Genomic DNA, 230,686 nt, shown 5'->3' on the forward strand with positions numbered 1-230,686 from the left:
GGCTGGTCGCGCTGGTCGGCGTTGCCAAGGACGACACGCGGGCCAGGGCCGAGGCGCTGGCCGAGAAGCTGTGGCGGCTGCGCATTTTGACCGGCGAGCGCTCGGCCGCGGAGCTGAACGCCCCGATCCTGGTGATCAGCCAGTTCACCCTCTACGCCGACACCGCAAAGGGCAGGCGCCCGTCCTGGAATGCCGCCGCGCCGGGCGTGCTGGCCGAACCGCTGGTCGACGCCGTGGTGGCCACGCTGCGCGAGCGCGGCGCCACCGTCGCCACCGGCCGCTTCGGCGCGCACATGCGGGTCGAGCTGGTGAACGACGGGCCGGTCACGCTGCTGCTGGAGGGGTGACGCTCAGGAGCCGGTTTCCCGGGAATCACCTCGACCGGCCGCCCGTCACCCGGCCCGCCGCGCTACTCCGGGCGCGGGGTGAGGATGCGCGGCCCGTCCTCGGTGACCGCGACGGTGTGCTCCCAGTGCGCGGCGCGGGTGCCGTCAGCGGTCACCACGGTCCAGTCGTCGGCGAGCACCGTGGTCTCGGTGGTGCCGAGGGTGAGCATGGGCTCGATGGCGAGCACCGAGCCGACCACCAGCCGCGGGCCGCGGCCCGGCTCGCCCTCGTTCGGCAGGAACGGGTCGAGGTGCATCTCGCGGCCGATGCCGTGGCCGCCGTAGCCGTCCACGATGCCGTACTCGCGGCCGTGCGCGGCCTCGGCGGCGCGGGTGCCGAGCTCGATGGCGTGCGAGATGTCGGTGAGCCGGTTCTCCGGCAGCATGGCGGCGATCCCGGCCTCCATGGAGAGCCTGGTCGCCTCGCTGAGCAGCGCGTCCGCCTCGATCACGGCGCCGATGCCGAAGGTCCAGGCGGAGTCGCCGTGCCAGCCGTCCAGGATGGCGCCGCAGTCGATGGAGACCAGGTCGCCGTCGGCGAGGATCTCCTCGGCGGTCGGGATGCCGTGCACCACGCGGTCGTTCACCGAGGAGCAGATGGAGCCGGGAAAGCCGTGGTAGCCCTTGAACGAGGGCACCGCCCCCGCCTCCCGGATCACCTGCTCGGCGACGGCGTCCAGCTCCAGGGTGGAGACGCCGGGCTTGGCGGCCTCGCGCACCGCCACCAGCGCCCGCCCGACGACGGCGCCTGCCGCGGCCATGGCGTCCAGCTCACCCGCCGTCCGGAACGGGACGACCTTCTTGCTCTTGCGGCCGAAGACCATCAGTGGCCGAGGGCGCGCAGGGCGCGGGCGTTCACGTCGTCGACCTCGCCGACGCCGTCCACCGTCACCACGAGGCCCTCGTAGTGCTGCAGCAGCGGCTCGGTCTCGGCCCGGTAGACCCGGAGCCGGTTGCGGATGACGTCCTCGTTGTCGTCGCTGCGGCCGCGGGCCAGCATGCGCTGCACGACGGTGTCCTCGGAGACGACGAAGCAGAGCACCGCGTCGAGCCTGGTGTCCAGCTCGCGCAGGATCTTCTCCAGCGCGTCGGCCTGGTCGACGGTGCGCGGGTAGCCGTCGAGGACGAAGCCGTTGGCGGCATCCGGCTCGGCGACCCTGGCCTCGACCATGCGGTTGGTCACGTCGCTCGGCACCAGATCGCCGGCGTCCATGTACTTCTGCGCCTCGCGGCCGAGCGGGGTCTGCTGACCGATGTTGGCGCGGAACAGATCCCCGGTGGAGATGTGCGGAACGCCCAGCTTCTCGGACAGCAGGACGGCCTGAGTGCCCTTGCCGGCACCCGGCGGACCGAGCAGTACAACTCTCACTTCAGGAACCCTTCGTAATTGCGATTCATCAGCTGGCTCTCGATCTGCTTCACCGTGTCGAGACCGACGCTCACCATGATCAGCACCGCGGTACCGCCGAACGGAAGGTTCTGCGCGGCGCTACCGCCGGAGTTGCCGATTTCCAGGAAGAGGTTGGGCAGCACGGCGACCAGACCGAGATAGATCGAGCCGGGGAGGGTGATCCGGCTCAGGACGAACTGGAGGTAATCGGCGGTCGGCTTGCCCGGGCGGTAGCCAGGGATGAAACCGCCGAACTTCTTCATCTCGTCGGCGCGCTCCTCCGGATTGAAGGTGATCGCCACATAGAAGTAGGTGAAGAAGACGATCAGCCCGAAGTAGATCCCGATGTACACCGGACTACCGGGGTTCACCAGGTACTTCTGGATGATCTCCTGCCACCAGCTCGGCTCGGTCGCGTTGGTCGAACCCGTGAGCTGAGCGATGAGGTTGGGGAGGTAGAGCAGCGACGAGGCGAAGATCACCGGGATCACGCCCGCCTGGTTGACCTTGAGCGGCAGGTAGGTGGAGGAGCCGCCGTACATCTTTCTGCCGACGACCCGCTTCGCGTACTGCACCGGAATCCGGCGCTGGCCCTGCTCGACGAAGATCACCGCGACGATGATGGCCAACGCGGCCACGCAGACCAGGGCGAACACGATGCCGCCGCGGCTGTCCAGGATGCCCTTGCCCTCGGACGGGATGCGGGCGGCGATGCCGGCGAAGATCAGCAGCGACATGCCGTTGCCGACGCCGCGCTCGGTGATCTGCTCGCCGAACCACATCACCAGCGCGGCACCGGCCGTCATCACGACGACGATGGTGATCATGCCGAAGATGCCGGTGTCCGCCAGAATGTCCCGCTCACAGCCCTGCAGCAGCTGACGCCGCGCCGCCAGCGCCACCAGGCCGGTGGCCTGCAGCACCGCGAGCGCGATGGAGAGGTAGCGGGTGTACTGGGTCAGCTTGGTCTGCCCGGACTGCCCCTCCTTGCGCAATTCCTCGAAACGCGGAATCACGACCTGGAGCAGCTGGATGATGATGCTCGCCGTGATGTACGGCATGATGCCGATCGCGAACACCGACAGCTGCAGCAGCGCGCCGCCGGAGAACAGGTTGATCAGCTGGTAGATGCCCGCCGAGTCACCGCCGGAGACGAGCTCGATACATTCCTGCACCGCCCGGTAGTCGACGCCAGGGGAGGGCAGCGCGGCGCCGGCCCGGTACAGCGCGACCAGCCCCAGCGTGAAGAGAATCTTCCGCCGCAAGTCCGGAGTCCGGAAGGCCGATACGAAGGCGGAAAGCACAGATCCTCCTGGCGAACGACACGGTTGTGCCATGGATGTTCCAGCGGTGTCCTACTTCGGAGACGCCGAGCCCCATGACGGCTTTGGCAGACAACTACTGAACTCTAACAGTGGCACCGGACGAGCCATTCACTCGTCCGGTGCCACCGGGTGCAGAGCGAGCGTCAGCCCAGTTCGGTGACGGAGCCTCCGGCCGCGGTGATCTTCTCCTTGGCGGAGCCGGTCACCTTGTCGGCGGTGACCTGCACCGCCACCGAGATCTCCCCGTCGCCGAGGACCTTGACCAGCTGCTTCTTGCGGACCGCGCCCGCAGCCACCAGCTCGTCCTTGCCGATCTCGCCGCCCTCGGGGAAGAGTTCGGCGATCCGGCCCACGTTCACGACCTGGTACTCGGTGCGGAACGGGTTGGTGAAGCCCTTGAGCTTCGGCAGCCGCATGTGGATCGGCATCTGGCCGCCCTCGAACGCCGCCGGGACGTTCTTGCGCGCCTTGGTGCCCTTGGTGCCGCGGCCCGCGGTCTTGCCCTTCGAGCCCTCACCGCGACCCACACGGGTCTTGGCGGTCTTCTCACCCGGCGCGGGGCGCAGGTGATGCAGTTTGATGGTCATCGCGAGCCCTCCTCGACTTCCTCGACCGACACGAGGTGGCGCACGACATTGATCAGACCGCGGTTCTCCGGGCTGTCCGGGCGGACCACCGACTTGCGGATGCCGCGCAGGCCGAGGGTGCGCAGGCTGTCGCGCTGGTTCTGCTTCGACCCGATCGACGACTTGATCTGGGTCACCTTGAGATCTGCCATTACCTGGCACCTCCCGTCGCTGCTTGGGCGCGCGCACGCAGCATGCCCGCCGGCGCGACGTCCTCCAGCGGCAGGCCACGACGGGCCGCGACCTCTTCGGGACGCTGCAGCTGCTTGAGGGCCTCGACCGTCGCGTGCACGACGTTGATCGCGTTGTCGCTGCCGAGCGACTTCGCCAGGATGTCGTGGATGCCCGCGCACTCCAGCACGGCGCGCGCGGCGCCACCGGCGATCACACCGGTACCCGGGGAGGCCGGACGCAGCATGACCACACCGGCCGCCGCCTCGCCCTGCACCGGGTGCACGATGGTCGAGCCGATCATCGGGACGCGGAAGAAGCTCTTGCGAGCCTCCTCGACACCCTTCTGGATGGCCGCGGGAACTTCCTTGGCCTTGCCGTAGCCGACACCGACCAGGCCGTTGCCGTCGCCCACGATGACGAGCGCGGTGAAGCTGAAGCGCCGGCCACCCTTCACGACCTTGGAGACGCGGTTGATCGCGACAACCCGCTCGAGCTGGTTCTTCTCGGCCGCGTTGTCCCTGCGGTCGCCGCGGCGGTCGTTGCCGCCGCCCCTGCGGTTGTCGCGGCCGCCCTCGGGGCCACCGCTGCCACTGTTGTTCTGTCCGGCGGGTCCGTTTCCGCCGTGACCCCGCTGACGTCCCGGCATCAGACGTTCCTTCCGTTCGCGATCATCATCATCAGAATTTCAACCCGCCTTCACGAGCGGCGTCCGCCAGCGCGGCGATCCGGCCGTGGTAGTCGTGGCCACCACGGTCGAAGACCACGGCGTCGACGCCCGCGGCCTTCGCGCGCTCCGCGATCAGCTGGCCGACCTTCACGCCCTTGGCGGTCTTGTCGCCGTCCAGGCCGCGCACGTCCGCCTCGATGGTCGAGGCCGAGGCGATGGTCTTGCCGATCGAGTCGTCCACCAGCTGCACGTGCAGGTGCCGCGCGGAGCGGTGCACGATCAGGCGCGGGCGCTCGGTGGTGCCCGCGAGCTTCTTGCGCAGCCGGAAGTGGCGGCGGGTCTTCGAGAGCCGACGCCGGGTCGAGACGTCCTTGCCCAGCGGAATCCGCTTGGCCTGCTTCCGCTCCTGGCTTGCCGTTGTCTTAGCCATGATCACTTACCCGTCTTTCCGACCTTGCGGCGCACGACCTCGCCGGCGTAGCGGATGCCCTTGCCCTTGTACGGGTCGGGCTTGCGCAGACCGTGGATGACCGCCGAAATCTGGCCGACCTTCTGCTTGTCGATTCCGGACACCGAGAACTTGGTGGGCGTCTCCACCGCGAAGGTGATGCCCTCCGGGGCCTCCACCGGCACCGGGTGGCTGTAGCCGAGGGCGAACTCGAGGTTCGAGCCCTTCGCCGCCACGCGGTAACCGACGCCGAAGATCTCCATCTTCTTCTCGTACCCCTGGGTCACGCCGACGATCATGTTCGAGATCAGCGTGCGGGTGAGGCCGTGCAGCGAGCGGTTGCGCCGCTCGTCGTCCGGGCGGGCGACCTCGAGCTGGCCGTCCTCGCCCCGGGCCACGGAGATGGGCTCGGCGACGGTGTGCGACAGGGTGCCCTTGGGCCCCTTCACCGAGACGACCTGGCCGTCGACGGTGATATCGACCCCGGCGGGGATTGCGATGGGCTTCTTGCCGATACGCGACATGTCTCTGCCTCCCTTACCAGACGTAGGCGAGGACTTCGCCGCCCACGCGCTGCTGTGCCGCTTGCCGGTCCGTCAGCAGGCCGGAGGACGTGGAGATGATCGCCACGCCGAGGCCGCCGAGCACCTTGGGCAGGTTGGTGGATTTCGCGTACACGCGCAGACCGGGCTTGGACACCCGGCGCACCCCGGCGAGGCTGCGCTCGCGGGAGGGCCCGTACTTGAGGTCGACGATCAGCGTCTTGCCCACCGCCGCGTCCTCGGTGCGGAAGTCGGAGATGTAGCCCTCGCGCTTGAGGATCTCGGCGATGTTCGCCTTGAGCTTCGAGTGCGGAGCCTTCACCTGATCGTGGTACGCCGAGTTGGCGTTGCGCAGACGGGTCAGAAAGTCTGCGATCGGATCGGTCATGGTCATGGTTAGACCTCGACACCTTTCTCGCCGCGGTTCCCATGCAACGCCCGCTCACGCGGACCGTGGGCCTACGACAATTCGGCTGGTCCGGTCGGCACTTGCCGGCCGGGTGAGTTCTCGCCGCCGGGCATGTTCAGCAGACATGGCTGTGCCCAGGCAACCGCTCTAGTGTAAAGGCGCGTTTTGCCTGGACAAAATCGGGTCCGCCCGGTCCTAGATCTGTTCATGGTGCCGGGACCCCTCGAACGGCCCGATCTCCCCACGGTCCCGCACTACCCGCCGGGGATCCGGCCGCTGCATCCGATCAACTACGCCCTGGCGGGCACCTGGTCGCCCGATGATTCCGACGCGGTGAGCACCGGATTTCCCTTCCCCATCCGCATCCCCTGGACCGAACTCCGGTTCTGACCCCGCGGAGCGGAGTCACCTCCCGCGCTGCTCGGTGAACGCCGGGCAGAGCTCGTCGATCATGGCCTCGCGCACGTGCGGAAGCGTGATCACGTGCGCCGGGTCACCCTCGGTGGCCAGGTGGTAGCGCCGGCAGACGGCGTCGCGGCGCATGAGCCGGGCGGCCTTGCGGATCAAGTAGTGCGCGGCGCTGCCGCAGTAGATCCTGGCCGTGGGGAGCGCGACGCAGCCGCGGTTGAGAGGCTGGCCTCGCTGCCCGCGGCGTGCGTCGGGGGGTCGCCGCCGGGGCGCCCTCAGTCGCCGCTGAACCAGAGGTAACCGTTGATGCGGATCGCCTGCTCGGCCACGTCGCGCAAGGTCGTGATCATCTCGCGCTGCGCGTCGTCCGCAGGGGCCGTGGCGGCGAGTTCGTCGAGGAAGAAGCGGAGCTGATACGAGTTGAACATCGTGTCGGCGTACTGGTGGATCCCGCGCAACATCGAGCCGACGGGCGCTTGCAGCACCGACTCGGAGAGTGTGTCGCCGGCCGGGCCGTCGACCCGGTGCACAGTGCCGTGCACCATGTCCTGGACGAAAATGTCGATGCTCAATCCCGCTCCTAGATCGGATACATGTTGACGACGGTGCCCCACCTGTCCGTGATGACCTTGTAGCGCGTGGTCGGCCGCGCCCCGGCCTCCTGCGAGGTGGTGCCGATCTCGCGACCCGCGTCGACATCACGCTCATAGTTGCCATAGTCGTTCGGCCCGCGCGCTTCGGTGTCCTGAGCCCGTTCGACCAGCTCGTCGAGGTCTTCGCTGCCGTCGAAGACGCTCTTCTTCGGGGTGACGTTGGCACCGCCCTCGACGTGCTTGCCGCGGACATAGGTCTCGGAGGCGTCGGTGAGCCCGCCGAGCGGGACCTCGGGGGCCGGATTCAGGTCCTCGTACTTGGTCGCGACTGTCAACGCACCGTCGTCGTCTGCGAAGACCTTGATCGCGATGAGGGCGGCGAGCCCCGTGATCGCCCGGTCCAGGTCGACCTCGGGTACGGCGTGGAACGCATCGACGGCGCCGACCGCGCCCGCGGCGAGCGAGGCGAGCCCGATGACCCGGACCATCTGGGTCGTGCGGTAGGACGCCTGGATGGCGTTGACGGTGAGCGCGACGTCGGCACTGATGGCCGCCGCAGCCCCCGCGGCCGAGGTGCCGAGGCTGAAGAGCGCCAGTGCGCCGCCGACCAGCGCGGTGACCGCGATCGACAGTTCGAGTTTGTTGATCTCCGACGTGGTCTTGGCGCCGAGATCGATCGTGGCGGCCTGGTAGTCGCTGATCGGGGCCGCGATCGTCGTGCCCGCGGCGCCGACCGACTCGGCGCCGAATTTCAGGGTGGCGAAGTGGTCCTGGATGAGTTGCCGGTTGGTGCCCTCGTCCATCGTGTCGAAGAGCGCGGAGATCTCCGCGATCCGCCGCGGGGCGTTGGTGACGGTGTCGTGCCGGGCGAGTGTTCCGTGAAGCCGAGGCCGTTGTCCGCCACCGAGGTGGGGAGCGAAACGGTGTAGTCACCGACCTGACTCACGTCCGGCTGCGGTGGATTGCTCTTGTTCGCGATGCCGTAGTGGTGGCCCATGGCGTAGAGCACGGCGCCGTAGTTGGTGAGCGCGTTCGCGAGGCTGGCATTGGCCTGCAGCGTCTGGCGCGCGGCTCTGTCGTAGGCGCCGCCCCACTCCCTGCAGCCGGGCGCATCGCCCGCCATGCCGGCGCATTCCCCCTTCATCACCTGGTGCAGCGGCTTGTCGGCACTTCGCAGCTCATCGGCGAGGCCACGGCATTTCGCGGCGGCGTCGTAGTAGGTCTGCCAGTCGACCTTCACGGCTGACCCGAGCGCAGCATGCGCAGATTGACGTCGACCGCACGGGAGTAGCGACCGTGCGCCTGCTCGGCCGCGGTGCGCATCACGGCGACGCCGTCGAGGAACTCGCCCGCGGCCGTGCGCCATGCCCGATGCGCGTCGGCGTACGCGGAAGCCGCGGCCGACTCCCAGGCACCACCGGCCTGCAGCGCCTGCACCTGCTTGTCCAGCTCGTTCAGGTGGTCGCGGAGGAATCCGGACAAACCGTTGAGGCGCGACACGACCTGATCGAGCTGATCGAGATCGACACTGAATTCGGAACCCATCGCGATTCCCCCCGTACCCGATGACGCGAAATGCGGTGGTCCGTCGATTCGACGGACCACCGCACCATTATCGCTGTGCAGCTACTGCTTACCAGGAGCTCTTGTGCACGCCGGGCAGCTCACCCTTGTGCGCCATGTCGCGCAGGCACACGCGGCACAGCCCGAACTTGCGGTAGACCGCGTGCGGGCGGCCGCACCGCTGGCAGCGGGTGTAGGCGCGCACCGCGAACTTCGGCTTCGCGTTGGCCTTGTTGACCAGAGCTTTCTTCGCCATGTGCTCAGTTCTCCTTGAACGGGAAGCCGAGGTGCTTGAGCAGGGCACGGCCTTCTTCGTTGTTGGTCGCCGTGGTCACGACGGTGATGTCCATACCGCGCGGGCGGTCGATGCGGTCCACGTCGATCTCGTGGAACATGGACTGCTCGCTGAGGCCGAAGGTGTAGTTGCCGTTGCCGTCGAACTGCTTCGGCGACAGGCCGCGGAAGTCGCGGATACGGGGCAGCGCGATGGAGACCAGGCGGTCCAGGAACTCCCACATGCGGTCGCCGCGCAGCGTCACCTTGGCGCCGATGGGCATGCCCTCGCGCAGCTTGAACTGCGCGATCGACTTGGTGGCCTTGCGGATGATCGGCTTCTGGCCGGTGATCAGGGCCAGGTCGTCGACGGCGCCGTTGATCAGCTTGGCGTCGCGGGCGGCGTCGCCGACACCCATGTTGACGACGACCTTCACCACGCCGGGGATCTGCATGACGTTGGCGTAGCTGAACTCGGAGTTCAGCGCGTCCTTGATCTCCTCGCGGTAGCGGAGCTTCAGGCGCGGCTGGGTCTTCTCGGTGGTGGTCATGCTCAGATGTCCTTCCCGTTGCGACGGGAGATGCGGACGCGCTTGCCGGTCTCGTCATCGGTGCGGTAGCCGATGCGGGTCGGCTTGCCGTCGGAGTCAACGACCATCACGTTCGAGACGTGGATGGTGGCTTCCTGCGTGACGATGCCGCCGGAGGAGGCGCCGCGCTGGTTGGCGGAGTTCGCGACGTGCTTCTTGATCCGGTTGACGCCCTCGACGAGGACCCGGTTCTGCTGCGGGAAGGCCTGGATGACCTTGCCCTTCGCGCCCTTGTCCTTACCGGAGATCACGAGCACGGTGTCGCCCTTGTGCACCTTCATGGTCAGAGCACCTCCGGGGCCAGCGAGACGATCTTCATGAACTTCTTCTCGCGCAGCTCGCGGCCGACGGGGCCGAAGATGCGGGTGCCGCGCGGATCGTTGTCCGCCTTGATGATGACGGCCGCGTTCTCATCGAATTTGATGTAGGAACCGTCCGGCCGGCGGCGCTCCTTGGTGGTGCGCACGACGACGGCCTTGACCACCTCACCCCGCTTGATGTTGCCGCCGGGGATGGCGTCCTTGACGGTGGCGACGATGATGTCGCCGATACCGGCATAGCGGCGCGACGAGCCACCGAGCACGCGGATGCAGAGGATTTCCTTCGCACCCGTGTTGTCGGCGACGCGCAGCCGCGACTCCTGCTGAATCACTTCAGCAACCTTTCGTTGACCTGGACATGAAGCACGCCGGATTTCCGACCCGACGGGCATGGTCGGCTGCCCTCCGGCGCGCGCCTGCCAGTGGTTTCTCCGAGGATCCGGAGCCGCCGCTGGGGGTTCACTGCCGAATTGCGGGGGCACGGCCTCCGCGGGCAACCGGTCTAGTGTATGGGAAACACCTGGACCGGTCGAAATCGGGGTCGCGGGGGTAGCCTCGCGCGGGAAGGGTGCGCCGGTCGGGCGCCGATGACGGGTGCGGCCGGTGGCCGCATCGGATAGGGGAATCCTGGTGACTGCATCCGGCCGGTTGGACCGGCGCGCGTTCCTGGTCGCGCTCGGTGTTGTGCCCGCGGCCGTCTACCTGGCGTCCTGCTCGGCCGAGCCGGCGCCGGTGCGGCTGGCCGGGGTGGACATGGGCGGCGCGGACGACGCCGTCCGCCCGCAGGACGACCTCTACCGGCACGTCAACGGCCGCTGGCTGCGCGAGTTCCAGCTGCCGCCGGACAAGGCGCAGGTCGGCGCGATCACCGAGGCCACCGAGCGCACCGAGCTGCAGCTGCGCGAGCTCATCGAGGGCATCTCCGACCCGGCGCCCGGCTCCGAGGCGCAGCAGATCCGCGACCTCTACGACGCGAGGCTCGACCTGGCCGAGCTGGAGCGGCTCGGGATGACCCCGCTGGCGGGATTGTTCGAGCAGATCGACAGGGCGCCGGGCAAGCCGGAGCTGGCGAAGGTCATGGCCGCGCTGCCGATCGGCGGGCTTATCGGCATGGGCATCGGCATCGACCGGAAGAACTCCACCCAGTACATCCCGAGCATCGGGCAGTCCGGGCTCGGGCTGGACGAGCAGTACTACCGCAAGCCGGAGTTCGCCGAGGACCTGGCCGGCTACCAGACCTACCTGCAGAAGGCCGCCGCGGGCGCCGGGCTGCCGGACCCGGCCGGGCTGGCCGAGCGCCAGCTCGACCTGGAGAAGCGGATCGCCGCCGCGCACTGGGACAATGTCCGGCTGCGCGATACCGACGCCACCTACAACCTCATGTCCTGGAGCGAGCTGACCGCGCTCGCGCCGCAGTTCGACTGGGAGCCGTGGCTGGCCGGGAACACCGACCGGCCGAAGTCGCTCTTCGAAAAGTTCGTGGTCGGCCAGCCCTCCTTCGTGACCGCGGCGGGTGCGCTGTGGGCCGAGGTGGATATCGCGGTCTGGCGCGAGTACCTGAAGATGAGCGTCATCCAGGCGTACGCCCGGTTCCTGCCCGCCGCCATCGCGGACGCCCGCTTCGACTTCTTCGGCAAGCAGCTCAGCGGGCTGGAGCAGAAGCCGGAGATGTGGAAGTCGGCGGTCGGGGTGGTCGACTCCAACCTGGGCGAGCAGCTCGGCAAGCTGTACGTGGAGAAGCACTTCCCGGCCGAGGCCAAGGAGCGCGCGCTGGTCATGGTCGACGACCTGATGGCGGCCTACCGGGACACCTTCACCAACTCGTCCTGGATGTCCGAGCCGACCAGGAAGGAGGCGCTGGCCAAGCTGGCCAAGATCGACACCAAGATCGGCTACCCGGACAAGTGGGTGGACTACTCCACGCTGCAGATCACTCGCGGCAAGCTCATCGAGTCGCTGCTGGCGGTGAACGCCTTCGAGGTCAAGCGGGCCTTCGCCCGGCTCGGCACGCCGGTGGACAAGAGCGAGTGGGCCATGTCGCCGCAGACGGTGAACGCCTACTACTCGGCGACCACCAACCAGATCGTCTTCCCCGCCGCCTACCTGCAGCCGCCGTTCTTCGACAAGGACGCGCTGGACGCGGTGAACTACGGCGCGGTCGGCTCCACCATCGGCCACGAGATCGGGCACGGCTTCGACGACCAGGGCGCCAAGTACGACGGCGACGGCAACCGCCGCGACTGGTGGACCCCGGAGGACCTGGCCGCCTTCGAGGCCAAGACCGACCAGCTGGTGGCCCAGTACGATGTGCTCGTGCCGGAGGGGCTGGAGCCGAGCCAGCACGTGGACGGCCGGTTGACGGTCGGCGAGAACCTGGCCGACGTGCGCGGGCTGCAGATCGCCTTCGTCGCCTACCGGATCGCCGCCGCGCGCGCCGGGGTGCAGCCGGACTACCGCACCATGTTCTTCTCCTGGGCCCGCAACTGGCGGGAGAAGGTGACCGAGGCGGCCATGGTCCGCGGGTTGCAGGACACGCACGCGCCCGGCGAGTTCCGCTGCAACCAGGTGGTGCGCAATGTCGCGGAGTTCTACCAGACCTTCGACCCGAAGGACGGCGACAGGCTCTTCCTGCCGGAGGACCAGCGGGTCAGCCTGCTCTGAGTTCGGCGACCAGCAGGCGGTAGCCGAGGTCGAGCTCGGTGCGGCCGAGCAGGGCGGCGTGGCGGCGGTGCCAGCTCCCGTCGGCGAGGTCGGCGGCGAGCCGGTCCAGGCCGGTGCGGAGCTCGGGCTCCGGGGTCAGGCTGAACATGGAGGCGCCCGCCCGGACCAGCGGGTCCAGGTACGCCTCGGGGCGGCGCCAGAAGGCGCCCGCGAAGCCGTCGGCGCAGTCCCACGGCACCGGCACCGGGTGCACGGCCGCGCCGAGCCGCGCGGCGACCTCGGCGATCGGCACCGCGAGCGCGGCGTCGGTGGCCGCGGCGGCGGGCAGGTACTCGCGGAGCAGCCAGAAATCGGCGGTGACGGTGTGGTCCCAGGTGAGCACCACGACCCGCTCGCGAGCCACCCGGCGCAGCTCGGCCAGCCCGGCGGCGACGTCGGCCCAGTGGTGCACGGTGAGCACCGCGAGCGCGGCGTCCACCGCACCGTCGCGCAGCGGAAGGGCCTCCGCCAGGCCGCGGACCGCGGGCGCCGCGCCGGGCGGGCGCTGCGCGATCATCACCGCGCTCGGCTCGACGGCGAGTACCGTGCCGGGCGGCTCGTAGGAGCCGGTGCCGGCGCCGACGTTCAGCACGGTGCGCGCGGAGCCGAGCGCGGCGCGCAGCCGGGCCGCGATCCGCGGGTCGGGGCGGCGGGTGGCGGTGTAGGTGCGACCGGTGCGGTCGTAGCGAGCCTCTGCCATCGATGGAGTGAAGCAGACCGCGGGGCGCGGCGCCCACGACCCGGATCCACCGGGCACCCCGCCCGGAACGGAGGGAGACGCGGTGCGCATCGCGGTGCTCGTGGCGGCGGTCCTGCTGCTGGCCGGTTGCCAGCTGCCGGAGCGGAGTGGGGAGCGGGCGGTCACGGTGCCGCACGCCCAGGGCGAGACCGTGGTCGAGCGGACCCCGGAGCGGGTGGTGGCGCTCGGCCCGCAGTGGACCGACGCGGCGCTCGCCATGGGCGTGGTCCCGGTGGGGCGGCTCACCGACGCGGCGGGAACGACGCCGCCCTGGCAACCGGCCGCCGGGCCGTCGACCACCGCCATCGACCCGGCTGAACCACTGGACCAGCAGGTGAAGGAGCTGCGGCCGGAGCTGATCCTGCTGGAGGGCGCACTGGCCGCGCCGCGCACGTACCTGGAGATGACCGCCATCGCGCCGACCGTCCCCGCGCTCGGCACCGCGCCGGTCGGGCGCTGGCGCGACCAGGTCGGCGTGCTCGGCGCGGTGCTGCGCGAGCCGGACGAGGCCGCCGAGGTGATCGCGGCGGTCGACCGCCGCCTCGACCGGTTGCCCGGGGTGCGCGGCCGGACCGTCGCGGTCGCCTGGCTGGCCGGGCCCGGTCAGCTCATCGTGTCCACCGACCCAGCCGGGCCCGCCCTGGAGATCTTCACCCGGCTCGGCATGCGGCTGCCGGACGCGCTCGCGGCGCTCCCCGCCGACCAGGGCCGGGTGGTGCTCCCGGCGGACCGGCTCGCCGAGCTGAAAGCCGACGTCGTGGTCATCGGCCACTCCCCCGAGACCGGGCTGGACGCCACCGCACTGCCGGGCTACGACGGGCTGAAGGACAGCGCGGTGCTGCTCAGCCCCGTCGAGCTGGCCGGGCTGGAGTACCCGACCGCGCTCTCGGTCCCCTACCTGCTCGACCGCCTCGAACCGGCGCTGCGGAGAGCCGCGGGCTGAGTCAGGGGGCGGCGACTGCGCGCAGCTCCTCGGCCTCGTCGCGCACGTAGTCGTCACCGCCGAACCAGGACGCAACGGCGGCGAGGAACATCATCACGGCGGCGGTGACGAAGACCATGACGAGCCCGGTGTGGAAGGGCCCGGTGATGAGGTTCGGGAAGAACTCCTGCCCGGTGAGCACCTCGGCGTTCACCCCGGGGCGGTCCAGCTCCCCGGTGGGGCCGAGCAGCTCGCGGATCGGGTTGAAGCCGAGGAAGGCGGCGAAGAGGCTCGCCACCGGCGGCAGGCTCGCGACCTCGCCCGCGGCGCCCGCCGAGACCCCCTGCGCCTGCAATCCGTCATTCAGCGCGGCGGGCAGGGTGGCGGCGAGCCCGACCACCATGAGCGAGAAGAAGATGCCGAGCGAGAGCGCGTTGCCGCCGTTGAAGAGCGTGCCGCGCATGCCGGAGGCGGCGCCGCGCTGGGCGGCGGGCACGCTGGACATGATGGTCGCGGTGTTCGGCGAGACGAAGAGCCCGCTGCCGATGCCGTTCAGCAGCACGACCAGCGCGAACACCCAGTAATTGAAGTCGACAGGGATGAGCAGCAGGGCCAGGAAGGTGAGCCCGGTGAGCACCGCGCCGCCGGTGGTGAAGGTGCGCGGGCCGTAGCGGTCGGAGAGCCAGCCCGCGAGCGGCCCCGCGGCCAGGAAGCCGACGGTGAGCGGCAGCAGGTAGATCCCGGCCCAGAGCGGGGTCGACTCGTAGTCGTAGCCGTGCAGCGGCAGCCAGATGCCCTGCAAACAGATGATCAGCATGAACTGCAGCCCGCCGCGGCCGATGGCGGCCATCAGGTCGGCGAAGTTGCCGAGCCCGAAGACCCGGTCCCGGAAGAGCGTGAGCTGGAACATGGGGTCCGGCACGGTCGCCTCGACCACGCAGAACGCCACCAGCAGCAGCACCCCGGCCAGCACCGCGCCGAGCACCCACGGGCTGAGCCAGCCGGTGGGGTGGCCGCCGTAGGGCTGGATGCCGTAGGTGATGCCGGTGAGCAGGGCGGTGACCCCGAGCCCGAAGGTGAGCGTGCCCGCCCAGTCGACCCGGCCCGCGGTGCGCACCCCGACCTCGTGCAGCGAGCGGTACGACCACACCGCGGCGACCATATTGATGCCGAGCGCGGTGCCGCGCTGCCTGGCCGGGAAGGCGTCGGTGAGGATCGCCGACGAGTTCGCCATCAGCATGGCGCCGCCGATGCCCTGCACCACGCGCCAGACGATGATCCAGAGCGCGCCGGACCCGCCGTGGAACGGATCGATGGAGAGCGCGACGGCCGAGACCGCGAAGACCGAGAAGCCCAGGTTGTAGATGCGTACCCGGCCGAAGAGGTCGCCGAGCCTGCCGAACATCACCACCAGCACGGAGAGCAGCACCCCGAGCGTGGTGTTGGTGAGCACGATCCACCGGTAGTGCGGATGGTCGCGGTCGTACCGCAGCCTGCGGCTGGGGTCCGCTCAGCTCCGGGCCGCCGCCCGGTAGCCGCGCACCGCGAGGAAGCCGAAGACCGCGGTGAGCCCGACCGACCAGGCAACGGTCTGGGCAAGCGGGGCCGCGACCGGCCCGCCGAGCAGCAGCCCGCGCATGGCCTCGACCGCGCAGCTGATGGGCTGGCCGCGCACGATCGGCTGCAACCACCCGGGGTAGTTCTCGACCGGGACGAACCCGGAGTTGAAGAACATGGCGAGCAGCAGCACGGCGGCGAAGATCTGCACCACCTTGTCGCCGATGGCGCTGACCCCGACCACGATCACCATCGGGGTGAAGCCCGCGATCACCAGCACCGGGACCAGCAGCGCGCCGAGCGCACCGAGCGCACCCTCGTGGAAGCGCAGCCCGAGCAGCACGCCGACCAGCACGACAACGACGGTGGCGGCGAGCGCCCGTGCGCACTCGGCGAGCAGCCGGCCGATCAGCCCGGCCGAGCGGCTGATCGGCAGCACCCAGAAGCGGCGCAGCAGCCCGCTCTGCCGCTCGCCGTAGAGCGAGAGCCCGGTGCCGGTGGCGCCGTACATGGCGCCCGCCACCGCGATCATCGGCACGAAGCCGTAGATCGGCTCGGCGCCGCCGGGCGGGGTGAGCGACCTGCCGAGCACCAGCTCGAACATGAGCAGCAGCAGGATCGGCAGCAGCAGCGTGGTGGTGAGCACCTCCTGCTGCCTGCTCCAGCGCCGCAGCAGCCTGCCGGTCTCGACCAGGCTCTGATCGATCAGGGTGGTCACCGCCCCCGCCTCCGCTCCACTCGAACGGCCGCGACGGCGGCCAGCAGTACCAGCCCGGCCACCCAGGCCGTCGCCACCGCGGTGGTCGCGGTGGCCCTGCCCTCGGCCAGCTCGCGCAGCGCACCGGCCACCTGGGAGACCGGCTGGTTCCGCACGAAGGGCTGGATCCAGCCGGGGAACCCCGCCGCCGGGACGAACCCCGTCGACATCATGAGCAGCAGCAGCTGCGGCGCGAAGAGCACCGTGGCGCCCAGCTCCGGATTGGCGGTCGCGGTGCCGAGCGCGTCGGCGGCCAGGATGACGGCGGTGCCGAAGGCCAGCGTGAGCAGCACGAAGGCGAGCGTGGAGCCGAGCCCGTGGAAGCGGAACCCGAAGAGCGAGCCGACCACCAGCGCCCCGGCCAGCGCGGCGAGCGCGCGCACCAGGTTGGCCGAGATGCGCGCGGCGGGCGGCACCCAGGCGCGCACCGGCATGGCCCGGAGCCGCGTGCCCATGCCGCCCTTCACCTCCCTGGCCGCACGGTCACCGGCGAACATGGCGGTGAAGAACATGGCCTGCACCACGATGAGCGGCGCCAGGTACTGCGCGTAATCGATGCCGCCCGCCTCCATGGAGCGGCGCAGCGGCACGTAGATACAGACGAAGAAGGTGAGCGGGGAGGCGAAGGCGAGGATCAGGTCACCCTCGCGCAGCGCGGCCCTGATGCCGCGCTCGCTGAGCGCGGTCCACTGCAGGCTCGCCGGTACCCGCTCCAGCGCGGCCGTCACGCGGGCACCTCGGCGGGCTTCCTGGTCAGCTCGATGAAGACCTCGTCCAGCGAGGGGCGGCGCAGCCCGATATCGATGAGCGGGATACCGGCCGCCTCCAGCCTGCGCAGCGCCTCGGCGAGGGTGGCGGCGCCGTCCGGGGCCGGGATGGAGACCCGGTCCGCGGTCGCGGCGACGGTCGGCGTGCCGAGCCCGGCGAGCACCTCGGTGGCCGCGGCGAGCTGGGTGATGTCCTCCGGCACGACCTCGCAGAAGCCGGCGCCGGAGCGCGCCTTGAGCTGGTCGGCGGTGCCCTCGGCGATCACGGTGCCGCGGTCGACCACGATGATGTTGTCGCTGAGGACATCGGCCTCCTCCAGGTACTGGGTGGTGAGCAGGATGGTGACGCCCTGCTCCTTGAGCTCGCGCACCAGCGTCCAGAGGCTCTGCCTGGAGACGGGGTCCAGCCCGGTGGTCGGCTCGTCCAGGAACACCACCTCGGGCGGGCGCACCAGGCCGCAGGCGATATCGATCCGCCTGCGCATGCCGCCGGAGTACTGCCCGACCCGCCGGTCCGCCGCCTCCTCGAGGTCGAAGCGGGCGAGCAGCTCGTCCGCCTTGGCCCGCGCGGCTCTGCGGCGCAGCCCCATGAGCCTGCCGAAGAGCACCAGGTTCTCCCGGCCGGTGAGCATCTCGTCCAGCGCGGCGTACTGGCCGGTGAGCATGATCGAGCCGCGCACCGCGTCGGGTTCGCGCACCACGTCGTACCCGGCGACGGTGGCGCGGCCGGAGTCCGGGACGACCAGGGTGGCGAGCACCGACACGGTGGTGGTCTTGCCCGCGCCGTTCGGCCCGAGCACCCCGAGCACGCTGCCCGCCGGGACGCTGAAGCTGATCCCGCGGAGCGCGTGGACGTCGCCGAAGCGCTTCTGCACCGCGTCGACCACGATGGCCGGATCGCCCTGGCTACTTCCTGTCACGTCGTGCTTCCCTTTCCGGAGATGTCCCGGCCGCTCCGGCCGGGGTGGTGCTCAGCCGAGCAGGGCGACCACGTCGTCCAGCGAGGCGCCACCGAGGATGGCGGTCACCGGGAGGTCGCGGCGGAGCTCGGCTTCGATGCGCTTGCGCAGGTCGAGTGCCTGGAGTGAGTCGAGGCCGAGGGCGACCAGCGGGGTGGTGCCGTCGATGTCGTCGGTCGCCTCCATGCCCATGACGGTGCGCAGGGCGATGCGCACGGACTCCGCCGTGTCGGCGGGGGTTGCCGTTCCGGGTGCGCCGGGGGTGGCAGGCGCGGCTCCCGCGACGGCAGGTGTGCCGGTCGCGGCTCTCGGGGCGCCGGTCGCGGAGCCGGTGGCGCCGGTCGGGCCAGAATTCGGTCCGGCCGGGATCGGGTCGTCGAGTTCGAGGTCGGCGAAGAGCGGGGCCATGCCGAAGACGCCGAAGAGGTCGGCGACGCGGGTCCAGTCGGCGGCGGCGACCAGGGCATTGCCCGGGTCGGCGGCGAAGCCCGCCGCGGTGGCGGCGGCCGGGTCCATGGGCAGCAGCCCGGTGCCGGTGATGGCGGCGAGCGCGTCGTCCTGGTCGGCGCCTACCGCCCGCCACAGCCCCCACTGCACCGAGCTCACCGCGATGCCGTCGGCGCGGTACCCCGCGGCGGCGGCGTCGAGCAGCCGGTTCACCGCGGCGTAGACGAAGTGGCCGCGGCCGCCGATGGTGGCGGAGAGCGAGGAGCAGAGCACGAACCGCGCGTCCGCGGTGCGCGGCAGGTGCCGCACCAGGTGCGCCAGCGCGGCGCTCTTCGGCAGCGCGGCGGCGCGCAGTGCCGCCGGGGTCGGGGCGGTGGCGGCGGCGTCGTAGTCGACGGCGGCGTGCACCACGAGATCGACCGGCCTGCCGTCGAACTCGGCGGCCAGCTCGCGCACCGCGCCCTCGTCGGTGACGTCGCAGGCGCGGACCACGATCTCGGTGGCGCCGAGTTCGCGCAGCTCCTCGACCCTGGCCCTGGCCTGCGGTGCGCCGCCCGAGCGGCTCACCAGGGTGACCCGCTTCGCACCCGCCCCTGCGAACCGCTCGGCGAAGTCGAGGCCGAGTTTGCCGGTGCCGCCGACGATCACGACCTCGGTGCGGGCGGTGAGATCGAGCGGTTCGGCGGCGTCGGCGGCGACGAGCCGCTTGGCGTACACCTTGCCCGCGCGCACCGCGAGCTCCGGCTCACCGGCCGCGTGCACCGCGCCGACCAGCGCCTTCGCCTGGTCGTCCGGTGTGCCCGCGGCGGGGAGGTCGAGGTGGCGCAGCGCGGTGCCGATGTGTTCGGCGGCGAGGCAGCGGAAGGCGGCCTGCGCGGCGGCGTGGAACGGTTCGGGGGTCTCGCCGTCCAGGACGGCCTCGCCCCCGGCGGTGACCAGCCAGATGTCCTTCGCCCCCGCGTGCTCGGCGAGCAGGCCGGGGAGCGCGGTGAATTCGGCGAGCGCCTCGACGGCGCTGCCCGCGGCGCTCCCGATCGCGACGCCCCCGGCCGCGACGCCCCCGATCACGGCGGCGCTGGCTGCGGCGACACCGGCCGCGTCGTCCGCACCGTGCACCCCTGCGCCGGGCAGCTCCGTGAGCGGGCCGACCAGGCTGCCGCGCAGGGCGGGCGGGACCAGCACGACCAGCGTGTCGTACCCGGACTCCGCGGTGCGATCCACCACGGTCGCCCCGTGCCGCGGCGCGGCCGACTCCAGTGCGGTGACCAGGTCACCACACTGCCCGCTGTAGTCGAGCACCGCGATCGTGCGCGGCGGCACCAGCTTCCGCTTGCCGAGCGGCTTCCAGCGCTCCACCAGCCGGTGCACCGGCGCGGCGGCGGGCTCCGGCTCGGCCGGCCGCGCGCTGTAGTCGTGCACCGCCCACAGGTGCTTGCCCGCGGTGACGGTGTGCGGGAAGTCGAGCAGCGGCAACCGGTTCGGGCCGTCGACGCGCAGCGCGTCCCAGCGGTACCCGGTGTCGGAGACGGCGACCTGCGCCACCGCGCGGGTGAATTCGCGCAGGTCGGTGGCGGTGCGCCGGGAGGTGCCGAGCACCTGGAAGTCGCGCTGCGTGGCGGCGGTGCCGAGGTTCTCCAGCAGGGCGAGCGCCAGCGTCGGGTGCTCGGAGATCTCCACGAAGGTGTCGATGCCGCGCTCGACGGCGAGCCGCACGGCCTGGTCGAAGCGCACGGTATTGCGCAGGTTCCAGTACCAGTAGTCGCCGACCGGCAGGTCCGCGGTGAGTGCGGCGCCGAGGGTGGCGCCGATGCACTCGACCGGCCCCTCGGTGAAGCTCGGCCGGTCGAACTCGGCGACCAGCGCGGGATCGCAGAAGGTGGAGCGGAACTCGCTGACCAGCGAGGTGTGCGCGGGGTAGGCGACCCGGATCTCCTTGGCGAAGGTGCCCTGCGCGGTGAGTTCGGCGACGATCTCCGCGAGCACCGGCTGGTCGCCGCCGATGACGAGCACGTGCGCCGAGTTGATCACCGAGAGCTCGGCGAAGCCGGAGGTGCGGGCGAGCAGCGCCTCGCAGGTGTCCCGGTCGACGCCGAGCACCGCCATGGAGAAATAGCGCTCCTCCGCGCGGAAGCGCACGCCGAGCCCGTCGACCAGGGTGCCGCGCAGCGTCACCACCCGGACGGCGTCGGCCAGCGTGAAGCTGTCCGAGATGACGCCGGCCGCGATCTCGCCCTGGCTGTGCCCGATCGTCGCGCTCGGCTCCACCCCGGCGGCCCGCCACATGGCGGCCAGCCCGAGCATCTGCATCATGAGCGCGGGCTGCACCACCCGCAGCCGCTCCTCGCCGTCCTGGCTCTCGTCCAGCAGGTAGGTGAGCGGGGAGACGTCGAAGAGCCGGGTGAAGACCTCCTCGGCCTCCTCCACCGCCGCCCTGAAGACCGGCGAGAGTTCGTAGTACATCCGCCCCATGCCCGCGCGCTGGCTGCCCTGGCCGGGGAAGGTGTACCCGACCCGGCGCGCGATGGCGGGTTTGCCGCCCGCCATCACCGCCGGGTGCGGGCTGCCCGCAGCCACCGCGGCCAGCGCGCCGAGCAGCTCGTCGCGGCCGGTGACCATGACCAGCACCCGGTGGCGGCGGGGTGTCCTGGTGCGGAAGAGCATCTCCGCCACCGCGTCCGGGGTCACCGCGGGGTGCGCGAGCAGGTAGCCGCGCAGCGCGGCGGCCTCGGCGCGTAGCGTCTCCGCGCCGTCGGAGGAGAGCAGCACGGGGGTGCTGCCGTCGGGGAGCCGGTAGTCAGCCATGGGGGTCCTCCTGGAGCGCGGGCATGGCCACGATCGCGTGGGCGTTGGTGCCCGCGACCCCGAACGAGGAGACGGCGGCGTAGCGCACGCCGTGGATCGGGGTCCAGGGGCTGAGCTCGGCGGCGAGCCGCAGGGTGGTGGCGTCCCAGTCCACGTCGGGCGTCGGGCGCTCGGCGTAGCGGGTCGGCGCTATGGCGCCGTGCAGGCCGCTGAGCAGCACCTTGATCAGCCCGAGCATGCCCGCCGCGGCCTGCGCGTGCCCGGCATTGGACTTCACCGACCCGAGCAGCGGGCCGTCCGCGCCGGGCGCGCCGCCGCCGTAGACCGCGGTCAGCGCCGCCAGCTCCAGCGGGTCGCCGACGGCGGTGCCGGTGCCGTGGCCCTCGATCATGGCGACGTACTCCGCCGGGATCCCGGCCGCCGCCAGCGTGGTCCGGATGAGCCGCTCCTGCGCGGCGCTGCTCGGCACCGCGATCGGCGCGCCGCCGCCATTGTGGTTCACCCGGGTGGCGAGCACCCGGCCGTAGATCCGGTGCCCCTCGGCGCGAGCCCTGGACTCCCGCTCGAGCACGACGACCCCCGCGCCCTCGCCCCACAGGGTGCCATTGGCCTCGGCCGAGTACGGCATGCAGCGGCCGTCGGGGGTGAGCGCATTGGCCTTGGAGAACTCGTAGAACCCGGCGGGCGAGCCGAGCACGCAGACCGCGCCGGCCAGCGCCCACTCGCACTCCCCCGCGCGGATGGCGTTCGCGGCCAGGTGCACCGCGGTGAGCGACGAGGCGCAGGCGGTGTCGGTGTGGATGGAGGGCCCGATCAGCCCGAGCGCGTGCGAGATCCGGCCCGGGATGGCGCCGTAGGCGGAGCCGGTGGCCCGGTAGCCGGTGTACTCGTTGACCTCGGCGGCGTGCGGCCCGTAGTCGGTGTGCGAGGCGCCCATGTAGACGCCGACCTCGGCGCCGGCCAGGCTCGCCGGGTCGATCCCGGCGTTCTCCAGTGCCCGCCAGGCCACCCGCAGCCCGACCCGCTGCTGCGGGTCCATGGCCACCGCCTCGCGCGGGGTCAGCCCGAAGAAGGCGGGGTCGAAATCGCCCGCGTCGGCGAGGAATCCGCCCGCGTCGGCGACCCGGCCCCAGCCCTCGCGCTCGCCGAGCCGGAGCAGCTCGCCGAGCCTCCAGCCGCGGTCGCGCGGGAACGGGCCGGTGAGATCGCGGGCTTCGGCGAGCGCGGCCCAGTAGCCGCCGAGGGTGTCGACGCCGCCGGGCGCCGCCACCGCCATGCCCGCCACCACGACCGGATCGTGCTCGGTCATCGCGGGTCACCCGGCTCGGCGGTGAGCGCCTCGGCGATATCGGCGACGTGGTCGTGCAGGTAGAAGTGGCCGCCGTCGAAGAGCGAGACCTCGATCTCCCGGTCGCTGTGCTGCTGCCACGAGTACAGGTGGCCGATGGTGACGAACTCGTCGTCGCTGCCGCCCATGGCGTGGATGTGGCTGCCGACGGTGACGTCCTTGTCGCAGGTGTAGGCGTCGAAGGCGGCGTAGTCGGCCTTGAGCGCGGGCAGCGACATCCGCATGAGCTCGCGGTTGCCGAGCACCTCGGCGCCGGTGCCCTGCAGCCCGCTCAGGTGGTCGAGCAGCTCCTCGTCCCCGGTGGGGTGCGGCGGCATGTCGGCGACCTGCCAGGGCGCCACCGCGCCGGAGACCCCGAGCAGCCGCACCGGCAGCCCCGCCCGCTCCGCGAGCCGGGTGAACTCGAAGGCCACCATGGTGCCCATGCTGTGCCCGAAGACGGTGAGCGGCGCGCCGGTGTTCAGCGGCGAGGCCGTGTACTCGGCGAAGGCCCCCTCGGCGAGCTCCACGATGGAGGTCGCCGCCGGCTCGTGGCCGCGGTCCTGCCTGCCCGGGTACTGCACCAGCCCGACGTCGAAGTTCGCGCTCAGCGCCTTGGAGAACGGGCGGTAGGTGGAGGCCCCGCCGCCCGCGTGCGGGCAGATCACCAGCGGGGTGGCGTCCGCGCTGCGCGGCCTGTGGAACTTCCGGATCCAGCCCGGTGCGGTTGCCATTGCTTCTCTCCCTTGCCTCACTGCCACATCCGCCGCATCACCAGCACCGCGCGGTCCTCGTCGTCGAGGACGGCGGTGTCGCCGACCCTGCGGTCCGGCTCGGTGGCGATGGCGCGCAGCGTGTTGCGGTACGCGGTTTCGATGATCTCGGCGTCGCCCGCGTCGAAGGAGTCCTCCGCGTAGAAGACGACGACCTGCAGCGGCTCGCCGGGGAACAGCAGGTCGGCCGGGAAGACCATGACCAGCAGCGCGTTGTCGGTCGCGCCGCGCCCCTCGAACGAGATCAGCTCCAGCTGGCGCTCGGCGAGCAGCCGCACCAGCTCGTCGCGGCCCGAGGGGTAGGACTGGAAGACGAACATGCTGTCGAACAGCCTGCGCGCCCCCGCGGTCTTGTTCGCGCTGGTCAGCCGGTACTGCTGGTACTCCATGAGCTCCATGCGGCTGCGCTGCATGCCGGTGAGCAGCTCGCGCCAGCTGCGCTCGGCGTCCAGCCGGACCGCCACCGGGACGGTGTTCACGAAGCAGCCGACGGCGCTGTCCACCTCGTCCAGGTCGGCCGGGCGGCCGGAGACCACCTCGCCGAAGACGGTGCCCGGCTCGCCGGTGATCTCGCGCAGCACGCTCGACCAGGCCAGCTGGCACAGCACGCTGACGGTGGTGCCCGCCGCGGCGGCCAGCGCGGCCAGCCCGTCCGCGACCTCCGGCTGCACCGGGAAGCGGTGCATGACCGGCGCGCTCCCGCCCGGCACGCGCGCCGGGGCGACCAGGCAGGGCCGCACCGGCTCCAGGTAGCGCGCCCACGCCGCCTCGGTCGCGGCCTCCCGCGCCCTGGTGCGGGTGAGGAATTCGGCGAAGGTGCCCGGGTTGCCGAGCGGCTCGGCTTCGCCGGGGCGGGCGTACTCGTCGAAGATCTCGCGCGGCAGCAGCTGCCCGGACCAGCCGTCGGTGAGGATGTGGTGCGAGGTGAGCACCAGGGTGTGCTCGTCGCCGGGCAGGTGCACCACGGTGGCGCGCATGAGCGGGCCGCGGGCGAGGTCGAAGACGCCGGCCTGGTCGGCGTCGAGGAAGGTCGGCATGAGCTCCGGCCTGCCGGTGAGGTCGAGCTCGGCGACCGGGAACTCCATCCGCTCGGCCACGATGGCGTACGGCTCGCCCGCCGCCGAGACCGCGAACGAGACGCGCAGGTTCGGGTAGCGGTTCAGCACCCGGTTCAGCGCGGCGCCGAGCCGGGCGACGTCCAGCGTGCCGCGCACCCCGATGGTGGTCTGCACGGTGTAGGCGTCGCGGCCCGCGGTGCTGACGGCGGTGAGGTACAGCCCGGCCTGCAGCGGGGCCAGCGGGTAGACGTCGGCGAAGTCGCCGTACCCGGCCCGCCAGCGGTCCAGGTCGGCCTGGGTGACCTCGGTGGCGAGCACGTCGCTCGGGGTGAGCCTGCGCCGCGGGTCCGCGCGCACGGTCTCGGCCAGTTCGCGCAGCGCGGCCGTCCAGTGGTCGGCGAGCTCGCGCGCCTCCGGCTCGGTGAGCGCGCCGGAGGCGTAGCGGAAGGAGCCGTGCAGCGCGGGGCCCGCGGCGTCGACCAGCGCGACGGTGTTCACGTCGAGCAGGGCGGGGGCGGGCATGGCGGGGTCGGCGTAGCCGCCGAGGTAGCCGAACTCCGGGGCGGCGTCCCAGTCCCGCGCGGTGGCGGGCACCTCGAAGCGGCCCATGTAGTTGAAGCCGATCTGCGGTTCGGGGCCGGTCAGTTCATCGCGGGTCGCCGGGTTGAGCCTGCGCAGCAGCCCCCAGCCGATGCCGCTGTCCGGCACCGCGAGCAGCTGCTCCTTGACCGCGCGCACCGCGTCGGCGATATCGCCGCTGGTCCGCAGCGCCACCGGGTAGGTGGTGGTGAACCAGCCGACGGTGTTCGCCAGATCGGCGCCGGCGAAGAGCGATTCGGCGCGGCCGTGCCGCTCCATGGTGAGCCGCAGGGTGCCGGTGCCGCGGTCCCTTGCCCGCCGGAAGCGGTCGGCGGCGACGGCGAGCGCGGCGACCTGGATGTCCAGGAAGTCGCAGCCGAAGGCGGTGGCGGCGGTGGTCATGAGGAAGGTGGTGTCGTCGGTGTCCAGCTCGGCGGTGACCTCGCGGACGGTCTCGACCCGGTCGGCCGCCGGGTCGAAGGGGCGGGCGCCGAGCGGTGGTTCGGGCTCGATCGCCTTTCGCCAGAACGGGAGTTGCCCGGTGACCGCTTCGCTCGCGGTGAGCCGGTGCAGGCTGGTGTTCCAGGTCTGCACCGAGGTGGTCTCGGGGTCGACCGGGTCGCCCCGCCAGGCGGTGCGCAGGTCGTCGTGCAGGATGCGCCAGGAGACGCCGTCCACCACCAGGTGGTGCAGGACCAGCAGCAGGCGGCCGGTGCCGCCGTCGTCCGGGTGCACCCAGGCGGCGGCCGCCATCCGGCCGTCGGCCGGGGCGAAATCGGTGCTCAGCGCGCGGAGTTGCGCGTGCAGGGTCGCGCCCGCGGTGGCGTCCCACTCGGCGGCGGGGATCGGGATGTCGATGACGGGCGGGAGTTCGGTGTCGGCGGGCGGGATCAGGTACCCGAGCGGGTCGGTCTCCGAGGGCGAAGCGAGCGCCGAAACCCGGTCGCCGGCGACCGAATCCGCCTCCCCGGCCGCCACCGACCCCGCCGCGGGCGATTCCGCGAAGCCGGGCGCACCCGGTGAGACCGATGCGACCGGTCCCGGGCCCGCACCCTGCACCGCCGAGGCGGGAGCGAGGCGGGCACGGAGGAGCGGGTGCGCCCGCAGGACGCGGTGCCAGGCGGCGGTGAGCCGGTCGAGATCGGCGTCGGCCGGGGTGACGACGGCGGTCCCCTGGCTGTACCCGGCATACGCCGAAGACTGCTCGGTGAGCAGCGCGGCGATGGGCTGGAGCGGAATCCAGCCGGTCCCGTCCCCCACCTGGACCAGCGCGGCCCCGCCGGACTCGGCGACAAGCCCGGTCGCGGCGGCAATGGCGGCGATGGTCCGCGCCTCGAAGAGCGCACTGGTGGTGATCGCGAGCCCGCGCTTCTTCAGCGCCGACGCCATCCGGATGGCGCTGATGGAATCACCGCCGAGCGCGAGGAAGTCGTCCTCGGCGGCGAGCGGGACCGCTTCGGCGATCCCGAGCACCTGCCGCAGCACCGCGGCCACCGCCACCTCGGCGGCGCCGCGCAGTTCGCGCCCGCGCCCACTGCTCGCGCCCAGGTCGGGCTCGGGCAGCGCGCGCTTGTCCAGCTTGCCGTTGGCGGTGAGCGGCAGCGCCGCCAGCCGCACCAGCGCGGCCGGGATCATGTACTCCGGCAACCGCCCCGCCAGCTCGGCGCGGAGCGCGGCGGCGTGCGCCTCGGTATCCCCCGCGGCGTACACCGACCCGGGCTCCGGCACGTAGTAGGCGACCAGCGCCACGTCGGCATCCCTGCGGTGCACCACCGCGGCGGCCGAGCCGATGCCGGGCACCTGCCGCAGCACCGACCCCACCTCGCCCAGCTCGATCCGGTGCCCGCGGATCTTCACCTGGTCGTCGGCGCGGCCCAGGTACTCCAGGCTGCCGCTGGGGTGCCAGCGCACCACGTCGCCGGTCCGGTACATCCGCGCACCGGGCTCGTCGGCGAACGGGCAGGCCACGAAGGCCCCGGCGGTCAGCCCGGGCCGGTGGTGGTACCCCTGCGCCAGCTGCGGCCCGGCCAGGTACAGCTCGCCGCTGACCCCGATCGGCGCGGGCCGCAGCCGGTCGTCCAGCACGTGCACGTCGGAGTTCCACTCCGGCTGCCCGATGAGCGCCGAGCGGAACCACTCCGGCCGCGCCAGGGCACCGGCGAAATCCTCGTGCATGATGTCCATCGACGCCTCGGTGGGGCCGTACAGCCCGAGCACCCGGCCGCCGAAGACCCGGCTCGCCTCGGCCACCAGCGTCGGCGGCACCGCCTCGCCGCCCAGGTACACGAAGCGCATGGAGGCCAGCCGCGCCGGGTCCGGCCCGGCGTCCAGGAAGGCGCGGACCACGCTCGGCACCAGCGAGATCTGGGTGATCCGGTGCCGGTCGATGATGCCGGCCAGCGCCTCCACGTCGGCCTGCCACCAGTCCGGCGGCGGCAGCACCGTCGCCGACCCCGTGCAGAGCGCGTTGACCAGCTCGAACACCGAGACGTCGAAGCCGATCGGGGCCTTCTGCAGAATCCGCTCCGCCTCGAAGCCGAGGAAGTCGCGCATCCACTGCACGTGGTTCACCACGCCGCGGTGCGGGGTCACCACGCCCTTGGGGCGCCCGGTGGTGCCGGAGGTGTAGAGCAGGTAGGAGGCGTCCAGCGGGTGGATCGGCCGGTCCAGCTCGTCCGGGCCGAGCGGCGCGGTGTCGAGCTCGGCGAGCCGGGCGGCGGCGGCCGGGTCGGCGACGTCGAGTACCGGCACCGCGCCCGCCTCGACGGCCTGCGGCGCGGAGCGCACCAGCAGCGCCGGTTCGGCGTCGGCCAGCATGTAGGCGATGCGGTCGGCCGGGTAGCTGGGATCCACCGGCACGTAGACCGCGCCGGTGCGCAGGATCGCGGCGAAGATCACCGGCAGCCGCTCGCTGCGCTCGGCGAAGACCGCGACCCGGTCCGCCGCGCCCACCCCGCGCTCGCGCAGCAGCCGCGCGAAGGCATTGACCCGCGCGTCGAATTCGGCGTAGCTCAGCTCGATCTCGCCGAAGACCACCGCGGTCCGCTCCGGGTACTCCCGCGCGGAGGTGCGGATCATGGCGTCCACGGTCTCCGCGACGATCGGCACCCGCTCGGAGCGCGACCACGCCGCCAGCGCCGCGCGGTCGCCGGGCGCGAGGGTGAGCAGCGCGTCCAGCGGGGTGCGGGCGGCGGCGTGCGCGAGCGTGTGGTCGATGTACTCGTGCAGCCTGGCGATGGTGGCTTCGTCGAAGAGCTCCGTGCGGTAGGTGATCTGCACATCCACCCGATCCGGGTGCATGAACGCCTCCACCGCGATGGGCAGCAGCGAGGCGCCGTGATCGGCCAGCTCCCAGCTGGTCCGCACGCCGGGCAGCCGCGGGCCGTCGATGCGCTGGTGCAGGAAGAGCACCATGGTGTCGAAGAGCTTGGAGCCGACATTGCCGGTGGCGCGGTTCACCGCGCGGACGATCTCCTCCTGCGGGAAGTGCTTGTGCCGGAACGCCTCCGTGGTCACCGCGCGCACCTGCGCGACGAGCTCGCCGAAATCCCTGCCGCCCTCGATGCCGCGAATGCGCAGCGGCAGCATATTGCTGAGGTTGCCGATGAGCGCGTCCATCCCGGATTCCTCGCGGTTGGCCACGGTGGTGCCGATCACCAGGTCCGGCTGCCCGGTGAGCTGGCGCAGCGCCACCGCGTAGGCGGCGAGGAACACCTGGAACGGAGTGGCCTTGAGCTCGGCGCTCAGCGCGCGCAGCGCGGTATCGGCCGCGGTGCCGAGCGCGCGGTCCAGCCGGGCCCCGGTCTCGGTGACGGTGACCGGGCGGCGGTCGTGCGGCAGTGCCAGCTCGGGTACCTCGCCGTCGAACCGGCTCGCCCAGAACTCGGCCGCCGCCTCGTGCGCGCCGTCCCGGAACCGCACCTGCTCCCACTCCGCGAAATCGGCCACCTGCAGCCGCAGCGGCTCGACGGTGATGCCGCCCGCCCGCGCCTGCGCGTAGTACCGCTCGACATCGGCGGAGAGCGCGGGCAGCGTCATGCCGTCCCAGGCGATGTGCTGGATCACCAGGACGACCACCAGGGTGTTCGCGTCCAGCCGGACGAAGCGCAGCCGCAGCGAGGACTCGGCGCCGAGGTCGAAGGTGTCGTGCGCCTCGGCCACCACCGCTTCGGCCAGCCTGCGCTCGGCCTCGGCGCGGTCCAGGCCGCTGTGGTCCTCGATCCGCACCCGGGGCGGCAGCGCGGGGTGAATGCGCTGGTAGGGCTCGCCCTGCTCGTCATTGTGGTAGGTGGTGCGGAGCACCTCGTGCCGCTCCGGCAGCGCCAGGAAGGCGGCGCGCAGCGCGGCATCGTCCACCGCGCCGGCGAAGGTGAGCGCCAGGCACAGGTTGTAGGCGGTGCTCTCCGGGGCGATCTGCTGGTGCGCCCAGACATAGCGCTGCCCGAAGGAGAGCGCGGCGCGCTCCGGGTCGCGGCGTTTCACCGGGCCGGAGCCGGTGTCCAGCCCGGCCTGGGCCAGCCGGACCCGCATGGCCTCTTGGAGGTCGTCCAGGGATTTCATCGGATTCACACCACACTCGCGGGATCGGGAAGGCTCACCTCGGCGAGCTCGAGCAGAATCGTGGCGACCTGGGCGAGCCGCCCCGGCTGCGGCTCGGCGTCGAGCAGCCCGCGCGCGATCCGCCGCACCGTGCGGCCCTCCAGCACGGCGCTCACGCCGAACCCGTCCACCGCGAGCAGCCCGCGCACCTTGGCGGTGAGCGTGGTGGCGAGGATGGAATCGCCGCCGACATCGAAGAAGTCGGTCTCCACCCCGATCCGCTCCAGCCCGAGCACCTGCGCGGTGATGTAGGCCAGCGCGGCCTCCACCTCGTCGGCGGGGGGAACGAAGGTGGTGGCGGCGGCCAGGTCGCCGGCGACGAGCAGGCGGCGGATGGCGGCGCGGTCCAGCTTGCCGTTCGGCGTCAGCGGGATCTCGGCCAGCACCTCGACGTGCTCGGGGATCATGTAGCCGGGCAGCTGGTCGCGCAGCCGCGCCGGATCGATGGCGGCGCCGGAGCCGTCCGCGGTCACCGCCGCGACCAGCCGGCCGGAGTCGGTGACCAGCGCGACCGCCTCGCCCGCGCCGGGCAGCCCGGCCAGCGCCGACTCCACCTCGCCGAGCTCGACCCGGTAGCCGCGGATCTTCACCTGGTGATCGGCGCGGCCGAGGAAGTCGACGGTGCCGTCCGGCAGGTACCTGGCCAGGTCGCCGGTGCGGTACCAGCGCAGCCCCTCGTGCTCGATGAATCGGTCCGCGGTGCGCGCGGCGTCGCCCCGATAGCCGTCGGCGACGCTCGCGCCGCCGATCCACAGCTCGCCGGGGACCAGGTCCGGGCAGTCCTCGCCGCGCTGGTTCACCACGCGCAGCGCGACATTCGCGAGCGGGGTGCCGTACGGCACGCTGTCCCACTCCGCCGGGAAGTCGTCGGTGACCTCGCAGACGGTGGAGTGGATGGCGGTCTCGGTGGTGCCGCCGAGGCCGACGAAGCGCAGGCCCGGGACGGCCGCGCGGAAGCGGCGCGCCAGCCGGGTGCGGACCCGGTCGCCGCCGGTGAGGACCAGCCGGATCGAGCGCAGCTGCTCCGGGGTGGCGATATCGGCGAGCATCCGCAACAGCCCGGGGGCGGCGTTCACCACGGAGACCTCGGCCTCGGCGATCAGCTCCGCCCAGGACTGGGCGTCGCGCTCGGTCGCCTCGTCCAGGCAGGCCAGGGCGCCGCCGATGCTCAGCGGGGCGAAGATGTCGTAGACCGAGAGGTCGAAGTTCAGGGCGGAGAGGGCGATGTGGCGGTCGCCCGCGCCGATGCCGAAGCGGCGGGCGATGGCGTCGACGGTGTTCGCCGCCGCGCGGTGGGCGACCTCGACGCCCTTGGGTTCGCCGGTCGAGCCGGAGGTGAAGAGGACGTAGGCGGTGCGCTCCGGGGTCACCGGGAGCGGGGCGCCGAGGGCGGGGCCGGTCAGCGCGGTCGTGAGGTCGACGGCGGTGATCTCCGCGGGCAGGGTGGTCACGCCGTCGACCAGCACTACACCGACACCCGCGCGGCGAAGGATGCGGTCGCGGCGGGCGGCGGGCTGGTCGGTGCCGATGGGCAGGTAGGCGGCGCCCGCGGCGAGCACGCCGAGCACGGCGGGAAGCTGCCGGTGCCCCTTGGGCACGAGCACCGCGACGGTGTCGCCCGGCCGGACCCCGGCATCGGTCAGCGCGTGCGCGACGGCGAGCGCCTGCCCGGCCAGTTCGCCGTAGCTCGTGGCGAGCCCGCCCGCGCGGAGCAGCGCGGCGCGCTCGGGGTGCCGCCGCGCCAGCTCGAAGAAGGCGTGGTGCAGGGTGCGTTCGCCGAGCTCCTCGGCGGTGTCGTTCACCGCCGAGCGCACGGCCGCCTGCGCCGCGGGCAGCGGAATCGCCAGCGGCGCCGTCCAGTCCGCGCCGGGTGCGGCGAGCGCCGCCAGGATGCGCAGGAACTCGGCGAACATGGTCTCCGCGACGCCGCCGGGCAGCGCGTCCCTGCGCAGGTCCCAGTTCACCAGCAGCCCGCCGTCCAGCTCGGCCACCTGGGCGTCCAGATCCACCTGCGGGCCCTGCGAGATGATCCACACCGGCGTGCCGAGCACCCGGGTGACCCGCTCGGAGAACAGCTCGCCGAGGTCGAGCCCCGAGGTGAAGACCACCGACGGCGTCACCGGCGCGCCGCGCAGCCTGCCCAGGTCGCGCAGCACGTCCAGCCCCTCGTACTCGGCGTGCGCCGCGCAGGTGTGCAGTTCGCGCTGCACCCGCCTGGCCCGGTCGAGCACCGGCTCCACCCGGGAGGCGTCGATCTCGACCAGCACCGAGTTGGTGAAATCGCCCACCACCGCGTCGATATCGTCGTGCAGCTGCTCGCGGGCGAAGAGCGGGACGTTCAGCAGGAAGCGCTGCCGGGCCGACCAGCGCGCGATCACCTCGCCGAAGACGGTGGCAAGGGTGACCGCCGCGGTGACGCCGTTGCCGTGCGCGTTGGCGTGCAGGTTCGCCCTGGCGGCGGCGTCGAACCAGTGGTGCAGGCGGATGCTGCGGGCGGGGTCGCGGCGCTCGTTCTCCGGCAGCACCGGGAGGGCGGGGATGTCGGGGAGCTCGGGCAGCCGCTCGGCCCACCAGGCGCGGTCCGCCTCGGTATCGGCCGCGGTGCGCTGCTTCTCGGCGAGGTACTCGCGGAAGGTGATGCCGAGCGGCGGCAGGGCGTCGGCGTCGGCCTCGTACAGGGTGGCGAGGTCGTCGAGGACCCGGCGGTAGCTCTGCGCGTCGCCCGCCAGCATGTCGATATCCAGGTGCAGGCGGTGGCCGCCGTCCGGCAGCAGGGTGAGCGCGATATCGATGACCTTGCCCGCGGCCACGTCCATGCGCTGGTGGCTCTTCTCCGCGCGCACCCGCTCCAGCTCGGCCGCGATCCGCTCGGCGGGCTCGGCGCACAGGTCGAGCGCGGCGAAGACCGGGGCCAGTGGCTCGGGCAGGATGCGCTGGGTGCCCGCGTCCAGGAACTGGGCGCGCAGCATCTCGTGCCTGCGCACCAGCCGGGCGACGGCCCGGCGCAGCCGCTCCGGATCGGCGCCGGCGCCGTCGAACTCGACGAACAGGTGCGCGGCGACGCCGCCCAGCGCCTGGTCCCCGCGCCTGCCCATCCAGTACGCGTGCTGCATGGTCGCAAGGGGGAATTCGGCCGAGGGGTCGGCCGAGCCCGCGCTGCCGGAAGGACGCGCAGGATCGGTGGCGGCCGAATCCTGGGGGGCGGCTGCGGCGAGCAGCGCTGCCCAGGCGGCGATCGTGGGTTCGAGGGCGAGCGCGGAACTCCGGATGTCGTACCCCCGCTTGCGCCAGCCCGCCGCCAGCCGCATGAGCTTCATGGAGTGCATGCCGAGGCTCACCAGATCGTCGTCGAAGCCGACCGCCTCCGGCGCGATACCGAGATCCACCGCCACGATGTCGCGCAGTTCCGCCTTGCCGAGCATCCGACTCCTTAACCCGAAACAGCCGCCCCACCACGCACTTCGCCGCCCGACTTGACCGCTATGTCCGAATTGGTGTAGGCTAGCCTTGCCTAACTTTGCCCAATGCTAACTCATGCGCGGGGTTGCCGGGCCGGCGCTGTGCCACGGCGCGCGCGGCGGTGGGCTCCGCCGCGCGCGACCGGTGGGCCGGGCAGCGGGGTCGCGTATCCCCCGCTGCCCGGCTCCGGCCTCACTCCGCGAGTGCGGAGACCACCTCGCGCCAGCGAGCCGGGTAGCCGGCGGCGGCCTCGGAATCGAGCACCGCGCCGTTGAAATCGAACTGCCCCACCAGAACCGGCGCACCGTCCCGGCGCACCACCACCGTCGTGAGGTCAACGGTGAAGCGCAGCGGGAGCGCGGGGTGCTGGGCAGTGCCGAACTCGGCGGTGAACTCCGCCATCGGCACCGGGGCCCACGGCCCGGCGCCCGGGGTGAGCAGGTCGAAGCGGCCGAGGTGGTTCAGCCGCAGCTGCCCCCGCACCGCCGTCGAGCGCTCGCCGAGCGCGGGCCGCCCGGCCGCCGGGGTCCAGTCCGCGACCACCGAGCCGGGCACGGTCACCGTCTCCTCGACGGTGAACCACCCGACCCGCCTGCCGTCGTCGTTCGCGGGCCGCCCGTGCGATTCCCGGGTGATCGCCACCCGCCCCGCCGCGTCGGCGAGCCCGTCGAAGGCGCGGGCGCAGGCCACGATCAGCAGCTCCTCCAGCGGAATATCGCTCGCCGCGCAACGCGCGAGCAACCGGGCCGTGTGCTCCGGATCGAGCTCGGCGATGTGCTGGTGCGCACCCGCGGCCCGGTCGATTGCTGGATCGGTGCGCCGCCCGCCGAGCGGCGTCCCCAGCACCGGAAGCGGCTCCGCCACAGCGGTAATCGGCGCCGCGGCCGACGTGGACTCGACCAGCGGGGCCCGCCCCTCGGCCAGCCCGCGCAGGTCGTCGGCGAGGACGAGCCAGGACACCACATCCACCGCGAGGTGGTGGATGGAGAGCAGCAGCCGCGGCTCCCGGCCCGTGAGCACGGTGGCCGCGACCATCCGCCCGGCCGCCGGGTCGAGCCGCTCGACGGTGGCGGCGAGCAGTTCGCGCGGCGGGGCCGAGCCGGGCGCGGCCACCGCGACCTCCACCCGGAACTCCTCCGGCGCCAGCACGATCAGGGCGGGGACGCCATCGGCGGCTCCGAGCCGGGAGCGCAGCGCCGGATGCGCCCTGGCCAGTGCGCCGAGCACCGCCGCGACCTCGGCCGGGCCGGTCTCCGGCGGGAGCGTCAGCAGCTGGCTCTGGGTCAGGTGCTCGTACCCGCCCTGCCCGACGATCTCCAGGGCCAGTGCGGTCAGCGGCAGCACGGCGCCCGCCGCGAGCACCTCGCCGCCCGCGTCCGGCTCCCCCGCCCCGTCCAGCAGCGCGGCCAGCTCGCGCAGGTCGGCCGCGCCGAGGACATCCCCGGCGGCGACCCGGTAGCCCGCGCCGCGCAGCCGGGAGACCAGGTCGATCACGCCGATGCTGTCGATGCCCAGATCCGCCGGGCTGTCCAGGATTCCGGCGTTGCCCGCGTTCATCTCGGCGAGCACGCCGAGCAGCGCGCGCTCGGTCTCGGTGCCGGGCTCGGCGGTGGCGCCGGTCGCCACCGGGGCGGTGAGCAGCGCGGTGGCGGCATGCGTGTCGAGTTTGTCGTTCCGGTTCAGCGGGATCTCGGCCACGTGCACGATCCGGGTCGGCACCAGGAACTGCGGGAGTCTGCGGGCGGCGGCGGCGCGAATGGCGGTGGCGGGGCGGTCCGAGACCACCAGCGCGCCGAGCCGGGTGCGGCCGTCCACGGTGCAGGCGAGGGCGGCGGCGTGCTGCACGCCGGGGATCTCGCACAGCACCACGGTGGCCTCGTCCGGCTCGACGCGGTAGCCGTTGATCTTCACCTGGCTGTCGATGCGGCCCTCGTAGACGATGGTGCCCGCGCTCGTGCGGCGCACCAGATCGCCGGTGCGGTAGCGCCTTCCGGCCGGGCCCGCCACGAAGGTGGCCGCGGTCTGACCCTGGCGGCGCAGGTAGCCCTGGGCCAGCTGGGCGCCGGAGAGGTACAGCTCGCCCTGGCCGCCGGGGGGTACCGGGCGCAGGCGGTGGTCGAGTACCTCGGCGGTCATGCCGCCGAAGGTGTGGCCGATGGTCGGGGCCTCGTGCTCGTGCACCTCGGCCATGAGCGCCTCGACCGTGGTCTCGGTGGGGCCGTAGAAGTTGATGACGCGGGTGCCGGTAAGGCCGCGCAGACGGTTCCAGGTGTCATGGGAGATGGCCTCGCCGCCGAGCGCGAGCACTCGGAGCGGGCAGTGGTCACCGGTGGTGAAGAGCCCGGCCGCGATCAGGCGGTTCAGCATGGACGGTGAGGTGTCGAAGATATCGATGCCGTGCGTGGCGATGGCCGCGACGATGCGCTCGGCGTCGGTGCGCTCGTTGTCGCCGAGCAGCACGACGGTGTGGCCGGAGAGCAGGGCGATGCTCGGCTGCCAGGCGGCGTCGAAGCCGGTCGACCAGCCGTGGCCGATACGCAGCGGGCGGCCCGCCGCCGCGCTCTCCGGGGCGAAGATGCGGCGCTCGTGGTTGCCCCAGTGGTTGAGGAGGGCGCGGTGCGGGACCGCGACGCCCTTGGGGCGGCCGGTGGTGCCGGAGGTGAAGACGACGTAGAACGGGTTCTCCGCCGGGACCGGCGGGAATCCGGCGCCCGCGGTATTGCAGGCAGCGCGGGATTCGGTGGGCAGTTCGCGCAGGTCGCCTGCGTTGTCGGGGACGAGGTGGGTGAGACCGGCCTCGGCGAGCACACCGGCGAGGGCGGCGTCGGCGAGAACCAGCCGCGCGCCGGAGGTTTCGGCGATGTAGGCGAGGCGCTCCGGCGGGGTGGCGGGGTCGACGTGCACGCAGGTGGCGCCGGTGAGGCCGATGGCGAAGGGCGCGTGCAGGACCCGGCGGTCGCGCGGCAGCGCCACCGCGACGGCACTGCCGGGCCCGATCCCGCGCGCGGCGAGCCCGGCGGCCAGCACCTGGACGGCGGCGGCGAACTCGGCGTACGAGTGCTCCCCGGCCTCGTCCACCACGGCGACCCGCTCGCCGAACCGCTCGGCGGTCGCCAGCAGCGTGTGCGGCACGTCCCCCGGCACGGCGACCGCGTCCGGCGCGGCCAGCGCCGCGGGCTCCCGGTCGAGCAGCACCGAGACATCGGCGGCGCGCGCGGCGCCGGTGATCCGCTCCAGCACCGTGAGCACCCGCTCCGCCAGGGCATCCGGTTCGAAGCGCCGCACCAGATCCGGCCGGATCTCCACCCGGTTGATCAGCGACCCGTGCTCCAGCACCGGCACCACCGCGATCGGGTAGTGGCTCGGCGAGTCGATCCGCCGCGGCACCAGTGCGGCGCCGTCGCCGAGCGGCATGCGCGCGGTGAGTTCGCCCAGCGGCGTGTTCTCGAAGACCAGCAGGGTGTCGAAGAGCTGCCCGGCCCCGGCCCGCTTGGTGATCTCCGCGATGCCGAGGTACTCGTGCGCCCGCAGCCGCGCGACCTCCTTCTGCAGCTCCCCGCCGATCGCGGCGGGCGCCCGGTCGTCCAGCCGGACCCGCACCGGAATCGTGGTGACCAGCGCCCCGACCAGCCGATCGGCGCTCGGCAGCGAGCCGTCCCGCCCGGAGGTGGTCTGCCCGAACACCACGTCGTCGCGCCCGGTGAGCGCGGAGAGCACCCGCGCCCAGGCCAGCTGCAGCACGGTGTTCAGCGTGAGCCCGTGCGCGCGCGCCCAGCCGGTGACGGCGGCGGTGCGCTCCGGCGTGAGCCTGGCCTCGCCGAGCACCGGGATATCGGCGGGCGCGGGCCCGGCGATCAGGGGCATGGGGGCCAGCCCGGCCAGCGCATCGGCCCAGGCCCGGCCGGATTCCTCGGTATCGCGGGCGGCCAGCCAGGCGGCGTGCTCGCGCAGCGGCGGGGCGGGCGGCAGCCCGGCGCCCTCGCCCCGGTGCAGCGCGAGCAGGTCGGCGAAGATCAGCGGGATGGACCAGCCGTCCACGACGATGTGGTGCGCGGTGCAGACCAGCTCGTACTCCTGCTCCCCGACCCGCGCCGCGACTACCCGGAAGAGCGGCCCGGCGTCCAGGTCGATCCGGGTCCGCCCCTCGTCCAGGTACAGCTGCCCGACTGCCGCCGCCGGGTCCGGCTCGGCGCGCAGATCCAGCTCGCGCCAGCCGATCCGGCCGGTGGAGGTGATCACCAGCACCGGGTGCGGCAGCCCGTCGGTGACGACCGCGCCGCCCAGGTGCGGGTACCGCTCCAGCACCTGGTCGAAGGCCTTGCGCAGGCTGCCCAGGTCGGCGAGGCCCTCCACCCGCACCGCGAAGGTCACCAGGTAGGGGTCGACCGGGCCGGAGGTCGCGCTGACCGAGTACAGCCCGCGCTGCAGCGGCGAGAGCGCGACGACGTCGAGGATGCTCACGCGCCGAACTTCGCGCCGAGCGCGGCCAGCACCGCCGGGTCCAGCCCGGAGGCGCTGAGCGGCGCGGCGGCGGGCTGCGGCTCCGGCACCGGCGCGGTGGCCGACTCCAGCTGCTCGGCGAGCTCGTGCACCGCCGGGAAGCCGAACACGGTCTGCACGTCCAGCGCGTACCCCTGCTCGGCGAGCACGGTGACCAGCCGCAGCGCGGCGATGGAGTCGCCGCCGAGCGAGAAGAAGGTGTCCTCGCGCCCCACCTCGTCGTCCTCGTCCAGCTCCAGCACGGTGCGGATGGCGGCGGCCAGGGTGTGCTCGGCGTCGGTGCGCGGCGGGCCGCCGAGGCCGGGGCCGAGCTCGCCCGCGGTGGCGGCGGGCGGCTGGAACAGCGTGGCGGTGCCATGCGCGTCGCGGCCGTCGGCCCAGGCCAGCGCGCGGCGCTCGAGTTCGGCGACGAACTCGGGGAGTGCGGCGGGCGCGGCGGGCGAGTCGACGGTCACCAGCGCGCCGTCGTCGTCCAGCCGGACATCCACCAGCAGGTCGACGCCGTGCGGGCGGGCGAGCCGCCGGTCGATTTCGCGCGCGGTGTACCCGGCCCCGCTGTGCGCGATGGCATTCCCGGACCGCACCACCAGCGCCACCTGGAAGAGCGCGCCGCCCGCGACGGCGGCCGCGCCGCGCAGCCGATGGGTCAGGAACTCGATGCGGGTCGAGCCGTGCGCGCGCGCCGCGGCCAGCACCTCGGCGGCGTCGAGCACGGCCTGCCGCGGCGCCGCGGCACCGGCCAGGCCGCGCAGCACCAGGTAGTTGCCGAAGCTGCCGATGGTCCGAGCGGTGGCCTCGTCCCGCGCCGGGTCGAGCAGCCCGACGGCCGGATCGGCGCCGAGCCCGGCGGTGCTCAGCGCCCCGGCCAGCAGCGCCGCGAAGGCGGCCGCCGGGTCCTGCCCCGCGGTGAGATCGGCCAGCGCCTCCGGCGCGATCCGGAAGCCGTGCCGCGCGGCCGCGCCCGGCTCGACCGGCACCGCGCGCTCCGGCAGCGCGCCGAGCCGGTCCAGCCAGTACCCGGCGCCCGCGTCCGTCGCCGGATCCACCGCCATCCCCTTCACCAGCGCCGGAACCGCCACGCGGAAGCTGGAGCCGGTGACCTCGCCACCGTCGAGCGCGGCGAAGAGCGACTCGGCGAGCAGCTCCAGCGAGACATCGTCGGCGGCCACCGGGTGCACCGTGAACGCCAGCACCGCGCGCTCCCCGGTGCGCTGCAGCGTGACCCGCACCGGCAGCGCGCGGACCAGGTCGAAGACGTGCCCGGCATCCGGCTCGCCGAGCTCGAGCACCGAATCCGGCAGCTCTCCGGCCCGCTGGTACGGCACCCGGCGGTCGTCCGGAAAGACGCTGCGCAGGATCTCGTGCCCGGACAACACCGCGGTCACCGCGCGGCGCACCGCCTCGTCGCCGAGTTCACCGCTGATCTCGAGGGCAAGGAAGAGATTCGCCGCGGGGGTGCGGCGCAGCCGCTCCGGGAGCAGCGCGGCCTGCTGGGCGGGGGCCAGCGGCACCGGGCGCGCGGCGCCGGAGCCGTTCCGGCCGGTGGAGTCCTGCACGAGCGAGTCTGGCATCGCGATCCTTCCGCGCCGCGGCGAATCGACGCCCGCCCGGCTTCCATCCGAACAACCGATCGCCTGCCCAACGGACCGCGCGACCAAAGTTAGCCTATCCTAAACAGACCACCCGCCCGGTTCCAACCGCACCCCGCTACTTGTTCAGCGCCTCGAAGGTCGGCGCCAGCCGGTCCAGCACATACGGGGTGTTCAGCGGGGTGGGGGTGTTCAGCGCGCTGATCGTCATCACATCGATGAAGGCGATGCCGCCGGACTTCACCGCGGGCAGCTCGGCATAGCCGGGCAGCTGCTTGAACTTCTCCTCGAAGGCGGGCAGCGCACCGCAGACCAGCAGGTCGGAGGTCAGGTCGCCGAGCCGCTCCGGCGAGAGCGCGAGCCTGCCGCCCGCCGGCGCCTCGTCCGCGATCTTCTGCGGAATGCCCATGCCGAGCCGCTCGAAGAGCGCCGCCGAGCCGTCCTTCGGGTCGGCCAGCACCATGAGCTGCGCCGGGCCGGTGAGCATGCAGGTCAGGAAGGTCTTGCCGGACAGCTTCGGGTACTTGCGCGCGAACTCGTCCACCTTGGCGTCGACACCGTCGATGACGCCCTGCGCGTCGCCCTCCCGGTGCAGGATCCGGCCGAGCGCGGTCACCTGGTCGACCCAGTTGTCCACCTGGGCATTCGGGGTCACCGCGCCGATGGTCGGGGCCAGCTTGCTCAGCTTGTCGTACAGGGCCTGGTCCACCAGGTAGCTCGGCACCAGGATGAGATCCGGCTCCAGGCCGGCGATCTGCTCGGCGATATCACCGCCCGCGTTCAGCACGGTGGCCTGGCTCAGCGAGTCCGGCTCCCACGGCACCTTGGTCTTGGCACCGATGGAGATGTTGTCCGCGTAGCCGACCGGGGTGATGCCGAAGGACTGGGTGGCGTCGAGCCACTGGTTGCCCAGCGTGACAATGCGCTCCGGGGTGCCCTCGACCACGGTCTCGCCGTAGTTGTGCGCGATGGTCACCGCGCCGTCACCGCCCGCGGAGCCGTCCGATCCGCCGCAGGCGGCCACGCCGAGCGTGACCCCGAGTGCGAGCAGCGCGCTGCCGAGCCGGGCGGCGGGGCCGCGTCTCCTCGTTGTCGACGGCATGGGGCAGCTCCTCGTATCGAACGGTCGGTTTTAGCAAGGTTAGGCTAAGCGAATTTGAGCCAGCCGTCGACGGTCCAGTGCGCGATGTCGCCGGTGCGGTAGCGCCGCTCCCCCGGCTGCAGCGGGTCGTCCTCGAAGCGCCGGTCCACGCCGAGCGCGGCGCCGCCGACGTAGACCGTGCCCGGCACCCCCGGCGCGCACGGCTGCCCGGCCGGATCCAGCACGTAGACCCTGGCGCCCGGGATCGGGCGCACCCGCCCGCTGCCGTCCACCGGCCCGCGCGCCACCGCGCCGACCGTCACCGCGGGCGCGTACCCGACCGTCCCCGCCGCCCTGGCCGGGAACTCCGCCGGGGTGTCGAAGGCGATACGGGCGCACTCGGATTCGCTCGGCCCGCCCTCGCCCCAGAGGTCCCAGCGCCGCACCTCGGCCCAGCGGTTCGGGCCGTCGCGCAGCGCGCCGTCCCGGCCGAGCACGGTGCCCGCCGCGGCGACCACGTGCGTCACCCGCTCGGCGTCCAGGAAGGCGGCGGCGCGGCGGGGTTCGGCGACCACGACGGTGGCGCCGTCCACCAGCCCGGCCAGCACCTCCACCAGCACCGCGACCGTCGGGGCCGGTGCGACCACCAGCCGCACGTCGGCCGCGCCGCGGGCCCGGTCGGTGCTGCCCGGCGCGCAGTCGGTGACCACGGCGCGGCGATCGGCCACCGCCGCCGCCACCGCCGCGGGCGGCACCACGACCCGCTCGCCGCCGGTGCACCCGGCCGCCAGCGTGATCGGGGTGCCGGCCTGCGCGGCGGCGTCGAAGGCGACCAGCAGGTGCACGATGTCGGCGGCGGTGATGCCGGTGGGCGGAGCCGGGTCCTTCAGCTCGTCCACGCGCTGGAAAAGCGTTTGATAGTCCAGGGTTTCGCCAGCGCAGCGGAGCGCGGGGCGCTGCCCGGGGAACATCCGGCCGCGCCACAGCAGCCCGGCGGCGGCCGGGCCGAACGGCGGCTCCACCCCGGCGGACCACTCGCGCAGCACCCGCTCGCGCTCCTCGCCGGTGCCGACGCCGAGCCGGCTCAGCGGCCGGTCCGGGGTGTCGGCGAAGGCGGTGAGCAGGCGGCACACCCGGGTGGCGAAGAGCTCCGCCGAGGCGGGCCGGAAGAGGCTCGCGCGCACCGTGATCGCCGCGTCGAAGCCGCCGTCCTGGGCGCAGCGGAAGGCGAAGCCGATCTCGCGCAGGGCGGGGTCGCCGGGGAGCGGGAGCACCGCGGTGGCGATCTCCCCGTCGAACCGCGCCTCGGCGGACCAGTCCTGTTCGCGGAAATCCAGGGTGGCGGTGTAGGTCTCGGCCGCGCCGGGCACGCACTCCAGCGGGACGTCCTGGTTGCCGTAGGCGGCGAGCGCGGTGGCCCTGGAGCGGTCCAGGACCGCGCGCGGGGTGGGGTCGCCGGTGAGGTCGGTGCGCAGGACCAGGGTGTTCGCCACCGGGCCGACCAGGTCGGCGAGCGCCGGGTCGGTGCGGCCGGCGATGGCGGCGCCGAGCGCGATATCGGTGCCCGCGCCGTGCTGGTGCAGCAGGACCGCCACCGCCGCCTGGTACAGCATGAACTCGGAGGCGCCGCCGCCCTCGGCCAGCGCGCGCAGGCGGCCGCGCAGAACCGGGTCCACGGTGAATCGGGCGGTGTGCGAGCCGGTTTCGTCGTGCGCACGGCGCGGGAGGTCGGTGGCGATGGCACCGGCGGCGGGGAGCCCCGCGAGCGCGGTGCGCCAGTACTCCGCCTGGGCGTGCAGCGGGGTCGCGGCGGCGCGCTGCCAGAGGGCGTAGTCGGTGAAGCTCAGCTCGGGGAGGGGGCGGTGCGCGGTGTCGCCGCGCAGGCGGGCGCGGTAGGCGGGGGCCAGGTCGCGCAGGACCGTGCGGAACGACCAGTGGTCCGCGACCAGGTGGTGTGCGGTCAGCACCAGGACGTGGGTCTCCGGATGCGTGGTCAGCAGCACCGGCCGGATTCCGGGGCCCGCGACCGGGTCCGGGACCGTGGTGGCGGCCTCGGCCAGCGCGGCGTTCAGCTCGGCCGGGCGCACGGTGCGCACCGGGATCTCGATCTCCTCGGCCGGAACCCGCTGGGGTACGGGGTTTCCGTCCGGCCCCGGGGTGAACCGGGTGCGCAGGATCTCGTGCCTGGTGAGGGTGTCCCGCACCGCTCCGATCAGCGCCGTGCGGTCCAGGGGGCCGTCGAAGCGCACCGCGAAGGGGACCCCGCAGCGCGGGTCGGTCAGCGACCACCGCGGTTCCGCGAGCAGCGGTGGCTCCTCAGGCAGCGCGCCGAGCGCAGCGGCATCGACCGGCGTTACCTCCGGGAAGGTCGCGCCGGGTTCGTCCGGCGCTGGTTCCGTCGCGTCGCCGCGGGCCGGAGCACCGAGCAGCTCGGCTTCCGGCACGGCCGGGAAGGCCGCGCGCCAGCGCACCTCCTGCGCGACGGAGAGCGGAATCCGCTCCGGTCTGCGCACCTGCCTGGTCGGCGCGGGCAGCGCCGACGCGGTGAGCGGCGCCGCCTCGATGGCGGCGGCCAGCCCGGCCACCGTCGGCGTGTCGAACGGCGCCCGCACCTCGACCGCGACCCCGAACTCCGCGCGGATCAACGCCACCAGCCGCCCGGCGAGCAGCGAGTGCCCGCCCAGCTCGAAGAAGGAGTCGTCGGCCCCGACCCGCTCGGCCCCGAAGATCTCGGCGAAGAGCGCGGCCAGCCGGATCTCGGTGCCGGTGGCCGGTTCCCGGGAGACCGGCGGGCGCACCGGCGCGGGTGCGGGCAGCGCGGCCCGGTCCAGCTTGCCGTGCTCGGTGAGCGGAATCCGCTCCAGCACGGTGAAGCTGCTCGGCAGCATGTACTCCGGCAGGCTCATGGCCGCGCGGGCCCGCACCTGCTCCGGGTCGAGCACCAGCCCGGCGCCCGCGGGCACCAGGTAGGCGGCGAGCGTGGTGCCGCGCGCCGGATCGCGCACCGCGACGACGGCGCAGTGCCCCACCGCCGGATGCGCCGCGATCGCGGCCTGCACCTCGCCCAGCTCGATCCGGTGCCCCCGCACCTTCACCTGGTCGTCGGCGCGGCCGACGAACTCGATCTCCCCGGCGAGGTTGCGCCGGGCCAGGTCACCGGTGCGGTAGAGCCGCCCACCGGCGAGGAACGGATCGGCGACGAAGCGCTCCGCCGCCAACCCGGCCCGGTTCAGGTAGCCGCGCGCCAGCTGCGCCCCGCCCAGGTAGATCTCGCCGACCACCCCGGCGGGCACCGGCTGCAACCGGTCGTCGAGCAGGTGCACGTGCACGTTCCGGTTCGGCACCCCGATCGGCACGATCCCGGCGCCCTGCGGCCCGGCCACCACCTGGTGGGTCGCGCAGACCACCGCCTCGGTGGGGCCGTAGTGGTTGCGCAGCTCCGCGTCGAAGACCGCGGCGAAGCGATCCGCGACCTCGCCGAGCAGCGCCTCACCGCCCACCGGCACCCGGCGCAGCGCCCGCCAGTCGCTCACCTCGGGCAGCAGCAGCAGGGTGCTCAGCGTCGAGGGCACCATGTGCAGCACGGTGATCCGGCAGCGCGCGATGAGTTCGGCGGTGTAGGAGAGGTCGCGCAGCGCGTCCGGCTCCGGCACCACCAGGCAGGCGCCGACGGTGAAGGTCACGAAGATGTCGAGCAGCGAGGCGTCGAAGCCGATCGAGGAGGATTGCAGCAGCCGGTCGTCGGCGGTCATCCCCCACTCCGCGCAGAAGCCGTCCAGGTGCTCCGCGATCGCCGCGTGCGCGACCGGGACGCCCTTCGGCTGTCCGGTGGAGCCCGAGGTGTAGATGACGTAGGCCAGGTTCGCCGGGCGCAGCGGGCGCGCCCGGTCGGCGTCGGTGAGCGGCTCGGCGGGCCGCGCGGCGGCCGCCCGCTCGGCCGCGGCGAGCGACTCCGGGTCGAGGACCAGCCGCGGCGCCGCGTCGGCCAGCACGTAGTCGATCCTGGCCTGCGGGTACGAGGGGTCGATGGGCAGGTAGGCGGCGCCCGCCTTGAGCACCGCGAGCACCGCGACGACGTACTCCACCGAGGTCGCGAGCCGCAGCGCGACCAGCTCCTCGGCGCCGATGCCGCGCGCGATCAGCTCGCGGGCCAGCCGGTTCGCCCTGCGGTCCAGCTCGGCGTAGCCGATGGTGCGGTCGCCGGTGCGGCTCGGCGCCAGCAGCGCGGGCGCGCCCGGCGCCCGGCGCACCCGGTGCTCGAAGAGCGCGACCAGGGTGCTCGGCGGGGTCGGCACCAGCTCGCCGTGCGATTGATCGCGCAGCCGCTCGCGCTCCTCGGCGCCGAGCAGATCCAGCTCGCCCACCGGGCGCTCCGGGGTGGCGACGGCATCGCTCAGCAGCCGGATGTAGTGCGTGAGCAGCTGTGCGATCAGGGCGTCGTCGAAGCGGCCGTCCCGGTACTCGGCCTGCACCCGCGCGTCGGCGCCGTCCCGGACGACATCGATGCGGAGCGGCACCGTGGCGGTGCGGCTGCCCAGCTCCAGCGGGACCGCGTTCGCCGCGCCCAGCGCGAAGCCGGGTTCGGCCGCCCGTACGTCGAAGGCGATGCGGGCCAGGCGATCCAGGCCGTCGGTCGCGCCCGCGCGGCGCGGGTTCAGCACGCGCACCACGTGCTCGATGCCGACGTGGGCGTGCGCGAAAGCGTCCTTCGCGGCGGTGCCGAAAGCTGACGCCAGCTCGGCGAAGGGCTCGGAGGAGTTCACCCGCGCGCGGAGCAGGACGGTATTGCCGTAGAAGCCGATGCGGTCGGCGGAGCCGGCATCGCGGCCGGTCACCGGGGTCGCGAGGAGCAGGTCGGCGGCGGCGGTGTAGCGGTGCAGAAGGGCGGCGAAGGCGGCGGCGAGCACGCCGAAGGCGGGGTCGGGGTGGCCGGTTTCGGTGCCGGGGACCCGGTCGAGGAGCCCGGCGGGGAGCCTTCTCGTGACCCGGCGGACCCGGCGCGCGGGGCCGGTGACCGGCTTGGTGGGGAGCTCGACGGGGTCCGGAAGCGGGGTCAGCGCCGAGCGCCAGAAGTCCAGCTCCGCCTCGCTCGGCTCGTCGGTGACCGCGGCAGCGCGGCGCGGCGCACCGGACAAGCCCGCGAGACCCGGCCTCCCGGCCACAGCCGCCCGGTCCGGCACCCGGCCCTCGACCGCACGGTCCGGCGTACGGCCAACGGCCGAGCCGTCGGCCGCGGGCCCCCCGGCGGCGCCGTACGCGACCCCGAGCGCCGCGCCGAACACCCCCGCCGACTCCTCGTCCCAGGCAATGCCGTGCGCCACCAGCACCAGCACGAACTCCGTCGCCCCGGTGCGAATCAGCGTCACCCGCAGCGGCGCCTCCACGCCGAGGTCGAAGGGCCGCCCGAGCTCGCGCCGGGCCAGCACCTCGACCCGGCGCACCCGGCTCGCCTCCGGCAGCTCGGCGATATCGTGCACCTGCCAGCTGGGCGCGGTACCGGGCAGCAACTCCGCGAACGGCTCCCCCTCGGCATCGAAACCGTAGGTGGTGCGCAGGATTTCGTGCTCGGCCGTGACCAGGGCCAGCGCGGCGCGCAGCCGCTCGGGGTCGAGCGGCCCGTCCACCCGGTAGGCCACCGCGACATTCAGCGCGGTGTCCTCCGGATCCCTGGTCTGCAGGAAGAGCGCCCGGCGCCTGCCGTCGGCGAGCGGCCTGCGCGGCGCGCCGGACGCGGCGGGGACGACGAGATCGGCGAGGATCGACACGGCGGAGCTCCGCTCAGGCAGGTGAATCGGTGAGATAGCCGCCGCGGCGGAAGAACTCGGCGCCGTCGTGCTCGGCGCCTTCGGCGGTGCGGACCCGGGTGATCACGAGCCCGAGGTTCCGGCCGCGGATCGGGTTCGGACCGCAGACCACCGCGCCGCCGTCCTCCTGGACGATGACCCGGCCCGCGGTGCCGCCGTAGCGCGCCTCGGAGACCTTGGCCGCCAGCACCTCGACCCGCTCGCCCCGGTAGTAGGCGAAAGCCCGCGGGTACGGCGCGGAGAGCGCGCGCACGAACCGCTCCAGATCCACGGCCTCCCAGCTCCAGTCGATGAGGCTGTCCCGCTCCGAGCGCTTGTGGAAGTAGGTGCGCTCCTCTTTGCGCTGCGGCGTCCACTCGGCGGTGCCGCTCGCCAGCGCGTCCAGCGCCGCGTGCACCGCGCCCGGGATCAGCTCCATGCCCGCCTCGACCAGCTCGGTGCCGGTGGCGCCGGCCGGGATCGGGAGCCGGTGCTGCACCAGGATGTCGCCGGTGTCGAGCTGCTCGTCCATCCGGTGCACGGTCAGCCCGAACTCGGACTCGCCGCTGATCAGCGCCCACAGCACCGGGGAGAAGCCGGTGAACTTCGGCAGCAGCGAATCGTGCAGGTTGAGCGTGCCGTGCGGCGGCATGGCGTACAGCTCGGCCGGCATCCAGGTGTACCAGCTGTTCACCACGATGACGTCCGGCTCGGCCCGCTTCACCAGGTCGATGGTGGCCGCGTCGGCCTGCTCGGTGAGGTGCACCGGAATGCCGTGCTCGCGGGCCAGCTCCTCGACCGAGTCGGAGAAGATGCCCTTGTAGGCGTGCTCGCTCGCCGGGTGGGTGACCGCCAGGACCACCTCGTGCTCCGAATCGATCAGGGCCTGGAGAGTGCGGCGGCCCCAGGTCTGGAAACCGAACGACACGATACGCATGAACCGAACCTCGCCCTCGACAATAAGTAAGGCAAGCCTAGCCTATTCGCTATGCCGCGCGGCAGCCCGGGCGGGCGTCGAGATCCGGGCCGAGGCGGAGGCCAGCACCCGATCCGAGAGCTCCCCGAGGCAGCTGAGATTCGGGAAGCCGGGGCCCTGCGACAGCCCCGCCATATTCGGCAGGTACAGCTTGGCACCCAGCCCGCTCACCGAGAGGTCGTGCGCGATTGCCGCTTCCAGCCGCGGTTGCGTGACCGGGCCGCCCACGGCGAGCTCCAGCAGATCCGCCGCGTCGGCGTCGAAGAGCTCGGTGAACCACAGCGGCTGCCCGCCGGTGGCATCCACCACCAGGTCGAAGGCGTGCGTCTGGTCCGGGCGGCGGTCGTTGCGCAGGGTGAGCGCGATGCCGTCGCCGTGGTCGGCCACCCGGACCACCCGGCCCTGCAGGTGGTGCACCCGGTTGTCGCCGAGCAGCGTCTCCTGCACCCGCACCGAGAAGACGCCGCGGTCGGTGCGGCGCACCACGTCCCGACGCTCCGCAACGCTCAGCGCGCGCCACTTGGTGGGGTCGGAGTAGAGCGAGTTCTCGAAGTAGCTCTCGCCGCGGGTGTAGATGGTGGCCGCGGGCGAGATCACCGAGACCGTGAGCACGTCGTGCCGGACCAGCTCGTCCATGGCCGAGCCCGCCGTCTCGCCGCCGCCGATCACCGCGGCCCGCGAGGAGGGCGGCAGCGCCCGCTTCCCCGTCAGCTCCCAGAACTCCGCGATGCTCAGCATCTTCGGGTGCTCGGCCAGCGCCCGGCCGCTCTTCCCCGGACCCGTGATCATCAGCCCGTCGGCATCCAGCTGGGCGAGCGAACCGTCGCCGTCGCGCACCGTGACCAGCCAGCCGTCCGCAGCCGCCGCCACCTCGGTGACGGTGCCGAGCACCACCTCGACCTCCGAGCGCCGCGCCACCCACTGCAGGTACTTGGCCCAGACGTAGTGGTGCGGGCTCGGCCTGCCGCGGTCGACCCACTCGGCGTAGTCGCCGCGGTCGATCAGGAAGGCGGTCCAGCTGAAGCCGTTCATCGCCTCGTTGATGGCCCGGTTGTGGCCGCGGGCCCAGGTGGAGTGGTACGGGAAGCCGATGTCCTTCTCCGGGCTGGTGCCGAGCCGGTGCCTGCCGTCGGTCCAGCCGCCGCCGGGCAGCCAGTTGCCGCCGACCGCGTGCGCCTCCACCACGGTCACGTGCGGGGCGGGCAGACCGAGCTGCCGGAGCACGTGCGCCTTGGCCGCGACAGCCATCGCCTTGGGCCCCGCCCCGATCACCAGAAGTCTGTCCACCGGGTGCTCCCAACTCTCGCGGTACCGGTCGCCCTTCATGTTTGCATAGGCTTACCTTATATTGCTGGGTGGTGCCAAGCCCCCGCGTCGAAGCCGACGTGTACGGCACACCCCGCACGAGAACGATGGGATACGCACATGATCAACCTCAGGACCCGGACCGCGATCGCCCTTGTCGCCGGCGCTTTGCTGGGCGGCGGCGCGATCGCCGCCCCCGCCTCCGCCGCGCCCGCCGTGGTGCACACCGCGGCGCCGTCGGTCGGCGAACTCCAGGCCAAGCTGCAGCTGGTGCTGAACAGCGGCGCCGGCCGCGGCGCCCGCGCCGCCGAGCTGGAGGGCGGCGAGGCCGATCTCGCCACCATCGACAAGATCACCGGCGTGATCTCCTCGGTGCCCAGCTTCGCCTGGTACGTCACCGGCCCGGTGAACGTCTCCGGCGACACCCTCACCGCCAACCTGCAGACCACCGTCTCCGGGTACGCCCCGTTCCCGCTGATCGAGGTGTCGTGGCGGCAGGTCGGTGGCGGCTGGAAGCTCACCAGCGAGTCGGTCTGCACCGTCGGGTACTACGCCTCGGTCTCCTGCTGAGTTTCTGATCGGGCCCCGGTGTCCCCCGTGGACACCGGGTCACGGCCGTCCCGGCGGCCACAGGATCACCGAGATCAGCACGGCCAGCGGTAATCCGACGGCGATCGTCCAGCCCAGCTCGATCATCCCGGTCCCGCCATATTTCCCCCTGTCGGTCGCACGCACCCGGCACCGGGGACGTCCCACCCGGTGCCGCGTGCGCGTAGGCGACGCTAGAGCGGGGTCGGGTGCCCGCACATCATCTGCGCCGACTTTTCCCCGAAATTAGGCATCTGCACACCTGCCGAGTACGACCTGCGACGTACATGGCGGCCCCCCGATGGCCGATGCGAAACGCTCGGCTCTCCGGGCAAGCTGAACGCATGTCGGTGCTGGACGCGGTTTTGGTGGTGAGCGCTTTGCTGCTCGCCGTCGGTGGCGCCGTCGTGCCGCGCACCGCGCGCTGGGCGGCGCCGATTGCCCTTCCCCTGCTCTTCCTGGGTGCCGGTATCCAGCTGCTGCTCGATGGTTTCGTCTGGCAGCGGGTTCCCGCATATGTGCTGCTCGGAGTGGCTACCTGGCTGCTCGTGCGCACTCCCCGCCGCACCCTGCCCGCGGCGCTGCTCGTCGGCGCGCTGGTTCCGGTCGCCACCGCGGTCTGGGCGGTACCGCCGGTGCCGCGGTTGCCCGCCCCGGACGGCGCCTATCCGGTCGGCAGCACCGTGTTTCGCTGGGTGGACGAATCCCGGCCCGAGCCCGCCACAGCCGACCCCGGCGACCATCGGAATGTCGTGGTGCAGGCGTGGTACCCGGCGAAATTCGGCTCGGTACCAAGGCAATACCTCTATATGGATGGCCACGGGAATCTACCCGCCACGATCTCCGGCGTGCCATCGATGCTGTTCTCCCGCTACCACCTCATCGATACACACGCCGGCGCCGACGTCCCGCTCGCCGATGATCGGGCGCGCTGGCCGGTCCTTCTCTTCTCCCCCGGCTACGGAGCGCCGCGCGCCGTCTACACGGGGCTGCTCACCGAGCTGGCATCCCGCGGTTTCGTCGTGCTGGCGGTGGATCATCCGTACGAGGTCGCCGTCACCGAACTTGCCGACGGGACGGTTGCGCACGGGGTGGCGAACTCGGGTTCCGATGCCGAGATGGCCGCCCAGCTCGCGGTCCGCACCAGCGACCTGTCCTTTGCGTTGGATCAGATCGGCGCCACCGAAACCCTGCTCACCGGCCATATCGATACCACCCGCGTGGCCGCCGCGGGCCACTCCTTCGGCGGCGCCGCCGCAGCCTCCGCCCTTGCCCACGATCCGCGCGTCATCGCCGCCGCGAATATCGACGGCACGCTCTACGGCGATCTCCCCGAGCAGAGACTGCCGGGACCGTTTCTGCTGATCGACAGCGATCCGGCGCTGACCGGGCATTCGACGGCCTACACCGACGGGAACCGCACGCTGATCGCCGGATTGCAGGCCGGTGGCTACCGCTACACGATCGGCGGAACCGACCACATCGGATTCACCGACGCTCCACTCTTTCTCGCCGCACCACTGCGCGTCGTCGCCGGGAGATGGTTCGGTGGCGAGCGGGAACCGGTTGAAACTCGAAGGGCTACGGCAGATCTTCTCGTTGGCGTACTCGGGCCGCCATTGGGTGAGCGGCCGACGGATGTCGAAGGAATAGCCGACAAGTACGGGAACATCATCGGCGAGAGGCTGTAGGGCCTGCGTCCTATCCGCTGCTCGACAGCTGATCAATCACTGCCTCTGCAAAATGCTTGAAGCCCATCCCCGCCATCGTCAGCCCCCTTCAAACCACGTCGCCCACACACTGGTGCCGATTCCATTGACACCCCTACACGAAGCACCGGAACTTTCGACCAGCCCTCCCGGCTCAATAGCCATCGATGGAGCGTGGCAAGCACTGCGTCGCCGAGTCGGCCGCGAGATTGGTGGGCTTACCCCCGCCCACCCGGGGAGAGCAGACCAGGGCAGCGGTCAGCGCGCCCGCGCCGGGCTCATCCAAGCATGCGCAGGAAGCACACCAGGGCCCGCAGGAATGCGATGTCGTTTTCGGGTTCATCCCCGCAGGCGCGGGGAGCACTGGGGTTCGCTGCGCGATCACCTCGTCGAGCGGGGCTCATCCCCGCATGCGCGGGGAGCACTCCAGGGTGACCGGGACGTTGGTCTCGGTCGCGGGCTCATCCCCGCATGCGCGGGGAGCACAACCCGAGCTTCTCGGCGATATCGGGCACGAACGGCTCATCCCCGCATGCGCGGGGAGCACGCGGCGTGGCCGGTCGGGCTGTGGACCGTGATGGGCTCATCCCCGCATGCGCGGGGAGCACGGGGAAGTCCATCGCGGCGATGATCTCGGGGGGGCTCATCCCCGCATGCGCGGGGAGCACTCCTGCCCATCCCAATCTTCCAGTGGCCCAGGGGCTCATCCCCGCATGCGCGGGGAGCACCTCGGTGGTGTGTCTGCGTATAGAGAGGGCGCGGGCTCATCCCCGCATGCGCGGGGAGCACGGGTCGACCGCGGTGCCCGAGACGGTGACCGAGGGCTCATCCCCGCATGCGCGGGGAGCACTCGTTGCGGCCCAGCCAGCGGCCCCGGATCTCGGGCTCATCCCCGCATGCGCGGGGAGCACCTGTCCGCGCTGGTCACCGCCGGATCGGCGGGGGGCTCATCCCCGCATGCGCGGGGAGCACAGCAGGTTCGAGATCGCGACGTCGATCAGCGCGGGCTCATCCCCGCATGCGCGGGGAGCACACGACCGCAGCGCAGCGGATCTGCAACGAGGAGGGCTCATCCCCGCATGCGCGGGGAGCACTCGGGCCGGGGATCGCGGCGGGTGCCCGGCGGGGGCTCATCCCCGCATGCGCGGGGAGCACAGCTTGCCGGAGAGATGGGCGAGCCCGCTGGCGGGCTCATCCCCGCATGCGCGGGGAGCACAACCACTCGTCGGTGTCGCGGCCGCGCCGGCGGGGCTCATCCTCGCATGCGCGGGGAGCACTGGACCGCCGAGGGGGTAGGGCGAGCGGCGTTGGGCTCATCCCCGCATGCGCGGGGAGCACAGCGGCACCATGCCGTCGGTGTGGGTCACGGTGGGCTCATCCCCGCATGCGCGGGGAGCACACTTCCTGACCAGCACCGCAACACCCGGTAACTCAGTTACCCATTCACTTTCCGCCCCTCACCCGAACGTCACATGCCAGACCAACGCCGCCGCTAGCGCCCCCGCCCCATTCACCGACCAGTGCAGCGCAATCGGCGCAAGCAAACTCCCACTTCGCCGCCGCAACCAAGTGAAGACCACCCCCGCAGCCCCTGTCACCACAACCGCCAACGCAATACCGAGCACCTGCCCGACCCACCCGCCGCCGAGCACCGCTCCGAGCCCGGCATTCCCACTGGTGAGCCCGAAGGACGACGCCACGTGCCACAGCCCGAAGAGCAGTGATCCGGCGAAGAAAACACCCCGCACCCCATACGCCCGATCCAATGTCCCGTGCAACACCCCGCGGAACGCCAACTCCTCGGGAATCACCGTCTGCAGCGGGATGACGATCATGGACGCGATGAGCGCGCCGGAGATGGTTGCGTACCGATCGGCGAGGAAGAACGGCCTGGTCACGGGCAGCGCCGCGCCGATGGCGACGACGGTGAGCACCAGCGCGACGGCACCGACGGCGTAGAGCGTCCCGCGCCGCCAGTGCCGAGGCGAGAGCCCCAGCTCGTGCCACCCGAGCCCGCGCCGCCGCATGAGTGCCAGCAGCACCACCGCCGCTACCGGCACGCTGATCACATTGGCCCAGGCGGTGGTGAAGTGGGCGATGAGGTTGGTGCAGGCCAGGACGACGACCACGACGGCCACGTCCAGGTAGGCGTGCACCCGGGGCCGCGGCTCCGGCTCGGTCATCGCCGAGGTGTCCGCGACACGGACCGAGTCCGTGGGACCGGCGGTCGAGGTGAGGACTTCGCTGGAGGCCGGTTCACGCACCGGGCCCAGTGTACGGACGCTATCTGAGTGCGAGGAAAGAGCCATCGATCAGCGCTTACCCCGCAGAACGTGTTCTAATTCCCGGCCCAGCCGACCGGGTCGTCCCATGCTTGCAAACGGCGAGTCGTCCGAAACGACCGCTCGACCCCGCTGACCGGATCGGTGAACGCCAGCTGCGCGGCGAGCAGTTGCAGCGGCCGGGTGAAGTCGTTGATCGCCTTGTCGGTGACCTCGGGGTAGAAGTCGTCGCCGAGCAGCGGCGCCCCGAGGCTGTTCATATGCAGCCGCAGCTGGTGGGTCCGCCCGGTGTGCGGCCGCAGCAGGTAGCGGCCGAGTCCGGCGCGGTGCTCGAGCAGCGAGACCTCGGTCAGCGAGTTCGGCTCCCCGTCCACCTCGAAGGCGGGCAGGACGTGCTTTTCCTTGACGATCCGGCTGCGCACCGTACGTGGCAGCGCCAACTCCGGGTCGTACCGAGCAATTGCCTCGTACTCCTTGCGCACCTCGCGCCGGTGGAAGAGCGTCTGGTACGCCCCGCGCCGCGCCGGATTCACCACGAAGAGCACGAGCCCGGCGGTGGTCCGATCCAGCCGGTGCGCGGGGATCAGATCCGGGAGGTCGAGGTCACGACGCAGCCGGACCAGTGCGGTCTCCAGAATGTGCCGCCCCCGCGGAATGGTGGCGAGGAAATGCGGCTTGTCCACCACCAAAATGTCGTCGTCGCGGTGCACCACGGCGATATCGAACGGCACGAACGCTTCCACCGGCAGGTCGCGATGGAACCATACGGCGCCACCGGGGACGTAGGGCGCATCCGGCGAGATCGGGCCGTCGAGATCGACGATTGCCCCCGCGGCCAGCATTTCGTCGATCCGCGCGGCAGGAACCCGATACAGCCGCTCCACCAGGTGCTCGCGAATCGTGGCCCAATCACCCTCCTCGGGCAACCGCAACCGAGCCGGGTCGAGCCCGTGCCGCTTGGGCAGCGGTGGCCGCTGACGCCGTCTCACCGGCCCGACCCTAGCCGCTCAGAAACCGCGCAGCCGGTCCGGCACGATGCGGATCGCCGCGGAGTAGGTCTCGCTGAACTCCGAGCCGCTGATATCCAGGCTCGCGAGCCCCTCGCGGTACTTGGCGAGCAGCGCCCGGGTCTCGGCATCGGAGGGCGTCACCTCCTCGATGTGCGCGGTCCCGGTGAGCACGACGACGTCACCGCCGGTAGCGGTGCTGTTCAGGTGCAGCGCGATCCGCGGGTTGCGCCGGATATTGCGCACCTTGGCTTGATCAGGCTTGCTGAAGATGAGCACGGTCCCGTCGGACCAGAGGAACCAGACGGGGTTCGGCTGCGGCGTCCCGCTGGGCCCGACGGTGGTGAGCCAGACGATCTGCTCGGACTCGAGGCGCTCGGCGACGCGCGCGCCGAACTCGGTATCGGTGTCGACGACGGAGGAGGTCATCTCCGTCACAACAGCGCTGCGCCACGGAGGATTCCGACTATTCGGACAACTTCGAGCCGGTCCCCCGCAATGGGAAAACTTAGCCTAACCTATCTCCGAGGCGGGGGGACTCCCGCTGCGTGACGACCACGGGCGAGAGGCGAGGCGCATGACGGTGCAGACCGCGCCGCCGACGGCGGAGCCGGGGAACCGGCCGCCGAAAGCGGTGCTGAAGGAACGCAAGCAGCGGGAGGCGCGGGCGCGGCGCGAGATCCTCGCCCCCGTGCACACCACGCTGACCCTCGCGAGCCTGGTGGTGGCGGTCGCCTCGCTGGGCACGGTGGTGCCGTTCATCCTCATCGTCGAGGCGTGCCGGGAGCTGCTCGCGGCGCAGACCGACACCGATCGGGTCTGGCGGCTGGTGTGGATCGCCATCGCGGTGCTGGTCGCCCGCGGCCTGCTGCAGGCCGCCGCGCTCACCTGGTCGCACCTGGTGGACGCGAACTTCCAGCTGACCGTGCGGCGGGCGCTGGCCGCCAAGCTGAGCCGGGTGCCGCTCGGCTGGTTCTCCGACCGCAGCTCCGGCGAGGTGAAGAAGTACCTGCAGGACGACGTCGAGGCGCTGCACTACCTGATCGCGCACGCCCGGCTGGAGTTCGTCGGCGCGGTGGTCGCGCCGTTGGTGGCGCTCGGCTACCTGTTCACGGTGGACTGGCGGCTCACCCTGGTGCTGCTGATTCCGCTGGTCATCTACTTCATCGGGCTGAGCCGCATGATGGATCAGGCGGGGCGGGACCGGCTCGCCGTCTACACCCGCACCTCGCGCACGGTGCAGGAGGCGACGATCGAGTTCGTCGACGGCATCCAGGTGGTGCGCACCTTCGGGCAGGCGGGCCGCGCGCACAGCGCCTACCGGGACGCGATCGAGCAGCAGGTGGCGGCGCTGGACCGGCTCAAGACGCCGCAGATCCGGCCGCAGTCGGTGACCGATGTGGTGATCGCCCCGGTCTTCGTCATGGTGGTGATCGTGGTCGCCGGGCTGGCCGGCGTCGGGCTGGAGTGGCTGGCGCCCCTCGATGTGCTGCCGTTCCTGCTGGTCGGGCTGGGTCTCGGCAGCTCGCTCATGGGGCTCGGGTACGGCGGGCAGGCGCTGCGCGAGGGCGGCGCGGCGGCGGTGCGGCTGCACGAGCTGCAGCAGACGCCGGAGCTCGCGGCCGGGTCCGGGGACGCGGTTGCCGAGGTGACCGATCGCGGCCTGGTGCGCTTCGAGGACGTCACCTTCGGGTACCGGGAGGGCCACCCGGTGCTGCGCGGGGTCGATCTGGAGCTGGTGCCCGGCACCATCACCGCGCTGGTCGGGCCGAGCGGGTCCGGCAAATCCACGCTGGCCAAGCTGCTGCCCCGGTTCTACGACGTCACCGGCGGGCGGATCACCATCGGCGGCAGGGACATTCGTGACTACGGTACCGAGGAGCTGTACCGCACCGTCGGCTTCGTGCTGCAGGACGTCCGGCTGATCCGCGGCAGCATCCGCGACAACCTCACGCTCGCCAAGCCGGACGCCGACGACGCCGCACTCGAGGCGGCGGCCCGCGCCGCCCGCATCCACGACCGCATCGTCGCCCTCCCGCGCGGCTACGAGTCGGAGATCGGCGTCGACGCCACCCTCTCCGGCGGCGAGGCGCAGCGCCTCTCCATCGCCCGCGCGCTGCTCGCCGACACCCCGGTGCTGGTCCTGGACGAGGCCACCGCCTTCGCCGACCCGGAGTCCGAGGCGGCGGTCCAGGACGCGCTGGCCGTGCTGGTCGCGGGCCGCACCGTGCTGGTGATCGCGCACCGGCTGCACACCCTCACCGGCGTCGACCGGATCCTGGTGCTGGAGAACGGCGAACTGGTCGAGCGGGGCGAGCACGAGACGCTGCGCACCGCCGGCGGCACCTACCAACGACTCTGGGAGATCAACGAGGCCGCGCTCGGCGCGGTCGCGCTGGTGGAAAGCGAGGACCCCCGATGATCGCCAAGGTGCTCGCGCTGGTACCCGAGCAGTTCCGGGGCAGGCTGCCGATCCTGCTCGCGGTGATCGTCGCGCAGGCGATCGCGCAGGGCATCGGCTACCTGCTGCTGGTCCCGGTGCTGGAGGCGCTCTTCGAGAACCGGCTGGACCGGGCCTGGAGCTGGACCATCGCCATGGTGGTCGCGGTCGCGGTGATGGCCGTCTTCAGCTACCTGCAGACCACCATCGCGCTCCGCATCGCGCTCGGCATGCAGCGCGACCTGCAGCTGCGCGTCGGCGACCACCTGAACGCCATGCCGCTGGGCTGGTTCGAGACGCACGGCGCGGGCCCCATCGCCCGGCTCGCCACCGAGAACGTGCTCGAGGTGCAGCGGGCGCTGGCCTACCTGGTCGCCAAGGTGCTGACCGCGGTGATCGTGCCCGTGACCGTCGCGGTCGGCATGCTCTTCGTGGACTGGCGGATCTCGCTCACCATGCTGGTGGCCGCGCCGGTGCTCTACGCGGTGAACGTGCTGGCCAACCGGGCCTACTCCACCTCGGAGAAGCGGGTGCACGCGGCAGCGGCCGAGGCTGATGCGCGGGTGGTCGAGTTCGCGCAGGCGCAGCCGGTGCTGCGGGCCTTCGGTGCGGTCGGCAGCGGGAACAGGGCGCTGGACGGCGCGCTGCATCGGCAGAAGTCGGAGACCACGCGAACCGTCTTCACCTCGGTGCCCGGGCTCATCGTCTTCGAGCTCTTCGTGCAGGCGGTGTTCCTGGTTCTGGTCTACGTGGTGATCACGCAGGTCACCGGTGGGTCCGTCTCGGCGGCGGTCGCCATCGCGCTGATCGCGGTGAGCGCGCGGTTCGTCGAGCCGCTCACCCAGGCCGCGCAGATCGGCAACGGTCTGCGCACCGCCCGCAACTCCCTCGATCGGGTCACCGAGCTGCTCGCCGAGCCGGTGCTGCCCGAGGCCACCGAAGCGGCTAACCCTGGCGCACCCGAGGTGCGCTTCGAGGACGTGGCCTTCGGGTACGACGAGAACTCGCCCGTGGTGTCCGGGGTGTCCTTCACCGTGCCCGCCGGGAGCACCACCGCCATTGTCGGGCCGAGCGGCTCCGGCAAGACCACGCTGCTGCGGCTTGCCGCCCGCTACCACGAAGTGAACTCCGGCCGGGTGCTCATCGGCGGGCACGATGTGCGCGAACAGCCGTCGCAGACCCTGTTCGACCAGCTCGCCCTGGTCTTCCAGAATGTGTACCTCTTCGACCGCTCGGTCACCGAGAATATTCGCATCGGCCGCCCGGACGCCACCGACGAGGAGGTGCGGCGGGTCGGCGAGGCCGCTCGCGTGGACGAGATCGCCGCGCGGCTGCCGGACGGGTGGGACACCAGGGTCGGCGAAGGCGGCGCTTCGCTCTCCGGCGGTGAGCGGCAACGGGTTTCGATTGCGCGGGCGCTGCTCAAGGAGGCGCCGATCGTCCTGCTGGACGAGGCGACGAGTGCGCTCGATCCGCACAGCGAGGCGGTTGTCGTGCGCGGGGTGCACGAGCTGACGCAGGGGAAGACGGTGATCGTGGTCGCGCATCGGTTGGCGACGATCGCGCATGCGGATCAGATTCTGTTCGTCGAGGGTGGGGCGATTGTCGAGCGGGGGACGCACAGTGAGCTTCTGGAGCTCGGCGGGCGGTATGCGGCGTTCTGGAACGAGAGGTCGCGGGCGTCGGGGTGGCGGTTGGAGCGGGTGGGGGTTTGATCTGGTCTCGAGCGGGCCGCAGTGCTCGGCAGGCAGTTTGACTATCGTCACCGGGGTGACTGCACACATGGCGAGTTCGGGAGGACAGGCGCAAGTGAAAGTGAATGGGTAACGGAGTTACCGAGATGAAACGTGCAGGTCAGGAAGGGTGCTCCCCGCGCACGCGGGGATGAGCCCGACCACGCCGAAGGGCTGCCCGAAATGGCGGCGTGCTCCCCGCGCACGCGGGGATGAGCCCCGACCCGGATCAACAACTACCTGTCCGACCTGGTGCTCCCCGCGCACGCGGGGATGAGCCCGGCGCCACGATCAGCCAGTTCAACACCGGCTAGTGCTCCCCGCGCACGCGGGGATGAGCCCGAGACGTAGAGCCGACGCCAGGCGGGGGAATTGTGCTCCCCGCGCACGCGGGGATGAGCCCTACACCCCCTACCGCGGCGCCGAGCAGCACGGGTGCTCCCCGCGCACGCGGGGATGAGCCCGCCTGCAACAGCCCCTTCTCGTTGCTGTTTAGGTGCTCCCCGCGCACGCGGGGATGAGCCCTGTGACCCACCTAACAGGACTAGCCTCGCATTGTGCTCCCCGCGCACGCGGGGATGAGCCCGCGCTCGCGACCGGCAAGGCGCTCCCGCTGCTGTGCTCCCCGCGCACGCGGGGATGAGCCCAACGACCCGATGACTATCCCCTTCGTTTTCCTGTGCTCCCCGCGCACGCGGGGATGAGCCCGGGAACTTGCCCGGGGCGTCGAGGACGGACTCGAGTGCTCCCCGCGCACGCGGGGATGATCCCACGGGATCGAGGCTGTTCAGCGTTTCGAGCTCGTGCTCCCCGCGCACGCGGGGATGAGCCCCACGAGGGCGAGTTCGGGGTGTAGTGCAACCGGTGCTCCCCGCGCACGCGGGGATGAGCCCGACCACACCCAGCAGCTCGCCGACCTCACCGTGTGCTCCCCGCGCACGCGGGGATGAGGCCATCCAGGGGTGCACGTCCAGCGGCGTGCCGGTGTGCTCCCCGCGGACGTGGGGATGAGCCCTGGAGGATGTCGATGCGCTGCCGGCCCATCGCGTGCTCCCCGCGCACGCGGGGATGAGCCCGGCGGCACCGCGGGGCAGCCCGGCCAATCCACGTGCTCCCCGCGCATGCGGGGATGAGCCCACTTGGCACTGTTCACTGACGCTGCCCCCTGAGCGCTCGCCGCGCTCGCTGAAATGAGCGCCGAACAGGTCACCGGCCGACAGGTGTAGCGCTCTCCGCACACGCCTGGATGAGCTTCCGACTGGCGGGACGAACAGCCGCTCCCAGCGCCCTGCCGCTCCTTAAGTCCGAGGAATAGGCCCAGCTGGTGCGGCGGGTCAGCGGTCGGAGGAATGCCCCCACATTCGCGGAGGAGTGAGGTGTCAGATACGGCTACTCGTCACCGGAAGAACGCGCGCGGCGCTTCGCGGCTCGCCCATATCTGCTCGCCTTACTCCACCCGGCCCGCGCCTTCCCAGCCCTGACGTCAGCGGTATGCGGGCGACGCATGAGGTGGAGTCCATCGATGTCGACGGGCTCCCAGTCGTGCCGGTGCACCTTGAAGGCGAGCCGCTGCTCACCCCGGGTGCTGTGAATCATGATGGCGCGTCCGTCTTTCGCGAGTTCGACGGTGCGTTCCCAGGCCAGGTCCCGGACACGGGCGGAGACGACGCCGACGAAGACGCCGGGGCTGATCTCCAGGAACCAGCGGGTAAGGTGGCCGCGCAGACCGGCGGGACAGGCCGTCAGCACCAGCACTACCACGGGACTTCTTCCTCGCCCGAGTAGGAGGTGCCCGCCGCGACATTGCCGCTGCGGTCCCAGAGTTCGACGACGTCGGTATCCCACTCGGCAACGCCGTCGGGCTCCTCCGGGAGCAGCAGCGCGTAGATGTCGGTGCAGCATCGTTCCAGGAGGTGCCCGCTGTGCACCGTGTCGCGAACAGCTCGGCGGGTGGTGGCGGGAATGTCCTCGGCACCGGAGGCGGCGGCATCGAAGGCGGGCGGGATGGCGAAGTCGGCTTTGTAGAGGTCGGCGAGGTCGAAGACGAAGGACCGCTCGTGGCCGGTGTGCACGAAGCCGAGGCCGGGAGCGCAACCGAGCGCAACGATGACCGCGTGCACGATGCCGTAGAGGCAGGTCGTGGCCGCTGAGAGGGCACGATTGATGTCGTCGCTCGCATCGAAATCCGCAGGGTTGTAGTCGCGCCGATTCCAGTCGACCCCGGCGCGTTCGGCATGCTCCCGATACAGCCGCCGGACCCGGGCACCTTCGCGGCCCCGCAGCTGCTGCATCGTCAGCGCACCGACATCCTCGCCGGGGAAGCGCATCTCGTACATGCGCCGTGCCACCCGGAGCCGCTGCGCCTGATTGCTGACCGCAGCCGCCTGTGCCTCCAGCAGCCGGGAGCTGCGCGCCAATGATCGCCCGTGCGCGTAGTACCGCACACCGCGCTCACCGACCCACACCGCGGTCGAGCCACTCTCGGCCAGCAGCAGCATTGCCTGATGAGTGACGCGGGTTCCTGGCCCGAGCAGCAACGCACCGATTGTCGCCGCGGGAATGTGAACGACACCGTTCTCGTCCGTGGCCGTGATGGCGTTGCCGTCCCGGTGCACCGTCGCCCGTTCCAGATAGATGAACGAGAGCCGATCCTTGGCACGGACCAGCTCGCCGATTCCGATCGGCCGGGCGGCGGGTTGATCGTTCACTGAACGGGAGCGAGCGTGAGCAGACCGCAGCCGTAGGCTTTGGCACGGCCGATGCCGTGGGTCAGGGCATGTCGGAGCCTATCCGTATCGGTCACCGCGAGCGTGCCCTCGTAGGTCGCGATCGAGACGGTCACCGTCGTCGCTCGGCGGCGGAACCGCAGCGTATCCCGCCCGGAAACGACGACGTCGGGTGCGCCGCTGCCACCCCCGATCACGAACCCGTTCGATTCCGCCCGCTTCTGCAACCACTGAACCTGATCAGCGAGGGTGAGGCCGGTGGGTTTGCCGCGCCCCGGCGGGGTGCCGACGCTGCGCTCGAGCGCTGCGCGGACGGGGTTGGCGGTGAGCCGGAAATTCCACCGCTGATCGACTGCCAGCCGATCCAGTAGCGGTGTGTACTTACGCGTGGTCCACGCCGTGGTGGTCGGCCATCCGGCCTGCTCGACGATGTGGGTGAAATCCGGCTCCGCCGGGCTCACCACGTAGAGGTCGACCTGATGATCGCGATGGTCGATGCGCCAGAGCAACCGACCGGCGTCGGAGGCGGGCTGTGGCGGGAACGCGGCGAGTACCGCCGCATGCGCCACCTGGGGCGACTCCAGAATCTTGCGGGCGCCCACGCGGGCACCGTTGAGCGGCACACGAGACAGGAACATCGCTACTCACCCCCGAGCGCGGCCATCGGGAAGTGGCCGGCGCGCCCCAGCGGATTGTCGATATCGACGTGATCCTCCACCACGGTGCGCCACCCGTATTCACGACGCTCGGGATCGAAGCTGAGCGGCATGTCGCGGACACGTTCCCGCAATCGATCCCCCGGATCACCCGGCAGCAGATCGCGGTAGATCGGCAACCTGAGCCGCTCGGGCTGTTGTCTCCGATACCACTGAGCCGCCTGCCATTCAGTGCTCCGAAGTGCGTCGACGAGCGTGAGTTCCGTCGGCTCGCCGAGCACGAGCGGCTCGGTGACGGGACAGGATCTGCGCCCCAGGTACAGCGGGAATTCAGGACGACGCAGCGCTTCCCGAATACCGGTGATGAGTTCGCGCTCGCCGTGGATCGCCGCCAGGAACGCGGCATCGGCGAGGTAGTAGCGCTGTGACAGCGGGAACTGCTGCTTCTTGTCCAGGCTGAGCGCGACCTGGAAGTCGCGGATCAGCCGACCCGGTTGATCGACCCGAACCCCGAAGCCGAGCCCCTGCAGGGCTTCCTCCACCGGATCTGTCCGACGGCGCCCCTGCGCGGCGGAGATAAGCCCGAGGATTCCGCTCTTGGAGGGGTACTGCTGAGTTTCCCGGCGTGCGAAACGACTCGCGACCCCCCACGCCTGCAGCGGAGCCGCCAGCCGCAGCAGCAGCACGGTCACGACGTCACCGCTGCCCGCACCCGGTGGGTGACGCCATCCACCGCCGCCGCGAGTGAGCCGGGGGTAGCGATCTCACTGAGCGCGTCGGCGCCGTCACCGGCGGCGACCACGAAGTTCACGGTGGTGCCGTCACCATAGGCCGCCTCGACCGCGGTGTAGCGGGCGACGAGCGCCTTCGCCGCGACGGCTGCCCTGGCCTCGCCCGCGGCGACGATCGGCTCCTCGAAGGCGGTCACGAGATTGACCGGCTGGTCGGTGCGCAGACTGAACACCACCGCATCGGGCAGCGTGCGATTCGCGAACGTGTTCTGCTTGCCGGTCGGCATGCTCCGCACGAAGGCTTTCAGGAAAGCCTCAGCGGCGAGTACCGTCGCCTCCGAATCTCCGAGGTTGCGGTGCAGTGCGGCCACGTTCACCGTCGCGTAGCGGTAGAGCGTGGACGAGCTGAACTCGACGACGCCGATCATGCCCGCACCTGCGTTGTCCTCCGGCGCACGGTCGTCAACGGCGGTGTAGTAGTCGAACTCGGTGTTCACCGCGTGCACGGAGATCGCGTGCGCGACCTGCGCGGCGGCGTCGACATTCAGATCGGCGGAGTCGGCGACCATCCGCCCGAACAGTGCGACGTCGATGCTGTCGGCTCCCTTCGCAGCGGCTTTGGCAGCGGCCTTGTCGATCGTGGCGCCACCGTGGGCCGCGATCGCGAGTTCGGCGAGCCGGTCGATCTGCGTCGCGCTGAGAAAGAGGAGGTACTTCGACTGCTCGATCGGGTCGACTTCCTCGCCCTTTTTCTTCTTCGGCTTCTCCAGAACGATGCCCGCTGCCGTGAAGACCGCCGAGACAGCCGTCTCCCGCGCCTCGGCGGTGGGGATGGTGTCACCGACACGCTTGGCGACGAGTTCCACGATGCGCTTCGTTCGCACCCCGAGCGTGCTCGGATCGACCAGGGTGCGAAATTCGGTGCGGGCAGCCCGCTTCCACGCCTGACTCGAGACCCGGGCCCGCTGCACGCCGCCGTAGTAGGCGGTCTTCGGCCGACCGGTGTCGTCACGGTTGACGTTGCTCGGCGGCACGGTCTGCAGCACGTGGACGTCGATGAAGAGCCTGGTCATTACTTCGCTCCTGTCTCGGGGGTGCCCGCGGCGGCCTCGGGGGCTTTGCGATGGAAGTCGCGAGCCCAGGCCAGCAGTACGCGGTCGGCGTAGGTGTTGCGGTCGAGCCGCCCCAGGTCGACGGAGAGCTTGCCGTAGTCGAGGGCGACGTCGAAGGCCCGGCACTGGGTGATGAGCCCGCGCAGGTGGATCAGCCGGGCGGGATGATCCTGCGCTGTTCCCAGCGCGTGGAAGCGCGTCCGCACGGCCTGCTCGGAGCCGGCCTCGGCACCGAGCGCACGCACCGCCGCGCCGAGCCCGACGCCCGCGCGATGCATGGCGCCGGTCCGCGACTGCTGGTGCAGCGCGAAAAGCGTGATCGCGTCGAAGGCCGCGCGTTCCCACACCGTCGCGGCACCGTCGCGCTCGGCCCTGGTGAGGGTTTCCGGTGCGTTCAGTTCCGCCGGGAGACCGTCGATCGTCAGCTTCCACAGCAGCGGATCGGTCCCGGGGGCGCCACCGACGCCGCGACGTAACTCCGCAAGCGCTGCTCGCGCGTCGGCGTCCTGTGCCCGGTACTGCTTCTGCAGGACGGAGACCCGGCGGTCGACGTGGTCGCGGAGCAGCTTCTCGCGTTCACCAAACGACTTCGACGCGTTCGTCATCGGCCGCCTTTCCTTTCTCGGGGGACGTCGGCGCGGTGGAAGCGGCGGGCACCAGGCCCGCGAGCCGACCGCGGAACCACAGATCGGCCTGGCCGGAATCGATCCAACGGCTGTTCGCTTCTCTTCCGACCCATGCGGGCTGCCCCGCCGCCGCGATGAGTTCGTCGGCGAGGCCACGCACGATCCGGCCGACGACCCGCTGCCATTCGGCGGCGGAGCCCGACAGGTCGGTGGCGAGCGGGTCGAGTCCGCGCAGCCACCGCCGATACGGATCTTCGAGCGTGAAGTAGCCGAGTTCTCTGGCGCGGGCGGTCGGCCCCTCCGTCGCACCACCCGCCGCGAGCGCGAGATTCGCCGCGAGCCGCCCGAGTTCGGTGACGCAGTCCTCGGCGAGCTGCACGGCGTTCACCGCGCAGGTCCGCAGTGCGGGGTTGTCGGCCAGCATGGCGGCGGAGAACCCGATCGCGTCGTCGATGATGTCGCCGACGATCGAGACATTGTTGATGTAGTGCATCCCGGTGGCATGCAGGCGAATCGGATGGGTCCGCGGTATCACGCCGCGCGCCGTCAGCAGCCCTGCCCACTCGACCACACCCGGTGCGATTCCGCGCCCGGTGGTCGGCGCCGAGTTCGCGACGTCGCCGAGCAGGGACCGCAGTCCGCGCCAGAGTGAGCGATCCGGATCGTGCAACAGCGGGTAGTGGCGCGGCTTGCCCGCCTTCTTCGATTGGATCTCGCTGTAGCGCCAAGCCGTCATGGGCTCCAACCGCTGCTGGTTGAACGGCTCGAGCGCATCGCCATTGCAGAGCACGAGCCCGGTCACCTCGGTGCCGTCGCGGACGAGGCGAATTCGGCGGCTCTGCCAGGTCAGGAGATCGACAGGACCGCGCGGGCCCGGGTCTTTCCGAGCGGCGGGGCCGTCGGCATCGCGCTCCCACGGCGGAATGCCGAGCTGCTGGTGACGTTCGCCGCTCGGGTCGGTGAGGACCAGGTTGAGCAGCAGCGTCTGCCGGAGGTCGGTGCCTTCCAGATAGACGCCGCCGAGCCCGCCCGCCCACGCGATCCCGATCGGATAGCCGCGGCCCCCCTTCACGCGCTCGTCGCCCACCGCACCGGATTTGATCCCGGACGGGTCGAAGGCGTGCGCGTGGACCAGCCAGCGCGCAGCCTCGGCCGCGCCGATGCGCTCGATCGCTCGCCCGGCGCGCGTCGTGAAGTACTTGCTGCCATTGGGGATGTCGGCGATCACCTTGTCGAGCGAGCTGACCGCATCTTTGCCCGAACGAAGCCCGGCCACCTGCAGGAACGGCTCTTTCGCATCGAAGAGCTGGAAGCGGTGGCGGTAGCGGAGCAGGTAGGCGTCGATCTCGTCCGCTGGCCATTCCCGCCACAGCCCGGTCCAGATCTCGACGGCGGTTCCGGGTCGCTCGCGGATCGCGCGGTGTAACACAGCCAGGAGCAGGCGCAGGATGGCGAACTCCTGGGTAGGGAGTTCGCCCGCCAGTGCGCTCAGCTCGTGTGCATCGCGGAACAGCTGTCGCAGCGAGACTTCACGGAGCCGGCCCGCGGTGTCGGTGGCGAGGGTCCACGGCTCGTCGAGGAGGTCGAACCGGTACTCGTCCGTCACGGTGTGCTCCGATCCTCGGCGGCCGGAACCGCGAGCAGTCCGAGCCGGGGGTCATAGCGCAGGTCGTATCCGGCCAGGTCCGCCGTCCCGTCCGCATCGAGTTCGAGTACCAGCTCTCCGGCCAGCCAGTGACTTCGTTGCCAGCCCGGGTACCAGGTGTCCTCGAGCGCGCGAATCATCCGCTCCTTCCGTCCGGATCGGGTCAGGTACGCGGGTAGCCGGATGGTGGATGCGGCCAGCTTCTTCGCCAGCCACGCCGATGGCTCGGTTTCGGTCGGCACTGATTTGCCACCGATCTCGGGGACCTGCTCAAGGGCATACACTTCCGAGCCACGGCACTGTACGACGATCGCTTCCAGACTGTCCTCGGAATCCCGCACCTGTGCCTGCCCGCCGACGCCCTCGGCATCGTCCGGAATATCGTGTACGAGCCATCCGGCTAACGTCGGGTTTTCGCTCGCGGGCCCGGGGAGCAGATAGTCCTGCGCCTTCTGCTGCTGTTTAGCGGTGTGGTCAGCCCACGCGTCATCCGCCGCGCACATCTGCTCCGCCCAGGAAGCCGGTTTTTCGATGCGCTCGCCGTAGGCCGCCGCAACCAGATCGGGGACGTCATCGGGGATGGTGACGGACCGGCCCGCCGAGAGATTCAGTACCAGCGCCGCGCGCAGCAGCCGGGACAGCCCGTAGACGGCCTCGGAACCGCGCACCGGCTCGGGCGGGACCGCATCCCAGCTCGCGCCGCGAACCAGGCAGCGCGGCTGCGCGACCGCGGCCGGCCGATGATCGCGGCTGTGCCGGTGCAGCCGCCCGATTCGCTGGAAGAGGAGGTCGACCGGCGCCAGATCGGTTACCAAGAGGTCGACGTCGATATCGAGTGACTGTTCGATCACCTGGGTGCCGACCACAACGAACCGGTCCGGTCGCAGCGCACGGCCACTCGGCGGCCCGAGCGCCGCCCGCAACTTCTCCTCCAGTTCGGCGCGGTGCCCGGCGACGAAGCGGGAGTGCACCAGCAGCACCTCGGACTCGTCGAAACCGGTATCGAGCAGGACGGTGTAGGTCTCCTGAGCTCGCGCCACCGTGTTGCACACGACCCCCGCGACGCCGCCATCAGCCAGCTCGGCATGAAGCCGTTCGGCAAGCACGCCCGCGTCGTCCTCGATCGGCTCGATCTCGATGCCCGCGATCGAGCGCCCAGAAGCGGCCACGGGGCCACCGAGTTCAGGGTGCGGCCACACCGTGACCGATGGGTATCCGGGTTCGGCGCCGACGGCACACTCGGCGTCGCCCCGACCACGCTGATAGGCGCGCACCAGCAGATCGCGCTGGGCGGGCGGCAGCGTCGCCGAGAGGAGAACGACTGGGACCCGATAGGCACCGAGCCACTCCAGTGCCCGGCACAGGTAGGTCGACATGTAGCTGTCGGCCGCGTGCACCTCGTCGATGATTACGACCTTGTTCGCGAGCCCGAGGTGCCGGAGCATCACATGCCGCGTCTTCAGCGCGGCGCGCAATACCTGATCGATCGTTCCGACGACGACATTCGCGAGCGGCCCCTTCTTGCCGACGTACCACGCGTGGGCGGTGACCCCGCTGTCGACGCAGTCGACCCCGATGGAATCGAATCCCGCGCTGCGCAGCTCCGCGAAATCCTTGTTCAGGGCGGCGCGGCCGTGCGCCAGGAACATCGTGGACGGGGTATCTGGCAGGCGCTCCACCCAGCGGTGGACGCGGCCGAACATCGCATCCGAGGTCGCCATCGTCGGCAGCGCCACGAACACTCCCCCGAACCCGAACCGCTGCGCCAGCACCTCGGCCGCGGCCAGCGCCGCCTCCGTCTTCCCCTCCCCCATCGGCGCCTCGACCACCATCAGCGCCGGCTCTGGAATCGCGGCCGCCAACTGGACGCACTGCGCCTGAAGCGGCCGCGCCCGGGTCGACTCGGGCCAGCCGAACCTGCCCTGCACGAAGCGTTGGACCGCTGGCTCATCCTCCAGCGGCACCGGCTGCGGCGACCACGGCGGCGGCAGCCCGAGCTCCTGCCAGGCCCCCGGGGCCGCGGTACTCGATGCCCGCGCTTCGTCCAGCGGAAAGAGGTCCTGGTTGCTCGCGATCCAGTCGGTGACGATCACCGCCGCGGTGAACAGCGCCTGCTGGGTGAGTGAGAGCGGGAAGTGCCGCCACCGGTCCACCCGGTCCCACCCCGCCGTTCGCTCGGTCACGAAGTCGAGCAGTTCGCGGCGCGACTTGTCCCACTCGGCGCGGCCGAGCAGGTCGGTCTGGTTCGCGCCGTTGCTCGCCTCCCCCTCGGTCGGCGGGACACCGTGATGGCTGCCGACCACCACGCCGAACGAATCCGCCGCCGTCTTCGCCCAGCCTCGCTCGACCAATACCGTCGTGAGGGCTACCTGACCGGCAAGGCCGTGGGGCAACGCTTTCCGGTTCGTCAGGGCAGGCGGAAACTCCAGTCCGCGGTCCGCCATCGTCTCCGCCAGGTCACGTACCTGGCACGCGAAGGCAGGGGTCAGCTTGCCGAGATCGTGCACGGCGGCGAGCCAGCGCAGAACGGCTCGGCCCTCCTCTGCACCGCCGAGGTTCTCGGACATCGCGTGGCGGGTGTGCAGGGGTAACCAGCTGTCCCACAGGAGTTTTGCGACTTCGGCAGAGTCTGCGAGATGGCGGACGAGCGACAGCCGACCACCGTCACGGTCGGTTTTCGCCCATGCCGACATGGTCGTAGCGCTCAGCATCTTCCCCCTTTTCGCACTGTTCGGAGGGTAGAAACCGCCACCGACAGTTTTCGGGGCGCGATGCCCCGGAGCGGCGAGGATAGCAATCCCTCTTACTCGGGGACTGTCCGTCGAATGACCGCTTGCCGGTCCTGAGAGTGCCTGGTAGCGCTCGAATACTGGCGTGCAAAAGAGTGGTGATGGTCGTGGCGGACTCATCCCCGCATGCGCGAGGAGCACGTAATCGTCGGCAGTTGCGCGACGTAGTCGTCGGGCTCATCCCCGCGTGCGCGGGGAGCACACCGGCACCTTCCTCGACGGGTTCGTGAGCTGGGGCTCATCCCTGCGTGCGCGGGGAGCACAAGATCGACCGACCGCACCGCGTGCTGCAGCTGGGCTCATCCCCGCGTACGCGGGGAGCACAAGGCAGTGGAGACCGACCCGAACCGGAACCGGGGCTCATCCCCGCGTGCGCGGGGAGCACCCAGGAGGCCGCATAGTGCCCCTCACTCCGTCGGGCTCATCCCCGCGTGCGCGGGGAGCACGGGGACGATGTGGTCGACGACGAAGGCGCCGGGGGGCTCATCCCCGCGTGCGCGGGAGCACGAGAAGATCCGGTCCCCGGCGGTGAGCCGGATGGGCTCATCCCCGCGTGCGCGGGGAGCACGGCCGCATCCTCGACGACGACCAGCTGGCCTCGGGCTCATCCCCGCGTGCGCGGGGAGCACAACGAGCCGTTCATGCTCACCTCCGACGGCGGGGGCTCATCCCCGCGTGCGCGGGGAGCACTTCGAGCACCTGCTCTACGTCACCGTCGAGGCGGGCTCATCCCCGCGTGCGCGGGGAGCACCACGTACGAGGACGTGCTGGTGTTGGCGTTCGGGGCTCATCCCCGCGTGCGCGGGGAGCACAAGGTGTTCGCCGCACCGAACCGGAGCCTGCCGGGCTCATCCCCGCGTGCGCGGGGAGCACACTTCCTGACCTGCAGCGCAACGCGAAGTAACCGAGTTATCCATTTACTTTCGATCCCCCTCCTCATCGAATATCTGCACACTCGCCACCACCCATAACCGGCACGAACGGAGAAACTGTACGTGCCGGCATCCTGAAACCGCCTCGACGTCTGAAAGGGATCGCGCGCGATCGCTCGGCCGGACTGACCGCGCCCGCTCTACCTGAGTATTGCCGAACCGACACCAACCCGTCCGCGCCGCCGGCAGTCAGTTGGAGTGGGGTCCTTGTTCCGGCGCAATGCCCAACCGCCACGCGAGACCGCGCAAGTTACGCCCGCCCGCATCACGGCGAGCCGTGCGCAGTTGGTCGGCTACAGCCTCGCGCACGAAGAAGTCACCGCGAACCTGTAGCGGGGCAATCAATTCTGCCTTCAAGAGCAAGTCCAACCCTCGGCTACGATAGGCCGGTTCCGCCAGCAGCACGCGCGCTGCCTCGGCGTAGTAGTTGGCGCGCCGCGATGCCGAGGGAATCGAGTCGACCGGGACGCCTACCGTATGCTCGACCGCCGCAACGCCGTCACCGAGTTCGATCCCGATCGAGGACCGCCATACGTGCACGTTGGTACGGCCGAACCAGAGGCGCCCAAAACCGCCAACGTCCTGCTCCATGCGCTGAGCCACGGCCGCGGCTTCGGCGAGGTGAGTCTCCGCGGTCGACCGGTCGTTCTGGACGGCCGCCGCCAGGGCCGCCGAGAGGTTGAGCATCCCGTACGCCTGCACCACTTCGCCGTCATCGAGGTGTGACGCGATCCGGTCGGCCGCCGCCACGGAGCGTGCGTACTGCTGGCTGCGCGACATGGATCCGGAGATCGACCCGCGCAGCCACACCGCAAACCCGATCCACGCAGGGGACTCCAGTTCTTCGGCACAGGACTGTGCGGCCTTGACCATCATGATCGGCAACCCACGCACCCCGAGACGTTTCGTGGTCTCGGCGAGTATGTAGTAGCAGCGAACGAGGCCAGCGAGCACTTCGGCGCGGAGCCCTGGGCGACGGACGTAGGCAGCATGAAGTTCAATGAGCAGTCCCGGAGCCAGCGCGCAAACTGCTGGATAGTCGCTTTTCTCCCGCATACGTTGTGCCGCTTGAAGATCCGCATCAATAGCGGACCATTCCCGCACTGACCCTCCGGGATCATCGCCGAGTTCGCACCGCTCAAGAGCGCTCTCGATATCGAGAAGGCCCGCGTAGGCGTCGGAGGACTGACCGGCACTGTGCTCCCACGGCTGGCCACTGAATTCGGAGGGCGCGACCCGCAGCGCGTGCGCCAGCGCCTCGAGGGTGCGGCGCTTGGACAGGGCCTGCTCTCCGCGCTCGACGCGCCCGAGGTAGCCGTAGGAGATACCCGCCAGCCCGGCGGCGGCCTCAAGGCTGAGACCGCGCCACAGCCGGATCTCCCGGATTCGGCGGCCGATTTCGTTCGGCGGCATGTCGGACATCGGGTCGTCTCCTCCGCGCTCGGGCAACCCATGCACCGCCGAGGGTACGCCGGGCATTCCGATACCCGCCCTGCCCTTTTGGGACAGAACCGGGGTTACGTAGGTCATAGCGTCGAATTTGGCCCTGTCGCCCGCGTTGGCTTCCGAATCGATCGGCCGTGCTTCCCGATCACGGTCCGCGGCGGTGGGTGCCCTAATTCAACCGCGACCGCAGGGGGACGCACTTATGGGGTTTGATGGCTGGTTCACACAGCACCACAGGGACGTCGGTCCCTCCTCGGCCGAGATCATCGGTCGGGTGGATGCCGAGCAACGGCACGCGCTACACGCTGTTCCAGAGCAACCGTTCACCGTCGAACAAGCGCATCGCGAAATGGAGCGGCACCGCGCTTGCCGCGCTGCGGATTTCGCGCTTAAAGAGGCCGCACGGGAAGTGCTGGTTCGCGCGCCGAGCGTGGTTCCTGCCGACCGGGGATCCAAGGTGGTTGGCGCGCTGCCGCCCGATCGCGGTCTGCGGTGGGTGCGCACAGTCGCAGCAGGGGAAGATTCATGAGCGAGCAGAACGATGCCGCCGCAGCGCGACACCGCGGTCTGGTCGACGGGATTCGCACCTACCGGTGTGACGAGCTGCCGCCGGATTTGCAGCGGTGGGACGCTTCGAGCGTGCTCACCCGGCACGCGGGTCACGATCCGGGGCGATGTCTGCCCTATGCGGCCGCGCTCGCCCGCCTGTCCACGCCGCTGTCGTGACCACGTCGCGTCCGGGACTTCCGCACTGGCGCGAACTCACCACCGCCTTCCGGATCCGCGTTCGCGATGACGAGACACTGCTACTGAAGCGGGCTCGGATGCTGGCCGTGGTGCACCGCGTTCGCACGCGCAATCCCGGTTGCGCTCAGGTGTTCGACGCCACTCGCAGTGCGCTGCGGGGCCAGATCGCGGAATGGATCGTCGACCACATTGGAGTATGCGCTATCGACGCGGTGACGTGCTCGCTCGTCATCGATGACATGGCCGCGGCACACGTCATCGCCGAGCGGCTGTTGTGCACCGAGCCGCCGGTTGGTGTCGAGCAATTGCACGACGCCTGGTTCGATGTCGGTCGATTGGCGATTCAGTGGTCCGACCTGGTGGCCGAGGTGGTCGACGGGCAACCGTCGCTTCCACGGAGATGAGAACTACGCCGTTCCACGGCATGCTGCTCTCGGCACATTGGGAGCTTTCGCTTTGAGGTGAACGCCTTAGACGGCTGCCTGCTCCGTGCTCAATCCCGCATACGCGGGGTGCACGCAGCCGCGGCGAGGTCGGCGAACGGGCTGGTGGGCTCATCAGCGCGGGCGCGCGGAGCACATGTCCCGGACCCACCCGTCCGGCCCCGCCGGGGGCTCATCCCCGCGTACGCGGGGAGCACCTGATCACCGACGGGCGCCGCGGCCTGTTCTGCGGCTCATCGCCGCGTGCCTGCGGAGCACGCGCGCCTCGGGGTCGTCCAGCAGCTCGGCCAGGGGCGCATCTCCGCGTACGCGGGAGCACAGTCTCCCCAATTGGGGAGACCCAGCCCTGCCGGGCTCATCCCCGCGTGCGCGGGGAGCACCTCTTGATCAGCGGGTTCGGGGTTCGGGTCGGGGGCTCATCCCCGAGTGCGCGGGAAGCACGTGATGGCGCCGCCGGGGTGGCGCACCTTATGCGGCTCATCTCCGCGTGCGCGGGGAGCACCCGCTTCGCTGAAGCTAGCTCCGCTTCCAGCTCGGATCATCCCCGCGTGCGCGGGGAGCGCGCCTGGTCCGGGTTGTCCGTGCCAGCCACCCACGGCTCATCCCCGCGTGCGCGGGGCGCACGCCCGGCCGGTACCGCCCTGCCCCCGATCCGGACTCATCCCCGCGGGCCCGGGGAGCACGCGCCGCCCGGGATCACCGGTGCGCCGATGGCGGGCTCATCCCCGCGTGCGCGGGGAGCACACCGGCCCCGGGGTGGAGCGGGAGCCCAGCGGGGGCTCATCCCCGCCTGCGCGGGGAGCACCTGTGGGGGCGCGCGCTCGGCGACGCCGGGGCGGGCTCATCCCCGCGTGCGCGGGGAGCACGCGAACTGGCCGATCGTCGTCATGCCCGGCGCGGGCTCATCCCCGCGTGCGCGGGGAGCACGTCCATTACACGGACGGCGTCGATTTGTGCTGGGGCTCATCCCCGCGTGCGCGGGGAGCACATGGGCGACGCCTGGAACGCGGTCGCCCCGAAGGGCTCATCCCCGCGTGCGCGGGGAGCACTCCTGCTGGTGGTAGCCGAAGTTCCGGATGGACGGCTCATCCCGGCGTGCGCGGGGAGCCCACGATAGGGAAACCACAAACGTTCACGTGACCGGGTTCATCCCCGCGTGCGCGGGGAGCACCTGGCACCTGCCGTGCGGTTCGGAACGCGCTGGGCTCATCCCCGCGTGCGCGGGGAGCACAGGGGTCGGAGCGCGGCGAGCACGTCCTCGCACGGCTCATCCCCGCGTGCGCGGGGAGCACGGAGGTCTGCCACGGAAGGGTCTGCTGGACCTCGGGCTCATCCCCGCGTGCGCGGGGAGCACTTGTACTGCGTCGCGGTGGCGGTGAGGAGCTGGGGCTCATCCCCGCGTGCGCGGGGAGCACAACGGCGTCTGGGTCTACGACTTCTGCCACGAGGGCTCATCCCCGCGTGCGCGGGGAGCACGGCCCGGCGCTGCCCCAGCTCGTGCCCGTCGGCGGCTCATCCCCGCGTGCGCGGGGAGCACTCGGGCGACGCGGCCGGGTTCGGGGGGTTTCGCCGGCTCATCCCCGCGTGCGCGGGGAGCACCAGTGCTGCAACCACCACACCGACTGCTCGATGGGCTCATCCCCGCGTGCGCGGGGAGCACTGGTCCGAGTCGGCCGCGGCTGCGGTGCCGCGGGGCTCATCCCCGCGTGCGCGGGGAGCACTGATCAGTGATCGCACTGTGCACAGTGCGGCCGGGCTCATCCCCGCGTGCGCGGGGAGCACGCCTCGGTGAGCGCCTTGATGCCGGCGGGGTCGGGCTCATCCCCGCGTGCGCGGGGAGCACGTCGCCAGTCTGGCGGTGCTCAGCAGCTCGGTGGGCTCATCCCCGCGTGCGCGGGGAGCACCCCCCCGGCGCGGGTGTGGACTCGGAACTGACGGGCTCATCCCCGCGTGCGCGGGGAGCACGCCGCCGGTCTCGATCACTCGCGCAATGTCCTGGGCTCATCCCCGCGTGCGCGGGGAGCACGACATCGACCTGACGAAGGCCCGGCGGCGCGCGGGCTCATCCCCGCGTGCGCGGGGAGCACACTTCCTGACCTGCAGCGCAACGCGGAGTAACCGAGTTACCCGTTCACTTTCGATCCCCACTCCTTCCAATCGGATATCTGCCACACGCGCCACGACCCGCTGCCCACAACCAGCACGAACGGACAGAACTCTACGCGCCGGGCCCTGACACCCGCCTCCACATCCGAAGGGCACGCCCGATACCTGGTCGGGTCGAAAGCACTCGCACTGCACGGGTTCGGCGAACCCGACACCAGGCCCGTCCGTGCCGCTCGGGCCTATCCCTGCAGGAACTACTACTGTGCGTCATCCGCACGTCGCACCAAGACATATCCCCGCACACGCGGGGAGCACGAAATCGTGGCTTCGATCCCGTAGCTGAGCCAAGGATCATCCCCACGGGCGCGGGGAACCCACTTCGACCCGCGGTTCTACCCCGCGCATCCGGACGCCTATTCACTTTCGATGCCCGACACCCATCCTGCCCCAGCCAGGCCTCTGCCAGAAGCAACGCCGACCCCTACATCGACACTGCAGACCCGATGCGCCCAGCCGCCGTTTTAGCTGCGACGCCGCACCGGCGCCGAATCCGTCGAAAGGTCAACCTTTCAGCCCACAGCATTCGAACGAAGCGGAACGGGGCTCACCGCGCTTCGCATTGACCGGCGCGACACGACAGACTAGCCTCGCACCGATCACACATACGTTCGAACCATCGGATCGGCGGCTGCGCACCCCGGGCCTCGGTCCGGGAAGGCTCGCGATGCGCGACGACAGCTCGACCGGCCATGCCGAGATTTCCGCCCTGGCCCACCAGGTGGCGACGGCGCGCGGAAAGCTGCCTCTGCAGCACGACAACGCCCTGCTCGAGGTGCTGTCCGACGGTGAAGTAGCGGCCGAGCGGGAGCTCGCCGAGTGGATTCGAGCGCAACGGCGCGGGCAGCGGCGGCGGGCGATGCAGGACGAGCTGGACGCCGAGAAGCGGGATCGGCGGGCGGACGCGGCGCTGCGGCGGGCCGATGAGTCCGATGCGCGGTGGCATCGCAAGGCGTTGGCGGCGCGGCGGCGGGTGGCTTCGCAGGACGCGCGGATCGCGCAGTTGTACCGGCGGGCGGAGTGGTCGTCGCGGGCGCTGATTGCGGTCGTGGTGCTCGGCATGGTGTGGGCTGGCGTGAACGTCCAGCGGAACCTCGTGCCCAGCGGCGATATGAGCGACCCGCTGTATTGGCTTTCGTACGGTATCGAGGCGATGATCTCGATTCCGATCATCGTCATCATGATCGCGGCGACGACTGCTGCCCGGTGGGGGCGCGAATTGCCGCGCGGGCGAGTGATTCTGGTGGAGCTTGCGCTGCTCGGTACGACGATCGGGCTCAATGCCGGGCCGCATCTCGCTGCCGGTGAACTCGGACGGGCCGCCGAGTTCGCCATCGCCCCGATCATGGTCGGGGTGGTGATCTGGCTGCACTCCTGGGTTGCTGCTCGGTATGCGCAGCTCATCGATGACGCCTCGGTCGATCTGCCGATCGACTCCATGGTCGAGGCGCCCGCTGCCCCGACTCGGGCATTCACCGAGCGGTATCCCGCGCCGCAGGGTGAGGTGGATCTTGCCGAGCTGGTGGCGCGGGCGAATGCCGAGTTCGAGCGGATGGGGATCGAGTCGACTCGTTCCGGTGTCGGGGAGGTTGCTCCGCAGGAGACTGCGGTCCGGGCCGTGCCGGACGAGTTGCCCGTGACCAGCACCCCGCCGAGTGACGTCCCTGCTGCACCGGAGGCTCTTGAGCAGGGACAGACAGACCACGCTGCCACGGGGGGTGCAGCGGCGAGGATCATCGCCGACGCTGTGCCGATCTCTGCGGCAGCTCCCGTGGCCGATGCGCGAGTCGTCCTCCCCGAGGCAGTCACGAGCCTGCCCGACAACACGGCGCAGACCGGGCCGGAACAGCCGCAGGCCGCTGCTGCCTCGCCCACCGCACAGCTCAGTGGGCAGTCCCCAGCACAAGCCGGCGACCGAGACGTCGCCCAGCGAAACGGCTTCGAGCACCCGACCGCTCCCCAGCCGGACCGGAACGGTTCCACGCAGCCGCCCACCGCGCCAGAGGAGGCGCACGTTGCGCCTCGGTCGACCGAGATCGGCGAAGCGGAACCGCCGACCCCTCCCGCTCGCAGCGAAACGGAGTCCCTTGCGCCGGAGCAGTCGCGCACACGAGTCCAGCAGGACCACGCGCAGACCGCTATCGCCGCGGAGCCCAGCTCCACGCCCCCGCGCACCCACCTCCGCGCCGTCACGGTCCCCGAACCCCCGAAGCAGGAACCGCTCCCCGTCACCGAAGCACAAGCGGAACCCGACTACACCGCGGCCACGGCAGAGCCGAAAGAACTGACCTCGGCCCTCACCACCAACGAACCCGAACCGGCACTCCCCGACCACGACCCCGTCATCGAATCCGACGAAGCAGGCGCCTGGGCCGCCGCGAAGACCATCGTCGCCCGGGGCTGGTCCAAGGTCCCCGTCGAACAGCTCGCCGAAATCCTGGAGATGGCCGACCGCTCCCGCTCCGCCGCCAGCATCGGCGCCGAAATGGGCCTCCCCCGCTCGGTCGTAGACCAGGCCATGCAGGCGGCCCACAAGCTGAGCCGCACCTACGCCATGACCAGCTAGCCCCCCGGACAAACGAAAGGGCCGCTTCCCGAAGGAAGCGGCCCTTTCTCTGACCGTGCGAGAGCGACCTACTTGGCCCGCTCCAGCACCTCGACCAGCCGCCAGCGCTTGGTGGCGGACAGCGGACGGGTCTCCATCAGCTGCACCCGGTCACCGACGCCGGCGGTCTCGTTCTCGTCATGCGCCTTCACCTTGGAGGTGGTGCGAATGATCTTGCCGTACAACTTGTGCCGCGCCCGGTCCTCGAGCTCGACCACGATCGTCTTGTTCATCTTGTCCGAGACGACGTAGCCGGTCCGCACCTTGCGCGAGTTGCGCTCTTCCCTGGTCACTTCATCGCTCATGCCGCATCTCCCTTGCCAGCGGGTCCGGTGGCCAGACCGAGCTCGCGCTCACGCATGACCGTGTAGATGCGCGCGATCTCGTGACGGACGACGCGCAGGCGGCGGTTGTTGTCGAGCTGACCCGTCGCCATCTGGAAGCGCAGGTTGAACAGCTCTTCCTTCGACTCACGCAGGCGGGCGACGAGCTCGTCCTCGGTGAGCTCGCGGAGCTCTGCGGCCGGTGTTCCGGTAGCCATCAGAACTGCTCCTCCCTGGTCACGATCCTGCACTTCATGGGGAGCTTGTGCATCGCGCGGCGCAGGGCCTCGCGAGCGATCTCCTCGTTGGGGAAACTCATCTCGAACATCACGCGCCCGGGCTTGATGTTCGCGATCCACCACTCCGGCGAACCCTTGCCGGAACCCATGCGGGTCTCGGCGGGCTTCTTGGTGAGCGGGCGATCCGGGTAGATGTTGATCCAGATCTTGCCGCCACGCTTGATGTGGCGGGTCATCGCGATACGCGCCGACTCGATCTGGCGGTTGGTGACGTAGGCCGGCTCGAGCGCCTGGATGCCGAAGTCACCGAAGGTGACGGCGGTGCCGCCCTTCGCCATTCCGCTGCGGCCCGGGTGGTGCTGCTTGCGGAACTTGACCTTGCGAGGCATCAGCATGCGTCAGCCCTCCTGAGTTTCCGCCGGAGCGTCGGCGACCGCGGTGGCGGTCGCGGCACGTCCGGCCTCGGTGCTGGTCGCGGTGGTGCCTGCGGACCCGGACCGGCGCGGGCGGCTGGGCCGCTCACGACGCGGGCGGTCCGGAGCGGCAGCGGCGGCGGTCAGCTCACGCTTGCCACCGACAATGTCGCCCTTGTAGATCCACACCTTCACACCGATGCGACCGAAGGTGGTCTTGGCCTCGTAGAGGCCGTAATCGATGTCGGCGCGCAGCGTGTGCAGCGGCACCCGCCCCTCGCGGTAGAACTCCGAGCGCGACATCTCGGCGCCACCGAGGCGGCCCGAGCACTGCACGCGGATGCCCTTGACGTTCGGCGAACGCATGGCCGACTGGATGGCCTTGCGCATCGCGCGCCGGAACGCCACGCGGTTGGAGAGCTGCTCGGCCACGCCCTGGGCGACGAGCTGGGCATCCGATTCGGGGTTCTTGACCTCGAGGATGTTCAGCTGCACCTGCTTCTTGGTGAGCTTCTCCAGCGCGGCGCGGATGCGGTCGGCCTCGGCGCCGCGGCGGCCGATGACGATGCCCGGACGCGCGGTGTGGATGTCCACCCGGACGCGATCACGGGTGCGCTCGATCTCGACCTTCGAGATGCCGGCGCGCTCCATGCCGGTCGCCAGCAGCTTGCGGATCGCGACGTCTTCCTTGACGTAATCCGAGTACTGCTTGTCGGCGTACCAGCGGGACTTCCAGTCGGTGGTGATACCGAGACGGAAGCCATGGGGGTTGATTTTCTGTCCCATTTACTTGGCCCCTCCCTTCCGGCGGCTACGAGTGGCGCCGGTGGTGGGCACGCTCTCGACCTCGATGGTGATGTGGCTCGTGCGCTTGCGGATCCGGAACGCGCGGCCCTGGGCCCGCGGCTGGAAACGCTTCAGCGTGGCACCCTCGTCGACGTAGGCCGTGGAGATGACCAGCGTCGCGGGGTTGAGGCCGAGGTTGTTCTCGGCGTTCGCCGCGGCGCTCGCCACGACCTTGGCCACCGGCTCGCTCGCGGCCTGCGGCGCGAACTTCAGGATCGCCAGTGCGTCCTCGACTCGCTTGCCGCGGACCAGGTCCACGACGCGGCGCGCCTTCATCGGGGTGACCCGGACGAACTTCGCGGTCGCCCGTGCGGTCTGGTTCTGGGTCTCGGTGCTCGTCATCGCCGCTTGCTCTTCCGGTCGTCCTTGACGTGGCTCCTGAACGTCCTGGTCGGCGCGAACTCACCCAGCTTGTGCCCGACCATGTTCTCGGACACGAACACCGGCACGTGCTTGCGGCCGTCGTGGACGGCGAAGGTGTGGCCGATGAAATCGGGGGTGATGGTGGAGCGACGCGACCAGGTCTTGATGACCTGCTTCGTGCCCTTGTCGTTCTGCACGTCCACCTTGTTCTGGAGGTGGTCGTCGACGAACGGGCCCTTCTTGAGGCTGCGTGGCATTTCTTACCTCCTCCTTAGCGCTTCTTGCCGGTGCGACGGCGACGGACGATGAGCTTGTCGCTCGGGCGGTTCGGCTTGCGGGTGCGGCCTTCCGGCTGACCCCACGGCGAGACCGGGTGGCGGCCACCGGAGGTCTTGCCCTCACCACCGCCGTGCGGGTGGTCGACCGGGTTCATGACGACACCACGCACCGTGGGCCTGCGGCCCTTCCAGCGCATGCGGCCTGCCTTGCCCCAGTTGATGTTCGACTGCTCGGCATTGCCGACCTCGCCGATGGTGGCGCGGCAGCGCACATCGACGCGGCGGATCTCGCCGGAGGGCATACGCAGGACGGCGTAGGCGCCTTCCTTACCCAGCAGCTGGATGCTCATGCCGGCCGCGCGGGCCAGCTTGGCGCCGCCGCCCGGTCGCAGCTCGACCGCGTGAATCGTGGTACCGGTCGGGATGCTGCGCAGCGGCAGGTTGTTGCCCGGCTTGATGTCGGCGGTCGGGCCGGACTCGATCGGGCTGCCCTGCGCGATGCCCTTGGGGGCGATGATGTAGCGCTTCTCGCCGTCCACGAAGTGCAGGAGGGCGATATTGGCGGTCCGGTTCGGGTCGTACTCGATGTGCGCGACCTTGGCGGGGATGCCGTCCTTGTCGAGGCGACGGAAATCGATCACGCGGTAGGCGCGCTTGTGGCCGCCGCCGCGGTGCCGGGTGGTGATCCGGCCGTGCGCGTTGCGGCCACCGCTCTTGGACAGCGGGCGCAGCAGCGACTTCTCCGGGGTCGAGCGGGTGATCTCGGCGAAATCCGAGACCGAGGAGCCGCGGCGACCCGGGGTGGTCGGCTTGTACTTGCGAATAGCCATGAGTTCTTCTCTGCTTTCTGGATTCCCGCCCGCTTACGCGACCGGGCCTCCGAAGATCTCGATGGGCTTGCTGTCGGCCGAGAGGGTCACGAGCGCACGCTTGGTGTTCTTGCGCTTGCCGTAACCGAAGCGGGTCCGCTTGCGCTTGCCCTGACGGTTGGCGGTGTTGACGCTCGTCACCGTGACGCCGAAGACCTTCTCGACCGCGATCTTGATCTGCGTCTTGTTGGAGTCCGGGTGCACGATGAAGGTGTAGGTACCCTCTTCGATCAGGCCGTAGGACTTCTCCGAGATGACCGGCGCCAGCAGGATGTCGCGGGGGTCGGCGATGGTGGTCACTTGCTCTCCTCCTGGGCCGACTCCGCCGGACCGTGCACGAAGGCGTTGAGTGCCTCGACCGAGAACACCACGTCGTCGCTGTTCAGCACGTCGTAGGTGTTCAGCTGGTCCGGGGCGATCGGCAGCACGTTCTGCAGGTTCGCCACGCTCTTCCACGCGGCGACGTCCTCGCGACCGACGACGACCAGGAACTTCTTCCGCTCCGAGAGCTCGGCGAGGAAGGTCTTCGCGGTCTTGGTGGACGGGGCCTGCCCGGACACCAGTTCGGTGATCACGTGGATGCGCTCGTTGCGCGCCCGATCGGAGAGGGCGCTGCGCAGGGCGGCGGCCTTCATCTTCTTCGGGGTGCGCTGGCTGTAGTCGCGCGGCTGCGGGCCGTGCACGACGCCACCGCCGGCGAACTGCGGCGCGCGGGTCGAGCCCTGACGGGCGCGGCCGGTGCCCTTCTGCCGGTACGGCTTCTTGCCACCGCCGCGGACGTCGCCGCGGGTCTTGGTGGCGTGCGTGCCCTGGCGGGCCGCCGCGAGCTGGGCGTTCACCACCTGGTGCATCAGCGCGATGTTGGCGGGGACGTCGAAGATCTCGGCGGGGAGATCCACCGTCCCGTTGGTCTTGCCGCCGAGCTCCTTCACGTCCAGCGTGAGGTTCGCGGCGGGCTTCTTCTCAGTGTCCACGCTCATGCGTGCGCACCACCCTTCACGGCACTCTTGACGATCACGACGCCGCCCTTGCGACCCGGGATCGCGCCCTTGATCAGCAGCAGGCCGTTCTCCGCGTCCACCTTGTGCACCGAGAGGTTCTGGGTGGTCACGCGGTCGTTGCCCATCCGGCCCGACATCCGCATGCCCTTGAAGACGCGGCCCGGGGTGGCGCAGCCACCGATCGAGCCGGGGCGCCGGTGCACCGCCTGGGCGCCGTGCGAGGCGCCCTGGCCGCTGAAGCCGTGCCGCTTCATGGTGCCGGCGAAGCCCTTGCCCTTGCTGGTGCCGGTGACGTCGACGTAGCTGCCCTCTTCGAAGGCGTCGGCGCTGATCTCCTGGCCCACCTCGAAGGTGGAGGCATCGGCGACGCGGATCTCGACGACGTGGCGGCGCGGGGTGACCCCGGCCTTCGCGAACTGGCCGGAGGTCGGCTTGTTCACCTTGCGCGGGTCGATGGCGCCGAAGGCGACCTGGACGGCGCTGTAGCCGTCGCGCTCGACCGTGCGGATCTGGGTCACGACGTTCGGGCCCGCCTTGACGACGGTCACCGGGACGACGCGGTTCTTCTCGTCGAAGACCTGCGTCATGCCGAGCTTGGTGCCGAGGATGCCCGCGGCGGGCCGGTTCTTGTTGTCAGTCATGTCTGCGGTCCCCGTCACTGGATGTTGACGTCGACGCTGGCCGGCAGATCGATGCGCATCAGCGCGTCGACCGTCTTCGGCGTCGGGTCGAGGATGTCGATCAGACGCTTGTGCGTACGCATCTCGAAGTGCTCGCGCGAGTCCTTGTACTTGTGCGGCGAACGAATGACGCAGTACACGTTCTTCTCGGTCGGCAACGGCACCGGGCCGACCACGCGGGCCCCGGTGCGGGTCACCGTCTCGACGATCTTGCGCGCGGACGCGTCGATCGCCTCGTGGTCATAGGCCTTCAGCCTGATGCGGATCTTTTGTCCCGCCACGCTAAGTGTCCTTTTCTCCGCTTTCCTTCGTGGCTACAGAAGCTGGGCTTCCGCTCCACCTCGATTTGCACAGCCCGAACACACGAAGACGCCTCAGAGAGAGACCACGACCGGACAACTCCCGGTCACTCGCCGCTGTTCATCTGTCATGGTTCTCCGGTCCACGCGGTCGGGCGTGTCGCCATTCCGCTCATTCTTCGGCCCCGGATCGAAAACTCATCACGGCCTCGGAACGACGTCCCGGACGCACCCACACCGGTCGCCCGATGAGATGCACGAGGTTCTGCTCGCCTCACCCGGGGCGCCACGAGGGCACGGACCGGTGCAAGGCAACCCGAACAGTATGCACGAGGGGCGGGAGCGACTTCAAATCGCCCCGTCGCACCATTCGGCACGCTCGAACTTACTATTGAGTAAGATACTGCGCATGACCAACCTGACCACCACCTACCGCGGGTGGAAGAAGCTCCCGGACAACCGGATCGGGCACGCGCTGTTCTCGCTGGGGATGGTGGCCCGGGTGCCGTACTTCGGCACCGTGCTGCCGACGGTGGTGCGGCTGGAGCCGGGGGTGTGCGAGGTGACCTCGCCCAAGTGGTTCGGCATCCGCAACCACATCGGCACCTTCCACGCCATCGCGGCCTGCAACTTGGCCGAGGTGGCGATGGGGATGCTGAGCGAGGCGACGGTGCCGACCACGCATCGCTGGATCCCCAAGGCGATGACGGTCGAGTACCTGGCCAAGGCGGAGACGGGGCTGCGGGCCGTCGCCGAGCTGGCGTCCATGCCGGACTTCGCGGCGATCACCGAGGGCGCGGAGATCGTGGTGCCGGTCTCGATCTACGACACGAACGGGGCCGAGGTGGTGCACGCCGACATCACCACCTGGGTGACGCCGCGCTGATCGGACAGTGTGACCGAGACCCGGTTGCCCAGCCCCGGCCGGACCGGATTGAATGCCGGGTATGAGCAGCGAGGTCGACATCTGCGTGGTCGGGCTCGGGCCGACCGGCCGGGCGCTCGCGCACCGCGCGGTGGCGGCGGGGTTCCGGGTGGTGGCGGTCGACCCGCGGCCGGAGCGGCTGTGGCCGCCGACCTTCTCCTGCTGGGTCGACGAACTGCCCGCCTGGCTGCCGCCGAGCGTGATCGCGTCCCGGATCGAGGCGCCGACGGTGTGGACCGCGGCCGAGCACCGGATCGAGCGGCCGTACTGCGTGCTCTCCAAGCCGGGGCTGCGGGACGCGCTGCCGCTGGACGGGGCGACGGTGCTGGCGGGGCGGGCGGTCTCCGTCGCCGCGCACGAGGTGACGCTGGGTGACGGCACGGTGGTGCGGGCCGGCACGGTGTTCGACAGCCGCGGGCTGCCGGCGCTCGGCAAGCGCCGGGCGGCGAGCGCGCACGGCATTTTCGTCGACGCCGAGACCGCGGCGCCCATGGTCGCCGATGGCGAGGGGCTGCTGCTGGACTGGCGGCCGGAGAACGGGGCCGGGCCGGACGAGCCGCCGTCGTTCCTCTACGCCGTCCCGCTCGGCGACGGCACGGTGATCTTCGAGGAGACCAGCCTCGGGCTGCGCGGCGGGATGCCGCAGCGCGAGCTGCGCCGCCGGACCCTGAATCGGCTCGCCGCGCACGGGATCCGGCTCAGCGGGGACGAGCCCAGCGAGGCGGCGCACTACCCGCTCGACCAGCCGCCGCCGAAACGCGGTGCAGCACAGGCTGTTCCGTTCGGGTCGCGGGGCGGGATGATGCACCCATGCACCGGGTACAGCGTGGCCGATTCACTCGCGCTCGTGGACACCGCGGTCGAGGCGGTGCGGCGCGGGGCCGACCCGGTCGCGGCGCTCTGGCCTTGGCGGGCCCGGCTCGTCTACTGGATGCGCGAGCGCGGGCTCTGGGGGCTCGGGCGCTTGACCACCGACCAGTCGATCGCCATGTTCGAGTCCTTCTTCACCCAGGACGAGCGCGGGCAGCGCGCCCTCCTCTCCGCCCACGACGACTACCCGGCCCTCGGCGCCGTCCTCTTCGACACCGTCGCCCACACCTGGCCCTTCCGCTGGCGCTACGACCTGGTCGGGTGGACCAATCGGAACCGCTGGCTAAACCACGAATTCAGCCCTCCCGAACGGGCCCGGAAGGGCTGAACGGCTACTCCGCAGCGGGGCCGAAGCCTGTCGCGCCGATGACGATCGACGTCGACGCTTCCGGTTTCCCGGCCTCGTAAACGGCTTCTTCGAGGTGGGTCGACATCAGCATCGACCAGCTCTGCCAGGGAGTGCTCGAGCCGCCGGGCTTTCCCGCGTGCGCCGCGAGGCGGGCGTAGTAGTCGAGCAGTTCCTGATCCGTCATGGTGAAGGTCAGGGGTGCCTCGAACCGCGCCGCACCGTCCGCCGTGATCATCAATCGCCCCGCGTCATCCCTCTCGATGCGGAGGCCAATGTCGGCGCCGGCACGAATGATGGAATCGACGAGTTCTTCGATGCTCGGGAGTTCAGGCTTTCCCACGGCATCCTCCTCCCGGGAAGGCGGTGACGATTTCATTCCTGTCGTTCACGATCACGGTGGGCTGCGCCGTCTTCACGATCGCCCCCGTGGCGTGGTTGACCAGATAGATCTGGCCCGTGAAGCACCTCTTGCCGGCGCCGTGTGAACCCTGCCAATCAGGGCATCATGGGCCTTCGCCATGGCCATGTCAGCGATGTCCCGCCAGTTGCGGTTCTCGATCGCCGCGAGGCTCTCCCATTCGCCCATGTGCCTGGCCTGAATGTGCCGGAAACCGAAATCGCTCGTGCCACACAACAGCTTCCAATCGCCGAAGGTCGTCACCACCTTATCGGCCGGCGAACTCGCCCCCCATGCTCCCCACGGAAACGACGCGTGAGCGGGCGGCGCGGAACCCACCCCCGCGAATAGAGCCGCCACAGCAGCGATAACCGATACGAAAAATCGTACCTTCATGCCATCCCCCCAAGATGTCCCACCAGCAGTGGAACGTCACGCGCCGCCCCCATTGCCCGAAGGTTGACCGACGGCGAATCTGATCTCCTTCATCAGATTCGACGCGGCCGACACTGTAGAGGTTCCCTCGGCGTGTGATTGGGGCGCGGAGGGCGCCGTTGGCGGTGAGGTCGGCGAGGGTGTGGTCGACGGTCTTCGCTGGGGTCGACTCGGCGCCGGGGCGAGTGACCGGTACGCCGGCGGCGGCCGCTCAGTCTGGGACAGCCGGGACTGCTCGCCGACCGCGAGCGCTACTCCGACCCGCGGAATTGACGGGCCGGAATCCCCCACACCGCGCCGGAGACGGCAAGCGCGGACCGCGCCTCAGCGGCCGGTCTCGGCCGCCCGCTGATACCCCCGCACCGCCGGGTAGGCGAAGACGGCGATCAGGGCGACGGTCCAGAGGACCGTCTTGAGCAGCGGCTCGGCTACCGGGCCACCGTAGGAGAGGCCGCGCATGGCATCGATGGCGCAGCTCATGGGCTGGTTCTCGACGATGCCCTGGAGCCAGGTGGGGTAGGCGAAGACCGGGACGAAGCCGGAGTTGAAGAACATCAGCAGGGTATTGACGATGCCGATGATGTTCACCAGCATGACGCCCTCGGAGACGGTGGCGAGCGCCGTCACCAGCACCGCGAAGCCCATGCCGAAGAGCACCGGGATGCCGATCAGCCCGAGCGCGGCGAGCGGGCCCTGTTCGAAGCGGAAACCGAGCGGAAGCCCGACCAGGATGACGAAGAGCGTGGTCACCAGGATACGCAGCGCCTCGGCGAGCAGGCGGCCGGTGAGCCCGGCGGCGCGGTGCACCGGCATGGTCCAGAACCGGCCGAGCAGCCCGGTGGCCTTCTCCGCCTTGAAGCCGAGCGCGCTCACCACCGAGCCGGTCATGGCCGCGATCAGGGTGAGCATGGCGACCTGGCCGTAGATGCTCGGCATGCCGGTGGCGCGGGTGATGGAGTCGCCGAGCACCACTTTGAACATGAGCAGGGTGAGCGCCGGGTAGACCAGGGTCTGGATGGTGGTGCCGGGGTCGCGGGCCCAGACCAGCAGCAGCCGCTTGCACTGCAGCAGGCTGTGCGCGGCCCAGCTGCGCACCGAGTTCTCCGCGGCGGGGCTGGTCTCCGGCAGCGGGCTGCCGTGCCAGGTGATCTCCCGCTCGATCGTCTCGACCGTACTCATGACCGCCTCACACTCGCCCAGATCGCCAGCGGGGTGAACACCAGGAATCCGCCGATCAGCCAGAGCAGCGGCACCCAGAGGACGTGCCAGGTCACGCCGTCCGCCGCCATGTCGCGCAACGCGAAGGAGAACTGCGAGATCGGCTGGTTGCGCACGAAGGGCCGGATCCACGCGGGGAAGCTCGACTCCGGCACGAAGCCGCAGGAGAGCATGCCGAAGATGATGGTGGGCAGGGTGAGCGCCTGGCTCAGCGACTCCGGGCTCTTGGTCACGCTGCCGAGCGCGTCGGCGCCGATGGCGAGCATGGTGCCGACCCCGAGCGAGAAGACGCAGAACAGCACCGACTGCCCCCAGCCCGCGCTGAACCGGAACCCGATCAGGTGCCCGAAGACCAGCGCCGCCGCCAGCGAGCAGCTGGAGCGCACGATGCCGGCGCAGATCCGCGAGGTGAGCGGCACCAGCGTGCCGATCGGCATGCTCTGCAGCCTGGAGCTCAGCCCGGTGAGCGCCTCGAAGGCGGCCAGCTGGGCATTGGACATCATGGTGAAGGCCATGGTCTGCAGCACGATGATCGGCATGACGAACTGCGCGTAGTCGATGCCCTGGAACTTCATCACGTAGCGCAGCGGCAGGTAGAAGCCGAGCGTGAAGACCAGCGGGGTGAGCACCGCGACGATCAGCTCGCCCTTGGTCGCCATCACCCAGACCACCCGGCCGGTGAGCGCCCGCCACTGCGCGAACGAGTTCGGCTTGGCCTCGGGCAGCTCCGCGAAGAGCTCGGCGGTTGCGGTCACTGCTGCCCGCCGGAGTGGCCGGTGATGCTCAGGAAGACGTCGTCCAGCGAGGGGCGGCGCAGCGCGATGTCGGCGAGCTGGATGCCGGCGGCGTCCAGCCTGCGCACCGCCTCGGCCAGCGTGCTGGCGCCGCCCGGCGCCGGGATGGAGAGCCGGTCGTGGCCGGGCAGGTCGGCGCGGACCGCCTCGGGCACCAGGTCGCCGAGCGCGGCGACGGCGAAGTCGAGGCGCTTGGGGTCGAGCGGGACGATCTCGCACCAGCTGCCGCCGGTGCGCTCCTTGAGCTGGTCCGCGGTGCCCTCGGCGATCACGGTGCCGTGGTCGATCACGATGATGTTGTCGCTGAGGACGTCGGCCTCCTCCAGGTACTGCGTGGTCAGCAGCACGGTGATGCCCTGCTCCTTGAGCGCGGTGACCAGCTCCCAGACGCCCTGGCGGCTGCGCGGGTCGAGGCCGGTGGTCGGCTCGTCCAGGAACACCACCTCGGGGCGGACCACCAGCCCGCAGGCGATGTCGACGCGCCTGCGCATGCCGCCGGAGTACTGCCGGACGGCGCGGCGGCCCGCGCTCACCAGATCGAACTCCTCCAGCAGGCTGTCCGCGCGCTTGCGGGCGGCGGATTTGGTCAGCCCCATGAGCCTGCCGAAGAGCTCCAGGTTCTCCCGGCCGGAGAGGTTCTCGTCCAGCGCGGCGTACTGGCCGGTCATCATGATCGACCGGCGCACCCCCGCCGGGTCGCGCAGCACGTCGTGCCCGGCGACGATCGCGGTTCCGGAGTCCGGGCGCAGCAGGGTGGCCAGGATCTTGACGGTGGTGGTCTTGCCCGCGCCGTTCGGGCCGAGGATGCCGAGCACCTTGCCGCGTTCGGCCTGGAAGCCGATGCCCTGGAGGGCGTGGACGTCGCCGAAGGACTTCCGGACGTCGGTGACCGAGACCGCGGCCTCGCGGACCTCCCGGGACGTCGTTTCGCGCACGGGCGCCTCCACTACATTCGGACTCGGCATCAACTCTCCACTATCGGCGGGGTGCGGCGGGGCGGGCACGGACGGACTGTCCCGGGCTGTTTGATCCTCCGCGTCGGGCGCGATGTTACCGGCCGCATTTCCGGATCGTGCGCGGTCGGCCGGTACCCAATCGTGCACGATTCAACTGTGGTATTCCTCACAGGGTGGAGTTGCGACGCCGGTCACGTCGGCGTCCTTCCCCACGGTGCTCCGGACGTCCTTGTCCGGCACCGCCACACCCGCATACCCTGCTGTTCGGGGGCCGGAATTCGCCGGTAGAGCAGGGTGGGCACACCGATTTCGAAAGGGTGACCATGGTTGAGTCCGCGCAGCCGACAGTGGCGGCGCTCCCGGGAGGACCGGACCGACCGCACACCGTGACCATCCGCGATCCGCGTACCGACGAGACCGTCGGCGACTACGCGATCATGGGCGCACGGGATGTCGAACAGGCGGTGCGCGCCGCGAAACGCGCCGAGAAGTGGTGGGCGGGACTGACCTTCGCCGCCCGAAAACGGATCCTGCTGGCCTGGAAGCGGCTGATCGCCCGGCGCGCCGGCGAGCTCGTCGAGCTGCTCAGCGCCGAGACCGGCAAGCCGGAGGCCGATGCCGCCATCGAGGTCATGCTGGCGGTGGAGAACCTGGACTGGGCGGCGCGCAATGCCGCGCGGGCGCTCGGCCGCCGGAATCTGCGCTCCACCTGGCTGACCCGGAATCAGCACGCCTCGGTCGGCTACCTGCCGCTCGGCGTGGTCGGGGTGCTCGGCGCCTGGAACAACCCGGTCTTCACGCCGATGGGGTCGATCGCCTACGCCATGGCGGCGGGCAACGCGGTGGTGTTCAAGCCGCACGAGCTGACCACCGGCGTCGGGGTCTGGCTGGCCGAGAGCTGGGCCCAGGTGGAGCCGGATCAGCCGGTGCTGCAGGCGGTCACCGGCGACGACCGCACCGGCCTCGCGCTCTGCCGGGCGGCGGTGGACAAGATCGCCTACGCCGGGTCGGAGCAGGGCGCCAACGCGGTGATCGCGGAGTGCTCGCGCTCGCGCACCCCGGTGGTGGTGGAGCGCAGCGGCAAGGGCTCGATGGTGGTGCACGTGGACGCCCGGCTGCCGGAGGCGGCCCAGGCCGCCGTCTTCGGGGCCATGTCGAACGCCGGGCAGAACGTCACCGGTATCCAGCGCGCCTACGTGCCCGCCTCGATCTACGAGCCCTTCCTCGACCTGGTGGCCGAGCAGGCGACCGCGCTGCGGCCCGGCGCCGACCGGCGCGCCTCCTACGGCCCGATGATCCTGGAGCCGCAGCTCGAGGTGGTGCGCAGGCAGGTGCGGGACGCGCTGGCCAGGGGCGGCCGCGCGGTGGTCGGCGGGCTCGACTCGATCCGGGAGCCGTATATCGAGCCGATCGTGCTCACCGAGGTGCCGGAGGACAGCATCGCGGTCACCGGCGAGGGCATCGGTCCGGTGCTCATCGTGAACAAGGTGGCCGATATCGACGAGGCGGCGGAGCGGATCAATGCCGCGAGCAACGGCATCGCGGTCTCGGTCTTCACCAGGGACGTGGCCGAGGTGGCGGCCTTCGCGGAGAAGCTGCGGGTCGGCGTGGTGACCATCAACTCGTCCTCGGCCTACGCCGGGATCCCGGCGCTGCCCTTCGGCGGGGTCGGCGAGTACGGGCAGGGGCACAGCCACGGCGTGCAGGGGCTGCAGGAGTTCAGCCGGACGCTGGCGATCGCGCGCAAGCGCTACCGGGCGCAGGTGAACCTCTCGACCTTCCACCGGCATCGGCGGCACCTGCGCGCGGCCCGGGTCATGTTCGGGCTGCGGCACGGCCGCCTGGGCTGAGCGTCGCCGTTCGCGGCCCGCGGCGCACGGCTCGGCCGCGGGTCACGGTGCGGGCCGCGGCGGCTCGGCTCAGGGCTCGGCGGGCGGCTCGCGCTGCTCGCCGAGCAGCACCGCGAGCATGAGCGCGTGCACCCGGGCCAGCTGCTCGGGGCGGCTGTCGAAGCGGATCAGCCTGCCGACGTCGATCACCTGGCCGAGCGCGGTGTGCACCCGGAACCTGGCCTCGATCGGGTCGCCGTCGAGCAGGTTCGCCCACTCCAGCACGTTCTGCCGCTGGATGGCGCGCAGCTTGTGCTGCTCGGCCTGCGGCAGGTTGCTGAACTCGGCGTAGTACACCGGCATGATCTCCGGCATGGTGAAGGTGAGCCGGGCGTAGCGCTCGGCGATCCGGCGCACCGCGTCCGGGCGGTCGGTGGCCTCGGCCAGCGCCTCGGTGAGCGCGATGGCGACCCGGTCGCCGGTGCGGTAGAAGGCGGCGGCGAGCAGATCGGCCTTGCTGCTGAAGTAGCGGTAGACGCTGGAGGCGTTGATCCCGACGGCGGCGCCGATCTCCTCGATGCTGGCCTCGTGGTAGCCCTGCCTGCCGAAGATCCGGATCGCCTCGGTGAGCAGTTGTTCGCGTTTCGAGGTGACCGGGAGGCCGCGCACGGCGGGGCCCGGATCGGGCTGCTCGGGGGCGGGCGGCAGCTCCGCGCGCAGCACCGCCCAGCTCATGCCGGTGAGCAGCGGGAGCAGCCTGGTGCCGGAGAGCGCGGTGCGGTGCGCCGAGATGCTGGCGACCACGCTGAGCACCGAGGCGGAGAGCATCGCGACATCGGCCTTCGTGGCCTCCGGGCGCAGCGCGCCGATGGGCTCGGCCAGGGTGGCGTTCAGGTCGTCGTAGATGCGCCGGATCCGCACCCGGTCGTCGCGCTCCAGGTAGCGCCGCTCCCAGCGGTACAGCCCGGCCTCGCGGCGGATCTCGATGGTGTGCTCGGCGATGGCGCGGATCAGCTTGTCCAGGCGTTCCGGCGGGTCGGCGCCGGGATCGTCGGCGGCGCGGGCCACCTCGAGCAGGGCCCGCGCGCCCTCCTCGGCGGCCGCTACCAGCAGCGCGTACTTGTTCGTGAAGTGCCGGTACAGCGCGGGCCCGGAGATGCCCACCTCGGCCGCGATCTCGTCCACGCCGACCGGGTAGTAGCCGCGCTCGCTGAAGGCGCGGGCGGCGGCGCGGATGATCTGGACCTTGCGGTCCTTGGGGCGGCGGCGCACCGGCTGGCCGGATTCGGGCCGCGCGGTGGCGAGACCGGCCTCGCTGCGATCCGCGACCATACACCTCTCCGTTCCCTCCGGCTCGCCGTCTGTTGACAGCGCCGGACCAGTCAACCTAAGTTAACCACAATTCGCAAAGTTAACCATCATTCATCGCACGGCACCCGCTGAACTTCCTACCAGGAGACCGACATGAGCAACTCCGATTCCGTCGAGACGGCGGCTCCGGCCGGATTCTCGGCCGTGCGCGACGGCAAGATCCTGCGCGTCACCATCACGAAGCCCAAGCGCAAGAACGCGATCGACTTCGACACCATGGTCGCGCTCGGGGACACCTTCCTGGCCGCCGCCGAGGACCGCTCGGTGCGCGCGATCCTGCTGACCGGCGAGGGCAGCGACTTCTGCACCGGCGCCGACCTCTCGGCCTCCGGCTCCGAGGCGCAGCGCGGGATCACCCCGGACCAGGTGATGGACGCGGCGAACCGGCTGGTGCGCTCGATCGTCGCGGCGCCGGTGCCGGTGATCGTGCGGATCCGGGGTGCGGCGGCCGGGGTCGGCGTCGGGATCGCGCTCGCCGCCGACCTGGTCTACGCGAGCGAGGATTCCTACCTGCTGCTCGCCTTCATCAATATCGGGCTGATGCCGGACGGCGGCGCGGCGGCGCTGGTCGCCGCCGCCGCGGGCCGCCCGCTCGCCGCCAAGCTGGCGCTGCTCGGCGAGCGGCTGCCCGCCGCCGAGGCGCACGCCGCCGGGCTCTTCACCGAGGTGGTCGCCGATGCCGAGCTGGACGCGGTGGTCGAGGCGGCGGCGGCGAAGGTCGCGGCCGGGCCGCGGCGGGCGCTGGAGCTCACCAAGCAGGCGCTGAACGCCGCCACCCTGACCGCGCTGGAGGCCACGCTGGCCGCCGAGAAGAGCGGGCAGATCGAGCTGCTGCAGTCGCCCGACTTCGTCGAGGGGGCGACGGCCATGCTGACCAAGCGGAAGCCGGTCTTCGCCGACTAGGCAGGACCTAGCCCGTCGGCCAGCGGAATTCGGGGTCGCGGGCGTAGTCGGCGCGGCGCTGCTCGAGTGCCGCGGTGACCATGTCGCGGGCGCCGGGGCCGATGATGCGGCGCAGGGGTGGGTTCGGGTCGGCGACCAGCTCGAGCAGGGCGCGGGCGGCGAGTTCCGGTGCGGCGTCGGTGTATTCGGCGGGTTCCGCCGGGCCGGGTTCGCCCGCGCCCGGTGCGGTGGCGGATTCGGCCGGTTCCGCGGCGGCGTCGGGGTACGTCGCGGTGCCGAGGATCTGTTCGCGCCAGGTGTCGTAGGCGGGGATCCGGGTGCCGAAGCGCATGCTGGAGCCCGCCCAGTCGGTGGCGAAGCCGCCGAGCTGGGCCAGCGTGACGTGCACGCCGAACGGGCGCAGCTCGTCGGCGAGCGCGGCGCTGAACCCCTCCAGCGCCCACTTGCTCGCGTTGTACGCGCCGAAGAGCGGCAGGCTGCCCGCCGCGCCGACGGTGGAGATCTGCACGATGTGCCCGCTGCCGCGCTCGCGCAGGTGCGGCGCGAAGGCCTGGGAGACCCAGAGCGCGCCGAAGAAGTTGACCTCCAGCTGATCTCGCAGCTGCTCCTCGGACAGCTCCTCCACCGCGCCGACCAGGCCGTACCCGGCATTGTTCACCACGATGTCGATCTGCCCCGCCCGCTGGACGGCGGTCTCGGCCGCGGTGCGGGCCGCCGCTCGATCGCGGACGTCGAGCGGGAGGGTGATGAGCCGCTCATGCTCGAAGGGCATACGGCGTGGGTCCCGCGCGGTGGCGACGACGCGATCGCCCGCGTCCAGCGCCGCCTCGGTGAAGGCGCGGCCGAGGCCGCGGTTGGCGCCGGTGACGAACCAGGTTCGCGTCATGTTCTTCCTTTCCCGATCGAGACGCAACGTCTCGTCTCGAATGAGGATGACCTCCCAGCGCCCACGAGTCAAGACGATACGTCTCGTCTCGTCTCGTTGTATGCTGAGGCGGTGAACGAGACCCGGCGCAGCGAACGCGCCCGCACCGCGATCCTCACCGCCACCGGTGAGCTCATCGGCGAGCTGCCCTACCCGAAGCTCACCATCGAGGCGATCGCCGCGCGCGCGGGCGTCGGCAAGCAGACCATCTACCGCTGGTGGCCCTCCAAGGGCGCGGTCGTGCTGGACGCGCTGCTGGAGCGGGACGCGGGCTCGGAGCTGCCCGACACCGGCGATCTCCGCGCCGACCTGCGGCCGCTGCTGCGCGGCGCGGTCACGGCGCTCACCGACCCGGTGACCGGCGGATTCCTGCGCGCCATGGCCGTGGAGATCCAGCAGGACGCCGGGCTGGCCCGCGAGTACCGGGAGCGGCTGCTGCTCCCCCAGCGCGCCACCGTCGCCGCCCGGCTGGCCGGCGCGCTGCCCGCGGGGGCGGATCCGGAGCTGGCTGTCGACCTGCTGCTCGGGCCGATCCAGATGCGCTGGTCGCTCGGGCTCGGCGGGCTCACCGAGGCGTACGCCGACGCCGTGCTGGAGGCCGCGCTGACCGCCCTGCCGCCGGCATAGCGAACGCCCCGGCCGCCGCTGCGGCCGGGGCGTTCACCGGTGGTACCTACAGCCCGAGGCCGCGGGCCAGGGTCGGCCAGGACGCGGGCAGCTCGTCGCGCCAGTAGCCCCAGGAGTGGGTGCCCTCCGGGCGGAAGTTGACCGTCGCCGGGATGTCCAGCTGCTTCAGCTTGTCGGCCAGGTTGTGCGTGCAGTAGTTGGTGCCCGCCTCGATGACACCGCCGACCACGATCTGGTTGGCCAGCCCCGACGAGCCGGGGAGGGCGTACGGGCCGTTCAGCGTGTCGTGCTTGCCGGGCAGGCCGTTGCCGGTGGAGAGGTAGAGCTCGGTGCCGCGCAGCCGCTCGGCGTTGACGTACGGGTCGTTGGCGGCCCACTCCGGGCTGCCCTCCGGGCCCCACATGTTCAGGGTGTCGCCGCCGCCCCAGACCTCGACGGTGAGCCGGACGAACTCCGAGCCGACCGGGTCACTGGTCATGGCGCAGCCGCTGTAGGCCGCGGCCGCCTTGTACAGCCCGGGCTTGGCGATCGGCAGCGCCAGCACCGTGGTGCCGGAGGTGGAGAGCCCGGCGATGGCGTTCGTGCCGTTGGTGCCGAGCGCGCCGTCCACCAGCGGGGGCAGCTCCTCGGTGAAGAAGGTCTTCCACTTGTTGCGGCCGAGCACCGGGTCGTCGGCGATCCAGTCGGTGTAGTAGCTCCACTTGCCGCCGATGGGCTGGATGACGTTCACGTTCTTGTCCGAGAGGAACTGCAGCGCGTCGGTCTTGGCCTGCCAGGAGGCATCGTCCTCGCCGCCGCCCGCGCCGTTGAGCAGGTAGAGCGTCGGGCGCGGCTCCGAGGTGTCGGCCGGGCGCTGCACATCGATCAGGATGTTCTCGTCCATGGCGGCGGAGTACACGTGCAGCCGCAGGCTGCGGGCATCCTTGTACTCGGCCTTGACGATCTTCGAGCCGTCCGGCGCGACCGGGTTACCGAGCAGGGCCTTCTGATCCATGATCGGGTCGGCCGTCGCCGTCGAGCTGCCGAGACCGGACAGCAGGCCACCGAGCACCGCCGTCGTCGCGATCATCACGGCCGCGCGGGTACCGCGGCGCCGGCTGGGTCGACGTATCAATTTCACACCTTCGCTTCGTCTCGGGTTGGTCGACTGGCACGTCCAGACGCGGACACACGTCCCGAACCCTACGGTCTGTGTAGTCGCCGTGGCCCCGCGTGACGTTACTGTGACTTCGCCCCATCATGCCTGACCGCCCGCGCCGCGCGCGGAACGGGTTCGGCGCGCGGACGCGGGAGTCAGCGCGCGGCGGGCTGCTGCGAGCCGTGCTCGGCGAGGCCGCCGAGCGCGCGCACCCAGTGCTCGGCGAAGACCCGGATCTCGTCCTGGTTGAACGCCGCCTCGACGTAGTCGAAGCGGACGAGCAGGCCGTCCGGGCCGACGTCGATGAGCAGGTCGAGCAGCAGATCCGGGATCGGCGGCTCGACCAGCACCCGGGCCGGGCGGACGTCGCGGTAGCGCAGCGCGTACCGGCCCTGCGCCGCGGCCGCCAGCTCCCGGCGCGCGGTGACGTGCCGCAGCACCGCGTAGCCCGCGCCGCCGGAGGGCACCGCGGCCCGCGCGGCCGCCACCCGCTCCAGCAGCGCGCCCGCCGCCGGGCCGCCGACCAGCGCCTCGGCCACGTCGACGGTGGCCTGCGGCAGCGGGAACGGGTAGCTCAGGTCGAAGGCGCCGGCGACGCCGTGGGTGCGGCCCGCCGTCCTGCCGTCCGCCTGCAGCCGGAGGACCGGGCCGATGGCCCTGGTGACGGCCTGGTCGGCGGCGGTGCGGACGGCGAGCGCGGTGGCGGCGAGCAGTACGTCGAGCACCTCGGCGCCGTGCGCGGCCGCGGCGGCGGCCACCGCGGCGGTGCCGTCGGCGGTGATGGTGAGCGAGATGCGGCGGCGGCCGCCGGCCGGGATCGGCGGCTCGGCCGGGCGGCCCGCGAGGGTGCCGCGCCACCAGTCCAGCTCGGCGCGCTCGGCGCCGGCCAGGCGGCGGCGCAGGGCGGTGAGCAGCTCGGTGACGCCGTCGTCGGCGCCGGGCGGGTTGGCGTGCCTGCTGCCGGACCAGGTGGCGGCGAGGTCGTCGGCCAGGATGCGCCAGGTGGTGTCGTCCACGACCAGGGCCGAGGCGACCAGGAGCAGGGTGGCGGAGCCGTCCGGGCGGGCGGCGAGGACGGCGCGGATATTGCGGCCCGCCGCGGGGTCCAGTTCGGCCGAGACCTCGGCGACCATGCGGTCCAGCGGCGGCAGGTCGCCGGAGAGCGGGAGGTGGACGAAGGGGTCGTCGACGCGCTCGGCACGCGGCGGGATCTCGAAGACCGGGCCGGGGGCGCCGGGCTCCTGGCGCCAGCGGGACCAGAGGAGGGGGTGGCGTTCCAGGACCGCGTCGATCGCCAGGCGGACCGCTGCCGGGTCGGTGCCCGCGGGGACGTCCACCGCGGCGGCGCGGGGGTGGACGCCGAGGCCGAGGGCGGCCGCGGTCGGGGTGGTAACAGGGAGGCGGGACGGGAGGACCGCGGTGGTCAGCGACGAGGTGGAGATGGTCGGGACCTGGGTTCTCGGCTCGACCTTGGGCTCGGGGTCGGTGAGGGCGGGGCCGAAGGGGTTCGGGGTGGCCGGGCGGGCGCGGTGGCGGGGGGTTCTGTCCTCGTCGTAGGACGGGAGTTCGTCGGCGGGGTTCGGTGCGTGGACGCCGTTCGACGGGGTTGCCCAGGGGTAGTCGGGGGCGGTTCCCGCCGGGGTGGTGTCTTCCCTCGGGGTGCCGTTCGGCGGGGTCGCCCAGGGGTAGTCGGGGCCGGTTGCCGCGGAGGTGGCGCTCGGGACCGGGGTGCCGTTCGAGGGGGTTGCCCATGCGGGCTGTGCCGAGGCGTCGGGTGACTCTTCGGCGGGGGTGGCCGTGGGGGTCGACGGCGTGATCTCCGGGGACTCGCCGACGGGGTCGGCGGGCGCCGGTTCGACAGTAGGCACAGCGGTGCCATTCGCAGGTGTCGCCCACGGGGATTCGGCGGAGGGTGCCGGGTCGGCCGACGGCATTGCGGTGCCGTTCGCGGGGGCCGCCCACGGGGACTCGGCGGAGGGTGCCGGGTCGGCAGCAGGCACAGCGGTGCCGTTCGCAGGTGTCGCCCACGGGGATTCGGCCGAAGGGGCCGGGTCGGCCGACGGCATTGCGGTGCCGTTCGCGGGGGTCGCCCACGCGGACTCCCCGGGCGGCGCCGATTCGGCGGACGGTGTCGCGGGAGCCGACCACGAGGGTTCGGCCGGCCGTGCCGGGGCGGCGGGGGCGGTCTCGTCCGCGGGAGTCGAGCGTGGAGGCGCGGCGGGGGGTGCCGGGTCGGCGGGCGGGAGGGAGGTGCCGTTGGCGGGGGTGGCCCAGGGGGTCTCGGGGGTGGGGGCGGCGTGTTTGGGGAGGGGGCGGATCTCGGTGGGGGCGTCGGCGGTGAGGAGGGCGTCGAGGAGGGGTAGGACGGTGGTGAGGGCGGTGGCGTCGGTCATCTCCTCGTGGCGGACCGGGACCTCGTGGTCGAGGATGCGGGCCGCGTGCGGGCGCCAGGAGCCGATGACGTCGTGGTGCCGTCGGTCGTCGGCGGCGGCGCGGAAGTAGTGCACGGTGCCGTCGAAGACGCCGGGGCGGTGCCGCGGGAGCAGCAGCACCGAGCGGACCGCGGTGGTGTAGGCGGCGCGCAGACGGGCGCGGTCGACCTCGACCATTTCCGCGGGGATGCTGCGGTGCAGGGCGGCCAGGTGCTCCTCGGAGAGTTCGGCGAGGCGGTCGGGGTCGACGTCGTGCATGCCGATCTCGGCGAGCATGCGGACCGTGGTCTCGCGCCAGGTGCCGAGGTCGAAGGCGAAGTCGGCGTCGAGCAGGGCGAGCAGGGTGACCTGCTGGTCCGCGGCGCGCAGGCGGACCGCCACCTCGTGCGCGAGGACGCCGCCGAGGGACCAGCCGAGCAGGTTGTACGGGCCGTCCGGGTGCACCGCGCGGATCTCGGTGACGTAGCGCTCGGCCAGTTCGGCCAGCGATTCCGGGCCGTCCCAGGCGTCCGGGCCGGTGAGGGGCGCCGAGAGGACCGGGGATTGGATGCCGTAGACCGGGATGCCGGGGGTGAGGCGGGTGGCGAGGGGCTGGTAGCACCAGGCCAGGCCGGCCATGGGGTGGATGCAGAACAGGGGCGATTGCTTGGCGTCGCCGGTGCGGAGCGGGAGGACGACGGCGAGGGCCGGGTCCGCCGGCGCGGTGGGTTCGGCGGCGTGTTTGCCCGCGGGGACGGGCTGGTAGACGGAGGTCGCCGGGTCGTCGGTGCCGAGGTCGGTGCCCGGGGCGGCGGAAGGGGCGTCCGGGAGGAGGTGGGCGGCACGATCGCCCTCGCCGGACGGGTCCGCTCCGGCATCGGCGTCCGCGTGCGCCCCGGACTCCACCGGCACTCCCCCGGCCGCGGGCAGACCGGGGACTCCGCGAACCCCGTCGATCCGCGCGGCGAGATCTGCGACCGTGGCTCCGTCGAACAGCCACGGAACGCGGACGGGCACCTCGGTTTCCGCGACGAGGCGGGCGACGACGCGCACCGCGTCGAGACTCGTTCCGCCGAGTGCGAAGAAATCGTCGTCGGCGCCGACGGCGGGCGCGCCGGGGAGCGCGGCGGCGAAGGCGGCGGCGACGAGCCGCTCGGTGGCGGTCGACGGCTCCCGGCCCGCACGGGGGGCGAAGTCGGGGGCGGGGAGGGCGCGGCGGTCGAGCTTGCCGGTGCCGGTGAGCGGCAGCGCGGCGAGCGGGACGACGGCGGCGGGCACCAGGTACCCGGGCAGCCGGGTGCGGGCGAAGGCGAGCAGCTCGACGGGGTCGGCGACCTCACCTGGGACCGGCACCGGGTAGGCGACGAGCCGCCCGTCGGCGACGGTCACCGCGGCCGCGGCGACGGCGGGGTGCGCGCGCAGCACCGCCTCCACCTCGCCGGGCTCGACCCGCTGCCCGCGCAGCTTCACCTGGAAGTCGTTGCGGCCCAGGTACTCCAGCCCACGCCGCCCGAGCCGGACGATGTCGCCGGTGCGGTAGAGCCGCTCACCGGGGCGGAACGGGTCGGCGACGAACCGCTCGGCGGTGCGCCCCGGCTCGCCGGCGTAGCCGCGGGCCAGCTGGACCCCGGCCAGGTACAGCTCGCCGGGTGCGCCGATCGGCACCCGGCGCAGCAGCCCGTCGAGCACGTGGATGTCGGTGCCCGCGACCGGGGTTCCGATGGGGACCGGGCCGGTCCCGCCGTCGGTGTCGGCGCGGTAGGCGGTGACCACGGTCGCCTCGGCGGGGCCGTACCAGTTGTGCAGTTCACCGGCGAGCAGCGCGGTACAGCGGTGCACGGTGGTCCGGCTCAGCGCCTCGCCCGCGGCGAAGACCCGGCGCGGCAGCGCGGCGGGCTCGCCCGGGGTCTCGGCGAGCAGCCCGAGGTAGGCGTCGAGCAGCGAGGGGACGAAGTGCACGGTGGTGACGCCGGCGCGCTCGATGAGGGCGCGCAGCAGCGCGGGTTCGCGGTGCGCGTCGGGTTCGGCGATCACCAGCCGAGCGCCGGTCTGCAGGGGCCAGAACAGTTCCCAGGCGTGGATGTCGAACGTGACCGGGGTCTTGTGCAGCACGACGTCGGTGCCGTCGTGCGGGTGCGCGGCCTGCGCCCAGCGCAGCTGGTTCACCAGCTGGCGGTGGGTGATGAGCACGCCCTTGGGGCGGCCGGTGGAGCCGGAGGTGTGCACCACGGAGGCGAGCGTGTCGGGGCGGTTCACGGAGCCCCGCGCGATCCCGGGCCGCAGCTCGGCGAAGTCGACGACGGCGGTACCGGTGCCGGTGCTGAAATCGGCCGTGGCGAGGACGAATTCGGGACGGATATGGGCGAGGACGGCGTCGATCCGCTCGGCGGGGTCGGCGGGGTCGAGCGGGACGTAGGCGGCGCCGGTCTCCAGCACCGCGTAGATCGCGGTCACCAGGTCGAGCGAGCGCGGCAGCGCCACCGCCACCAGCCGCTCCGGCCCGGCGCCGAGCTCGGCGAGCGCACCGGCGTAACCGGCTACGCGCAGGCCGAATTCGGCGTAGCTCAGGGTCTCGGCGCCGAAGGTCACGGCGGGCGCGTCGGGGGTGCGCGCGACCTGGTCGCGGAAGAGCGAGACCAGGGTGTCCTCGCCGGGCGGCGGGGCGAGCGCGCCGTCGTTCAGCGCGTCGAGGACGGCGCGCTCCGGGCCGGGCAGCAGGTCGAGCGCGGCCAGCTTGCGGTCGGGGCCGAGCGAGAGGCGGTCGAGGACGACGCGCAGCCGCTGGGTGAGCACGGCGGCGACCGAGTCCTCCACGGTGTCGCGGCGGAAGAGCACCCGGATGCCGAGCTGCGCGCCCACGTCGACCAGCAGGGTGATCGGGTAGTGCGTGTAGGTGACGGCCTCGGTGCCGCCGACCCCGGTGGCGCCGGTGGCGTGCTCGGTGGCGGCGCGCAGCGCCTCGGTGTTTACCGGGTAGCTCTCCACCGCGACGAGGGTGTCGAAGAGCGGGTCGGCGGAGCCGGTGCGGTGCGCGGGGGCGCGCTGGATCTCGGCGAGGCCGAGGTGGTGGTGGTCGAGCAGCGCGGCCTGCTCGGACTGCAGCCGGGTGAGCAGGTCGCGCACAGTGCCGGGGCCGCCGGTGTGCACCCGGACGGGGACGGTGGTGGCGAAGAGCCCGACCATCTCCTCGGCGCCGGCCAGCTCGGCGGGGCGGCCGGAGACGACCGCGCCGAAGACCACGTCGTCGCTGCCGACGGCGCCGCCGACGACCAGCGCCCAGGCGGCCTGCACCACGGTGGCGAGGGTGACGCCGGTGCCGGTGGCGAGCGCGCCGAGCGCGGCGGTCCTGGTGCCATCGACCTCGACGACGGCGGTGCCGACCTCGTCGCGCTGCTCGGGCCGCACCGGCCCGGCGAAGGCGGCGAGCGCGGGGGCGAGCAGGGTCGGCTCGACGCCGTCCAGCGCGGCGGCCCAGGCCGCGGTCGCGGCGGCGCGGTCGCGCTCGGCGAGGTACCGCAGGTGGTTGCGGTAGGGCCGCGGCGCGGGCAGCTCGGGGCCGCCCGCGTAGAGCACCAGCAGGTCCCGGACCAGCAGCGGCATGGACCAGCCGTCGAGCAGCAGGTGGTGCAGGGTGAGCGTCAGGTGGGCGCGCCCGGATTCGGTGCTGTACACCGTCATCCGGAGCAGCGGGGCCGTGCCGGGGTCCATCGGCTCGGCGCGCTCGGCGGCGCGCAGCGCGGGCAGGTCGGCGTCGGGCACCGGCTCGAAGTGCCGCCAGGGCAGCGGGACCCGCTCGTAGACGAGCTGCACGGGGGTGCCGTCGGCGGTGTGCGCGAAGACGGTGCGCAGCACGGCGTGCCGGTCGAGCAGGGCGAGCCCGGCGGCGTAGAGGCGGTCCAGGTCCACGTCGGCGGGGAGTTCGAGGGCGAACTGCATGACGTAGTAGTCGGGGCCCGGCTCGGCGCTGTGCACCAGCAGCCCGGCCTGCAGCGGGGTCACCGGGAGCACGTCGACCAGGCCGTCGCCGGCCGCGCGCCAGCTGTCGAGCTCGGGCTGCACCACCGTGACCAGCTCGACGTCGGAGGGGGTGAGCCCGCCCGCGGCGGGGTGGTCCAGGTGCCCGGCGAGGGATTCCAGCGCGGCCAGCCAGTCCTCGGCGAGATCGCGGACATCGGCCTCGTCCAGGATGCCGGCCACGTAGCGGAAGGTGGCGGTGAGCCGGATGCCGTCCAGATCGTCGGCGACGGCGTCGATCTCGATGACGCCGGAGGCGGGCAGCTCGGGCGCGGGGTCCAGCTCGATCCGGCCGAACTCGCCGGTGGGCAGCCAGTCCATGGTGAGCGCGCCGGCGATGCCGCCGGCCCGGCCCAGGTAGTTGAAGGAGATCTGGCCGGGGTGCGCGGGTTCGGCGAGTTCGCCATCGGGGTCGAGCCGGCGCAGCATGCCGAAGCCGATGCCGCGATCGGGCACGGCGCGCAGGTTCTCCTTGACCGCGCGCACCGCCTCGGCGGCGCCGGCCCCGCCCTCGTAGTCGGGGCCGAGCGCGACGGCGCTCAGGTCGAGCGCGACCGGGTGCACGGTGGTGAACCAGCCGACGGTGCGGGCCAGGTCGGCGCCGGGCACCGCCTGCTCCTCGCGGCCGTGGCCCTCCACCCGGACCACGGTGGTCGCGGCCTCGACGCCGCGCCGGGAGCGCCAGGCCCGCACCGCCATGGCGAGCGCGGTGAGCAGGGCGGTGTCCGGGCCGGTGTGGTAGAGCGCGGGCAGCCGGGTGAGCACCGCGGCGGCGATCGGGCCCGGCACCGGCACCTCGAAGCGACCGGTGCCCGCGTGGGTGTCGCGGCGCGGGTCGAGCGCGCGCACGCCGAGCAGCGGGTCGGGGGTGGCGAGGATCGAGCGCCAGAGCGGGAGCTCGCCGGTGCGGCCGGGTGCGGCGGCGGCGAGGCCGTGCGCCCAGCGGCGCAGCGAGGTGCCGACCGGGGGCAGCTCCACCTCGATCCCGGCGGAGATCTGCGCCCATGCGGTGACCAGGTCGGGCAGCAGCACCCGCCAGGAGACGCCGTCGATCACGTAGTGGTGCACGGCGAGCACCAGCGCGTCGCGCTCGTCGGGGCGGTGCAGCCAGACCCCGGCGAACATCCGGCCCGCGGCCGGGGCCAGCTCGGCCAGCGCGGTGTCGGCGGCGACGGTGGCGAAGCGGTTCAGCTCGACCTCGCCCGCCGCGGCGGGCACGTCGAGCCGGGTGATGGCGGCCTCGACGAGCTCGGCCGCGCCGGTGGCCCTGGTCTCGAACTCCCAGCCGCCCGGCACCGGGCGCAGCCGGGCGCGCAGGGCGTCGTGCCGCTCGACCACCGCGGCCAGCGTGGCGACGAGGTCGGCCCGGTCGATGCCGGGCGGCAGCGCGAGCACCATGAACTGGCCGAAGCGGTCGACGATGCCGCCGCGCTCCAGGAAGTCGGCGAGCACCGGGAGCAGCGGCAGCGAGCCGATGCCGCCGCCGGAGAGCTCGGCGGGCGCGCTGCCCTGGTGCGCGGCGGTGCGCGCGATCCGGGCCAGCCCGGCCACGGTGCGCTGCTCGAAGACCTCGCGCGCGGTGATCACCAGCCCGGCCGCGCGGGCCGCGCCGACCACCTGGATGGCGGAGATGCTGTCGCCGCCGAGCGCGAAGAAGGAGTCGTCGACGCCGATCTGCTCCAGCCCGAGCACCCGGCCGAAGATCTCGGCCAGCCGGGCCTGGGTGGCGTCCACCGGGGGCCGCGCGGTGCCGCCGGACGGCACCGGGGCGGGCAGCGCGGCGCGGTCCAGCTTGCCGCCCGGGGTGAGCGGGATGCTGTCCAGCACCACCAGCGCCGCGGGCACCAGGTGCGCGGGCAGCCGGTGCGTGACGAAGGCGTGCAGCTGCTCGACGCCGATCTCGTGGCCGTCGGCGGGCAGCACGTAGCCGACCAGCCCGACCGCGCCGCCGGGCAGCCGCCGCGGCTGCACCACCGCGAAGCCGACCGACTCGTGCGCGGTGAGCACGGCCTCCAGCTCACCCGGCTCGATCCGCAGGCCGCGGATCTTCACCTGCAGGTCGTTGCGGCCGAGGAACTCCAGGTCACCGGAGGCGGTGCGGCGCACCAGGTCACCGGTGCGGTACATGCGCTGGCCGGGCAGCCAGGGGCAGGCGACGAAGCGGGAGGCGGTGAGCGCGGGGCGATTCCGGTAGCTCTCGGCCAGCGCGGCGCCCGCGATGTGCAGCTCGCCGACGGCGCCGGTCGGCACCGGGTGCAGCCGCCCGTCGAGCACCCACTCGGTGATCCCGGCGACGGTCTCGCCCAGCGTCACCGGCGCGCCGGGCTGCAGCCGGGCGCTGTTGGTCATGACGGTGGCCTCGGTGGGGCCGTAGCCGTTGTGCAGCTCGCGCACCCGGCCGTCCGGCAGCGCGATGGCCCAGCGGGCGGCGAGCTCCGGCGGGCTCGCCTCGCCCGCGGCGAGCAGCGAGACCAGGTCGGGCAGCGCGGCCGGGTCGAGGGTGGCGAGCACCGAGGGGGTGAGCACGGCGTGCGAGACCGCCTCGGCGCGCAGCAGTTCCGCGAGTTCGTCGCCGCTGGCGGCGCTGCGCGGGGCGATGACCAGGGTGGCGGCGGCACCGGCGGCCAGCAGCAGCTCGAAGATCGAGGCGTCGAAGGAGGGCGAGGCGACGTGCAGCACCCGGGACTCGCCGGAGGCGCGCAGCGCGACCCGCTGCGCCACCACCAGCCCGGCCAGCCCGAGGTGGTTCACCGCGACGCCCTTCGGCGCGCCGGTGGAGCCGGAGGTGTAGACCACGTAGGCGATATCGGAGGGGCTGAGCGGGGCCAGCCGGTCCCGGTCGGTGACCGGGGCGGCGCCGAACTCGTTGATCCAGTTGTCCGAGCCGCGGCCGTCCAGCGCCAGCCAGGGCAGGTCGGCGGGGAGCCGGTCGCGCACGGCGGCGAGGGTGAGGCCGAGCACCGCGCCGGAATCGGTGACCATGAAGGCCACCCGCTCCGGCGGGTAGTCCGGGTCGACCGGGACGAAGGCGGCGCCGGTCTGCGCCACCGCCCAGATGGCGAGCACCGACTCCGGGGTGCGCGGCATGCCGATCGCGACCACGTCGCCGGGGCCGATGCCGCTGTCGATCAGGGCGCGGGCCAGCCGCGCGGAGCGGGTCTGCAGCTCGTCGTAGCTCCACACCCGGTCGCCCGCGCGCAGCGCGACGGTGCCCGGCGCCTGCGCGGCCGCGCCGGTGAGCAGGTCGGAGAGGGTGAGCAGATCCGGCGCTGGCCTGCCGCCGAGCCGCGACGACCCGCCCAGCTCGGCCTCGGTGACCAGCGGCAGGTCGCCGACCGGGGTGCGCGGCGCCGCGGCGACCGCGGCGAGCAGCCGGACGAAGCGCCCGGCGAAGGCGCGCACGGTGGACTCGGCGTAGCGGTCGAGCGCGTAGCCGACCGAGCCGACCAGCGCGGCGTCCCGCTCCGGCCCGGCCGCGCCGATGGCGACGGAGAGGTCGAAGCGCTCCACCCGCAGCTGCGGGTCGAGCACGGTCAGCTCCAGCCCGGGCAGCGCGAAGCCGGTGGCGGGCAGGTTCTGGTAGGCCAGCGCGACCTGGAAGAGCGGGCTGCGGTTCAGCGCCCGCTCCGGCTCCAGCGCCGCCACGACCTCCTCGAACGGGACGTCGGCGTGCGCGAAGGCGGCCAGGTCGGTCTCGCGCTGCCGCGCCAGCAGCTCGGCGAAGGGCTCGGCCGGGTCGATCCGGCTGCGCAGCACCAGGGTGTTGACGAACATGCCGACGACGTCGTCCAGCTCGGCGACGCCGCGGCCCGCGACCGCGGTGCCGACGGCGATGTCGTCGCCGCCGCCGAGCCGGGCCAGCAGCACCGCGAGCACGGTGTGCACGGTCATGAAGAGCGAGGCGCCGGTGCCCCTGGCCAGCTCGTCCAGGGCGCGGTGCACCGAGGGGTCGACGGTGAAGGCGACCGAGCCGCCGCGCAGCGCGGGCTGCGCGGGGCGCGGCCGGTCGCCGGGCAGGGTGGACTCCGCGGGCAGCCCCTCCAGGGCGTCCCGCCAGTAGCGCAGCTGGGCGGCGCCGAGCGAGTCGGGGTCGTCCGGGTCGCCGACGGTGGCGCGCTGCCAGAGCGCGTAGTCGGCGTACTGCACCGGCAGCGGCGCCCACTCGGGGGCGGCGCCGTCGACCCGGGCCCGGTAGGCGGCCACCAGGTCGTGGGTGAGCGGGCGGATGGACCAGCCGTCGGCGGCGATGTGGTGCAGCACCACGACGAGCACGTGCTCGTCGGCGCCGGGCTCGGGATCGGTGACGGCGAGCAGCGCGACCCGCACCGGGACCTCGGCGGCCACGTCGAACGGGGTCGCGGCGAGCTCGGCCACCCGTTCGGTGACGTCGGCCGCGGCCACCGGCTCGATGCCGAGCTCGATGCCGCCGCCGGGCGGCAGGATGAGCTGCTCGGGGCCGGTGCCGCCGTCCGGGTAGCGGGTGCGGAGCGTTTCGTGCCGGTCGAGCAGGTCGCCGAGCGCGGCGCGCAGCGCGGCGGTGTCGAGCGCGCCGCGCAGCCGCACCGCGACCGGGATGTTGTAGGCGGTGGCGGCGGTGTCGAACTGGTTCAGGAACCACATGCGGCGCTGGGCCGGGGAGAGCGGCACCGTCGCCGGGCGGGCCGCCGCCACCAGGGCGGGGGCATCCTCGACGGGCGCGCCGGTGAGCCGGGCGGCCAGCGCCGAGACCACCGGGAGCTCGAAGACCAGCGCCACCGGGACCCGGCGCTCCAGCGCCGCGCCGATCCGGGCCGCGACCCGCATGGCGCCCAGCGAATTGCCGCCGAGCGCGAAGAAATCGTCGTCCCGGCCGACGCCGGTGCGCTCGAGCACCTCCGCGTAGGCCGCGGCCACCAGCTCCTCCACCGGGCCGCTCGGCGCGCTGAAGGCGCGCGCGGTGAACTCCGGGGCGGGGAGCGCGCGGCGGTCCAGCTTGCCGGAGCTGTTGAGCGGCAGCGCCGCCAGCTCGACCAGCGCGGCGGGCACCAGGTAGCCGGGCAGCCGGGCGGCGAGCCCGGTGCGCAGTGCGTCGCGGTCGAGCCGGGCGCCGTCGGCGGGGACCACGTAGCCGACCAGGTGCTCGCCCTCGGCCACCGGCACCGGCACCACGACGGCCTGCGCGACCCCGGGCGCGGCCAGCAGCGCGGCCTCGATCTCGCCCAGCTCGACCCGCTGGCCGCGGAACTTCACCTGGAAGTCGGCGCGGCCGCGGTACTCCAGCTCGCCGGAGGCGCTGCGGCGCACCAGGTCACCGCTGCGGTACATGCGGGAACCGGCCGGGCCGAGGGGGTCGGCCACGAAGCGGTCGGCGGTGAGGTCGGGGCGGCCGGCGTAGCCGCGGGCCAGCTGGCCACCGGCCAGGTAGAGCTCGCCGACCACGCCGTCCGGCACCGGGTGCAGCCGCTCGTCCAGCAGGTACACCCGGCTGCCGCCCTGCGGCTCGCCGATGGCGACCGGGGCGCCGGGGCGCGCGGTCCAGCCGGTGATGGAGACGGCGGCCTCGGTGGGGCCGTAGAGGTTGTGCAGCCGGGCCGGGGTGGCGGCGGCGAAGGCGGCGGCGGTCTCCGGCGGCAGCGCCTCGCCGATCACGAAGACTTCGCGCAGGCTCGCCAGCTCGGCGCTCCCCCGGCCCGCCGCCGCGACCAGCGCGGTGAGCACGGACGGGACGAAGTCGGTGACGGTGATGCCGCGCGCCGCGATGGTGTCGAGCAGGTAGCGCGGGTCGCGGTGGCCGTCGGGGGCGGCGAGCACCAGCCTGGCGCCCGCGCGCAGCGGCAGCAGCCAGCCCCAGAGCGAGACGTCGAAGGTGGTGGCGGTCTTCTGCAGGTAGCGGTCGCCCGGCTGCAGCGGGTAGCGGGCCAGCATCCAGCTGATCTGCTGGTGGATGGCGCGGTGCGGCACCGCGACGCCCTTGGGCTGCCCGGTCGAGCCGGAGGTGAAGAGCAGGTAGGCGGGGTGCTCCGGGTGCAGCGGGGCGCGCCGCTCGTGGGCGGCGAGCGGCTCGGCGGCGAAGCCGGTGGCGTCCAGGCTGTCCAGCTCGAGCACCGGCAGCCCGGCGGGGGCTGGCACCCGGTCGGCGGCGGTGGTGAGCAGGCAGACCGGTGCCGCGATATCGAGCACGGTGCCGATTCGCTCGGCCGGGTGCTCGGGGTCGAGCGGCAGGTAGGCGGCGCCCGCGGTGAGCACCGCGTAGATCGCGATCACCAGCTCAGGGGAGCGCCGGATCGAGAGCGCGACAACGGTCTCCGGACCGGCGCCGCGGGCGATGAGCAGCCGGGCGAGCCGGTTCACGGCGGCGTCGAACTCGGCGTAGGTGAGGACGCGGCCCTCGTACTCCAGCGCGACCTGCGCCGGAAGCGTGCGCGCCACCCGGCGGTACCCGTCCAGCAGCTCCTCGACCGGAACCGGGAACGCCGGGCCGGACCACACCGCGGCCTCCCGCTCGGCGGCGGTCAGCAGCGCGGCGTCCCCCACCGCGACGGACGGCCGGGCGACCAGCTCGTCCAGCAGGCGGAGCAGCCGGTCGGCGAAGCCCGCGACGGTCTCCGGCTCGAAGAGGTCGGTGGCGTAGGCGAACTCGGCCGCCGCGGCGCCCCCGCGCGGCGGGGTGACGGTGAGTTGCAGGTCGAAGCGGGCGCGGACGCCGTCGACGTCGAGCCCGGCCACGGTGAGGCCCGGCAGCTCGAGCGCGACCGGGTCGAGGTTCTGGAAGAACAGCGCGACGGTGAAGAGCGGGTGGTGCGCGGCGCTGCGCTCGGGGTCGAGCACCTCCACCAGCCGCTCGAAGGGCAGCTCGGCGTGCGCGAAGGCGCCGAGGTCGGTCTCCCGGACCCGGGCGAGCAGCTCGGTGAAGGGCTCGGCGGGGTCGATGGCGGTGCGCAGCACCAGGGTGTTGACGAACATGCCGACCAGGTCGTCCAGGACCGCCTCGCCGCGCCCCGCGACCGGGGTGCCGACGGTGATGTCGCGGGTGCCGGTGAGCCGGGCCAGCAGCACCGCGAAGGCCGCGTGCGTGACCATGAACGCCGAGGCGCCGTGGCGCCGGGCGAGTTCCTCGATCGCGGCGTAGGTCTCGGCCGGGATGGCGAAGGGGTGCCTGGCGCCGCGGCCGGAGGCGACGGCGGGGCGGGGGTGGTCGGCGGGCAGGTCGAGGCGGGCGGGGATGCCGTCCAGCGTGGCCTGCCAGTAGCCGAGCTGGGTGGCGGCCATGGACTCGGGGTCGTCCTCGGCGCCGAGCAGTTCGCGCTGCCAGAGGGTGTAGTCGGCGTACTGGACCGGGAGCGGGGCCCACGCGGGTTCGCGGCCCTCGGCGCGGGCCAGGTAGGCGGTGCTGAGGTCGCGGACCAGCGGGGCGACCGAGGCGCCGTCGGCGGCGATGTGGTGCAGCACCAGCGCGAAGACGTACTCCTGCGGGCCCAGCTCGTAGAGCGCGGCGCGGACCGGGGGCTGCTCGGTGACGTCGATGCCGACATTGGCGAAGTCGGCGAGCTTGGCGGGCAGCGTGGCCGGGTCGGCCGGGCGCGGGTCCAGGTCGGGCAGCACCCCGGCGACCGGGAGCACCACCTGGTGCGCGGCGCCGTCCACCGCCGGGTAGACGGTGCGCAGCGCCTCGTGCCGCGCCAGCACGTCGGCGACGGCGGCGCGGACGGCGGCGACATCGACCGCGCCGGTGAGGCGCAGCGCCACCGGGATGGTGTCGGTGGGCGAGGTGGTGTCGAACTGGTTCAGGAACCACATGCGCTGCTGCGCCGGGGAGAGCGGGAGCCGCTCCGGGCGCGGCACCGGGGTGAGCGCGGGGCGCGCGCCGGAGCCCTGCATCTCGGCGAGCCGGGCGGCCAGCGCCGCCACCGTCGGGGCCTCGAAGACCAGCCGGGCCGGCACCGTGGTGTCCAGCCGGGCGCCGAGCCGGGCGGCCAGCCTGGTGGCGCTGAGCGAATTGCCGCCGAGCGCGAAGAAGTCGTCGTCCGCACCGGCCCGGTCGGCGCCGAGCAGCTCGACGAAGACCCCGGCGACCAGCGCCTCCAGCCGGGTGGCGGGGGCACGGTAGGCGGCGCCGCGCAGGACGGGGGCGGGCAGCGCGGCCCGGTCCAGCTTGCCGGTCGGCGCCAGCGGGACCTCGTCCAGCAGCGTGATGGCGGCGGGGACCATGTAGGCGGGCAGGCTCCGCTCGGCCAGCGCGAAGAGCTCCCTCGGCTCCGGCGTGCTGCCCGGCACCGGCCGCACGTAGGCGGCGAGGATGGTGCCGCCGCCGGGCCGGTCGATGCCGAGCGTGGCCACGAAGTCGACGTCGGCGTGGCTCGCCAGCACGGCGTCGATCTCGCCGAGCTCGATCCGCCTGCCCCTGATCTTGACCTGGGTGTCGGTGCGCCCGACGAACTCCAGATCGCCGGACCTGGTCCAGCGCACCAGATCCCCGGTGCGGTAGAGCCGGGAGCCGTCGGCGGCGAAGGGGTCGGCGACGAAGCGGTCCGCGGTGAGCCCCGGCCGGGCCAGGTAGCCGCGGGCCAGCTGCGCGCCGGTCAGGTACAGCTCGCCGACGACCCGGTCCGGCACCGGGCGCAGCCGCCGGTCCAGCACGTACACCCCGTTGCCCGGGATGGCGGTGCCGACGGTCGGCACCAGCCTGCCGCTGAGCTGCTCGGTGACGGTGGTGGCGACGGTGGCCTCGGTGGGGCCGTAGGCGTTGTAGAACTCGCGGATGGCGTTCCCGCCGATCGGCAGCACCCAGCGCCGCACCAGCTCGGCCTTGAGCACCTCGCCGCCGGTGAGGATGACCCGCAGGTCGTCCAGGCCGTCCGGCTCCATGGAGGCGAGCGCGGTCGGGGTGAAGACGGCGTGCGTCACTCGCTCCCGGCGCAGCAGCGCGGCCAGGTCGGCGCCGCCGTAGACGGTCGGCGGCACCACGACCGCGGTGGCCGAGCCGGCCAGCGTGATCAGCAGCTCCAGGAAGGAGGCGTCGAAGGAGGGCGAGGCGAAGTGCAGCACCCGGGAGTCCGGGGTGATGCCGAACTTCTCGCGCTGGTGCGCGCCGAGCCGGGCGAAGCCGGCGTGCGTCACCACGACGCCCTTGGGCAGCCCGGTCGAGCCGGAGGTGTAGATGACGTAGGCCGGGTGCCTCGGCTCCAGCGGCCTGCGCCGGTCGGTCTGCTCGACCGCGCCGGCCGGGTAGGCGGCGTAGGCGGTGTTCTCGCTGTCCAGCAGCAGCCACTCGGCGGCGCCGGGCAGCCGGTCGCGCACCCCGGCGACGGTGAGCCCGAGCAGCACCCCGGAGTCGGCGATCATGTGCGCCACCCGCTCGGCGGGGTGGTCCGGGTCGACGGGCAGATAGGCGGCGCCCGCCTTGGCGATGGCCCAGACGGCGAGCACCGACTCCGGCGAGCGCGGCATGGCCACCGCGACGATGTCCTCCGGGCCGACGCCGCGCGCGATCAGCGCCCGCGCCACCCGGTTCGAGCGCTCGTCCAGCTCGGCGTAGGTGAACTCCACCGCGCCGCCGCCGGTAGCGGCGTACCGCACGGCGGCGCCGACCGGCGCGCTCCAGACCGCGGCGGTCATGAGCTCGGGCAGCGTGGCGGCGGCGACCGGGGCCGCGGCCAGCTGGGTGCGGGCGTGCGCGCGCTCCCGCTCGGCGGCGTCGAGCAGATCGATGGCGCCGACCGGGATCTCCGGGTCGTCGGCCACGGCGGCCAGCACCCGGGCGAAGCGGCGCGCGAAGGACTGCGCGGCGACCTCGTCGAAGACGTCGGCGGCGACGGTGAAGAGCGCCACCAGCTCGCCCGCGTGGCCGTCCACCCGCGGCCGCGGCTCCACCACGACCTGCAGGTCGAACTTGGCGGTGACGGCGCCGGGGTCGAGCGCGCTCACCCGCAGCCCGGGTAGCTCCAGCGCGGGCGGCTCCACGTTCTGGAAGGCCAGCATGACCTGGAAGAGCGGGTGGTGCGGGCCCACGTGCCCGGCCACCACGTGCTCCACCACCTGCTCGAACGGCACCTCGGCGTGCGCGAAGGCGGTCAGGTCGGTCTCCCGGACCCGGTCCAGCAGCTCGGTGAAGCTCTCCTCCGGTTCGAGCACAGTGCGCAGCGTGAGCGAGTTGACGAACATGCCGACCAGGTCGTCCAGCGCGCGCTCGCCGCGCCCGGCGTACGGGGTGCCGATGGCCAGGTCATTGCTGTCCGCGAAGCGCGCGAGCAGCACCGCGAGCGCGGCGTGCACGGCCATGAAGACGGTGGCGTTGCGGCCGCGGGTGAGCCGGATCAGCGCCTCGTGCACCTCGGCCGGGATCACCACCCGCGCGGTCAGCCCGCGCATGGTCGGGGTGGCCGGGCGGGGGCGGTCCCAGGGCAGCTCGAGCACGGCGGGCAGCCCGGCGAGCTGCTCCCGCCAGTAGGCCAGCTGGCGGCTCGCGAGCGAGCCGGGGTCGTCGGCCGAGCCGACGACCTCCTGCTGCCGGATGGCGTAGTCGGCGTAGCGCACCGCGAGCGGCGCGAAAGCGGGCCGCGCGCCGGACGAGCGGGCGGCGTAGGCGGTCACCAGGTCGCGAGCGAGCACCGCCACCGAGGCGCCGTCCACGCAGATGTGGTGCAGGACCAGGACGAGCAGGTGCTCGACCGGGCCGGTCTGCACCAGGAGGGCGCGCACCGGCACGTGCTCGGCGACGTCGAACGGGTTGCCCATGAGCTCGGCGACCAGCCGGCCCGGGTCGGCGGCGCGGCGCACCGGCAGCCCCTCCGGCATGGTCTCCTCGACCGTGCGCACCTCCTGGTACGGCACGCCGTCCGGGCCGAGCGGGTAGCGGGTGCGCAGCGGCTCGTGCCGGTCGAGCACGTCGGCGACGGCGGTGCGCAGCGCGGGGGCGTCGAGCTCGCCGGTGAGCCGGATGGCGAGCGGGATGTTGTAGACCAGCGACTCCGGATCCAGCCGGTTCAGCACCCACATGCGGTGCTGGGCGGGGGCGAGCGGCACCCGCTCCGGGCGGCGCACCGGCACCAGCGGCGGCCGCTCGGCGCGGCCGTCCGCGGCGGCGGCGCTGGCCACCACCCGGTCGGCGAGCGCGGCGACGGTGGGCGCGTCGAAGAGGTCGCGCACCGAGACCGCGGCGTCCAGCGCCTCGTTCACCCTGGCCACCGCGCGGGTGGCGAGCAGCGAGTTGCCGCCGAGCGCGAAGAAGTCGTCGTCCCGGCCGACCTCGGTGGCGCCGAGCAGCCCGGCGAAGACGTCGGCGACGCCCTGCTCGATCGGCCCGGCCGGGGCCTGCGCCTGCGCGGCCCCGATCACCTCGGGGCTCGGCAGCGCGGTGCGGTCCAGCTTGCCGTTGCGGGTGAGCGGGAGCGCGGTCAGCACGGTGATCACATCCGGCACCATGTGCGCGGGCAGCACCGTGGCCAGCTCGGCGCGGAGCACCGCCGGGTCCGGCCCGGCGTCGGTGAAGGCGTCCCAGACCTGGCCGGGCACCACGTACCCGACCAGCCGCTCGCCGCTGTGCTCGTCCGCGCGGACCAGCACCGCCGCCTCGGCGACGCCGTCCAGCCCGAGCAGCGCGGCCTCCACCTCGCCCGGCTCGATCCGGAAGCCGCGCACCTGCACCTGCTGGTCGGCGCGGCCCAGGTACTCCAGCGCCATGCCCGCACCGAACCCGGCCCAGCGGCCCAGGTCGCCGCTGCGGTACATGCGGGCGCCGGGCGGGCCGAACGGGTCGGCCACGAAGCGCGCCGCGGTGCGGCCGGGCTGCCCCGCGTAGCCGCGGGCCAGCTGCCCCCCGCTGACGTGCAGCTCGCCGATCACCCCGACCGGCGCCGGGTGCAGCCGGTCGTCCAGCACGTACGCCCTGACGCCCGGCAGCGCGCGGCCGATCACCCCGACCGCCTCCGCGGCCAGCCGCTCGTCCAGCACCTGGAAGGTGACGTGCACCGTGGTCTCGGTGATGCCGTACATGTTCACCAGCCACGGGGCGTCCCGCGGGTACCGCTCGTACCAGGCGCGCAGCCCGCGCAGGTCGAGCGCCTCGCCGCCGAAGACCACGTAGCGCAGCGCCAGCGGGTCGGCGCCGCCCGCCACCGCGACCCGGTCCGCCTCGGCGAGCTGCCGGAAGGCCGACGGGGTCTGGTTCAGCACGGTCACCCGCTCGCGGACGAGCAGCGCGCGGAACGCCTCCGGCGAGCGCGCGGTCAGCTGGTCGACCAGGACGACGGTGCCGCCGGTGGCGAAGGCGCACCACAGCTCCCACACCGAGAAGTCGAAGGCGAAAGAGTGGAAGAGGGTCCAGGCGTCGTCGGCGTCGAAGTCGAAGATGAGCTGGGTATTGGCGAAGAGCTCCAGCACGTTCCGGTGCGTCACCCGGACGCCCTTGGGCGTCCCGGTGGAGCCGGAGGTGTAGATGATGTAGGCGAGGTTGTCCGGGCGCAGCTCGCCGCGGCGCGCGGCGGCCAGCCGCCGCTGCGGGGCGAGCACCTGGGTGACGTGCTCGTCCGGCTCGTCGCCGGTGCCGAGCTCGGCCAGCGTCAGCACCGGGATGTCGGTGGGCGGGAGCAGCTCCCGCTCCGCGCCGGTGGTGAGCACCGCGACCGGGGCGGCGTCGGCGAGCAGGAAATTCAGCCGCTGCGCCGGGTAGCCGGTGTCCAGCGGCAGGTAGGCGGCGCCGGACATGAGCACCGCGAGCAGCGCGATCGGCAGCTCCTCGGTGCGCCCCGCGGCCACCGCGACCACGGTCTCCGGTGCCGCGCCGAGCTCGATGAGCGCCCGCGCGGCCTTCTCGGCGCGGGCCCAGAGCGTGCCGTAGTCGAGTTCGGTGCCGAGCTCGCCGGGGCCGCGCACGGCCACCGAGTACGGCCTGGCCTGGGCGCGCGCCGCCACCAGGTCGACCAGGGTGAGCTCGGGGACCGGTGCGCCCGCGGTGTTCCAGGCGTTCAGCACCAGCTCCTGCTCACCCGGCGCGAGCAGGTCGAGGTCGCCGACCGGGACGGTGGCGTCGGCCGCCACGGCGGCGAGCACCCGGACGAAGCGGTCGGCGAAATCGCGCACGGTGGGCGGGTCGAAGAGGTCGGTGGCGAAGTCGATCGCCGCCTCCAGCCCGGAGCCGGGGTGCTCGACCAGGGTGAGCTGCAGGTCGAAGCGGGCCTGGCCGGTGCTGTGCAGCGTGATCGGGCGCACCGAGAGCCCGGGCAGCTCCAGCTCGGCGCGCGCGGTGTTCTGGAAGGTCAGCATGACCTGGAAGAGCGGGTGCCTGGCGGGCGAGCGCACCGGGTCGAGCAGCTCGACCAGCCGCTCGAAGGGCACGTCGGCGTGGCCGAAGGCCGCGATATCGCCGCCGCGCACCGCGCGCAGCAGCTCGGTGAAGGGGACCTCGGGGTGCACCGCGGCGCGCAACACCAAGGTGTTCACGAACATGCCGACGACGTCGTCCAGCGCCGCGTCGCCGCGGCCCGCGACCGGGGTGCCGATCACCACGTCGCCGGTGCCGGAGAGCCGGCTCAGCACCACCGCGAGCGCGGCGTGCACCACCATGAAGAGCGTCGCGTCGTGCTCGCCCGCGAGCCGGCGCAGCCCGGCGTGCGTGCCCGCGTCCACCCGGAAGGGCAGGGTGTCGCCGCGGTAGGAGGCCACCGCGGGGCGCGGCCGGTCGGCGGGCAGCTCCGGCTGCGGCGGCAGCTCGGCGAGCCGGGCCCGCCAGTAGTCCAGCTGATGCGCCATGGTGGAGGCGGGGTCGTCCTCGGAGCCGAGTGCGTTCCGCTGCCAGAGGGCGTAGTCGGCGTACTGCACGGTCGGCGCTTCCCAGTCCGGCTCGGCGCCGCGGCTCCGGCTCAGGTACGCCGTCATCAGGTCGCGGGTGAGCGGGGCCAGCGAGAAGCCGTCGGCGGCGATGTGGTGCACCACGCAGACCAGCACCGCGTCGTCCGGGCCGAGGTCGAGCAGGATCGCCCGGACCGGCGGCGCCGCGGTGACGTCGAAGCCGCGCGCGGCGGCCGCCATGACCAGCTCCTGGATCTCGTCCTCGGTGGCGCGGCCGCGCTCCAGCCGGGGCACCACGGGGTCGTCCACCGGCCGGATGTCCTGGTAGCCGACGCCGTCCAGCTCCGGGTAGACGGTGCGCAGCACCTCGTGCCTGCCGATCAGGTCGGTGACGGCCAGCTCCAGCGCCGCCACGTCCAGCGCGCCGGTGAGCCGCACCGCCATCGGGATGTTGTTCACCGCCGAGGTGGGGTCGTAGCGGTTCAGGAACCACATGCGCTGCTGCGCGTAGGAGAGCGGGATCCGCTCCGGGCGCGGCTGCGCGGTGAGCGGCGGCCGCGCACCGGTGCCCGCGTACGCCGCCACCCGCTCGGCCAGCGCGGAAACGGTGGTGGCCTCGAAGAGCAGCTGCACCGGGACCTTGGCCGCCAGCGCGGTGCCGATCCTGGCCGCGGCCTGCGCGGCGAGCAGCGAGTTGCCGCCCAGCTCGAAGAAGTCGTCGTCGGCGCCGACCGGGGCATCGGTGCCGAGCACCGCGGCGAAGGATTCCGCGACGGCCAGCTCGGCGGCGGTCTCCGGGGCCCGGAACTCGCGCGCGGCGAAGACCGGCTCCGGGAGTGCGGCCCGATCCAGCTTGCCCACCGGGTTCAGCGGGATGTGGTCGAGGACGACGACGGCGGCGGGAATCATGTACGCGGGCAGCGCCCGCCCGGCGAAGAGCACCAGCTTCTCGGTGTCGAGCACCGCGCCCGGCCGGGGCAGCACGTAGGAGACCAGCGCGGTCACCCCCGAGGGCAGCACCTTGCCGAGCGTGGCGGCGTAGTCGACGTCCTCGTGCGCGGTGAGCGCGGCATCGATCTCGCCCAGCTCCACCCGGAAGCCGCGCACCTTGACCTGGAAGTCGGTCCGGCCGAGGAACTCCAGCGGGCCGTGCGCGGAGTCGGTGCGCCTGGCCAGGTCGCCGGTGCGGTACATGCGGCTGCCCGGCTCGCCGAGCTCGCTGCCGAACGGGCAGGCCACGAAGCGGCTCGCGGTGAGCGCGGTGCGGTTCAGGTAGCCGCGGGCCAGCGCGGGCCCGGCCAGGTACAGCTCGCCGGCCACCCCGGCGGGCACCGGCCGCAGCCTGGCGTCGAGCACGAAGACGTGCACGCCCGGGTAGGCGGTGCCGATGGTGATCGGCTCGCCCGCCCGCAGCGCCGGGGTGCCGGTGGCGGCGATGGTGGCCTCGGTGGGGCCGTAGGCATTGAAGAAGTTCCGCGGCGGGACGGCCCAGCGCCGGACCAGCTCCGGGCCGAAGCGGTCGCCGATCACCATGACCGAGCGCAGCTCGTCGAACCCGCCCGGCTCCACCGACTCCAGCGCGCCCGGCGTGATGAGCATGTGCGTGACCCGCTCGCGGCGGATGAGATCGGCCAGCTCGAAGCCGCCGAAGACCCCGGGCGGCGCGATCACCAGCGTGGAGCCGGTGGCGAAGGCCAGCAGCAGCTCCAGCACCGAGACGTCGAAGTTGGGCGAGCAGATGTGCAGCACCCGCGAGCCGGGCCGCACGTCGTAGTGGTCGCGCTCGTGCGCGACCAGCGCGCCGAGCCCGGTGTGCGTGACGACGACGCCCTTCGGCTTCCCGGTCGACCCGGAGGTGTAGAGCACGTAGGCCGGGTGCTCGGCGTGCAGCGGCCGCACCCGGTCCTCGTAGGAGACGGGGTGCCCCGGGCGCCCGTCGATGCGCGCGGCGACGGCGGGGTCGTCCAGCTCGATCCAGTAGGCGGCGGTGCCGAGCACCGGCCGGTGCCTGCTCAGCGTGAGGCCGAACTCGGCGCCGGAATCGGCCACCATGTGCTCGATCCGCTCGCGCGGGTAGGTGGGGTCGACCGGCACGTAGGCCGCGCCCGCCTTGGCGATGGCCCACACCGCGAGCACCGACTCCGCCGACCGGGTGATGGCGATGGCGACCACCGACCCGGGGCCGACATCCCGGCTGATCAGCTCGCGGGCCAGCTTGGAGGAGGCCGCGTCCAGCTCGCGGTAGCTCAGCTCCTCCTGGTCGCCGGGCGCACCGGTGGGGTTGTACCGGATGGCGACCGACTCCGCGGCAGCCTCGACCGCCCCCGTCAGCAGCTGGGCGAACAGCGGGCTACGGGTCTTGCGCCGACGGTTGTCCCGGTTCGAGCGTCGGTGGGAGTCCATCGTGTGCATCCCCTAAGGCAGAGCAGATTCTCGAGTGTAGGCAGCGGTCGCTCGCCACCGCATACTCGCTTTATCGTCGGCACGGCAGCCTTGTTGCACCCGAGATGCCGGGGCGCCGGTCTCGGGGGCAGGGCCGCGCCGCACTCTATCGGGAAGTACCGGCCGTCCGCTCGGCACCGTCCCCACCGAGCAGCCCGGTCAGCACCGGACCCAGCTGGACCAGCGCCTCCGGCTCCATCATGCGCAGGTGGGTGGAGTCGATCGAGTGCTCGGCCACCGGGCCGTCGGTGTAGCGCCGCCAGCCCGCCGCGCCCGCGTGCGGCTCGGCGCCGGGGTCGAGCCGGGTGACGCCGACGAAATCGATCCGGCCGTCGAAAACCGCGGGCCGGTACCGGGTGACGTGCTCCACCGCGCGCACCGCGCCCCGGTAGATCCGGCGGATCCGGTCCGCGGTGAGCACCGCCAGGTCGGCGGGGACCGACTCCAGCAACACCGCAAGCGCCTCCTCGCTCAGCTCGCCGAGGCTGCCCGCCTCCGGCAGCGCATCCGGAGCGATCCCCACCTCGGCGAAGGCGGTGCGCACTTCGTGGCGGAAATCGTCCAGGTCGATCCCGGGGACGCCGTCGAGCACGGCCAGCAGCTCCACCTCGGCGCCCTGCTCGCGCAACCGCACCGCGATCGCGTGCGCCAGCACCCCGCCGAGCGACCAGCCGAGCAGCCGGTACGGCCCCTCCGGCCGGGCCGCGCGGATCTCGGCCACGTACCTGGTGACGATGTCGGCCACCGAGAGCGGCCGCCAATCGTCCTCGGAGAGCGCGGGCGACTGGATGCCGATGATCGGCTGGTCGGCGGGGAGGAACCGGGCGAGCCCGGCGTAGGCCCAGGCCAGCCCGGACATGGGGTGCACGCAGAAGAGCGGCGGCCTGCTCCCGGTCGCCCGGATGGGCAGCAGCACGCCCATGGCGGCGTCGGCGTCGCCCTCGGTGGCGAGCGCCTCGGCGGCCCGCGCCGCCACCCCGGCCACGGTGGCGTCGCTGAAGAACACCGCGACCCGCAGCTCGGCGCCGCCGAGTTCGCGGATCCGGTTCACCACCCTGGTCGCCAGCAGCGAGGTGCCGCCGAGCTCGAAGAAGTCGTCGTCGGCGCCGACCCGGTCCACCCCGAGCACCTCGGCGAAGGCACCGGCCACCAGCTCCTCGCTGAGCGTGGCGGGGGCGCGGTACTCGCGCGGCGCGAAGACCGGCTCCGGCAGCGCCGCGCGGTCCAGCTTGCCCGCCGGGGTGAGCGGAACGCCGTCCAGCACGGTGATGGCGGACGGCACCATGTAGCCGGGCAGCCGGGCGGCGACGTGCCTGGTCAGCTCGGTGGTGTCGATATCGCGGCCCACCACGTACGCCGCGAGCCTGCCGTCGCGCCCCACGGTCACCGCGAAATCCACCGACTCGTGCGCGGCCAGCGCGGCGTCGATCTCGCCCAGCTCGATGCGGAAACCGCGCACCTTCACCTGGAAGTCGGAGCGGCCCACGTACTCGACCTCGCCGGTGCGGGTCCAGCGCACCACGTCGCCGGTGCGGTACATCCGGCCGCCGGGCTGGTACGGGTCGGCGACGAACCGCGCGGCGGTCAGCCCCGGCCTGGCGTGGTAGCCCCTGGCCAGCTGGATCCCGGACAGGTACAGCTCGCCCGCGGTGCCGACCGGCACCGGCCGCAGCCCGGCGTCCAGGATGAGCGCCCGCGTGCCGCGCACCGGGCCGCCGATCGTCACCGGCGCGCCCGGCGCCATGGCCGCGGTGATATTCGTCGCGACGGTGGCCTCGGTCGGACCGTAGGCATTGTGGAAGGCCCGCCCCGGCGCCGCCCACTTGCTCACCAGCTCCGGCGGGCAGGCCTCGCCGCCGACGATCAGCACCCGCAGGGACTCCAGCCCGGCCGGGTCGAAGGTGGCCAGCGCCGCCGGGGTCACGAAGGCGTGCGTCACCTGCTCGCGCCCGATCAGCTCGGCGAGTTCCGTACCGCCGTACAGGTCGGCGGGTGCCACCACGAGGGCGCCGCCGCGCGCGACCGCGAGCATCAGCTCCAGGACCGAGGCGTCGAAGCTGGGTGAGGCGAAATGCAGGGCGCGGGTGTGCGCGTCGAGGTCGAAGCACTCGGCCTCGGCCGCCGCGAAGTTGGCGAGCCCGCGCTGCGCCACCACCACGCCCTTCGGCACGCCGGTGGAGCCCGACGTGTAGATGACGTACGCGGGGTGGTCCGGGTGCAGCGGCCGGAGCCGGTCCGCGTCGGTGATCGGCGCGGCGTCGTACCCGGCGGCGTCGAGCTCGTCCAGCACCAGCCAGCGGGCCGAGTCCGGGAGCCCGCCGGCCACGCTGCGCACGGTGAGCCCGAGCGCGGCGCCGGAGTCGGTGACCATGTGCGCGATCCGCTCGGCCGGGTAGGTCGGGTCGACCGGCACGAAGGCGGCGCCGGTCTTGGCCACCGCCCAGAGCGCGAGCACCGAGTCGGCGGAGCGCGGCACGGCGAGCGCCACCCGGTCCTCCGGGCCCGCGCCCGCGGCGATGAGCAGCCGGGCCAGGCGGTTCGAGCGCGCGTCTAGCTCGGCGTAGCTCGTGGTCTCGCCCCGGTACACCACCGCGGGCGCGGCGGGGTCGACCGCGGCGGCGGCGAGCAGCTCCGGCAGCGGCCGCGGCACCACGGCCGCCGCACCCCACCTGGCGGTCAGCTCCGCGTGCTCGCGCGGGGCGAGCACCTCGACCGCGCCGACCGGCGCCGCGGGATCGGCGGCCACCGCGGCCAGCACCCGGACGAAGCGCTCGGCGAATCCGGCGGCGGTCTCCGGGTCGAAGAGGTCGGTGGCGTACTCCAGCATCCCCGCGATGCCGCCGGGCTCGCCGCGGGAGTCGCGCACCTCGCTGAGCGTCCACTGCAGGTCGAATTTGGCGACGGCGGTATCGGACTCGACCCCGGCGATGCGCAGCCCGGGCAGCTCGAACTCGGTGGCGGGCAGGTTGGCCAGCGAGAGCACCACCTGGAAGAGCGGGTGCCTGGCCTGCGAGCGCACCGGGTCGAGCAGCTCGACCAGCCGCTCGAAGGGGATGTCGGCGTGCGCGAAGGCGGCCAGATCCACCTCCCTGACCCGCCCGAGCAGCTCGGTGAAGGGCTCGGCGGGCTCGATGCCGGTGCGCAGCACCAGCGAGTTCACGAACATGCCGACCAGGTCGTCCAGCTCGGGCTCGCCGCGGCCCGCGATGGGGGTGCCGACGGCGATGTCGTCGCCGCCGGAGAGCCGGGCGAGCAGCACCGCGAGCGCCGCGTGCACCAGCATGAAGAGCGTGACATTGTGCTCGGCGGCGAGCACGCGCAGCGCCCGGTGCAGCTCGGGGTCGACGAAGAAGGTCTCCCTGGCCCCCGCGAAGCTCGCGGTGCCCGGCCGGTGCCGGTCGGCGGGGAGCGCGAGCTCGTCCGGGAGCCCGGCGAGCGCGGAGCGCCAGAAGCCGGCCTGGGCGGCGAGCACGCTCTCCGCGTCGTCCTCGGCGCCGAGCACGCGGCGCTGCCAGAGCGTGTAGTCGGCGTACTGCACCGGCAGCGGCGTCCACGCCGGGGTCGCCCCGGCCGCCCTCGCGCTGTAGGCGACCATGAGATCCCTGGTCAGCGGCCCGACCGACCAGCCGTCGGCGGCGATGTGGTGTGCGACGAAGACCAGCACGTGCTCGTCGGTGCCGACGATCCGGAAGAGCTCGACCCGCACCGGCACCTCGGTGGTGACGTCGAAGCCCTCGGTGAGCACCGCTTCCACGCAGGGCAGCAGGTCGTCGACGGTGACCAGCTCCGCGGAGAGGCCGTCGAACGCCTCGCGCACCGAGACCACCTCCTGCACCGGCCCGTCGTCGGTGCGCGGGTACCGCGTGCGCAGCACCTCGTGCCTGCCGACCAGGTCGGCAACGGCCTGCTCCAGCGCGGGCACGTCGAGCGCGCCGGTGAGCCGGACCGCGATCGGGATGTTGTAGACCGCCGAGCCGGGGTCGTACTGGTTCAGGAACCACATGCGCTGCTGCGCCAGCGAGAGCGGCAGCCGCTCCGGCCGCTCCACCGCGACCAGCGGCGGCCGCGCGCCGGAGCCGGCGTGCTGCTCGGCCCGCGCGGCCAGCGCGGCCACGCTGCCCGCCTCGAAGATGGCGCGCACCGGGACGGTCGCGTCCAGCGCGGCGCCGATCCTGGCCACCACCTGGGTGGCGAGCAGCGAGTTGCCGCCGAGCGCGAAGAAGTCGTCGTCCGCGCCGACCCGCTCCATGCCGAGCACCTCGGCGAAGACCCCGGCCACGATCTCCTCGATCGGGGTGGCGGGGGCGCGGAAGCCGCGGGAGCGGAACTCCGGCACCGGCAGCGCCTTGCGGTCCAGCTTGCCGGAGGTGTTCAGCGGGAACTCGGGCAGCACGGTGACCACCGCGGGCACCATGTACCCGGGCAGCGCCGCGGTGACGCCGGCCCGCACCGCGTCGGGGTCGAGTTCGGCGCCGGGCGCCGGCATCACGTACCCGGCCAGGAACTCGCCGGTGGCGCCCGCCGCCACCAGCACCGCCGCCTGCGCGACGCCGGCCACGCCGAGCAGCGCCGTCTCGATCTCGCCCAGCTCGATGCGCTGGCCGCGGAACTTGACCTGGAAGTCGACCCGGCCGCCGTAGACGAGCACGCCGTCGGCCCGCCAGGACACCACGTCACCGGTGCGGTAGAGGCGGGATCCGGGCGGGCCGAACGGGTCGGCCACGAAGCGATCCGAGGTGAGGTCGGGGCGCCGGACGTAGCCGCGCGCCAGTTGTACCCCGCCCAGGTACAGCTCGCCGGAGACTCCGGCCGGAACCGGCCGCAACCGCGAATCCAGCACGTAGACGGTGCAGTTCCACTCCGGGGTACCGATCGGCACCACGGCGGTGTCGGCGGCGGTGACCTCGTGGTACGTCACCGAGACCGCGGCCTCGGTGGGGCCGTACACATTGTGCACGGCGGCGTCGGAGACCTTGGCCAGCGCGCTCACCGTCTCCGGCGGCAGCGCCTCGCCGATCACGAAGACGTCGCGCAGCGTCGCGAGCTCCGCGCGGGCGGCGTACTGCGCGAAGACATTCAGCATGGAGGGCACGAAATCGGTGCGGGTCACCCGGTGCGCGCGCACCAGCTCGGCGATCTGCCTCGGGTCGCGCTGGGCGCCGTCGGCGGCCAGCACCAGCCGGGCGCCGCGGGCGGGCGGCAGGAAGTACCCCCAGATCGAGACGTCGAAGGTGGAGGCGGTCTTCTGCAGGTAGACGTCGTCCGGCCCGAAGCCGTAGTACTCGGCCATCCAGGCGATCTGGTTGGCGACCGCCCGGTGCGTGATGGTCACGCCCTTGGGGCGGCCGGTGGAGCCGGAGGTGAAGAGGATGTAGGCCGGGTTGTCCGGCGCGGGCACCGGCAGCGGGCCGTCGAAGCCCGGCTCGCCGTCCAGCTCCTGCACCACCAGCGGCGACTCGACCTGGAGCGGGAACCCGGTGCCGGCGGAGATGAGCACCACGGCGGGGCGGGCGGTATCCAGGATGTGGCCGATCCGCTCGGCCGGGTGGCCGGGGTCGATGGGCACGAAGGCGCCGCCCGCGCGCAGCACCGCGTACATCCCGATCACCAGCTCGACCCCGCGCGGCAGCGCCAGCGCCACCGGCACCTCCGGCCCGACCCCGCGCGCCACGAGCACCCGGGCCAGCCGCTCGACCCGCGCGGAGAGCTCCGCGTAGGTCAGCCGCGCGTCCGCGGCGACCAGCGCGACGGCGTCCGGCGTGGCCCGCACCTGCTCCTCGAAGCCCTGGTGCAGCAGCTCCCAGCGCACCGGGTGCGCGGTCGAGTTCCACTCGCGCAGCAGCCGTTCGGATTCGGCGGTGCCGGTGAGCGGGATGTCGCCGACGATCGCGGCGGGGTCGCCGACGATCGCGCGCAGCACCCGGCCCAGCCGGGCCACGAACTCGGCCGCGGTCGCCCGGTCGAAGAGGTCGGTGGCGTAGGTGAGGCCGCCGACGATGCCGGTGGGCACGCCGTCGGCGCCGTAGTTGTCGCCGACGATGAGGTGCAGGTCGAACTGCGAGAGCGCGGTGTCGATCTCCACCCCGGAGAGGCTCAGCCCGGGCAGCTCCAGCTCGGCGGCGGCGAAGTTCTGGAACGAGAGCCCGACCTGGAACAGCGGGTGCCTGCCCGGCGAGCGGGCCGGGTTCAGCACCTCGACCAGCCGCTCGAAGGGCACGTCGGCGTGCGCGAAGGCCTGGATGTCGGTGGCGCGCTGCCGGGTGAGCAGCTCGGTGAAGCGCTCGTGCGGGGCGATCCGGGAGCGCAGCACCAGGGTGTTCACGAACATGCCGATGAGGTCGTCCAGCCCGGGCTCGGCGCGGCCCGCGATCGGGGTGCCGATCACCACGTCGTCGGTGGCGGCGAGCCGGGCCAGCAGCACCACGAGCGCGGTGTGCACCACCATGAAGAGGGTGGCGCCCTGCTCGCGGGCCAGGTCGGCGAGGGCGGCGTGGGTCTCGGCGTCGATCTCGACCGGGACGATGCCGCCGGCGTAGGAGCGCACCGCCGGGCGCGGGCGGTCGGTGGGCAGCTCCAGCTGGTCCGGCAGCCCGGCGAGGGTGCGGGTCCAGTGCGCGAGCTGCTCGGCGGCGAGCGATTCCGGGTCGTCCTCGGCGCCGAGCAGGTCGCGCTGCCAGATGCTGTAGTCGGCGTACTGCACCGGCAGCGGCGCCCAGCCGGGCGCCTCCCCGCTGGTCCGGGCGGCGTAGGCGATCATGAGGTCGCGGGTGAGCGGCGCCACCGAGGCGCCGTCGCCGGAGACGTGGTGGATCGCCATGGCGAGCACGAAGTCGTCCGGGGCGAGCTCGAAGAGCACCACCCGCAGCGGGACCTCGGCGGTGACGTCGAAGGCGGTGGTGACGAGTTCGGCGAGGGCGCCGGGGATTGCGCCGGGGGTGAGCGGGCGGATGCGCAGCTTCGGCGCCGCCTGCTCCGGCGCCAGGATGACCTGGGCCGGGCCCTCGGGGGTCTCCGGGTAGACGGTGCGCAGGATCTCGTGCCGCTCCACCACATCCGCGATGGCCGCGCGCAGGGCGGCGGTGTCCAGCGCGCCGCGCAGCCGGACCGCGACCGGGATGGTGTAGGCGGCCGAGCCGCTGTCGAAGCGGTTCAGGAACCACATGCGCTGCTGCGCGGGCGAGAGCGGGATGTGCGCGGGGCGCGGCCCGGCGGTGAGCGGCGGCCGGGCGCCGCCGCCCGCGGCCTGCTCGGCGCGGGCCGCCAGCCCGCCGACGGTGGCGATCTCGAAGAGCACCCGGACCGGGAGGTGCGCGTTCAGCGCCGCCCCGATCCGGGCCACGACCTGGGTGGCGAGCAGCGAGTTGCCGCCGAGGCCGAAGAAGTCGTCGTCCAGGCCGATCCGCCGCTCGGTGCCGAGCACCTCGGCGAAGACCCCGGCCACGATCTGCTCCACCGGGGTGACCGGGGCGCGGAAGGCCGCCTTCTCGAAGACCGGCTCCGGCAGGGCTTTCCGATCCAGCTTGCCGCTGGGGTTCAGCGGCATGGCGTCCAGCGGGACCAGCGCGGCGGGCACCATGTAGCCGGGCAGCCGGGTGCCGAGGTGCTCGCGCAGCGCCGCCGGGTCGGCCGCGGCGGGGACCACGTAGCCGACGAGGCGGTCACCGGTGTGCGGGTCGGTGTGCAGCACCACGACGGCCTGGGTGACCTCCGGGTGCGCGGTGAGCGCGGCCTCGATCTCCTGAAGCTCGATGCGCAGGCCGCGCAGCTTCACCTGGAAGTCGGTGCGGCCCAGGTAGGTCAGGGCGGCGTCGGGGCCGCGGCGCACCAGGTCGCCGGTGCGGTACATGCGGCCGCCGGCCGGGCCGAAGGGGTCGGCGACGAAGCGGTCGGCCGTGAGGTCGGGGCGGCCCGCGTAGCCGCGCACCACCTGCGCGCCCGCCAGGTACAGCTCCCCCGCCACCCCCGCGGGCACCGGGTGCAGCCTGGCGTCGAGCACGTAGGCGGCGGCGTTCCAGACCGGCGCGCCGATCGGCACCGCGCCCGGCACCTCGGCCGGGACCGGGGTGTGCGTGGCGTGCACGGTGAACTCGGTGGGGCCGTACAGGTTGTGGAGCGCCGCCGGGGTGAGCCGGCGGACCGCGTCGACGACGGCGCCGGTCAGCGCCTCGCCCGCGAGCAGCAGCGCCCGCAGCGAGGTGAGCGTCGCCGGGTCGGCGCTCGCGGCGAAGACGCTCAGCATGGACGGCACGAAGGAGGTCATGGTGACGCGCTGCTCGGCGATCACCTCGGCCAGGTAGCGGGGGTCGCGGTGGCCGTCCGGGCTCGCGACCACCATCCGGCCGCCGACGCTGAGCGGGCCGAACAGCTCCCACACCGAGACGTCGAAGGTGGCCGGGGTCTTGAAGAGCACCACGTCGTCCGGGCCGATGCCGTACTCGGCGGTGATCCAGCAGATCTGGTTCACCGCGGCGGCGTGCGGCACCGCGACGCCCTTGGGGCGGCCGGTGGAGCCGGAGGTGAAGATGACGTACGCCGGGTTGTGCGGGCGCAGCGGGGCACGGCGGTCGGCGTCGGTGAGCGGGGTGTCCGGGTAGCCGGAGAGGTCGGCGGCGCCGAGGTCGAGCGCGGGGTGCGCGCCCGCGTCGAAGCCGTCGGCGGTGAGGACCAGGACCGGGGCGGCGGTGTCCAGAATGTGGGCGATGCGGTCGGCGGGCTGGTCCGGGTCGAGCGGGACGTAGCCGCCACCGGCCGCGAGCACCGCGTACGCGGCGACCACGAGCCGCACCGAGCGCCGCAGCCCGAGCGCGACCAGCGTCTCCGGGCCGACGCCCGACTCGGCGAGGCGGCGGGCCAGGCGGTGCACCTGCGCGCCGAACTCGGCGTAGGTGAGGGTGCCGCCGTCCGGGTCGACCAGTGCGATGGCGTCGGGGGTGCGGCTGGCCTGCTCGGTGAAGAGCTCGGGGAGCAGCGGGGCCGGGCCCAGGTCGTGCGGCTCCGCGGTGTGCGGCAGGTTCGCCACCTCGGTGGCGGAGAGCAACGGGATATCGCCGACCGGCGCGGCCGAATCGGCGGCGATGCCGGTGAGCAGCCGGACGTAGCGCTCGGCGAAACCGGCGACGGTCGCCGTGTCGAAGAGGTCGCGGGCGTAGGAGAACTCGGCGGCGATGCCGTGCTCGCCCGTCTCGCGCAGCGCCAGCATGAGGTCGAACTTGGCGGTGTCGATGGCGAAGTCGACCGCCTCCGCCCGCAGCTCGGGCAGCTCCAGGCTGGTGGCGGGCAGGTTCTGCAGCGAGATCATCACCTGGAAGAGCGGGTGCCTGGCGGTGGAGCGCTCGGGGTCGAGGATCTCGACCAGCCGCTCGAAGGGGATGTCGGCGTGCGCGAAGGCCGCCAGGTCGTGGTCCCTGGTCTGCGCGAGCAGGGTGTCGAAGCCCGCGCCGGGGGTGATCTCGGTGCGCAGGACGAGGGTGTTGACGAACATGCCGATGACGTCGTCCAGCTCGGCCTCGCCGCGCCCGGCGACCGGGGTGCCGACCACGATGTCGGTGCTGTTCGAGAGCCGGGCGAGCAGCGCCGCGAGCGCGGCGTGCAGCACCATGAACAGGGTGGTGTTGTGCGCGCGGGCCAGCTCGGTGAGCGCGGTGTGCAGGGCGGGGTCGATCACGAACCCGTGCTGCCCGCCCGCGAAGGACTGGGTGGCCGGGCGCGGGCGGTCGGCGGGGAGCGCGAGCTCGGCGGGGAGCCCGGCGAGCCGGTCGCGCCAGTACGCCGCCTGGGCGGCGAGCAGGCTCTCCGGGTCGTCCTCGGACCCGAGGACCGCGCGCTGCCACAGGCTGAAGTCGGCGTACTGCACCGGCAGCGGCGTCCAGGCGGGCGGCTGCCCGGCCGCGCGGGCCGCGTAGGCGAGCATGATGTCGCGGGTCAGCGGGCCCATGGACCAGCCGTCGGCGCTGATGTGGTGCGCCACGAAGGCCAGCACGTACGCGCCGGGGCCCTGCTCCAGCAGGGCCGCGCGGAAGGGCGGGTCGACGGTCACGTCGAAGCCGGCGCCGAGCACCGCGGCGAGCTGCTCGTCCAGGCGCTCGGCGGGGATCGGGGCCAGCGCCGGGACGACCCGGTCGACCGGGAGCACCACCTGGTGCGGGATGCCGTCGGCATCGGCCGGGTAGACGGTGCGCAGCGTCTCGTGCCTGGCCACCACATCGGCCACGGCGCGGGCCAGGGCGGCGGTGTCCAGGGTGCCGGTGAGCCGGACCGCGACCGGCAGGTTGTTGACCGCCGACTCCGGGTCGAGGCGGTTCAGGAACCACATGCGCTGCTGCGCGAGCGAGAGCGGCACCCGCGGCGGGCGCACCCCCGCGACCAGCGGAAGCCGTTCGCTCGCGGCGGCACTCGGCAGCGCCGCGGCGAGCCCGGCGACCGTGCTCCGCTCGAACACCGTGCGCACCGGCACCCTGGCGCCGGTCAGCGCACCCAGCCGGGCCGCGACCCTGGTCGCGACGAGCGAGTTGCCGCCCAGCTCGAAGAAGTCGTCGTCCGCGCCGGCCCGCTCGAGCCCGAGCACCTCGGCGAAGACCGACGCCACCGCCCGCTCGGCCTCGGTGGCCGGCTCGCGGTAGGCGCGCGCCGCCGCCTCCGGCACCGGAAGGGCGCGGCGGTCCAGCTTGCCGCTGGGGTTGAGCGGGAAGGAATCCAGCACCACCAGCGCCGAGGGGACCATGTACGACGGCACGCCCGCGCGCACATGCGCGAGCAACTCCGCCTCCGCGAACTCCGCCGCGGGGACCACGTACCCCACCAGCCGGTCCCCCGTGCCACCGCGCACCAGCTGCACCGCGGCCCGCTGCACCGCGGGGTGCGCGAGCAGCACGCTCTCGATCTCCCCCAGCTCGACGCGCTGGCCGCGCAGCTTCACCTGGAAGTCACTGCGGCCCAGGTACTCCAGCGCCAAGCGCCGACCGGCGGGTACCCAGCGCACCACGTCACCGGTCCGGTACAGCCGTGTCCCGTCCGGCCCCGCGACGAAGCGCTCGGCGGTCAGCGCGGGCGCGGCCGCGTACCCGCGGGCCAGCTGCACGCCGGAGACGTACAGCTCACCGGCCGCCCCGACCGGAACCGGTACCAGCTGCCGATCCAGCACCGCCACAACGGTATTGGCGACCGGCGCCCCGATCGGCACACTCGTCCCCCCGCGCGCCTCGGCGGCGGGGAAGGCGCTCACCACGGTCGCCTCGGCGGGGCCGTACCAGTTGTCCACCCGGACCCCCGGCAGCAGCGCGGCGGCGCGCGCCGCCGTCTCCCGCGAGAGCGCCTCACCGGCGGCGAAGACGAAGCGCAGCGCGGGCAGCGCCACCTCGGGCACCGCGTCCAGGAATGCCTCCAGCATGGACGGCACGAAGTGCACCGCCGTCACCGCCCGCTCGGCCAGCACCCGCGCCAGGTACGCCGGATCCCGATGCCCCTCCGGCTCCGCCACCACGATCGCCGCGCCGGTCTGCAGCGGCCAGAACAGCTCCCACGTCGAGATATCGAAGGTGACCGGCGTCTTGAACAGCACCACATCGCCCGGCCCGTGCGGGTACTCCCGCTGCGCCCACCGGAACTGGTTCGCCATCTGCCGGTGGGTGATCACCACACCCTTCGGCCGCCCGGTGGACCCGGAGGTGTAGATCACGTACGCGACATTGCCCGGCCGCGGGGCGACACCCGTAAAAGCCTGTCCAACAATATCTTCGACCGCCACAACGGGGACATCCGCCGCCGTGGCGAAGCCGTCCCGCGCGGTGGTCAGCACCAGCGCGGGCCCGGCGCTGCCGAGCACGTACTCGCTGCGCTCGACCGGGTGGTCCGGATCGATCGGCACGTACCCGGCGCCGGTGCGCAGCACGGCGTAGACCGCCACCACCAGCTGCACCGAGCGCCGCATGGCCACCGCGACCAGCGACTCCGGGCCGACGCCGCGCCCGGCCAGGTACCCGGCCAGCGCGCGGGCGCGGGTGTCGAGTTCCCGGTAGGTCAGCGTCTCCCCGTCCGCGAGCACGGCGGCGGCGTCCGGCGTGCGGGCCACCTGCGCGTCGAAGAGCGAGAGGAGCGTGGCCTCGTCCGCGAATTCCGGTGCGGCGGTGTCGTTCACGCGCGCCAGCACCGCGCGCTCGGCGTCGGTGAGCACGTCGATCTCGGCGACCCGCGCGCCCGGCTCGGCCACGAACCGGGCCAGCAGCGCGGTGAAGCGGTCGGCGAGCACCCGCACCTGCTCGTCGTCGAAGACCTCGCGCAGGTACTTGATCTGTAGCTGCCACTGCCGGTCCGGCACCACCATGACGGTGAGCGGGTAGTGCGAGCCGTTCACCCCGGTCGCGCCGGTGATGGTCATGCCGTCGAGTGCGTCGGCGGCCGCGGTGAGCGCGGCGGCGTCCACCGGGAAGGACTCGAAGACCAGCAGCGAGTCGAAGAGGTCGGGCACCCCGGCCGCCGCCTGGATCTCGCTCAACCCCACGTAGTGGTGCTCGAGCAACCCGGCCTGCTCGGCCTGCAGGGCACGGAGCACCTCGGTCAGCGTGCTGTCCGCGCCGAGCCGCACCCGCACCGGAATGGCGTTCAGGAACAGCCCGACCATGGACTCCACGCCGGGCAGCTGCGGCGGACGGCCGGAGACCGTGGCGCCGAAGACCACGTCGTCACGGTCCACCGAGCGGGCGACGAGCAGCCCCCACGCCGCCTGCACCACGGTGTTCACCGTGACCCCGACCTCGCTCGCCAGCAGGGCCAGCCCGGCGGTCTGCTCGGCGCTCAGCGCGAAGCCGAGCTCGCCGATGCCCTCGGCCAGCTCGCGGCCGCGGCGGGCGGGGGCGAGCGGCGTCGGCTCGTCGAAGCCGGCCAGCGCCGTGCGCCAGGCATCGATGGACTCGCCCTGGTCGCGGTGCGCCAGCCAGGCCAGGTACGCCCGGTACGAGCGCACCGGCGGCAGCGCGGCGGCGGCGCCGAGCGCGTAGACGCCGAGCAGGTCGCGCATGAGCAGCGGCATGGACCAGCCGTCGATCAGGATGTGGTGCGCGGTCACCAGCAGCCGCCAGGCATCCGGCGCGGTGCGGACGAGCGCGAAGCGGAGCAGCGGCGGGCGGCGCATGTCGAAGCGCTCGGCCAGGTCGGCGGCGAGCAGGCGATCGGTCTCCAGCGCGGCGGTGTCGGCGTCCAGGTGCGCGAGATCGACGCTCCGCCAGGGCAGCTCGACCCGGTCCATGACCACCTGCACCGGGTTGCCCGCCGCGTCCTCGGCGAAGGCGACCCGCAGGTTGTCGTGGCGCTCCAGCACGGCGGCGGCCGCGCCGCGCAGCCGCTGGGCATCCACCCGGCCACCCAGGTCGATCACGAACTGGGTCATGTACGCGTCGATCGAGGTCTCGGCGAGCAGCGCGTGGAAGAGCATGCCGGACTGCAGCGGGGTCAGCGGCCAGACCTCGGCCAGCGCGGGGTACCGCTGCGCCAGCCGCTCCCGCTCGGCCTCCGGCACCGGCGCGAGCGCCGGCTCCGCCTCGGCCGCCTCCGGCTCGGCGGTGTGCGCCCGCCCGGCCAGCGCCTCCAGCGTCCGGCTCTCGAAGACCTCGCGCGGGGTGAAGACGACGCCGCGGGCACGGGCCCGCGACACCACCTGGATGGCGGTGATGCTGTCGCCGCCGAGCGCGAAGAAGTCGTCGTCCAGCCCGACCTGCTCGGTGCCGAGCACCTCGGCCAGCACCTCGGCGATGGCGAGCTGCACCGGGGTCTCCGGCGCGCGGTAGGTCTTGTGGTCGAGCACCGGCTCGGGCAGCGCGCGGCGGTCCAGCTTGCCGACCGGGGTGAGCGGGATGGTGTCGAGCACCATGATCGCGGTCGGCACCATGTGCGCCGGGAGCCGCGCCTCGGCCAGCTCGGTGAGCGCGGCGGTGTCGACCGCGGCGCCGCCGGCGGCGTGCACGTAGGAGACGAGAATCGTGGCGCCGCTGTCGAGTTCGTGGCCGACAGTGACCGCGAAGTCGAGATCCTCGTGCGCGGCGAGCACCGCGTCGATCTCGCCGAGCTCGATCCGGAAGCCGCGGATCTTCACCTGGAAGTCGTTGCGGCCCAAATACTCGATCTCACCCGTTGGCAGCCTGCGCACCAGGTCACCGGTGCGGTAGAGCCGGGAGCCGTTCTCCTCGAACGGATTCGCCACGAAGCGCGCGGCGGTGAGCGCGGAGCGCGCGTGGTAGCCGCGGGCCAGCTGCGCGCCGGTGATGTAGAGCTCGCCGACCACGCCGTCCGGCACCGGGCCGAGCCGCTCGTCCAGCACGAACTCGCTGATATTGCGGATCGGCCTGCCGATCGTCACCGGCTCGCCGGGCACCAGCGGGTCGCTGATATTGGTCATGATGGTGGTCTCGGTGGGGCCGTAGCCGTTGTAGAACTCGCGGCCACCGAAGGCCCAGCGCCGCACCAGCTCCGGCGGGCACGCCTCACCGCCGGCGACCACGACGCGCAGCTCGTCCAGGCCGGTGGGGTCCAGCGAGGCGAGCACGGCCGGGGTGATGAAGGCGTGGGTGGCGCGCTCCCGGCGCAGCAGCCGGGCCAGCTCGTCGCCGCCGAAGATCGCCGGGTCGACCACGACCAGCGCGGCCGCGCCGCCCAGCGCGAGCAGCAGCTCCAGCACCGAGGCGTCGAACGAGGGCGAGGCGAAATGCAGTGCGCGGGAATCGCTGTCGACCCGGTACCGGTCGCGCTGCTCGTCGCAGAAGCTCTTCAGCCCGGCCTGGGTGACGACGACGCCCTTGGGCAGCCCGGTCGAGCCGGAGGTGTAGATGACGTAGGCGGCGTCGTCCGGGCGCAGCGCCCGGCGCCGGTCCAGTGTGGTGACCCGCTCCGGCGACCACGCCTCCAGATCCAGGTCGGCGTCGATGGCGATCCAGTCGACGGCTTCGGGCAGCTCGGCGCGGACCGCGCCCACCGCGAGCCCGAGCACCGCGCCGGAATCGCGCACCATGTAGGCCACCCGCTCCCGCGGGTAGCGGGGATCCACCGGGACGAACCCGGCCCCGGTCTTGGCCACCGCCCACACCGCGAGCACCGACTCCAGCGAGCGCGGAATGCCGACCGCCACCAGATCACCCGGCCCCACCCCGCGCTCCAGCAACAGCCGGGCGAGCCGGTTGGAGCGCTCGTCCAGCTCGGCGTAGCCGAGGCTGCCGTAGGTCTCGTCCGCGCCGGCGAACACCACCGCGGTGCCGTCCGGATTCGCCTCCACCGCCGAGGTCATCAGCTGGGGCAGCGAGACGAGGCGCGACCTGCGGGTGCGCGCAGCCCTCGGCCGGGCGGCACTGGTCATTCCCAGCTCACCCCGACAGCCCCGTCTCCCCGTCGTCGCCCACCAGCCAGCACGTCACACCCACCGATCGTCCGCTCCCCTGTCATTACCGACTGGCCCCCAGAACAAGCATCGAATGGTGACACATGGTCCGTTACCGATGCGGGCACAGCCGAGCGGCGTCCGCGCGGCGCGGGCTCCACGGGGAAGCCGCGCTCCGGGCACTCGGCCCAGATGGCGGACGCTACGCACTCCAGGGTGCAGGGCATCCGCACAGCATCGCAAGGATGCCGCGCGAGATGCAGTTCACAGCGCCGGGCGTGGCGCTATTTATCGAGGATCTCGGTCAATCGGGGTGCGATGCGGGCGAGCGCCTCCGGGGTGGTCATGAGCAGGTGCGAGGTGTCGACGGGGTGGTCGGCGACGGGGGTGTCGGTGTGGGGCTGCCAGTCGGCGGGGTCGACGAGCACGCCGCCGGGATCCAGCCGGGTGGCGCGGAAGAACTCGATCCGGCCGCGGAAGACGCCGGGGTCGTACCGGCCGGCCAGCTCGACCACGCTCATGGCGCCGCGGTAGATGCGGCGCAGCCGGGCGGCGTCGAGCGCCGCCAGCTCGGCGGGGATCGCCGCGGCCAGCGCCGCCAGCGCCTGATCGCTGAGGTCGCCCAGGTCCGCCTCGGGTGGCAGCGCCTCCGGCGCGATCCCGACCTCGGCGAAGGCCGCGCGCACCGCGCGCCGGAAGTCGGCGAAGTCCACCGCGGGCGTGCCGTCGAGCACGGCGAGCAGCTCGACCTCGGCGCCCTCCCGCTGCAGCCGCACTGCGGCGGCGTGCGCGAGCACCCCGCCGATCGACCAGCCGAGCAGCCGGTACGGCCCCTCCGGCTGCACCTTCCTGATCTCCGTGAGGTACCGGGTGACGAAGTCGTCGATCGAGTCCGGGTGCCAGTCGTCCTCGGTCAGCGCGGGGGTCTGCAACCCGAAGACCGGCTGGTCGGCGCGGAGGAAGCGGGTGAGCCCGGCGAAGCTCCAGGCCAGGCCGGTGTAGGGGTGGAAGCAGAAGAGCGGTGGCTCGCCGCCGGTGCGGCGGATCGGCAGCAGGACGCCCATGGCGGCCTCGTCGCCGGAGTCGGCCGCGGCCAGCCGGGCCGCGAGCCCCGCCACGGTCGGGTCGTCGAAGAACACCGCGACCCGCACCTCCGTTCCGGTGCGCTCGCGCAGCCGGGTGACGACCCGGGTGGCGATCAGGGAGTTGCCGCCCAGCTCGAAGAAGTCGTCGTCGGCGCCGACCCGCTCGGCGCCGAGCACCTCGGCGAAGACCGCGGCCACGGTCTCCTCGGCCGGGGTGGCGGGGGCCCGGAACTCGCGGGTGGCGTAGCTCGGGGCGGGCAGGGCGCGGCGGTCGAGCTTGCCGTTGACGGTGAGCGGAATCGCGTCGACCGGGACGAAGGCCGAGGGGATCATGTAGCCGGGCAGCAGCTCGGCGAGGCCGGTGCGCAGGGCGCCCGGGTCGACGGCGGCGGCGACCACGTAGGCCACAATCCTGGCGTCGCCCGGCTGGTCGGTGCGCACCACCACCGCGGCCTGCGCGACCCCGTCCTGCGCCAGCAGCGCCGCCTCGATCTCGCCCGGCTCGATGCGGAAGCCGCGCACCTTGACCTGGTCGTCGGCGCGGCCGAGGTACTCCAGCTCACCGGCCCCGGTCCAGCGGGCGCGGTCGCCGGAGCGGTACCGGCGGGTGCCGTCCGGCCCGGCGACGAAGCGGGCGGCGGTGAGGCCGGGGCGGCCCAGGTAGCCGCGGGCGAGCTGGCCGCCGCCGACGTACATCTCCCCCGCGACCCCGATCGGCACCGGCCGCAGCCGGTCGTCGAGCAGCCGCACGTCCAGGCCGGGGATGGCCCGGCCGACGACGCTGCCCGCGCCGGCCACGACGGTGGCGGCGTCGAGCGGGCGGTGGGTGACGTGCACGGTGGTCTCGGTGATGCCGTACATGTTCACCAGCCGCGGCGCGCGGTCGCCGTGCCTGGCGACCCACCCGGCCAGGCGGCGCGGCTCCAGCGCCTCGCCGCCGAAGATCACGGAGCGCAGGGCGAGCGGCCCCTCGCTCGCCCGCTCGGCCTCGGCGAGCTGGTAGAAGGCGGACGGCGTCTGGTTGAGCACCGTCACCCGCTTCGCGCGCAGCAGCTCCAGGAACTGCTCCGGCGAGCGCGCGGTGGCCTGGTCGACCACGACCAGCTCGCCGCCGAAGGCCAGCGCGCCCCACAGCTCCCAGACCGAGAAGTCGAAGGCGAAGGAGTGGAACAGGGTCCAGACGTCGTCCGGGCCGAAGCCGAACTCCCCGGCGGTATTCGCCAGCAGCCGGAGCACATTCCGGTGCGGCACCGCCACGCCCTTGGGGCGGCCGGTGGAGCCGGAGGTGTAGATGACGTACGCGGTGCTGTCCGGGTGCGGTGCGGGGCCGGTGAACGGCTCGGCGTCGCCCTCGTCCGAGCCGGCGGCCTCGATCACCGGCAGCCCGGGCGGCAGCTCGACCTCGGCGCCGGGGGCTATTACGACGCTCGCCGGGCGCGCGTCGGCGAGGACGTAGGCGATGCGCTCGGCCGGGTAGGCCGGGTCGATCGGCACGTACCCCGCGCCGGCCTTGAGCACCGCGAGCAGCGCGACCACCAGCTCCGGCGAGCGCGGGAGGAGCACCGCGACCAGTGTCTCCGGGCCCGCGCCCGCGGCGACGAGCCGCCGGGCCAGCACGGTGGAGCGCCGGTCCAGGTCGGCGTAGGTCAGCGTCTCGGCGCCGAGGCTCACCGCCGGTGCCTGCCCGTGCGCCGCCACCGCGGCGGCGAAGAGCTCGGGCAGGGTGCCGCACGGGTCGGCCGGGGCCGCGGCGGCCTCGGTGAGCAGCGCGCGGTCGCGGTCGTCGAGCAGGTCGATATCGCCGGTCGGCGCGCCGGCGTCGGCGACGACGGCGCGCAGCACCCGCAGGTACCGCTCGGCGAAGGTGGCGACGGTGGCGGCGTCGAAGAGGTCGGTGGCGTAGTTGATGCCGAGCGCGATGCCACCGGTGCCGGGCAGCTCGGTGAGGTTCCAGTGCAGGTCGAACTTGGCGACGTGGGCATCCGCCGCCAGCCCGGCGATGGTCAGCCCGGGCAGCGCGAACTCCGCGGCGGGCAGGTCGGCCAGCGAGAGCGCGACCTGGAAGAGCGGGTGCCTGGCCTGCGAGCGCGGCGGGTCGAGCACCTCCACCAGCCGCTCGAAGGGCACGTCGGCGTGCGCGAAGGCCGCCAGGTCGGTGTCCCTGACCCGGCGCAGCACGGCCTCGAAGGAGTCCCGCCCGGCCACCGGGGTGCGCAGCACCAGGGTATTGACGAACATGCCGATCAGATCGTCCAGCTCGGCCTCGCCGCGCCCGGCCACCGGCGTGCCGATGGCGATATCGCCGCTGCCGGAGAGCCGCGCGAGCAGCACCGCGAGCGCGGCTTGGGCGACCATGAAGAGCGTCGCGCCGTGGCCGGCGGCGAGGTCGAGCAGCGCGCGGTGCAGCTCGGCGTCGATGACGACGGTGTGCCCGGCCCCGGCGAAGCCGGCGGCCTCCGGGCGCGGCCGGTCCAGCGGCAGCTCCAGCTCGACCGGCAGCCCGGCCAGCGCGCTCCGCCAGTACCCGGTCTGCACCGCGGCCGGGCTCGACGGGTCGCTCTCGGCGCCGAGCAGCGCCCGCTGCCAGAGGCTGTAATCCGCGTACTGCACCGGCAGCGGCGTCCACTCCGGCGCCGTCCCGGCCGCCCTTGCCGCGTACGCCACCATGACGTCACGGGTGAGCGGCCCCACCGACCAGCCGTCGGCGGCGATGTGGTGTGCCACGAAGACCAGCACGAACTCGTCCGCGCCGGTGATCCGGAAGAGCGCCACCCGCAGCGGCACCTCCGCCGTCACGTCGAAGCCGGCGGTGACCGCGGCCGCCACCCGGGCGGGCAGCTCGTCGGGCGCCACCTCCGACACCGGCAGCCCGGCGCCGATCGCCCGCTCGACCTCGAGCACCCGCTGCACCGGGCCCTCCGCGGTCTCCGGGTACACGGTGCGCAGCACCTCGTGCCGCCGCAGCAGGTCGGTGATCGCGGCCTCGAGCGCGGCGATATCGAGCTCGCCGGTCAGCCGGACCGCGATCGGCACGTTGTACACCGCGGACTCGGGGTCGTAGCGGTTCAGGAACCACATGCGCTGCTGCGCGAGCGAGAGCGGAATCCGCTCCGGCCGCTCCCGCGCGACCAGGGCGGGGCGGGCACCCGTTCCCGCCGCCCGCTCCAGCACCGCGGCCAGCTCCGCGACGGTCGCGGCCTCGAAGAGCGTGCGGACCAGCACCCGGGAGTTCAGCGCGGCGCCGATCCGGGCGGCCACCCGGGTGGCGAGCAGCGAGTTGCCGCCGAGCGCGAAGAAGTCGTCGTCCAGCCCGACCCGCTCGACGCCGAGCACCCGGCCGAAGACATCGGCGACGGTCTGCTCGATCGGCGTGCGCGGGGCGCGGAACGCGACCTCGGAGCGGAAGACCGGGGCGGGCAGCGCCTTCCGGTCCAGCTTGCCGACGGTGGTCAGCGGCAGCCGGTCCAGCACCATGACGGCGGCCGGGACCATGTAGCCGGGCAGCGTCTCGCGCAGGTGCGCGGTCAGCTCGCCGGTGTCGACGGTGCGGCCGCGCGCGGCGACGACGTAGGAGACCAGGTTCGCGACCCCGGACTCGCCGCGGTGGCCGATGGTGACCGCGAAGTCCACGCTCGGGTGCGCGGCCAGCGCGGCATCGATCTCGCCCAGCTCGATCCGGAAACCGCGGATCTTCACCTGGAAGTCCGAGCGGCCCACGTACTCGACCTCGCCGGAGCGGGTCCAGCGCACCACGTCGCCGGTGCGGTACATGCGCTCGCCGCTCCGGTACGGGTTGGCGACGAAGCGGTCGGCGGTGAGCCCGGGCCGCGCGTGGTAGCCGCGGGCCAGCTGCACCCCGCCGATGTACAGCTCGCCGGAGACGCCGACCGGCACCGGTTGCAGCCGCGCGTTCAGCACCAGCGACTGGGTGCCGTCCTGCGGTCCGCCGATGGTCACCGTCGCGCCGGGCAGCAGCGGCGCGCTGGTATTGCTGCACACCGTGGTCTCGGTGGGGCCGTAGCCGTTGTGGTACGCGCGCACCGTGCCGTCGGCCAGCGGCACCGCCCAGCGGGCGATGAGCTCCGGCGGGCTTGCCTCGCCCCCGGCGATCACCACCCGCAGCGTGTTCAACCCGGACGGGTCGAAGGTGGCGAGCGCCGCGGGCGGGATGACGGCGTGCGTCACCCGCTGCTCGCGGATCAGCTCGGAGAGCTCCCCGCCGCCGTAGACGCTCTGCGGCACCACCACCAGCGTCCCGCCGCGCAGGATCGCCAGGAACAGCTCCAGCAGCGAGGCGTCGAAGGAGGGCGAGGCGAAGTGCAGCGCCCTGGTCCTGGCGCTCAGCGCGAAGCGCCGGTCCTGGTCCGCGGCGAAGTTCGCCAGCGCCCGGTGGCTCACCACGACGCCCTTGGGGCGGCCGGTGGAGCCCGAGGTGTAGATGATGTGCACGGGGTGGTCGGGGTGCAGCGGCACGCGCCGGTCGGCGTCGGTGACCGGGGCGCCGTCGAAGCCCCGGGTGTCCAGGTCCTCCAGCACCAGCCACCAGGTCGTGCCGGGCAGCGCCGCGCGCACGCCGCTCGTGGTCAGCCCGATCCGCGCGCCGGAATCGGCGATCATGAAGGCGATGCGGTCGACCGGGTTCCTGGAGTCGATCGGCAGGAAGGCCGCGCCGGTCCTCGATACTGCCGCGAGCGCGACCACCGATTCGAGCGAGCGCGGAATCGCCAGCGCCACCACGTCCTCGGCGCCGATCCCCGCCGCGATCAGCAGGCGGGCCAGCCGGTTCGCGCGCTCGTTCAGCTCCGCGTAGGTCAGGCCGCGCCCCTCGAAGACCACCGCGTGCGCGGCGGGCGCACCGGCGGTGAAGAGCTCGGGCAGCAGCCGCGGCGCCGGTGGCGCGGGGCAGGCCCGGGACACCAGGTCGGCGCGCTCGGCGGGGTCGAGCAGCTCGATCGAGCCGACCGGCGCCTCGGCATCGGCCACCGCCGCGGCCAGCACCCGCACGAACCGCTCGGTGAACGCCCGCACCGTATCGGCGTCGAAGAGCTCGGTCGCGTAGATCACCGAACCCGCGATGCCACCGGGCGCGCCCGCCCCGGCGCGCCGCTCCTGCAGCGTCCACTGCAGGTCGAACTTGGCGGGCTGCGCGGGCGGTTCGATGCCGGTGACCCGGAGGCCGGGCAGCTCGAACTCGGTCATGGGCGCGTTGACCAGGGTCAGCGCGGTCTGGAAGAGCGGGTGCCTGGCCTGCGAGCGCGGCGGCGCCAGCACCTCGACCAGCCGCTCGAACGGCACGTCGGCGTGCGCGAAGGCGGCGAGGTCGGTCTCCCGCACCCGGTGCAGCAGCGCGCCGAAGCCCTCCTCCGGCGCCACCGCGGTGCGCAGCACCAGGGTATTGACGAACATGCCGATGAGGTCGTCCAGCTCGGCCTCGCCGCGCCCCGCCACCGGGGTGCCGATGGGAATGTCGTCGCCGCCGGAGAGCTGGGCGAGCAGCACGGCCAGCCCGGCCTGCAGCACCATGAAGAGCGTGGCGTGGTGCTCGGCGGCGAGCAGCCGGAGGCCGCGGTGCAGCTCCTCGGGGATCTCGAAATCCAGGCTCGCCCCGGCGAACTGCGCGGCGCTCGGCCGCGGCCGGTCGGTGGGCAGCGCCAGCTCGTCCGGCAGCCCGGCCAGCGCCTCCCGCCAGTACCCGGTCTGCTGGGCGAGCAGGCTGGACGGGTCGTCCTCGGCGCCGAGCAGCTCCCGCTGCCAGACGCTGAAGTCCGCGTACTGCACCGGCAGCGGCGCCCACTCCGGCGCGGCTCCGGCCGACCGCGCGGCGTACGCGACCATGAGATCGCGGGTCAGCGGCCCCACCGACCAGCCGTCGGCGGCGATGTGGTGCGCGACGAAGACCAGCACGTACTCGGCGGTCCCCGCCACCTCGAAGAGCGCGATCCGCAGCGGCACCTCCGCGGTGACATCGAAACCGGCGGTGACGATCCCGGTCACCCGCGCCGCCACCTCGGCGGGGCGCACCGCCACCGGGTAGAGCCCGCCCACCGCCGCGTCGGCGGGCAGCACCCGCTGGGCGGGGCCGTCGGCGGACTCCGGGTAGACGGTGCGCAGCACCTCGTGCCTGGCGACCAGGTCGCGCACGGCCAGCGCCAACGCGGCGGTGTCGAGGTCGCCGCTGAGCCGGACCGCGATGGGGATGTTGTAGACCGCGGCGGCCGGGTCGAAGCGGTTCAGGAACCACATGCGCTGCTGGGCCAGCGAGAGCGGCACCGGGTCGGGGCGCTGCCCCGCGGTCAGCGCGGGGCGGCCGCCGCTGCCCGCGTGCTGCTCGGCCCTGGCGGCGAGCGCGGCCACGCTGCCCGCCTCGAAGAGCGCGCGCACCGGCAGCGTGGTGTCGAGCGCGGCGCCGAGCCGGGCCGCCACCTGGGTGGCGAGCAGCGAGTTGCCGCCGAGCTCGAAGAAGTCGTCGTCCAGCCCGACCCGCTCCAGCCGCAGCACCTCGGCGAAGACCCCGGCCACCGTCTCCTCCACCGGAGTCACCGGCGCGCGGAACTCCCGCGCCCGGAAAGCCGGTACCGGCAGCGCCTTCCGGTCGAGCTTCCCGGACGGGTTGAGCGGGAGCCGCGGCAGCACGGTGACCACGGAGGGCACCATGTACCCGGGGACCGCGCCGCGCACCGCATCCCGCACCGCGTCGCCGTCGAGGTCGCGGCCGGGCGCGGGTACCACGTACCCGGCCAGGAACTGGCCCACGTCGCCGTCGGCCACCAGCACGACCGCCTGCGCCACCCCCGGCACGCCGCGCAGCGCCGTCTCGATCTCGCCGAGTTCGATGCGCTGGCCGCGGAACTTGACCTGGAAGTCGGCGCGGCCCGCGTAGACCAGCTCGCCGTCGGCGCGCCGGGTCACCAGGTCGCCGGTGCGGTAGAGGCGGGTCCCGGCCCCGAACGGGTCGGCGACGAAGCGCTCTGCGGTCAGCTCGGGGCGGCCCGCGTAGCCGCGCGCCAGCTGCGCGCCGCCCAGGTAGAGCTCGCCGCGCACACCGGGCGGCACCGGCCGCAGCCGCGCGTCGAGCACGTGCGCGGTGCTGTTCCACTCCGGCGCGCCGATCGGCACCACCGCGGTGTCGCGCTCGGTCACCGGGTGCGCGGTGATCGAGACCGCGGCCTCGGTGGGGCCGTACAGGTTGTGCAGCCGGGCCGGGCTCACCCGCGCGAACGCCGCCACCGTCTCCGGGTGCAGCGCCTCGCCGATGGCGAGGACGTCGCGCAGCCCGGCCAGCTCCTCCGGCCGCGCGTGCTGGGCGAAGACCGCGAGCAGCGAGGGCACGAAATCGGTGACGGTGACGCCGTACTTGCCGATCAGCTCCGCGATGTACCCGGCGTCGCGCTGCCCGCCCTCCGCCGCGAGCACCATGCGCGCGCCCGCCGCGAGCGGCGCGAAGAAGCCCCAGATGGAGAGGTCGAAGGTGGGCGCGGTCTTCTGCAGGTAGCCGTCGTCGGGGCCGATGCCGTACTCCGCCACCAGCCAGGCGATCTGGTTCGCGGCGGCGCCGTGCGGCACGGTCACGCCCTTGGGCCGTCCGGTGGAGCCGGAGGTGAAGAGGGTGTAGGCCGGGTGCTCCGGCACGGTGTCCTGCGGCAGCGGGTCGGCGGGCTGCCCCGCGGCGTCGGCCACGGTCAGCACGGTGGTCCGCGGGTCGACCGGGAGATCCACCCCGGGCGCGGTGATGAGCACCGCCGGGCGGGTGGTGTCGAGGATGTGCCGCACCCGGTCGGCCGGGTGCGCGGGGTCGAGCGGGACGAAGGCGCCGCCGGCCCGCAGCACCCCGAGCATGGCGGTGACCAGCTCGGGGCCGCGCGGCAGCGCCAGCACCACCTGCGTCTCCGGGCCGACGCCCTCGGCGCGCAGCAGGTGCGCCACCCGGTTCGCCGCGGCCGCCAGCTCGCCGTAGCCGACCTCGCCGAACTCCCCCGCCAGCGCCACGGCCGCCGGGGTGGCGGCGGCGCGCTCGTCGAAGCCCTGGTGCAGCCGGGTCCAGCGCACCGGGTGCGCGGTGTCGTTCCAGGCGTGGGCGCGGTGCCGCTCGCCGGCGTCGAGCAGCGGGATGTCGCCGACCGGGATCGCGGGGTCGGCGAGCACCGCGTCGAGCAGCCGGAGGAAGCGCTCCACCAGCCGCTCGGCGGTCTCCCGGTCGAAGAGCGCGGTCGCGTAGGTGAGCACGCCGGAGATGCCCGCGGGCGCGCCGTCGGCCGCGTACGCGTCGCTCACCACCAGGTGCAGGTCGAACTGGGACAGCTCGATATCCAGGTCGAGCCCGGAGAGCGTGAGCCCGGGCAGCTCGAACTCGGTGGTGCCGAAGTTCTGGAACGACAGCCCGACCTGGAAGAGCGGGTGCCTGGCCTGCGAGCGGGCCGGGTCGAGCACCTCGACCAGCCGCTCGAACGGCACGTCGGCGTTGGCGAAGGCCTGGATATCGCTCTCCCGCTGCCTGGCGAGCACCGCGTCGAAGCGCTCGCCCGGCGCCACCCTGGTGCGCAGCACCAGGGTGTTCACGAACATGCCGATGAGGTCGTCCAGGACGGCGTCGCCGCGGCCCGCGATCGGCGTGCCGACCGCCACGTCGTCGGTGCCGGCCAGCCGGGCGAGCAGCACGGCGAACGCGGTGTGCAGCGCCATGAAGAGCGTCGCGCCCTCGGCCCTGGCCAGCTCGGTCAGCGCCAAGTGCGTCGCGGCCGGGATCCGCACCGGCACCGAGCTGCCCGCGAGCGACTGCACCGGCGGCCGCGGCCGGTCGGCGGGCAGCTCCAGCTGCTCGGGTAGGCCGGCGAGCGCGCTGCGCCAGTGCGCGATCTGCGCGGCCGCGACCGAGCCCGGGTCGTCCTCGGCGCCGAGCAGCTCGCGCTGCCAGATGCTGTAGTCGGCGTACTGCACCGGCAGCGGCGCCCAGCCCGGCTCCGCCCCCGCGGCGCGGGCAGCGTAGGCCACCATGAGATCCCTGGTCAGCGGGGCGATCGAGGAGCCGTCGGCGCTGACGTGGTGGATCGCCATGGCCAGCACCCACTCGTCGGCGCCGAGCTCGAAGAGCGCGACCCGCAGCGGCACCTCGGTGGTGACGTCGAAGGGGGCGGCGATCAGCGCGGTCAGCGCGGCGCGCAGCTCCGCGGCATCCAGCGCGCGAACGGTCGGCTCCGGCACCGCGCTCGCGGGCAGCACCACCTGCACCGGCCCGGTCTCGGTCTCCGGGTAGACCGTGCGCAGCACCTCGTGCCGCCGCACCACGTCGGCGATGGCCAGGGTCAGCGCCTCGGCCCGCACCGCGCCGCGCAGCCGCACCGCGACCGGGATGGTGTACGCCGCCGACCCGCGGTCGAAGCGGTTCAGGAACCACATGCGCTGCTGCGCGGGCGAGAGCGGAATCCGCGCGGGCCGCGGCCCCGCGGTGAGCGCGGGGCGGGCGCCGCGGCCCGCGAGCCGCTCCGCCGCGGCCGCCAGCCCGGCCACCGTGCTGTGCTCGAACAGCGCCCGCGCCGGGACCCGGGTATCCAGCTCGGCGCCGATCCGCGCCGCGACCTGGGTGGCGAGCAGCGAGTTGCCGCCGAGCTCGAAGAAGTCGTCGTCCAGCCCGATCCCGTCGGTGCCGAGCACCGCCGCGATCACCCCGGCGACCACCCGCTGCACCGGCGTCTCCGGGGCGCGGTAGGCGCGGTGCTCCAGCACCGGCGCGGGCAGCGCGGCCCGGTCCAGCTTGCCGACCGGGGTCAGCGGGATGGCATCGAGCACGACGATGGCGGTCGGCACCATGTGCGCGGGCAGCCGGGACTCGGCCCAGGCCGTCAGCTCCGGCACGTCGACGGCGGCGCCGGACGCCGCGTGCACGTAGCCGACGAGCACAGTGGCCCCGGTCGCCTGCGCGACCCCGGTGGTCACCGCGAAATCCACCGACCCGTGCGCGGCCAGCACCGCGTCGATCTCGCCGAGCTCGATCCGGAAGCCGCGGATCTTCACCTGGAAGTCGTTGCGCCCCAGGTACTCGACATCCCCGGAGGGGAGCCGGCGCACCAGGTCGCCGGTGCGGTAGAGCCGGGAGCCGTTCTCCCCGAACGGATTCGCCACGAAGCGCGCCGCGGTGAGCCCGCGCCGCTCGTGGTAGCCGCGGGCCAGCTGCGCGCCGGTGATGTACAGCTCCCCCGCCACCCCCTCCGGCACCGGGCCGAGCCGCTCGTCCAGCACGTACTCCAGCACGCGCCGGATCGGCGCCCCGATGGTGACCGTCTCGCCGGGCACCAGCGGGTTGCTGATATTGGTCATGATGGTGGTCTCGGTGGGGCCGTAGCCGTTGTAGAACTCGCGGAACCGGCCGTTGCCGCGCGGCCGCACCCAGCGCCGCACCAGCTCCGGCGGGCACGCCTCGCCACCGGCGACCACCACGCGCAGCTCGTCCAGCCCGGCGGGGTCGAGCGAGGCGAGCACCGCCGGGGTGATGAAGGCGTGCGTCACCCGCTCCCGGCGCAGCAGCCCGGCCAGCTCGTCCCCGCCGACGATGGCCGGGTCCACCACCACCATGGTCGCGGTGCCGCCGAGCGCGAGCAGCAGCTCCAGCACCGAGGCGTCGAAGGAGGGCGAGGCGAAGTGCAGCGTCCTGGACTCGGCGCCGACCCGGTACCGCTCGTGCTGCTCGTCGCAGAACCCCTTGAGCCCGGCCTGGGTGACGACGACGCCCTTGGGGCGGCCGGTGGAGCCCGAGGTGTAGATGACGTAGGCGGCGTCGGCCGCGCGCAGGTAGCGCGGGCGGTCCGCGGAGGAGATCGGCTCCAGCGAGAAGCGCTGCGCCGCCGGGGTATCGATGGCCAGCCACTCGACCTCGCCGGGTAGCTCGGCGCGCTCGGCGGTCACGGTGAGCCCGAGCACCGCGCCGGAGTCGCGCACCATGTAGGCCACCCGGTCGCTCGGGTAGCGCGGGTCGACCGGGACGAACCCGGCCCCGGTCTTGGCCACCGCCCAGACGGCGAGCACCGACTCCGGCGAGCGCGGGATGCCGATCGCCACCAGGTCGCCGGGGCCGATGCCGCGGTCGAGCAGCAGCCGGGCCAGCCGGTTCGAGCGCTCGTCGAGCTCGGCGTAGCCGAGGCTGCCGTAGCTCCGCTCCGCCCCGGCGAAGACCACGGCGGTGCCGGTCGGGTTCGCCTCGACGGCCGCGGCCATGAGCTGCGGCAGCGCGACCAGCCGGGCGCGCCGGGTCCGGGTGGGCCTGGTTCGGGTCGAGCTGGTCACGCGCGGAACCCCCCGCCGATCCAGCTTCCCTCTCGCACACCAGTCAGCAACACGATTACCCGCCCATCATCGAAGAGCACTGCACGCACCGGAGACCCCACGCGAGTATGCGGTGATGAACATTCCCTATCGCCGCGACAACGCGTGCGATGGACTCCTACCCGCAGTTCACCACTTCATGTGGGGATAAATCGCCTGATCGAACCCGCTGTCGAGGCCGACCGCCCTCCAGGGTGCCGGTTGCCCCGCGAAATGCGCAAGCTGGCCCCTGAGACTCGGGTCACCCGAACGGCTGACTTGCTATCCCGCGCATGGCCGGTCAGGATGCCAGTGGACGCTCGATCAGCGAGCGCCCGGCTACCGGATCAGCGACGATCCAGCAGCCGGTTCAGCTGCGGCCCGATCTCGGCGAGCGCGCGGGGTTCCGCCATCTGGTCGTGCGTGGCGTCGACCGGCCGGTCGACGACCTCGCCGTCCACGTACGGCAACCACGCCTCCGCCGCGCCGGGGCGCGGGTCGACGGCGGCGCTGAAGTACTGCAGCGCACCGCGGAACACCTGGGGCCGATACCGATTGATCAACTCGGCGGAGCGTACCGCGTTGCGGTAGATCCGCCGCACCCGCTCGGGGGTGAGCACCGCGGCCTCGGCGGGCACCGCGGCGTGCAGCAGGGCGAGCGCCGCGTCCGGTAGCTCGGTGAGGTCGTGGTCGGGGTCGTCCGGGAGCGCGCCGAGCACCGCGTCGTCGATGCCGAGTTCGCCGAGCGCGGCGCGCAGCGCCGCGCGGAAGTCGGAGAGGTCGATCTCATGGTGGCTGTCCAGCATGGCGAGCAGCGCGACCTCCTCGCCCTCGGCCTGCAGCGTGGTCGCGATGGCGTGCGCGACGATGCCGCCGAGCGACCAGCCGAGCAGGTGGTACGGCCCGTGCGGCTGCACCGCGCGGATCTCGGCCAGGTACCGCTCGGCGATCTCCGGCAGCGAGCCGGCCAGGTAGCCGTCCTCGGTGAGCGCGGGCGACTGGATGCCGAGCAGCGGCCGGTCCTGGTCGATGTGCGCGGCGAGCCCGGCGTAGCTCCAGGCCAGGCCGTACATGGGGTGCAGGCAGAAGAGCGGCTCCCGGCTCCCGGAGCCACGCAGCGGGAGCAGCACGCCGAGCGCGGCGTCGGAATCGTGCTCGGGCTCGTCCTGGCCCGCCGAGACCGCGCGCACCCGGGTGGTGACCGCGGCGACCGTGGCATCGGCGAAGAGCCACTGCACCCGGACATCGACGCCGGTGACCGCGCGCAGCCGCGCGACCAGCCTGGTGGCGAGCAGCGAGTTCCCGCCGAGCTCGAAGAAGTCGTCGTCCATCCCGGCCCGCGGCAGCTCCAGCACCTCGGCGAAGAGCCCGGCCACGGTCTGCTCCAGCGGCGAGAGCGCGGCACGGTACGGCCGGGAGGAGAGCTCGGGCGCGGGCAGCGCCCTGCGGTCCAGCTTGCCGCTGGCATTCAGCGGCATGGCGTCCAGCAGCACCAGCGCCGACGGCACCATGTACGAGGGCAGCGACGCCCGTGCGTGCGCGAGCACCGCGCGCTGCGCGTCGCCCGCGCCCGGCTCCGGCACCAGGTAGCCGACCAGCCGGTCGCCGGTCTCACCGCGCACCAGCGTGACCACGGCCTGCCGCACGGCCGGGTGGCCGAGCAGCACGCTCTCGATCTCGCCGAGCTCGATCCGCTGGCCGCGCAGCTTGACCTGGAAGTCGCTGCGGCCCAGGTACTCCAGCACCGGCGCGCCGTCGCCGCCCGGCCGCCAGCGCACCACGTCGCCGGTGCGGTAGAGCCGCCGGCCGCCGCCGTGCGCCACGAAGCGCTCCGCGGTCAGCCCGGGCGCGTTGGCGTAGCCGCGGGCCAGCTGCACGCCCGCGATGTACAGCTCGCCCGCGGCGCCGAACGGCACCGGCGCCAGCTGCCGGTCCAGCACCAGCGCCTCGGTGTTCGCCACCGGCGCGCCGATCGGGACGCCGCCGCGCCCGGCCCGCCCGCTCACCGCGTAGGCGGTCACTACCGTCACCTCGGCCGGGCCGTACCAGTTCACCAGGTAGGCGTCGGGCAGCAGCTCGGCGCAGCGGGCCGCCAGCTCCGCGCTCAGCGCCTCGCCCGCTGCGAAGACCCAGCGCAGCGCGGGCAGCTCGGGGTGCGGCGCCGCGGCCAGCTCGTCCAGGAAGGCGGCCAGCATGGACGGCACGAAGTGCACCGCGGTGACCCGGCGCTCGGTGAGCTCGCGCAGCAGGTAGGCGGGGTCGCGGTGGCCGTCCGGCTCCGCGATCAGCACCGTCGCCCCGGTCTGCAGCGGCCAGAACAGCTCCCAGGTGGAGATGTCGAAGGTGATCGGGGTCTTGTGCAGCACCAGGTCGCCCGCGCCGTGCGGGTAGGTCCACTGCGCCCAGCGGAACTGGTTCACCATCTGCCGGTGCGTGATCACCACGCCCTTGGGGCGGCCGGTGGAGCCCGAGGTGTAGATGACGTAGGCGGCGCCGTCCGGCAGCGCCGGGGAGGCCGGCGGCTCGGCCTGCAGCGAATCCGGGTCGGGCAGCCAGAGCGAGTCGAGCTCCACCACCTCGACCTCGCTCGCGGTGGTGAAGCCGTCCCGCGCGGTGGTCAGCACGCAGAGCGGGGCCGCGCTGGTGAGCACGTACTCGCTGCGCTCGGCCGGGTGGTCCGGGTCGATCGGGACGTAGGCGGCGCCGGTGCGCAGCACCGCGTAGATCGAGGCGACCAGCTCCAGCGAGCGGCGCATGGCGATGCCGACCAGGCTGCCCGGCCCCACCCCGCGCTCGGTGAGCACCTGGGCCAGCGCGCGGGCGAGCAGGTCGAGCTCGCTGTAGCTGAGCCTGGTGTCCTCGTAGACCACGGCGGGCAGCTCGGGGGTGCGGGCCACCTGCGCGTCGAAGAGCGTGAGCAGGGTGGCCTCGTCCCGGAACTCCGGCACCTCGGTGGCGTTCGCCGCGGCCAGGGCGGTGCGCTCGGCGTCGGTCAGCAGGTTCACCTCGGCGACCCTGGCATTGCGGTCGCGCACGAAGCGGTCGATCACCGCGGCGAAGCGCTCGGCGAGCTGTGCGGCGGCGGCATCGCTCACCACCTCCCTGCGGTGCTTCAGCGTCACCTGCAGCTGCCTGCCCGGCACCACCATGACGGTGATCGGGTAGTGCGTGTTGTTGACGACGTCGACCCCGGCCAGGTGCATGCCGTCGATCCCGCCCGGCTGCTCCAGCCCGGCGCGCTCCAGCGCGGCCTTGTCGATGGGGAAGGACTCGAAGACCACGAGGGTGTCGAAGAGCGGCTCGACCCCGGCGAGCTCCTGGATCTCGGCCAGCCCCACGTGGTGGTGGTCGAGCAGCGCGGCCTGCTCCAGCTGCAGCGTGCGCAGCAGCCCGGCCAGGGTGGCGCCCGGCGCCAGCCGGACCCGCACCGGCACGGTGTTCACGAACAGCCCGACCAGCGTCTCCACCCCGGGCAGCTGCGGCGGGCGGCCGGAGACGGTGGCGCCGAAGACCACGTCGTCGCGGTCGGTGCTGCGCCCGATGAGCAGCCCCCAGGCCGCCTGCACCACGGTGTTCACCGTGACCCCGAGCTCGGCGGCGAGCCGGCTCAGCGCCTCGGAGCGCGGCACCGAGAGGGTGAACTCGGCCTCGCCGATTCCGGCCTCGGCCGGCCCGGACTCCGGCAGCGCGGGTACCAGCGCGGTGGGTTCGTCGATCCCGCTCAGCGCGGCCTGCCAGGCGGAGCGCGCGGCGCCGCGGTCCTGCGCGGCGAGCCAGAGCAGGTAGTCGCGGTACGAGCCGATGGGCTCGCCCAGCGGCCGCCGCACCCGCCCGACCAGCGCGTACACCGTGAGCAGGTCGCGCAGCAGCAGCGGCATGGACCAGCCGTCCACCAGGATGTGGTGCGCGGTGACCAGCAGCTGGTGCCGCTCGGCGGCGGTGCGGATGAGGGTGAAGCGCAGCATCGGCGCCTCGTGCATGTCGAACGGGGTGGCCAGGTCGTTGGCGACCACCCGGACCCGCGCGGCGTTCGCCGGGCCTTCGGCGAGGTGCCCGAGGTCGACGAAGCGCCAGGGCAGCCGGACCGCGTCCAGCACCACCTGCACCGGCTCGCCGGCGCCGTCCTCGGCGAAGGCGACCCGCAGGTTCGGGTAGCGGACCAGCACCAGCTCGGCGGCGGCGCGCAGCCGGGTGGCGTCCACCGGCCCGGTCAGGTGCAGCCCGAACTGCATGGTGTAGGCGTCCACCGAGCCGGCGGCGAGCAGCGCGTGGAAGAGCATGCCGGACTGCAGCGGGGTCACCGGCCAGACATCGGCGAGCTCCGGGTAGCCCCTGGTGAGCTGGTCGACATCGCGCTGGTCCAGCGCGACCAGCGGGAAGTCGGAGGGGGTGTGGCCGCCCGCCTCCGGGTGCCTGCCGTGCTCGGCGAGCCCGCCCAGCGCGCGCACCCAGCGCTCGGCGAAGGTCTGCACATCGGGCAGGTCGAGGACCGCGGCGGCGTAGTCGAACCGGGCGACGAGGCCGTCCGGGGTGGCGTCCACGGTGAGGTCGAGCACCAGGTCGTCGACGGGCGAGTCCACCCGCACCCGGGCCGGGCGCAGGTCGCGGTAGCGCAGCCCGAGCAGGCCGCGGTCCAGCCGGGCGATCTCCCCCGCGGTGGCCGGGTTGGCGTGCCGGAGCAGCCCGAACCCGACGCCGCCCGCGGGCACCGCGCGGCACATCTCCTTGACCCGGCCGAGCGCGACGCCGGCGGCCGGGCCGCCGTCCAGCACCTCGGCGAAGTCGATCCCGGTGAGCCGCAGCGCGAGCGGGTAGGTGGTGGTGCAGGCGGCGACGAAATCCGCGGCGGCGGTGCCGGAGCCGCTGAAGTCGGCGGGGTCGCCGGCCCTGGCGTCGGCGGTGAGCCGGACCACGGTGCCGATCTGCTCCGGCGCGGTGGGGTCGGCCAGCGCCAGCGCGAGCGCGGTGAGCAGCACCTCCTCGACGGTGGCGTGGTAGGCGTCGGCGACGGTGGCGACCGCGCCCGCGGCCTCCCTGGTGATCCGGGCCGAGAGCCGGCCGCGAATGCGCAGGTCGCCGGGGTAGAGGCGGCCACCGCGCGGCACGGCGCGGCGCCACCACTCCAGCTCGGCCAGGGTCGCCGGGTCGGTCGCGCGAGCGGCCAGCGCGCGCACCAGCCCGCTCGCCCCGGAGCCGGTGACGGGGGGCGCGGCGTGCCCGCCGGACCACACCGCGCTCAGCTCGTCCACCACGATCCGCCAGGCGGCGTCATCGATCACCAGGCCATTGGCGACCACGAGCAGCGTGCCGCCCTGGTCCGGCTGCGCCGGGGTGATCAGCACGAACCGCACATTGGCCCCGGTGGCCGGATCCAGCTGCGCGGCTACGGCCTCGACCACCTGGTCGTACTCGCCCGGCTCCACCTCGGCGGCGTCGAGCAGCCAGTACGCCTCGCCGACGCGCTCGGCGGGCGGCACCAGCTCGAAGGCGGGCTCGCCCTCCTCGGTGCGGACCAGCCGGGCGGAGAGCAGGGGGTGCCTGGCCAGCACGCCGTCGGCGGCGGCCCAGACCCGGTCGGTGGCGGTGCCGACGGGCACATCCAGCTCGATGGCGCGCAGCTCGATCCCGGCCGGGGCGTCGGCGAGCAGCCGCAGCCCGTCCGGGGTGAGCGGGAGCAGGCCGTCGTCCGGCGGCTCGGCGGTCGCGGCGGCGGCGAGCGCGGCGACGGTGCGGTGCTCGAAGACCTCGCGCGGGCTGATCGTGACGCCGCGGGTGCGGGCCCGCGCCACCACCTGGATGGAGGCGATGGAATCACCGCCGAGCGCGAAGAAGTCGTCGTCCGCGCCGACCCGCTCGACCCCGAGCAGCTCGGTGAAGACCTCGGCCAGCACCAGCTCGGCCTGGCCCTCCGGGGCCCGGAAGGCGGCCTGCTCGGCCCGCGGCTCGGGCAGCGCGGCCCGGTCCAGCTTGCCGTTCACGGTCAGCGGCAGCGCGTCCAGCAGCACGAAGGCTGCGGGCACCATGTAGCTGGGCAGCCGCGCGGCGAGCGCGGTGCGCACCTTGTCGACGTCGGGGGCCTTGCCGACCAGGTAGGCCACCAGCCGCTCGCCGGTGCCCTCCGGCCCCGGCTTGGCCAGCACGGCGACCTGCGCCACGTCCGGCTGCTCCAGCAGCGCGGCCTCGATCTCGCCCAGCTCGATCCGGAAGCCGCGCACCTTCACCTGGAAGTCGGTGCGGCCGCGGTACTCCAGCTCGCCCAGCGGGTTCCAGGCGGCGAGGTCGCCGGTGCGGTACATGCGGTCGCCCGCGCGGAACGGGTTGGCCACGAAGCGGTCGGCGGTCAGCTCCGGCCTGCCGAAGTAGCCGCGGGCCAGCTGCGCGCCGGCCAGGTACAGCTCCCCCGCCACCCCCATCGGCACCGGGTTCAGCCGCCGGTCCAGCACGTAGACCTGGCAGTTCCACTCGGGGTCGCCGATCGAGACGGCGTGCTGGTCGGCGCCGGTCACCCGGTGCGCGGTGATGGAGACGGCGGCCTCGGTCGGGCCGTACAGGTTGAACAGCTCCGCCGGGTTGGCCCGGCGGAAGCGCTGCGCCACCGCCGCGGGCAGCGCCTCGCCGATGGCGAGCACCCGGCGCAGCGAGGCGGGCAGCGTGCCGTCGGCCTCGGTGAGCAGCGCGTCCAGCATGGAGGGGACCACGTGCAGCGTGGTGACCTTCTCCCTGGCCATGAGCTCGTTCAGGTAGCTCGGGTCGCGGTGCCCGTCGGCGTCCGCGATCACCAGCGAGCCGCCGCAGACCACCGCCGACCAGAACTCCCAGACCGAGAGGTCGAAGGTGGCGGCGGTCTTGAGCAGCACCGCGTCCTCGGCGCCGAGCCGGAACTCCGCGCGCTTCCAGAGCAGCTGGTTGACGATGGCGCCGTGCGGCACCGCCACGCCCTTGGGCCGCCCGGTGGAGCCGGAGGTGAAGATGACGTAGGCGGTGTTCGCCGGGTGCAGCGGCGCGAGCCGCTCGGCATCGGGCAGCGGGCCATCGGCGTAGCCGTCGAGGTGCAGGTCGTCCAGGACCAGCACCGGGGCGTCGGGGGTGCTGAAGCCGGTGGCGCGGTCGGTGAGGACGCAGATCGGGGCCGCGGTGCCGAGCACGTGGCCGGTGCGCTGCGCGGGCTGCGCGGGGTCGAGCGGCACGTAGGCGCCGCCCGCCACCGCGACCGCGTACATGGCGACGACCAGCTCCACCGAGCGCGGCAGCGCGAGCGCCACCCTGCTCTCCGGCCCGACGCCGAGCGAGATCAGGTGCCTGGCCAGCCGATTCACCCGCGCGCCGAGCGCGGCGTAGTCGAGCGTGCCGCCGGCGGGGCCGATGAGCGCGGTGGCGGCCGGGTGCTCGGCCACGGCGGTGTCGAGCAGCGAGACCAGCGTGGCGGCCGGGTCCACCGGGTGCGCGGTGGCATTGCGGGCCAGCAGCAGCCGGTCGCGCTCGTGCTGCTGGAGCAGCGGCAGATCGCCGACCGGCGTCTCCGGCGCCTGCGCGACGGCGCGCAGCACCCGCACGAACCGGTCGACGAAGCCGCGCACGGTGAACTCGTCGAAGAGCGCGGTGGCGTAGGTGACGACGCCACCGATCCCGGCGGGCGCGCCGTCCTCGTCGTAGCCGTCGCCGATCATCCAGTGCAGGTCGAACTGCGAGATGGCGGTCTCGAAATCGACCCCGGAGACGGTGAGCCCGGGCAGCTCCAGGGTGGTGGGCGCCAGGTTCTGGAAGGAGAGGCCGATCTGGAAGAGCGGGTGCCGCGCGGTGGAGCGCTCCGGGTTGAGCACCTCGACCAGCCGCTCGAAGGGCACGTCGGCGTGTGCGAAGACCTGGATGTCGGTGTCGCGCTGGCGCTTCAGCAGGTCGGTGAAGGGCGCGCCGAGATCGAGCCTGGTCCGGAACACCAGGGTGTTCACGAACATGCCGATGAGCTGCTCCAGCGCCACCTCGTCGCGGCCCGCGATGGGCGTGCCGACGGCGACGTCGTCCGCCCCGGAGAGCCGCCCGGCCCAGACCGCGAGCGCGGTGTGCACCACCATGAAGAGCGTGGCGCCGTTGGCCCTGGCGAGTTCGCCGAGCGCGCGGTGCGTCTCGGCGTCGATCCGCACCTCGACCATGCCGCCGGCGTAGGACTGCACCGCCGGGCGCGGGCGGTCGGCGGGCAGCTCGATCTGGTCCGGCAGCCCGGCCAGCTCGTCCTGCCAGAAGGCGATCTGCCTGGCCGCCACCGAGTCCGGGTCGCTCTCGCTGCCGAGCAGCTCCTGCTGCCACAGGCTGTAGTCGGCGTACTGCACCGGCAGCGGCGCCCACTCCGGTGCGGCGCCGCCGGCGCGCGCCACGTAGGCGGTCATCAGGTCGCGGGTGAGCGGGCCGATGGAGGAGCCGTCGGCGGTGATGTGGTGCACCACCATGGCCAGCGCGTGCTCCGGCGGCTGCCCGTCGGGCTGCCGCACCGCGAGCAGCGCCACCCGCACCGGCACCTCGGCGGTGACGTCGAAGAGCGTGCCGATGACCTCGCCGACCGCGTCGCGCAGCCGCTCCGGCGCCACCGTGCGGTACTCCACCTCGGGCACCGACTGCGCCACCGGGAGCACCACCTGCACCGGGCCGTCCTCGGTCTGCGGGTAGAGCGTGCGCAGCACCTCGTGCCTGGCGGCCAGGTCGGCGACGGCCGCGCGCAGCGCGTCGACATCCAGCTCGCCGCTGAAGCGGACCGCGATCGGGATGTTGTAGGCGGTGGAGTCCGGGTCGAAGCGGTTCAGGAACCACATGCGGCGCTGGGCCGGGGAGAGCGGGATGCGGTCGGGGCGCGGCCCGCCGGTGAGCGCGAGCCGCTCCGGGTTCTCGGTGAACTCGACCAGCCGCAGCGCCAGCCCGGCCACGGTCGGCGCCTCGAAGAGCGTCGGCACCGGAATCCTGGTCTCCAGCGCGGCGTTCAGCCGGGCGATCACCTGGGTGGCGATCAGCGAGTTGCCGCCGAGCTCGAAGAAGTCGTCGTCGGCGCCGATCTCCGGGGCGCGCAGCAGCTCCGCGTAGACCCCGGCGACCAGCTCCTCCAGCCTGCCCGCGGGCGCGCGGAACTCCCTGGCGGCGAAGACCGGGGCGGGCAGCGCCCTCCGGTCCAGCTTGCCGCCGGGGGTGAGCGGGATGGCGTCGAGCTCCACGATCGCCGCGGGCACCATGTGCGCGGGCAGCCGCTGCCCGGCGGCGCTCAGCAGCGCGGCGGTGTCCACCTCGCGGCCGCTCGCTGCGCGCACGTAGGAGACGAGAACGGTTGCGCCGCTGTCGAGTTCGTGCCCGACGGTGGCGGCGAAATCCACCGACTCCTGCTCGGTGAGCACCGCGTCGATCTCGCCCAGCTCGATCCGGAAGCCGCGGATCTTCACCTGGAAGTCGTTGCGGCCCAGGTACTCCAGCTCGCCGTCGTTCGCGCCGCGCACCACGTCGCCGGTGCGGTAGAGCCGGGAGCCTGCGGCGCCGAGCGGGTCGGCGACGAAGCGGGTGGCGGTGAGGCCGGGTTTGCCGTGGTAGCCGCGGGCCAGCGCGGGGCCGGCGACGTACAGCTCGCCCGCCACCCGGTCCGGCACCGGCATGAGCCTGGCGTCCAGCACGTGCGCCGCGATGCCGCGGATGGGAGCGCCGATGGTCACCGGCTCGCCGGGCAGCATGGGGGCGCTGATATTGGTCGCGACGGTGGCCTCGGTGGGGCCGTAGGCGTTGTAGAACTGGCGCAGCGCGCCGTCCGGCAGCGGGGTGACCCAGCGCCGCACGAGGTCGGGCGGGCAGGCCTCGCCGCCGGTCACCACCACCCGCAGCGCGTCCAGCCCGGCCGGGTCGACCGAGGCCAGCGCGGCCGGGGTGACGAAGGCGTGGGTGACGCGCTCGCGGCGCAGCACCTCGGCCAGCTCGGCCCCGCCGAAGACCTCCGGCGAGACCACCACCATGGTCGCGCCGCCGCCGAGCGCGAGCAGCAGCTCCAGCACCGAGGCGTCGAACGAGGGCGAGGCGAAGTGCAGCGTGCGGGAGGCAGCGTCCACCCGGTACCGCTCGCGCTGCTCGGCGCAGAACCCGGCCAGCCCGGCCTGGGTCACCACCACGCCCTTGGGCAGCCCGGTGGAGCCCGAGGTGTAGATGGCGTAGGCGGGGTGCTCGGCGCGGACCGGGCGCACCCGGTCGGCCTGGGTCACCGCGTCGGCAGCCTGCTCGTCCAGCTCGGCGGCGGTGGCGGGGTCGTCGATGACCAGCCACTCGGTGTCGTCGGGGAGCGCGGCGCGCGCCGCGGCGACGGTGAGCCCGAGCGCCGCGCCGGAGTCGGTGAGCATGTGCCGCACCCGGTCGGCCGGGTAGTTCGGGTCGACGGGGACGAAGCCGGCCCCGGTCTTGGCCACCGCCCAGACCGCGAGCACCGACTGCACCGAGCGCCGGATGCCGACCGCGACCAGGTCCTCCGGGCCGATGCCGCGCGCGATCAGCAGCCGGGCCAACCGGCTGGAGCCGGCGTCCAGCTCGGCGTAGCTGAGCGGCGCGCCGCTCGCCTCGGCCGCCGCGAAGACCAGCGCCGCGCCCTCCGGGTTCGCCTCGACCGCGGTCGCCAGCAGCTGCGGCAGGGTGACCGTGCGCGGCCCCCTGGTGCGGGTCGGACGGGTACGGGCCGGGCGGGTCATCGGAACACCGGGGACATGGGGAGACTCACTTACTCGACGGCGCCGGCGCCACCGGCGAGATCATGCATGCCCAGCACCGCGGGAACGTCGGCCCAGCGCCCGGGATCGGTGACCGACCCCTCGTCCAGGACGACGGCCTGCAGGTCGGCGAGCGGAGCACTGTCGATCCGGTCGAAACCGGCGCGGTCGGTGAGCAGGTGCGTCACCCACTCGTCGGCCAGCGCCGCCGCCGGGTCGGCCCCGAGGCCGTGCTCCGGCACCACCAGCGCGGCGCCGGCCAGCCCGGCCGCCGCCACCTCGACCAGCGCGGCGAACGCCTCCGGGCGCCCGTGCTGGAAGGTCCGCGATTCGAAGGTCAGCTCGGTGCGCGTGCGCAGCCGGTCCACGATGGCGGCCAGCCCGTCGTAACTCACCGACCTGCCGCCCCCGTTGGTATCGGCCGCCGCCGTCGGCACCGGCCCGAGGAAGACCGGGTCGCCGCCGCGCAGCGCCCTGGTCCGGATGGCGTAGGTGACCGGCCGCGCCGACTCCCTGCCGATCTCGGCGCGCACCGCCGGGTCGTCCAGCGCGATCCACTCCAGGGTCTCCGCCGACCCGGGCGCGGCGCCGTGCACCAGCCCGACCTTGATATCCGCGCCGGCCGGGAGCGCCGCCTCACCGGTGCCGACCGGCACCACCGCGGCGCCCGCCTTGAGCACCGCCCAGAGCGCGACCGCCTGCTCCACCCCGCGCTCCAGCCGCACCGCGACCCCGACGCCGGGCCCGCAGCCGCGCCCGATCAGCACCCTGGCCAGCTGCGACGATCGGGCATCCAGCTCCTGGTAGGTGACGGCGTCCTCGCCGGAGACCACCGCGGGGCCCTCCGGGTCGTCCTCCACCGCCAGCGAGAGCGCCTGGGTGAGCGCGGTCCCCCTGGTGCTCGCGGCGACCGTCTCCGGCTCCGGCGCGGCCAGTGCGCGGTCGCGCTCGGCCTCGTCCAGGATGTCGATATCGCCGACCACGACCTGCGAATCGGCGGCGACCGCCCGGCACACCCGCTCCAGCCTGCGGCCGAAGCCGGCGACGGTGCCCTCGTCGAAGAGGTCGGTGGCGTAGGTGAACTGGGCGACCAGCTCGCCGGGGGCGCCGTCCGGGCTGTGCGTCGGCGAGATGCTCAGCTGCAGGTCGAACTTGGCCTGCGCGGCCCCGGCATCCAGCGCCGATACCTGCAACCCCGGCAGGTCGAGGGTGGCCTGCTCGGTGTTCTGGAAGGCGAGCACCACCTGGAAGAGCGGGTGGAAGGCGGCGCTGCGGCCGGGCAGCAGCACCTCGACGATCCGCTCGAAGGGCAGGTCGGCGTGGGCGAAGGCGGCCAGGTCGACCTCGCGCGCCTGCTCCAGCAGCGCGTCGAAGGTGCTGCCCGCGTCCACCGCCGTGCGCAGCGTGAGGGTATTGACGAACATGCCGACCAGGTCGTCCAGCGCGCGCTCGCCGCGGCCCTCGATCGGGGTGCCGATCGCGATGTCGCGGTTGCCGGAGAGCCGGGCCAGCAGCACCGCGAGCGCCGCGTGCACCACCATGAAGAGCGAGGCATTGTGCTCGCGCGCGATCCGGGCCAGCCCGGCGTGCACCTCGGCGGGGAGCGCGAAGGTGCTCGCCGCGCCGCGCATGGAGGGCAGCGCCGGGCGCGGCCGGTCCTGCGGCAGCTCCAGCGCGCCGGTGAGCCCGGCCAGGTTCTCCTTCCAGTAGCCGAGCTGCTGGGCGGCGACGCTGCTCGCGTCGTCGTCGGTGCCGATCACCGCGCGCTGCCAGAGCGCGTAGTCGGCGTACTGCACCGGCAGCGGCGCCCAGTTCGGCGCCTCGCCCGCGAGCCGGGCCAGGTACGCCGTCATCAGGTCGCGGGCCAGCGGCGCCAGCGACGCGCCGTCGCCGGAGATGTGGTGCACCACCACGACCAGCAGGTACTCGCCGGGCGCGTCGCCCTCCAGCAGCGCGATCCGGACCGGCGGCGCCGCGGTGACGTCGAACCCGGCCGACATCAGCTCGATCACCCGGCCCATGAGGTCGCCGGGCTGCTCCACCGGCAGCCCGCCGGGCAGCGCCGCCGCCGGCGCGAGGATCTCCTGCACCGGCTGCTGCTCCGGACCGGCCACCGGGAACCGGGTGCGCAGCGATTCGTGCCGCTCCAGCACGTCGAAGACCGAGCGCTCCAGCGCGGGCAGGTCGAGCGTGCCGGTGAGCCGCAGCGCGAACGGGATGTTGTAGACGCCGGAGTCCGGGTCGAAGCGGTTCAGCACCCACATGCGCTGCTGCGCGGGCGAGAGCGGGATCCGCTCCGGGCGCGGGGCCGCGACCAGCGCCGGGCGCCCGCCGGTGCGCGAGCCGGGCACGATCCGCCCGGCCAGCGCGGCCACCGTCGGCGCCTCGAAGAGGGTGCGCACCGAGAGGTCGGCGTGCAGCGCCTCGTTCACCCGCGCCACCACCCGGGTGGCGAGCAGTGAGTTGCCGCCGAGCGCGAAGAAGTCGTCGTCCAGCCCGACGTCGCCGCCGCCGAGCAGGCTCGCGAAGACATCGGCGACGGTCTGCTCGATCGGGGTGCGCGGGGCGCGGAACCCGGTGGCGCCGACGAAGACCGGCGCGGGCAGCGCCCTGCGGTCCAGCTTGCCGCTGGCATTCAGCGGGAACTCGTCCAGCACCACCACCGCCGCGGGCACCATGTACCCCGGCAGCAGCGCGCCGAGCGCGGTGCGCACCGCCTCCGGCTCCACGGCCGCGCCCGCGGCGGGCACCACGTACCCGGTGAGCGCCTCGCCCGCCGGGGTGTCCTTGCGCAGCACCACCACCGAGCGGTCGACGCCGGGCTGCTCCAGCAGCGCCGCCTCGATCTCGCCCAGCTCGATGCGCAGGCCGCGCAACTTGACCTGGAAGTCGGTGCGGCCCAGGTACTCCACCTCGCCCGCGGAATTCCAGCGCACCAGGTCGCCGGTGCGGTACATGCGGCTGCCGTCGGCCCCGAACGGGTCCGCGACGAACCGGTCCGCCGTCAGGTCGGAGCGGCCCAGGTAGCCGAGCGCCAGCTGCCGACCGGCCAGGTACAGCTCCCCCGGCACGCCGGGCGGCACCGGCCGCAGCCGGGAATCCAGCACGTAGAGGGCGGTATTCCAGACCGGGCGGCCGATCGGCACGCTCACCGTGTCGGCCGCGACGACCTCGTGGTAGGTGACGTCGACCGCGGCTTCGGTCGGCCCGTACAGGTTGTGCAGCCTGGCTCCGGTCAGCTCGCGCAGCCGGGCCGCGGTGGGCGCGGGCAGCGCCTCGCCGGAGGCGAAGACCTGGCGCAGCCCCGCGTGCCTGCCCGACGCCCCCGCCGCCTCGTCCAGCGTGGCCACGAAGACCGCGAGCATGGAGGGCACGAAGTGCGCGGTGGTAATGCCCTGCGCGGCAATGGTCTCCGCCAGGTACACCGGGTCGCGGTGGCCGTCCGGGGTGGCGACCACCAGCCGCGCGCCCGCCTGCAGCGGCCAGAAGAACTCCCACACCGAGACGTCGAAGGTGGCCGGGGTCTTCTGCAGCACCGCGTCGTCGGCGGTGAGCTCGTACTCGGACTGCATCCAGCGCAGCCGGTTCACGATGGCGCGGTGGCTCACCGCGACGCCCTTCGGCTTGCCGGTCGAGCCGGAGGTGAAGATGACGTAGGCGATCGAGCCCGCGCGCACCGGGCCGCCGCGCTCCGGCTCGGTGAGCGGGGTGTCGGCGGTACCGGTGGGGTCGAGCGCGTCCAGCACGGTGACCGGGGCCGCGGCGGTGTCGAACCCGTCGCGCGCGGTGGTGAGCACCATGGCCGGGCGGGCGGTCTCGAGCACGTAGCCGATGCGGTCGGCGGGCTGGTCCGGGTCGAGCGGGACGTACCCGGCGCCCGCCTCCAGCACCGCGTACATGGCGATGACCAGCTCCACCGAGCGCCGGATGGCCAGCGCCACCAGCGAATCCGGCTCGACGCCCTCGGCGGTGAGCACCCGGGCCAGCCGGTGCACCCGCGCGGCGAACTGCGCGTAGGTGAGCTGCTCGCCGTCGGCGCCGACCAGCGCGACGGCGTCCGGGGTGGCGGCGGCGCGGGCCTGGAAGAGCGAGACCAGGGTCTCGTCCGCGGGCAGCTCGCGCGCGGTGTCGTTCCAGCCGGTGAGCACGGCCTTCCGCTCGTCGGCGTCGAGCAGCTCGACGGCGCCGACCTGGACCTGCGGGTCGGCGGCGACGGCGGCGAGCACCCGCTGGAAGCGCTCGGCCACCCGCTGGATCGTGCCCTCGTCGAAGAGGTCGGTGGCGTAGGTGATCTCGGCCGCGATGCCGTGCGCGGTGCCCTGCCGGTCGAGGTGCTCGGCGAGCGAGAACTGCAGGTCGAACTTGGCCAGCGGCACCGCCAGATCCAGCCCGCCGACGGTGAGCTCGGGCAGCTCCAGCTCGGTGCGGGCCAGGTTCTGGAAGGTCAGCATGACCTGGAAGAGCGGGTGCCGCGCGGGCGAGCGCACCGGGTCGAGCAGCTCCACCAGCCGCTCGAAGGGCACGTCGGCGTGGCCGAAGGCCGCCACGTCCTTCGCCCTGACCTCGGCGAGCAGCTCGGCGAAGGGCACCGCCGGGTCGATCTCGGTGCGCAGCACGAGGGTATTGACGAACATGCCGATCACGTCGTCCAGCGCGGCGTCGCCGCGGCCCGCCGTCGGGGTGCCGACGGCGACGTCCGAAGTGCCGGAGAGCCTGCCGAGCAGCACCGCCAGCGCGGCGTGCACCACCATGAAGAGCGTGGCATTGCCCCGGTGCGCGAGCGCGGTGAGCCCGGCGTGCGTGTGCGCGTCGACCTCGAAGCGGAGCACCGCGCCGCGGTTCGAGGCGGCGGGCGGGCGCGGGCGGTCGGCGGGCAGCTCCAGCTGCTCCGGCAGCCCGGCCAGCGTCTCCCGCCAGTACGAGATCTGCTGCGCGAGCAGCGAATCCGGCTGCTCCTCGGTGCCGAGCACCCGGCGCTGCCAGAGCGCGAAGTCGGCGTACTGCACGGTGAGCGGCGCCCAGCCCGGCGCGCCGCCGTCCCGGCGCCGCACGTAGGCGGTCATCAGGTCGCGGGTCAGCGGCCCCATGGAGAAGCCGTCGCCCGCGATGTGGTGCACCACGCAGATCAGCACGTGCTCGGTGTCGCTCAGCCGCAGCAGCCGGAGCCGCAGCGGCGGCGCCTCGGTGACGTCGAAGCCGCCGGTCACGGTGGCCACGACCAGCCCGGGCACCGCGGCCTCGGCGGCCGGCTCCGGCTCGAAGAGCGGGACGGCGCGCGGATCCTGCACCGGGAGCACCAGCTGGTACCCCTCGCCGTCCACCTCCGGGTAGACCGTGCGCAGCACCTCGTGCCTGGTCACCAGGTCGGTGACCGCGGTGCGCAGCGCGGCGACGTCGAGCGCGCCGGTGAGCCGCACCGCCACCGGGATATTGTTCACCGCCGATTCCGGGTCGAAGCGGTTCAGGAACCACATGCGCTGCTGCGCGTAGGAGAGCGGCACCCGGTCCGGGCGCTCGCCCGCCGCCAGCTCCTCGCCGACCGCCGAGCCCGCGTGGTGCTCGACCCGCTCGGCCAGCGCCGCCACCGTCGTCGCCTCGAAGAGCAGCTGCACCGGCACCCGCGCGCCGAGCGCGGTGCCGATCCGGGCGGCGGCCTGCGCGGCGAGCAGCGAGTTGCCGCCCAGCTCGAAGAAGTCGTCGTCGGCGCCGACCCGGCCCTCGTCCGGCGCGCCCGGCATGAGCAGCGCCTCGAAGACCTCGGCCACGATCTCCTCGACCGGGGTCGACGGCGCGCGGAACTCCCGCGCCGCGAAGACCGGCTCGGGCAGCGCGGCCCGGTCCAGCTTGCCGACCGGGGTCAGCGGAATGCTCTCCAGCGCCATGATGGCGGCCGGGATCATGTAGCCGGGCAGCGACTCCGCCAGGTGCGCGTCCAGCGCGGGCACGTCCACCTCGGCGCCCGCGCGCGGCAGCACGTAGGAGACCAGCGCCGTCGCGCCGGAGGGCAGCGTGCGGCCGATGGTGGCGGCGAAGTCGATGTCCGGGTGCGCGGTGAGCGCGTTGTCGATCTCGCCGAGCTCGATCCGGAAGCCGCGCACCTTGACCTGGAAGTCGGAGCGGCCCAGGTACTCGATGATCCCGCCGTCCGGGCCGTCGGTCTCGCTGCGCCGCACCAGGTCGCCGGTGCGGTAGAGCCGCAGCCCCGGGTTGCCGGAGTCGGCGCCGAACGGGCTGGCCACGAAGCGCTCCGCGGTGAGCCCCGGCCGGTTCAGGTAGCCCTGGGCGAGCGCGGGCCCGGTCAGGTACAGCTCGCCGACCACCCCGGCCGGCACCGGCCGCAGCCGGTTGTCCAGCACGAAGGCGCCGACGCCGGGGATGGAGGCGCCGATGGTCACCGGCTGCGCCGGGTCCATGGGCGGGGTGCTGGTCGCCAGGATGGTGGCCTCGGTGGGGCCGTAGCCGTTGTAGAAGGCGCGCTCGGCCGTGGCCCAGCGCCCGACCAGCTCCGGGCCGAACTTGTCGCCCGCCACCACCACGGTGCGCAGGTCGTCCAGGCCGTCGGAGTCCACCGACTCCAGCGCGCCCGGGGTGATCAGCATGTGCGTGACCCGCTCCCGGCGCAGCAGGTCGGCCAGCTCGAAGCCGCCGAAGACCGCGGGCGGCGCGATCACCAGGGTCGCGCCAGCGGTGAAGGCGAGCAGCAGCTCCAGCACCGAGACGTCGAAGTTGGGCGAGCAGACGTGCAGCACCCGGGATTCGCCGGTGACGCCGTAGTGCTCGCGCTCCGCCGCGACCAGTCCGTTCAACCCGGCGTGCGTCACCACGACGCCCTTGGGCTTGCCGGTCGAGCCGGAGGTGTAGATGACGTAGGCGGGGTGCCGCTCGTCCAGCTGCCGCACCCGATCGGTGTAGGAGACCGGGTGCTCCGGCCGCGCGGCGATCCGCGCGGCCTGGGCCGGGTCGTCCAGCACCAGCCACTCGACGCCGTCGCCGAGCGCGCCGCGGTGCGCCTCGGTGGTGAGCCCGAGCACCGCGCCGGAGTCGGCGACGATGTGCCCGATCCGCTCGGCCGGGTAGGCCGGGTCGACCGGGACGTAGGCCGCCCCGGTCTTGGCGATCGACCACACCGCGAGCACCGAGTCGGCGCTGCGGGCGATGCCGACGGCGACCACGTCACCGGGGCCGATGCCGCGCTCGATCAGCTCCCGCGCCAACCGCGAGGAGGCCTGGTCCAGCTGCTGGTAGGTCAGCTCGCGCTGGTCGGCGGGGTCGCCGGTGGGGTTGAAGCGAATGGCCACCGAGTCGGCGGCGGATTCCACCGCCGCGGTGAGCAGCTGTCCGAACAGCGGGCTCCCCGGACGCCGTCGGCGGTTGCCCCGAGCAGAACGACGGACACCATCCATTCGACTGATCTCACCTCTCGCTTCGAGCCTTGCCACACTTCGACGGGTCCGCCGGAAAGCCCCAGGAAAAAGTGGCTCGTCCCGGTCGGCACAGCCCGGCAATCATATAAGCAAGGCATGGTGCGCCGATCCGGCTCGGGTGCTGCTCGGGGCGGACCGTGGGTTATCGGGGCTTGGACCCGGCCCGTTGCCCGCCGGTGACCGAGGTCACCGGGGTGCGGCGCAGCGTCGGGCCGGGCGCCGCCGTCGAGCGGGGGCCGCCGGGTCGCGGGGTCGACCGGCTCGGAGACGGGCCGGATTCAGCGTACGTGGGGGAACTCGGGCTGCGGGCCGCTTCCGCCGAGGTGTCTCGGCAGGGCGGGGCCGTGCCGCGGCATTGCCCCCGATGTGCCGACGGCCACGGTCGAGGTCGGCGCGAAGTGTCACGCCCGATCACGGTATTACCCGGCCGGGTGCCACGGTGTGGCTCGGCGCGCTCAGTGCGCGGACGGACCCCAGTGCAGCGGCACACCCTTGGCGGCCAGGTAGGCGATGGGATCGGTCTTGCTGCCGCCCTGATCCCAGATCTCCAGGTGCAGGTGCGGGCCGGTGGACTGGCCGCGGTTGCCGACGGTGGCGATCACATCGCCCGCGTTCACCCGCTGCCCCTCGTGCACCAGCATCTCGTTCACGTGGCCGTAGACCGCGGTGGTTCCGTCGTCCTGCAGCACCCGGACCCAGAGCCCGAACCCGGAGGCGGGCCCGGCCTCGATCACGGTGCCGTTGCTGACCGAGTGGATCGGCGCCCCGATGGCGTCGGCGAAGTCGACGCCGTAGTGGAAGGCGCCCCAGCGGGTGCCGAAGCCGGAGCTCACGGCACCGGCCACCGGCCGCACCGCCTGCGCGGGGGCCACCTGCTGGGTGACGCCCTTGAGCATGTCCTCCACCTGGGCCAGCGGCGCGGCCAGCTCCGGCGGCAGGTTGTTGATGCCGAACGGCGCCGCCACCGGCTGCGCGATCGGGGCGGCCTGCGCCACCGGCTCCGGCGCCGGAGCGGGCTGGGCCACCGGCTGCACGGCGGCCGCGAGCTGCTCGGCGAGCGGCGCCTCGGCGATGCTCTTGAAGGCGATGGGCTCGGCCGAGGCATTGTCGTCGTGCGTGGGGAGCAGCGGCGCGGCGTAGGCGAGCGCGGGGGCGATCTGGCCGGCGGTGCCGATCAGGGCGCCCGCGGCGACCGCGACACCCGCGGCGTTCTTCACGCGGTCGACCGTGGAGATCTCGGCCCGATGCCGCGTCGGCCTGCCGGTCTCGGCGGCGCCGATGAGGTCCATGACGGTGATCGAATCGGGGCCAACCCGGTGCTGCGACAAAGCTCGTCCTTGCGTTCGAACCGACAGAAGAACGGGCGCCCGGCGAAACCTGTTTCGGATAACGTTTCGGCATCCGTCGTGACGGGAACTCTACCCTGTCGTGACCATTCCGCAACCTTCGGATTCCGACCGCGGCGCGAAATCTCCATCCGCGCAGGTCATGGGCGAGGATGGAGCCGTGATCCTCGACCAGATCGGCCTCCCCGTCGTGCTCGCCCCGATGGCCGGCGGACCGTCCACGCCGGAACTCACCGCCGCCGTGACCGACGCGGGCGGGCTCGGGCTGCTCGCCGCCGGGTACCTGAGCGCCGCGCAGCTCGAGTCCCGGATCGCCGCGGTCAGGGAGCTGACCAGCGGGGTGTTCGGGGTCAACCTCTTCGCGCCGGGCCCGCCCGCCGCGCCCGCGGTGTACGCGGGCTACCTGGCGGCGCTCGGGGCCCGCTTCGAGGTGGGCGCGGCGCGGCACGACACCGACGACTGGGCCGCCAAACTCGACCTGCTCGTCACCTCGCCGGTCGCGGTGGTCACGGTGACCTTCGGCTGCCCGGACCCCGCCGAGATCGCGCGGCTGCACGGGGCGGGCACGGAGGTGTGGGTGACCGTCACCTCGGTGGCCGAGGCCGAGCAGGCCGTCGGTGCGGGGGCGGACGTGCTGGTCGTCCAGGGAGCCGAGGCGGGCGGGCACCGCGCGGTCTTCCGCGACGACCTCGCCGACGATGCCAGCGACCCGCTCTCCCTGCTCGCCCTGCTCCAGCTGGTCGGCGCCGCGGTCGAGGTGCCGCTGGTCGCCACCGGCGGGCTCACCACCGGCGCGGGCATCGCGGGCGCGCTCGCCGCGGGCGCCGCCGCCGCACAAATCGGCACGGCTTTCCTGCGCTCGCCGGAGGCCGGAACCAATCCGGTCCACCGCGCCGCGATCGGCGGCACCACCCCGACCGCGCTCACCCGCGCCTTCACCGGCCGCAGGGCGCGCGGCATCCGCAATGCCTTCATGGACGAGTTCGGCGCCGCGGCCCCGGTCGCCTACCCGGAGATCCACCACGCCACCGCCGCCCTGCGCGCCGCCGCCAGGGCGGAGGGCAACCCGGACGCGGTCAACCTCTGGGCGGGCCAGACCCACACCCTCGCCCCCGAACTCCCCGCGGCCGAGCTCACCCGTCAGCTGGCAGCCGACGCCAGAGCCGCCCTGCAGAGCGCCCTCGCGCAGCGGTTCGAGCCGCGCTGACGGGTGCGCGCTCGCCGTGCGGCCCGCGCGGAAGCGCGTAGGCTCCGCGCATGAGCGACACGCTCGCCGACGCTATCGACGCCCTGCTCGCGCCCTGGGCCGACGCCATGGGCGCGGACCGAACCGCGTACACCCACCACGTACTCCGCGTACTCGAGCTGTGCGACCTCGTCGCCCCGCCCGGCACCCCCCGCCCCAGCGAACGCACCGAGTTCCTGGTCGCCGCCGCCTTCCACGACCTCGGCATCTGGTCCGCGGGCACCTTCGACTACCTGCCGCCCTCCGTCGCGCTCGCCGAAACCCACCTGCGCGACACCGATGCGGCGGCGCTGATCCCGACGGTCACCGCCATGATCGAGCACCACCACAAGCTCCGGCACGCGGGCGCGGCGGACGACCCGGTGGAGATCTTCCGCCGGGCCGACGCCATCGATGTGGAGCTCGCCCTGCTCGGCCGCTTCGGCGTCCCGCGCCGCACCTACCGTGCGCTCACCCGCCGCTACCCGGACGCCGGCTTCCACAAGCGCCTCCTCGCGCTGGCCGGGCAGCGGCTCCGCACCCATCCCACGTCGCCGCTGCCCATGCTGGAGTGGTGACCGCTCAGGTCAGCGTGCTGACCACCAGGTCGCCGTCGGCGTACTGCGCCCGCAGCCGCTTCTTGTCGAACTTGCCGACGCTGGTCTTCGGCACCTCGGGGATGAAGGTCCAGCGCTCCGGCAGCTGCCACTTGGCGAACTTGTCCGCGAGGTAGTCGCGCAGCTCGTCCGGCTCGGCCTGCGCGCCCTCCGCGAGCACGATGGCGACCAGCGGCCGCTCGTCCCACCGCTCGTCCGGCACGCCGATCACCGCGGCCTCCGCCACCGCCGGGTGCGCCATGACCGCGTTCTCCAGATCCACCGACGAGATCCACTCGCCGCCGGACTTGATCACGTCCTTGGCCCGGTCCACCAGCGTCAGGTACCCGTTCGGGCTGATGATGCCGACGTCGCCGGTGCGCAGCCAGCCCGCGTCGAACTTGTCCGGGTCGATCTCGCCGCCGTCCGGGGCGTAGTAGGAGCCGGTGATCCACGGCCCGCGCACCTCGAGCTCGCCGAGCGACTTGCCGTCGTTCGCCACCACCGCGCCGGAGTCGTCGACCAGCCGCGCCTGCACCGAGGCCGGGAAGCGGCCCTGGCTGATCCGGTAGCCCCACTCCTCGTCAGCGGAGACCCGGGCCGGCGGCTGCGCCACGCTGCCGAGCGGCGAGGTCTCGGTCATGCCCCAGGCGTGCACGATCTTCACGCCGTGCTGCTCCTCGAAGGCCTTCATCATGGCGGGCGGCACCGCGGAGCCGCCGACCACCACCGAGCGCAGGTGGCTGATGTCCTGCGGCTTCGCCGCCAGCCCGGCGAGCACGCCGCCCCAGATGGTCGGCACCGCGGCCGCGAAGGTCGGCTGCTGGTCGGCCATCATCTCCAGCAGCGGCCCCGGCTGCAGGAAGCGGTCCGGCATCAGCACATTGGCGCCGGACATGAGCGCCGCGTACGGCAGCCCCCAGGCATTGGCGTGGAAGAGCGGGACGATGGCGAGCACGTAGTCGGACTCGGCGAAGTTCATGCTGGCCGGGCTCAGCACCTGCATGGCGTGCAGCCAGTTCGAGCGGTGCGAGTAGACGACGCCCTTCGGGTCGCCGGTGGTGCCGGAGGTGTAACACATGGCGGCGGCGGAGCGCTCGTCGATCACCGGGAAGTCGTAGCTGTCCGGCTGGGCCGCGAGCAGCTCCGTGTAGGAGTGCACCTGCACGCCGGCGGGAGCCTCCAGCGCGGCGGCGTCGCCGTTCGCCACGATGACGTGGCGCACCGTCTTCAGGTTCGGCAGGTACTGGGCGAACATGGGCAGCAGCGTGCCGTCCACGATCACCACCTGGTCCTCGGCGTGGTTCGCCACGTAGACCAGCTGGTCCGGGAAGAGCCGGATATTCAGCGCGTGCAGCACCGCGCCCATGGCGGGCACCGCGATGTAGGCGACCATGTGCTCGTTGTTGTTCCACATGAAGGTGCCGACCCGGTCGCCGACGCCGATGCCGAGCCCGCGCAGCGCGTTCGCCAGCCGGGCCGACTCCGCGCCGAGCTCGCGGTAGGTCATGGACCGCACACCGGAGCCGGTCCAGGTGGAGACGGTCGAATCCCCGAGGAAGGTCGACGCGTACCGCAGCAACGTCGCCAGCGACAACGGCTCGTCCTGCATGGTGCTCAACATTCGCAAAACTCCCTTCTCGGGGCCCGCGCCCGCCCGCTACCAGCGGTTTTCGGGCATGAGCCAGATCACACCGGCGATGCTACCGAAGGGTAGGCGTGAGGTGGGGCGGCCCGGCGGAATCACACGCCCGTACCGGACCCGAGGAGGATGGTGAGCCGGACCGGCGCCGGCGACACCCCCTGCGACGCCGCCGACTGCCGATCCGGCCGGTTGATCCGCCCTCCGTTGTAACCCGGCGGTCACGATGTCGGCCAGTTGTTCGCCGGAGGGCGACCTGATCGAGATGAACCGAAGCGGAAGCAGAAAGTACAAAACTCGCTGACCTGCGGTTTTCATGCGATTCCCGGCCCCGAAGTGCGTGAACAAATGCACATGCAGATTCTTCGCGGGGACTTCATCCCGCAAGACCTCGATATGGCCGAAAATCTCGATTCGCTGTCCGGGGATCTCTTCGGACCAGCGCTTTCGCCACCTAGGCTGGGGGTCATGACATCGCCGTCGATCATCGTCATCGGGGCCGGGTTCGCCGGCCTCGGTCTCGCCCTGGAGCTGCGCCGCGCCGGCTTGCAGAACTTCACCATCCTGGAGCGCGCGACCGACCTCGGCGGCGTCTGGCGGGAGAACACCTACCCCGGCGCGGCCTGCGACGTGCCGTCGCCGCTGTACTCGTGGTCCTTCGAGCCCAAATCCGACTGGCCGCGCCGCTTCTCGGAGCAGCGCGACATCCACGACTACATGCGCGGCGTCGCCGAGAAGCACGACCTGGCGCGCCACATCCGCTTCGGCACCGAGGTGACCGACGCCGAGTACGACGAGCGCACCGCCCGCTGGACCGTCCGCACCGCCGCGGGCGACCGCCTGGAGGCGGACGTGCTGATCCCCGCCGTCGGCCAGCTCTCCCGCCCCGCGCTGCCGAACATCCCCGGCATCGACACCTTCACCGGCGCCGCCTTCCACTCCGCCGAGTGGGACCACTCCGTCGAGCTGGCGGGCAAGCGCATCGCCTGCATCGGCACCGGAGCCAGCGCCGTGCAGTACATCCCGCGCATCGCCCCCGATGCCGCGCACCTCACGCTCTTCCAGCGCTCGGCCGCCTGGGTGCTGCCCAAGGCCGACGTCGAGTACAGCGCCGTGCACCACGCGCTCTTCAAGTACCTGCCGCCCACCCGGCTCGCCGAGCGCTTCGCCATCTGGGCCTTCTTCGAATTCCTCGCCCTCGGCCTCACCGACCTCCCCGCCATCAAGCGCCCCGTCGTCGCCATCGCCGACCGGCACCGGAAGACGCAGGTCACCGACCCCGAACTACGCGCCAAGCTCACCCCCGACTACGCGGCGGGCTGCAAGCGCGGGCTCTTCTCCAACGAGTACTTCCCCGCCCTGGCCCGCCCGAATGTCACCGTCGAGACCACCGCCATCACCGCGGTGACGCCATCCGGCCTCCGCACCGCCGACGGTGTGGAACACGAAGTCGACGTGATCATCTACGGCACCGGCTTCAAGGGCACCGAGTTCCTGGCCCCCATGACCATCTCCGGCGTCGGCGGCCGCAAACTCGCCGACGAGTGGGGAGCCGAGGGAGCGAGGGCCTTCCTCGGCCTCTCCGTCCCGCATTTCCCCAACCTGTTCATGATGTACGGCCCGAATACGAATATCGGCGCGGGCTCGGTGATCTACATGCTGGAATCCCAGGCGCGGTACATCCGCCAGGTGGTCCAGCACCTCGCCGGGCGGCCCGGCACCGCCGTCGCCGCCAAGGTGGAGGTGGAGCAGGACTGGGACGACTACCTCCAGCGGCGCCTCGAGGACACCCCCTGGAACTTCTGCACCAGCTGGTACCGCAATGCCGCCGGCCGGATCACCAACAACTGGCCCGGCGCCACCGTGCTCTACCGCTGGCGCACCCGCCGCTTCGACCCCGCCGACTACAGCGAATACACAAAAGCCTCGTAATTGCGGTTCTGCATGCCCGTAGCAATTCTCCAGTAATCTGATGCGCACCGGTTCCGACCAGGAGGTGCGCGATGCTGTGGGTGCTGCTCGCTGTGCTCGTCGTTGCCGTGGTGGGTTTGTATTTGATGCGAGAAAGGGGGGTCGGGCGGGGGGATGCCGCGGGCTCGTCTCCGGAGTCGTTCATCGACGATCCGGAGGTTGCGCGCGGCACTCGTTCCCGGACCGCCGACGCCCCCGGCATTCACCCCGGGACCGCCGACACCCCCCGCACCACGCCCGACCCTCCCGCCGTCCCCGCCTCGGAGCCGCTGTCCCCTGCCCATCAAGCCCTCACCCAGCTCAACCAGGCACTGGACGTCCACACCCCGCGAACCGAAGCCGCCCGCCAGGCACTGGAAGCCGCCGCCGACCGCCGCCGCGTAGCCGGCTTCCTCCTCGCCCGAGCCGACCCCGAACAGGCCGAACTCACCGCCCGCGAGGGCCTCTTCTACATCCGCGCCGCCCGCATAGCCATGCGCATGGACCCCGGCCCCGCCCTCCCCCCGCTCCCCGCCCAAGCCGAAGCGGGCGAAGTCCCCGAAACCCGAACCCGAACCTTCCAAGGCACCCGAATCACCGCCTCCCCCAGCCCTTCTCCCGCCACCCCCCACCACCACCCCGGCGGCCGAATCGCCGACCGCCTGATCCCCGCAGGCTGGTACTCCGAGCAGTGGTGGCGCCCCGCCCTCGCCAGCGGCACCTGGCCCCCCGGCACCGACGCCCTTTTCACCGCCCTCTTCGCAGACGAGCCACCCCGCCCCGGCGCCGGAATCGGCCTGGACCGCAAAGAACCCGGCCCATCACCAGCCCCCTCGTTCTCCAGCCCATCACCCGAGGCCCCCACACCCCCGGTCCTTGATCGAACGCCGCCCGACCCAGCGCCTCCGCCCCACGACCCGCCCGCCGGTCCTTCTTCCGAACCCGCAGGCGACAACTCCGCCCCACCGAATCCAGCCGAAACTCCAATCCCAGCGCAGGATTCCCCCTCCGGCGCCCCCGCCCCCACCCACCGCGACCTCCCCTACGACGACCCCCAATACCGCGCCAACGGCTACGGCATCACCGCCAACCACCCCGCCCCCGGCAACAACGGCGCCGAGTACCGAGCAACAACCCGCAACGGCCACCGCCCCCACGGCCCCCGCGGCTACGAAGACCTCGGCGGCTACGAAGGCGGCGCCTACGACCCCGGCGGCCTCGACCCGCCCTACTGACCCACCCACGATGCGGCTCCCCCCGCCCCCACCCGGTAGACTCCCGCCTACCCGGACCGCCCCGCGGCCCCGGCCCCGCCCTCGTAGCTCAGGGGATAGAGCACGGCTCTCCTAAAGCCGGTGTCGCAGGTTCGAATCCTGCCGAGGGCACAAATGTGCGACTGCGTTTCCGTTCTTCCGCGCCCGGGCGAGCCATCCGTCCCGTGGGCGACTTCGACTCCCGCAAGTCGCAACCTGGACAATTACTCGCCAACGCTCGGTCGCAACTCGTCGGCTGTAGCCATTGATCGGGCCATCACGCCGTCTTGCTCGAAAATGACGATCCCGAGCCAGTTCAAGTTTCGGTCGCGCCGCCACGTCAGCAGGCGGGCATCCGCATGGACCTCGGAGTCGAAGGTGAAAACACAGCGCTTCATGCGGTTCAGGTGACCGAGTGCGGCGGCTTCCCCCGGCAGGCACATGGGGCAGGCTATGGCCCGCCGCCGAGCCGGCCGAAGTTCGACCACTCGGACCCCGGCCTGTTGACCGCAGCGCCAGGCAAGTCGACTGTCCGCGTCCAATACGCCGCAGTCACGGCGACAGTGGTAGATGCATTGCGGCACGCCGCCGGGCACCATCAGACATTGCCGCCTCGGATCGAAAGGTCTCGGCGGATCGTCGGTAGTCCAGTCCGAGCCGGGGATGACGGTGCTCCCGACATCGTTGATCCACGGGGGAAGCTCCTCCGATGGCGAGCCATACTGCAATGACGATCGGAGCGATAAGCCGTGGGGCATTCGGATCCGCTTCATCCCCATGCCTACAGGCTATAGCCCCTCCTGCTCTCACGTAACGGGTGAAACGCCGCGGGGCCGGCCAGGACGGTCGGAGTCCCCCCGGTCGCCACCGAGTTGATAAGCAGCAATGCATGATGTCCCGATTTCAGAATATTCCTGAGTAACATCTGAGAACCACCAGCGATCTCCCAGACAACATCGACTCAGGAGGTTCGACATGCGTTCTGTGAAGCGGCTCGCCGCGAGCGCCGCCCTCGCCACCGCAACCGCAGCGGCGGTGCTCGCCGGGAGCGGCACCGCGCAGGCGGATGTGCCCGTGTGGCAGGCGAACTGTCACGTGTACAACATCTTCAACACCGGCGGAATGGCGAACTGCGAACTGCCGACGTGGCATCAGGTGAAGCTCACCTGCGTGGCCTGGCCGGTGCCGTTCACGTACTGGAAGTTCGGGCCCATCCAGTACGGGCAGAACCAGTCGTGGGCGGCGTGCGACTCGTTCAACGCGCTGACGCGGGTCGAGGTCATTCAGGCGTAGGCCGCGAGGGCCGGGCCCGCCGCCGCGAGGGAGGGGCGGCGGGCTCCGGCACAATTCCGGTGTGTCGATGCATCTGATCGAGGATCTGGTCGAGGGGTCCGTTCGTGCGCTCCACGCCACGGGGGAAGCGGGGTGGCGGGATCATTTCGCCGTGCTGTACGGGTTCCAGTCGGAGTACGACTGCAAGTTCACGCATTTCCGGTTGCTGGAGATTCTGCTGGAACACGGGTACACGCATCGGTTCGCGCTGAGCGAGCACCCGGATTACGAAACAATCCGCGACACACTGGAAACCATCGAAGAATTCACCGTGCTGTCGGATAGCGACAACGACTGGCTGGAGCAGGGGTACGTGGACCCGCCGTACCTGTACTGCGATGCGGGCACCGAACTCTGGCGGCGGATGATGCCGGACGCACAGCCGGTCGAGAAACCGCGGCTGGCCGAGGTGGTGCGCGATGTGGCGCTCGCAGCGGAGACCCAGAACGACGTCGAGCTGATCGCGATCTGGCACGCGCTCGGGTACGCGACCTTGACCCCGCTCGACCCGCGCGACGACCCGGATACCACCGCGATCAGGGAGATCGCGGTCCGAACCGAGGCGATCGAGTTCCCGCTCCCGGACGGCTACCGGCCACCGCTCGGTGTCGACGAGAACGAGGAACTCGAGCACTGGTGGGCCGGACAGTGACCTCTCACGAGCCCTCCCGGACCGACCACCCGGCACCGTAGGGTTACCCCATGGTCTCCACCGAGAATTCCGAGCAGGCCCGGGCGATCATCGAGACGTACCTGCTCGACGGCGAGCGGCGGTACGACCGCACCGAGGTCGCGCGGCTGGCCGGGGTCGAGCCGGAGACGACGCGGCGGCTGTGGAGCGCGCTCGGCTTCCCGGCGGGGCCGGACGACGCGGTGGAGTACACCGATGCCGACGTGGCGGCGGTGCGCGGGTTCCGCGGGCTCGCGGTCTTCGAGGAGACCGATTCGCGGGCGGCCGCGGCGGCGGCGCGCACGCTCGGGCAGAGCATGGCGCGGCTGGCGGAGTGGCAGGCCGAGCTGGTGGCGTCGGAGATCCTGGAGCGCTCGGACGGGTCGGCCGAGAGTGTGCGCAGCGCAACGGAATCGGCGGTGGCGCAGTTCGAGGAGTTGCAGAAGTACGCGTGGCGGCGGCATCTGGCGGCGGCGATCACCCGGTCACTGGACGGGAACGGCAGCGAGGACAGCACCCGGACGCTGGCGGTGGGGTTCGCCGACATGGTGGGGTACACGCGGCTGACCAGGCATCTGCACCCGGACGAGCTCGGCATGCTGCTGGAGGCGTTCGAGTCGACGACCACGGCCGCGATCACGCAGAACGGCGGGTGGGTGATCAAGAACGTGGGCGACGAGGTGATGTTCGCGGCGGAGACGCCGCTGCAGGCGGCGAAGATCGCGCTGGCGGTCCAGGAGTCGACCATGATGGTCGGCGGTACGCCGGAGCTGCGGGTCGCCGTCGCCTACGGGCCCGCCCTGCAACGATTCGGCGATCTCTACGGCTCCGTCGTGAATATCGCGGCCCGGCTCACCGGCGTGGCCCGGCCGGGCACGGTCCTGATCGACGACGCGACGGCGAGCGCGCTGGCCGACGAGCCGCAGTACTCCATCCGGCACCTGCGCAGCGTCCGGGTGCGCGGCTTCAACCGGCTGCGCCCGCACGTGCTGCGCACCCGGCGCTGATGGCCGCCGACTGGGCGACCCTGCGGCGCACCTGCCTGCTCTTCGAGGACGACGCGGTGCTCGCGCTCAACAAACCCGCCGGAATCTCGGTGACCGGGGAGCGGCACGACACCGACCTGGTCGAGCTCGCCCAGGCGGCGGGCGAGACGCTCTATCCGGTGCACCGCATCGACAAGGTGACCTCCGGGCTGGTGCTGCTCGCCCGCGAACTCGCCGCACACGGCCCGCTCACCAGGCAGTTCGCTGCACGCACGGCGGTCAAGTCGTACCTCGCGGTGGTCACCGGCGCCGAGCTGCCCGACGACGGGGTGATCGAGCTGCCGCTCGGTATCGGCCGGAAGAACCGGGTGCGGATCGCGGCGCCGCGCGAGGCGATCAAGCGCAGCGGGGATCGCTGGTCGGTGGACGACAAGGACGTCCTGCCGGGTAAGAACTACCCGTCGACCACGCATTTCCGCACCGTGCAGCGCCAGGGTGAGCGCGCGCTGCTGGCGATTCGCCCGATCACCGGGCGGCGGCACCAGATCCGCGTCCACTTCGCCTGGATCGGCCACGCCCTGGTCGGCGACCCGCTCTTCGACAAATCCGGCACCGAACCCCGCACGGCCCTGCACTCCTGGAAGCTCCGGCTCGAGCACGACCCGGAACCCCTCGACCTCACCGCCGACCCCGGCCCCGACTTCTGGGCCACCCTGCCCGGCGCCGACCCGGAGCAGGCGCTGCGCGGCGGAACCTGACACGCCACCCCGACCACCTCCTCACCCACCGTGGCCCACCTCACCGTGGTTCCCGCGCACCCGCTGTTCTAGCCTGGAAGAGCCCGGTGTCCGGGCGGCTCCCGACGCAACGATGCGGTCTTCCGCGGAAGGCGATACGCCGATGATCCTGGTGGCCCAGGTCAGCGACACCCACTTCGATCTCGGCGCCCGCAATGCCGAGCGGGCGGCGCGGGTCCTCGCCCACCTCGCGCAGCTGCGGCGGCCGCCCGCCGCGATCGTGCACACCGGCGACATCACCGACGCGGGCAAGCCGGAGCAGTACGCGCAGGCCGCGCGGGCGCTGCGCACCGATCTTCCGCTCTTCGTGGCGGCGGGCAACCACGACGATCGCGCCGCGCTCCGGGCCGACCTGCTCGGCACCCGCCCCTCCGACGATCCGCTGAACCAGGTGCACCGGGTCGGCGAGCTGACCGTCGTGCTGCTCGACTCCAGCGTCCCCGGCGAACCGGGCGGCCGGTTGAGCGCCGACACCGTCGCCTGGCTGCGCGATACCCTCGCCGACGGCGACGGCCCGGTCCTGCTGGCGCTGCACCACCCGCCGGTGCGGGTGCACAGCCCCATCGTGGACGGCTCGGCGCTCGCCGACCCGGCGCCGCTGGCCGCCGTCGTGGCGGGCAGCGACCGGATCGCCGGGGTGCTCACCGGGCACGCGCACTCGCCGATCGCGGCGCGGTTCGCGGGCAAGCCGCTGGTGATCGGGCCGAGCACGGCCTCGGTGCTGCGCGGCGAGTGGGAGCTGGACGCGCCGGACCACGTCATGGACTACGCGCCCGACCCGGGGTATGCGCTGCACCTCGTCGATCGCGCGGAGGACGGGGCATATCGCCTGGTCACGCACTTCCGGACGGTCCCGGCGGGCGGCCGGGTCAGCGTTCAGCCGGACTGAGCAGCGCCGTTTACCGCTCCGGGCGCTGGGCAATCGGGGGAGGAATCAGCGACGTCGCTGCCCGCACCGATGAAAGGGCCGAGCCATGCCCAGCCTCACGCTGCCCACTCTCCCCTCCTCCACCGCCCCGGTCGCCAAGGTGGCCGAGCTGCCCGCGGCCGCGCTGCGCGGCGCCTTCGCCATCGGCGCCCGGCTGCGGCACGCCAGGGTCTTCCACCCGGACGGCCTGGAGCTGGCGGGCCGGCTGCACGCCGAGCCCGAGTTCGAGGCGCTCTTCGGCTCCGGCGAGCGCGCGGTGATCGCCCGGCTCTCCAAGGGCACCGGCACCCCGAGCGGCTGGCCGGATATCCTCGGCCTCGCCTTCCGGGTACTCGACCACGACGACAAGCCGTGGGATTTCGCGCTCGCCACCACCGGCGAGAGCCTGGTCGGGCGGTTTCTGATAACGCTCACCCGGGGCTGGGGCAGCGCCCGCTACGGCAGCCTGGTGCCGTACCGGTTCGGCGACTCCAACCCGATCTGGATCTTCGCCGAGCCCGACCCGGGCCAGCCGGAGTCGGCCTCCATCGCGGACCTCGCCGCGCACCTGCGCGAGCACCAGGTCACCTTCCGGCTCTTCGCCTCCGGTGTCGGGGTGCCCAAGCAGCACATCGCCACCATCGCGCTGCGCCTCGCCGAACCCGCCGAGCAGCGCACCGACTACTTCGACCCCATGCTGAACGCCCCGCAGAACGTGGTCATGGTGCCGAAGGCGGTGGGCCGGATCCGCGAGATCGCCTACACCGGCAGCCGCCGCGGCCGCGGCGAAGGAGCCTAGATCGCAAGGGGGCGAGTGTTACGAGCCCCGTTCGCGGCCCGTCTCGTCGCCGAGTGCTCGAAAGCGCACGCGGCGCAGCCGCGAGACTCGAGTGCTCGGCGGCGAGACTACCGGGGGCCGCGAACACGCCCGGCGGAGCCGGGCCGAATTCTTCTGTAGACCGCGGGGGTCATGCCGGTCCAGCGCTTGAACGCGTGGATGAAGGTGGAGGATTCGGCGTAGCCGAGGCGGATCGCCACGTCGCTCACCGACAGCGGGGTGGCGGTGAGCATCTCCTCGGCGAGCGCGCGCCGCACCTCGTCGAGCAGGGCGCGGTAGCTGGTGCCCGCGGCGTCGAGCTTGCGCCGCAGGGTGCGGGTGCTCATGGCGAGATCCCGTGCTACGGCGTCGATTCCGGGCGGCGCGGTGAAGCCGACGGCGTCGCCGGGGACGAGCCGCGCCCTGACCTCGGCGGCGATTCCGGAGCGCGCCCGGCGGCGGTGCACCAGGTCGCGGCACTGGTTCAGGCACATGGCCCAGGTGTGCGGGTCGGCCAGCGGGAGCGGCTGGTCCAGCACGCGCGGGTCGACGGCGAAGAGGTTCTCCGGGCGGCCGAAGGCGGGGTCGATGCCGGTGACCGCGCGCAGCGGGGCGGGGTCGAGCGGGGCCGGGTGGTGGAATTCGGCCCTGGTGAGCGGGAGCGGGCGGCCGATCAGGTCGCTCATCATGCGGTGCATGGCGGTGACGTCCCGCTCGACCAGGAAGCGCCGCACGTCGGCGGGGACCGCCTCGTCGTGGACCACCGCGACGAACTCGCCACCGCTCCAGTGCGCCACCGGGATACAGAAGGTGAAGGAGAGCTCCAGGTAGCGCAGCGCGAGCTCGATCGCCTCGCCCAGCGTCGGGCTGCTGACGCAGGCGAAGCCGAAGATGCCGAAGGTGGTGATCCGGTAGCGCGACCCCACCCGCACCCCGAGTGCGGGCTGGTCGTCGAAGGCGCGCACCAGGTTGCGCACCACGGCGAGCTCGGTGCGGGCGTCGATCTGCGCGTCCGGGTCGCGGACCAGGGCGGGGGTGAGCGGGGTGCCCGCGAGTACCCGGGGTGCGGGCACGCCGTGGTCCGCGGCGTAGCCGGCCATCAGCGCTACGCTCGCGACCCCGCGCGGAAAGTTCCAGTCGCGGACGCCCGGATCGAGTACCCGCCCCACGCCGGACATTATGTCCGGGTGGGGCCGCTCAGGTGCGCCGGATGGCCGGATCGGTGCTCACCAGGAGAGCTCGGAGCACCGCTTGGCGCTGTCGGTGCTCTCCACCTGCAGCGTGGCGTGCTCGATCCGGAAGCGTTCGGCGAGCACGTGCTGCGCGGCCCGCAGCACTTCGTCGCCGGAGTAGCCCGCGGTGGTCGTGATGTGCGCGGAGGCGACCTCCATGCCCGAGGTGAGCGTCCAGACGTGCAGGTCGTGCACGTCGGCCACGCCATCCAGCCCGCCGAGCGCGGCGGCGACCTCGGCCACGTCCAGCTCCTCCGGGCTGTGCTGGAAGAGGATCCGCAGCGACCGCTTGGCCAGCAGGTACGTCCGGGGCAGCACCCAGAGCCCGATGGCGACGCCGACGATCATGTCCGCGTACAGCCAGCCGGTGGTGAGCGTGACGATCGCCGAGATCAGCACCCCGACCGAGCCGAGCAGGTCGGCCAGCACCTCCAGGTAGGCGCCGCGCACCGCCAGGCTCTCCTCCGCGCCCGAGCGCAGCAGCAGGAAGGCGGCGATATTGGCGACCAGGCCGATCAACCCGACGATCAGCACCGGCACCGCGGGCACCGCCGGCGGCTCGCCGAGCCGCGAGATCGCCTCGTAGAGTACGTAACCCGCGACGCCGAAGAGCAGCAGCGCATTGGTCAGCGAGGCGAAGACCTCGGCCCGGTAGTAGCCGAAGGTGCGGGTGAAGGTCGGCCTGCTGCGCTTGGCGAAGAGGATCGCGGTGAGCGCCATGCCGATTCCGAGCACGTCGGTGAGGACGTGCGCGGCGTCGGAGAGCAGCGCCAGCGAGCCGGTGGCGATCGCGACGGCGCCCTCGGCCAGCATGACCGCGACCCCGATGCCGAGTGCGAGCGCCAGCCGCACCACGTACTTCGCGGAGGCGCTCTCCGCGTGTGCGAGCCCTGGTCCGTGTGCGTGATCGTGTCCCACCGGTCCAAAATATGCGTACATGCGCATGGATGCAAGACCTACGTGGCTGGCAGACTTGTCCCGTGACCGAACTGTCCCCGAGCGCCACCGCCGCGGCGCACGGCCCGCTGCGCCCCATCGAGCTGGCCACGGGGGCGGTACTCGGCGGCATGACGGTCGGGCTGATCACGGTCGGCGCGGTGGTGCCGTTCGCGGCCGCGCTGCAGATGGTGGCCGCGGTGCCGCTCGGCATGATCGCGCACCGCTACCGGCTGCGCGCGCTCGCCACCGCCTCGGTGGCCAGCGCGCTGGTGACCTTCGTCGCGGCCGGTGTCGCGCCCGCCGTCGGGCTGGCGGCGACGGCGACGCTCGGCGGCATCATCGGCATCGTGAAGCGGCGGGGCGGCGGGCTCGTTACCGTGCTCGGCCTCGCCACGGTGACCGGGGTGGTCTGGGCGGCGCTCTCGGTCGGGATGCTCTTCCTCTTCGCGCCGCTGCGCGACCTCTTCTTCGACACCATCCGCAACACCAGCCGCGGGCTGGAGAACCTCACCGCCCGGCAGCCCTGGTCCGAGGCGGTCGGCCGGTGGCTCGCCGAGGCCACCGACCTGGTGCTGCGCTGGTGGTGGCTGTTCATCGGGTTCAGCGTGCTCTCCGGCATGCTGGCCGCCGCCGCGCTCTCCTGGTACGTGCTCGGCGCGGTGCTGGACCGGCTGGCCTGGCTGCCGAGCCGGGACCGGCTGGACGCGCCGCCGGACGACCGGCCGATCGCGCCGCTGCCGGTCACGCTGCACGGCGTCGCCTACCGCTACCCCGGCGCCGCCGCCGACGCGCTGCACGGCATCGATCTCACCGTGGCGGAGGGCGAGTTCGTCGCCGTCGTCGGCCACAACGGCTCCGGGAAATCCACGCTGACCAGGCTGCTCGCGGGCAGGCCGCCGACGGCGGGCGCGGTCTCCCGGCCCGGCTCGGCCGGGCTCGGGCACCTCGGCGGCACCGCGCTGGTGCTGCAGCGGCCGGAGAGCCAGACGCTCGGCGTGCTGGTCGCCGACGACGTGGTCTGGGGGCTCTCGGCCGAGCGCGCCGCCGAGATCGACGTGGCGGCGCTGCTCACCGAGGTCGGGCTGGCCGGGTTCGGCGAGCGGGAGACCGCGGCGCTCTCCGGCGGCCAGCAGCAGCGGCTCGCGGTGGCGGCGGCGCTGGCCAGGCGGCCCGCGCTGCTCATCGCCGACGAGGCCACCTCGATGATCGACCCGCAGGGCAGGCGCGAACTGGTCGCGCTGCTCGGCGGGCTGCCGAAGCGGCACCCGATGGCCGTCGTGCTGGTGACCCACCACGAGGCCGACGCCGCGGCCGCCGACCGGGTGGTGCACCTGGCGAACGGCCGCACCGTCGAGCACCTGCCCAGCTGGCGCCGCCCCGCCGACGACCGGCGCAGCGCCCCCATGGGCCCGCCGGTGCTGGAGCTGCGCGACGTGCGGCACACCTACAACCGCGGCACCCCGTGGGAGGCGCCCGCGCTGCACGGCATCGACCTCACCGTGCGCCGCGGCGAGGCGCTGCTCATCGTGGGCGGGAACGGCTCCGGCAAGTCGACGCTGGCCTGGATCATGGCCGGGCTGGTCGAGCCGAGCGCGGGCCGCTGCGACCTCGCGGGCAAGCCGGTGAGCGGGCAGATCGGGCGGGTGGCGCTGGCCTTCCAGCACTCCCGGTTGCAGCTGCAGCGGCAGCGGGTCGGCGAGGAGATCGCGGACTGGGGTGGCCGGGCCACCGGCTCCGGCGCGGTGGGGCGGGCGCTGGACGCGGTCGGGCTGGACCGGGCCATGGCCGCGCGCTCGATCGAGGAGCTCAGCGGCGGGCAGGCCAAGCGGGTGGTGCTGGCGGCCATCGTGGCGAGCGGGCCGCAGGTGGTGGTGCTGGACGAGCCGCTCGCCGGGCTGGATCCGCAGGGGCGCGCGGATATCGTCGAGCTGCTGGCCCGGCTGCGGGACGGCGGGCACACGCTCATCGTCATCTCGCACGATGTGGACGACATGGCCGCCGTCTGCGACCGCACCGTGCACCTGGAGCAGGGGCGCATCCCGGAGACGGCGCACGACCCGGTGCCCGCGCCGGCGCCGCGGCTGCGGCCGGGCACCGCGCTCGGCCTGGACGGAGGGCAGCGATGAGCCTGGTGCTCTTCCGCCGGGTGCCGGGCGACAGCCCGGTGCACCGGCTCTGGGCCGGGACCAAGATGATCGCGGCGTTCCTGATCAGCCTGCTGCTCATGGTGCTGCCGTCCTGGCCGGTGCTCGGCGCGCTCGTGGTGTTCCTCGTGGTGATCGGGGCGGTCGCGCGGCTGCCGCTGCGCACGCTGCCGCGGCTGCCGTGGTGGTTCTGGGCGCTGGTGCTGGCCGGGGCGCTGCTCAACCTGCCGATCGGCGCGAGCGCGGTGCTGCGCTACCTGCAGATCTTCGCCTTCGGGGTGATCCTGGTCGCGGCGTCGTTCCTGATCGCCTGGACCACGCCCATGGGCGAGATCGCGCCCGCGCTGGCCAAGCTCGGCAAGCCGCTGCGCCGGCTGCGGATGCCGGTGGACGAGTGGGCGGTGGTGGTCGCGCTCACGCTGCGCAGCCTGCCGCTGCTGCTGGAGGAGATCCGGGTGTTGCGCGCGGCGCGCCGGCTGCGGCCACGCACCGGGGTGGTGCCGCGGGCCGATGACAATCCGCTGGTCGACATCCTGACCGCCGCCATGGCGGTGGCGACGCGGCGGGCCGCCGAGCTCGGTGAGGCGATCACCGCGCGCGGGGGTACGGGCATGCTGACCGCGCATCCCAGCGCGCCAGGGCGGGCGGATGCCGTCGCCATCGCCATCGTCGTCGCGGTCTGCGCCGGGTCGGTCGGGCTGACGCTGGCGCTCTGAGCCGCTCAGCGGCGCAGTGGCTCGCGCGCCTTCTCCAGGGCCGCCTCGACCCGCGTGCCGAGCTCGGCGGCGAGCCGCTCCGGGGTACCGGGCACCGCCTCCACCACGTGCGTGCGGGTGACGAGGTAGCGCCCGTCCTCGCGGTCGACGACCTGGAGCACCTCGCCGCCCTCCTGCCACCCGTCCAGCGCGGGCCCGAGATCGACCCGGATCTCGGTGTAGCAGCGGTGCGGCCCCTCCAGCAGCCGGACCGCCCGGTCGCGCGGGCTCAGCGTGTGCGAGCGGCCGCGCAGGCCGTCCCCGTCCGGCCGCAGCTCCTCCGGGTGGGCCCGGAAGCCGGGGCCGGTGCCGGGCGGGCACTCCGGCAGCACCGCGAGCACCCGCCGCACCACGTGCGCGTGCGGCCGCAGCGCGAGCACCACCGAGCCGTCGGCCTCCTGGGTGGCGAGCGCGCCGAGATCGTTGTCGATCCCCGCGCTCAGGCGCAGCCGCCGCTCACCGGGCAGGTGCCCGAGCAGCTCGACCCGCACCAGCGGCTCCACCAGCGCGTGCAGCGCGCGGAACATGGTGTCGTCCGCCCGCAGCCGCTCGTAGAGCGCTCCCGCGGCGGCGGCCCGCTGCTGCTCGAACTCGAATTCGGTGGCGGCGGTGGTGGTCAGGGTGAGCGGGAAGGGCAGCCGGTCCCGGTCCATGGCCCGCCACGCCACGTGGAACTCCAGCGCGCTGAGCCGCCAGGCGTTCGGCATCAGTCGCCCCCGATCACCGGCGGCACCGCCCTCTGGTCCTGCGGCAGCAACTCCTCCTGCACCCGGCGCAGGTAGTCGGGCGCCTGGTGCTCCCCGTCGTCGTCGCCCTTGCCGCGGGCGCCGGACATCATGCCGGGCATGCCCGTCATGCCGGTGCGTCCGGCGGCGGTGCTCGCCGTGCGCGCTGCCGCCGCGGCGGCCGCCTGGTCGGGCATTCCGGTGCCGGGGATGCTGCGGCCGGGGGCGGGGGTCGCCGTCGGGGTGCCCGGTGAGCCGGGGCTGCCCGGGCCGGCCGGGGTGCCGGTCCGGGTCGGGTCTGTGGTGGTCGGGGTCGTGCTCGTAGGCACCGTGCTGGCGGGGACCGTCGAGTTCGGCGACTGGCTGGTCGGCTCGTCGTCCGTCGAGCTGTCGTCGGTCTCGGTCGAGGTGCCGTCGTCCGAGCTGTCGGTGCTGGTATCGGGCTCCTCGGCGGCCGAGGGATCTTCTCCGGGATCGGTGTCGGCAGGGGTGTCCTGCTGATCCGGGTCCCCGGTATCCGACGGGCTGCCCGGCGTGCCGGAGGACGGCGTCCCGGCACCGCTCGACGGCACCGATGGCGTCCCCCCACCGGACTGCTCCGGCACACCGGGCACCGCGGGCCCCGGAATCCGGGGCACATTGGTATCCGACTGCGTGGCGACCGGCTTGTAGACGGTGTCCATCACCTCGCGCGCCCGATTCTGCGCGTTCTCCGACCGCCCCTCGTACGCCATGGACATGGCCGCGCTGGCACTGGAGCCCACCACCGGAATGGCGCCGATGACCGCCGACGTGATCGACCCCGGCTGCTCCGGCGGATGCGGCATCTGCGCCACCACCTGGTTGAACCCGGAGTACGCCTCCTCCACCTTGTTCGCGACCAGCAGCGCCGCCTGCTCCAGGTCGCCGGTGTCGTTCACGTACTCCGTGACCTTCTGCTTGGCGCTCTCCGCCGCCAGCCCGGTCCACCCCTCGTTGACCTGCCCGAGAATGCCGGCCTGAAATGCCTTGGCCGCGGCGGCGGTATCCGCCGCCAGCTGCCGCCACGAGGCCACGCTCTCGTACATCTCCCCCGGCGAGATCGACTCCACGAACCGCATGATCTCCGCGTGCGACATGCCGAGGAAGTTCTCCAGCACCCCCGGCCCGAGCACCTGCGGCGCGAACTCGCCGGTGAAGCCCGAGCTCAGCCCCGCGTTCTCCGAGTAGATCCGCTCCCGCGACCGATTCCCCTCGTCCTGCGCCTCCCGCTGCGCGTCCGAGGTGTCCACGGTGGTGTCGAAGACCTGCCCGACCCGGCGGCCGAGCGCCTCGCCGACCCGGTCGTTCCCCGGCAGGTACTCCCCCACCCGCCCCATGAAGTCCGTGATTCGTACCATGATTCCCCCTCCAGTCACCGCCCCGGCGGTAGTCCCCTGGTGCCTCGCCCGACCGGTCCGTAAAACATATCGCGCCGTCCGTCGGCGCGCTGCCACCGACCGACACGCCGAGCGCACGGCAGACGGGCCGCTACCGGCACCCGGCGTGCGAACATAGCCCCGGCTCTGAGCCGGGAACCCTGCCTTGGGGGCGAAAACATACCCGATGAATCGGGGTGTCGAGAGCCGTAACCCGGGGTACGGTTGCGCTCAGGAGTAGCTGTTCACAAGCTTGATTCGTGGCTCGATTCCGCACTCCGGGGGGATAGGTATCCGTCGTGCGGTTGTGCGCGCCACTCATACGTGCCGAAGATGGGACCCTGGAATGATTCTGCGCAAAATCGCCGCGGTCGTCGTGCCGCTGCTCACCGTCGTCACGGTCGGAGCCGGCGTCGCCTACGCCGACACCCCGACACCGGACGTCGGGTACGAGGTGAAGATGGTGGACGGGAAGGTCGTCACCGCGCTGACGAACGGCACCTTCGCGGTCACCGGTGAGAACGTCGAGGTCAAGGATGCGACCGGCGCGGTGCTGGTCTCGCTGCCGCTGGCGATCCGGCAGGGCGGCACGGAGTACCCGCTGCCGCACGCGGTGCGCGAGGACGACCGGGTGCTCGAGCTGACCCCGGTGAAGAACGAGGCGGCGGCGCGGCCGGCGCAGGCGATGCCGGTGGCTTCTCCCATTGAGAACCTGCGTGCGCAGGACGCCTTCCTCACGCAGTTCGGCCTCGCCACCGCCATCGGCGGCTTCATCGGCACCGCGATCGGCGCGCTGATCGGACTCATCGCCGGTCCCGGCGGCATCGCGACGGTGCCGCTGGGCGCCGCAATCGGCGGCATCATCGGCACCATCGTCGCGGGCGGCCCGGCGCTGGTCATGGCGGGCATCGAGCTCATCAACACGCTGAACGCCCCGCCCGGCACCACCCAGTGGGCCACCAAGTAGCACCCGGAGCACGACGGAGCCCGGACCTCGGAAGGGGTGCCGGGCTCCGGCCGCTCCGCTCAATGCTCCTTGCGCACAGCCTTCTTCGCCGCATCCTGCGCCGAATCCACCTTGTCGGCGTACTTCCCGCCGGTCCTGTCGTCCACGAGGTCACCGGCCTTGTCGATGACGTCGTCGACCTTGTCGGCGTTCTGCCGGGCGAGATCCAGCGCCCGGTCGGCCAGGTTCTTGAAATCCATCGTCCGCTCCTCGCGTCGAGACAACCGTGGTCGACAGCGTACCGAGAGCAACCCGGTTCAGTCGGCGCCGAGCCAGGCCGGGTGCCAGAGCCTGCCCGCCTCGGTCCAGTTCATGAAGCGGACGGTGCCGCCGATCTCCGGCTCCACCCACACCGCCTCCCTGCGCTCGTCCGCGGTCAGCGGATTGTCGAACGGCGGCGTGCGGCGCTCCCGCCCGCTCAGCCGTTCGGCCAGGTCGGCCAGGTCGCTCTCGTCGAAGCCGGTGCCGACCCGGCCCGCGTAGTAGAGCCCGCCGTCGTGCGGGATGCCGACCAGCAGCGATTTGAAGCTCCGTGCCTCGCTGCGCCGCCAGCCGCCGATCACCACCCGCTGGGTGCGCCAGTTGCGCTGCTTCACCCAGGCGTGGCCGCGTTTGCCGGGCAGATACACGGAGTCGCCGCGCTTGGCCACCACCCCCTCGAACCCCCGTTCCCTGCTGTGCTCGACGGCGGCGGCACCGGGGCCGTCGAGCAGCGGCGGCACCCGCAGCCCGGGCACGGTCTCGGCGAGTGCCTCCAGCACCCGGCGCCGGTCGGTCCAGCGTTTGCGGAGCAGCGAGGTGCCGTCCAGGAAGAGCAGGTCGAAGGCGACGAAGACCGCCGAGCCCGGATCCGCCTGCATGAGCGCGAGATTGGCGATGCCGTGCTCGTCGAAGACCACCGCCTCGCCGTCCAGCACCACCCGGTGCCCGGCGAGTTCGCCTGCCAGCGCGGCGATTCGGGGGTAGCGGTCGTTCACCGTGCTGCCGCGCCTGCTGCGCAGCGTGATCCGCTCGCCGTCGAACTCCAGGACGATCCGGAAGCCGTCCCACTTGGTCTCGAAATGCCAGTCGCCGCCGTCGATCTCGCCGACCTCGCCGGGGGTGGCGAGCATCGGCGCGAGGCCGCGCGGCAGCTCGGCGGCGGCGGGCTGCTCGCGCATGAGGTGCATGAGCCACTGGTTGCCCCTGGTCCTGATCAGCGCGTAGCGGCCGGTCAGCCGCTCGCCGCGGAAGCGCACGATGACCTCGTCGTCGCGCCACTTCTCGGTCTCGTAGGTGCCGGAGTCCCAGATGGTCATCTCGCCGCCGCCGTACTCGCCCTTCGGGATGGTGCCGTGGAAGGTCAGGTACTCCAGCGGGTGGTCCTCGGTGTGCACGGCGAGCCGGTTCTGCGCCGTGGAGGTGGGCGGCCCCTTGGGCACCGCCCAGGAGACCAGCACGCCGTCGCGCTCCAGCCGGACGTCCCAGTGCAGCCTGCGGGCGTGGTGCTCCTGCACCACGTAGCGGTTGCCGGGGCCGGGCGCGGGGCGCGCGGCGGGCACCGGCTCGGGGGTGCGGGCCGGGTCGCGCATCGAGCGGTACCTGGCGAGCGCGTCGGGGCCGAGTTCGTCCAGGCCGTCGAGCAGGTCGCCGTCGGCGCGGTAGCGGGCGAGGACCTCGTCGAAGCGCAGGTGCCGCAGGGTCGCGCCGTCCTCGATCTCGGCCCAGGTGCGGGGTGCCGCGGCATTCGGCTCGGCGCGGCCGCGCAGCGAGTAGGGGGCGATGGTGGTCTTGGCGGCGTTGTTCTGGCTCCAGTCCAGGAAGACCTTGCCCGGCCGGGCCGCCTTGGCCATGGTGGCGGTCACCAGGTCGGGGTGCAGCCGCTCCAGATTGGTGGCGACCTCCCTGGCGACGGTGGAGGCGCCCGCCGAGCCGACCGGACGATCCAGCGGCACGTAGAGGTGGATCCCCTTGCTCCCGCTGGTCACCGGGTAGCCGCGCAGCCCGATGTCCTCGATCAGCTCGCGCACCAGGCAGGCCACCCGCGCGCACTCGGCGAGCCCGGCGCCCGGGCCGGGATCGAGGTCGAAGACCAGCCGGGTCGCCGGCCCGCGCTCGTCGCCGTCGAACCGCCACTGCGGGACGTGCACCTCCAGCGACGCCTGCTGGCCGAGCCAGGCCAGCCCCGCCTCGGAATCGACCAGCGGGTAGGTGACCGAGCGGTCGGAGTGCCTCAGGGTGCGGCGATCCAGCCACGCGGGGGCGTGCGCGGCCAGGTTCTTCTCGAAGAAGGAGGGGCTGCCGACGCCGTTCGGCCAGCGCTTCCTGGTGACCGGGCGGCCGGCGATGTGCGGGAGCATCGCCGGCGCCACGGCCGCGTAGTAGGCGATGACCTCGCCCTTGGTGGTACCGGTCTCCGGATAGAGCACCTTGTCCAGGTTGCTCAGCTCGACCGCGACGCCACCGAAATCCCGGCGGACCACCTTCGAGGTAAGGTCAGGGCCGGTGGCCGCCGGGCTGCTCCGGCGGGACCACCTTCTTGGCGGCCTCCTTGCCCTTGGCGATCTGGTTGCTGTACTTGCCCTTGGTCTTGTTGTCGACGAAGTCACCGGCCTTGTCGACGGCCTGGTTGATCTTGCCGGAATTCTTCGCCGCCGCGTCCTTGCCCTTGCTGACGAGGCCCTTGAGATTGTCCGCGAAACTCATCGCTGCTCCTCCGGTCGGATGCCTGACTTATCCACATTCTCCCACCACGCATCCAGCGCCGCCGGGGTTGCGAGATCGAGCCGCTGACCGGGGCGTGGGATGGCGATCGGGGTGCCCGCCTGCTCAGCGGCGGCTATCAGCCGGCGAACCGGCTCGGACCAGGGGTGGAACGCCAGGTTGAAGGTGGCCCAGTGGATCGGGACCAGCAGCCCGTGCCCGGCGTCGCCGCGGTTGAGGTCGGCGTGCGCGTGCACCGCCTCCTCGGGGTTCATGTGGATGTCCCGCCAGCGCACGTCGTAGGCGCCGACCGGGAGCAGGGTGAGGTCGTACGGGCCGGTGGCCGCGCCCGCCTGCGCGAAGGCCGCGGTGTAGCCGGTGTCGCCGCCGAAGTAGACCCGGCGGGACGGCCCGACGATCGACCACGAGGCCCACAGCGTGGTGTTGCGCACCAGCCCGCGGCCGGAGAAGTGCCTGGCCTCGGTGCAGGTCAGGGTGAGGCCACCGGAGAGCGTGACCGAGCCGCCCCAGTCCAGCTCGACGATGCGGTGCTCCGGCACGCCCCAGCGCCGCAGGTGCGCGCCGATGCCGAGCGGCACCACGAACGGCGCGACCTGGGTGCGGACCAGGCCGAGCACGGTCGGCTTGTCCAGGTGGTCGTAGTGGTCGTGCGAGATGATCACCGCGTCCAGCGCGGGCAGCGCGTCCAGCGCACCGGGCACCGGGTGCAGCCGGGCCGGGCCGACCAGCTCCGACGGCGAGACCCGGTTGCTCCAGACCGGGTCGGCGAGTACCCGGTAGCCGTCCACCTCGACCAGCGCGGTGGCGTGGCCGTACCAGGTGACGGCGAGCTCGGCGGCGTCCCGTGGCAGCTCCGGCTCGACCAGCGGAACCCGGCCGCGCGGCCGCCCCGCCCCGCGGTCGGTGAGCGCGGAGACCAGCAGCGAGCCGCCGTCCTGCGGGTCGATGGCCGAGCTGGGCTCGGTGTTGTGGAAGCGGCGGTCCCGGTAGCCGATGGCGCCGGTGGCGATGGGCTGGATGGCGGTGGCGCCGGCGCCGAGCGCCGACGGCAGCCCCCATGCAGCCCGGACCACCCAGGTCAGCCCGGCGGCGGCGAGCCCGAAGGCGGCGGCGGTACGGATCTTCATCAGCGTCCCACGAATCTCGGGGCGCGCTTCTGCTCGCGCGCCAGTCGGGCCTCGGCGGCGTCCTCGCTGCTCCACGCGGCGGCGAGCGCGGCGCGCTGCTGCGCGTTCTCCGGCTGCCTGGTGCCGTCGTCGTTGAGCACCAGCTTGAGGTGCCGGAGCGAGAGCGGCGCGAGCTCGGCGATGGACTTCGCCCAGGTGTGCGCGTCGGCGACGGTGCCGAGCTTGTTGGCGAAGCCGAAGGTGTAGGCGTCGGCGGCGGTGATCTGCTCGGCGCCGAGCAGCACGGTGCGGGCCGGGCCGCCGCCGATCAGCGAGGCCAGCCGGTGCACGGTCCACCGGTCGACGCTGACGCCGAGCCGGGCGGCCGGGATGGCGATGTATGCCTCGGGGTCGACCACCCGCAGGTCGGAGGCGAGCGCCAGCTGCACCCCGGCGCCGTAGGCGGCGCCGTGGATGGCGCTGATCACCGGCACCGGCGCGGCCTCGATGGTGTGCAGCATGGCCAGCAGCTCGTCCAGGAAGTTCTCCGCGTAGATGCCGGAGAGGTCGGCGCCCGCGCTGAAGACCTTGCCGCGGCCGGAGATGACGATGGCGCGCGCGTCGTCGGCGACCGCCGCGAGCACCGCCTCGCGCAGCGCGATCACCAATTCGGTATTGAGCGCGTTCCGGCGATCCTCGCGCTGTAGTTCGATGCCGACGACGTCACCGTCGCGGTTCACTCCGAGCATGCGTCCTCCCCGGCTGATTCCGGCCACTCTCTGCTGCCCCAACTCTGCCACAGCAATCACCGGCCACCCCGGCACGCGAGCCGGATCACGCCGCGTCGCCGATTAGCATCGCTGCCGTGCCGACCGACTACGACATCCTGGTGCTCGGCGCCGGCCAGGCCGGGCTCTCCGCGGCCTACCACCTGCGCCGCCGCGGGCTGCGGCCGGAGCACGACTTCCTGGTGCTCGACCGCGCGCCCGGTCCCGGCGGCGCCTGGCAGTTCCGCTGGCCGACGCTCACGCTGAGCACCGTGAACCGGGTGCACGACCTGCCCGGCATGGAGTTCGCCGAGACGCTGCCGCCCGGCTCCGCCAGCGCACCCGCCGCCACCGCCGTCCCCCGCTACTACGAGCGCTACGAGCACCGCTTCGACCTGCGGGTGCGCCGCCCGGTCACGGTCTCGGTGGTCTGCGACCGCGCGCCCGAGCTCGCCGTGGAGACCGACACCGCGGGCACGCTGCGGGTACGCGGGCTGATGAACGCCACCGGCACCTGGGAGCACCCGTTCGTGCCGCACTACCCCGGCGCCGCCACCTTCCGGGGCAGGCAGCTGCACACGCACGACTACCGCACCCCGGACGAGTTCGCCGGGCAGCACGTGGTGGTGGTCGGCGCGGGCATCTCCGCCGTGCAGCTGCTGGACGAGATCTCGACGGTCACCACGACCACCTGGGTCTCCCGCACCGCGCCGCGCTTCCGGGAGACGCCGTTCACCGCCGAGGACGGCCGCGCCGCCGTCGCCAGGGTCGAGGACCGGGTGCGCCGCGGCCTCCCGCCCGGCTCGGTCGTCTCGGTGACCGGCCTGCCGCTCGACGACCGGCTGCGCGCCGCCCGCGCCCGCGGCGTACTCGACTGGCACCCCATGTTCAGCGCCATCGAGCCGGAGGGCGTGCGCTGGGCCGACGGCCGCACCCAGCGCGCCGACGTCATCCTCTGGGCCACCGGCTTCCGCAGCGCGCTCGACCACCTCGCCCCGCTGCGGCTGCGCGGGCCGGGCGGCGGCATCACCATGGACGGCCGGCTGGCCACCCGGGTCGCCGCCGACCCGCGCATCCACCTCATCGGTTACGGGCCGTCGGCGAGCACGGTCGGGGCGAACCGGGCCGGGCGCGCGGCCGCGGCCGAGCTGACGGAGTACCTGGGTATCGGCCGGAGGGGTTAGTTCATGGAGCGGATACTCCAGAGGGCGAACTCGGCCTGCCGGGACGGCGTGCCGTCCCAGGGGTGGGCCTGAAAGTCGCTGTCCCGCAGATAGTCCTGGTACCGGATCTTCGAGCCCTCCCAGTCGCCCCAGTTGGTGACGGCGAGCTCCGCGACGCGGGGAGCGAGGTCGAGTTTCTTCAGCAGGTGGGCGATGTCGGTAGCGACCGGGCGCAGGTCGTCGGGGCCCGACGAGGCGGGCACATCCAGATCGATCTGTACGACGATCATTCCCGGCTGCCGGACCAGGTCGGTGGTGTCGGCGGCGTAGAAGCAGGTCCCCGCCGGGAGTCTCATCGCCTTCATCGTCGCGTACAGCTGCTTCACATCCGCGTCCCTGGCCTCGGCGGGCTCGACATCGAGGCACTTCTCGGTCTCCGCGGCGGTGGACGAGGTGACCGTGCCGTCGGCCGTGGCGCTCGGGGGATCCGATGGGCTACAGCCGACCAGCACCGGAGACGCGGTGATCAGCGCGGCGAGCGCGATTTTCCCGATCATTCGTCGTCACCGTCCAGATGCCAGTCGTCGTCCCTGTTGTCGTACTCCTTGGTGTTCGGAGCCGGCCACTGAGTCGTACCGTCGGCCGCAGGCGGCAGTCCCTTGGGCGCCCGGATCATGTTCTCCAGTTCGTTCGAAGCGATCTGCACCTTGATCTGCACTTCCAAGAAATTGGTGATGAACTCGACGATCGCCTCGCCCGCGGCGACGATGGCGGCATTGAGATCATTGATCGTCCAGACCACCGCGGCCCCGGCGGTCTCGGCCGATTCCAGTGCGAATACCCCGATCTCCGAGATGATGGTGCCCATCTTGTCGATGAGCGCCTTGAAGAGGATCCGGCCCTCCTCCGCGATGATGAGCAGCTGCTCGTGCACATTTTCGCAGAGCTCCCGGATCGTCTCCATGGCCGCCGACTGGTAGCCCTTGGACTCCTTGTAGGACTTGTAGGCGCTTCCGTCCCAGTTGCCCTCGAGGTTGTAATCCTCTTTGTTCTGAACGCCGTACGCCGTGCCCACCGTCGCACCCACCAGTTGCCACTTGGACGCGTAATCCACGAAAAGCCAGGGTGCGAACATGCCCTCGGCGGCCTCCTGCAGCTTCGCGAGCGCCTCCTTCAGCTTTTCCTGGATCTCGTCCCGGAGGCCGGTCAGCGCGAAGTAGCTCGCCAGCGATACGGTGCGGACCCGATCGAACCCCTCGTTGAGCTTGGCGGGCATATCGTGCAGGTCGTCGAAATTCTCGGTGAAGTCGTCCCGGATCCGGCGCAGATTCTCCTCGGTCAACTCCGGAAATTTACTCACGACGGCCTGCTGTTCTCGCCCGACGGCACCCTGTTGAGGCCGTCCGCCTGCTCCGCCTCGGTGTTCGCGAAACTCGCGGCGGCGGCGTGCAGAGCGTTCCCGACCTGCTCCGCCGCCGGAACCGCTTCGTTGAGCCGGTCCTGAATGTACTTCGCCGCTTTGCTGTAGGAGCTCCAGGCGCCGATGAAGAGCGGGCCGAACTGCACCTGGGTGTATTTCAGTGCGTCGATGGACTTGGCCGCTCTCTGCAGTTCAGGAGCGACCTCCTGCAACCATGCCTGCGATACCTTCTCGAGTTCCGCGAGTTCGACGTGTAGCTCGTGTCCCATCAGTTGTCCTCCCCCAGCAAACGACGTTCGTGCAGATTCAGTCTGGCGACCAGCTCGCGATCCGATTCCCGAGCGAGGTACTCGTCGTAAACGAACTCCGGCTTCGACGCACGCAGCCGATCACAGCACTCGACGATGTCGTGCGCGATGTAGTCGGCGGGGACTCGCGCGGACCACAGCGGGTCGATGCTGATCGAAACGAGCCTCGACCGCGTACCGGTGACGACGATCGCGGGCTCACCGTGCTCGTTGCGGCCGGGGCCGTGGATGGTGTGCGCCTCCGGCAGGAACAACCGGGCGTACAACTCGCGGTACTCGGCATGCGTGCGCGTGCGCAGGAGCAGCGGTGTCGCGTCCCGCAGGGGCGGCACGGTCGCCGGCGGCACGGTACCGGACTCCGCCAGCCGGACAGCGGTGTCGAAGACCGCGTACCGGTACGCGTCCATGATGGAGTCGGCGTACCGGCCGGGAGCGAAGGCGTCCTTCCATGCCCTGCTCAGCCGGATCGCGACCGGCAGACGGTCGTTCCGCAGCTCCACGTCCACCAGCGACGATTTGGGAAACGGGTTCGACGGCGCCGGCTCCAGAGGAGGCGGCGCCGAGGGTGCCACCGGACGCACGACGGCGAGCGGCTCGTCGTCCCAGAACTCGTCCGGGTCGTCGTAATGGTTGTAGAACCCGCTCGCTGCCATCACAGCAGCCCGCACAGTATGGACACAGGTGTGAACCCCCCGGTTGTCGTGCGGCGACTCCCACAGCACCGCGACAAACACCCTCTCCACCACCCGGGCGAATGTCAACCCCGGTGATGGAGAGGGCGGGGGGATCAGTCCAGGCCGGCGGTGAGGGTTTCCGGGTCGCCGCCGATGCGGGCGTCGGCGTTCAGGCCGCTGATCGCCTCGACCTGCTCGGCGGTGAGCTCGAAGCCGAAGACGTCGAAGTTGGATTCGATGCGCTCCGGCGTCACCGACTTGGGGATGACGATATTGCCGAGCTGCAGGTGCCAGCGGATGACGACCTGGGCCGGGGTGCGCCCGAGCTGCCTGGCGATCGAGGTGATCACCGGGTCGTCCAGCACCTGGCCCTGGCCGAGCGGGCTCCACGCCTCGGTGGCGATGGCGTGCGACTGGTGGAACGAGCGCAGCGGCGCCTGGATGAACCGCGGGTGCAGCTCGACCTGGTTGACCGCGGGGATCTCGCCGGTCTCGGCGATGATCCGCTCCAGGTGCGCGGGGGTGAAGTTGGAGACGCCGATCGAGCGCACCCGGCCGTCGGCCTTGAGCGCCTGGAAGGCCTTGAAGGTGTCGACGTAGCGGTCGGCCTTCGGGACCGGCCAGTGCACGAGGTAGAGATCCAGGTACTCGAGGCCGAGCCGCTTCAGGCTCTCGTCGAAGGCGCGGAGGGTGGAGTCGTAGCCCTGCTCGGAGTTCCACAGCTTGGTGGTGACGTAGACCTCGTCGCGGGGGAGGCCGGATTCGCGGATGGCGCGGCCGGTGCCCTCCTCGTTGCCGTAGATGGCGGCGGTGTCGATGCTGCGGTAGCCCACCTCGAGCGCCTTGGTGACGACGGTCGCCGCCTCGTCCGCGGGTACCTGGAACACTCCGAAGCCGAGTTGCGGGATCACGTTCCCGTCGGGCAGGACGATCGTGGGGACAGCGCTCTTATCGCTTCGGAAAGTCACACAACCGACCGTAGGAAAGGTTCGGCGGGGCGTCAACGACGCTTTCCGGTGTGTTGGCCCACCTGGTCCGGCAGGCCGAGCGTGCGGTAGCGGCGGTACCTGGCCGCCGCGCGGCCGCCGTCGGGGTTCGCGGTGAGCGCGGCCAGCTCGTCGGCGATCGCCGCGACGGTCCGGCGGGCGAAGGCGACCGGCTCGGCGGCGGCGTCCGGCAGCTCGGGCACGATGCGGTCGACCACGCCGTCGGCGAGCAGGTCGGCGGCGCCGATGCGCTGGGCGGCGGCCAGCTCGGCGGCGTGCCCGGTGTCCCGGTGCACGATGGCGCTCGCGCCCTCCGGCGGGAGCGGGGCGAGCCAGGCGTGGGTGGCGGCGAGTACCCGGTCGGCGGGGAGCAGGGCGAGTGCGCCGCCGCCGGCGCCCTGGCCGAGCAGTACCGAGAGGGTCGGGGTCGGCAGGGTGACGAGGTCGGCGATGCAGCGGGCGATCTCCGGGGCCAGGCCGCGCTCCTCGGCCTCCTTCGAGAGCGCGGCGCCCGCGGTGTCGATGACGAGCACCAGCGGGAGGCCGAGCTCGCGGGCGAGCGCCATGCTGCGCCGCGCCTCACGCAGCGCGGCCGGGCCCATCGCCTCGTGCATCGGGGCCCGGCCCTGCTCGTCGCGGAACGCGGCCCGCGCGTCGGCGTCGCGAAGTGCAGCCGGGCCTGCCGCGTCGCGGGGCGTGGCGCGGGCGTCGCGGAGCACGGCCCGCGCATCGACGTCGCGAAGCGCGGCCCGGCTTTCCGCGTCGTGGAGCGCGGGATGCGCTGCCCCCTCGGGGCCGTAGCCGGCCCGGTCGTGGCCGAACACGATGCACGGACGCCCGCGGAAGCGGGCCAGCGCGTGCACCACCGTGCGGTCGTGCTCCCCCTGCCCGGTGCCGCTCAGCGGCACCCGATGCGTCACGTGGCGGAGCAGATCGCGCAGCCCGGGGCGATCCGGCTTGCGCGAGATGAGCACGGATTCCCAGGCCGGAGCGGCACTTTCGGCCGCGCCGAGTGAAGGGACGAACCGGTCGGCTCTACCGGCGGTCCCGTCGGGGACGACCACCCCGCTGAGCACGCTCAGCGCCCGGTAGGCGATCCGCCGGAACACCGTGAGCCCGACGACGCCGTCGATCACCCCGCGCCGGTACAGGTTCTCCGCCGTCTGCACCCCGTCCGGGAACGGCTCGCCGTACAGCGCCTCATAGACCCGGGGCCCGAGGAAGCCGATGAGCGCGCCCGGCTCGGCGAAGGTCATGTGCCCCAGCGAACCCCAGGAGGCGAAGACCCCGCCCATGGTCGGGTTGCGCAGGTAGACCAGGTAGGGGTGGCCCGCCGCCTTGTGCGCGGCCACCGCGCCCGCGATCTTCACCATCTGCACGAAGGCGACGGTGCCCTCCTGCATGCGGGTGCCGCCGGAGGTCGGCGAGGCGACCAGCGGCAGCCCGAACTCGGTGGCGCGCTCGATCGCCACCGTGATCCGCTCCGCCGCGGCGACCCCGATCGACCCGGCCAGGAAGCCGAACTCGCACGCGAGCACCGCGACCCGACGGCCCCGCAGCAGCCCTTCACCGGTGAGCACCGACTCGTCGGTGCCCGCTGCCGCGGCGGCCTTCGCCAGTTCCGTTCGGTACGAACGCGATTCGGCCACCGGCACCGGTGGCCGGTCCCAGCTCACGAAGGTACCCGGGTCGAGCAGCCGATCGATCAGTTCTCGTGCGGACGTGCCCACGCGGCTGCGCTCAGTAGCCCTGCATCACCTTGCGCAGCGCGTACTCGGTGAGCGAGACCAGCGCCTGCTTGGCCGGCTCCCGCCGTCGCGCGTCGATCGACATGATCGGCACGTCGGCGGGGACCGCGAGCGCCTGCCGGATGTCCTCCAGCGGGTACCGCGGCGCGTCGTCGAACTCGTTCAGCGCCACCAGGAACGGCAGGTTGCGCGCCTCGAAGTAGTCGACGGCGGCGAAGCTGTCCTCCAGCCTGCGGGTGTCGACCAGGACAACGGCGCCGATGGCGCCGCGGATCAGGTCGTCCCACATGAACCAGAAGCGGTACTGCCCCGGCGTGCCGAACAGGTAGAGGACCAGGTCGTCGGCGAGGCTGATCCGGCCGAAGTCCATGGCCACGGTGGTGGTGGACTTCATCGGGATGCCGGTCAGATTGTCGATTCCGGTGCTGGCATTGGTGACCAGCGCCTCGGTACGGAGCGGGACGATCTCCGAGACGGCGCCGACCATTGTGGTCTTGCCGACGCCGAACCCCCCCGCTACGACGATCTTCGCCGACGTCGGCTTGCTGGTGCGGGTGTCGACCTGCGCCGTCGAATCAAATACGCCGGAGTCCACTGAGAACCCTTTCGATCAGCTCGCGACGCTCATCGTCGCTGGAATCGTCTTTCAAAGTCGCCGAGACGCGGACATGGCCCGCTTCGATGAGGTCTGCCACGAGGACCCGGGCTACGCCGATCGGTATCCCGAGCCGCGCCGCGACCTCGGCGACGGACGGCGATTCTCTGCACAACTCCACGATGGACGTTTCGATGTTGGACAGTTCGAACTGCCGCTCCAGGGCGACCGGATGAGAAGCGACGAGCGCCTCCAACGCCAACTCGACCGCAGGCCTCGTGCGGCCCGCGGTCAGCGAGTACGGGCGAACGAGACTGGGCTCGGCGCCTCCCATGCGGTGATCGTCTATGTCCATCCCACCATCAGGAACCCATCGTGACGCGTGGGGTGGCCTGCACCGTCTGGCCCACACGCTCCACCAACAAGGCCATTTCGTATCCGACCTGGCCGATATCGCAGGACGTATTGGTCAGTACCGCGAGGTACGACCCGTCGCCCACAGCCATCAGCAGCAGGTAGCCGTGCTCCATCTCGACGACGGATTGCAGTACCGTACCGCCTTCGAACAGATTCGACACACCGACCGAGAGACTGGCCAGTCCTGCGGTCACCGCGGAGAGCTGTTCGGCCCGGTCGACGGGCAGTTGCGCACTCGCGGCCATGAGTAGGCCGTCAGCGGAGACCAGGACTGCGTGGGCAACGCCGGGAACCTCGTTGGCGAAGTTCGAAACCAGCCAATCCAGCTGACGGTTCGTACCACCTAGATCGGGGTTCATAGGTCTCCTTTATCTCCGGTTAGGTTCATTGCTCTCATGGCGCGGCCATCCCGGACGCCCTGCTGGTGACGACTCAAGCTGGACCTGATCGTTTCGGGGTCACGCGGCGGGGTCCGGTTCGCCGCGCCGCTCACGGCGCCGGGGACGAGTCGAACACCCGGATTGCGTTGCGGCAAGCCCGCGGCGGTCCGGTTCTCGGCCTGGGCCTCGCTGGCCCGGCGCGCGGCCAGCCAGCCCTCGTCGCCGGGCGACTCGAAGGCCGCGGCGACCTCGGACCGGTCCGGGTCGGGATCGGAGAGCCACGCCGACATCATCTCGGCGAAGATCGGCGAGCCGCCCGCCGCGGCGCCACCCTCGGGGGCGGGCTGCAGCCTGCTCTGGAAGAACGAGGCGGTGCGCTGCGGGTTGGCCCTGCTGTGCCGTCCGGTCTCCGCGCCGACCTCCGGCTGAGCCCCGGAGGCGGGGCCGGCCGGGGCGCGGCGCGGGAGCGCGATGCTCGGCGGGACCGGCTCGTGCGGGGCCACCATGGCGCCGGGGTTGCGGCGCGGGAGGCCGGGCGGGGTCTGGGCGCCCGGCTGCCGGGCGGGCAGGCCGTTCTCGCCGCGCTGGGGCAGGCCGGGGAGGCCGTTCTCGCCGCGCTGCGGGGCGCCCGCCTCGCCGCGCTGCGGGATGGAGCCGAGGTTGTCGCCGCGCTGCGGAAGACCGCTGTCGCGCTGCGGGAGGCCGTTCTCGCCCCGCTGGGGCAGACCGTTCTCCCCGCGCTGCGGAAGACCACCGTCGCGCTGCGGGAGACCGCCCTCACCGCGCTGGGGCAGACCGTTCTCGCCACGCTGCGGAAGACCGCCGTCGCGCTGCGGGAGACCGTTCTCGCCGCGCTGCGGCAAGCCGTTCTCGCCCCGCTGGGGCAGTCCTCCCTCGCGGGAGGGCAGGCCATTTTCGCCGCGCTGGGGCAAGCCGCCGTCGCGGGAAGGCAAGCCGTTCTCGCCGCGCTGGGGCAGGCCGCCGTCGCGCGGGGCGAGGCCGTTGTCCCCGCGCTGCGGAAGACCTCCTTCTCGGGACGGCAAGCCCCCCTCGCCGCGCTGCGGCAGACCGTTCTCGCCGCGCTGAGGAAGACCACCGTCACGCGACGGCAGACCGTTCTCGCCGCGCTGCGGCACACCGCCGTCGCGGGACGGCGAACCGTTCTCGCCGCGCTGCGGCAACCCGCCGTCACGCGAGGGCAGACCGCCTTCGCCCCGCTGCGGCAGGCCGTTCTCCCCGCGCTGGGGCAACCCGCCCTCGCGGGGCGGCAAACCGTTCTCACCGCGCTGCGGAAGGCCGGTGTCCCGGCCGACGAGCCCGTCCCGCTGCGGCAGCCCGCCCTCACGGCCGGGCACCCCGTTCTCACCGCGCTGCGGCAACCCACCGGGCGCATGCGGCGGCAGCCCGTTCTCCCGCGCGGGAGAACCGTCCCCGCGCTGCGGAAGCCCGGTCTCGCGCCCGGCGAGCGGCGAAACGCCGCGATCCCCGGCACCGGGCTGCCGCTGCGGCAACCCGGTCTCCCTGGACGCCAGCGGCACCTCACGCGAGGGCAGCGGTGTCTCCCGCGGCTCCCGCTGCGGCAGCCCGGAGGCGGGCTCGCGCGGCGGCTCGGCACCGGGACGGCGCTGCGGAATGGCTCCGGTTCCCGGATGCGAGATCCCGGGCGCGGGCCGCGGGGCGCCCGAGGCACCCGGCTGCCGCTGCGGCAGCCCGCCGGGACGCTCGGTCCGCGGCTCGGCGGGCGCACCCGCCAGGTTCATCGGCCCGGACGGCGGCGCCGCGTCACCGGGCCGCTCCCCGGCCGGAGCGCCATTGGCCCCCGGCTGGCGCTGCGGCAGCCCGCCACCGGGCGCGCCGTTGGCGCCGGGCTGCCGCTGCGGCAGCCCACCGGTCCCGTTCGGCGCGGGCGCGCGCGGCGGCGTACCGCCGGGTCCGGGCGGCGTGGCACCGGGCTGGCGGGGCGGCACGGCCCCGCCGACGGTGCGCTTGGGCAGGTTCGCCGCCGCCAGCTTGCCCAGCTGCGGCGTGTTCCCCGGCCCGGCGGCGGGCGCGGAGGCGGCGGCGGCCGCAGCCTCGGAGGCCGAGCGCAGGCTCGCCCCGCCCGGCTGCCCGCTCGCCTTGGCCATGGCATTGCCCGGCTGCCGCTGCGGCAGCCCGCCACCGGCGCCCGCCGCTGCGGGCGCGGGGCCGGAACCGGCGGAGATCGGCCCGCTGACCCCGGGATCAACGGTCACCATGACGTTTCCTCCCGTCGTCCGCTGGATCGACCGGGTCTGCATGGGCGCGGCCGGGGCGGCGGGCGCGGCCGGAGCCGCGGGCTGCGGCCGCTGCGGCTGGCCGGGCGATGGCACCACCGGCGCCGCCTTGGGCGCACCGGCCTGGCCGGAGACGATCAGCCCGACCGGAACGTGCACGGTCACGGTGACGCCGGGATCGCGCGCGGTGTCGAAGGTGGGGCGCAGCCGCACGGTGAGCCCGTGCCGCTCGGCCAGCCTGCCGACCACGAAGAGCCCCATGTGGCGGGCGGTGTCCGGCCCCGGCTCGGCGGTCTTCTCCAGCCTGCGGTTGATCTCGGCCATCTCCGGCGGCGGCATGCCGATGCCGCGGTCCGCGACCTCGATGAGCAACCCCTGGTCGTGCGCCTGCGCGAAGGTGAACTTGACGTCGGTCTCCGGCGGCGAGGCGCGCAGCGCGTTGTCGAGCAGCTCGGCGAAGAGGTGCGCGAGATCGGAGGCGGCGGGCTCCTTGAGCGAGCCGCGCGGGGTGGCGCCCAGCTTGACCCGCTCGTAATCCTCCACCTCGGAGATGGCGGCGCGCAGCACGTCGGCGATCTCGACCGGGGCCGACTTGGCCCTGCGCTGCTTGGTGCCTGCCAGGATGAGCAGGTTGTCGCCGTTGCGGCGCATGCGGGCGGCGAGGTGGTCGAGCCGGAAGAGGTTCTCCAGCAGCCGCGGGTCCTTCTCGTCGTACTCCATCGCCTCGATCAGGCTGAGCTGATGGTCGACGAGCGACTTGGAGCGCCGCGCCAGGGTCTCGAACATGTCGTTGACCTGCGAGCGCATCTGCGCCTGGTCGCTCGCGAGGCGCAGCGCCTGGCCGTGGATGTCGTCCACCGCGCGGGCCAGCTGGCCGATCTCCTCGGAGCTGCGGATCGGCATCGGCTCCAGCGGCACGTCCTCGGGGGCGGCGCCGGTGCGGAGCTGGGCGACCTCGTGCGGCAGGTCGCTCTCGGCGACCCGGAGCGCGGCCAGCCGCAGCCGGTGCAGCGGCACGATCATCGAGCGCGCGACGAAGACGGCGAGCAGCAGCGCGGCGAGGATGGTCGCGATCACGACGCCGGTGTAGGTGAAGGCGTCGCGGTTGGCCGTGGAGGCCAGGTTGTTCATCGCGGTGTCGATATCGCGGGTCGCCCGCGCGACCACCCGCTCGTAGACGTCGAGGCTGCCGGTGAGCGAGTTCTTCAGCTCGCCGATGGGCAGCTGGCCTGCGGTCGCGGCGGGGCCGGTGAGCAGCTCGGTGCGGGTGTCGATGCCCGCGCGCAGGTCGGCGATCGAGGTGTCGCCCGCGGGGAAGCGGTTGGCGAGCACGTTCAGCAGCTGCCGCTCGGCGGCCGCGCCGGTGAGGAAGGACTGCACCCCCGCTTCCCGGTCGCGCAGCACCTCGGCGAAGCCGGCCAGCTCGGAGACCAGGGTGGCGCGGGTGTTCAGCGAGTCGACCAGCCGCAGCTTGGCCTGGTCCACGCCGGGATCGCTGACCTGGCCGACGGCCGATTCCACGATCCGGATGCTGTTGTTGCGGACCCGGTCGATGACGCCGAGGCCGTCCGAGTACTGCAGCGTCGGGGACTTGCCCTGGGTGTGCACGGCCTTGGCGTCGTTGATCATGCTGTCCAGCGCGGCGCGCGCGCCCGCGACGCCGTCCAGGCTGCCCGCGGCGCCCTCGGCCTCGCCGATCGCCTTCTGCAGGTCGGCCAGGTTCTGGTCGGTGACCACCGACGAGCCGGGCATGAGCGAGACCATCTGGGAACCGACGACGGTCGCGGTGTTGGCGCTCAGGCCGGTGACGGCCGGAATCGCGGTGACGTTCTCGGCGACCTGGGCGAGCCGGTTGGCCTCCGTGAACTCCGAGGTGATCCTCGAAACGCCGAGCCCGACCGCGACCGCGAGCGGCACGGCGAGCACGGCCGTGACCTTCCAGCGCAGGTCCCAGTTGCCGAGCGCCCAGCGCTTCCTGCCGGACCTAGCGGCGTCACGCATCTCCCACTCACTTTCCAAACTGGCCTCCGCCACGCACCATCAGCGAACCTCCACAATCGCGTGCTTGGCTCGACAAGTGGAGCTGGCCGAGAGGTGCGGCTGGCCGAGAAATTGCGTCTGCGACGGCCCAAACAAGTGACATCGGATTCTAACGGATCAATAACGTCTCGGGTGACGCCGTCTCCGGGTCGCGGTTCGGAATCGCCTGTTCCAGGCAAAACCGGAGGTCGCGGCACCCGTCCGGGCGTCGCGTGAAGTCTGCCACAATCGTGCTGATCTATCGAGGCGGGTGCAGCCGAGCGGAAGGTCACCGAGTAGACATCGCAGGACAGGCGAACGAGGGAGCACCGGTGAGCACCGAACACGAATATCGGCCGGTCTACCAGACCAGCCTGGTGGATCCCGCGGAGTTCTGGGCGGCGGCCGCCGAGCATGTCGAGTGGGAGGTCCCGCCCGGCAAGATCGTCGAGCCCGCGCACAAGCCGGTCGCCGAATGGTTCCCGGACGCCACCCTGAACACCTCGGTGAACGCGCTGGACCGGCACATCGCGGCCGGCCGCGGCGATCTACCCGCCTTGATTCACGTGTCCTCGATGACCAAGCCCGGCGAGCTGGTGAACCGCACGCTCACCTTCACCGAGCTGCTGGACCGGGTGGCGCGCTTCGCCGGCGCCATGGCCCGGCTCGGGGTGCGGGCGGGCGATCGTGTCGTGATCTATCTGCCGATGATCCCGGAGGCCGTGGTCGCCATGCTGGCCTGCGCCCGGATCGGCGCGGTGCACTCGGTGGTGTTCGGCGGCTTCGCGGCGCCCGAGCTGGCGGCCCGGATCTCCGATGCCGAGCCGGTGCTCGTCCTCACCGCCTCCGGCGGCCTGGAGCCGAGCCGGAACATCGACTACCTGCCGATCGTCGAGCAGGCGCTGGAGCTGGCCGGATCGACCGCGACGGTGATCGTCAAGCAGCGGCCGCAGTGGGGCCCGGCCCGAGACTTCGCCGAGTCCGGCGGGCGCTGGCTGGACTGGGTGGAGACCGTGCGCGACGCCCCCGCGGCCGATCCGGTGCCGGTGGCGGCGAGCGATCCGCTCTATGTCCTCTACACCTCGGGCACCACCGGCAAGCCGAAGGGCGTGGTGCGGGACAACGGCGGGCACGCCGTCGCGCTCACCTGGTCCATGCGCAATATCTATGACGTAGGCCCCGGACAGGTCATGTGGGCCGCCTCCGACGTGGGCTGGGTTGTCGGCCACTCCTATATCGTCTATGCGCCGCTGCTGGTCGGCGCGACCACGCTGATGTACGAGGGAAAGCCGGTCGGCACCCCGGACGCCGGGGTGTTCTGGCGGATCGTGCAGGAGCAGAACGTGCGGGTGCTGTTCACCGCGCCGACCGCGCTGCGCGCCATCCGCCGCGCCGACCCGGAGGCCGCGCTGGCGCACCGCTCGGACCTCTCCGGGCTGCGCGCGCTCTTCTGCGCCGGCGAGCGGCTGGACCCGGCCACCTACGAGTGGGCCGCCGACGTGCTGCTCGCCGCGCGCCCCGAGTGCCCGGTGGTCGACCACTGGTGGCAGACCGAGACCGGGTGGCCGATCTGCGCCAACCCGCTCGGGCTGCAGCAGCTGCCGATCAAGCCCGGGTCGGCCAGCGTGCCGGTGCCCGGCTTCCGGATCCGGGTGCTCGACGCCGAGGGCAATCCGGTGCCCGCGGGCACCGAGGGCAATATCGTCATCGGGCTCCCGCTGCCGCCCGGCACGCTGACCGGGCTGTGGAACGACGACGACCGCTTCGACCGCAGCTACACCGCCGCCTTCCCCGGGCACTACCTGACCGGCGACTCCGGCTACTTCGACGAGGACGGCTACCTGTTCGTGCTCGGGCGCAGCGACGACGTCATCAATATGGCCGGGCACCGGCTCTCCGCGGGCAGTATCGAGGCCGCGGTGGCCGGGCACGCGGCGGTGGCGGAGTGCGCGGTGGTCGGGGTGCCGGACGAGCTCAAGGGGCACCGGCCGCTGGCCTACGTGGTGCTCAAGGCCGGGGTCGAGGTGGAGCCGGAGGAGCTGCGGGCGGAGCTGATCGCCCGGGTGCGCGAGCAGATCGGGGCGATCGCCGCGCTGCACGACGTGGTGGTGGTGACGGCGCTGCCCAAGACCAGGTCCGGGAAGATCCTGCGGCGCACGATCCGGCAGATCACCGCCGGTGAGGACGTCGAGGTGCCCGCCACCATCGAGGATCCGGCGGTGCTCACCGCCTTCGAGGACCGGGTGCGGCTGAACCGGCCCGCGGGCGAGTAGCGCCGCTTTACGATCTCGCGACGATTCGTCCTCACAGTTTCCACAGAGACGCTTCATGGGCATGCCAGTTCACGGCAATACCCTTCGGGTGATCGCCGCCCGCGAGGGCGGCGCACCCCCGATGATCTGGAGCTACACATGACGTCCTTCCGCAGTCGCCCCGTCGTCGCCTCCCTCGCCGCGAGCGGTATCGCCGCCGTCGGCGTGCTGCTCTCGTCGGGCGCCGCCTCGGCCGCCCCGCTGGATCAGCTGGCCGAGCCGCTGCTGCGCTCCGACTGCAGCTTCGCCCAGGTGGACGCCGCGCTGCACGTCGAGGCGCCGCAGCTCGCCGCCCTGGTCGACTCCTACCCGGAGCAGAAGGCCGAGCTGGCCAAGCGCTTCGACGTCCCGGTCGACCAGCGCCGCGCCCAGCTCGAGCGGGCCATCCAGGAGAACCCGGAGGCCGCGCAGGAGGCCCAGAACGACCCGCGCACCCAGCAGCTGGCCGGCGTCCTGCAGCGCGTGGCCGACACCTGCTCGAAGTACTGATGCACAGCGACGGCCGGGTCCCGCGGGACCCGGCCGTTCTGGTGTCCGTGGAGAATGACCGTATGAGTTCACCGACTGTGCTCGTTGTGGACGACGACGAGGATGTGCTCGCCTCGGTGGAGCGCGGCCTGCGCCTCTCCGGCTTCCAAGTCCTGGTGGCCAGGGACGGCGCGCTCGCGCTGCGCAGCGTCAGCGAGCACACCCCGGACGCCATCGTGCTGGATATGAACATGCCGGTGCTGGACGGCGCGGGCGTGGTGACGGCGCTGCGCGCCATGGGCAACGAGGTGCCGATCTGCGTGCTCAGCGCCCGCGCCTCGGTGGACGACCGGATCTCCGGGCTGGAATCCGGCGCCGACGACTACCTGGTCAAGCCGTTCGTGCTGGCCGAGCTGGTGGCCCGGATCCGGGCGCTGCTGCGCCGCCGCACCGACCCGGTGGTCCCCTCCGCGCCGGGCGCGATCACCATCGGCCCGCTGGAGGTGGATGTCGCCGGCTACCGCGCGCTGCTGCACGGCACCGAGATCGAGCTCACCAAGCGGGAATTCGAGCTGCTCTCCACGCTGGCCAGGAATACCGGCGTGGTGCTGAGCCGGGAGCGGCTGCTGGAGCTGGTCTGGGGCTACGACTTCGTGGCCGACACCAATGTGGTCGATGTCTTCGTCGGCTACCTGCGCCGCAAGCTGGAGGCGGACGGCACCCCGCGGCTGCTGCACACCATTCGCGGCGTCGGCTTCGTGCTGCGCCCACCCCGGTGAAACGCTCCTTCTCGCTCCGCACCCGGGTCGCGGGCTCGGCCGCCGCGGGGGCGATCGTGGTGGTGACGCTGATCAGCCTGATCAGCCTGCGCGCCATCGAGCGCAACAATCTGCAGCAGATCGACCAGCAGCTCGGCATCGCCTCCCGCATCATCCTGATCGAGCCGGTGGTCGCGGTGAACTTCCTCGGGCTGATCGGGCTCGGCGCCGATCTCTCGGTGACCGTGCGGGACGGCGGCACCGTCACCGCGGCCAGCCCGCCGCAACTGCCGGAGCTCCCGCTCGGCTCGCGCACCGAGGAGGTCGGCGGGGTGCCCTACCGGGTGCTCACCACCTCGGCGAATCAGCCCGACGGCCGGGTGGTGGCGATCGGCATCCCGGCCGCCGACGCCGCCGAACTCACCGCGCAGCAGCAGCGCTGGGTGCTCGGCGGCGCCCTGCTCGCCATCGCCGCCGCGGCGGCGCTCGGCTGGCTGCTCGCCGGGGCCGCCGTGCGGCCGATCACCCGGCTCACCAGGCAGGTCAGCGCGCGCAGCGCGTTCGGGGACCCGGATGCCGCGCACCCGGTGGCCGCGGGCGGGGTGCACGAGGCGGAGCGGCTCGCCGACGCGGTGAACACCATGCTGGAGCGGGTGGATCGGGCCCAGGCCGAGACCGCCGCCGCGCTGGAGACGGCGCGCGATTTCGCCGCCGTGGCCGCGCACGAGCTGCGCACCCCGCTCACCGCCATGCGCACCGACCTGGAGGTGCTGCGCACCCTCGACCTGGACGACGCGCAGCGCGCCGAGATCCTGGCCGACCTGCAGCGCGGCCAGACCCGGGTGGAGACCACGCTGGCCGCGCTGGAGCGGCTGGCCACCGGCGACCTGGTGCAGGACCGCGACCACGTGGCCACCGACGTCGCCGAGCTCTGCGACCAGGCCGCGCACGACGCCATGCGGCACTTCCCCGGGCTGAAGGTGCGGATCGAGACCGACGCCGAGCTGGTCACCACCGGGCTGCCCGCCGGGCTCCGGCTGGCGGTGGACAACGCGCTGGCCAACTCGGTGCGGCACGGCGGCGCCTCCGAGGCGCTGGTCGCGGCGCACCGGCGGGCGGACGGGCACATCGTGCTGACCGTCGACGACAATGGCAGCGGGCTGCCGGAGGCGGAGCGCGAGCGGGTGTTCGCCCGGTTCTTCCGGGGCAGCGCGGCGGGCAAGGGCGGGTCAGGGCTCGGGCTGGCGCTGGTGGCGCAGCAGGCCCGATTGCACCGGGGGCGGGCGTATTTCGACGACGGCGTGCTCGGCGGGGTGCGGCTGGTGCTGGATCTGCCGCCGCGCGAACCTCACTGAACTCTCAGAGTTCTGCTGCGGTACAGCCAGATTCGGTGGCTACGGTCGGGGTCCGTGAAGATTCTCCGGCTCCCCCTGCTGCTCACCGGTGTTCTGCTGACGGGCGCCGTCGCCTGCGCCGGTCCGGATTCCGCGCCGACCGGGATCGCGCTGGTCAATGCCGATACCGGGCCGACCGGGGCGAAGATCGCGCAGCAGCTGACCCAGGACGGGGGCGGGTACAGCTGGACCGCTGTCGCGCCCGGTGAGGTGGACGCGGGCGACTTCGCCGCGGTGGTGACGCTGCCCGCCGATCTCACCGAGGCGATGGGCACGCTGGCCTCCGATCGGCCGCATCGGGCCACGGTGAACGTGCGGTCGCACCCGGACGCCGACGGTGCCTTCGTGGACGGGGCGGTCGATCTGGTGACGCATCGGATCGGCGCGGCGGGGGTGGACGCGGCGCTGGCCGCCACCGCGAATGCGCGCAGCCGGATGACCGGGGTGCAGTTCACGGCGCAGCTGCTCAATGCCGGGGTGGATGCGGCGGCGACCGGTGCCGAGCAGTTCAGCGGGGGTGCGGAGCAGCTGCTCGGGTTCCTGGATTTCGCGAAAACCGGTGCGGCGTCGCTCACCTCGGCCGTCGAGCTGCTGAACGAGACGGTGGACGGGGCGGCGGCGCAGGCGGATCAGCTCGCCGGTGCGCTGGACACCACCGGGGTCACCATCGCGCAGGTGGAGGGGACCGCCACCACCGTCGGCACCGGGCTCGACCAGGTGTTGCCGCTGCTGCGGGCACTGCCCTTCGCGGACGATCCGGCGCTGGCGGAGATCATCGGCAAGCTGGAGGGGTTGCGCGGGATCGCCGCCCAGGCCGGGACCCAGCTCACCGGCCTCGGTGAGCTGGTCGGCGGCGCCGTCGACCCCGAGACAGACCTCGGCACGCTACTCCGCACCGTCGTCGCCCGCCTCCGAGACGCCAGCGCCCAGCTCGGCCAGGGCGCCGAACTCGCCAAGGACCTTCCCCGCCTCGCCGAACAGGGCGGTGCCCAGCTCCTCGACGCCATCGCCCAGCTCACCGCGGGCATCACCCAGCTCCGCACCGTCGTCGGCAACCTCAACACCCAAACCGACGCCGCCGTCTCCGCCCTCCCACCCCGCCCCGCCGCCCAGCAGTCCGCCATCGCCCTAGCCCTCACCGACCCCGTCGAGGTAGTCCGCGACTGACCCCGAGTCCGGCGGGTAAAAAGGGGGAATGCACCCCCTCCGGGGGTGCGCCCCCTCAGCCCGCCGTCAGCGGACGCACCCCCGGCGAGGGCGCCGAATCTGGCATCAGCCCGCCGTCGAGGGGGCGCACCCCCGGAGGGGGTGCAAACCCCTTGGAACGGCACATGGCCCGCCACGTCAGTGGCGGGCCATGTGGCGAGAGATCAGTTGGCGTTCAGCAGGTCGATGACGAAGACCAGCGTCTTGCCGGACAGCTGATGCCCACCCCCGGCGGGCCCATACGCCAGCTCCGGCGGAATCGTGAGCTGCCGCCGCCCACCCACCTTCATGCCGGGAATCCCGTCCTGCCACCCCTGGATCAGCCCGCGCAGCGGGAAGGTGATCGACTCGCCGCGGGTCCACGAGGAGTCGAACTCCTCGCCGGAATCGAACTCGACGCCGACGTAGTGCACTTCCACGGTCCCACCGGGCACCGCTTCCTGCCCGGAGCCCTCGATGATGTCCTTGATCACGAGCTCGGTGGGCGCAGGGCCGGCCTGGAATTCGATCTCCGGCTTGGTCATTCGCTATCCCCTTCGATAGTTGTCAGCGGGTGGTGATGTCGTTGTAGTCGCGGGCGCCGTACCCGGTGTAGATCTGCCGCGGACGGCCGATCTTCAGCGGCTCGCTGTGCATCTCGCGCCAGTGCGCGATCCAGCCGGGCAGCCTGCCCATGGCGAAGAGCACGGTGAACATGCGGGTCGGGAAGCCCATGGCCTTGTAGACGACGCCGGTGTAGAAGTCGACGTTCGGGTACAGCTTGCGCTCGACGAAGTAGTCGTCGGTGAGCGCCGCCTCCTCCAGGGCCTGCGCGATGTCGAAGAGCTCGTCGCCGCCGCCGATCTTGCTCAGGATGCGGTCGGCGTGCTTCTTGGCGAGCGCGGCGCGCGGGTCGTAGTTGCGGTAGACGCGGTGCCCGAAGCCCATGAGCTTCACCCCGTCTTCCTTGTTCTTGACCTTGCGGATGAACTCGTTGACGTCGCCGCCGGACTGCTTGATGCCGTCCAGCATCTCCAGCACGGCCTGGTTGGCGCCGCCGTGCAGCGGGCCCCAGAGCGCGTTGATGCCACCGGAGACCGAGGTGAAGAGGTTGGCGTCGGAGGAGCCGACCAGCCGCACCGTCGAGGTGGAGCAGTTCTGCTCGTGGTCGGCGTGCAGGATGAGCAGCATGTCCAGCGCGGCGGCGACCTCGGGGTCGACCTGGTACGGCTCGGCCGGGAAGCCGAAGGTCATCCGGAGGAAGTTCTCGACCAGCGAGAGCGAGTTGTCCGGGTAGAGGAACGGCTGGCCCACGGACTTCTTGTACGAGTACGCGGCGATGGTGGGCAGCTTGGCCAGCAGCCGGATGGTGGAGAGCTCGACCTGCTCGGGATCGCGCGGGTCGAGCGAGTCCTGGTAGTACGCGGAGAGCGCGTTGACCGCCGAGGAGAGCACCGGCATCGGGTGCGCGTTGCGCGGGAAGCCGTCGAAGAAGCGCTTGAGATCCTCGTGCAGCAGGGTGTGCCTGCGGATCTTGTCGGTGAAGTCGTCCAGCTGGGCCTGCGTCGGCAGCTCACCGTAGATGAGCAGGTAGCTGACCTCGATGAAGGTCGAGGTCTCGGCCAGCTGCTCGATCGGGTACCCGCGGTAGCGCAGGATGCCCTCCGCGCCGTCGATGTAGGTGATCGCCGACTTGGTGGGCGCGGTGTTCATGAAACCGGGGTCGTAGGTGACATACCCGGTGCTGGCCAGCAGCTTTCCCAGATCGATGCCGTCGTTGCCCTCGGCGGCCGGGGTGACCGTCATGGGGAACTGACCGCCGGGGTACTCGAGTACCGGCTTGGCGTCGTTGTCGACCTTGGAGTTGTTCTCAACGGGCACGGCAGGATCCCTCTCAGGCTAGGACCGTCGGCATCGACATGCGCCTCGGCACGTCGGTGCGCTTCCCCTAGACGCTAGTCGCACTCCGCCGACCACGGCGCACGAGGGTGCCCGGGCCCCCGACCTCACAATCCGCGCATCGTCACGTGAGGGTTGCCGGGCTCAGCCCGCGGCGGGTACCTGCGCGGACCGGGTGATCCGGTAGCGGAGAAATGCCGGGAAGGCGACCGCGGCGAGCACCGTCCCCAGCACCACCAGAACACCGCCGCCCGCCGCGGCCACAGCGGTACCCAGGGAGGCCGCGGCGAAACCGTGGGCAACGTCACCGATCCGCGGCCCACCGGCCACGACCACGATGAACACCCCCTGCAGCCGCCCGCGCATCTCGTCGGTGGCGACGGTCAGCAACATCGCCGTGCGCAGCGCCGCGGAGACCATGTCGGCGGCGCCGCCGAAGGCGAGGAAGGCGAGCGCGATCCAGAGCCAGACGCCCAGCCCGAACACCTGCCCGGCGAACCCGACGGCCAGCCCGAAGCCGAGCATGGCCACGCCCCACAGCGCGACGCAGATCAGCACCGCGAGCCCCTGCCGCCGGATCCGCGGGATCCAGCCGGAGAAGACCCCGCCGAGCACCGCGCCCGCGGAGAGCGCCGCGAAGAGCAGCCCGAGCGCGACCCCGCCGGAGGCCGGATCGCCGAAGGTCTCGTGCGCGATCTGCGGGAAGAGCGCGCGCGGCATCCCGAAGACCATGGCGATGATGTCGACCACGAACGACGCGAGCAGCACCTTCTGCCCGGCCAGGTAGCCGAAACCCTCCCACACCGTGCGGAATCCGGCCCGCCGCACCGCCCCGGTCGGCGGGATGGCGGGCAGCCGCCAGACCGCCCAGAGCGTGGCGAGCAGCGCGACGGCGTCCACCAGGTAGAGCGTGGCGAGCCCGACGACCGGGATGAACATGCCCGCCAGCACCGGCCCGGCGATGGCGCCGGTCTGCATGACGGTCATGTTCAGCGAGCTGGCCGCGGCCATCTGCTCGGGCGGGAGCAGCCGGGAGATGGCGGCATTGCGGGTCGGCTGGTTGACCGCGAAGAACGCCTGCTGCACCGCGAAGAGCCCGAGCACCACCCAGACATTGCCGAGCCCGGCGGCGGCCTGCGCCCAGAAGGCGAGCGCGGTGAGCCCGGTGCCCGCGGTGGTGACGAGCAGCAGCAGCCGCCGATCCATGACATCGGCGAGCGCGCCGCCCCAGAGCCCGAACACCACCAGCGGAACCAGCCCGAAGAGCCCGGCCAGCCCCACGTAGCCGGAGCTGCCGGTGATCTCGAAGATCTGCTGCGGGACGGCGACCACCGAGAGCTGCGCGCCGATCACGGTGACCACGTTGGAGGTCCAGAGCCGCCGGTAGGCGGGGGTGCGCAGCGGGGTGGTGTCGGCGAGCAGTCTCACCGCGCCGAGCTTAAAGGTAGGACGATTACGGCTGGAGCCGGGCGACCTCGGGCTCGGCGCCGAGCCGGACCACGATCCGGTTGTGCAGCCTGCCCCGCCTGCCCTGCCAGAACTCCACCTCCTCCGGCCGCAGCCGGAAACCGCCCCAGAACGGCGGGAGCGGGACGTCCTCGACATCGGTGAACCGCGCGGTGACCTCGGCCAGCGCGGCGTCCAGCGCGGCCCGCGAGCCGATCGGCCGGGACTGCGCCGAGGCCCAGGCGCCGAGCCGGGAATCGCGCGGCCGGGAGCGCCAGTACGCCGCGGTGACCTCCGGCGCGACCCGCTCGACCGGCCCGCGCAGGTGCACCTGGCGCGACACCGGCTGCCAGAGGAAGGTCGCCGCCGCGAACGGGACCGCGGCGAGCTGGGTGCCCTTGGCCGATTCGTAGTTGGTGTAGAAGTCGACGCCGTCGGGCGAGAGCCCCTTGCACAGCACGGTGCGGGCGACCGGGCGCGGCGTGCCGTCCACCTCGCGCACGGTGGCGAGCACCATGGCGTTGGGGTCGACCGCGCCGGCCGCGCGGGCCTCCTCGATCCAGCGCCGGAGCAGCGGGGCCCAGCCCTCCGACAGCCAGGTCTCGTCCAGGTCACCGGCGCCGTCGGCCTGGGAGGCGGCGTATTCGACTCGCATGGCGGCGAGTTCGTCGACATTCTGCTGGTCGGGCATGGGTCAGACGTTACTCCGGGGTAGCCGGGGGCTAAGGTGCTGCTGATCCGTCTGTGCTCGGCGCGTCACCCGGCGCCGGCCCTGCGACCCGAAGTGCAAGGAGAGTCACACCATGACTACCAGCCCCGCGGTACCCAGCGACTTCGTGAGTGGCTTGGAAGGCGTCGTCGCCTTCACCACCGACATCGCGGAACCGGACAAGGACGGCGGCGCGCTGCGCTACCGCGGCGTCGACATCGAGGACCTGGTCGGCGGCCGGGTCACCTTCGGCGACGTCTGGGCACTGCTGGTGGACGGCGAGTTCGGCCGCGGGCTGCCGCCCGCCGAGCCCTTCCCGCTGCCGGTGCACACCGGCGACGTCCGGGTGGACGTGCAGGCCGGGCTGGCCATGCTCGCCCCGATCTGGGGTTATCAGCCGCTGCTCGACATCGACGACGAGACCGCGCGGGAGAACCTGGCGCGCGCCTCGGTGATGGCGCTCTCCTACGTCGCGCAGTCCGCGCGCGGCATCTACCAGCCCGCGGTGCCGCAGAAGCTGATCGACCAGTGCACCACCGTCACCGAGCGGTTCATGACCCGCTGGAAGGGCGACCCGGACCCGAGGCACACCGAGGCGATCGACGCCTACTGGGTCTCCGCCGCCGAGCACGGCATGAACGCCTCCACCTTCACCGCCAGGGTGATCGCCTCCACCGGCGCCGACGTGGCCGCCGCGCTCTCCGGTGCGATCGGCGCCATGTCCGGGCCGCTGCACGGCGGCGCCCCGGCCCGGGTGCTGCCGATGATCGAGGAGGTCGAGCGCACCGGGGACGCGCGGGCGCTGGTCAAGGGCATCCTGGACCGCAAGGAGAAGCTGATGGGCTTCGGCCACCGGGTGTACCGGGCCGAGGACCCGCGCGCCCGCGTGCTGCGCGCCACCGCGCAGCGGCTGGCGGCGCCGCGCTACGAGGTGGCGGCCGCGCTGGAGCAGGCCGCGCTGGCCGAGCTGCGCGAGCGCCGCCCCGACCGCGCCATCGAGACCAATGTCGAGTTCTGGGCCGCGGTCATCCTGGACTTCGCCGAGGTGCCCGCGCACATGATGCCCGCCATGTTCACCTGCGGCCGGACCGCGGGGTGGTGCGCGCACGTGCTGGAGCAGAAGCAGCTGGGCAAGCTGGTGCGCCCGGCCGCCATCTACACCGGCCCGAACCCGCGCCAGCCCGCCGAGGTCCCCGGCTGGAGCGCCATCCAGCACCGCTGACCGCGCGGATCACTCCGCGTCGAGCGAGGCGGTCCAGTCCACCGCGACCGAGTCGCCGCGGTCGACCTCGAAGAAGGCCACCCGGAGCCGGGCGCCGAGGTCGACCGCGCCGAGCGCGGCCAGCGGCACCGGCGTCACCAGCCGGACGCACCACGGCTTCGGCTCGTCCCAGGCCATGAGCTCCAGGTCGAGCCGGAGCACCGGGTCGTCCCGGCCCGCGTAGTCGGCGGCGACCGGCGCCGCGGCCAGCACCGTCGCCTCCGCGCGGCGGCCGTCGGCCAGGATCTTGGCCTGCCCGACCCGCCCCGATTCGGCCGGGTCCGGGACGAAGAGCACCAGCCGCTCCCGGTCGCCGGGGTCGACCCGGCAGCCCACCACATCCCCCGGCCCCATCCAGTGCAGGTCGGTGTCGGACACCCACTGGCGAATCCGCACCTCGTAGGGGTGCTCCCCCTCGATCGCCACCCGCACCCAGAAGACGTGGCCGGGCTCGCCGCGCCGCGGCCGCACCCCGAGCACCGTCGCCGAGCCGCGCACGCCGCGGCGGTGCAGCTCGGCCCGCGCCGCCTCCGGGAGCGGCCCCACCGGTAGCCCGAAGGCCCCCGTTCGCCGCCCGCGCACCCGCCACCCCGAATTCGCCGACCACGCTGTCATGGCGGTCAGATTAGCCGGAGTGTGGTCCCGGACACAGCGGTACCACCGTCTACCCTGTTGGCCATGACCTCTGCGTTCCCGGCCATTCCCGACGATCTCAAACCCGCCGACGGTCGCTTCGGATGCGGCCCGTCCAAGGTGCGGCCCGAGCAGTTGCGCAACCTGGTCGAGGTCGGCGGCGCGGTATTCGGAACCTCGCACCGGCAGAAGCCGGTCAAGGACGTGGTGGCCCGGGTGCGCTCCGGCCTGCGCGAGCTCTTCGCCCTGCCCGACGGGTACGAGGTGGTGCTCGGCAACGGCGGCACCACCGCCTTCTGGGACGCCGCCGCCTTCGGGCTGATCCGCGAGCGCTCGCTGCACCTGAGCAATGGCGAGTTCTCCAGCAAATTCGCGGCTGTCGCCAAGGGCAACCCGTTCATCGGCGATCCGATCGTGGTGAAGTCGGAGCCGGGCAGCGCCCCGGAGCCGACCGCCGACCCGGCCGCCGACCTGATCGGCTGGGCGCACAACGAGACCTCGACCGGTGTCGCCATCCCGGTCACCCGCCCCGCCGGCTCGGAGCACGCGCTGGTCGCCATCGACGCCACCTCGGGCGCGGGCGGGCTCCCGGTGAACACCGCCGACGCCGACGTCTACTACTTCGCCCCGCAGAAGTGCTTCGCCGCGGACGGCGGGCTGTGGGTCGCGCTGATGAGCCCGGCGGCGCTGGAGCGGGTCTCCGAGATCAAGGAGAGCGGGCGCTGGACCCCCGAGTTCCTCTCGCTGCCGATCGCCATCGACAACAGCGTCAAGGACCAGACCTACAACACCCCCGCGGTCGGCACGCTGCTGCTCTTCGCCGATCAGATCGAATGGCTGAACGGCAACGGCGGCCTGGACTGGGCCGTCAAGCGGACCCTCGATTCCTCGTCGCGGCTGTATGCCTGGGCCGAGTCGAGTGAATTCGCGACCCCGTTCGTCACCGATCCCGCGCATCGCTCGCAGGTGGTCGGCACCATCGATTTCGCGGAGTCGGTGGATGCCGCGCAGGTCGCGAAGATCCTGCGGGCCAACGGCATCGTCGACACCGAGCCGTACCGCAAGCTGGGCCGCAATCAGCTGCGTGTCGGCATGTTCCCGGCCATCGATCCGGAGGACGTCACCCAGCTCACGAAGAGCATCGACTGGGTGGTTCAGCAGCTCGGCTGAGCACCGCGAACAGAGCAGATTATCGGGGGGCGGGAATCTCCGTAGCGATTTCCGCCCCGCGTGTCTGGCCTCGAGAACACCGGGAGTGCACTACTGTTTCGGAAAGTGGGCGGTGTCGCGAGTCGACGCGGTAAGGAGGTAGCCGGTGCGTGAACTTCGAGTGATCGGGGTGACGCCCGACTCCACCCACATCGTCTGCGTCGACACCGAGTCCGGTCAGAAATTCCGGCTGCCCGCGGACGACAAACTGCGTGCGGCGGCGCGCGGCGACCTTGCACGATTCGGCCAGATCGAGATCGAAATGGAAGCTTCCATGCGTCCTCGCGATATCCAGGCCCGTATCCGCGCCGGTGCCTCCGTCGAACAGGTCACCCTGGAATCCGGCATGCCCGCCAGCAAGGTCGATCGCTTCGCGTACCCGGTGCTGCTGGAGCGCGCCAGGGCCGCCGAGCTCGCGCAGAAGGCGCACCCGGTGCGCGCCGACGGCCCCGCCGTCGAGAACCTCATCGACATCGTCACCGCCGCCTTCACCGCCCGCGGGCACACCCTCGACCACGCCGAGTGGGATGCCTGGAAGGACGAGAAGGGCTTCTGGGTCGCGCAGCTGCAGTGGCAGAACGGCCGCTCCGAGATCGCGGCGCATTGGCGGTATCAGCCGGATGCGCACGGCGGCTCGGTCTCGCCGCTGGACGACCCGGCCTCCGACCTCATCGACCCGGATTTCGGTCGCGCGCTGCGCGGGCTGGCCTCCATCCTGCCCAGCGAGCCGGAGCCGCAGCCGGTCCCCGAGCCGCGGCAGGAGCAGGCGGCCGCCGCGCGGGACGCCGAGTTCTCCGAGCCGCGCGCCGAGGTCGAGGCGCCGGTCGAGGAGCCGGTGCCGCAGCGGCAGCCCGCCGCCGACCCGCCGGAGGCGGAGATCACAGCCGAGGCGCCCGCGCCGGAGCCCGCCGAGACCGTCGCCGCCCCGGCCGCCGAGGAGCCGCGGCAGCCCGCGCGGCGCCGGGCGCCCGCCCGGCGTCAGGCACCGGCCGCCACCGCGCCCGTCGCGGAGCCCGAGGTCACCGGGGAGCCCGCGGAACCGGTTGCGCCGGAGGAGAAGTCGGAGCCCGCCGCCAAGCAGGCGCCGAAGCCGCCCGCCAAGCCGGCCAGGACCAAGCGCGGCAAGGCGCCCATGCCGTCCTGGGAGGACGTGTTGCTCGGGGTGCGCAGCTCGGGTCACTGAGCCCGGCCGCGCGCGCGTTCCAGCAGCGCAGGGCGGAACTCTTTCGGTACGCATCGGAGTTGCTCGCGGGTTCCGGCGTCCGTTTCGTGCCACCATCGATGGGTGACCGAGCTGAAGAGGGTCGTCGAGCCGAGCCCTGCCGCCGCGCTGGAGCCGCCGTCGTCCGGGAAGGCGTCGACGCTCTGGTACATCGACACCCCCGACCCGCTCGCGGTGCTGCGCGCCGGGCACGAACCCGACCGGGCCGCCGCGCTCGCGCTGGCCCGGCTGCTCTACGCCGACCTCGACGTGGTGCCGCAGCCGGCCGGCACCATGGCCGGGTCGGCGGGGCCCGCGGCGAACGAGGTCTTCATCGGCTGCCTGCCCGGGGTCACCGTGCTCTGCGCGGCGCAGGCGGCGCTGATCCGGCCGACCGCGCTGCCCGAGCTGCTGGTGCGGCCGCTCGCCTCGGAGCACACCTACCTGGTGTCGTTCGACAGCGCGCACGGCTGGGGCGCCTTCGCGCACTGGGAGCGCGGCGAGTTCCGCCGCTCGTTCAGCTCCAGCCGGCTGCACATCCTGGAGGACGAGGGGCTGCCGCTGGTCTGGGAGCGGCCGTACTGGGCCGGTGAGCACCCGGTGCGCTGGCGCGCCGGCGAGCTCCCCGACCCGCAGTCGCTGCCCTTCGACCCGCCCGACTTCGCCGATGCCGCCAATAACGAGTGGCTCGGGTTCCACTACCGCGCCGCGCCCGCGGAAGGGGCCTTGACCTCGGCGGATATCCCCGTCTGCGGGTTCACGCTCTTCCCGCGTGGGGAGGCGCCGGTGCCCGCCGCGGCCCCGGCCCGCCCGCGGCGCGGCCTGCTCGACCGGCTGCGCCGTCACCACCTCGGCTGAACCGGCGGCACACGCCCGCGCGGGATTCGGCCGGCGGGCGGCGCGACCCCCGCGGCTCGCGGCGCCCCGCGCACGGCGCGACTCCCGCAGCGCTCCGCCGCGCCGATGACCGGGTCAGCTCGACAGCGCCGCGCCGAGCAGGGCGATCCAGCCGATGACGACGCCGGCCGCGCCGCCGCCGAGTACCCACCGGGTGACCGGGGCGAAGCGCCAGCGCCACGCGGTGGGCGCGGCGCCGCCCGCGGCGATCAGGTTCACCGCGAGGGCGAGCAGCGGGTGCACCGCGCCGAGCGCGGCGCCGAAGGCGAAGACCGCGACCGCGGTGAGCGCGCCGACCAGGGCGGCGACGGCGATCCCCGCGGCCCACGGGGTGGGGTCGCGGTAGGGCGGCGGCTCGATCATCGGGTGCGCACCCGCTCGTAGAAGGCCATGGCCGCGGCGGTGGCGACATTCAGCGAGTCGGTCCCGGCCGACATGGGAATCCGGGCCCGCACATCGCAGGCCGCCATGGCCTCCGGCGTGAGCCCCGGCCCCTCCGCGCCGAGCAGCAGCGCGACCCGCTCCCCGGACATGGCGGTGGCCAGGTTCGCGGCGGCCGGGTCCGGGGTGAGCGCGACGGTCTGGAAACCGCGGCGGCGCAGCTCGTCCAGGCCCTGCGGCCACTCCGGGACCGGCGCGAACGGCACCCGCAGCGCGTGCCCCATGGAGACCCGCACCGAGCGCCGGTAGAGCGGGTCGGCGCAGCGCGCGCCGAAGAGCACTGCGTCGGCGCCGAGCCCGGCGGCGTTGCGGAAGATCGAGCCCAGGTTCTCGTGGTCGTTCACGCCCTCGAGCACCGCGACGGTGTGCGCGCCGTCCAGCAGCTCGGCCATGGTGAACGCGGCGGGTCTGCGCGCCACCGCGAGCACGCCGCGGTTCAGGTGGAACCCCACCACCTCCGCCATCACCTCGGCCGAGGTGCGGTAGCAGGGCACCTCGACCCCGGCCAGGTCGCCGGCGAGCTCCTCGAAGCGCCTGGCCACGCCGAGCAGCGCGCTCGGCGCGAACCGCGAGCCGAGCATGCGCCGCACCACCACGGTGCCCTCCGCGATCACCAGCCCCTTGCGGCCGGGCAGATCCGGGCGGCGATCGGCGTTCTTGAGGTCGCGGAAGTCGTCGAGCCTGGGGTCGGCGGGGTCCGCGAGGTCGATCACTTCGGCCACCGCACCATCCTGCCCGCTCGGCGGGGCGGGCGAAAATCCGATGCGACGCACCCGGCGGGCGTGCGAGGGTCCAGGGATGACCCCGCACCCCGCAGCGCGCGTCCGCCCGGCGGAGCAAGCCGATCTGGCCGCGATCCGGCTGCTGATCGAAACCGCCTTCGGCACCCGCTTCGACCCGGCGGAGCCGGAGCACATCTGGAGCCTCTTCCCGGTGGAGCTGGCGCTGGTCGCCGAGGCAGGGGGCCGGGTGGTCGGGCATTCGCAGGCAGGCCCGATGACCGTCACCGTGCCCGGCGGGGAGCTGCCCGCCATCGGCATCTCCGGGGTCGCGGTGGCGGCGCCGCACCGCCGCCGCGGCCTGCTCCGCGCGCTCTACCTGGAGCAGCACCGGCAGTTCGCGGCCGATGGCATTCCGCTGGCCGTGCTCACCGCGAGCGAGGGCGGCATCTACGGCCGCTTCGGCTACGGCCCCGCGGCGCGGGAGAACCGGATCCGGCTGGACCGCCGCTTCGCCCGGTTCCTGCCGGCCGCGCCCGACCCCGGCGGGGTGTACCAGGTGGCGGTGCCGGAGGCGGAGCCCGAGATCCGCCGGATCTACGACCGCTGGCGCCGGGTGACCCCCGGGGCCCAGGAGCGGCCGGACGCCGCCTGGGCGCTGCGCTTCCTCGACCCGGCCCGGCTGCGCAATGGCGGCGGCGACCTCTTCGCCTTCCTGCACCCGGACGGCTACGCGCTCTACCGCCACCACGGCGACCAGTCGATCGAGGTCAAGGAGCTGCGCGCGCTCACGCCGGAGGCGAACGCCGCGCTCTGGCGCGCGCTCTGCGGCCGCGACCTCAGCCACGACCTGGACGCCGCGCTCCCCGGCGACGACCCGCTCCCCCACCTGCTGGAGGATCCCAGGCAGGTGCGCACCATCGCCGGCTACGACACCCTGTGGCTGCGCATCATGGACATCCCGGCCGCGCTCACCGCCCGCCGCTACGACGCCGACCTGGAAACCGTTGTCGCGGTCGATGATCCCTTCCTGGACGCGGGCGGCACCTTCGCGCTCCGGATCCGGGACGGGAGCGCGGAGTGCGCGCCGACGGCGGCCGAACCGGAGCTGTCGATGGGGCTGGACGTACTCGGCGCGATCTATCTGGGCGCCCATCCGGCCCGCGCCTTCGCGGCCGCGGGCAGGCTGCGCGGCGCGCCGGAGCCGCTGCGCGCGCTGGAGCGGGCCTTCGCCTGGCCGCGGGACGCCGTGCTCGGCTGGGGATTCTGACCCGCCGTGTCCGATTCTGGCATCCTGGTGCCATGAAGCCGATTCAGCTGGTGCTCAATATCCTGTGGCTCGTGTTCAGCGGGTTCTGGCTGGCGCTGGGGTACCTGGCCGCGGCGCTGCTCTGCTTCCTGCTCTTCTTCCTGGTGGTGCCGATTCCGTTCGGCGTCGCCTCGCTGCGGATCGCCGCCTACGTGCTGTGGCCGTTCGGGCGCACCACGGTGGAGAAGCCGGGGGCGGGCGCCGGCTCGCTCATCGGCAATGTCATCTGGTTCATCGTCGCCGGCTGGTGGCTGGCGCTCGGCCACCTGCTGACCAGCATCCCGCTGTTCCTGTCGATCATCGGAATCCCGTTCGGCTGGGCCAATCTCAAGCTCATCCCGCTCTCACTGTTCCCGCTCGGCCGGGACATCGTGGACAGCGACCAGCCGTTCGGGGCGGCGGCGCGCTAGTCGCTCTCGGCGACGATCTTCTTCATGATGCCGACGGCGCGGTGCAGCACGTCGATCTCGTCGCCGTCCAGGCCGGAGAGCTGCTCGGTCATCCACGCCTCGCGGGCGCTGGCCTCGTCCGCGAGCAGCGCCTGCCCGGCGGGCGAGAGCGAGACGATGATCTGCCTGCCGTCGGTGGGGTGCGGCTTCCGCTCGACCAGCCCGAGCTCGGTGAGCGAGGCGATCACCCTGGTCATCGAGGGCGGCTGCACCCGCTCCCTGGCGGCGAGTGCGCCCGGCGTCATGGCGCCGTCGCGCAGCAGGGTGGCGATCGCGGAGAGCTGGGTCAGCGAGATCTGCGAGTCGGCACGCCGGCCCCGGAGGTGGCGCGTCAGCCGGACCACCGCCAGCGAGAGCTCGCCGGCCAGGGCGCGGACGTCCGTTGGCGTTGTCACAGTGGTGAACGATACGTGACCGGCAGGGGCCCATGCCGCTTTCGCCGGACGGCTACTGTGGAGGCGTGACGCAGCAGGTACCGGCCATCCCGCCGCGGCTGACCGACCCCCGCCCGGTGCTGGCGGCCGGCAGCGCGCTGTGGCTGGTCGCGACGATCGTGGTCTGGTCCGGCGGCGAGCGCTGGGCCGGGGCGCTGCCGCTCTGCCTGATGGGGTTGCTGGTCGGCGCGCTCGCGCTCGGCATCTACCTGATCCAGCTGCGCGGCGCGCGGCGCGGCGACAAGGGCGCCCAGACGGGGCTGTAGGGCGGGGTCGCGGGCCGTGCCTCCGAAGGCGCTCAGCCGACCTCGAATTCGGTGCTCGTGCCGGTGAACGGGCGGATCGTCCCGTCGGAGCCGAGCGCGTCGGCGAAGTGCACGAAGCGGAACCGGCCCGACGTCCCCGCGGGGATATCCCAGCGGAACCGCGCGACCGACTCGCCGGACGGCCCGCGCCGCCAGTAGAACCGCACCTCCCACTCGCCCTCGTTGGCCGCCCGCCGCCAGGAGCCGTCCGCCGCCAGCCGCTGCACCTCGAGGAAGGTGCCGTTGCGCCGCGGATTGTGCTTGGGGTGCGCGGAGACGAACTCCACCTCGGCCGCGACGCCGGCCGGGTAACTCGGGGCGGGCTGCACGAGCACGTCGCCGAAGCCCTGCCCGGCGGGCAGCGGGTCCGGGCCCGCGCCGACCTGGAGATTGGGCTGGATATTCGAGACGTCGCGCGGGGCCGGGCCGCGCCCGACCGGCTGCCGGGCGGCGAGCGCCCGCGCCAGCCGGTCGAACTCCTGCTGGTAGGCGCAGAGCGTGTAGCGGCCGAAGAGCGTCGAGCCGCCCTCGTACTGCTGCGCGTCGTACTCCTCCGGCGTCGCCACGTACTGCGAGTAGGCATTGGCGTAGCCCTGCATGAGCACCAGCGCCGGGTCGACGCCGAGCGCCGCCGCCACCGTGCGCCGCACCCGCAGCCCGGAGACGATGGTGAACTCCGCGCCCGCCGCCGCCAGGTACAGCTCGCCGAGCCGGACGATCTGCACCGGAAGCACATTCGGCACCCACGGCACCGGCGGCATGAGCCCGAGCGGGGCGGCGATGAGCTTGGGCGCCTGCGCGTCCGCCAGCCAGGCCGGGGTGGGGGTATCGATGCCGCCGAGCGCGTCGGCGAGCGGATTGCGCACCCCCTCCGGCACCGGCCCGCCGGGCAGCCCGGGCCCGTCCTCCACGCTGCCCGCGAAGAGCGAGACCCCCACCGCGGCGGGCGCGGTGCGGTGCGGCAGGCCGTCGGGGGTGAAGCGGCCGTCGATGCCGGTATCGGCGAGATCGACGTAGCAGAGCAGCGCGTCGACGGTGCCGCCGAACGGCGCCGCGGCGGCCAGCGCGCGCTCGGCCGCCGCGTACTGCCGCTCGCCGAGGATCCTGGTGTTGTCGAACTCGTCCTCGGTGGGGCCGGAGCCGGGGCGCAGGTTCAGGTTCGGCGACATGTCACCGGCATTGGTCTGCGCGAAGGCGGCCACGAAGCCGGGGGCGCCGTCCAGGTAGCGCACGCCGTTGCGGTCGTGCTCGAAGGTGTAGGCGGCGTAGCCCTTGTTGTCCGAGCTGATCAGCCGGTTGCTGTTGGTCATCGAGGTGTTGTGCGTGGCGAACCAGGTGATCACCCCGATCCGCCTGCCGCCGCGCACCAGCGCGAGCGCGGTCACCGCGGGGTCGATGGCGTCGGGGAACGCGGCCCGGTCGGCGTCGGGGTTGCGCTCGAAGGCGACCCGGGAGCGGTTCACGCTGGCGTCGCGCAGCTCGGCGCGGCCGAATTCCAGGGTGCCCGGCGCGAGGTCGGCGTGCGCGGCGGCGATCGCCTCCACGATGCCGTTCACCTCGGCGTCGTACACCTGCTGCTGGAAGCCGAGGATGGAGAGGTTGTAGGCGTAGTCGTGCGCGGAGCCGCCGCAGGTGGCGTGCGAGTGCGTCGAGGTGAGCACCACGTTCTGCTCGGTGTAGAGATCGCCGAAGCGGCGGGCGAGTTCGGTCAGCACGCCGCGGTGCACGGACTGGAAGATCATGCCGTTCTCGGCCACCACGAAGACCACCCGGCGCCCGCCGTGCGCGAGCGCGAAGGCGCGGGCGCGCGGCCGCAGGTGGATGCCCGCGGTCTGCTGCTCCTGCTGGGAGTAGCCCATCATCCCGCACTCCGCGGCCGGGCCGGTGATATCGGAGATACCGGCGCCGACCAGGTATCCCCCCGGCTCCGCGCGGGCCGGGGCCGGGCGGGTGAGCGCCCCCGCCGCCAGCCCGGCGACGGGCAGCGCCGCCGCACCGTGCAGAACGGTCCTGCGTGCCACCGACATCCACGTCTCCCTTCGCTGTCCTGCGAGGGAACCATACAACTGGACAACCGTCCAGGGGGTACGGACGGCGCGGTGAAATTGACTGCGACCGCCGCGACAGGTTTGCTTGCGGGCGTGTCCTCCCGATTGAGCGTCGAAGAACGACGGGCCCACCTCATCGAGGCCGCCATCGGTCTCGCCGAGAAGAAGGGCGTGGCGGGAGTGACGACGCGGGATGTCGCCCAGGCCGCCGGGGTCTCGCTCGGGGTGGTGCACTACTGCTTCGAGAACAAGGACGCGCTGATGACCGAGCTGGTCAAGGCGCTCTCCACCGAGCTGCGCGAGTCCATCGACGCCGATGCCGCCATCTGGGACGGCGCCGGCACCGGCACCGGGGCGCTGCGCGAACTGGTCAGGGCCGGGCTGGAGCTGCTCTGGCAGAACGTGGAGTCGACGCCGGAGCGGCAGATGCTCAGCTACGAGACCACCACCTACGCGCTGCGCGAGGGCGAGCAGACCCCGGCCAAGCTGATCATCGCCCGCGAGCAGTACACCTTCAACGACGCCACCGTCGGCGCGGTGCTGGAGAACGCCCGCCAGGCCACCGGAACCCGCTGGACCACCCCGGTCACCTCGCTCAGCCGCTTCACCCTGAACCTGATCGACGGCCTGGTGCTGCGCTGGCTGGTCGACGGCGACAGCGCCGCCGCCCGCACCCAGCTCGACCTGCTGGCCGAGCTGGTGGCGAGCAAGGCGGAGTAGCCGCCGAGTGTTTCGGCCTTCGGCCGGTCCGGCCGGAGGTGCCGGGCCGGGTGGCCCAGCGCTCGTCAGCCCGCTGCACGTCACCCGGGGTGCGTCAGCGCGAGGTGCGTCAGTGCGGGGCGCGCAGGTGGACGGCGGCGCCGTCGTACCACCAGGGCACGTCCGCCTCGGCCTCGACCGCGCCGGTGAGCCGGACCCGAAGGGCGCCCTCGTGCAGCACCAGCGGGCCGGTCCGGCCGGGCAGGGTGTAGAGGCCGGTCGCCAGGGTCGCGAAGGGCTCGCTCTCCCAGTCCGATTCGCGGCCCGCGCCGAGCACCTCGGCGGTGACGGCGGCGGAGGCGAGCGGCAGGTCGAGCAGGGCGGCCAGCGGCTCGGCCCGCGCCGGGTCGCCCGCCACGATGCGGTCGGCGGGGAGCGCGAAGCCGAACCAGGGCAGGTCGAGCACGAGCGCGTCGGCGGGGTCGAGCACCGCGCCGGAGAGCGCGCGCACCCGCCGGGGTAGCTCGACGTCCTCGATATCGAGGGTCTCCGCCGCCACCGCGGCGGCGAGCAGGCGGTGCGTCCGGGCGATCACCGCGGGCTGCGGGGTGCGCTCGGGGTCGGCGAGCGCGGCGAGCAGGGCGCCGGCCAGCTCCGGGGTGAGTGCGGCCGGGTCGGCGAGCAGCGGGCGCACGGCGTCGAGGCGGCCGGTCAGCTCCGGCGGGTCGAAGGCGTCGAGGAGGCCGGCGAAGGCGGGGTCGGCGGGGTGCCGGAGCAGGCCGAGCGGGGTGCCGCGCCACCGGGCGTGCGTGCGCAGCCACCAGGCGGTGTAGCCGTCGCGGTCGGCGAGCAGCGGGCGGGTGCGCTCGCCGTCGAGCAGCAGGGTGAGCGCGCGCGGCCAGGCGTCGTCGGCCACCAGGTCCAGGTCGCGGACCGCGGCGAGCAGCGGGGGGTCCTCGGCGAGCCCGTCCCACCAGGTGTCCTCGTCGTCCAGGTCGTGGTCGGGGCCGGTCGGGTCAGGCTCGGTGATGACGGAGAAGTCCCAGCTCACACCGACCGCGCGCAGCCCGGCGGCGCCGTACCCCTCGACCACCGCGGCGGCAACGGTGCCGAAGGGGGCATCCTCGACCAGGACCTCGCGCAGCGGGGCGCCGGGGAGCAGGAGTTCGTCGGCGGGGCGCGGCTCGCCGGTCTCGTCCGGCACCTCGAGCAGCCCGAGCCAGCGCGGGAGCGGGACGGTGGTGAGCTCGGCGAGCCGGAGCACCGCGTCGACCAGGTCCTCGTCGTCCGGGGCGTCGTCGAGTTCGGCGCGCAGCGCGGGGTCGGTGAGCAGGTCGAGCGCGTCGGCCTGGCGGGCGCCGAGCCGGGTGAGCAGCGGGTGCGCCGCCTCCGGGTGCACCAGCCGGGACCAGTGCACCGGGACGACGACGGTGAGCTCCTCGTCCAGCACGGTGGTGCGCGGGCCGGTCACCAGCCTGCCGTCGGCGAGCGGGACCGCGAGCGCGCCCAGCTCCTCCGCGGTGCGCGGGTCGGTGACGTAGGGCTCCAGCGCGGCGTAGAGCCGGTGCCACCAGCGGGCCGGGCGCTCCAGGCCGGAGCTGTGCTCGGCGATCAGCGCCGGGGTGAGCAGCGGGACGTCGAGCGTGGCGAGGGCGCGGACCGCCGCGGTGTCGGAGAGCTCCGGGATGACGAGGGGCCCGGCGAAGCCGGCGAGGAGGTCGGCGAGCTCCGGGGTGAGGTCGGGGAGGACGCGGGTCCGCGCGGGAATCTGCGCGGGCGAGGCGGGCCACCCCTGGACCCGAGCGGCGCCGAACGCCTGGGCTGCGTCGTCGGCGACGGGCCGGCCGGCGGTCTCGGCCGCGCCGGGCCAGGGGGCAGCCGCCCCGGCGGGCGAACCGGTGGCGCTCGCGCTGTCGAGGCCGGACTCCGGCAGCACGTCGCGGGCGGCGACAGCGGACGGCTCCGGCTCCGGGAGGTCCCACGGATCGACCACCCGTGATTCGGTCGGCACCGGGGCGTAGGCGGAGGTCGAGCCCTCCCCCGGGGCGGCGAACTCGTCCGGGACGGCGACCACCGGCAACCACGGGTGCGTGCGGAGTTCCCGCACGACGGCCTCGCGCAGCACCGCATCCACCTCACCGAGCGGGAACCCGGGCGCGGGGACGAGCACCAGCCGGTCGCGCGGCGGCAGCGCGGCCGCGAAATCGGCGTACCCGGCGGCGTACTCGGCGAGCGCGACGCCGGGCAGCAGCCGGCGCCGATCCGGCTGCATGGGGATATCGGCGATGAGCAGCGCGGGGAGCGAGAGCTCCTCGTCGGAGCGGGTGGGGGCGCGCAGCACGTCGGGCGCGGCGGGGTACGGGCGGCCGTCCCGCAGCGGGACCAGCCAGCGGCCGCGCGCGGTGCGGTACTCCCACCACCGCTTCGGCTCGGCGCCGCCGGTGATGGTGAGTTCGGTGAGCCCGGCCCCGGCGGGACGCTCGGCGCGGGTGTAGCGCCTGCCCGCGATCTCGAGCACCGCCAAGGCGGGCAGCTCCAGCAGCAGCTCGGCCGCCTCGGCGGCGAAACCGGCGAGCAGGGCGGCGGCGTCGATATCGGCGCGCAGGGTGAGCACGACCTCGGTGTCACCGGTCGCGGGCGGGGTGCCGAGCGGCCAGGCCAGCCGCAGCACCGGCACGCTCACCCCGGCCAGCTCGGCGAGGCGCTCCGGGGCGGTGGCCGCGGCGGCGGCTCCGGTCTCGGCGAGCGAGAAGCGCACGCCGCCGGTGCGCGAGCGCACCTCGATCTCGTCGGCGACCGCGCGCACCGCGGTGAAGCCGACGCCGAACCGGCCCACGCTCTCGTCCGCCTTGTCCGAGGCGCGCAGCGCGGTGAGCGCGCGCACCCCGGTGATATCGAGCGGCGCACCGGTATTCGCGACGTGCAGGGCGCGGCCGTCCAGCCACACCGTGAGCACGCCTTCGGTACCCGCCTTGGCGGCGGCGTCGGCCGCGTTCTGGGCCAGCTCGGTGAGCAGCCGGTCGCGGTACCCGGCGACCACCAGATCGGCCTCGGAGGCGGCGTCCTCACGCAGCCGGGTGGGCGAATCCCGCCAGGCCGCGAGGACCGCCGCCCGCAGTGCCGCCGTGCCGAACGGGTCGTCCCCGGTCAGCTCCACTGACCCGGCTCGGCCGCTTCCGCCTCGTCCGGCGTCAGCGCGGGCGGCACCGCCGAGCCGTCGGCCGCGATGGACTCGCCCTCGGCCACCGGGGCGGCGACCGGCGGCGCGATGGCGACGACCTCGACGGCGGCATCGTCGTACGCCTCGTACCGCGCCGACCCGCCGCCCGAGGGCAGCTCGGTGTCCGAGTGCGCCCCGCACCCGTACCCGGTGTGCACGACCCGCCCGTCCGCCCCCATGGCATTCCCGCAGACCCCGAAGGCGGCCCGCATGGCACCGGCCAGCGGCAGGAAGAAGCCGCAGAGCCCGCAGGTCGACGGCGCCGCCTTGGCCATGTCGGCACCGGGGCCGAACTCGCCGAACCAGCGCTCGGCCGCCTCCTCGCGCCCCTCGAGGCTGAGCACCTGCGGGCGCCCGAGCCCGATGTCCCGCGCCACCTCGTCGACGGCCGGATCACCGTTCAGCACGTACCCGGGCACCAGCCGCGGATCGTTCGCGGTGGGCGGCAGCAGGTCGCCCGGGCCGAGGTCGCCGGGGCGCACCCGCTGGTCCCACGGCACGAAGTCCGGCGCGACCAGCGCGTCCGGCCCCGGCAGCAGGGCGGACTCGCTCACCGTCACCCGATCGTCGCCGGGCGCCGCCGCCACCACGACCGCCCACTGCCAGCCCCGGTACCCGGGGAGGGTGGCCTCGAAGCGGTGCGTGGCCGCGGTCTCGTCCTCGGAACTCACCCCGAGGTGCTCCCCCACGCCGGACGATTCCAGCTCCAGGAGCGCACGTCGAGCCAGCTCGACGGCGTCGGCCAGGAGGGGCCGTACGCCGGCCTCCGTAACAGAAACTGCGCTCACGGCCTACATTTTGCCGCATGGAACCCAACCGGCGTACGTCGGCCGCTCTGCTCGCGCTCGCGCTGCTCGCCATGGCCGCGTGCGGGGGCGCCGGCGAGGACACGCCACGCTGGAAGATCGAGGTGCTCGGCACCCGTCCGCACACCCCCGGCGCCTTCACCCAGGGGCTCGATGTGGCCGGGCCGGTGCTCTACGAGGGCACCGGCAAACCGGGGCAGTCCTGGGTGCGCGCCACCGACCTGGCCACCGGCGCCGAACTGGCGAGGGCCGAGCTCCCCGCACCGCTCTTCGGCGAGGGGATCGCCAGGATCGGCGAGTCCGTGTGGCAACTCACCTGGCAGGACGGCATCGCGATCGAGCGCGACCCCGCCACCCTGGCCGAGCGCCGCCGGGTGCGCTACGCGGGCGAGGGCTGGGGGCTCTGCGCCCGCGCGGAGACGCTGGTCATGAGCAACGGCTCCGACACCCTCACCTTCCGCGACCCCGCCACCTTCGACATCACCGGCAGCACCAGGCTGACCGGCCACAACGAGGCGCGGCTGAACGAACTCGACTGCGCGCCGGACGGTTCGGTGTACGCCAACAACTGGCCGACCGGCGAGATCCTGCGCATCGACCCCGATTCCGGCGCGGTGCTCGCCACCATCGACGGCTCCGGGCTGCTCTCCGCCGCGCAGCGCGCGACCGCCGATGTGCTGAACGGCATCGCGCACCTGCCAGGCACCGATCGCTTCCTGGTGACCGGCAAATACTGGCCGACGGTCTTCGAGGTCCGGTTCGTCCCGGAGGGGTGAGCCCGCCGCCGGTGAACACCACCCGCGCGGATGCGCCAGAATTGAGGGCGTGACCACTCCCCGCGAACCCTCCGGTGCCAACCGCGGTCGCTGGGACGGCGACGACGAGACGGACCGGGGGCACCCCGGCTTCGACCGGTACCCCCCGCCGGACAGTGCCCGCGGGCCGCTGCCCCGGCTCGACACCGAGCGCGGGCCGAACCGCCCGCTGCCCCCGGCGAAACCGGCAGCGCGCCGGCGTCCGATCATCCGCAAGCCCGCCCCGCGCACCGGGCCGCGGGTGGACCGCCCCGGCACCACCCGCCCGAACACCATCCCCTTCGCGACGGAGGAGCAGCAACCGCCGGGCGACGAGCCGCAGCGGACACCGCGCAAACTCACGGTGACCCGGGTCGCCGCCATGCGCGGCCGGGAGCTCACCGAGCGCGGCATCGCGACCTTCCAGCGCGCCGCCAAGGCGAACGGCGCCGACGAGTCCGGGCTGACCGCGCTCACCTACGCCACCATGGCGAACTTCGCGCTGGACGCGGCGATCGCGGTGGCGCTGGCCAACACCCTGTTCTTCGCCAGCGCCACCGCGGAGAGCAAGACCAATGTGGCGCTCTACCTGCTCATCACCATCGCGCCGTTCGCGGTGATCGCCCCGCTCATCGGCCCGCTGCTCGACCGGCTGCAGCGCGGCCGCAGGCTGGCGCTCGCCACCTCGTTCGCCGGGCGCGCGGTGATCGCGGTGCTGCTCATCCTGGAGTTCGACACCTGGGGGCTCTATCCGCTCGCGCTCTGCATGCTGATCGGCAGCAAGTCGTTCGCGGTGCTGAAGAGCGCGGTGACGCCGCGGGTGCTGCCGCCGGAGATCGACCTGGTGCGCACCAACTCCCGGCTCACGGTGTTCGGCCTGGTCGGCGGGACGCTCGGGGCGGGCGCGGTGGCGGCGGGCACCGCGGCGATCTTCGGCTCGAACGGCGCGCTGGTGCTGGCCACGCTGATCGCCGTCGCCGGGGTCTTCCTGAGCCTGCGCATCCCCTCCTGGGTGGAGGTCACCGAGGGCGAGGTGCCCGCGACGCTCGGCTACCACGGCGCCGACGCCACCACCGAGGTGCTCGCGCCGGACGCCGCCGCCACCGTGCCCGCGCGCAAGCGCAGGCAGCCGCTCGGCCGCTCGGTGGTGACCGGGCTCTGGGGCAACAGCGGCATCCGGGTGCTGACCGGGTTCCTCACCTTCTACGTCGCCTTCGTGGCGAAGGGCAGCGGGGAGAGCCCGGTGCAGCAGGCGGCCATGCTCGGCGCGGCCGGCGCGGCCGCCGCCGTCGGCAACTTCGCGGGCAATGCCACCGGCGCCCGGATCCCGCTGGGCAGGCCCGCGCTGATCGTCGTCTACTGCGCCACCGCGTGCACCGTGGTCGCGGTGCTCGCCCTGGTGCTGAACAGCCTGCTCGGCGCGGTGCTCGCCGCGCTGGTGGCCTCCGCCGCCAGCGCGCTGGCCAAGGTCTCGCTGGACGCCGCCATCCAGGACGACCTGCCGCCGGAGTCCATCGCCTCCGGTTTCGGCAGGTCGGAGACGGTGCTGCAGCTGAGCTGGGTGATCGGCGGGGCGGGCGGTGTGCTGCTGCCGACCGAGTGGTGGAAGGGTTTCGCGGTGGTGTCCGGCGTCCTCATGCTCGGGCTGATCCAGACCGTGCTCAGCCACCGCGGCCACTCGCTGCTGCCCGGGCTGGGCGGCAACCGGCCGCAGCACGCCGAGCAGGAAGTGCCGCACGCCACCAGGGCCGACCCGGGCCCGCCACCCACTCGCTGAGGAGAGCCCCGCTGGTGACCACCAGAACCCGTACCGTCGTCGCGATCTCCGCCGTCGTCCTGCTGGTGGCGGTCGCCGCCTACGCGGGCGTGCTCGCCCTGCTGATCCGGGACGCCCCGCGCAAGGATCCCGCGGTCACCGCGTACGCGTACGGCCGCACCGTGACCGTCGAGCCGTTCCTCTACTGCTCGGTGCGCATGGAGAACTGCCGCTACGGCGATACCGTCGACCTCGAGGTGCCGCCCGGCTACCCGCTGCAGCTCTCGCTGCCGCCGCAGATCGCCGAGGCGCCCTGGCTGGCCCAGCTGATCTACGAGCGCCCGGACGGCGAGCAGGTGGACCGGCTGGTGGCGCACGACGACTTCGGTAAGGACGTGCTCGCGGTCACGCTGGATTCCCGGCCGGAGCCGAACCTGCGGCTGGTCGGCGTCGAGATCCAGCTGCCGATCCTGGCCAGGGACGAGACCGGTCGGGAGTTCTACGTGCCGCACGCCGCCTGGTCGATCAATACGGCGCCGGAGGAGGGCGGGCAGCCCGCGGAGTGAGCCCGGCTCAGTGGTCGAGCTCGCGGGCGACCGCCCGCACCACCTCGGAGATCCGCTGCGCGGTCTTGCGATCCGGGTAGCGGCCCTTGCGCAGGTCCGGCTGCACGGTCGCCTCCAGCAGCGTGATCATGTCCTCGACCATGCCGTGCAGCTCGTCCGGGGTGTGCCTGCGGGCGACCGGC

150 protein-coding genes, 1 tRNA gene and 4 CRISPR repeat arrays (2 of these 155 running past the window's edge) are annotated in these 230,686 nt (G+C 72.9%); of the genes, 48 read left to right on the top strand and 103 right to left on the bottom strand.

The features are described from left to right. Positions 1-347 carry the 3' portion of a D-aminoacyl-tRNA deacylase gene (dtd, locus tag AB0H71_RS12365; protein ID WP_357018748.1) on the top strand. The gene continues 85 nt to the left of window position 1, outside the view, so only the last 347 of its 432 coding nucleotides appear in the window; its start codon lies beyond the left edge, outside the window; it ends in the stop codon at positions 345-347. A 62-nt stretch (positions 348-409) separates the two neighbouring features. On the opposite strand, the gene map is transcribed toward dtd, so the two are convergent. The 9 genes from map to rpsH all read right to left on the bottom strand — a co-directional run bounded on the left by map (position 410) and on the right by rpsH (position 5,952). Further along, positions 410-1,210: a type I methionyl aminopeptidase gene (map, locus tag AB0H71_RS12370; protein ID WP_357018751.1), complete on the bottom strand. Its 801-nt coding sequence runs from the start codon at positions 1,208-1,210 to the stop codon at positions 410-412. Next, entirely contained in the window at positions 1,210-1,755 is a 546-nt protein-coding gene (locus AB0H71_RS12375; RefSeq protein ID WP_357018754.1) for an adenylate kinase, read from the bottom strand. The genes map and AB0H71_RS12375 overlap by 1 nt, the downstream gene beginning before the upstream one ends. Next, complete coding sequence (gene secY / locus AB0H71_RS12380; RefSeq protein ID WP_357018756.1) at positions 1,752-3,080, bottom strand: preprotein translocase subunit SecY; 1,329 nt, start codon at positions 3,078-3,080, stop codon at positions 1,752-1,754. Before secY ends, AB0H71_RS12375 begins: the two co-directional genes overlap by 4 nt. Positions 3,081-3,244: 164 nt before the next feature. Beyond that, entirely contained in the window at positions 3,245-3,688 is a 444-nt protein-coding gene (rplO, locus tag AB0H71_RS12385; RefSeq protein ID WP_357018758.1) for a 50S ribosomal protein L15, read from the bottom strand. Then, the gene (gene rpmD / locus AB0H71_RS12390; RefSeq protein WP_357018761.1) at positions 3,685-3,879 is read right to left on the bottom strand and encodes a 50S ribosomal protein L30; all 195 of its coding nucleotides are present in this window, start codon (positions 3,877-3,879) and stop codon (positions 3,685-3,687) included. Before rpmD ends, rplO begins: the two co-directional genes overlap by 4 nt. Next, positions 3,879-4,547 (bottom strand): 30S ribosomal protein S5, encoded by a 669-nt coding sequence (gene rpsE, locus AB0H71_RS12395; RefSeq protein ID WP_233016054.1) that lies wholly within the window; start codon positions 4,545-4,547, stop codon positions 3,879-3,881. Before rpsE ends, rpmD begins: the two co-directional genes overlap by 1 nt. Before the next feature lie 31 nt (positions 4,548-4,578). Further along, positions 4,579-4,998, bottom strand: a complete 420-nt coding sequence (gene rplR, locus AB0H71_RS12400) for a 50S ribosomal protein L18 (protein ID WP_357018768.1) — start codon at positions 4,996-4,998, stop codon at positions 4,579-4,581. A 2-nt stretch (positions 4,999-5,000) separates the two neighbouring features. Then, positions 5,001-5,540: a 50S ribosomal protein L6 gene (rplF, locus tag AB0H71_RS12405; RefSeq protein WP_357018770.1), complete on the bottom strand. Its 540-nt coding sequence runs from the start codon at positions 5,538-5,540 to the stop codon at positions 5,001-5,003. A 13-nt stretch (positions 5,541-5,553) separates the two neighbouring features. Then, entirely contained in the window at positions 5,554-5,952 is a 399-nt protein-coding gene (rpsH, locus tag AB0H71_RS12410) for a 30S ribosomal protein S8 (protein ID WP_357018772.1), read from the bottom strand. 222 nt (positions 5,953-6,174) lie between these two features. Here rpsH and AB0H71_RS12415 point away from each other — a divergent pair, with 222 nt between their 5' ends. Next, positions 6,175-6,357 (top strand): hypothetical protein, encoded by a 183-nt coding sequence (locus tag AB0H71_RS12415; protein ID WP_357018775.1) that lies wholly within the window; start codon positions 6,175-6,177, stop codon positions 6,355-6,357. Between the two features lie 15 nt (positions 6,358-6,372). Here the strand turns inward: AB0H71_RS12415 and AB0H71_RS12420 are convergent, their stop codons facing one another. The 9 genes from AB0H71_RS12420 to rplN all read right to left on the bottom strand — a co-directional run bounded on the left by AB0H71_RS12420 (position 6,373) and on the right by rplN (position 10,046). Then, on the bottom strand, positions 6,373-6,534 hold the full coding sequence (locus AB0H71_RS12420; RefSeq protein WP_357018777.1) for a hypothetical protein: 162 nt from the start codon (positions 6,532-6,534) through the stop codon (positions 6,373-6,375). Between the two features lie 116 nt (positions 6,535-6,650). Further along, positions 6,651-6,947 carry a hypothetical protein gene (locus AB0H71_RS12425; RefSeq protein ID WP_357018780.1) on the bottom strand — a complete coding sequence of 99 codons (297 nt, stop codon included), beginning with the start codon at positions 6,945-6,947 and terminating at the stop codon, positions 6,651-6,653. An 8-nt stretch (positions 6,948-6,955) separates the two neighbouring features. Next, positions 6,956-7,771 (bottom strand): hypothetical protein, encoded by an 816-nt coding sequence (locus tag AB0H71_RS12430; RefSeq protein WP_357018782.1) that lies wholly within the window; start codon positions 7,769-7,771, stop codon positions 6,956-6,958. Next, positions 7,720-8,208 (bottom strand): hypothetical protein, encoded by a 489-nt coding sequence (locus tag AB0H71_RS12435; protein WP_357018785.1) that lies wholly within the window; start codon positions 8,206-8,208, stop codon positions 7,720-7,722. The genes AB0H71_RS12430 and AB0H71_RS12435 overlap by 52 nt, the downstream gene beginning before the upstream one ends. Next, the gene (locus AB0H71_RS12440; protein ID WP_357018788.1) at positions 8,205-8,513 is read right to left on the bottom strand and encodes a WXG100 family type VII secretion target; all 309 of its coding nucleotides are present in this window, start codon (positions 8,511-8,513) and stop codon (positions 8,205-8,207) included. Before AB0H71_RS12440 ends, AB0H71_RS12435 begins: the two co-directional genes overlap by 4 nt. 88 nt (positions 8,514-8,601) lie before the next feature. Further along, positions 8,602-8,787 carry a type Z 30S ribosomal protein S14 gene (locus tag AB0H71_RS12445; RefSeq protein WP_067646866.1) on the bottom strand — a complete coding sequence of 62 codons (186 nt, stop codon included), beginning with the start codon at positions 8,785-8,787 and terminating at the stop codon, positions 8,602-8,604. A gap of 4 nt (positions 8,788-8,791) precedes the next feature. Continuing rightward, positions 8,792-9,355 (bottom strand): 50S ribosomal protein L5, encoded by a 564-nt coding sequence (gene rplE, locus AB0H71_RS12450; protein ID WP_357018792.1) that lies wholly within the window; start codon positions 9,353-9,355, stop codon positions 8,792-8,794. Positions 9,356-9,357: 2 nt separating this feature from the next. Next, positions 9,358-9,675: a 50S ribosomal protein L24 gene (gene rplX / locus AB0H71_RS12455; protein WP_357018795.1), complete on the bottom strand. Its 318-nt coding sequence runs from the start codon at positions 9,673-9,675 to the stop codon at positions 9,358-9,360. A gap of 2 nt (positions 9,676-9,677) precedes the next feature. Next, entirely contained in the window at positions 9,678-10,046 is a 369-nt protein-coding gene (rplN, locus tag AB0H71_RS12460) for a 50S ribosomal protein L14 (RefSeq protein WP_357018798.1), read from the bottom strand. A gap of 298 nt (positions 10,047-10,344) precedes the next feature. Between rplN and AB0H71_RS12465 the strand changes: the two genes are divergently transcribed. Then, complete coding sequence (locus AB0H71_RS12465) at positions 10,345-12,375, top strand: M13 family metallopeptidase (RefSeq protein ID WP_357018800.1); 2,031 nt, start codon at positions 10,345-10,347, stop codon at positions 12,373-12,375. On the opposite strand, the gene AB0H71_RS12470 is transcribed toward AB0H71_RS12465, so the two are convergent. Continuing rightward, positions 12,362-13,114 carry a methyltransferase domain-containing protein gene (locus tag AB0H71_RS12470; RefSeq protein WP_357018803.1) on the bottom strand — a complete coding sequence of 251 codons (753 nt, stop codon included), beginning with the start codon at positions 13,112-13,114 and terminating at the stop codon, positions 12,362-12,364. The two genes, AB0H71_RS12465 and AB0H71_RS12470, sit on opposite strands and share 14 nt — an antisense overlap. A 7-nt stretch (positions 13,115-13,121) precedes the next feature. Here AB0H71_RS12470 and AB0H71_RS12475 point away from each other — a divergent pair, with 7 nt between their 5' ends. Further along, the gene (locus AB0H71_RS12475) at positions 13,122-14,096 is read left to right on the top strand and encodes an ABC transporter substrate-binding protein (protein ID WP_357018807.1); all 975 of its coding nucleotides are present in this window, start codon (positions 13,122-13,124) and stop codon (positions 14,094-14,096) included. A gap of 1 nt (position 14,097) precedes the next feature. Here the strand turns inward: AB0H71_RS12475 and AB0H71_RS12480 are convergent, their stop codons facing one another. The 15 genes from AB0H71_RS12480 to AB0H71_RS12550 form a co-directional block, all read right to left on the bottom strand. After that, the gene (locus AB0H71_RS12480; RefSeq protein WP_357020343.1) at positions 14,098-15,567 is read right to left on the bottom strand and encodes an MFS transporter; all 1,470 of its coding nucleotides are present in this window, start codon (positions 15,565-15,567) and stop codon (positions 14,098-14,100) included. 18 nt (positions 15,568-15,585) lie between these two features. Continuing rightward, positions 15,586-16,350: an ABC transporter permease gene (locus AB0H71_RS12485; protein ID WP_357018809.1), complete on the bottom strand. Its 765-nt coding sequence runs from the start codon at positions 16,348-16,350 to the stop codon at positions 15,586-15,588. Beyond that, positions 16,347-17,117: an ABC transporter permease gene (locus AB0H71_RS12490; RefSeq protein ID WP_357018812.1), complete on the bottom strand. Its 771-nt coding sequence runs from the start codon at positions 17,115-17,117 to the stop codon at positions 16,347-16,349. Before AB0H71_RS12490 ends, AB0H71_RS12485 begins: the two co-directional genes overlap by 4 nt. Beyond that, complete coding sequence (locus AB0H71_RS12495) at positions 17,114-18,076, bottom strand: ATP-binding cassette domain-containing protein (RefSeq protein WP_357018815.1); 963 nt, start codon at positions 18,074-18,076, stop codon at positions 17,114-17,116. Before AB0H71_RS12495 ends, AB0H71_RS12490 begins: the two co-directional genes overlap by 4 nt. 51 nt (positions 18,077-18,127) lie before the next feature. Further along, complete coding sequence (locus tag AB0H71_RS12500; protein WP_357018818.1) at positions 18,128-21,364, bottom strand: SDR family NAD(P)-dependent oxidoreductase; 3,237 nt, start codon at positions 21,362-21,364, stop codon at positions 18,128-18,130. Next, positions 21,357-22,673 (bottom strand): polyketide synthase, encoded by a 1,317-nt coding sequence (locus AB0H71_RS12505; RefSeq protein ID WP_357018821.1) that lies wholly within the window; start codon positions 22,671-22,673, stop codon positions 21,357-21,359. The genes AB0H71_RS12500 and AB0H71_RS12505 overlap by 8 nt, the downstream gene beginning before the upstream one ends. Beyond that, a complete protein-coding gene (locus AB0H71_RS12510; RefSeq protein ID WP_357018823.1) occupies positions 22,670-23,425 on the bottom strand; it encodes an alpha/beta fold hydrolase in 756 nt (251 codons plus the stop codon). The genes AB0H71_RS12505 and AB0H71_RS12510 overlap by 4 nt, the downstream gene beginning before the upstream one ends. A gap of 17 nt (positions 23,426-23,442) precedes the next feature. After that, complete coding sequence (locus tag AB0H71_RS12515) at positions 23,443-29,661, bottom strand: amino acid adenylation domain-containing protein (protein WP_357018826.1); 6,219 nt, start codon at positions 29,659-29,661, stop codon at positions 23,443-23,445. 5 nt (positions 29,662-29,666) lie between these two features. Next, positions 29,667-33,122 (bottom strand): amino acid adenylation domain-containing protein, encoded by a 3,456-nt coding sequence (locus AB0H71_RS12520; RefSeq protein WP_357018828.1) that lies wholly within the window; start codon positions 33,120-33,122, stop codon positions 29,667-29,669. Positions 33,123-33,351: 229 nt separating this feature from the next. Beyond that, the gene (locus AB0H71_RS12525) at positions 33,352-37,620 is read right to left on the bottom strand and encodes an AMP-binding protein (RefSeq protein WP_357018831.1); all 4,269 of its coding nucleotides are present in this window, start codon (positions 37,618-37,620) and stop codon (positions 33,352-33,354) included. Then, the gene (locus AB0H71_RS12530; RefSeq protein ID WP_357018834.1) at positions 37,617-39,230 is read right to left on the bottom strand and encodes a phosphopantetheine-binding protein; all 1,614 of its coding nucleotides are present in this window, start codon (positions 39,228-39,230) and stop codon (positions 37,617-37,619) included. The genes AB0H71_RS12525 and AB0H71_RS12530 overlap by 4 nt, the downstream gene beginning before the upstream one ends. Before the next feature lie 136 nt (positions 39,231-39,366). After that, the gene (locus AB0H71_RS12535) at positions 39,367-40,350 is read right to left on the bottom strand and encodes an ABC transporter substrate-binding protein (RefSeq protein ID WP_357018836.1); all 984 of its coding nucleotides are present in this window, start codon (positions 40,348-40,350) and stop codon (positions 39,367-39,369) included. A gap of 44 nt (positions 40,351-40,394) precedes the next feature. Further along, a complete protein-coding gene (locus tag AB0H71_RS12540) occupies positions 40,395-46,094 on the bottom strand; it encodes an amino acid adenylation domain-containing protein (RefSeq protein ID WP_357018838.1) in 5,700 nt (1,899 codons plus the stop codon). Between the two features lie 13 nt (positions 46,095-46,107). After that, positions 46,108-47,049: a methionyl-tRNA formyltransferase gene (locus tag AB0H71_RS12545; protein ID WP_357018841.1), complete on the bottom strand. Its 942-nt coding sequence runs from the start codon at positions 47,047-47,049 to the stop codon at positions 46,108-46,110. Between the two features lie 42 nt (positions 47,050-47,091). Next, positions 47,092-48,375: a SidA/IucD/PvdA family monooxygenase gene (locus AB0H71_RS12550; protein WP_357018844.1), complete on the bottom strand. Its 1,284-nt coding sequence runs from the start codon at positions 48,373-48,375 to the stop codon at positions 47,092-47,094. A gap of 138 nt (positions 48,376-48,513) precedes the next feature. Between AB0H71_RS12550 and AB0H71_RS12555 the strand changes: the two genes are divergently transcribed. Both AB0H71_RS12555 and AB0H71_RS12560 read left to right on the top strand, forming a co-directional pair. Next, positions 48,514-48,963: a hypothetical protein gene (locus tag AB0H71_RS12555; protein WP_357018848.1), complete on the top strand. Its 450-nt coding sequence runs from the start codon at positions 48,514-48,516 to the stop codon at positions 48,961-48,963. Between the two features lie 362 nt (positions 48,964-49,325). Further along, positions 49,326-50,672, top strand: coding sequence for a hypothetical protein (locus AB0H71_RS12560; RefSeq protein WP_357018850.1), 1,347 nt, complete (start codon positions 49,326-49,328; stop codon positions 50,670-50,672). A gap of 292 nt (positions 50,673-50,964) precedes the next feature. Beyond that, positions 50,965-52,089: direct repeats of the CRISPR family, unit length 29 nt; unit sequence GGGCTCATCCCCGCATGCGCGGGGAGCAC. Positions 52,090-52,147: 58 nt separating this feature from the next. On the opposite strand, the gene AB0H71_RS12565 is transcribed toward AB0H71_RS12560, so the two are convergent. The 3 genes from AB0H71_RS12565 to AB0H71_RS12575 all read right to left on the bottom strand — a co-directional run bounded on the left by AB0H71_RS12565 (position 52,148) and on the right by AB0H71_RS12575 (position 54,408). Next, the gene (locus AB0H71_RS12565; protein WP_357020345.1) at positions 52,148-52,873 is read right to left on the bottom strand and encodes a CPBP family intramembrane glutamic endopeptidase; all 726 of its coding nucleotides are present in this window, start codon (positions 52,871-52,873) and stop codon (positions 52,148-52,150) included. A 155-nt stretch (positions 52,874-53,028) separates the two neighbouring features. Then, on the bottom strand, positions 53,029-53,961 hold the full coding sequence (locus AB0H71_RS12570) for an RluA family pseudouridine synthase (protein WP_357018851.1): 933 nt from the start codon (positions 53,959-53,961) through the stop codon (positions 53,029-53,031). 18 nt (positions 53,962-53,979) lie between these two features. Beyond that, positions 53,980-54,408: a TIGR03667 family PPOX class F420-dependent oxidoreductase gene (locus AB0H71_RS12575; RefSeq protein ID WP_357018855.1), complete on the bottom strand. Its 429-nt coding sequence runs from the start codon at positions 54,406-54,408 to the stop codon at positions 53,980-53,982. Between the two features lie 148 nt (positions 54,409-54,556). Between AB0H71_RS12575 and AB0H71_RS12580 the strand changes: the two genes are divergently transcribed. Both AB0H71_RS12580 and AB0H71_RS12585 read left to right on the top strand, forming a co-directional pair. Further along, the gene (locus AB0H71_RS12580; protein WP_357018858.1) at positions 54,557-56,401 is read left to right on the top strand and encodes an ABC transporter ATP-binding protein; all 1,845 of its coding nucleotides are present in this window, start codon (positions 54,557-54,559) and stop codon (positions 56,399-56,401) included. Beyond that, positions 56,398-58,134 (top strand): ABC transporter ATP-binding protein, encoded by a 1,737-nt coding sequence (locus AB0H71_RS12585; protein ID WP_357018861.1) that lies wholly within the window; start codon positions 56,398-56,400, stop codon positions 58,132-58,134. The genes AB0H71_RS12580 and AB0H71_RS12585 overlap by 4 nt, the downstream gene beginning before the upstream one ends. Positions 58,135-58,282: 148 nt before the next feature. Then, positions 58,283-59,406: a CRISPR direct-repeat array (repeat unit 29 nt; unit sequence GTGCTCCCCGCGCACGCGGGGATGAGCCC). Between the two features lie 135 nt (positions 59,407-59,541). Here the strand turns inward: AB0H71_RS12585 and cas2e are convergent. The 9 genes from cas2e to AB0H71_RS12630 form a co-directional block, all read right to left on the bottom strand. Further along, positions 59,542-59,913, bottom strand: coding sequence for a type I-E CRISPR-associated endoribonuclease Cas2e (gene cas2e / locus AB0H71_RS12590; RefSeq protein WP_357018864.1), 372 nt, complete (start codon positions 59,911-59,913; stop codon positions 59,542-59,544). Beyond that, a complete protein-coding gene (gene cas1e / locus AB0H71_RS12595) occupies positions 59,907-60,860 on the bottom strand; it encodes a type I-E CRISPR-associated endonuclease Cas1e (protein ID WP_357018867.1) in 954 nt (317 codons plus the stop codon). Before cas1e ends, cas2e begins: the two co-directional genes overlap by 7 nt. Continuing rightward, positions 60,857-61,516 (bottom strand): type I-E CRISPR-associated protein Cas6/Cse3/CasE, encoded by a 660-nt coding sequence (gene cas6e, locus AB0H71_RS12600; RefSeq protein WP_357018870.1) that lies wholly within the window; start codon positions 61,514-61,516, stop codon positions 60,857-60,859. The genes cas1e and cas6e overlap by 4 nt, the downstream gene beginning before the upstream one ends. A gap of 2 nt (positions 61,517-61,518) precedes the next feature. Further along, a complete protein-coding gene (gene cas5e, locus AB0H71_RS12605) occupies positions 61,519-62,226 on the bottom strand; it encodes a type I-E CRISPR-associated protein Cas5/CasD (RefSeq protein WP_357018872.1) in 708 nt (235 codons plus the stop codon). Further along, on the bottom strand, positions 62,223-63,338 hold the full coding sequence (gene cas7e / locus AB0H71_RS12610; RefSeq protein ID WP_357018875.1) for a type I-E CRISPR-associated protein Cas7/Cse4/CasC: 1,116 nt from the start codon (positions 63,336-63,338) through the stop codon (positions 62,223-62,225). The genes cas5e and cas7e overlap by 4 nt, the downstream gene beginning before the upstream one ends. Beyond that, positions 63,338-63,982, bottom strand: coding sequence for a type I-E CRISPR-associated protein Cse2/CasB (gene casB, locus AB0H71_RS12615; protein WP_357018878.1), 645 nt, complete (start codon positions 63,980-63,982; stop codon positions 63,338-63,340). The genes cas7e and casB overlap by 1 nt, the downstream gene beginning before the upstream one ends. Then, on the bottom strand, positions 63,954-65,609 hold the full coding sequence (casA, locus tag AB0H71_RS12620; protein WP_357018881.1) for a type I-E CRISPR-associated protein Cse1/CasA: 1,656 nt from the start codon (positions 65,607-65,609) through the stop codon (positions 63,954-63,956). The genes casB and casA overlap by 29 nt, the downstream gene beginning before the upstream one ends. After that, on the bottom strand, positions 65,606-68,359 hold the full coding sequence (cas3, locus tag AB0H71_RS12625) for a CRISPR-associated helicase Cas3' (RefSeq protein ID WP_357018884.1): 2,754 nt from the start codon (positions 68,357-68,359) through the stop codon (positions 65,606-65,608). The genes casA and cas3 overlap by 4 nt, the downstream gene beginning before the upstream one ends. Positions 68,360-68,549: 190 nt before the next feature. Then, positions 68,550-69,310: direct repeats of the CRISPR family, unit length 29 nt; unit sequence GGGCTCATCCCCGCGTGCGCGGGGAGCAC. A gap of 248 nt (positions 69,311-69,558) precedes the next feature. Next, the gene (locus tag AB0H71_RS12630) at positions 69,559-70,791 is read right to left on the bottom strand and encodes a helix-turn-helix transcriptional regulator (protein ID WP_357018887.1); all 1,233 of its coding nucleotides are present in this window, start codon (positions 70,789-70,791) and stop codon (positions 69,559-69,561) included. Between the two features lie 298 nt (positions 70,792-71,089). Between AB0H71_RS12630 and AB0H71_RS12635 the strand changes: the two genes are divergently transcribed. The 4 genes from AB0H71_RS12635 to AB0H71_RS12650 all read left to right on the top strand — a co-directional run bounded on the left by AB0H71_RS12635 (position 71,090) and on the right by AB0H71_RS12650 (position 76,734). Beyond that, positions 71,090-71,344, top strand: a complete 255-nt coding sequence (locus AB0H71_RS12635) for a hypothetical protein (protein WP_357018889.1) — start codon at positions 71,090-71,092, stop codon at positions 71,342-71,344. Continuing rightward, positions 71,341-71,541: a hypothetical protein gene (locus AB0H71_RS12640; RefSeq protein ID WP_357018892.1), complete on the top strand. Its 201-nt coding sequence runs from the start codon at positions 71,341-71,343 to the stop codon at positions 71,539-71,541. The genes AB0H71_RS12635 and AB0H71_RS12640 overlap by 4 nt, the downstream gene beginning before the upstream one ends. After that, on the top strand, positions 71,538-71,966 hold the full coding sequence (locus AB0H71_RS12645) for a hypothetical protein (RefSeq protein ID WP_357018895.1): 429 nt from the start codon (positions 71,538-71,540) through the stop codon (positions 71,964-71,966). Before AB0H71_RS12640 ends, AB0H71_RS12645 begins: the two co-directional genes overlap by 4 nt. Positions 71,967-72,113: 147 nt before the next feature. Further along, positions 72,114-74,092: a CRISPR direct-repeat array (repeat unit 28 nt; unit sequence GGCTCATCCCCGCGTGCGCGGGGAGCAC). 743 nt (positions 74,093-74,835) lie between these two features. Then, positions 74,836-76,734 (top strand): hypothetical protein, encoded by a 1,899-nt coding sequence (locus tag AB0H71_RS12650; RefSeq protein WP_357018897.1) that lies wholly within the window; start codon positions 74,836-74,838, stop codon positions 76,732-76,734. 68 nt (positions 76,735-76,802) lie between these two features. Here AB0H71_RS12650 and rpsQ read toward each other — a convergent pair whose 3' ends face one another. Genes rpsQ through rpsJ form a run of 11 tightly spaced genes read right to left on the bottom strand, consistent with a single transcriptional unit; the run spans position 76,803 to position 82,066 of the window. Then, entirely contained in the window at positions 76,803-77,078 is a 276-nt protein-coding gene (gene rpsQ, locus AB0H71_RS12655) for a 30S ribosomal protein S17 (RefSeq protein WP_357018899.1), read from the bottom strand. Then, complete coding sequence (rpmC, locus tag AB0H71_RS12660) at positions 77,075-77,314, bottom strand: 50S ribosomal protein L29 (RefSeq protein WP_014349060.1); 240 nt, start codon at positions 77,312-77,314, stop codon at positions 77,075-77,077. Before rpmC ends, rpsQ begins: the two co-directional genes overlap by 4 nt. Then, positions 77,314-77,730 carry a 50S ribosomal protein L16 gene (rplP, locus tag AB0H71_RS12665; RefSeq protein WP_233016002.1) on the bottom strand — a complete coding sequence of 139 codons (417 nt, stop codon included), beginning with the start codon at positions 77,728-77,730 and terminating at the stop codon, positions 77,314-77,316. The genes rpmC and rplP overlap by 1 nt, the downstream gene beginning before the upstream one ends. Positions 77,731-77,733: 3 nt before the next feature. Continuing rightward, positions 77,734-78,534: a 30S ribosomal protein S3 gene (gene rpsC, locus AB0H71_RS12670; protein ID WP_357018903.1), complete on the bottom strand. Its 801-nt coding sequence runs from the start codon at positions 78,532-78,534 to the stop codon at positions 77,734-77,736. Then, a complete protein-coding gene (gene rplV, locus AB0H71_RS12675) occupies positions 78,535-78,936 on the bottom strand; it encodes a 50S ribosomal protein L22 (protein WP_357018906.1) in 402 nt (133 codons plus the stop codon). Next, positions 78,933-79,214: a 30S ribosomal protein S19 gene (rpsS, locus tag AB0H71_RS12680; RefSeq protein WP_067646950.1), complete on the bottom strand. Its 282-nt coding sequence runs from the start codon at positions 79,212-79,214 to the stop codon at positions 78,933-78,935. Before rpsS ends, rplV begins: the two co-directional genes overlap by 4 nt. A 14-nt stretch (positions 79,215-79,228) precedes the next feature. Further along, positions 79,229-80,065 (bottom strand): 50S ribosomal protein L2, encoded by an 837-nt coding sequence (rplB, locus tag AB0H71_RS12685; RefSeq protein ID WP_357018909.1) that lies wholly within the window; start codon positions 80,063-80,065, stop codon positions 79,229-79,231. 33 nt (positions 80,066-80,098) lie between these two features. Continuing rightward, a complete protein-coding gene (gene rplW / locus AB0H71_RS12690; protein ID WP_233015998.1) occupies positions 80,099-80,404 on the bottom strand; it encodes a 50S ribosomal protein L23 in 306 nt (101 codons plus the stop codon). After that, on the bottom strand, positions 80,401-81,084 hold the full coding sequence (gene rplD, locus AB0H71_RS12695) for a 50S ribosomal protein L4 (protein WP_357018913.1): 684 nt from the start codon (positions 81,082-81,084) through the stop codon (positions 80,401-80,403). Before rplD ends, rplW begins: the two co-directional genes overlap by 4 nt. After that, on the bottom strand, positions 81,081-81,746 hold the full coding sequence (gene rplC, locus AB0H71_RS12700; RefSeq protein ID WP_357018915.1) for a 50S ribosomal protein L3: 666 nt from the start codon (positions 81,744-81,746) through the stop codon (positions 81,081-81,083). Before rplC ends, rplD begins: the two co-directional genes overlap by 4 nt. A 14-nt stretch (positions 81,747-81,760) precedes the next feature. Continuing rightward, entirely contained in the window at positions 81,761-82,066 is a 306-nt protein-coding gene (gene rpsJ, locus AB0H71_RS12705) for a 30S ribosomal protein S10 (RefSeq protein WP_003938093.1), read from the bottom strand. Between the two features lie 427 nt (positions 82,067-82,493). Here rpsJ and AB0H71_RS12710 point away from each other — a divergent pair, with 427 nt between their 5' ends. Both AB0H71_RS12710 and AB0H71_RS12715 read left to right on the top strand, forming a co-directional pair. Next, entirely contained in the window at positions 82,494-82,970 is a 477-nt protein-coding gene (locus tag AB0H71_RS12710) for a hotdog fold domain-containing protein (protein WP_357018918.1), read from the top strand. A gap of 52 nt (positions 82,971-83,022) precedes the next feature. After that, a complete protein-coding gene (locus tag AB0H71_RS12715) occupies positions 83,023-84,207 on the top strand; it encodes a lycopene cyclase family protein (protein WP_357018921.1) in 1,185 nt (394 codons plus the stop codon). Between the two features lie 4 nt (positions 84,208-84,211). Here AB0H71_RS12715 and AB0H71_RS12720 read toward each other — a convergent pair whose 3' ends face one another. The 4 genes from AB0H71_RS12720 to AB0H71_RS12735 form a co-directional block, all read right to left on the bottom strand. Further along, the gene (locus AB0H71_RS12720; protein WP_357018922.1) at positions 84,212-84,568 is read right to left on the bottom strand and encodes a hypothetical protein; all 357 of its coding nucleotides are present in this window, start codon (positions 84,566-84,568) and stop codon (positions 84,212-84,214) included. Between the two features lie 816 nt (positions 84,569-85,384). Beyond that, complete coding sequence (locus AB0H71_RS12725) at positions 85,385-86,239, bottom strand: ABC transporter permease (protein WP_357018924.1); 855 nt, start codon at positions 86,237-86,239, stop codon at positions 85,385-85,387. Then, positions 86,236-87,033, bottom strand: coding sequence for an ABC transporter permease (locus AB0H71_RS12730; RefSeq protein ID WP_357018927.1), 798 nt, complete (start codon positions 87,031-87,033; stop codon positions 86,236-86,238). Before AB0H71_RS12730 ends, AB0H71_RS12725 begins: the two co-directional genes overlap by 4 nt. Next, on the bottom strand, positions 87,030-88,007 hold the full coding sequence (locus AB0H71_RS12735; protein ID WP_357018929.1) for an ATP-binding cassette domain-containing protein: 978 nt from the start codon (positions 88,005-88,007) through the stop codon (positions 87,030-87,032). Before AB0H71_RS12735 ends, AB0H71_RS12730 begins: the two co-directional genes overlap by 4 nt. Positions 88,008-88,414: 407 nt before the next feature. Between AB0H71_RS12735 and AB0H71_RS12740 the strand changes: the two genes are divergently transcribed. Further along, positions 88,415-89,878 (top strand): aldehyde dehydrogenase family protein, encoded by a 1,464-nt coding sequence (locus tag AB0H71_RS12740; RefSeq protein WP_357018932.1) that lies wholly within the window; start codon positions 88,415-88,417, stop codon positions 89,876-89,878. A gap of 69 nt (positions 89,879-89,947) precedes the next feature. Here the strand turns inward: AB0H71_RS12740 and AB0H71_RS12745 are convergent, their stop codons facing one another. Continuing rightward, positions 89,948-91,189, bottom strand: a complete 1,242-nt coding sequence (locus AB0H71_RS12745; RefSeq protein WP_357018935.1) for a helix-turn-helix domain-containing protein — start codon at positions 91,187-91,189, stop codon at positions 89,948-89,950. Positions 91,190-91,321: 132 nt separating this feature from the next. Between AB0H71_RS12745 and AB0H71_RS12750 the strand changes: the two genes are divergently transcribed. Then, complete coding sequence (locus tag AB0H71_RS12750; RefSeq protein WP_357018938.1) at positions 91,322-92,131, top strand: enoyl-CoA hydratase-related protein; 810 nt, start codon at positions 91,322-91,324, stop codon at positions 92,129-92,131. 7 nt (positions 92,132-92,138) lie between these two features. Here AB0H71_RS12750 and AB0H71_RS12755 read toward each other — a convergent pair whose 3' ends face one another. Continuing rightward, the gene (locus AB0H71_RS12755) at positions 92,139-93,017 is read right to left on the bottom strand and encodes an SDR family NAD(P)-dependent oxidoreductase (RefSeq protein WP_357018941.1); all 879 of its coding nucleotides are present in this window, start codon (positions 93,015-93,017) and stop codon (positions 92,139-92,141) included. Positions 93,018-93,128: 111 nt separating this feature from the next. On the opposite strand from AB0H71_RS12755, the gene AB0H71_RS12760 reads away from it, so the two are divergent. After that, positions 93,129-93,683 carry a TetR/AcrR family transcriptional regulator gene (locus AB0H71_RS12760; RefSeq protein ID WP_357018944.1) on the top strand — a complete coding sequence of 185 codons (555 nt, stop codon included), beginning with the start codon at positions 93,129-93,131 and terminating at the stop codon, positions 93,681-93,683. 46 nt (positions 93,684-93,729) lie between these two features. Here AB0H71_RS12760 and AB0H71_RS12765 read toward each other — a convergent pair whose 3' ends face one another. The 7 genes from AB0H71_RS12765 to AB0H71_RS12795 all read right to left on the bottom strand — a co-directional run bounded on the left by AB0H71_RS12765 (position 93,730) and on the right by AB0H71_RS12795 (position 164,615). Then, on the bottom strand, positions 93,730-94,752 hold the full coding sequence (locus tag AB0H71_RS12765) for an alpha/beta hydrolase family protein (RefSeq protein WP_357020348.1): 1,023 nt from the start codon (positions 94,750-94,752) through the stop codon (positions 93,730-93,732). A gap of 224 nt (positions 94,753-94,976) precedes the next feature. Next, a complete protein-coding gene (locus tag AB0H71_RS12770; protein WP_357018947.1) occupies positions 94,977-117,413 on the bottom strand; it encodes a non-ribosomal peptide synthase/polyketide synthase in 22,437 nt (7,478 codons plus the stop codon). A gap of 145 nt (positions 117,414-117,558) precedes the next feature. Next, positions 117,559-132,789 carry an amino acid adenylation domain-containing protein gene (locus tag AB0H71_RS12775; RefSeq protein WP_357018950.1) on the bottom strand — a complete coding sequence of 5,077 codons (15,231 nt, stop codon included), beginning with the start codon at positions 132,787-132,789 and terminating at the stop codon, positions 117,559-117,561. Between the two features lie 305 nt (positions 132,790-133,094). Next, positions 133,095-145,169 (bottom strand): amino acid adenylation domain-containing protein, encoded by a 12,075-nt coding sequence (locus AB0H71_RS12780; protein WP_357018953.1) that lies wholly within the window; start codon positions 145,167-145,169, stop codon positions 133,095-133,097. Positions 145,170-145,534: 365 nt separating this feature from the next. Continuing rightward, positions 145,535-155,884, bottom strand: a complete 10,350-nt coding sequence (locus AB0H71_RS12785; RefSeq protein ID WP_357018956.1) for an amino acid adenylation domain-containing protein — start codon at positions 155,882-155,884, stop codon at positions 145,535-145,537. A 29-nt stretch (positions 155,885-155,913) separates the two neighbouring features. Then, complete coding sequence (locus AB0H71_RS12790) at positions 155,914-163,221, bottom strand: amino acid adenylation domain-containing protein (RefSeq protein ID WP_357018959.1); 7,308 nt, start codon at positions 163,219-163,221, stop codon at positions 155,914-155,916. A gap of 560 nt (positions 163,222-163,781) precedes the next feature. Beyond that, positions 163,782-164,615: a peptidoglycan DD-metalloendopeptidase family protein gene (locus AB0H71_RS12795; RefSeq protein WP_357018961.1), complete on the bottom strand. Its 834-nt coding sequence runs from the start codon at positions 164,613-164,615 to the stop codon at positions 163,782-163,784. Positions 164,616-164,832: 217 nt separating this feature from the next. On the opposite strand from AB0H71_RS12795, the gene AB0H71_RS12800 reads away from it, so the two are divergent. Continuing rightward, complete coding sequence (locus tag AB0H71_RS12800) at positions 164,833-165,879, top strand: nitronate monooxygenase (protein WP_357018964.1); 1,047 nt, start codon at positions 164,833-164,835, stop codon at positions 165,877-165,879. Between the two features lie 50 nt (positions 165,880-165,929). Continuing rightward, on the top strand, positions 165,930-166,475 hold the full coding sequence (locus AB0H71_RS12805) for a hypothetical protein (RefSeq protein ID WP_357018967.1): 546 nt from the start codon (positions 165,930-165,932) through the stop codon (positions 166,473-166,475). 4 nt (positions 166,476-166,479) lie between these two features. Here the strand turns inward: AB0H71_RS12805 and AB0H71_RS12810 are convergent, their stop codons facing one another. Continuing rightward, positions 166,480-168,117, bottom strand: coding sequence for a long-chain fatty acid--CoA ligase (locus AB0H71_RS12810; protein ID WP_357018970.1), 1,638 nt, complete (start codon positions 168,115-168,117; stop codon positions 166,480-166,482). Between the two features lie 486 nt (positions 168,118-168,603). Between AB0H71_RS12810 and AB0H71_RS12815 the strand changes: the two genes are divergently transcribed. The 3 genes from AB0H71_RS12815 to AB0H71_RS12825 all read left to right on the top strand — a co-directional run bounded on the left by AB0H71_RS12815 (position 168,604) and on the right by AB0H71_RS12825 (position 171,470). Continuing rightward, positions 168,604-170,067: an NAD(P)/FAD-dependent oxidoreductase gene (locus AB0H71_RS12815; protein WP_357018973.1), complete on the top strand. Its 1,464-nt coding sequence runs from the start codon at positions 168,604-168,606 to the stop codon at positions 170,065-170,067. A gap of 71 nt (positions 170,068-170,138) precedes the next feature. Next, on the top strand, positions 170,139-171,320 hold the full coding sequence (locus AB0H71_RS12820) for a hypothetical protein (RefSeq protein WP_357018976.1): 1,182 nt from the start codon (positions 170,139-170,141) through the stop codon (positions 171,318-171,320). Positions 171,321-171,397: 77 nt separating this feature from the next. Then, positions 171,398-171,470, top strand: a tRNA-Arg gene (locus AB0H71_RS12825). Positions 171,471-171,562: 92 nt separating this feature from the next. On the opposite strand, the gene AB0H71_RS12830 is transcribed toward AB0H71_RS12825, so the two are convergent. Beyond that, on the bottom strand, positions 171,563-172,117 hold the full coding sequence (locus AB0H71_RS12830) for a hypothetical protein (RefSeq protein WP_357018979.1): 555 nt from the start codon (positions 172,115-172,117) through the stop codon (positions 171,563-171,565). Between the two features lie 196 nt (positions 172,118-172,313). Here AB0H71_RS12830 and AB0H71_RS12835 point away from each other — a divergent pair, with 196 nt between their 5' ends. The 6 genes from AB0H71_RS12835 to AB0H71_RS12860 all read left to right on the top strand — a co-directional run bounded on the left by AB0H71_RS12835 (position 172,314) and on the right by AB0H71_RS12860 (position 176,829). Beyond that, a complete protein-coding gene (locus AB0H71_RS12835) occupies positions 172,314-172,631 on the top strand; it encodes a hypothetical protein (protein ID WP_357018981.1) in 318 nt (105 codons plus the stop codon). 61 nt (positions 172,632-172,692) lie between these two features. Continuing rightward, positions 172,693-173,322: a hypothetical protein gene (locus AB0H71_RS12840; RefSeq protein WP_357018983.1), complete on the top strand. Its 630-nt coding sequence runs from the start codon at positions 172,693-172,695 to the stop codon at positions 173,320-173,322. A 50-nt stretch (positions 173,323-173,372) separates the two neighbouring features. Next, a complete protein-coding gene (locus AB0H71_RS12845) occupies positions 173,373-174,347 on the top strand; it encodes an adenylate/guanylate cyclase domain-containing protein (protein ID WP_357018986.1) in 975 nt (324 codons plus the stop codon). Beyond that, a complete protein-coding gene (locus AB0H71_RS12850; RefSeq protein WP_357018989.1) occupies positions 174,347-175,084 on the top strand; it encodes an RluA family pseudouridine synthase in 738 nt (245 codons plus the stop codon). The genes AB0H71_RS12845 and AB0H71_RS12850 overlap by 1 nt, the downstream gene beginning before the upstream one ends. Before the next feature lie 142 nt (positions 175,085-175,226). Next, a complete protein-coding gene (locus tag AB0H71_RS12855; protein ID WP_357018992.1) occupies positions 175,227-176,012 on the top strand; it encodes a metallophosphoesterase in 786 nt (261 codons plus the stop codon). Between the two features lie 85 nt (positions 176,013-176,097). Continuing rightward, entirely contained in the window at positions 176,098-176,829 is a 732-nt protein-coding gene (locus tag AB0H71_RS12860) for a phosphodiesterase (RefSeq protein WP_357018995.1), read from the top strand. A 107-nt stretch (positions 176,830-176,936) separates the two neighbouring features. Here the strand turns inward: AB0H71_RS12860 and AB0H71_RS12865 are convergent, their stop codons facing one another. Both AB0H71_RS12865 and AB0H71_RS12870 read right to left on the bottom strand, forming a co-directional pair. Then, entirely contained in the window at positions 176,937-178,016 is a 1,080-nt protein-coding gene (locus AB0H71_RS12865; protein WP_357018998.1) for an AraC family transcriptional regulator, read from the bottom strand. Between the two features lie 57 nt (positions 178,017-178,073). Beyond that, positions 178,074-178,997: a cation diffusion facilitator family transporter gene (locus AB0H71_RS12870; protein WP_357019001.1), complete on the bottom strand. Its 924-nt coding sequence runs from the start codon at positions 178,995-178,997 to the stop codon at positions 178,074-178,076. A gap of 149 nt (positions 178,998-179,146) precedes the next feature. Between AB0H71_RS12870 and AB0H71_RS12875 the strand changes: the two genes are divergently transcribed. Beyond that, positions 179,147-181,144 carry an ATP-binding cassette domain-containing protein gene (locus AB0H71_RS12875; protein ID WP_357020351.1) on the top strand — a complete coding sequence of 666 codons (1,998 nt, stop codon included), beginning with the start codon at positions 179,147-179,149 and terminating at the stop codon, positions 181,142-181,144. Beyond that, positions 181,141-181,878: an energy-coupling factor transporter transmembrane protein EcfT gene (locus tag AB0H71_RS12880; RefSeq protein ID WP_357019004.1), complete on the top strand. Its 738-nt coding sequence runs from the start codon at positions 181,141-181,143 to the stop codon at positions 181,876-181,878. The genes AB0H71_RS12875 and AB0H71_RS12880 overlap by 4 nt, the downstream gene beginning before the upstream one ends. A gap of 5 nt (positions 181,879-181,883) precedes the next feature. Here the strand turns inward: AB0H71_RS12880 and AB0H71_RS12885 are convergent, their stop codons facing one another. Both AB0H71_RS12885 and AB0H71_RS12890 read right to left on the bottom strand, forming a co-directional pair. Further along, positions 181,884-182,624: an ESX secretion-associated protein EspG gene (locus AB0H71_RS12885; RefSeq protein ID WP_357019007.1), complete on the bottom strand. Its 741-nt coding sequence runs from the start codon at positions 182,622-182,624 to the stop codon at positions 181,884-181,886. Beyond that, on the bottom strand, positions 182,624-184,021 hold the full coding sequence (locus AB0H71_RS12890) for a PPE domain-containing protein (RefSeq protein ID WP_357019010.1): 1,398 nt from the start codon (positions 184,019-184,021) through the stop codon (positions 182,624-182,626). The genes AB0H71_RS12885 and AB0H71_RS12890 overlap by 1 nt, the downstream gene beginning before the upstream one ends. 364 nt (positions 184,022-184,385) lie before the next feature. Here AB0H71_RS12890 and AB0H71_RS12895 point away from each other — a divergent pair, with 364 nt between their 5' ends. Next, positions 184,386-185,006: an ammonium transporter gene (locus AB0H71_RS12895; protein ID WP_357019013.1), complete on the top strand. Its 621-nt coding sequence runs from the start codon at positions 184,386-184,388 to the stop codon at positions 185,004-185,006. 59 nt (positions 185,007-185,065) lie between these two features. Here the strand turns inward: AB0H71_RS12895 and AB0H71_RS12900 are convergent, their stop codons facing one another. Genes AB0H71_RS12900 through AB0H71_RS12920 form a run of 5 tightly spaced genes read right to left on the bottom strand, consistent with a single transcriptional unit; the run spans position 185,066 to position 189,603 of the window. Next, positions 185,066-185,245 carry an antitoxin gene (locus AB0H71_RS12900; protein WP_357019016.1) on the bottom strand — a complete coding sequence of 60 codons (180 nt, stop codon included), beginning with the start codon at positions 185,243-185,245 and terminating at the stop codon, positions 185,066-185,068. A gap of 57 nt (positions 185,246-185,302) precedes the next feature. Continuing rightward, entirely contained in the window at positions 185,303-187,507 is a 2,205-nt protein-coding gene (locus tag AB0H71_RS12905) for an ATP-dependent DNA ligase (RefSeq protein WP_357019019.1), read from the bottom strand. A gap of 13 nt (positions 187,508-187,520) precedes the next feature. Further along, positions 187,521-187,730 carry an antitoxin gene (locus AB0H71_RS12910; protein WP_357019022.1) on the bottom strand — a complete coding sequence of 70 codons (210 nt, stop codon included), beginning with the start codon at positions 187,728-187,730 and terminating at the stop codon, positions 187,521-187,523. Beyond that, a complete protein-coding gene (locus AB0H71_RS12915) occupies positions 187,727-188,875 on the bottom strand; it encodes an MBL fold metallo-hydrolase (protein WP_357019025.1) in 1,149 nt (382 codons plus the stop codon). The genes AB0H71_RS12910 and AB0H71_RS12915 overlap by 4 nt, the downstream gene beginning before the upstream one ends. Further along, positions 188,875-189,603 (bottom strand): enoyl-CoA hydratase, encoded by a 729-nt coding sequence (locus AB0H71_RS12920; protein ID WP_357019028.1) that lies wholly within the window; start codon positions 189,601-189,603, stop codon positions 188,875-188,877. Before AB0H71_RS12920 ends, AB0H71_RS12915 begins: the two co-directional genes overlap by 1 nt. A 116-nt stretch (positions 189,604-189,719) precedes the next feature. Between AB0H71_RS12920 and AB0H71_RS12925 the strand changes: the two genes are divergently transcribed. Beyond that, positions 189,720-190,805 (top strand): NAD(P)-binding domain-containing protein, encoded by a 1,086-nt coding sequence (locus AB0H71_RS12925; protein WP_357019031.1) that lies wholly within the window; start codon positions 189,720-189,722, stop codon positions 190,803-190,805. Here the strand turns inward: AB0H71_RS12925 and AB0H71_RS12930 are convergent. From AB0H71_RS12930 to AB0H71_RS12975, 10 genes are read right to left on the bottom strand one after another with little or no spacing between them, the layout of a single operon-like run. Further along, entirely contained in the window at positions 190,802-191,341 is a 540-nt protein-coding gene (locus AB0H71_RS12930; protein ID WP_357019034.1) for a hypothetical protein, read from the bottom strand. The two genes, AB0H71_RS12925 and AB0H71_RS12930, sit on opposite strands and share 4 nt — an antisense overlap. After that, on the bottom strand, positions 191,338-192,126 hold the full coding sequence (locus AB0H71_RS12935; RefSeq protein ID WP_357019036.1) for a hypothetical protein: 789 nt from the start codon (positions 192,124-192,126) through the stop codon (positions 191,338-191,340). The genes AB0H71_RS12930 and AB0H71_RS12935 overlap by 4 nt, the downstream gene beginning before the upstream one ends. Positions 192,127-192,140: 14 nt before the next feature. Further along, positions 192,141-192,473, bottom strand: a complete 333-nt coding sequence (locus AB0H71_RS12940; RefSeq protein WP_357019039.1) for a type VII secretion target — start codon at positions 192,471-192,473, stop codon at positions 192,141-192,143. After that, on the bottom strand, positions 192,473-193,246 hold the full coding sequence (locus AB0H71_RS12945) for a hypothetical protein (protein WP_357019042.1): 774 nt from the start codon (positions 193,244-193,246) through the stop codon (positions 192,473-192,475). The genes AB0H71_RS12940 and AB0H71_RS12945 overlap by 1 nt, the downstream gene beginning before the upstream one ends. A 53-nt stretch (positions 193,247-193,299) precedes the next feature. Further along, entirely contained in the window at positions 193,300-194,154 is an 855-nt protein-coding gene (locus AB0H71_RS12950) for an aldo/keto reductase (protein WP_357019044.1), read from the bottom strand. Positions 194,155-194,186: 32 nt separating this feature from the next. Next, entirely contained in the window at positions 194,187-195,902 is a 1,716-nt protein-coding gene (locus tag AB0H71_RS12955; RefSeq protein WP_357019047.1) for a carboxyl transferase domain-containing protein, read from the bottom strand. 10 nt (positions 195,903-195,912) lie between these two features. Beyond that, positions 195,913-196,515 carry an ATP/GTP-binding protein gene (locus AB0H71_RS12960; protein ID WP_174552782.1) on the bottom strand — a complete coding sequence of 201 codons (603 nt, stop codon included), beginning with the start codon at positions 196,513-196,515 and terminating at the stop codon, positions 195,913-195,915. Then, entirely contained in the window at positions 196,496-196,870 is a 375-nt protein-coding gene (locus AB0H71_RS12965) for a DUF742 domain-containing protein (RefSeq protein ID WP_067647090.1), read from the bottom strand. Before AB0H71_RS12965 ends, AB0H71_RS12960 begins: the two co-directional genes overlap by 20 nt. Positions 196,871-196,877: 7 nt before the next feature. Beyond that, the gene (locus tag AB0H71_RS12970; RefSeq protein WP_011207200.1) at positions 196,878-197,291 is read right to left on the bottom strand and encodes a roadblock/LC7 domain-containing protein; all 414 of its coding nucleotides are present in this window, start codon (positions 197,289-197,291) and stop codon (positions 196,878-196,880) included. Continuing rightward, the gene (locus tag AB0H71_RS12975; RefSeq protein ID WP_357019050.1) at positions 197,288-201,568 is read right to left on the bottom strand and encodes an ATP-binding protein; all 4,281 of its coding nucleotides are present in this window, start codon (positions 201,566-201,568) and stop codon (positions 197,288-197,290) included. Before AB0H71_RS12975 ends, AB0H71_RS12970 begins: the two co-directional genes overlap by 4 nt. Before the next feature lie 350 nt (positions 201,569-201,918). Between AB0H71_RS12975 and AB0H71_RS12980 the strand changes: the two genes are divergently transcribed. The 5 genes from AB0H71_RS12980 to AB0H71_RS13000 all read left to right on the top strand — a co-directional run bounded on the left by AB0H71_RS12980 (position 201,919) and on the right by AB0H71_RS13000 (position 207,685). After that, positions 201,919-203,859 carry an AMP-binding protein gene (locus tag AB0H71_RS12980; protein WP_357019053.1) on the top strand — a complete coding sequence of 647 codons (1,941 nt, stop codon included), beginning with the start codon at positions 201,919-201,921 and terminating at the stop codon, positions 203,857-203,859. A 138-nt stretch (positions 203,860-203,997) separates the two neighbouring features. Then, positions 203,998-204,387: a hemophore-related protein gene (locus AB0H71_RS12985; protein ID WP_357019056.1), complete on the top strand. Its 390-nt coding sequence runs from the start codon at positions 203,998-204,000 to the stop codon at positions 204,385-204,387. Between the two features lie 62 nt (positions 204,388-204,449). Next, on the top strand, positions 204,450-205,145 hold the full coding sequence (locus AB0H71_RS12990) for a response regulator transcription factor (RefSeq protein ID WP_357019059.1): 696 nt from the start codon (positions 204,450-204,452) through the stop codon (positions 205,143-205,145). Continuing rightward, a complete protein-coding gene (locus tag AB0H71_RS12995; RefSeq protein WP_357019062.1) occupies positions 205,142-206,479 on the top strand; it encodes a HAMP domain-containing sensor histidine kinase in 1,338 nt (445 codons plus the stop codon). The genes AB0H71_RS12990 and AB0H71_RS12995 overlap by 4 nt, the downstream gene beginning before the upstream one ends. Before the next feature lie 54 nt (positions 206,480-206,533). Further along, the gene (locus AB0H71_RS13000) at positions 206,534-207,685 is read left to right on the top strand and encodes a hypothetical protein (RefSeq protein WP_357019065.1); all 1,152 of its coding nucleotides are present in this window, start codon (positions 206,534-206,536) and stop codon (positions 207,683-207,685) included. Between the two features lie 203 nt (positions 207,686-207,888). Here the strand turns inward: AB0H71_RS13000 and AB0H71_RS13005 are convergent, their stop codons facing one another. From AB0H71_RS13005 to pdxH, 4 genes are all read right to left on the bottom strand, one after another. After that, complete coding sequence (locus tag AB0H71_RS13005; RefSeq protein ID WP_357019067.1) at positions 207,889-208,248, bottom strand: FKBP-type peptidyl-prolyl cis-trans isomerase; 360 nt, start codon at positions 208,246-208,248, stop codon at positions 207,889-207,891. Between the two features lie 22 nt (positions 208,249-208,270). Next, the gene (locus tag AB0H71_RS13010) at positions 208,271-209,584 is read right to left on the bottom strand and encodes a citrate synthase (RefSeq protein WP_357019070.1); all 1,314 of its coding nucleotides are present in this window, start codon (positions 209,582-209,584) and stop codon (positions 208,271-208,273) included. Positions 209,585-209,746: 162 nt separating this feature from the next. After that, positions 209,747-211,030 carry an MFS transporter gene (locus AB0H71_RS13015; protein WP_357019073.1) on the bottom strand — a complete coding sequence of 428 codons (1,284 nt, stop codon included), beginning with the start codon at positions 211,028-211,030 and terminating at the stop codon, positions 209,747-209,749. A gap of 25 nt (positions 211,031-211,055) precedes the next feature. Next, positions 211,056-211,739, bottom strand: a complete 684-nt coding sequence (gene pdxH / locus AB0H71_RS13020; protein ID WP_357019076.1) for a pyridoxamine 5'-phosphate oxidase — start codon at positions 211,737-211,739, stop codon at positions 211,056-211,058. Between the two features lie 112 nt (positions 211,740-211,851). Here pdxH and AB0H71_RS13025 point away from each other — a divergent pair, with 112 nt between their 5' ends. Then, on the top strand, positions 211,852-212,979 hold the full coding sequence (locus AB0H71_RS13025) for a citrate synthase 2 (protein WP_357019079.1): 1,128 nt from the start codon (positions 211,852-211,854) through the stop codon (positions 212,977-212,979). A gap of 9 nt (positions 212,980-212,988) precedes the next feature. Here the strand turns inward: AB0H71_RS13025 and AB0H71_RS13030 are convergent, their stop codons facing one another. Then, the gene (locus AB0H71_RS13030; protein ID WP_357019082.1) at positions 212,989-213,633 is read right to left on the bottom strand and encodes a hypothetical protein; all 645 of its coding nucleotides are present in this window, start codon (positions 213,631-213,633) and stop codon (positions 212,989-212,991) included. 63 nt (positions 213,634-213,696) lie between these two features. Here AB0H71_RS13030 and serC point away from each other — a divergent pair, with 63 nt between their 5' ends. The 3 genes from serC to AB0H71_RS13045 all read left to right on the top strand — a co-directional run bounded on the left by serC (position 213,697) and on the right by AB0H71_RS13045 (position 216,919). Continuing rightward, entirely contained in the window at positions 213,697-214,821 is a 1,125-nt protein-coding gene (gene serC / locus AB0H71_RS13035; RefSeq protein ID WP_357019085.1) for a phosphoserine transaminase, read from the top strand. A gap of 145 nt (positions 214,822-214,966) precedes the next feature. Next, entirely contained in the window at positions 214,967-216,043 is a 1,077-nt protein-coding gene (gene sepH / locus AB0H71_RS13040) for a septation protein SepH (RefSeq protein WP_357019088.1), read from the top strand. 102 nt (positions 216,044-216,145) lie between these two features. Further along, positions 216,146-216,919, top strand: coding sequence for a hypothetical protein (locus tag AB0H71_RS13045; protein WP_357019091.1), 774 nt, complete (start codon positions 216,146-216,148; stop codon positions 216,917-216,919). Positions 216,920-217,033: 114 nt separating this feature from the next. Here the strand turns inward: AB0H71_RS13045 and AB0H71_RS13050 are convergent, their stop codons facing one another. Next, positions 217,034-217,321: a DUF2537 domain-containing protein gene (locus AB0H71_RS13050; protein WP_357019094.1), complete on the bottom strand. Its 288-nt coding sequence runs from the start codon at positions 217,319-217,321 to the stop codon at positions 217,034-217,036. Then, positions 217,318-218,121: an RNA methyltransferase gene (locus AB0H71_RS13055; RefSeq protein WP_357019097.1), complete on the bottom strand. Its 804-nt coding sequence runs from the start codon at positions 218,119-218,121 to the stop codon at positions 217,318-217,320. Before AB0H71_RS13055 ends, AB0H71_RS13050 begins: the two co-directional genes overlap by 4 nt. Before the next feature lie 76 nt (positions 218,122-218,197). On the opposite strand from AB0H71_RS13055, the gene AB0H71_RS13060 reads away from it, so the two are divergent. Then, positions 218,198-219,388 (top strand): GNAT family N-acetyltransferase, encoded by a 1,191-nt coding sequence (locus AB0H71_RS13060; RefSeq protein ID WP_357019100.1) that lies wholly within the window; start codon positions 218,198-218,200, stop codon positions 219,386-219,388. A gap of 32 nt (positions 219,389-219,420) precedes the next feature. Beyond that, entirely contained in the window at positions 219,421-219,837 is a 417-nt protein-coding gene (locus tag AB0H71_RS13065) for a YccF domain-containing protein (protein ID WP_357019103.1), read from the top strand. Here AB0H71_RS13065 and AB0H71_RS13070 read toward each other — a convergent pair. Next, on the bottom strand, positions 219,834-220,271 hold the full coding sequence (locus AB0H71_RS13070) for a MarR family transcriptional regulator (RefSeq protein WP_357019106.1): 438 nt from the start codon (positions 220,269-220,271) through the stop codon (positions 219,834-219,836). The genes AB0H71_RS13065 and AB0H71_RS13070 overlap by 4 nt on opposite strands. A gap of 65 nt (positions 220,272-220,336) precedes the next feature. Between AB0H71_RS13070 and AB0H71_RS13075 the strand changes: the two genes are divergently transcribed. Next, complete coding sequence (locus tag AB0H71_RS13075) at positions 220,337-220,576, top strand: DUF2530 domain-containing protein (RefSeq protein ID WP_357019109.1); 240 nt, start codon at positions 220,337-220,339, stop codon at positions 220,574-220,576. A gap of 32 nt (positions 220,577-220,608) precedes the next feature. On the opposite strand, the gene AB0H71_RS13080 is transcribed toward AB0H71_RS13075, so the two are convergent. Then, positions 220,609-222,642, bottom strand: coding sequence for a neutral/alkaline ceramidase (locus AB0H71_RS13080; protein WP_357019112.1), 2,034 nt, complete (start codon positions 222,640-222,642; stop codon positions 220,609-220,611). A gap of 114 nt (positions 222,643-222,756) precedes the next feature. Between AB0H71_RS13080 and AB0H71_RS13085 the strand changes: the two genes are divergently transcribed. Beyond that, a complete protein-coding gene (locus AB0H71_RS13085) occupies positions 222,757-223,383 on the top strand; it encodes a TetR family transcriptional regulator (RefSeq protein WP_357019115.1) in 627 nt (208 codons plus the stop codon). Between the two features lie 109 nt (positions 223,384-223,492). Here the strand turns inward: AB0H71_RS13085 and AB0H71_RS13090 are convergent, their stop codons facing one another. Together AB0H71_RS13090 and AB0H71_RS13095 are read right to left on the bottom strand one after the other, a co-directional pair. Continuing rightward, positions 223,493-226,513, bottom strand: a complete 3,021-nt coding sequence (locus AB0H71_RS13090) for an ATP-binding protein (protein WP_357020354.1) — start codon at positions 226,511-226,513, stop codon at positions 223,493-223,495. Next, positions 226,510-227,370, bottom strand: a complete 861-nt coding sequence (locus tag AB0H71_RS13095) for a DUF3027 domain-containing protein (protein ID WP_357019118.1) — start codon at positions 227,368-227,370, stop codon at positions 226,510-226,512. Before AB0H71_RS13095 ends, AB0H71_RS13090 begins: the two co-directional genes overlap by 4 nt. Before the next feature lie 17 nt (positions 227,371-227,387). On the opposite strand from AB0H71_RS13095, the gene AB0H71_RS13100 reads away from it, so the two are divergent. Genes AB0H71_RS13100 through AB0H71_RS13110 form a run of 3 tightly spaced genes read left to right on the top strand, consistent with a single transcriptional unit; the run spans position 227,388 to position 230,504 of the window. Then, complete coding sequence (locus AB0H71_RS13100) at positions 227,388-228,164, top strand: glutaminyl-peptide cyclotransferase (RefSeq protein ID WP_357019121.1); 777 nt, start codon at positions 227,388-227,390, stop codon at positions 228,162-228,164. A 49-nt stretch (positions 228,165-228,213) separates the two neighbouring features. Then, positions 228,214-229,959, top strand: a complete 1,746-nt coding sequence (locus tag AB0H71_RS13105; protein WP_357019124.1) for an MFS transporter — start codon at positions 228,214-228,216, stop codon at positions 229,957-229,959. 14 nt (positions 229,960-229,973) lie between these two features. After that, complete coding sequence (locus tag AB0H71_RS13110; RefSeq protein WP_357019127.1) at positions 229,974-230,504, top strand: DUF2771 domain-containing protein; 531 nt, start codon at positions 229,974-229,976, stop codon at positions 230,502-230,504. Between the two features lie 7 nt (positions 230,505-230,511). Here AB0H71_RS13110 and AB0H71_RS13115 read toward each other — a convergent pair whose 3' ends face one another. After that, positions 230,512-230,686: the final stretch of a cold-shock protein gene (locus tag AB0H71_RS13115; RefSeq protein ID WP_174552787.1), read on the bottom strand. Its footprint extends 254 nt past the window's final position; only the last 175 of its 429 coding nucleotides appear in the window; its start codon lies beyond the right edge, outside the window; it ends in the stop codon at positions 230,512-230,514.

The sequence above is a fragment of the Nocardia sp. NPDC050697 genome (assembly GCF_040654395.1).
Classification (GTDB): domain Bacteria; phylum Actinomycetota; class Actinomycetes; order Mycobacteriales; family Mycobacteriaceae; genus Nocardia.

What these genes read in the sequence shown, in the direction of transcription:
- map (WP_357018751.1), bottom strand. Translation starts at nt 1,210, where the DNA reads ATGGTCTTCGGCCGCAAGAGCAAGAAGGTCGTCCCGTTCCGGACGGCG.
- rplO (WP_357018758.1), bottom strand. Translation starts at nt 3,688, where the DNA reads ATGACCATCAAACTGCATCACCTGCGCCCCGCGCCGGGTGAGAAGACC.
- rpmD (WP_357018761.1), bottom strand. Translation starts at nt 3,879, where the DNA reads ATGGCAGATCTCAAGGTGACCCAGATCAAGTCGTCGATCGGGTCGAAG.
- rpsE (WP_233016054.1), bottom strand. Translation starts at nt 4,547, where the DNA reads ATGCCGGGACGTCAGCGGGGTCACGGCGGAAACGGACCCGCCGGACAG.
- rplR (WP_357018768.1), bottom strand. Translation starts at nt 4,998, where the DNA reads ATGGCTAAGACAACGGCAAGCCAGGAGCGGAAGCAGGCCAAGCGGATT.
- rplF (WP_357018770.1), bottom strand. Translation starts at nt 5,540, where the DNA reads ATGTCGCGTATCGGCAAGAAGCCCATCGCAATCCCCGCCGGGGTCGAT.
- rpsH (WP_357018772.1), bottom strand. Translation starts at nt 5,952, where the DNA reads ATGACCATGACCGATCCGATCGCAGACTTTCTGACCCGTCTGCGCAAC.
- AB0H71_RS12415 (WP_357018775.1), top strand. Translation starts at nt 6,175, where the DNA reads ATGGTGCCGGGACCCCTCGAACGGCCCGATCTCCCCACGGTCCCGCAC.
- AB0H71_RS12430 (WP_357018782.1), bottom strand. Translation starts at nt 7,771, where the DNA reads ATGGACGAGGGCACCAACCGGCAACTCATCCAGGACCACTTCGCCACC.
- AB0H71_RS12440 (WP_357018788.1), bottom strand. Translation starts at nt 8,513, where the DNA reads ATGGGTTCCGAATTCAGTGTCGATCTCGATCAGCTCGATCAGGTCGTG.
- AB0H71_RS12445 (WP_067646866.1), bottom strand. Translation starts at nt 8,787, where the DNA reads ATGGCGAAGAAAGCTCTGGTCAACAAGGCCAACGCGAAGCCGAAGTTC.
- rplE (WP_357018792.1), bottom strand. Translation starts at nt 9,355, where the DNA reads ATGACCACCACCGAGAAGACCCAGCCGCGCCTGAAGCTCCGCTACCGC.
- rplX (WP_357018795.1), bottom strand. Translation starts at nt 9,675, where the DNA reads ATGAAGGTGCACAAGGGCGACACCGTGCTCGTGATCTCCGGTAAGGAC.
- AB0H71_RS12470 (WP_357018803.1), bottom strand. Translation starts at nt 13,114, where the DNA reads ATGGCAGAGGCTCGCTACGACCGCACCGGTCGCACCTACACCGCCACC.
- AB0H71_RS12500 (WP_357018818.1), bottom strand. Translation starts at nt 21,364, where the DNA reads ATGGCTGACTACCGGCTCCCCGACGGCAGCACCCCCGTGCTGCTCTCC.
- AB0H71_RS12505 (WP_357018821.1), bottom strand. Translation starts at nt 22,673, where the DNA reads ATGACCGAGCACGATCCGGTCGTGGTGGCGGGCATGGCGGTGGCGGCG.
- AB0H71_RS12510 (WP_357018823.1), bottom strand. Translation starts at nt 23,425, where the DNA reads ATGGCAACCGCACCGGGCTGGATCCGGAAGTTCCACAGGCCGCGCAGC.
- AB0H71_RS12515 (WP_357018826.1), bottom strand. Translation starts at nt 29,661, where the DNA reads ATGAAATCCCTGGACGACCTCCAAGAGGCCATGCGGGTCCGGCTGGCC.
- AB0H71_RS12520 (WP_357018828.1), bottom strand. Translation starts at nt 33,122, where the DNA reads ATGCTCGGCAAGGCGGAACTGCGCGACATCGTGGCGGTGGATCTCGGT.
- AB0H71_RS12530 (WP_357018834.1), bottom strand. Translation starts at nt 39,230, where the DNA reads ATGCCAGACTCGCTCGTGCAGGACTCCACCGGCCGGAACGGCTCCGGC.
- AB0H71_RS12535 (WP_357018836.1), bottom strand. Translation starts at nt 40,350, where the DNA reads ATGCCGTCGACAACGAGGAGACGCGGCCCCGCCGCCCGGCTCGGCAGC.
- AB0H71_RS12545 (WP_357018841.1), bottom strand. Translation starts at nt 47,049, where the DNA reads ATGCGTATCGTGTCGTTCGGTTTCCAGACCTGGGGCCGCCGCACTCTC.
- AB0H71_RS12555 (WP_357018848.1), top strand. Translation starts at nt 48,514, where the DNA reads ATGATCAACCTCAGGACCCGGACCGCGATCGCCCTTGTCGCCGGCGCT.
- AB0H71_RS12560 (WP_357018850.1), top strand. Translation starts at nt 49,326, where the DNA reads ATGTCGGTGCTGGACGCGGTTTTGGTGGTGAGCGCTTTGCTGCTCGCC.
- AB0H71_RS12565 (WP_357020345.1), bottom strand. Translation starts at nt 52,873, where the DNA reads ATGACCGAGCCGGAGCCGCGGCCCCGGGTGCACGCCTACCTGGACGTG.
- AB0H71_RS12575 (WP_357018855.1), bottom strand. Translation starts at nt 54,408, where the DNA reads ATGACCTCCTCCGTCGTCGACACCGATACCGAGTTCGGCGCGCGCGTC.
- AB0H71_RS12580 (WP_357018858.1), top strand. Translation starts at nt 54,557, where the DNA reads ATGACGGTGCAGACCGCGCCGCCGACGGCGGAGCCGGGGAACCGGCCG.
- AB0H71_RS12585 (WP_357018861.1), top strand. Translation starts at nt 56,398, where the DNA reads ATGATCGCCAAGGTGCTCGCGCTGGTACCCGAGCAGTTCCGGGGCAGG.
- cas6e (WP_357018870.1), bottom strand. Translation starts at nt 61,516, where the DNA reads ATGTTCCTGTCTCGTGTGCCGCTCAACGGTGCCCGCGTGGGCGCCCGC.
- cas7e (WP_357018875.1), bottom strand. Translation starts at nt 63,338, where the DNA reads ATGACCAGGCTCTTCATCGACGTCCACGTGCTGCAGACCGTGCCGCCG.
- casB (WP_357018878.1), bottom strand. Translation starts at nt 63,982, where the DNA reads ATGACGAACGCGTCGAAGTCGTTTGGTGAACGCGAGAAGCTGCTCCGC.
- cas3 (WP_357018884.1), bottom strand. Translation starts at nt 68,359, where the DNA reads ATGCTGAGCGCTACGACCATGTCGGCATGGGCGAAAACCGACCGTGAC.
- AB0H71_RS12630 (WP_357018887.1), bottom strand. Translation starts at nt 70,791, where the DNA reads ATGTCCGACATGCCGCCGAACGAAATCGGCCGCCGAATCCGGGAGATC.
- AB0H71_RS12640 (WP_357018892.1), top strand. Translation starts at nt 71,341, where the DNA reads ATGAGCGAGCAGAACGATGCCGCCGCAGCGCGACACCGCGGTCTGGTC.
- AB0H71_RS12650 (WP_357018897.1), top strand. Translation starts at nt 74,836, where the DNA reads ATGCGCGACGACAGCTCGACCGGCCATGCCGAGATTTCCGCCCTGGCC.
- rpsQ (WP_357018899.1), bottom strand. Translation starts at nt 77,078, where the DNA reads ATGAGCGATGAAGTGACCAGGGAAGAGCGCAACTCGCGCAAGGTGCGG.
- rpmC (WP_014349060.1), bottom strand. Translation starts at nt 77,314, where the DNA reads ATGGCTACCGGAACACCGGCCGCAGAGCTCCGCGAGCTCACCGAGGAC.
- rplP (WP_233016002.1), bottom strand. Translation starts at nt 77,730, where the DNA reads ATGCTGATGCCTCGCAAGGTCAAGTTCCGCAAGCAGCACCACCCGGGC.
- rpsC (WP_357018903.1), bottom strand. Translation starts at nt 78,534, where the DNA reads ATGGGACAGAAAATCAACCCCCATGGCTTCCGTCTCGGTATCACCACC.
- rplV (WP_357018906.1), bottom strand. Translation starts at nt 78,936, where the DNA reads ATGACGAGCACCGAGACCCAGAACCAGACCGCACGGGCGACCGCGAAG.
- rpsS (WP_067646950.1), bottom strand. Translation starts at nt 79,214, where the DNA reads ATGCCACGCAGCCTCAAGAAGGGCCCGTTCGTCGACGACCACCTCCAG.
- rplB (WP_357018909.1), bottom strand. Translation starts at nt 80,065, where the DNA reads ATGGCTATTCGCAAGTACAAGCCGACCACCCCGGGTCGCCGCGGCTCC.
- rplD (WP_357018913.1), bottom strand. Translation starts at nt 81,084, where the DNA reads ATGAGCGTGGACACTGAGAAGAAGCCCGCCGCGAACCTCACGCTGGAC.
- rplC (WP_357018915.1), bottom strand. Translation starts at nt 81,746, where the DNA reads ATGACTGACAACAAGAACCGGCCCGCCGCGGGCATCCTCGGCACCAAG.
- AB0H71_RS12710 (WP_357018918.1), top strand. Translation starts at nt 82,494, where the DNA reads ATGACCAACCTGACCACCACCTACCGCGGGTGGAAGAAGCTCCCGGAC.
- AB0H71_RS12715 (WP_357018921.1), top strand. Translation starts at nt 83,023, where the DNA reads ATGCCGGGTATGAGCAGCGAGGTCGACATCTGCGTGGTCGGGCTCGGG.
- AB0H71_RS12725 (WP_357018924.1), bottom strand. Translation starts at nt 86,239, where the DNA reads ATGAGTACGGTCGAGACGATCGAGCGGGAGATCACCTGGCACGGCAGC.
- AB0H71_RS12745 (WP_357018935.1), bottom strand. Translation starts at nt 91,189, where the DNA reads ATGGTCGCGGATCGCAGCGAGGCCGGTCTCGCCACCGCGCGGCCCGAA.
- AB0H71_RS12750 (WP_357018938.1), top strand. Translation starts at nt 91,322, where the DNA reads ATGAGCAACTCCGATTCCGTCGAGACGGCGGCTCCGGCCGGATTCTCG.
- AB0H71_RS12755 (WP_357018941.1), bottom strand. Translation starts at nt 93,017, where the DNA reads ATGACGCGAACCTGGTTCGTCACCGGCGCCAACCGCGGCCTCGGCCGC.
- AB0H71_RS12765 (WP_357020348.1), bottom strand. Translation starts at nt 94,752, where the DNA reads ATGATCGCGACGACGGCGGTGCTCGGTGGCCTGCTGTCCGGTCTCGGC.
- AB0H71_RS12770 (WP_357018947.1), bottom strand. Translation starts at nt 117,413, where the DNA reads ATGGACTCCCACCGACGCTCGAACCGGGACAACCGTCGGCGCAAGACC.
- AB0H71_RS12775 (WP_357018950.1), bottom strand. Translation starts at nt 132,789, where the DNA reads ATGACCAGTGCCGCCCGGCCGAGGGCTGCGCGCACCCGCAGGTCGCGC.
- AB0H71_RS12785 (WP_357018956.1), bottom strand. Translation starts at nt 155,884, where the DNA reads ATGACCCGCCCGGCCCGTACCCGTCCGACCCGCACCAGGGGGCCGCGC.
- AB0H71_RS12795 (WP_357018961.1), bottom strand. Translation starts at nt 164,615, where the DNA reads ATGGACCTCATCGGCGCCGCCGAGACCGGCAGGCCGACGCGGCATCGG.
- AB0H71_RS12805 (WP_357018967.1), top strand. Translation starts at nt 165,930, where the DNA reads ATGAGCGACACGCTCGCCGACGCTATCGACGCCCTGCTCGCGCCCTGG.
- AB0H71_RS12810 (WP_357018970.1), bottom strand. Translation starts at nt 168,117, where the DNA reads ATGTTGAGCACCATGCAGGACGAGCCGTTGTCGCTGGCGACGTTGCTG.
- AB0H71_RS12815 (WP_357018973.1), top strand. Translation starts at nt 168,604, where the DNA reads ATGACATCGCCGTCGATCATCGTCATCGGGGCCGGGTTCGCCGGCCTC.
- AB0H71_RS12820 (WP_357018976.1), top strand. Translation starts at nt 170,139, where the DNA reads ATGCTGTGGGTGCTGCTCGCTGTGCTCGTCGTTGCCGTGGTGGGTTTG.
- AB0H71_RS12830 (WP_357018979.1), bottom strand. Translation starts at nt 172,117, where the DNA reads ATGGGGATGAAGCGGATCCGAATGCCCCACGGCTTATCGCTCCGATCG.
- AB0H71_RS12835 (WP_357018981.1), top strand. Translation starts at nt 172,314, where the DNA reads ATGCGTTCTGTGAAGCGGCTCGCCGCGAGCGCCGCCCTCGCCACCGCA.
- AB0H71_RS12845 (WP_357018986.1), top strand. Translation starts at nt 173,373, where the DNA reads ATGGTCTCCACCGAGAATTCCGAGCAGGCCCGGGCGATCATCGAGACG.
- AB0H71_RS12850 (WP_357018989.1), top strand. Translation starts at nt 174,347, where the DNA reads ATGGCCGCCGACTGGGCGACCCTGCGGCGCACCTGCCTGCTCTTCGAG.
- AB0H71_RS12855 (WP_357018992.1), top strand. Translation starts at nt 175,227, where the DNA reads ATGATCCTGGTGGCCCAGGTCAGCGACACCCACTTCGATCTCGGCGCC.
- AB0H71_RS12860 (WP_357018995.1), top strand. Translation starts at nt 176,098, where the DNA reads ATGCCCAGCCTCACGCTGCCCACTCTCCCCTCCTCCACCGCCCCGGTC.
- AB0H71_RS12875 (WP_357020351.1), top strand. Translation starts at nt 179,147, where the DNA reads ATGACGGTCGGGCTGATCACGGTCGGCGCGGTGGTGCCGTTCGCGGCC.
- AB0H71_RS12880 (WP_357019004.1), top strand. Translation starts at nt 181,141, where the DNA reads ATGAGCCTGGTGCTCTTCCGCCGGGTGCCGGGCGACAGCCCGGTGCAC.
- AB0H71_RS12885 (WP_357019007.1), bottom strand. Translation starts at nt 182,624, where the DNA reads ATGCCGAACGCCTGGCGGCTCAGCGCGCTGGAGTTCCACGTGGCGTGG.
- AB0H71_RS12890 (WP_357019010.1), bottom strand. Translation starts at nt 184,021, where the DNA reads ATGGTACGAATCACGGACTTCATGGGGCGGGTGGGGGAGTACCTGCCG.
- AB0H71_RS12895 (WP_357019013.1), top strand. Translation starts at nt 184,386, where the DNA reads ATGATTCTGCGCAAAATCGCCGCGGTCGTCGTGCCGCTGCTCACCGTC.
- AB0H71_RS12900 (WP_357019016.1), bottom strand. Translation starts at nt 185,245, where the DNA reads ATGGATTTCAAGAACCTGGCCGACCGGGCGCTGGATCTCGCCCGGCAG.
- AB0H71_RS12910 (WP_357019022.1), bottom strand. Translation starts at nt 187,730, where the DNA reads ATGAGTTTCGCGGACAATCTCAAGGGCCTCGTCAGCAAGGGCAAGGAC.
- AB0H71_RS12915 (WP_357019025.1), bottom strand. Translation starts at nt 188,875, where the DNA reads ATGAAGATCCGTACCGCCGCCGCCTTCGGGCTCGCCGCCGCCGGGCTG.
- AB0H71_RS12920 (WP_357019028.1), bottom strand. Translation starts at nt 189,603, where the DNA reads ATGCTCGGAGTGAACCGCGACGGTGACGTCGTCGGCATCGAACTACAG.
- AB0H71_RS12930 (WP_357019034.1), bottom strand. Translation starts at nt 191,341, where the DNA reads ATGATCGGGAAAATCGCGCTCGCCGCGCTGATCACCGCGTCTCCGGTG.
- AB0H71_RS12940 (WP_357019039.1), bottom strand. Translation starts at nt 192,473, where the DNA reads ATGGGACACGAGCTACACGTCGAACTCGCGGAACTCGAGAAGGTATCG.
- AB0H71_RS12965 (WP_067647090.1), bottom strand. Translation starts at nt 196,870, where the DNA reads ATGGACATAGACGATCACCGCATGGGAGGCGCCGAGCCCAGTCTCGTT.
- AB0H71_RS12970 (WP_011207200.1), bottom strand. Translation starts at nt 197,291, where the DNA reads ATGAACCCCGATCTAGGTGGTACGAACCGTCAGCTGGATTGGCTGGTT.
- AB0H71_RS12975 (WP_357019050.1), bottom strand. Translation starts at nt 201,568, where the DNA reads ATGCGTGACGCCGCTAGGTCCGGCAGGAAGCGCTGGGCGCTCGGCAAC.
- AB0H71_RS12985 (WP_357019056.1), top strand. Translation starts at nt 203,998, where the DNA reads ATGACGTCCTTCCGCAGTCGCCCCGTCGTCGCCTCCCTCGCCGCGAGC.
- AB0H71_RS12990 (WP_357019059.1), top strand. Translation starts at nt 204,450, where the DNA reads ATGAGTTCACCGACTGTGCTCGTTGTGGACGACGACGAGGATGTGCTC.
- AB0H71_RS13005 (WP_357019067.1), bottom strand. Translation starts at nt 208,248, where the DNA reads ATGACCAAGCCGGAGATCGAATTCCAGGCCGGCCCTGCGCCCACCGAG.
- pdxH (WP_357019076.1), bottom strand. Translation starts at nt 211,739, where the DNA reads ATGCCCGACCAGCAGAATGTCGACGAACTCGCCGCCATGCGAGTCGAA.
- AB0H71_RS13025 (WP_357019079.1), top strand. Translation starts at nt 211,852, where the DNA reads ATGACTACCAGCCCCGCGGTACCCAGCGACTTCGTGAGTGGCTTGGAA.
- AB0H71_RS13030 (WP_357019082.1), bottom strand. Translation starts at nt 213,633, where the DNA reads ATGACAGCGTGGTCGGCGAATTCGGGGTGGCGGGTGCGCGGGCGGCGA.
- serC (WP_357019085.1), top strand. Translation starts at nt 213,697, where the DNA reads ATGACCTCTGCGTTCCCGGCCATTCCCGACGATCTCAAACCCGCCGAC.
- AB0H71_RS13050 (WP_357019094.1), bottom strand. Translation starts at nt 217,321, where the DNA reads ATGATCGAGCCGCCGCCCTACCGCGACCCCACCCCGTGGGCCGCGGGG.
- AB0H71_RS13060 (WP_357019100.1), top strand. Translation starts at nt 218,198, where the DNA reads ATGACCCCGCACCCCGCAGCGCGCGTCCGCCCGGCGGAGCAAGCCGAT.
- AB0H71_RS13065 (WP_357019103.1), top strand. Translation starts at nt 219,421, where the DNA reads ATGAAGCCGATTCAGCTGGTGCTCAATATCCTGTGGCTCGTGTTCAGC.
- AB0H71_RS13080 (WP_357019112.1), bottom strand. Translation starts at nt 222,642, where the DNA reads ATGTCGGTGGCACGCAGGACCGTTCTGCACGGTGCGGCGGCGCTGCCC.
- AB0H71_RS13100 (WP_357019121.1), top strand. Translation starts at nt 227,388, where the DNA reads ATGGAACCCAACCGGCGTACGTCGGCCGCTCTGCTCGCGCTCGCGCTG.